This is a genomic window from Rhizobium terrae (assembly GCF_003425685.1).
GTDB lineage: Bacteria > Pseudomonadota > Alphaproteobacteria > Rhizobiales > Rhizobiaceae > Neorhizobium > Neorhizobium terrae.
Genome location: NZ_QJKM01000011.1, coordinates 113,457 through 277,851, shown reverse-complemented (window position 1 = coordinate 277,851; position 164,395 = coordinate 113,457). Strand labels below are relative to the sequence as shown.

Here is a 164,395-nt window from a genome sequence, read left to right as displayed (position 1 = left end):
CAGCCGTCGAAACAGTTTGCCGAGTACGCGTACGGGAAGCAGGAAGGCCGGGCGCGATGATATCCATCGGCTTCCGTCTGGCGTGATGCCGCCGCCCGGAACGATCATGTGCACATGCGGATGGTGCGTCATCGCCGATCCCCAGGTGTGGAGCACGGCGGTGATGCCGATGCGCGCGCCGAGGTGCTTCGGATCGGCCGCGATGGTCAGCATCGCCTCCGACGCCGCCTTGAACAGCAGGTCGTAGACAAGCGCCTTGTTTTGGAACGCTATGTCGGCGACCTCGGCCGGCAGGGTGAACACGACGTGGAAGTAGCCGACTGGAAGCAGATCAGCCTCGCGTTCGGCAAGCCATGTGCGTGCCGCTGCGCCCTGGCACTTTGGGCAATGCCGATTGCGGCAGGAGTTGTAGGCGATCCGCCGCTGGCCGCAGTCCTCGCAGGCCTCGACGTGACCGCCGAGGGCAGCAGTGCGGCAGTTCTCGACCGCCGACATCACCTTCAGTTGCGGCAGGCTCATATGTCCTGCATGCGCGCGCCGGTACGCCGCGCCGGCAGCACGGAAGATGTCGGCGACCTCGATCGAGGCACGCAAGGCTCAACCGTCGGGGAAAGCTTCTTCCGGCTTGAACAGGCCGAGTTTGTCGAGCGGACTCGTAACCCTGCGGACCGTCTTGGTCGCCACCTTGGCGTAGAGGGCGGTGTTGTTGAGTTTTGCGTGCCCGAGCAGGACCTGGATGATCCGAATGTCCGTGCCGTCCTCCAGCAGGTGGGTGGCGAAGCTGTGGCGCAGCGTATGCGGCCCGACCCGCTTGGCGATGTCGGCGGCCTGGGCCGCCTCAACGACGATCCGATAGAGCTGCCGCGTGCTGATCGGCTTCATTGCGTGTTGGCCAGGGAATAACCAGCCGTCGCGATGCATCACACCCTGCTGCCGCCCCACCTTCCACCACTGGCGCAGCAGGGTGAGCAGGTCCTCCGAAAGCATGGCATTGCGATAGCGCCCGCCCTTGCCACGCTCGACGCGCAGCAACATCCGCTCGCTGTCGACGTCGGCAACCTTCAGCATCGAGACCTCCGCGACACGTAGGCCGGCGCCATAGGCGACCGACAATGCCGCTTGATGCTTGAGGCAGGTGGTGGCATTGAGTAACCGGGCAACCTCGTCGCGGCTCAGCACCACAGGCAGGTTACGCGGATACGCCAGCCGGACGAGCCTGCGCGCCAGGTCCGGGCGGTCGAGGGTCTGGGTGAAGAGGAAGCGTAACGCCGACACGATGCTGTTCATCGTCGGAACGGGAACGCCATCGTTCTGCTGCTCGATCTGGAACCGGCGCAGGTCGTCGGCGGTCGCCGTGTCTGGTGACCGCCCGAGGAAGGTCGCCAGGCGTCCGATGTCGCGGAGATAGTTGCGCTGCGTTTCGCGTGAGAAACGTCGCATGTTCATGTCGTCGATCAACCGCTGGCGCAGCGGGCTGACGGGCGTGTCGAGATGGGGGTACTGCATGGTCAGGCTCCTTGTTGAAGAAGCTCGTCATGCTCCGCCCTGGCCGGACGACGTTCAACCCAGGCGCAACCTCCAGCCTGTGCCCTCTATCTCAACCGCAGACGCCCTCCCGCGCAGCGGGTTCGTTCCTCGGCTCCATAGTGGACCTCATCCGTCTCTGCCCATTCCCCGTGCACTCCATTAACCCGCCATGCTCTCCGTGCAACCCTGACCGGCGGTTGCGGCGTTGGTCAAACATCCCGCGAAATCCTATATTGCTGCGGTGCAATATGAGAGAGAAAGAAAACGTCATGTTTGACCAAGTCCGCAAGATCGCCCGTGCCTTCCGTGTCCCGACCGTTCAGGATCGCGAGATCGCCTATCTCAACGAAGCCAGGGATCGGATCGATCTCGAATTCCGCATGCGCCAGATCGACCGCGGGATGTTCCGCAATTCCGGTCTGTAATCTGCGCTATCCTTCGACGCGCGGGACATGAGCCGCGCGTTTGCCGTGGATGGAGGGTTCCAGTCCCTGCGAGGGGAGTATTTGCCGCGGCAAAACCCACGATCGCATCCGTCCGGCCTACTTTCGCCATCATCGTCGGCTTCGGCTATCGCCGCATATTTCGTTGAAGCGTCCCGCGGCCGGCGAAGATCTGCTGAAGATCCCGGCTGCAGAACCAGAATTGCCGAGCCTGATTGCCCATGCCGTTTCGCCGCCGCACGCCGCTTGGATTTCGTGAAAGACTGGTCAGAGCGGTTCTTCCGCCGGGCGGTTTTCGCCGCAGCCTCGGTTACTATCGCCTCAAGGTGATGCGCATCGGTGGTTCGCCGCATGCGGTGGCGGCGGGGCTTGCGGTCGGCGTCGTCAGCGCCTGGACGCCCATTCTCGGCATTCACATCCTCCTCGCCATTCCGGTCGCCTATCTGCTTGGCGGCAGCATGATCGCCGCCGCGCTCGGCACCGCCTTCGCCAACCCGCTTACCCTGCCGATCATCTGGCCGCTGACCTGGGAGATCGGCCAGGCCATTCTCGGACGCGATACGAGCGGCCATTCCCATCTCGATCTGGCGGCGCTGTTTTCCCATCTCGACCTGTCGCAGCTGTGGCGGCCGATCCTGGAGCCGATGCTGATCGGCTCGATCCCGCCGGGCCTTGCCTGCGGCCTCGTCTTTTATGTCGTCACCTATTGCGCTGTGCGCAGTTTCCGCAACCGGCGCCTGGAACGCTTGACGGCACGCGCCGCAGCGCTCAAGTCAGCATAGCAATTCCAGCAAAAGTGGGAACGGTTTTGCGTCCGGAATTGCGCGAAACAAAGTAGAGCAATTCCAGCAAAAGTGGGAACCGGTTTTGCGTCCGGAATTGCGTCGAACAAAGAGATAGGGCATTGGAGGCGCTCCGTTTTCGCCGGAAATGCTCTGGAACCGGCAAGGCGCAGGAAGAAAACCGCATGATCATCGGCATGGGCAGCGACCTCATCGACATCAGACGCGTGGAAAAATCCATCGAACGTTTCGGCGAGCGTTTCACGCATCGCTGTTTTACCGATATCGAGCGGGCAAAATCCGACCGCCGGGAGAACCGCGCCGCCTCCTATGCCAAGCGCTTCGCCGCCAAGGAGGCCTGTTCGAAGGCGCTCGGCACCGGCATTGCCCAGGGCGTGTTCTGGAAGGACATGGGCGTCGTCAATCTGCCCGGCGGACGCCCGACCATGGTTTTGACCGGCGGCGCCGGCGAACGGCTGGCGGAGATGATGCCCGCCGGCCACGAGCCGGTGATCCATATCACCATCACCGACGAATATCCTTACGCACAGGCCTTCGTGGTGATCGAGGCGAGGCCCGCCGCCGGTCGATAGCGGTCTCGTGATCCGAAGAGGTCCCGCCGCCCCTCCGATCAGCCATTGCCGCGGCTTTGCGAAGGGTTTAGAAAGCGGCACTCCGCCGACGAAAGAAAGAATTCAGAACGTGTCCGAAAAAGCCGAGACGAAGTCGCAGAACAGCCTGTGGGAAAACATCAAGGTCATCATCCAGGCATTGCTCTTGGCGATGGTGATCCGCACGGTCCTCTTCCAGCCCTTCACCATCCCGTCCGGCTCAATGATGCCGACCCTGCTGGTCGGGGACTATATCTTCGTCAACAAGTTCGCCTACGGTTATTCGAAATATTCGCTGCCGTTCTCGCCGGATCTCTTCTCCGGCCGCATCTTCGAATTCAGCGAACCGAAGCGCGGCGACGTCATCGTCTTCCGTCTGCCGAGCCACCCGGACATCGATTACATCAAGCGCCTGATCGGCCTTCCCGGCGACAAGGTGCAGGTCACCAACGGCGTGCTCTTCGTCAACGGCAAGCCGGTGCCGAAGCAGGCGGACGGCACCTTCACCTCCGATTACAGCCTCGATCCGGGCACGGACGTGCCGGTTTTCCGTGAAACCTTGGACAATGGCGTGACCTATGACACGCTCGACCATTCGCCGGTTTCGCGCGGCGACAACACCCAGGAATTCGTGGTTCCCGAAGGCCATTACTTCTTCATGGGCGACAACCGCGACAATTCACTCGACAGCCGCTTCGACGTCGGCATGGTTCCGGCCGAAAACCTCGTGGGCCGCGCCAGCATCATCTTCTTCTCGCTCGGCAACGACACGTCCTTCCGCGAGATCTGGAAATGGCCGACCAACATGCGCTGGGATCGGATTTTCAAGGTCGTCGAGTGATGAAAACGAAGACGCTTTCGGCGGAGGAGCGCGGTCAGCTGGAAACGGCGATCGGCCACAGCTTCGCCGACAAGCAGTGGCTTGACCGGGCGCTCACCCATGCGAGCACCGGTTCCGCCAAGAGCGCCAATTACGAGCGGCTGGAGTTCCTGGGCGACCGGGTGCTGGGGCTCTGCGTCGCCGAGCTGCTGTTCAAGATGTTCCGCACGGCGGCGGAAGGCGAGCTTTCCGTCCGCCTCAATCAGCTCGTCAGCGCTGAAAGCTGTGCGCTTGTGGCGGACGAGCTGGAGTTGCACCGCTTCATCCGCACCGGCGCCGACGTGAAGAAGCTGACCGGCAAGCGGATGATGAACGTCCGCGCCGACGTGGTGGAAAGCCTGATCGCCGCGCTCTATCTGGATGGGGGGCTGGAGGCGGCGCGCGCCTTCATCTTGAAGCACTGGGAAAGCCGTGCCGTCCGGGCCGACGGCGCAAGGCGCGACGCCAAGACCGAATTGCAGGAATGGGCGCATGCGAAATTCGGCCTGACACCCGCCTACCGGGTCGACGACCGCTCCGGTCCGGATCATGATCCGCGCTTCACGGTGACGGTCGAGGTGACGGGCGTGGCGCCGGAAACCGGCGTCGACCGCTCGAAGCGCGCCGCCGAACAGGTGGCCGCGACAAGAATGCTCGAACGCGAAGGCGTGTGGCAGAAGCCCGCCGAAGATTGATTGGACGATATGACCGAAAACGAAAACATCGCGGCCGACGAGACTGAAGCCGGCCAGACCCAATCCAGCCCGACCCATTCCGGTTTCGTGGCGCTGATCGGCCCCACCAATGCCGGCAAGTCGACGCTGATGAACCGCCTCGTCGGCGCCAAGGTGTCGATCGTCAGCCACAAGGTGCAGACGACGCGCGCCATCGTGCGCGGCATCGCCATCCACAACAACGCCCAGATCGTCTTCATGGATACGCCCGGCATCTTCAAGCCGCGCCGCCGGCTCGACCGTGCCATGGTGACGTCTGCCTGGGGCGGCGCCAAGGATGCCGACCTGATCATGCTGCTGATCGACAGCGAACGCGGCATTCGCGGCGATGCCGAAGCAATTCTTGAAGGCCTGAAAGAGGTCCACCAGCCGAAGATCCTGGTGCTCAACAAGATCGACCAGGTGAAGCGGGAAGACCTCCTGAAGCTCGCCGCCGCCGCCAATGAATTCGTCGCCTTCGAGCGGACCTTCATGATTTCGGCGACATCGGGTTCGGGTTGCGGGGACCTGATGGATTATCTGGCCGCCATCCTGCCGGAAGGCCCCTGGTATTATCCCGAGGACCAGATTTCCGATCTGCCGATGCGTCAGCTCGCCGCCGAAATCACCCGCGAAAAGCTCTTCCTGCGCCTCCATCAGGAGCTTCCTTACGCTTCGCATGTCGAGACGGAAAAATGGGAGGAGCGCAAAGACGGCTCGGTCCGGATCGAGCAGGTCATCTATGTCGAGCGCGACAGCCAGAAGAAGATCGCCCTCGGCAAGAACGGCGAAGCGATCAAGGCGATCTCCACCGCGTCGCGAAAGGAGCTTTCCGAAATCCTCGAACAGCCGGTCCATCTTTTCCTCTTCGTCAAGGTGCGCGAGAACTGGGGCGACGATCCGGAGCGCTTCCGCGAGATGGGACTGGAATTTCCCAAATCCTGAACTGAATGTTGCCGCGCGCAAAAGCTCTCTCGCCGCTCATGACGGGGAAAGACGCCGACGGGCGGATGATGGCCGGTTGCGGGCCTATTTTTTCTGCCGGTCCATCAGCGCCTTCACCTCCTGGTAGCGTCGGCGGTTTTCCTGCTCCTGTTCGTTCGGCCCGTAGCACGTTTTGGAAATGCAGAAGCGCATGAGGTTGAAGGGCGGCTGCGGTTTGTCGAACTCGCATTCGATCTCGTTGTTGAAATCGGTCGGCTTTGCATCCTCGCGGGTGGAATAGGTCAGCCGTGCGCCGGGTGGATCGAGTTCAGGGAAGGACTGTACGATGCCGGTCTTGATGGCGGGCACCAGCAGGAAATTCTTGGCGACGGCGATGCAGGCCTGTTCGATTTGTGGCGATTGCGCCGCGGCGGGGGAGGACGATAGGCCGGCGGCGGCCAAGGCGGCAAAGGGCGCGACGAACGCGGCGGCAAGGATGACGTGTCTCATGGAATCTCCCCAGGGCTGACAGGGCGTCGAATTTCCGCAGGGAAATTGCGGCGAAGGTCAATTTGTTCCAATCGCCGCGGCAGATACTCGCAATGTGAGGGAAGTTTCGCGGCATCTAAAAAAGATTCAGTCCGAACCGCTTATCGGGTAGAACTGAATCACCCTGAAAGGACGTTGAACCGACACATGCAGTGGCAGGACGAAGCGATCATCATCGGCGTCAAGCGCCACGGCGAGACGAGCGTCATCGCCGAACTGATGACCCGCGAGCGTGGCCGACATCTCGGCCTCGTGCGCTCGGGCCGCTCGCGGGCCATGCAGCCCGTGCTGCAGGCCGGCAATCGGGTTGAGGCCGTCTGGCGCGCCAGGCTTGACGAGCATCTCGGCGAATTCAAGCTGGAGCCGCTGCGGCTGCGGGCAGCCAGGCTGATGGAGACGGCCACCGCCGTCTACGGCGTTCAGGCCATGGGCGCGCTCCTGCGCCTGCTGCCCGAGCGCGATCCGCACCCGCATCTCTTCGAGGCGCTTGATATCATCCTCGAAGCGCTGGACGATCCGGCCGATGCCGGGGAACTGTTCGTGCGTTTCGAGCTCGCGGTTCTGAACGATCTCGGCTTCGGCCTCGATCTTTCCGAATGCGCCGCAACCGGCATCCGCGAAAACCTCGTCTATGTCTCGCCAAAGAGCGGCCGCGCCGTCTCGCGCGATGCCGGTGCGCCCTATGCGGACCGCATGCTGGCTCTGCCGGGTTTCCTCGGCGACGGCGCCGCCGCGCGGGCCGCCGATCGCGACAGCATGGCCGCAGCCTTCCGCTTGACCGCCCATTTCCTGCACCGGCACGTCTACGAGCCGCGGGGGCTTGCGGAAAGTGCGGCCCGCGACGGTTTCGTCCAGGCAGCGCTCAAGGCGCTCGCGCGGAAGCCGGATAGTCAGGACCCCGAACGGCAGGCAGGGTGAAGGAGAGGTTCATGAAGCGGATCGCGACCTGCACCTGTGGCGGCCTGAGGGCGATCTGCCAGGGAGACCCGCTCAAGGTCTCGCTCTGCCATTGCCTTGAATGCCAGAAGCGCACCGGCAGCACCTATGGCATCGCAGCCTTCTACGATCGCGCCCGGGTGCGCATCGAAGGCGCCAGCAAGAGCTGGTCGCGCCAAGCCGACAGCGGTTTTCCAGTCAATCTTCACTTCTGCCCGGATTGCGGATCCACGGTCTTCTGGGAGCCGCTGCGCAAACCGGATGCGATCGCGATCGGCGTCGGGTCATTTGCCGATCCGGGCTTTCCGGCGCCGACGCAGGCTGTATACGACCAGTACCGGCATTTCTGGGTTCGTCCGCTGGAGTGAGGGCTATTCCGCCGGCTGCGCGGCCGGCAGCGGCCGTTCCACGGGCTTTTCCTTGATCGGCCAGTGGACGATCGCCGCGAAGATGCCGAGCGCCACGCCGAACCACCAGACCGGGTCGTAGGAGCCGAAACGGTCGTAGAGATAGCCGCCCATCCAGACCCCGAGGAACGAGCCTACTTGGTGGGAGAGGAAGACGATGCCGCCGAGCAGGCCGAGATGCCGCGTGCCGAACATGATGGCCACGAGGCCGTTTGTCGGCGGCACGGTGGAAAGCCAGAGCAGGCCCATGACGATCGCGAAGACGATCACCGAGAACGGCGTCTGCGGCAGGATCAGGAAGGCCGTCACCGCCACCGAGCGGGCGATGTAGATATAGGCGAGGAAAAAGGGCTTCGAATACCGCTGGCCGATCATGCCGGCGCCGAACGAGCCGATGATGTTGAAGAAGCCGATCAGCGCCATGGCGATCACGGCATAACGCGCGTCGATGCCGATATCGCCGAGATAGGCCGGAAAATGCGCGGTGATGAAGGCCACCTGGAAACCGCAGACGAAGAAGCCGGAGGTGAGCAGCAGGTAGCTCCGGTGGCCGAAAGCCTCGCGCAGGGCCTCGCCGACCGTCTGCTTGACCTCGGACTGCGACTGGCTGCCGGAGCTGGAATTGCCGCGCAGCGGATAGGCGAGCAGCGGCACGGCGAGCATCAGGAAACCCATGATGACGAGGCTGTCCGACCAACCGTAGGTGCTGATCAGCGCCTGGCTGAGCGGCGCGAACAGGAACATGCCGGCCGAGCCCGCCGCCGTGCCGATGCCGAAGGCGACCGAGCGCTGTTCCGGCGTCACGTTGCGGGCGAAGGCGGAGAGGATCGTGCCGAACGAGCCGGCGCCGACCGCAAGGCCGACCATCACGCCCCCCGAGAGATAGAGGACCGGCACCGAATGGGCGCTCGACATCAGGATCAGGCCGCCGGCGTAGAGCAGGCCGGAGAGCGTCAGCACCCGTCCGGTGCCGTATTTGTCGGCCAGCGCGCCGAAGAAGGGCTGGCCGAGCCCCCAGGCGAGGTTCTGGATCGCCATGGCGAGCCCGAAGGTGGAGCGGTCCCAGCCGGTATCGTGCAGCATCGGCAGCTGGAAGAAACCCATGGCCGAGCGCGGCCCGAAGGTCAGCATGGCGATCAGCGCGCCGGCGATGATGATCAGCCAGGGCATGGACGCGCGGGCGGCCGGGGACGCGGACGTGGGCATGGCTTTCTCCTCGAATTCAGGAGGAAATCATACCGCGCAGGGGGCGATTCCTAAAACAACTTTTGCTCACGCAATCCATCACCGCAATTGATGCGGTCATGTCGCGCCGAAATGGGCCGCGAAAGATTCCCTCGACCGGCCAGGGCGGGCATTTCCTATGCGCTCCCTGGCGGGTCGGCCTCGCCCTGGGGCATGCGGCCGAGCTTGGCCTCCCGCCAGATGGTGAATATCCCGGCGCCGATGACGATCGCGCAGCCCGCCACCATGTTGACGGTCATCACCTCGCCGAACAGGAAGACGCCGATCATGCAGACCAGCACCGACTGCACGTAGAATATCGGCTGCACGGCCACCGCGTCGAGCAGATCGTAGGCGCGGATCAGCAGATAGTGGCCGCTCATGCCGGTCATGCAGAGCACCATCATCCAGAACCAGTCGCCGGGCGTGATATGCGACCAGTAGAACGGCCCGACGCAGGTGATCGAGACGGCGCCGGCGACGCCTGTGTAGAAAAAGGCGGTATCGGCCGTATCGGTCCGGCTCGCGAGCCGCGTCAGGACCGAATAGAGCGCGAACATCACGGTGGCGACGATCGGGATGGCGATCCTGGCGTCGAAATTGACCTGCAGTGGATTGACGATCAGCAGGATGCCGATGAAGCCGATGCCGATCGCCGTCCAGCGCCGCCAGCCCACCTTTTCGCCGAGGATAGGCACTGAAAGACAGGCGACCGCCAGCGGCCCGGCGGCAAAGATCGTGTGGGTTGCGGCAAGTCCGACGCGCGAAAAGGAAAAGATCGACACGACGATCTGGGTGGAAAGCAGCACGCCCCGGGCGATCTGCAGCCACAGCCGGTTGGCGTCGGCGGTCTTCCTCAGCCCGGCGGCCGAGCGGCTGGCGAGGAAGATCGCGAAACCTGCAAAGGTCCAGTAGCGGATCATCGTGACGAAGATCGGCGGATAGGCCGTGCCGAGATGCTTGGATATGCCGTCTTGAACCGCAAAGATGCTCACCGCCGTCAGGGCGAAGATGAGGCCGGTGGACCGAGGTGTCATGCGGGCAGTCTCTTTCGGGGCGGGCGGGCTTGGGGTGCCGGAGGACGGACTTGCCGGCAGAAGGGCAGGGCGGCGGATCGCCGATCCGTTTTGGCTGGTAGTCAAGGTAGGGGGCAACCTGCCTTTTGGGAATAGCTGCCATGCGTAGAGCGGAGACGTGGATGGCGCGCTCGGTTGCAAACATGGGGAAACGGGCCGGAAGGACTGCCTCGCATGCCCGACCCTGAAGGGGCTTGCGCGTCCACGGTCAAACATGTGTATTGCCGCCGTCCGGCAGGTTCCCGCATGTCCGCCGGCCCGGCTTTCGGGCGACGGGCGGGAACGGCCCGTCGGGTCCGTTCACGAGGGAGGCAATTCATGTATTACGCCATTCTGGCCTATCACGCGGAAGGCGTGGTTGAATCCTGGAGCGAGGAGGAGGATGCCGCGCTGATGGCCGAACTGCTGGCGGTCAACGACCGCCTCGTCAGGCAGAAGTCGCTTGGCCCCGCCGCTCGCCTCGGGCCGACAAAAAGCGCCGTGACCCTGCGCGGCCCGGGTGCCGGCATCGTCACCGACGGCCCCTTTGCCGAAACCAAGGAACAACTGCTCGGCCTCTACGTGGTGGATTTCCCGACCTTGGACGACGCCGTCGCCGCCGCCCGCGACTTGCGTCGGGTCAACCCGACCGCCGTCTACGAAATCCGCCCGGTCGCCCTCTATCTGCCTGGCGCGCCTCTGGAGACAAACGGAGAGTAGGCGCCCGGCGGATTGGGGGTGTCGTCCAGCCGATGAACTGATTTCAACGGCGGATCGCGGTGATCTCTTGCGGCGGACCGTCAGCGCCTCGCACCGTCCCCCTTTTCCCTCAATAGCCCCGAAACCAGCGTCACGAAGGCATCGACCGCCTTTTTCGAGGCGGCCTGAGGGTCCTCGGCGCTGGCGATCCACAGGGCGGCGCTGAGTGTCGCGCCATTGACGAGGCGGGCGGCCGCCTCCGGATCGACCGGCCGGATCGTGCCCTCGTCGATGAGCGTCTGCAGGCTGGCGGCCATGGTGCGGATGCAGGCGCTCTGGTTCGGCCATTGCGAGGGGTCGCCCAGCACCGCCGGACCGTCGAGCAGCATGATCCTCTGGATTTCCGGCTCGAGTGCCATTTCGATGTAAGCGACGCTTTCGTCGACGAAACCCTGCCAGGCGCTGTCCGACCGGGACGAGATCGTGCAGAGCCGCTCGGATATTTCCGCATCCATCTCGGCGATCACCGCCTGCAGAAGGCCTTTTTTATCGCCAAAATGGTGGTAGAGCGCGCCGCGCGTCAGCCCGGCTTCGGCCGTGAAGTCGTCCATCGAGGCCTCGGCAAACCCCTTGGTCGCGAACGCATGCCGGGCAGCGGCGATCAGCTTGGCCCGGGTTTCGGCGATCATTTCCTTGCGCGGCCTGGGCGACGTCTTGTGTGCCATCTCAGATGTCATGCGGACTCCGGAAAATTTTCGCATACGTTACGTATGCAAGTTGACATACGTGACGTATGTCTCTATCTAATTCTCATACGCAGCGTATGTAAAGCTATTCCCAGGATAATACAAGGAATCCGCCATGCCCAACCCCTATGGTGAAATATTCCGGCAGCCGGGGACGAAAGGTTTTTCCTCCGCAGCCTTCATCGCCCGCCTGCCGCTGCCGATGACGACCATCGGTGCCGTCGCCATGCTGTCCCAGACGCATGGCGAATACTGGATCGCCGGCGCGGTCTCCGCCACGTTCGCGCTCGCCAATGCCTTCATCTCCCCGCAGGTTTCGCGCTGGATCGATGCGAAAGGCCAGTCGGCCGTGCTGGTGCCGACGACCGTCGTCACCTTTCTGGCGCTTGTCGGGCTCGCCGCCGCGGCCTGGCAGCGCTGGCCGAACTGGACGCTCTTCGCCTTCGCGCTCTTTGCCGGCCTGATGCCGAGCATGATGGCCCTGGTGCGTGCCCGCTGGACGGAGATCTACCGCGACCGGCCGGAACTCCATACCGCCTTCGCGTTTGAATCCGTGCTTGACGAAGTGGTCTATATCTTCGGCCCCATCGTCGGCATCGGTCTCAGCGTTTCCCTCTTCCCGGAAGCCGGCGTTCTCGCCTCTGCTGCCTTTCTCGCGATCGGTACGACCCTCTTTGTCGCTCAGAAATCGACCGAACCTAAGGTCGATCCGCAACGCGAAACCGGCAGCGGTTCCGTCATGCGGCTCCTCTCCATGTGGTTCGTGGTGACAGTCTTTGCCGGCATGGGCACGATCTTCGGTACGGCCGAGGTCGCGGTCGTCGCCTTTGCGGAAGCCATGGGCGACAAGGGTGCCGCAAGTTATATCCTCTCCGCCTACGCCGCCGGTTCGTTTATCGTCGGCCTTGTCATCGGCGCCATCAAGTTCAAGACGCCGCTCGCCCGCCGCCTGATCTTCGCGAGCCTGATCGCCGCCGTCACCACGCTTCCCATGCCTTTCGTCGGCAATCTCTGGGCGCTGACGCTGGTGGTCTTCCTGGCCGGTGCGGCGATCTCGCCGACCTTCATCACCGGCATGAGCCTGATCGAGCGCATCGTGCCCTCTTCGCAGCTCACAGAAGGCATCACCTACGCAATGACCGGCGTCGGCATCGGCTTTGCGGTCGGCTCCTCGATCGCCGGCTGGACCATCGATGCCTATGGTGCCTCGAACGGCTTCTGGGTAGCGGTTGCGGGCGGCCTCACGGCACTCGCCACCATGCTCCTCGGTTACGGCCGTCTGAACAATCCCGTGCGGCAGGTGGCCTCGCCATCTGCCGCATTGAACCCGGCAGAATAGGCGGCCGCCTGCACGCGGTGCGCACAATCGCGATACATCCACTGATCAGATCCGGATTGGTCGGTTGGCGCCTGAGCCCGCCCGTGGTAGATTTGCCGCGGGCGGACTTTTGCCGAAGCCGGGAAGCCGAATGGCTCCCATCTGCAGGAGAGTGTCATGCCGACAGCTGCAAGCCCAACCGTTGAAGAAGATGAGATTCGAACGCGCATCGACGGTCTGGCGCGAGCGTTGCGCGCTAAGGACCTTGATGCCTTGATGGCATATTACGCGGCAGACACCGTCGTCTTCGACCTCCGACCGCCAACGCAGGTTCAAAGCGCAGATGTCTATCGAAAGAATTTCGAGGCATGGTTCGCTTCGGTTGAAGGACCGATCGACTACGAAATCCACGACTTGCGGATCGAGGCGAATGGCGACGTCGGATTCTGCCACAGCCTGAGCCACGTCAGGAGCACGAGGACAGGCGGAGACACGGCGGACTACTGGGTGCGCGTGACATCCGGCTTCCTCAAGATCAAAGGCCGGTGGCTGATCGCCCACGAACACATCTCGATGCCGATCGATCTCCAGACCATGCAGGCCCAACCGAACGTTCAATCATAGCCCTGCAACGAGGCTTCCGCCTTCATCTTGCGAAACTGGAATCACAAGGCTTTAATGAAATCGTTGAAACAAGACCATTGAGACGGCGTAGCGCCAATGCCTGACCTCGGTACATTCCTGACCTTCTATGCCGCCGTGCTGGCAATTCAACTCACTCCCGGGCCGGACATGGTGCTCGTGGTCGGGCGCGGCATCGGTCAGGGTCGGAGGATCGCATTTTTAAGCGCCGTCGGCATGACCTTGCTTGCCGGCATTGTGCAATTGCTGATGCTGGCATTCGGCATCGCTTCCCTGCTTGCCGCGTCTCCATTGGCCTTCGAAATCCTCCGCTTTGTCGGCGCAGCCTATCTCATCTGGCTCGGGGTAAAGCTCCTCATGGGCTCGACCAAACGTGGCCCCATGCCCGACCGGCCGGTAGCCGTATCCATGTCGGACGCTGCGGCGCTAAGGGAGGGTGCGATCAACAATCTCACGAACCCGAAGGCGCTCGCTTTTCTTTTTGCCTTCCTGCCGCAATTTGTGGATCCTGCAAACGATTGGCCTGTGACCGTCCAGCTCTTGCTGTTGGGAGCGATCACCAAACTTTCGAATTTTGCTATCCTCAGCACCGTTGCTCTGGGAGCCGGAACATTCGGCGGCTGGCTCGCGCGCCGGCCTGGTCTAATCGTCTGGCAGAATCGTTTTGCAGGCCTGGTGATGATAGGATTAGGCTTGCGCCTTGCAATCTCGGGTGATGCGCGTCCCCGCTGAAGCCCTGACGGCCGTCCTTCGGTATCGGAAACGTCACGTCCGCAAGCGCTCGAAATAGAAGCGTTGCATCTCCGGCACGTACCGGATTTCGACGAAGCCCGCCTTTTCGAGAAGCCGCCGGGAAGCGGCATTTTCAGGCCGCGCGAAGGCTGCGACCTTCGGCAGTTTCAGTACCTCGTCGGCCTCCCGCAGGACGGCTTTGGTCAGTTCGCTGCCGAACCCCATGCCCCAGGCATCGGGATGAAAATAGTAACCGATCTCGACGCCCCAGCCCGGATCGAACGGATCGTCGTAAAGCCCGCCCCAGCCGATGATCCGGCCGGTCTTCTTCATCTCCACCGTCCAGGGCGCGTAACCGTCCTTCCGGCGGCGCCATTCGTGCACTGCCACACGCTGCCGGCATTCCTTCAAGGTGCCGTCCACGTGGGTGAACTGCATGGCCTTGGGATCGCCGAGGAAGGTGAAGAGGGCGGGAACGTCGGCAAGCCGCGGCTGGCGCAGGAGGAGCCTCTCGGTCTCTATCATCGCGCGTCGCTCACGCCCGCCGCTTGATCGCCCATCCCTCGCGCGAGGCGATCACGCTCGCGTCTTCGCCGAGCCTGATCCGTCCGGTGCCGCGCGGCACGGCATTCCAGCCGAAGAGCGGGCCGGGCACACGCCGGTCGGCCGACATGCGGATGCGGCCCATGGCGGCCATCGGGCTCGGCGTCTCGCGCGAGCCTGTCTTCTGGTCCTGCGTGGTCATGATGCAGCGGGCACAGGGTTTGACGAAGTCGAAGCGGATGCCGGAAATCTCGATGCCTTCCCAATTGTCTTCCGCGAAAGGCTCGTCATGGTCGATGACAATATTCGGGCGAAAACGGTCCATGCCGACCGAACCCTCGCCGTGCTTTTCCATGTCGGCATTGAGCGCCGCAAGCGATCCGGTCGTGGTGACGAGGATCTGGTAACCGTCCGCGAACGTCACCGGCGTGTCCGGACCGGCCCACTCGGCGCTCGCCGTGCGCTTGGCGTTGTCGTCGAAGAACACCAGCTGCACCTCGCGGCCGAGCCAGCCGGAAAGCGTCGCATTCGCTTCCTTTTCCGCAACCGCCGCACTGACGATCGATTTCCAGACGACGACGTCGATGCGCCTGTAGGACGGCGGGCGAGGGGTCCGGAATTCGCCCTTGCCGTCCATTGCGAAACGGACCCCGCTCTCGTCGGGATAAACCTGCAGCTGCGCCATCGCCTGCAGGTCCCGCTGGTTGACGAACATGCCGCTCGGATCGGCAAGCATCATGCGGCGGTCGCCGGGAATGCCTTCCGGGGCGATCTCGGCTTCGGTCAGAGCAATGCCGCGGGCGCTTTTCAGGGGGTAGAAATTCAGTTCGTTGACGCGCATCACGGTCTCCTAGATTTCATCGATGAACATGTCGCGGATTTGCTTCAGCCGCTCATGACGCTCTTCCGCGAGCACCCGGCCGGCCGCGGTCTGGAACCCGTCGGCGAGCTTGAACAGCTTGACCTCGAAATGGTCGATCGCAAAACGCCTGTCGTCCAGCGGCCGTTCCCGGGCGAGCGGATCGGCCGGGTCGTAAAGGCCTGAACTCATCCGTCCGGCGATGTAGAAGCAGCGCGCCGCGCCCACCATGCCGATCGCGTCCAGCCGGTCGGCATCCTGGACGATCTTCGCCTCCAGCGTTTCCGGGGGTATGTTGGCGGAGAAGCTGTGGGTGGTGATCGCATGCGCGACCGCCTCGATCTCTGTCCTGCCCCAGCCGAGGTCTGCGAGAATGCCGGATGCCTTTTCCGCCGCCAGCCGCGAGGCCTGCGATCGCAGTGGCGAGTTCTTCTCCACCGACACGCAGTCGTGCAGCAGCACGGCCGCCGCCAGCACTCTGCCGTCGCCACCTTCTTCGCCGTGGATGCGCATGGCGTTCTTGAAGACGCGGGCGATATGGGCGATGTCGTGCGAACCGTCGTCGCTGTCGGTCGCATGGGGGATCAGGGTTTCGGCGATCTCCTCATAGGGGGAAAAGGCGGCTGTTATCGAAGCTGTCACGCGGGCTCTTCCTTGGAATCGGCAGGCATTGGATCAATCTCTTTCTTGACCAGAATGCGCTGGTAGAAAAGCCCGATCCCGATCAGCACCGCGCCGAGCCCGATGAAGGAAAGCGCCCTGAGGATGCCTTCGAGGTTCGACATGTCGATGAGGAAGACCTTTACGACCGCGACCAGCACCAAGCCTGCGGAGGCGAGCCGCAGGCTCTTCGCATCGAATTTCGAGCCGATGATCAAAAGGGCCACGCCGATCAGCAGCCAGACCACCGAATAGGCATAGGTCTCGCCCTGCATGAAACCCTTCCAGTCGGCGATGTTCTCGCCCTGCCAGAAGCGGCGGACGGAAAGCGTCGCCCAGAGGAAACCGAGCACCGCGCCTGCAAGCGCCAGCATGACGACATAGGGCTGCGGCCGGCGCCCGCGCGCATGATAGGCGACGAGCCCGTAGGCGGCCGCCGGCAGCAGGTAGCCGAGCAGCAGCAGGTTGAAGAACGGCCACGGTCCGGTGCCCTCGCCGCTGAAATAGGGGTTGAGCGCGAAGAGATGCAGGGAGAGGACGTTCAGCGTCGCGATCACCCCGGCGATCATCGAGCCCCAGCGGAAGACCGGGCTCGGCGATTTGAGGTCGAGCGTCAACAGCACGCCGGAGAAACCGACGGTGACGAGCGTGTAGATCGACTGTTCGGCGAGGGTGGGCACGTTGGAATCCAGCGTGCCGTGGTTCATCGCGTGGCGCACCAGCACGGCGACCGTCATCAGCACCGAAAGCGAGGCGAGCGCCTGCATGACGTTGCGCACGCGAAAGTCGGAGGAGTTCCTCAGCAGCCAGGCCGTGGCGATCGCCAGCAACGTCGGAATGCCGTAGCCCGGCAGGAGCGCGTTGAACAAGGGCGTCGTGCCGAGGCTGTTCGGGCCGATCAGCGTCGGTTCCCAGGCGATGCGGCCGAAGACGATCAGGGTCGCCGCCGTCATCATCCAGGGCAGCGCCGGCCAGATCCTGGCTCCCATCGCCAGCACGTAGGTAAAGCCGAGCACCGAGACGAGGATCGTCGTGACGATGCCGTTGGTCAGCGTGTGAAGCGCCAGCGTGAAACCTGCAAACGAGCCGGCGACCAGCAGATTGGCCGGCCAGTCGATCTTGCCTTCCGCGGTCTCCTCGCTCTTGCGGAACAGCCATTCGGCGCCGGCTGCAAGCACGAGACCAAGCGCCAGCCCGTAGAGCCCATGCGTCCAGTCGCGGCCGAGATTGCCGAAGTTCAGGAAGCTGATCGTCGCGAGCGTCACCGGCACGGCCGGCATCAGGAATGCCCAGATACGCGAGAATTCCGACTCTTCGTTACGGAAGCGCTTCAGGAAGGCGAAGCCGAGCAAGGCGAAGACAGCGCCGAGCAGCAGATGGACCATGATTTCGTTGCCGAAGCTCAGCGCCGCCGCCGGCTGTCCATCGGCAGGAGCGGGAATCATTTCCGATGGCACATAGTCGAGCCAGGCGAGCGCTGTGATCGTGATGCCGAGCACCGCTCCGGCCCCTGCAAACAGCGCCGGCCAAACCGCATAGGCGCGGCTCGCGCCGAGCGCGCCGAGCGCGGCGATCAGGCATGCGGCGGCAAACAGCGGGATGGCGCCGCCGTCCATATGGCGCACCACCATGGCCATTGCCGAAAAGAGCGTCATGATCGAAACCGAAAGGGTGATCTGCAGCGGCGGCCGGCCGAGCAGCATGGCGACGCCGGGTTTCGATGGGCCGATGATGCCGTAATACCGCCCCGGCCAGAAGAAGCCGGTGCCGGCGATCACGACGATCAGCGCCAGGGCCACGGGCATGGCGTCCAGATCGTCCGCGCCGAACATATAGGCGAGCGCCCAAAGCCCGACGCCGACATTGGCGAGCGTCGGCACCACCGTCCATTGCCGCAGGCGCGAGGCGGCGTTGACCGCAGCCCAGGTGAGCGCCAGGAACAGGAAGAGCGCGTTGGCGTTCGGCTCGCTGGTGGCAACGAGGCCGGGCGTCAGAAGCGAGGCGAGCAGCCCGAGCCCCGCCAGCGCCTGCCCGTGCAGGAGCGACAGCGCGATCGTCGCGAACGAGATGAGGGCCAAGAGGATGAAAGCGGTCGTCGGCCCGATGAAGTCGTAGACCGCATAGGCTGCGAAGGTGGCGCCGAGCAGCGTCACCGCGCCGGCCGCCGTCAGCGCGCCGGGGATCATCGCATTGCTGAACCGTTCGGACATCTGCGGTATCGCGCGACGGCGGATCACTTCGCCGCCCGCCATCAGGATCAGGCCGAAGAGGGAGGCGAGCGTCAGCCGCGCGGCCGGCCCGAGCAGCCCGGCCTCGATCGAATAGCGCACCAGGAAAATGCCGCCGAAGGCGAGCGCCACGCCGCCCACCCAGACGGGCCAGCGCGCGCCGAGATAGCTTTCCAGGTTTTCCCGCTTCTTCTCCTGGGCAGCCAGCTGCGGTCGAAGGGGGGCGGGGGAAGGGCCTGCGGACGGGCCGTGAGCAGGGATCGGGGATGGCCCTCCCGGCTGTTCGGCCCCTGTCTCGGCAGCCATTGCGGCCGGCATCTCTGCCGGCGGCGCCTCGGAAACCGCATCCGGGACGAAACCCTCTTGCAGCACAGCGTCGGCCGCGAGCGCCGATGCGGCGGTCGCAGGCCCATCGGCCGTTGCCGGCATCGTCTGCCGCTTCGGGAGATCCGCCTTGACGGCTTCCAGCTCCTTTTCGAGAGCCGAGACCCGGTTCGATGTCCTGCGGTGCAGGCCGACCATCAATATCACCAGGATGAGGAGCAGGATTTCGATCATCGGCACGCTCACGACAGGACGTTTGTTCCCGTTGTTTATACAATTGCCGGGCGAGGGAAGGGAAGTGCGGCAGCCTTCCTTAAACTCTTAAACTGTCATGAGAAGTCTCGCTCAGCGGGGCCGGCCGAGCCCGATCCTTTCGTCAGCCGCGCCCAGGCACGGCTGAACATGAAGGGCGTGGAAGCGCTGGTCATGCCGCGTTCGTCAAATACGGCGCGCTCGGAGTGTTGTTCGATCTCAGGCTAAATGCCTGAATTCTCGAAACTTGTGCGGATCGGCTGCCAAGTAGAAGCCTGCGTTCCGCGATTCCTGCTGAAAAGCAGGGCAGATGACTGCGCCTTAAATCATCAATAGCATAAATTTTAATCTATACTAAAATATGATGACTTTATGTGCAGTTTCATCTTGCGTCGATGCGCAAGAAACGCTTGGATAACTTCATCCAACAAAAACCTTCAGGGGGACGACCTTTCATGATCTCGCGCAGACTGCTTTCGAAACTTTCGGCCGTCGCGGCGCTGGCGTTTGCCGGAGGCCTTGCCATGCCCACCGCTCCGGCGTTTGCGCAGACGGCAATCAAGTTCACGCTTGACTGGAAGTTCGAAGGTCCGGCGGCCGGCTTCCTGCTTGCCCAGGACAAAGGGTATTTCAAGGCGGAAGGCCTCGACGTGACGATCGATACCGGCAACGGTTCGGTCGAGGCGATCCCGCGCGTGGCGACGGGTGCTTACCAGATGGGCTTCGGCGACATCAACTCGCTGATCAAGTTCCTCGATGAGGATCCGAACCAGAAGATCAGGGCGGCGATGATGATCTACGAGCGCCCGACCTTCGCCGTCGTCGGCCGCAAGTCGCTCGGCATTACCGGCGACCCGAAATCGCTAGAAGGCAAGAAGCTCGGCGCTCCGCCGCCGGATGGCGCGTTCGCCCAGTGGAAGGCCTTCAAGCAGGTCGCCAAGATCGACGATTCGAAGATCACTCTGGAATCGGTCGGCTTCCCGGTCCGCGAACCGATGCTCGCCCAGGGCAAGGTCGATGCGGTCTTCGGTTTCGCCTTCTCGGTCGTCCTCAACCTGAAGGCTCAGGGGATCAAGGACGAGGACATCGCCACCATCCTCATGGCCGAACATGGTCTCAATCTCTATGGCAACGCCGTGCTGGTGAACACCGATTTCGCCGCCAAGAACCCGACCGCCGTCAAGGGCGTCATCAAGGCCCTCGCCAAGGGCTTCGCCGATGCCGTCGCCAAGCCGGAAGAAGGCGTCGCCGCCGTCCTCAAGCGCAACGAGACGCTCAACAAGGATATCGAACTGCAGCGCCTCAACATGGCGAACGCGATGAACATCAAGACCCCCTACGTCGTCGCGAACGGCTTCGGCGGCATCGATCCTGCCCGGCTTTCGGCTTCGATCGACACGCTGAAGGTCTCCATGGGCCTCAAGGGCAATGTGAAGGCCGACCAGGTTTTCGACGCAAGTTTCCTGCCCCCCAAGGAAGAGCGAATGCTTCCTTGACCGCTGATGGAGAACCCGGTGCCGCTGCCGGGTTCTCCAGCTTTCCGGCGGAGCTGTGTGAGATTGCCGCTTGTGCCCTCACCCTTTCCCCGTTCTGACGAGGAGAGGGGACGTGCCTCCCGCGACCTTCGAGATGAAGGAAAGCGGTACGGCATATGTCCTTCTCCCCGTGCGCGGAGAGAGGGTCCGCAGGACGCAACCGGACGACGAGCAGCTTCTTGCCCCGCGAAGAAAGAAGAACGGAATGGCGCATCTGGTTTCCATCGACAACGTCGACATGCGGTATGGCGGCGCGGCTGGCACGCTTGCCGTTTCCGGGCTCTCGATGAAGGTCGGCAAAGGCGAGTTCGCGGCCGTCGTCGGCCCGTCCGGCTGCGGCAAGTCGACCTTGATGAAGCTCGTCACCGGCCTGCATATTCCCCAGAGCGGCGTCGTCATCGTCGCGGGCAGGCAGGTGACTCAGCCGGTCTCGATCGTCGGCATGGCCTTCCAGAACCCGACCATGCTGCCCTGGCGCACCACGCTCGACAACATCCTCCTGCCGCTGGAAATCGTCGAGAAACATCGCCACCGCCTGCGTGCCAACAAAAGGGAATATGTCGAAAAGGCCGAGCACCTGCTCGAAACCGTCGGCCTCAAGGGTTTCGGCTCTAAATTCCCCTGGCAGCTTTCCGGCGGCATGCAGCAGCGCGCCAATCTGTGCCGCGCGCTGATCCACGAACCCGAACTCCTGATGCTCGACGAGCCGTTCGGCGCGCTCGACGCCTTCACCCGCGAGGAACTCTGGTGCGTCATCCGCGACTTGCATGCCGCCCAGGGCGTCACCATCATCCTCGTCACCCACGACCTGCGCGAGGCGACCTTCCTGGCCGACCGCATCTTCGTGATGAGCGCGCGGCCGGGCCGAGTGCTGAAGGAACATGCCGTCCCTTTCGCCCGCCCGCGCGATCTCGACGTCATGTATGAAAAGGGCTTCAACGACATGGTGCACGAACTGCATGGCGAGATCGCCAGCGCGCGGGTGGTCGCATGAGCGCCGTCGGAAACACCGCAGCTCCCGCGGCAGCGCCGAAGCCGCTCGTCGCCCGCATCAACTGGGTCAGGCTTGCGCCTTGGCTCTATACGATCGGCCTCTTCCTCGCCTGGGAACTGCTGGTGATCGTGCTGCAGACCTCGCCCACCGTCCTGCCGGCGCCGAGCCGCGTCTTCCAGGCCGTCGTCCAGTACTGGTCGCCAATCTGGAAAAATTCGCTGCAGACGCTCTACACCACGACCGTCGGTTTTGCGATCGCCGTGGTGGCAGGCCTTGCGATCGGCCTTTTCGTCGGCTGGTCGAAGGCTATCTATGCCGGGCTCTATCCGCTGATGATCGGCTTCAACGCCATCCCCAAGGTGGCGCTCGTGCCGATCCTGGTGATCTGGTTCGGCATCGGCGCTGTGCCGGCGATCCTCACCGCCTTCCTGATCTCCTTCTTCCCGATCGTCGTCAACGTCGCGACCGGCCTTGCGACGATCGAGCCGGAAACCGAGGATGTCCTGCGCGCGCTGGGTGCGAAGAAGCTGGACATCATGCTGAAGGTCGGCATCCCGCGCTCGATGCCCTATTTCTTCGGCTCCCTGAAAGTGGCGATCACGCTCGCCTTTGTCGGCTCCGTCGTGTCGGAAACGGTCGCCTCCAATTACGGCCTCGGCAACATGATGAGTTCGGCCCAGAGCCAGTTCAACGTGCCGCTCGTTTTTGCCGGCCTGCTGATGCTCGCGGTCGAAGGCATCGTCATGTATGCACTGATGGCTTGGATCGAGATGCGCATGACTGGCTGGGCGCACCGCTCCTCCATGTCCCACTGATATGCGGTAGGCGCCTCGCCGGGCTTGCCAGATTGCTTTCCGCTGGTTCATGAGCCGGAAAAGATGTTCATGCGATCCGCAGCATAAGTTGGAAGCTGTTGTTTCACGCGGGAATACGGCCGGTCCGTCCTCGTCGAAAATCTCGAGTAAAAATACGCTTGATATTCTCCGACGATAGAATTGACGGTATTTCGTTAATCCTTTTGCAGCAATTTCGAAGCCGCCACCGACATTCACTCCCATTTGATCCGCTGGAGCTTCCGTGAAACGTCCCTCCGTGAGACTCTCTCTTATCGGGGCCATCGCCGGCCTCTGCGCCGTGAGCGCTGCCCTTTCCTATACCGCCATTACCGAAATGATCGAGATGGATGCCAAGAGCGATGCGATCATCGCCGACTGGCTGCCGAGCATTGCCAAATCCAAGGAAATCGATACCGCGCTTTCGGATCTCAGGCTCGCCTATGTGGAACATATCATTTCCGCCGACAATGCGGCGGCCGTGAAGGCCGAGAACGACATCAAGGCGGAACGAAGCCACATCGAGAAGGCTCTCGACGATTACGCCAGGCTCGTCTCCGCCGATGAGAAGAAGCAGGCCGAAGCCCTGAATGTCGTCCGGGAGAATTACGCGGCGCTCGTCAAGATCGGCGACGAAGTGATCATCCTCTCCCGCAACGGCAGCGAAAAGCAAGCGAAGCTCGCCTTCCACACCCAGATGGCCCCGGTCGCCGACAAGACCACCGCGGCGATCAAGGACATCGTCGCGATCAACGCCGCCGGATCGGAACGGTCGAGCGGCGAGAGCGAAGCGGTGATGCAGTCGGCCCTGACGATCTTCTACACTCTGAGCATCGTCGCGGCGCTGATCAGCATCTTCGCCATCGTGTTCGCGATGCGGGGCATCGCCAATCCGATCCTGCGGATCACCGGCGCCATGCGCCGCCTCGCGGATGGCGATACCGCCTCCGAGATACCCTTTGCCGACCGCACCGACGAGATCGGCACCATGGCGACCGCCGTCGAAGTGTTCCGCCAGGCCGCGATTGCCAACAGGCACCTCGAAGAGGCGGCCGAGGAAGCGCGCCGCCAGACCGAACAGGACCGTGCAGCCGCCCAGCAGCGCGCCGAAGCGGACGCCGCCGAGCGGCTGAGGGTCGCCACGTCCGGACTCGCCGCCGGCCTTCACCGACTTGCCGAAGGCGATCTCGCCTTCCAGCTCGACGAAGCCTTCGCTCCGGATTTCGAGCAGCTTCGTCACGACTTCAACCGCTCGGTTCGCCAGCTCGGGGAGACGCTTGCGACGATCTCCGCAAGCATCGGCAACATGGACAACGGCACGCGGGAGATTTCCGCCGGCGCCGGTGACCTTTCCAAGCGCACCGAGCAGCAGGCCGCCGCGCTGGAGGAGACCGCCGCGGCGCTGGACGAGATCACCGCCAATGTCTCGAACTCCGCCAAGCGCACCGAGGAGGCACGGGCGGTCGCCGCCAAGGCGAACGAGAGCGCCATCGACTCCACCGGCGTCGTCACCCATGCGGAAGAGGCGATGCGCCGCATCGAGGGCTCCTCGCAGCAGATTTCCAACATCATCGGCGTCATCGACGAGATCGCCTTCCAGACCAACCTTCTGGCGCTGAATGCCGGCGTCGAGGCGGCGCGGGCCGGCGAGGCGGGCAAGGGTTTTGCGGTCGTCGCCCAGGAAGTCCGGGAACTCGCCCAGCGTTCCGCGAAGGCCGCCAAGGAGATCAAGGACCTGATCCGCAATTCCGCCGGCGAGGTAGAAAGCGGCGTGGCGCTGGTGCGCGAGACCGGCGTCGCGCTCGGCACGATCCGCGATTTCATCGCCGAGATCAATCAGCACATGGATGCAATCGCCGTCTCCGCCCGCGAGCAGTCGATGGGACTGGCCGAGGTCAATTCCGCCGTCAATTCCATGGACCAGACCACCCAGCAAAACGCCGCCATGGTCGAACAGTCGACCGCGGCCTCCGCAGGCCTGGCGCTCGAGGCGGAGAAGCTGCGCGATCTGGTGGGGAGGTTCCGGCTGGGAGGCGCTTCCGGCCAGGCGAGCGCGCTGCGCCAGGCTGCCTCGGCCATGGCGGCGCCGGCTATGGCTCCCCGTGGCCATGCGGCGTCCCGGCGCGGTCCCGCCGCAGCCGCCCTTGCGGCGAGCGACTGGGAGGAGTTCTGATCCATCCACCGCCGAAGCTTGAAAGCCCTCCGTTTCGATGCGGAGGGCTTTTGTTTTGCACCCTGGCGGGCCATCGCTTCCCGCAGCAGCCCGATCGCTTCCATAATCCCTGACGCCCGGTGAACTGACCTTGAGTCAGCGATGGAGGATGCCGACATTTCCTGCAAATTGCGGCAGAAATAGTTCATATGGACTTTACTTTGAGTCCATATGAACTATGTTGAGGCGGATCGACATGGAGCCCCTCGTGGAAGCTGTCCAGAAGAAACATGATGCCGAAAGGATGGCCGCCGTTGCCCTCAAGGCCTTCGGCAACGTCATGACCGAATGGAACGTGCCCCTGGGTGAGGCGGCCGCCCTGGCGGACATGTCCGAGAGCACCTGGAAGCGGGCCAGGAAGCCGGGTTTCTCGGGCGGGCTGACCAAGGACCAGATGCTGAGGCTCAGCGCGATGATCGGCATCTACAAGGCCCTGAAACTCTATTTCGGCGATCCGATCGCCACGCGCTGGATGACGCTTCCAAACAGCGGCCCGCTCTTCGACGGCAGGCCGCCGATCGATACGCTGATCGAGGAAGGGCTGCCGCAATTCCTGCGGGTCCGCAACTATCTCGATGCGTTGAGGGGCGGCGCGTGATCGTCACCGCGCTCGGCGACCGCGGGCTGGTGCGGCTTATCCCGGCGACCTATCACAAACCGCCCAGCCTGCGCGGCTTGGTAGACAGCGACGACGAACTCGATATTCTTGCCGAAATCGAGGGCCTCACTAGTGCAAGGCTGATCGCCGAACGGGGCCTGAACCTGCATCTCGACCGCCGCGAGCTCGCCTGGAAGCGCCGCAGCCACGACCTTCAGGTCTACGGCAACAGCCATATCAACGCCGCCTTCACCTATACGCGGGCCGGCGGCAATCGCTTCAACGACGAAAGCCGCGGCGCCTGGTATTGCAGCTGGCAGACGATGACCTCGATTGCCGAGGTCGCTTATCACAAGACGCGGGAACTCCGCTTCGTCGGCATTTTCGAGGAGACTGCCCGCTACGTCGAACTCCTGGCGGATTTCATCGGCGAGTTTCCGGACATCACGGACGAGGCGCGCCACCCGGCATTACATCCAGATCCGGCCCTCGGCTATCCGGAAGGGCAGGCGCTGGCCGGCCGGTTGCGGCGGGAAGGGCACGGCGGGCTGATCTATCCTTCGGTGCGCCATGCCGGTGGACGCTGCTTCGTCGCCTTCGAACCGGCGGCGATCCGCAACGTTCGTCCGGGGGCCTCGTGGGAGATCGTCTGGGCCGGGTCCGAGGACTACAGCATCGCCGGCGTCTGACAGGCAGTATCAAGCCAGGGTTATCGAGATTTGCGCACCGGGGCCGGCTTCCTCGTGAAAAGCCGGCCCCGGTGCATCCTTTCCTTCAGGTCCGCGCGGTTGCCGGTTCGTCCGCACCATGAGGAGCCGGAGGTCCGCTCTCACCGGAAACAACGCCGCGGGAATTCACCTGAGGGTCTGGAATTCCTTCCTGCTGGCCGTCGTCGACGGCCCTCTCGGAAGGCCTGTCAAATGCAAGTTTGACGGCCTTCGTCAGATCGCGACTGGCAATCCACCAATCGCTGCTTTTTGTCCAGTAGCGAAGTGTCACATTTGCGCCACTCGGATCGAAGTCCGCCACATAGGTGGCGGCCGGTGGATCCTTCAGCACGCGCTTGTCGCGCGCCGCGATGGCCGAGAGCTTCGCCTGGGTCCGCGCGACGTCGTCGTCCGCGCCGATATGGACGGTGATCTCGTTGCGGCGGGTCTGCCGCCGGCTGTAATTGGTGATCGGCACGTTCCACAATGTCGAGTTCGGCGCCAGCCGATAGACTCCATCGGCCGTCTTCAGTTCGGTCGCAAAGAGCCCGACATCGACCACCGTCCCGCTGACGCTGCCGGTCTCGATCGACTCTCCGACACGGAACGGGCGCAGCACCAAAAGCATGATGCCGGCCGCAATGTTCTGGAGCGTGCCCTGCAGTGCAAGGCCGACCGCGAGGCCGATCGCGCCGAGGGCGGCGAGGACGGAAGCCGTCTGCACGCCGAACTGCCCGAGCACCATCACGACCACGAGAACGAGTATCGCGTAACGGATGACGTTGGAGAAGAATTGCGACAGCGTGGCATCGATGCCGTGGATGCGCGACAGGCCCCGGTGTGCCCAGCGGCTGATGAAGCCGGCCGCCATCCAGCCGATCACCAGCAGCACGATCGCCCCGACGACGGAGAAGGAATATTGCACGGCCAGCGCGCTCAGCTGGGCGAGGGCTGCTCTCGTCGCGACAACGAATTCCGACGCCTGGTCCATGCGGCCGCTTTATCCTTTCCGTCTGCCTGCCTTCGCTGGCTGGGTAATTGGCGCAGCAGACCGTGAGGTCAAGGCAAGGGAGGAGCTTTTTTGAACCAGCCTAAATAGCTAGAAAATTTCAGCTTTTTGGCTTATGGCGAGATGCTTAGCGGGAGGACGAAAGATGCTCTTCCATCGGCTTCGGCGCCGCGGCCGATACCCTTGATCGCCGCCGTAAGCCGGCCGCCGCGGCCAAGCAGCCGGTCGCCGATCTCGATCAGCCGGGTATTCGGCGTCGCATGCGGAGCGACCTGTCTGAGCCGCGCCGCAAGCGCATCGTCGTCCTCTTCCGGGTTGAGGGAGAGTGCCGCGATGACGGCCGCCGCCGGTGAGCGGGACACGCCCATCCAGCAATGGATGACGATCGGCGCCGTCTGGTCCCAGTCGCGGACGAAGGCGATTAAGCTTTCCACATGCGCCTCGTTGGGCGCGATGAGATCCCCTGTGCCGGCAAAGCCGATATCGTTCATGGCAAGTTTCAAATGGCGTTCGGCGGAGATGACGCCCGGCCGGTGAAAGTCCTGCTTTTCGGCGATCAGGCTCACCATCTCGCGGGCGCCGTGCCTGACCGCCGTCTCGGCGATGCTGGCGAGCGGGCAGACGACGATTGCGCTCATGGCGTCTTGTCTCCGGCACCTTCCCCCATCCCGCGGTCGATTTCGATCCGCTGGAAGCGGGCGAGGAAACGCTGCTGCGCCTCGAGCGCCGGCATCGGTTCGATCGGCAGCATGTCGCGGGTGATGCCGCGCGGCTGTCCGAAGAATTTTCGCGCCTCAGTGACGGAAAATCCCGCAAGCTCCGTCGCCTCGAAGAAGGCGGCGATCGTATCGGCTTTCTTGATGAGGGCCTTGAGTTCCCGGCTGGGATGCGGCGGCAGGCCGAAGCGGAGGTTGATTGCCGCCTCCAGGCGCTGTTCGACCGCCTTGTAGCCGCCGCCGACGACCGACTTGAACGGCGAGATCATGTCGCCGATGACATATTCCGGCGCGTCGTGCAGCAGCGTCATCTGCAGCGCATCGGCGTTGCAGCCGGCGTTGCAGCGGCGAAAGATCTCCTCGACGACCAGGCAGTGCTGGGCGACCGAAAATGCATGGTCGCCGCGCGTCTGCCCGTTCCATCGCGCGACGCGGGCAAGCCCGTGGGCGATATCGGAGATTTCGACGTCGAGCGGTGAGGGATCCAGGAGATCGAGCCGTCGTCCCGAAAGCATGCGCTGCCAGGCGCGGGCCGTGGGGGAGGGCTTGGCCGAAATCGCAGGCGGCGTCACTGTTCGGCCTCTTGCGCTTCGGCGGGAAAGGCAAGCCCGGTCCAGGCGGGAAGTGCCACATTGACCGGCCCGCCGCCGGCAAGCAGCGGCACGCCGCGGGCCAGCGCATCGCCGACGCGATCCGTACGGACGATTGCCAGCGCCTTGTTGCCGGACACCGAACCGAGCGTGCCGACCGGCTTGCCGCCGGCGGAGATTTCGGTGCCGGATGCGGGCAGGGCCGCCTCGCTGGAAACCAGCGCCACGCGCCGCCTTGCCGTGCCGCGATGCTGCATGCGGGAGACGACCTCCTGGCCGACATAGCATCCCTTGCGGAACGAAAGCCCGCCCGTCTGGTCGAGCAGAACGTCGTGCGGAAACGCATCCTGCAGCGCATAATCGTGACCCGACATGGAAATGCCGGCCTCTACGCGAAGCGCGTGATAGGCGGCCTCCGCTCCGTCGGCCTCTTTGCCCGGCACCCGGGAAAGCGCGATGCCGGCCTTTCGGAAAGCCGCATCCTTCACCTTGCCCTTGTCCGCCTCCTCGCCCCAGAAGGCCGTGACACCGTGCTCTTCGACCGACGCGATATCGACTGCGGCGCGCAGCTTGTACATGGTCAGCCGTCGGATGAGGCCGTCGCGTTGGGCGGCCTCGGTTTCGATCAGAAAACCGTCGCCGTCGCGCCATATCAGGAAGTCGAAGAGGATCTTGCCCTGCGGCGTCAGAAGCGCGCCGGGCCTTGCCTCGTCGGCGGGCAGGGAATCGATATCCGTGGTGATCAGCCCCTGCAGGAAATCCTCGGCATCCTTGCCGGAAAGGCGGATCAGGCTTCGCGAGGGAAGATGGGCGGCAGGCATGGAATGGAATCCGGTTGGTCAGAGGACGAGAAGTAAGACTTCCAAACCGCTGCGGCAAGATCGCTTCGATGCGCCGGCGGCAGATCGTGGCACCCAGTTCTCGCTTGGCAGGAAGCTCCACAGTCACTGCGGCCGGAAATCAAGGAAAGGACTTCGATCAGTGCGGGACTGAGCGCGTCTCGCGGGAAGACAATCAGGATCTCGACCTGATCGGTCATGGATTTCATCGCCAGGGGGCCGGCTGCGGCACCTTCTCCGGAAATTGCCGGCACCTGGCCTTGCTGCGGTCGTGAAATCCATTCTGCCGCCGAGAGCGGCAGAAGAAGTGCCGCGGCTCAATCGCCGCCGGAGAAGAACTTCCACTTGCCGTCCGGGCCGATGCCGAGGCGGAAGAAATTGTAGTTGCCGTTCTCTTCCATGCCCGCAAGGTCGCCGGCGGTGACGATGCGCAGCAGGTCCACCCGTTCGGGCGGCGTCAGCGACCCCAGCGCCTTGCCGGTGAAATAGGGCCAGACATAGGCCTCATCCGGCGTCCCGACGTCGAAATGTGCGGCACCCGTCGAGAGGATGTCGAGGATGATCGCCAGGATTTCCTGGCCGTTGGCATCGCCCGAGAAGTTTTTGAGCGCTTCGATCGGATCTTCGAACTCGTTGTTCATCACATTGGTTTGCGATGCGCCCGTTCCAAAGAGCGGCCGCAGCCGCTCAATATCGCCGGACGCGGCGGCCTCGACGATCTGCTCGCGCATGTGTTTGATCGGTGCGGGCAGTTTCGACAGGTCGCGGATGATTTCCAGCGGTCCGCCGGCCTCTTTCGACGAAGGATCGGCGGTCGCGCCCGGCGGCGTCGCCTGGGTCTGGCCGGCTCCGGCCGAGGGGCGGTTGATCGCCGGTCCGGGCTGCGGCAGCGTCGTGCCCTCGAAAGCCTCGAGGACAGGCTTTTCAAGAGGTTTGCGCGGCGCGGCCGGCACTTGCGTACCCGGCATCAGCTCGGAAAGGGCAAGTGCGTCGCCGCCGGCCGCCAGAATCGCTGCCGCCACGAAAAGCGCAGCCGCCGAAGGGCGGGTGAGGGTCTTGAACAGGTTTGTTTCCGCTGCGCCGCGCATGGAAACCTCGACTATCTATTGCAGTTTCCGTTCGGGGGAAAATTCGCCGGCCAGCATGCGGGTCTTGAGCGAATCGAGCATGGCTTCGGCACCGGTTTCCCCGTGGATGCGAATGGTTTCCCGCATCGCGAGAACCAGAGCGGCATCGGCGATGATTTCCGGCTCGATGCCGTCGGCGCGACCGTCGGCCCAGGCTTCGCTCTGATATTCCAAGGCAGCCTGCATCTTCTCATGCACAATCATGTCGTCGATGTCGTTGCGGCCTGTCTGCATTCTCTCGTCCTCGGTGCCCGTTTGATTACTAGCCCGTTAAAAACTCTATCAGCCTTTTATCAAAACGACACGGCCTCCTGCGAAAAGAGGTAAATAATCCTCTAATTTCCAAAGCGCCCGGCAATTTCTGTGGCAAGTGTTGCGCCTTCGTTACGGTATCGCTCCTCGGCGGTGCGGGCGGCATCCGTGCAGGATGTATGCACGGCGGCGAAGGAACGATATCCCCGGTTGAAGGCGGCGGTCAGTTTTTCGCGGCGTTTCGGCTCGTTGGCGGTGTCGGCGTCGAGCAGCTGCTGCATCGAGAGGCGCCAATCCGGGGCCGGCGCGCCGCAGAGCCGCCGCAGGTAGCTGATCGAGCCGAGCACTTCCGCAAGCCGGGTGAGCTGCACGTCATAGGGCGCCGGCTTTTCCTCGACAGGGGGAGGCGGGGGCGGTGCGGGCTGCTGCTTCGATGTTTGCGCGGCAAGCGGCGATGCTGACGCCAGGATCAGCAGCGGGAGGCAGGCAAGGCGCGGAAGATGTTTCATGCAAAGGTCCCGACGTGCAAAGCCAGTCTTACCGGGCTTTGATTTCCGCCGCCAGCCTTTCGGCGCATTCGAGCACGCTCGGCGGCACCGCGAGCAAGCGGATCTCCTCGACCGTATACCAGCCGGGATCGGCCGCATCGTCGGCGGCGATCGCCTCCCGGTCGGCATCCGCCTCGACCCGGAAGACGGAGAGGAAGAAATGCCGCCCGCCCGGCCTCTCGCTCTTGAGGTCGTAGGTGGCGAAGAGGACGGGATTGCGCACCTCGATGCCGGTCTCTTCGAAAAACTCCCGCACTGCGGTCTGATCCGGCGTCTCACCCGGTTCCCCGCGCCCGCCCGGGAAGGCAAAGAGATCGGCCGACGGCGGATTGATCCGCCGGATCAGCAAAAACCGCCCGTCCCGTTCGAGAATGGCGGAAGAGGCGGCTTGCGGGGAGGCGGGCATGGAGTCCCTTTTCAGTTCAGTGAGCGGCAGTACTGTGCGGGACGACCGTGAGATCATAACCGATGGCGCGGATGACCCTCAAAATGGTGGCGAATTCCGGGTTTCCGCCCTCGCTGAGCGCTCTGTAAAGATTTTCGCGCGAAAGTCCCGCATCTTTGGCGACTTGGCTCATGCCCCGGGCGCGCGCGACGTCGCCGATGGCGGCGGCGATGTCCGCCGGATTCCCTTCTTCGAACACCGCTTCCAGAAAGAGCGCAATGCGTTCATCGCTATCCAGGTGGTCGATGATATCCCACTTCCTCGTCTCGACTGCCATTTTCAATCCTTCAAGTCCGCTGCCATTGTCCTAGCCGATGCGATATCGTCCGTCTGGCTGGATTTGTCGCCGCCGCACAACAAAATGATCAGCTTCTGCCCGCGGCGGATGAAGTAAATCCTGTAGCCCGGCCCATAATCGATACGCATCTCGCTGATCCCGGAACCGACAGGCTTTACATCGCCCGGGTTTCCGCGCGACAAGCGATAGATGCGGGCATTGATCCGGGCTTTGGCCCTCTCGTCCCGCAGCCTGGAAAACCAAGTCGCATAGATTTCGGTTTCCAGGATTTCGACCATGTGAAATTGTAGCTTATGAGCTACAAGTCTGCAAGCCAAAGCTTCCGATGAAAACCTACGCCCTCTACATCTTCGCAGCCATTGCCGAGATCGCCGGCTGCTTCGCCTTCTGGGCCTGGTTGCGGCTGGACAAGCCCGTTTGGTGGCTGGCGCCGGGCGTGGTGTCGCTGGTTGCTTTTGCCTGGGCGCTGGCGATGGTGCCGAGCGAAGCGGCGGGGCGTACCTATGCGGCTTACGGGGCGATCTATATTCTCGCCTCCATCCTCTGGCTCTGGGCGGTCGAGGCGCGTGTGCCGGACCGGTGGGATATTCTCGGCGTCGCCGTCTGCTTCTTGGGCGGCGCGATTATCCTGTTCGGCCCGCGCAGCGCCTGAGCCTCGCCGCTTGACCCTCCGGCGACCCGATGCCATCTAGTTCCGCATGTGCGGACGTTATGCCCTGACAGCGACTTCCAAGGAAGTTTTCGAGATGCTGAACGCGCTGGGAGAGGACGATTTCCCGGCCCGCTACAACATCGCGCCGACCCAGCCGATCCTCGTCGTGATGTCTTCGGAACGCCGCGAGCCGGGCAGCAACCTGCCGGAGCGGCGGGCCTTCCTGGCGCGCTGGGGCTTTCTGCCGGGCTGGGTCAAGGATCCGAAGGATTTTCCGCTGCTGATCAATGCGCGCGCCGAAACGGCGATCGGCAAGGCATCCTTCAGGGCCGCCATGCGCCATCGCCGGATCCTCATTCCGGCGACCGGGTTCTACGAGTGGCGCCGGCCGCCGAAGGAAAGCGGCGTCAAGCCGCAGGCCTACTGGGTTCGCCCGAAGCGCGGCGGCGTCATCGCCTTTGCCGGGCTGATGGAAACCTGGTCCTCCGCCGACGGGTCCGAAGTCGATACCGCCGCGATCATGACGACTGCGGCCAACGTCACGATCCGCCATATCCACGACCGCATGCCTGTTGTCATCGAGCCGGAAGATTTCGAGCGCTGGCTCGACTGCAAGACGCAGGAGCCGCGCGAGGTGGCGCATCTGATGCGGCCTGTTCAGGAGGATTTTTTCGAGGCGCTGCCGGTCTCCGACCTCGTCAACAAGGTCTCGAACATGGGACCGGAACTGCAGAAGCCCGTCCCGGTCGCGGAGCCGGCTGAGCAACCGCCGAAAAAGCCGAAATCCGATCCCGGCCAAATGTCGCTCTTCTGATCCCGCCGCTTGGGCGCGATCCTTGGCCAGACCCGCGTGCGGCGGGTTTGGACATCGGCGTGGCATGTTCGTTGCCTGGCCGCGCTCGGATTGCTTACGGGCTTTCCGCGGCGGTGAGCGGCCGGGTTCAGCGGGCCGGGGTGAGCTTCGGCTTGCGCTTCAGCATCAGGGCTGCGGCGACAACGGCCTTCAGTCCCAGCGGACGGTAGGGCGTCGTGATTTCCTGCTTGGCGTCGATCTTCTTCTGCGTCTTTTCGCTGCTCATGGCTGTCTCCTCTCGGCACGCGATTCTGTCGTTGCTGTCGCGCTTTCCTCATCAAAGCAGGCGGAATCGTGACCGGCAAGCGAGCTTCGTCGCCTGCCCTTCATGGAACTGTCATCTTGCCGGAAACTGTTGCGCGAAAGTTGCAGCTTACCAAGCAGCAGGCCGCTCAGACGTTCGCGCTCTCATCCTCGATCGTAATCGTGCCGTACCGGCGGTGCCAGGCCCGCGCGCTGAAGGGAAGGATGCAAAGATAGGCGACGACCGTCACCGAGAGCACTTCCCAGGTATAGCTCATCAAAAGCGCTACATAGAGCACGGCGACGAGCAGCACCGGCAGCATCAGGTCGCGGCGGATGCGGCCGGCCTTGCCGGACCAGACCGGCAGGCGCGAGACGAGCAGGTAGCCGATCAGCAGCGTGTAGGCGACGCTGGCGTAGACGAAGACCGGCGAAGGCGCGACGCCGAGGAAGCCGAGATAGACCGGCAGCAGCACCAGCATGGCGCCCATCGGGGCCGGCACGCCAACGAAGAATTCCGATTGCCAGGGCGCCTTCACCTGGCGCTCTGCCATGACGTTGAAGCGGGCGAGGCGAAGGCCTGCGGCGATCGCATAGAGCAGGCAGGCGATCCAGCCCATGGAATGCGCCTGGTCGAGCAGGAAGGCGTAGGAAACCAGCGCCGGCGCCACGCCGAAATTGATGATGTCGGCAAGCGAATCCATCTGCACGCCGAAACTCGACGTCGCCTTGAGGAGACGTGCCACGCGCCCGTCGATCCCGTCCAGGAAGGCCGCGAGCAGGACCATGGCGACGGCCAGCTCGTAGCGCCCCTCGAAGGCGAGCCGGATACCAGTCAGCCCGGCGCAGATGGCGAGAACCGTGATCAGGTTCGGCACCATCAGCCTGAGCGGGATCTCGCGAAAGCGCGGCCCGCGGGCCTCGTCGTTCGACTTTCCGGGCTTGCTGGACGGCGGGGGCGAGGCGGGCGTCTCCATGAGGCTTTCCTCGTCTTCACGTGCGGCGGCTGATGATCGGACCCTTGGAGGAGCCGAACTCCGCCAGCACCGTTTCGCCGCCGATCGCAAGCTGGCCCACCGAAACGCGCGGCTGGCCGCCGGCCGGCACGAAGACGTCGAGGCGCGAGCCGAAACGGATGAGGCCGAAACGCTCGCCGGCATTGATCGGTTCGGTCGGTTTCACCCAGCAGACGATGCGGCGTGCGACGAGGCCGGCGATCTGCACCACGCCCACCTTACCGTGGCGGCTGTCGATCACGAGCCCGTTGCGCTCGTTGTCCTCGGAGGCCTTGTCGAGCTCGGCATTGATGAACTGGCCGGGGCGGTATTCGATGCGGGAAACCTGTCCGCGCACCGGCGAGCGGTTGATGTGGCAGTCGAAGACGTTCATGAACACCGAGATGCGCAGCATCGGCTCGGAGCCGAGCTGCAGCTCGACGGGCGGCACGACCATGGCGACATGGCTGATGCGGCCGTCGGCGGGGCTGAGGATCAGGTCGTCGTCCTGCGGCACGGCGCGCTCCGGATCGCGGAAGAAATAGGCGCACCACAGGGTGAGTACGAGGCCGATCCAGAACAGCGGCTCGGCGATATAACCGAGGACGAGCGAGGCGATGAAGAAGGCGGCGACGAAGACGTAGCCTTCCTTGTGGATCGGCACGAGCGTGTTGCGGATGGTGTCGAAGAGGTTGATCAACGTTTTCTCCCGTGTGTCAGCGCCATCTGACTACAGGGAAACCGCTTTTGCGGCAATGCGGTTCCGCGGGAGCTGTGGAACGGCGGGCCGGAAAAACGCAGCGGTGGCATCGGGAAATACGCCGCAGGCCGCGACTCCTGTTGGCGAACCCGGCCTGCATGATTATTCTGACCTCCGGTTGCATGATGCCGCATGGAGGTCGGGATGGAGAAGGGATGGGTGCTCTTGGCATTGGGGCTGGCTTTGGCTTCTTCGTCTGCCTGCGCGGAAGAGAAGCCCAGATGGCAGCTTTTCGACGAGGGGGAGAACGCCACGATCGTCTTCGGCGTGCCGGAAACCGACTATGCCGAGGTCAACCTGTCCTGCAGGAAGAACATGCCGGATATCGCCTTCGTCTATGTTGCGCTGGACATGCCGAAGGCACCCGAGGGATTGCGCACGAATGTCGTGCTGGTGAACAAGGGCTTCGAATACCGTATCCCCGTCGTCGGATCGCGCAGCATGATGGACGATGCCTTCATCCTTGAAGGCACCTTCAGGATGGAGGCTTCCGTGAAACGCCTGTTCGAGCAGGAGCGGCGCTTCACGGTGAAGCTGAAGGGTGAAAGGGATCGGACCTACTCGTTCGATGGATTTCGCAACGAGATCCGGAAATTCATCGAGACCTGCCGGTAGTCCGGGCAAGAAAGTGCAGCGACATTTCCACCCGCACGAGGGACGGAAAAGCAACTTCCATCCGAGCTTTTAGCGGAACCTTCTTTCGCCGAGCGGCTCTGACCGTGTGAAAGGAGATACCATGATCAGTACCGACACCTGGCTCGCGGGCATTTGCAGCATGATGGTGAACGCCGTGCTCTTCGGCGCCGGCGCCGTCATCGTGCTCTCCGTTCCGGCATTTGCCGAACACGCCAAATATCTCATTCCTGCCGTGATCGTCGCAAGCTTCCTCGCAGCGCCCTTCCTTGCAGGGCCGATCGCCCCGCGCATGCGGCTTCGCAACTGGGGAAGGGAAGCCTGGCGACGGGGCGACCTGATCTCGGGCTGAGCGCGTTTAGCGCCAGCCCAGGCCCGGCGCGACGTGTTTCAGGATGCTTTCCAGCACATGGGCGTTGTAATCGACGCCGAGCTGGTTCGGCACGGTGAGCAGCAGCGTGTCGGCCTCGGCGATCGCCTCGTCGGACTTCAGCTGGTCGATCAGCTTGTCCGGTTCGGCGGCATAGGAGCGGCCGAAGATCGCCCGCGTCTGCGGATCGATATTGCCGATCGAATCCTCGCTTTCGCCGCTGCCGCCGAAATAGGCGCGGTCCATGTCGTTCATCAGCGCAAAGATGCTGCGGCTGACGGAGACGCGCGGCTCGCGCTGGTGGCCGGCTTCCTTCCAGGCCTCGCGATAGATGCGGATCTGCTCCGCCTGCTGGACGTGAAAGGGTTTGCCGCTCTCGTCGGTCTTGAGCGTCGAGCTCTGCAGGTTCATGCCGAGCTTGGCGGCCCATTGTGCCGTGGCATTGGAGCTCGACCCCCACCAGATGCGGTCGCGAAGGCCCTCCGAATGCGGCTCGAGGCGCAGCATGCCGGGCGGGTTCGGAAACATCGGCCGCGGATTGGGCCTGGCGAAACCTTCGCCGCGGATCACGTCGAAGAACACTTCCGCATGACGCCGGCCCATGTCGGCATCCGTTTCGCCTTCCGCCGGCTGGTAGCCGAAATAGCGAAAGCCGTCGATGACCTGCTCGGGCGAACCGCGGCTGATGCCGAGCTGCAGGCGCCCGCCAGAAATGAGATCGGCCGCACCCGCATCCTCCGCCATGTAGAGCGGGTTTTCATAACGCATGTCGATCACGGCGGTGCCGATCTCGATCTTTTTCGTCCGCGCGCCGACGGCGGCGAGAAGCGGGAAGGGCGAGCCGAGCTGCCGGGCGAAATGGTGGACGCGGAAATAGGCGCCGTCGGCCCCGAGTTCCTCGGCGGCGACGGCGAGGTCTATGGACTGCAGGAGCACATCGGATGCCGACCGCGCCTGCGAATGCGGCGAGGGGTTCCAGTGCCCGAAGGAAAGAAAGCCGATTTTTTTCATGGTTTTACCGTCCTGTTTCTATGCGGCTAAACGCGCGTGCCTCGCCCCTCATCCGCCTGCCGGCACCTTCTCCCCGCTCGCGGGGAAAAGGGATATGCCGCGTCCTTGCCGTTTCCCCTCTCCCCGCGTGCGGGGAGAGGATGCGCCGAGCGAAGCGGAGGCGGGGTGAGGGGCTATTTGCGCACCGCAATATCTATTTGCACCCCAAATGGCACGCCGCCCCTCGCATTCCCAGCCGCCACCCGGTGAACACTGCGTCCTCAGCGCGCCGCTTGCGGATCGACCCAGCCCATCCAGGTGGTGAAGGCGAGCAGTGGTGAGCCCCAGAGCGCCAGCACCAGCGCGTAGGCGGCAGCAACCCCCAACATGACCAGCATTCGCGTCTGGCGGTTTCTTCTCATCGTCTGTCCTTCTCTTGATCCTTATTCCGCTGCCGGCTGGCCGCGCAGCACGACGCCGAGGTCGTCGCTCTCGCGCACCTTGCGGAGCTGTTCTTCCGCCTGCACCGCCTCGCGCTGGCGGTTCCACATCGAGGCGTAGAGGCCGTTCTGCTCAAGCAGCGAAGCGTGCGTGCCGCGTTCGGCGATATGGCCGTCGCGCAGCACGATGATCTCGTCGGCATTGATGACGGTCGAGAGCCGGTGGGCGATGACCAGCGTCGTGCGGTTCTTCGAGACTGTGTCGAGCGCCGACTGTATCTCGTGTTCCGTCGTGGTGTCGAGCGCAGACGTCGCCTCGTCGAGGATGAGGATCGGCGGCGCCTTGAGGATGGTGCGGGCGATCGCCACGCGCTGTTTCTCGCCGCCGGAGAGCTTCAGGCCGCGCTCGCCGACCTTCGTGTCGAAGCCTTCCGGCAGCGTGCGGATGAAATGGCCGATCTGCGCCACTTCGGCGGCGGCGAACACTTCCTCGTCCGTCGCGGTGGTCCGGCCGTAGCGGATGTTGTAGGCGACCGTATCGTTGAACAGCACCGTATCCTGCGGCACCATGCCGATGACGGCGCGGAGCGACGTCTGCGTCACGTCGCGCACATCCTGCCCGTCGATGGTGATGGCGCCGCCCTGGATATCGTAGAACCGGTAAAGCAGCCGGGAGATGGTGGATTTCCCGGCGCCGGACGGGCCGACGATCGCCACCGTCTTGCCGGCCGGCACCTCGAAGGAAATGCCTTTCAGGATCGGCCGGGCCGGGTCATAGGAAAAATGCACGTCCCTGAAGGCGATCGAGCCCTGGCCGATCTCAAGCTTTGTGGCATCCGGCCTGTCGACCACTTCCGGCTCCACTTCCAGGAGATCGAACATCTGCTCGATATCGGTCAGCCCCTGGCGGATTTCGCGGTAGACGAAGCCGATGAAATTGAGCGGCACAGACAACTGCATGAGGAGGGCGTTGACGAAGACGAAATCGCCGATCGTCTGTTCGCCGCGCTGCACGGCAAGCGCCGACATCACCATCATCACCGTCGTGCCGAGGCCGAAGATGACGCCCTGGCCGAAGTTCAGCCAGCCGAGCGAGGTCCAGACATCGGTCGCGGCCTTTTCGTAGCGCGCCATGGAGGCGTCGAAGCGCTTTGCCTCCATCTCTTCGTTGCCGAAATATTTGACCGTCTCGAAGTTGAGGAGCGAATCGATCGCCTTGGTGTTGGCGTCCGTGTCGCTGTCGTTCATCGAGCGGCGGATGGAGATGCGCCAGTCGCTCGCCTTGATGGTGAACCAGATATAGAGCCAGACGGTGACCGCGGTGACCGCCACGTACCAGAAGCCGTAGGCCGCCCAGAAGATCACCGCCGTTAGCAGGAATTCGAGCAGCGTCGGCACCGAGTTCAGGATGGTGAAGCGGACGATCGTCTCGATGCCCTTGGTGCCGCGCTCGATGATGCGCGATAGCCCGCCCGTCTTGCGCTCCAGGTGGAAGCGTAGCGAAAGCTGGTGCATGTGCACGAAGGTGCGGTAGGCGAGCTGGCGCACCGCATATTGGCCGACGGAGGCGAAGAGCGCATCACGCAGCTGGTTGAGGCCGAGCTGCAGGAGGCGCGTGAAATTATAGGCGATGACGAGGACGACCGCGCCGAGCAGGAAGGCCGGCAGCAGGCCCTGCATATCCATCTTGCCGTTCAGCGCATCGGTCGCCCATTTGAAGAAATAAGGGACAGCGAGCAGCACGAACTTGGCGAGGAAGAGATAAAAGGTCGCCCACAGCACGCGCGCCTTCAGATCGGCCCTGCCATGCGGCCACATATAGGGCCACAGGTTGACGAGCGTGCCGAGCGGATTGCTGGCATCCGCCGATATGGTCTTCTTGCTTGCTGCCATGAATGTCTCCGCCGGACCCCGCGTAAGGGCGCGTCAAAACGCCACCCCGGCACATAAGGGCCGGGGGCGAATGTTGCAATGACGGTTTGATGAAAGTTCCGTTCCGCAAGCCGCCGTTCAGCGCTGCTGCAATGCGAGCCGCAGCCCCAGCGCGCAATAGATGCCGCCCACGACCTTGCCCTGCCATTTCATGACCGCCGGATGGCGGCGCAGGAACCTGCCGAGCCCGCCGGCGCCCATCGCGAAGACCACCGTGCTGAACAGGCCGAGCACCACGAAGACGAAGCCGAGAATCAGGAGCTGGGGGATCGCCGGACCGTTTTCCGGATGCACGAATTGCGGCAGGAAGGCGAGGAAGAAGAGCGCGGTCTTCGGGTTCAGGACTTCGGTCAGCACCGCCTGCCGGAAGGCATTGGCCGGGCTGACGGAAAGCGCTCCGGCGCCGAGTTCCGGCGCCGTCCTGGTGAGGATGGCGCGGATGCCGAGATAGATCAGATAGGCAGCGCCGATATACTTGATGATGCTGAAGAGCAGCGCGGAGGCCGCGATGACGGCCGAAATGCCGACCGCCGCCATCAGCGTGTGGATGAGATCGCCGACGGCGACGCCGAACCCGGTCGCAAGCCCGGCGCGGGTGCCGGATGTCGTCGCCCGCGCGACGGTCAGCAGCGTCGCAGGGCCTGGAATGAAGACGAAGCCGAGCACGATCGCCACATAGGTCATCAATACGGATGTGTCGATCATGGGCGCCTCCTTGCCTGGAGGCGAGGAGGCCATGCTTTTTCGGCAAAAGCAATATCCCCGCGACGCTTCCTCAGGGACCGGGCCGAAATCCGGAGCGACGAAGCGTGCCGATTCCTCGATCGGCCGCAGAATTCGGTTCCGCTTTCCCGCATCCGGCGGAGAAAGGCCCCGCCGGCCCGTTCAGGGGTCACTTGGTCGAGGCGTTGCCGCTCGAGGCCGTGCCCGAGCCCGCGGTGCCGGTCGGCGTGGTTGTGGCCGGCGGCGTGGTCCAGGAGATGTAATAATAGGCCTCGCCGACCATGCCGAAATAGGAACTCGCGCCGGTTTCCTTCTCGATATAGCTCGAATCGGCGTTGCGGACGAACTTGCCGCTCGTGTCGCGCGTCAAGAGGTCCTTCAGGAAACTGCTCCAGTCGGACTTTTCGACCTCGGTCTTGGCGGCGGAAAGCTGCTTGCTGTCGGTCACGTCCCAGGCCTTCACCTGTTCGCCGGCGACCGCATTGGTCACGGTCAGCGTTCCTGCATCGAGCGCCTTCAGCATCTTGTCGGCCATGGCGGCGGTATCGGGCTTGTCCTTCAGGCCTTCCAGCTTCTCGCGCAGCGCCTTCATGAAGGCCTTGCTGGACATGTCGTCGACCGACCCGTCCTCGTCCTTTACGGTCGGATCGATGCCGTTCTTCGCCTGCTGCAGCGATGCGATCAGCGCCGTCAGCTTGGTATCCTCGTAGTCGTCGTCGCTGTCGTTGCCGGAATAAAGGATATCGGCAAGCGAAGAGCTGGATGAGCCGCCGGAGGCGACGCTGGACGAGCGGGTGTCGGTCGCTTCCTTGAAGGCGCTGAGGGCGGCCTGGCTGGACCACATGCGGATCGTATTGATGCTTGAAACCATCTTTTTTCTCCCAAGGCGTCATCGAGCGGCATGCGGTGGAGCCGGAGATAATGTGAAGCCATGCCGTGACACTGCCGGTTATTTGCCCCGCAGCCTGCGTGAAGCTGACCCGCCGATGGATTTCCCCGAAAGATCCCGCAATTGAGGCTGACATTGCGCCGAAAACGAGCGCCACCCCCAAACCGGCAGCGCGGGGGATGCGGAAACGTCGCTCCGGCCGCCTCGAATGGACCTGGAGCAACTTGCCTGAGTCGCGGATGCGGAGCTGATTCCGGTCCTTTCACATGGGCTCGAATCCGGAGAACATGACGCTTTGATGAAAATTTCGCTCTTCGGGCTGCCGCCATTGCCCGCTGCGGGTCATGCCCTAGGTCATCCGTGGGCGGCCGGAGCGTACGGGTTCTGCCATCCGGGCATCGTCTCCAAGCTGTCGGAGATATCAGTGCGCACCATCAGACATGCAATCCGAATTGCGGCCGTATTGTTGCCGGCTGCGGCCTGCGCAGAAACGGGAAGCGGAGGGGAGGCGATCATTTTCAAGAGCCTGTTGTCGAAGATCGGCGTTTCGCGACCCGTTTCCCGCCAGCCGTCGGAAACGCTCGGAGAACTGCGGGAGGCGGTCATCGCCCGGCTCCGCACGGAAGCGCAGGTGAAAAATATTTCACCTGACCCGGACAACCCGGCGGTCCTGCGGGTCGAGCTTGGCGGCAGCGCAGGGAAAACCATCAATGTTACCGTGGACGTGACCAATGTTCACGGCCGGCTCTACACGCTGCGCAACGATGCCGACCGCCAGGCGGCGATCGAAAATCTCGTCCAGGGCATCGTTGCCGTCGTCCGCAAACCGGAAATCGACTTCAACCGGATATACGCAAACATCCGGTTCCGGGATAAGAATCTCATGCCGTCGGGGCCTTCGTCTCCCGCAGATGCGCTGGTGGAGGAACTCGCCGGCGATATCGCGGTCGTCTACCAGCTTGATACGCCGCACAGCCTGAGCGGCGTCTCGCATGCCGATATCGGCGACAGGTCCCTGGACGAGATCAGGCAGATCGCCCGAAAAAACATTCTTCGGGAAATGTCGAAGCTTAGCGAGGAGCGGGCCAACGAGCATATCCTCACCTATCAGATCAGCGACAATACGGCGCTTTCCCCGGCCATCGTGCTGACCGACGAATTCTGGGCCCGCGTCGATCGGGCATTTCCGGCGGGCGCATTGCTTATTCTGCGCCAGCGGGACGAGGTCGCGGTGATCGACCGCCGGGCGCCGCTCGCACTGCAGCTCGCGCGGCGGCTGATCGACATGGCGAAGCAGCGCGGCATCGATTTCCTGTCCGACCATGTCTTCGAACGCCGCGACGGCCGGCTGGTCGTGGTTGCGGAGTAGCAGGCCCCTGCATCGCCTTGCCGCGTTCGGTATATGGAGAAGAAAAGACGGTCGTAGAGATTTGCCGATCCTCCGGACACGCAGGTTCGGCCGCGCCGGATCGTCACTCCGGCGCGGTTCTGCTTTTGGACAGGCACCGCATTGCGATGCCTCGGGGAAGGGGGCAGGCGGGGTATTTCAGGGTATCGGGTATGTCAGGCTTCCACCTGCCCCGACCGTTTTCGTGGTTTTCACAGGATTTGCGAGCCCTCTTCGGCCACGTCCACGACCATCACCGGAAACCGAGTTTCGAACCCAGAGGAGGAGGCCGGTTCGCGAACCCGGTTTCCCATCCGATGACGGGTGAAATTATCGGATGGCTGTGGGGGGCGGGGACGAAGTGGGGATGAAAATGAAAACTAAGCTATTGAAGAGAAGCGATTATTTTTTCGATACCCTCGGAATCTCCCCCGGTGAAAACGCCCGGCTGCCGGCCGGTCGCTCTCTCGGCCAGCAGGAGGAAACAGGCGGATGCCCCTCGCATTTCATCGACGTCGCAGTTCGTGCCCGCCTGTGAGTTTCCGGATTTCGGGGAAACACGGCCCGCAGCACATTTCCTCGCTTGTGAAAGGGTGCCGGCAGGAGGAAGTCTCTCTGCTTACGACCGGCGGTGCATCATCCGCTGGCGGTGCAGTTCTTCCGAATCGGGCCGGGCTTCGTCCGGTACGCCGAAGATCTGGCCGGGCTGGATGACGTCCGGATTGCGGATCTGGTCTTCGTTGGCGAGGTAGATCGTCGTATAGCGCACGCCCTGGCCATAGACGCGGCGGGAGATCTGCCACAGCGTATCGCCGCGGCGGATGATCACCGAGGCGCGTTCGCTCTGGGTCAGCGGCGCCTGCTGGATGGTCCGCGCACCGCTCGCGTCGGTTGCCGTGGCGACGGCAGCGGCGATCTCGACACCATGCAGCTGCTGGGCGATGACCGGGCCGACGGCTTTGGCGATCATCTCGCCGATCTTCTTCAGCCCGGCGCCGACGGAGGCGACATCCTTGGGCAACGCGTCGAGCGCTGCAAGCGCCGCGGCGGCATCCCGGGCGGTACCCTGGGCGATCGTCCGCACGGAGGCTGCGGCATCGGCCGGCAGGCGATATTCCGCCAGCGACTTCAGGGCGATCGAGGTGGCCGAACGGGCCGCGACCATCTGCTCCATCGAGGGCACGCGGCCGCCGTCATAAAGGCCGCGCAGCAGGTTGAAGGCCCGCACCGCGTCGCTGCGCAGCTTGTCGAAGGCGCCGGCATCGATCCGCGCCAGGACGTCGGCATTCGGCGCCGCGGCGACGGCCGCGACCTGTTCGCCGGCAGGCCGGTTGAAGGGGACCTCGACGCGCACCAGGACCGTGCCACCGGCGCCGAGCGCCTCGACGGCAATCCGGTGGTCGCCGACCGTCAGATCGGTCGTTCCCTCGATTACGAAACTGCCGTCCTGGCCGGCCTGCGCGGTGCCGATCGGCCTGCCGTCGGCCTGGCCGCGCAGCGGCGTGCCGGGTTTGGCCGCGCCGGCGACGAAAATCCTGGCGCCCTCGATTTCGACGGCGGTGACGCGCAATTCAGGCGCCGACACGCCGGCCGCAGCGGGAGCCGCAGCCGCCGGCGCTGAAACCGCGATGTTCGGGGCCGAGGAGACGAGGCCGGAGGAGCCGGATGGAAGTGCCGGCAAGGCGGCCGCCGTGCCCGCCGAAGGCGCGGCCGGAGCCGAGGAGGCCGCCGGAGCCGCCGGTTGAGCCGGCGCGGATGCCATCATCTGCGGTGCCGCAGGAGCCTGCGGTGCAACCGGAGCCTGAACTGTTGCAGCCGGCGTCGGCGGGGCGGCGGGCTTTGCGGCCTCGGCAGCCGGCGTCGCGATCAGCCGGCTCGCCTTGCCGGGCGTGGTGACCATGGCGAGCAGCTTGTCGGCGCTGCCCTTGGCGGGCACGGAAACCGTTGCGGTTTCCTCAGACATCGTCGGTTTGCCATCCTTGCCCGTCGCCTTGAGGATGAGCTGGTGGTCGCCGGGCGGCAGCGGATTGTCGAGAATGGCGGCAAAATCGCCGCTCGGCCCGACATTGACCTTGGCGACGACCGAGGAACCGTCGGTGACTTCCAGCGTGGAATGGGGTTCGGCGCGACCGGCGATGACGGTCGAACCGTCCGGCTCGACGCGCAGCACGTCGAAGGAGGGCGTCTTTGCGGTCTGCTGTGGTGCGGCGGGCATCGGGGCGGGCGGGGCCGGCTGCTGGGTCTGCGGAGCGGCTGCGGTCTGGGAGGCAGCCGGAGCGGCCGGCGTCGCGCCGGGGGCAGCGGGAGCGGCGGCCTGTTCGGCCGGCTTTGCCGGTTCCGGCGCCTTGGCGACGGGCTTCGGTTCGGTCACCGCGTCCTTGACGGCATTGCCGGCCGCATTGATTGCATCGCCGATCGGCTTCGCATCCTGATTAATCCTCGGCAGCACGAAGAAGACCATCAGCAGCGATGCTGTTGCAAGTACGATCAGGGCCAGCCAGCCGGCACGGTTTTTCATCATCAATGCCTCTCCCGACGGCTACAACCGTCGCATATCCGGATTAACCTTTTCCTCCCGCCTTAACAAGCTTTTCACACTATAAACCCTTGCTCTTCCGGGTGTTTCCCGTCAATTTTGAAGGCCGGACGTGCTGCCGCGTCCCATCTGGAATGCCATACGGAGAAAACTCTTGCCGATTCGATCCATCTGCGTCTATTGCGGTTCGCAACCGGGACGTGATCCCGCCTATATCGCTGCCGGCCGCGCGCTCGGAAAATCCATCGCCGCCCACGGGCTTCGGCTGGTCTATGGCGGGGGCACCAAGGGCATCATGGGTGCGGTCGCGGCCGGTGCGCTCGCGAACGGCGGTCAGGTCACCGGCATCATCCCTGAATTTCTCGTCGATATGGAGGCGACGCGTCACTCGCTCGGCCAGCTCGATGAGCTGATTGTGACCGAGGACATGCATCAGCGCAAGCACAAGATGTTCGAGCGTGCTGACGCTTTCGTGACCCTGCCGGGCGGCATCGGCACGCTGGAGGAGATCGTCGAGATCATGACCTGGGCGCAGCTCGGCCGGCATGAAAAGCCGATGGTCTTCGCCAATATCGGCGGTTTCTGGGACCCGATGCTGGATCTCATCACCCATATGCGCGAGCAGGGCTTCATCCATCGCGCCCATCTCGTGCAGCCGATGGTGATCGCCGACGTGGAGGACATCGTGCCGGCGATCCTCGAGCGCGGCGAGGAGTTCCGTCCCTCCGGCGGCGAGGATGCGGTCATCTCCCGCCTCTGATCGAACTCCGTCCGGGGCTTGTGGCGGTTCCGACGGTTTCGCCGCATGTCTGACGGCTTCGCCGCAGGTTAATCGACGATGAAGAGTTTCGCGCCGGCCGCGGTCGAGGAGCGGTGCGGCTCGGCATCGTCGGCCACCTGGTAGCTCATGCCGGGCTTCAACGTGAAGACGCGTCCGTCGGCGAGTTCCGTCCGGAGCTCGCCTTCAAGGCAGAGAAGGATATGGCCCTTGACGCACCAGTGGTCGGCCAGATAGCCCGGCGTATATTCCACCATCCGCACCCGGATGCCGCCGAAATGGCGAGTCTGCCAGGTGGCGAGGCCGGCCTCGCCCTTGTGCTCCGTCTTCGGCACCTCGTTCCAGTCCGTCGTGCCGAAGGGAATGTCTTTCATCTTCATGGGAGTTCTCCGGAAATGCTCTAGCGGCCGCGCAGTCGCATCAGTATCGACGCCGTATAAAGGGCGAGCGCCGTCCAGATGAGCACGAAGGAGCCGAGCTTCACCAGGCTGAGCGGCTCGTGGAAGACAAAGACGGCGATGAGGAAAACGATCGTCGGGGTGATGTATTGCATGATGCCGACGGTCGACAGCCGCAGCAGTTTCGCGCCGGTCGCGAAGATCATCAGCGGAATGGCGGTGACGAGGCCGACGCTGAGGAGCAGCGCCACGTCCGAGGGGCTGCCGTTGAAAAGATGCCCCCGTCCGGAGGCTTCCAGCCAGATCATGTAGGGCAGGCCGATCACGGAAAGCAGCAGGACTTCCAGGAAGAAACCCTGGTTCGGCCCGATCGGCAGCGTTTTGCGGAAGAAGCCGTAGAACCCCCAGCTGAACGCCATGGTGAGCGCCACCCAGGGCAGGTGTCCCATGTCCACCGTCAGGGTGCCGACGCCGATGGCGGCGAGCGCGACCGCGCATATCTGGACAACGGACAGCTTTTCCTTGAGGAAGACGGCGCCGAGCAGCACGCTGAACAGCGGATTGATGAAATAGCCGAGCGCGCCCTCCAGCGCGCGGCCGGCATTGACCGCCCAGAGATAGGTTCCGGTGTTGATGGAGATCAGGATCGCGGTCAGCATCGCCATCGCCAGCGTCCGCGGCGAACGCAGGGCGTCCACCACATCCTTCGTCCGGCGGCGCCAGACCAGCATCGCGCCGGCGACCGGCACGCCCCAGACCACGCGATGGGCGATGAATTCCAGCGGCGGAATATGTGCGAGCGCCTTCATGTAGAGCGGCATGAAGCCCCAGATGACATAGACCAGCAGGACCAGAATGAAGCCTTTGCGGCCGTCATCCCGGATGACGGGGAGGGTTCCTGTCTCGGTTGTCATGGAAAGATCCGGTCGATGATGCAATGCAGCATTAGTAGCGGCCCTCCGGAGGCCTGCCAATCGAATTCCTTTAGGCTTCACCTATTTTGCCGTCCGCCGGCACCGGCATGGCCATCGGGTATTTCCGTCATGCCGTTCTGGTTATAGCCTGCTCTAATGGAAGAGGCCGGACCGAACCAATTCATTTCGGTGAAGCATCCATGACCTGTCGCGATCCCGTCAGGTGGCATATGGATGATGGCCCGCAGGTCAGGATTGGAGGAAGGAATGGCTTTCGAGGACGAGGCGCCGCACCGGCAACTCTATGCGCGGCAGATTTTGGCCAAGGCCGGTGTCGCCCAGGACGACAGGCTGCTGGCCGCTTTCGCGAAAGTTTCGCGGGAAAAATTCATCGGGCCGCCGCCCTGGGTCTATAGCGACTTCCAGGGCTACCGGTCGCTCGCTTCCGAAGATCCGCGCGTGCTTTATCAGGATATCCTCGTCGGGCTCGACACGGCGCGGGGCGTCAACAACGGCATGCCCTCGCTGCATGCCGGTGCCCTGCATGCGCTCGGCGTCAGGGAGGGCGAGACGGTCGCCCATCTCGGCGCCGGCTCGGGATATTATTCGGCGATCCTCGCCGAGCTGGTCGGGCCGTCGGGCAGGGTCGTTGCGGTCGAATATGACCGGGCGCTTGCCGAAAAGGCGCGGGAAAACCTCGCCGGCTACCCGCATGTCGAGGTGGTGCAGGGCGACGCGACCGAATGGCCGCAGGAGGATACCGACGTCATCTACGCCAATTTCGCTCTCGACCATCCGCCGGAAGCCTGGATCGACAACCTGGCCGTCTCCGGCCGGCTGCTGTTTCCGCTCGGCATCCCGGGGATGGAAGGCGGCAGGCGCAGCGGCTTCACCCGCGCCGCCGCTTTCCTGATGATCGACCGGCGGGGCGGAGGACGTTTCGGCGCCCGCTTCCTCCAGCCTGTTTCCTTCGTCTGGGCGGAGGGGCAGGCCCCGACACCGGCCGGGCGGCACGAAGGGCTGACGGAAGCTTTCCGCAGCCGTCAGGGCCACCAGATCCGCAGTTTCCGCTGGCGGGAGCCGCCGGGGGAGGGTGAGTGGTACGGGGAGGAGGAATGGGGGCTGAGTTTTGAGGAAGTGTGAGAGGCCGGTGCCTTTCTTCTCGCGACCGTGCGGCATGGCCGCAAAGCGCCAAAGCTGTCTTGAAGTAATGCAAGCCCGCGATCTTCCCCGGTCTATTAACGCTGGGCCACGAATAAAATACAACGTTAATTTTATATTAATAGTGTCGCAATCATTTAAAATGGCTTTGTCGCAGCTTATTGCCGGCGTGCGAAACAATATGTCTATATAATTTTCGAGGGCGGCGTTCTTCGCCCGTTTCAGGCTATTGAGTAATGGGTTGGCTCGATGATTTCCTTTGTCGTTCGATTGAAGAGGCGCGCTCATTTCACGGTGAAGCGGCGGGCCATCGGAAGACACGAAGACTTCATCGGCACCGGCGCTCGTCGCAGAAAGCAGGCGCGCCAGCGAGTTGGGATTTTGATCGCAGGCTTTTCGCTGGCCTTTTTCCTCGTCGGCGCTCGCCTTGTCCAATATGGGATCGCCGATCCCGTCGTCACCGGCGCGCTCGGCAATCCCAATACGGTCGCTACTCGCCCGGACATCGTCGACCGCAACGGCGCGCTTCTCGCAACTGACGTGAACATGGTATCGCTCTATGCGGACCCGCGGCGTATCGTCGATGCGGACGAGGTCGTGGAGAAGCTCGCGCAGGTCATTCCTAACCTGGATTGGAGCGAAACCCACAAGCGGCTGCGTTCGGGAACTGCTTTCCAGTGGCTCAAGCGGCAGCTGACGCCTCGGCAGCAGGCGGACGTTCTAGCGCTCGGCATCCCCGGCGTCGGCTTCCGGCCGGAGAAGCGGCGTTTTTATCCCGGTGGTGCAACCGCGTCGCATATCGTTGGCCATGTGAACGTCGACAACCAGGGTCTTGCCGGCATGGAACGATACCTGGACCAGCAAGGCTTGTCGGACCTGCGCGCGGCCGGGATGACAAGCGATACGCGTCTGGAGCCCGTCAGGCTTTCGATCGATATTCGTGTCCAGAACATCGTGCGTGAGGTCGTCGCCACGGCGATGACCGCCTACAAGGCCGAGGCTGCAGGTGCGGTCATTCTCGACGTCGACACCGGTGAAGTGCTCGCCATGGCCTCCGTGCCCGATTACGATCCGAACGAACCGTCGCGAACGCTTCCTGACGGAAGCGTGGACAAGGAATACGAGAAGGGCTGGTTCAATCGGGTCAGCAATGCGACCTATGAGATGGGTTCGACGTTCAAGAGCTTCACTTTGGCGATGGGGTTGGACGAAGGCAAGATTACTTTGAACTCTGTCGTCGATGCATCCCGACCGATCCGAATGGGCGGCTTCACGATCAAGGACTTCAAGGGCAAGAACCGGGCGCTGACGATTCCGGAAGTCTTCCAGTATTCCTCGAACATCGGTACTGCTGCGGTTGCCGACATGGTCGGCATCGAGGGGCATCAGCAGTTTCTGACAAAGCTCGGGCTCCTGTCGAAGATGGAAACCGAAATGCCCGGCGTCGCGACCCCGACGCAGCCGCGCGTGTGGAAGAAAATCAACTCCGTTACGATCTCGTTCGGCCATGGCGTGGCGACCACGCCGCTGCAGACGGCGGTTGCCGCCGCTTCGTTGATTAACGGCGGAAGCCTTGTTCGACCAACGTTTCTTCCCCGCAGTCCCGAACAGGCGAAACTGCTGTCGCGTGCCGTCATCAAGGGCAAGACCAGTGCGGACATGCGCTATCTTTACACCTGGAATGGCCTGAAAGGCTCAGGCCGAAGCGCCCAAGTTGAAGGTTTTAACGTGGGCGGCAAAACAGGCACCGCCGACAAGGTAATCAACGGGCGGTACGCGAACGATATCAACTTCAATGCATTCGTCGCAGCATTTCCGATGGACAGGCCGAAATATGTGGTGCTTTCGATGATCGATGCTCCGAAGACAGGTGAACATGGTGGCCGAACAGCGGCATCCACCGCGGCGCCCATGATCAAGTCGATCATCAGCCGCGTTGCGCCTCTTCTGGGCGTGCAGCCTCGTTTTGGCTCCCCGGACGCAAGACACCTTTTGTCAAACTACTGAATTCGCTCGCCCAGTTCCCAAAAGCTCATGATCCGGGCATATTTTACGTGAGGGCTCTGGGGCCGAAGGCAGACCCAAGGTCATGCGATCCTGGCACCCCGCCCTCACTCCGCCGCGATCTTGCCCGCCAGTTCGCGGTTCTTCATCAGCTTGTAGATGACCGAATCCATCAGCGCCTGGAACGAGGCGTCGATGATGTTTTCCGAGACGCCGACCGTCCACCAGCGAACGCCGCTCGAATCGGTCGACTCGATCAGGACGCGGGTGATCGCTTCCGTGCCGCCATTGAGGATACGCACCTTGAAGTCAGCAAGGACCAGATCGTCGATCTCGTGCTGGTACTTGCCGAAATCCTTGCGAAGCGCCAGGTCGAGCGCGTTGACCGGGCCTTCGGCTTCGGCGACCGACATCAGCGTCTGACCGTCGATCGAGATTTTCACGACCGCTTCCGAGACGATCTTGATACGGCCGTGGCTGTCAAAGCGGCGCTCGATCATCACCCGGAAGCCGTCCACCGAGAAGAAGTCCGGGATCGTGCCGAGCGTGCGGCGGGCGAGCAGTTCGAAACTCGCATCGGCGCCCTCATAGGCATAACCGGAGGCCTCGCGTTCCTTGACGATCGAGATCAGCCGGTCGAGCTTCGGATCGTCCTTGGCCACCTCGATGCCGCGGCGCTTCAGCGCATTGATGAAATTCGACTTGCCGCCCTGGTCGGACACCATGACCTTGCGGAAATTGCCGACGCTTTCCGGCGTCACATGCTCGTAGGTGCGCGGGTCTTTGAGGAGGGCGGAGGCATGGATGCCGGCCTTGGTGGCGAAGGCGGATGCGCCGACATAGGGCGCCTGGTGGTTCGGCGAGCGGTTGAGCAGTTCGTCGAAGGCATGGCTGAGGTTGGTCAGCCCAGTCAGCCTCTCGGGATCGATCGCCGTCTCGAAGCGGGAGGAATAGGCTTCCTTGAGGGACAGCGTGCCGATCAGCGTCACGAGGTTGGCATTGCCGCAGCGCTCGCCGATGCCGTTCAGCGTGCCCTGGATCTGCCGGCAGCCGGCTTCGACGGCGGCGAGCGAATTGGCGACCGCCTGGCCGGTATCGTCATGGGCGTGGATGCCGAGCGAGGAGCCCGGGATGCCGGCCGCGATCACGGCGGAAACGATGGCGCGCACCTCGTTCGGCTGGGTTCCGCCATTGGTATCGCAGAGCACGACCCAGCGGGCGCCCGCTTCATAGGCCGTTTTCGCGCAGGAGAGCGCGTATTCGGGATTTGCCTTGTAGCCGTCGAAGAAATGCTCGCAATCGACCATCGCCTCCTTGCCGGCGCCGCGCGCGGCCTCGACGCTGTCGCGGATCGACTCGAGATTTTCCTCGTTCGAACAGCCGAGCGCGACGCGCACGTGATAGTCCCAGCTCTTCGCCACGAAACAGATCGCATCGCTTTTCGCCTGCAACAGCACGGTGAGCCCCGGATCGTTGGATGCGGATATGCCCGCCCGCTTCGTCATGCCGAAGGCGACGAAGGCTGCCTTTTCCGTGCGTTTCTTCGAAAAGAAGGCCGTGTCGGTCGGGTTGGCGCCCGGATATCCGCCTTCGACGTAATCGAAGCCGAACGCGTCCAGGAGGTTGGAGATGGCGATCTTGTCCTCGACGGAAAAATCGACGCCGGGCGTCTGCTGCCCGTCGCGGAGCGTGGTGTCGAAGAGGTAGATGCGTTCGCGTGTCATGTCCAAAATCCCATGGGCGGTCTTGCCCCCTCATCCGCCCTGCCGGGCACCTTCTCCCCGCATGCGGGAAGAAGGAAATATGCCGCTTGCCTTCCCGACCCTCGACGTTGCTCCGGGCACGTTCCTCTCGCCGCAAACGGGGAGAGGGTCAGGGTGAGGGGCAAATGTTCGTTACGTCGTTTTACCCGCAAACCGGTCCGTTGCCCGGATCAGCCGATCGGTAATCCCCGGCTCGGAGACCGCATGGCCGGCGCCTTCGACGATGTGGAAATCCGCGTCCGTCCACACCTTCGACAGCTGCCAGGCATATTTCAGCGGGCAGGGCATGTCGTAGCGGCCGTGCACGATGACACCCGGAATACCCTTGAGCTTCACCGCGTCGCGCAGCAGCTGGCCATCCTCCAGCCATCCGGCATTCATGAAATAGTGGTTCTCGATGCGCGAGAAGGCGAGCGCATAGTGATCCTCGTCGTGGTTGGCGGCAAGCTGCGGGTCGGGCAAGAGCGTGATCGTCGAGCCTTCCCAGACGCTCCAGGCCTTGGCGCAGCGGATCTGCTCCGCCTTGTCGGGGCCGGTGAGGCGGCGGTGATAGGCGGCCATCATCTCGTGACGCTCGTTTTCGGGAATGGGGGCCACGAAGGCTTCCCATTTGTCCGGGAACATTTCCGACACGCCGAACTGGTAGTACCAGTCGAGTTCCGGTCGGGTGACCGTGTAGATGCCGCGCACCAGAAGCTCGGTGACGCGATGCGGGTGGGTCTCCGCATAGGCGAGCGCCAGCGTCGAACCCCACGAGCCGCCGAACACCTGCCACCTGTCGACGCCGGTCATGTCTCGCAGCCGTTCGATATCGGCGACGAGATGCCAGGTCGTGTTGGCCTCCAGGCTCGCATGCGGCGTGGAGCGCCCGCAGCCGCGCTGGTCGAACAGCAGCACGTCGTAGAGATCCGGATCGAAGAGGCGCCGCTGGGTCGGATTGCAGCCGCCGCCGGGGCCACCATGCAGGAAGACGGCGGGCTTGGCGCCCATGGTTCCGACCCGCTCCCAATAGATCACGTGGCCGTCGCCAACGTCGAGATGGCCGCTCTCGTAGGGCTCGATCTCCGGATAAAGCGTGCGAAGCAATTCGGTCATGAAAGGTCCTTCATCGATCGTTCCGGCATGCCGGCATGATGGAAATCCGCTGTCATCGCAGCAGCACGTAAGCCACCACCGAACCGGTGATCACCGTGACGAGCACGCCCTTGGCGATCAGGCCGTAAAGCAGCCACTTCGGCATCTTGAGGTTCGGATCGTCGGCCATCTCACAATCCCTTCGACGGCCAGGCGGCGGTGTCGTGGTCGGGGTGCTGGAAGGAGATGATCTGCTCCTGCTTGACGGCGTCTTCCGCCGAATCCCGGATCGGCTGCTCGAAGATCGTCGTCACCCACGGGATATGGGAGGAATAATTGACCTGGATGCGCGGCGCCAGGTCGTCGCGGTCGTCGAAGGAGCCGATCGAAAGCTCCAGCCCGCCGGGATAGCGGTATGTCAGCGGCGTTCCGCAGTTCTCGCAGAAGCCGCGGTCGATATTGACCGAGGACTGGAAATATTTGGGCGCTCCGCGGGTCCACTCGACGCCGGAGCCGTTCCCCTCGGGCGGCGCGCTGACCAGCGGCCCGAAAAAGCCGCCGAACGCCTTCTGGCACATCCGGCAATGGCAGATCGAGGCGCGGCCTAGCTCGCCGTGGATGCGGAAGCGGACGGCGCCGCACTGGCAGCCGCCTGTTCTGAGCTTTTCGGTCATTTTTCGTTCTCCAGGGGGCCTAGGGGCGGCCATGTTTCGGTATCGTGGTCGGGATGCTGGTAGGAGACGATATCGGCAAGGAACGGCGCCTCGTCGATATCATCCATCGTGTGCCGTCCCGGCAATTCGCCGAGGCGGTCGACAAAGGGCAGCTTGGCCTCGATGCCGAACTGCACGACCGGCGGCAGGGAGGCCGGGTCATCGAAACTGCCGGCGGAGATGGAGATGCCGTCATCGGCCTCATAGGTCATCGGCGTGCCGCAATCGGCGCAGAAGCCGCGCCGGACATGGTTGGACGAATGGAAATATTTGAGGCCGCCGCGCGTCCAGGTGAGCGTCGCCTCGCCGGTGGCGACGAGCGGCGCATAATAGGCGCCGAAAGCCTTCTGACACATGCGGCAATGGCAGATGGAAGAATCGAGAGGTTCTCCCTCCAGCCGGAAGCGGATCGCGCCGCACTGGCAGCCGCCGGTTCTCACGACATCGCTCATCGGATTTCCTCCTGAACTCCGCGGGGTGGCCAGGCCTCGGTATCGTGGTCCGGATGCTGGCGGGTGCTGGCGCGGATAATCTTTTCCTCGTCCGGCGTCATGTCCATTCCGGCCTCGTGGTGCAGGTCGTCGAGCTCCCCGAACCAGGTGAGCTTGTGGGCGAGGTTGGTCTGCATCGCCGGCTTGACGCTCTCCGGCTCGTCGAGCGATCCGAGCGTGATGCTGATATGGCCGGCGCCGCCGTCGTAAAAGAGCGGCGTGCCGCAATTGCTGCAGAAGCCGCGCCTGACGGTTTCGGAAGACCGGAACCAGGCCGGCTCGCCGCGGGTGAAGGCGAAGTTCTCCCGCTTCACGCCGCCCAACGGCATGAAATAGTTGCCGGCCGCCTTCTGGCACATCCGGCAATGGCAGACATGCGGAAATCCCAGCTCCCCCTCCGCCCGGTATCGCACCGCGCCGCACTGGCACCCGCCGGTGTGGATGATGGTCATCTCAGGCCTCTTCCACTGTTTTCAGGAACGATCACCGAGCCCATCGAAGCGCCCTCAGCTCTCTTCCGCCGCGTGGCATACCGCCTCGATATTGTTGCCGTCCGGATCGAAGACGAAGGCGCCGTAATAGTTCGGATGGTAATGCGGGCGAAGGCCGGGCGGGCCGTTGTCGCGGCCGCCGGCGGCGATCGCGGCCTTGTGAAAGGCATCGACTTCGGCACGGGTGTTGGCGGTGAAGGCGATGTGCTGGGAGTGGCCGGCCGCGGGCGCCGCCTCGTGCAGCCAGTAGACCGGGCGCTCCCGGCCATAACCGCCGACCTTGACGCCGTTCGTATATTCCGCCGGCACCATGTAGAGGAGCGAGGCGCCGAGCGGCGCGAAGGCAGCGTCGTAGAATGCCCTGGCGCGGTCGAAATCCGCCACCTTGATGCCCATGTGGTCGATCATGTCTTCCTCCTTCGTCGGTTCGTGAGCCGAAGCTTAGCGCTTCAGCTCCCAGGTCGTCACGCGTTCTCCGGTCGCCGGGTCTTTGCCATCCTTCAGCTGGATGCCTTTTTCTGACAATTCGTTGCGGATGCGGTCGGCCTCGGCGAAGTTCTTCGCTTTCAGCATTTCGAGCCGCATGGCGACCAGCGCATCGATCGCGGAGGCGACGGCTTCGTCCACTTCCGCCTTTTTGGGCAATACGCCGAGCAGGGCCGCGCTTGCTGCGAACTCCGGCAGGCGCGACTTGTCGGCATTGGCTTCCTGCGCCAGCGCATGCAGCGCCTGCACCGCCGCGACCGTGTTGAGGTCGTCGCCAAGGGCCTCCAGCACCGCTTCCGACGGCTCCGCATCACCCGGATCGCCGGCCGGCCATTTGGCGAGGAGACGTTCGGCCTCTTCCAGCCGCTTCACCGAAAAGTCGATCGGCTCGCGATAGTGGGTCATCAGCATGGCAAGCCTGAGCACGTCGCCCGGCCACTTGCGGCCGCCGAAGGTCTCGGTCTCAAGCAGGTCGTGGATGGTGATGAAATTGCCCTCGGATTTCGACATCTTGCGGCCCTCGACCTGCACGAAGCCGTTGTGCATCCAGACGTTCGCCATCACTTGCGTGCCGTGGGCGCAGCGCGACTGGGCGATCTCGTTCTCGTGGTGCGGGAAGATCAGGTCCAGTCCGCCGCCATGGATGTCGAATACCTCGCCGAGATAACGCTGGCTCATCGCCGAGCATTCGATATGCCAGCCCGGCCGGCCGCGGCCCCAGGGGCTTTCCCAGCCGGGCTCGTTGTGGGAGGAAAGCTTCCACAGCACGAAATCGCCCGGGTTCTTCTTGTGCGCATCGACCGCGACGCGGGCGCCGGCCTGCTGCTCGTCGAGCGGCCGCTTGGAAAGCTGGCCGTAATCGAGCATCGACTTCGTATCGAACAGCACTTCGCCGGCCGCCACATAGGCGTGGCCGCGGGCGATCAGCTTTTCGATGATCTCGACCATCTGGGGTATGTTGTCGGTGGCGCGCGGCTCGACATTCGGCTCCAGGCAGCCGAGCGCTGCAACATCCTGATGATACTGCGTCTCGGTCTTTTCGGTCACCGCACGGATCGCCTCGTTGAGCGGCAGGCCCGGATGGTCGCGCAGGGCGCGGGTATTGATCTTGTCGTCGACGTCGGTGATGTTGCGGGCATAGGTGACATGGGCCTCACCATAGACATGCTGCAGCAGCCGGTAGAGCACGTCGAAGACGATCGCCGGGCGCGCATTGCCGATATGGGCATAGTCGTAGACCGTTGGACCGCAGACATACATGCGCACGTTCTTGGGGTCGATCGGCAAAAATGCCGTCTTTTCGCGGGTCAGCGTGTTGTAGAACTTGAGCGAGGCGCCCATCGAAATCTCCCAAAACCTTGCATGGAAAGCGGCCACGAGCAACCAGCCGCCGGACCGGGTCGTTTGTCTTCAAGGCTTTTCAAGAGACGAAAACGGCCGGGCCAGCGCAAACGCTAGCGAATAATGATCCCGCAAATGGAAATCGCCGTTTTCATGGAGGAGGTTATGGCGCGGGCGCGGGATTTGGTCAAGGCCCCGCAGCCAACTCCCGTACCCGCGCCGGATGTGATCAAGCCCGGCTCAGGCCGTCTTGCGGCCGATGCCGTTCCTGAAGACGGTGACGAGGAAGATCAGCATGGAGCCGGCGGTGAGAAGCGAGCCGACTATGGCAAGCCCTTCGCTTCCGCCCGATACGGACATCGCAATGCCCGGCACGAGACAGAGCACGCCGAGCGCCGCAAGAGCGAAATGCACTTTCGCAAGCATCGTCTCGGCGGCGCCGGGCGTGACCGTGTAGTAGAGGCCGAAAAGACCCATGGTCGTCCAGCCGACCAGATTGAGATGCGCGTGTGCTGGCGCCATCGTGTGATCGTGGACGATCCCCATCTGAATGCCCCAGAACATGCCGACGGTGACACAGAGCACCGCCGCGCCGAAGAAGTAGAAAGCAATGTTTCTCATCAGAATTTCCCCCAAGGAATGAAAGCCTGCTTCCCTGTTGCAGGCGGGGCATCATAGGGGAAATCCAAACTCCATACATGGGGTATTCAACGAAGCGGGTGCGCCGGTGGCCGGGATCGATCTCGCCGCTTGCACGTTGACTGGCACCATTCCAAAAAGCGCGGATGCATGCGACATGGTCGGTCAGGACAAACGCCACAACATCTTCGATATCTTTTCGAGCACCGTCGCCTCCTGGTCGGGAAAGCCGGCCACCTTCGTGGCTGCCGTCGTCCTGGTCGCCGTCTGGGGTGTCAGCGGTCCGCTGTTCGGCTTTTCGGAGACCTGGCAACTGGTGATCAATACCGGCACGACGATCATCACCTTTCTGATGGTCTTCGTGCTGCAGAACTCGCAGAACCGGGACAGCGAGGCGGTGCAAGCGAAGCTCGATGAACTGATCCTTTCGAGCCACGCCGCAAACGAATTCATCGGCATCGAGAAGCTGGACGAGGAACAGCTGCGCAGGTTGAGCGAAAGCCTGCAGAGGCATGCCGAAAGGCTGAACCAGAAGGTGGATGACGTCCCTGATTAGGCTGTAATGGAGCCATGAAGCCTCACCCGGCCGCGCTGGCCTTTCGCTCAGGCCGTTCGGCGCTGCAATCGATTCGCCGGATCGATGGCCCGGGCTTCGCCCGAGCGCGCCTCACTCCGGTGCCCGGAAATCCACGAACTTGTTTTCGCGCACCACGAACAGGCGCCCTGTGTCCTGAAGCTCCGGGGAGGCGAGGAAGAGGATTTTTTCGGCCACTTCCGATGGAGGTGGCAGCGTTTCCGGGTCTTCGCCCGGCATTGCCTGGGCGCGCATCGCGGTGCGGGTGGCGCCGGGATTGACGATGTTGACCTTGAGCGGCGTGTGGTCGGTCTCGGCCGCCCAGATGCGGGCCATGTTCTCGACCGCCGCCTTGGAGATCGAATAGGCGCCCCAGAAGGCCGGCGCCTTCGAGGCGACGCCGGACGACAGGATCAGCGCCCGGCCGGCGTCGGATTTGGTCAGCAGCGGTTCGACCGAGCGAATCAGCCGCCACGTGGCGATGACGTTGGTGGTCATCACCTTTTCGAACACCTTCGCCTCGATATGGCCGAGCGGCGAGATGACGCCGAGAATGCCGGCATTCGCCACGAGGATGTCGAGCTTGCCCCAGCGCTCGAAGATCGAGGCGCCGAGCCGGTCGATCGCAACCATGTCGGTGATGTCGAAGGGAACGAGGGTCGCCGTGCCGCCCGCCGCCTTGATCGCGTCGTCGAGCTCTTCGAGACCGCCGACCGTACGGGCGGTGGCGATCACATGCGCGCCGGCCTTGGCGAGTTCGAGCGCCGTGAAATAGCCGATGCCCCGCGACGCGCCGGTCACCAGCGCGATCCTGCCCTTCAGATCGATGTTCATTGCATTTTTCCCATTTCGAACCGCAATATCGGGTAGCCGCAACCAGATCGCGGGCAACCTTCACGCAGGGCGGGGCAGTCACTTTTCCGGCAAGCGGTTATCCCTACCTCCGTCATCCCTGTGCTTGTCACAGGGATCCAGTGCGCGCAAGTCCTTGGGCGCGAAAGAGTCTTTCACGGCGCAGACGCGCCGTGGCTGGATTCCTGTGGCAAGCACAGGAATGACGGAAGACTGAGGGCCGACCCCGAACAGCCACGCTGTTTCATTTCGTCTCACCCGTTGCTGGCGAGCACCGAAACCTTGCGCCCCATCGTCTCGCCGTCCTTGTCGAGCAGGCGGGTGGGGTAGTCGCCGGTGAAATAGTGGTCGGTGAACTGCGGGCGGGCGTCGTTGCGGTCCTCGCCGCCGACGGCGCGGTAAAGGCCGTTGATCGACAGGAATTCCAGCGAGTCCGCGCCGATATATCGGCACATGGCTTCGAGGCTGTCATACTGGTTGGCGAGCAGCTTGTCGCGATCCGGTGTGTCGATGCCGTAGAAATCCGGATAGTAGATCATCGGGCTTGCGACGCGGATATGCACTTCCTTCGCGCCGGCGTCACGGATCATCCGCACGATCTTCAGCGAGGTCGTACCGCGCACGATGGAATCGTCGACCAGGATGACGCGCTTGCCCTCGATCATCGCCCGGTTGGCGGAATGCTTCAGCTTGACGCCGAAGGCGCGGATCTGCTGGGTCGGCTCGATGAAGGTGCGGCCGACATAATGGTTGCGGATGATGCCGTATTCGAACGGAATGCCGCTTTCCTGCGCATAACCCAGCGCTGCCGGCGTGCCGCCATCCGGCACCGGCACGACGACATCGGCATCGACCGGCGATTCCTTGGCGAGATTGATACCCATGTTCTTGCGCGCCACGTAGACGCTGCGGCCGCCGACGACGGAATCGGGCCGGGCGAAATAGACGTATTCGAACAGACACAGTCGCTCCGGCTGGCCGTTGCCGGCTTTCCGTGCATCGATGGAGATCGAGCCGTCCGGCTGGATCTCGCAGATGATGACCTCGCCGTTTTCGACGTCGCGGACGAATTTGGCGCCAATGATGTCGAGCGCGCAGGTTTCCGAGCAGAAGATCGGCTTGCCGTCGAGTTCGCCCATGACCAGCGGCCGGATGCCGGTGGGATCGCGCGCCGCGATCAGCTTGGTGCGGGTTATCGCCAGCATCGAGTACCCGCCTTCCATCTGCCGGATCGCGTCGATGAAGCGGTCGGCGGTGGACGTGTAGCGGGAGCGGGCGATGAGATGGAGAACGACTTCGGTATCCGAGGTGGACTGGCAGATGGCGCCGCCGGCGATGAGCTGGCGGCGATGCGTCAGGCCGTTGGTGAAATTGCCGTTATGGGCGATCGCGATGCCGCCGACTTCCAGTTCGGCAAACAGCGGCTGCACGTTGCGCAGCGCCACTTCGCCGGTGGTGGAATAGCGGTTATGGCCGATGGCGATATTGCCGGGCAGTTTGGCGAGCGTCGCGGGGTCCGTGTAATGGTCGCCGACAAGGCCCATGCGGCGTTCGGAATGAAAGCGCAGCCCGTCGAAGGAGACGATGCCGGCCGCTTCCTGGCCGCGGTGCTGCAGGGCGTGCAGGCCGAGCGCCGTCAAGGTCGCCGCATCGGGATGTCCGAGAATGCCGAAAACGCCGCATTCTTCGCGAAGTGTATCGAAATCCCATTCGTTGACGCTTTTGTGGTCGAACGTCTCGGAAACCGGCTCACTCATCTTGGCCCTTATCCTTCTGGACAACGTGTCCGTTTCGGAAAAATGGAAAGGCCGGCCGGGGATCTTCTCCCCGGAAACCAGCCTGTTTCTCACTTGGATGCGAATGATATCACAAATGGTGACGTTTTGCGCCGCATCAAGCGCAAGATCCTGTCAATTATTTGTCGCAGGCGCGTCGTCGGCAGCCGGCTGATCCTGTGCCGGCGCTCCATCTGCAGGGGCGGCATCGCGGCCGAGGATGCGGGCGCGGATCTGCGGCTCGATATCGTCAGGCAGGATCGCTTCGAGACGGGCGACCAGCGTATCGAGGAAAGGCTTGGATTTTGCCTGCGTCACCCAGGCCGGCTGCGAACGCGCATCGACCAGCCAGTTCCAGAAGGCGACGGCGACGACCAGAAGCAGGATGCCGCGGGCCGCGCCGAAGAGGAAGCCCAGCGTGCGGTCCAGCGCGCCGATGCGGCTGTCGATGATGAAATCGGCAATGCGGGTGGTGATGAACGAAATGACGATCAGCGCCACGATGAAGATCACGCCGGCCGATCCGGCGATCGCAATCCGGTCGTCGGCGGTATAGTTCTTCGCATAGGGCAGGAGCAGCGGATAAAGATAATAGGCGGCGGCGACGGAGCCCACCCAGCTTGCGATCGACAGCACCTCCCGCGAAAAACCGCGAACCATGGCGAGAACGGCGGAAAACAGCGTCACACCGATGACGATACCGTCGAAAATCGTGATGGGCATAAATGAACTACTCCAGACTCGCCGCCCTCAGGGCAGGCATCCCGCTCATGGCAGCCGTCATACATCAGCGGGCCTGTTAACGGAAGATCAATCATCTTCCGCCGTTTGTCCCAGCTTCCTCACAGAACCGGCAATCCGCGACACCAGGTCCGGCAGGTCCTCCACAGCGACCCAGCGTCCGTTCGTGCCCTTCGGCATTTCGGCGGAGCTGGCCGGCAGCATCGCGCCTGCAAAACCGAGCTTTTCGGCCTCCTTGAGGCGCTGGGCGGTCTGTGAAACCGGCCGCACCGCGCCCGAGAGGCTGATTTCGCCGAAATAAACGCAATCGGCGGGCAGGGCAAGGCCGGCAAGCGACGAGACCAGCGCCGAAGCGACCGCGAGGTCTGCCGCCGGTTCGGAGATGCGATAGCCGCCTGCCACGTTCAGATACACGTCGTGCTGGCCGAGTCTGACGCCGCAATGGGCTTCCAGCACCGCAAGGATCATCGACAGCCGCGACGAGTCCCAGCCGACAACCGCGCGGCGCGGCGTGCCGAGCGAGGTCGGCGCGACCAGCGCCTGCACTTCGACCAGCACCGGCCGCGTGCCTTCCATGCCGGCAAAGACGGCGGCGCCCGGCGATTTCGCGTTGCGTTCGCCGAGGAAAAGCTCGGAGGGATTCGAGACCTCGCGAAGCCCCTTGTCCGACATTTCGAAAACCCCGATCTCGTCGGTCGGGCCGAACCGGTTCTTGACGGTGCGCAGGATGCGATAGTGATGGCCGCGGTCGCCCTCGAAATAGAGAACGGCATCGACCATGTGCTCGACGACGCGCGGCCCGGCGATCTGGCCTTCTTTGGTGACGTGGCCGACGAGAACCATGGCGGCACCTGTCTGCTTGGCGAAACGGATCATCGCCTGCACGCCGGTGCGCACCTGGGTGACGGTGCCGGGCGCCGAATCGGCCGTGTCGCTCCACAGCGTCTGGATCGAGTCGATGATGACGAGGTCCGGCCGCTTGCCGTCGGAAATCGTGGCGAGGATGTCTTCGACATTGGTTTCGGCCGCAAGCAGCACGTCCGAATCGGCGGCGCCGAGGCGCTGGGCGCGCAGGCGCACCTGCGCCACCGCCTCTTCGCCCGAGACATAGATGATCCTGTGGCCACGGCGGGAAAGGGCGGCTGCGGCCTGCATCAGGAGCGTCGACTTGCCGATGCCGGGATCGCCGCCAACCAGCACCGCAGAACCGCGCACGAAACCGCCGCCGGTCGCCCGGTCGAGTTCGGAAATGCCGGTGTAAACGCGCGGCGCTTCCTCGGTCTCGCCGGAAAGCGTGGTGAGCGCCACCGCGCGACCCTTTTTCGGCACCTTGCCGGGGCCCGCGCCGATGCCGCCCATCGGGTCTTCCTCGACGATGGTGTTCCACTCGCCGCAGCCATCGCATTTGCCGGCCCAGCGGCTGTGCACCGTGCCGCAGTTCTGGCACACGAATTGGGTCTTTGGTTTTGCCATGGGGGTCAGGTTTCGTCGGTTTTGAAATGGCCGGAGGAGACGTCTTGATGACCATGCAGGACGCGCAGTATGCGCACCGTCTTTTCGGTCGTCCGGAAATAGATGCATCGGTTGCGATAGGGCAGTGCCTTCAGTCCCGGAGAAAGCTCGTTGCGGGGAACACCTGGAAAGCCGCTCAGCGCAATCCATTCAATCTTTCTGGTCAGGTCGCGGATAAAGCGCGATGCGGCGACCGGGTCTTCGGCGGCAATGTAGACAAAGATATCGAGGAGGTCCTGATCTGCGAGCGGGGAATAGGTCAGCTCTTTCGGTTTAATATCCGCATCCCCCGTTCGATGATGGAATCGGCAAGGGCATCGGCCGTTGTGAAAGTGTGATAATCCCCTCGTTCGAACTGAGCGTCCGCCTCAGCGATCATTTCACGCAATAATTCGTTCTCGCTTCCGAGACGGCTCAAGCCTGCCGCAACGACCTCGTCGGCGTCCTTATAAAGGCCAGCCTTCACCTGCTCTTCAATGAAGGCTCGGTCCTTCTCGCTGAGATGGATCTCGGTCATTTCGATCTCCTTTTGTTCTCTTTTAGCACGACATTTTTCTGCTTCCAAGAGGGGGCGTGCCGCCATGTTCACTCGTCCGGATAGATATACCGCCGCTCGTGGCGCAGGCCGAGGCTCGTCAGGAGTTCGTAGCCGATCGTGCCGGCGGCGCGGGCGACATCGTCGAGGGCGATGTTCTCGCCGAAGAGTTCGACATAATCGCCGGTGCGGATCTCCTTTTCGGGAATGTCGGTAACGTCGAAGATCGTCAGGTCCATGGTGATGCGGCCGATCACCGGCACCTTTCTGCCGGCTGCAAAACCGAAGGCGCCGTCCTTCACCGTCTGTCGCAGCGGCACGCCGGAACCGGACAGCGAGCGCAGATAACCGTCCGCGTAGCCGACCGACACGATGGCGAGCCGGCTGTCGCGGGCAAGCTGGTAGGTGCCGCCATAGCTCACCGTCTCGCCCTTCTTCGCATCGCGGATCTGGATGATGCGCGCCTCGGCCTTCGCGACCGGCTTCATCGGGTTCGGCGCGGCGACGACGGCCTCGCCGCCATAAAGCGCGATGCCCGGCCGGGTGAGGTCGAAATGATATTCCGGCCCGAGGAAAATTCCGGCCGACGCGGCAAGGCTTGTTTCGATGCCTTCGAAAGCCTCGGCAATCCGCTGAAATGATTCGCGCTGCTGCCGGTTGAGGGGCGATGAAGGCGTGTCGCCGCTGTGGAGATGCGAGAGGACGAGGACGGGCGAAAAGCTCGCTGGCCGCGATACGTCGTCGGCAAAGGCGATCGCTTCCTCGAGCGGCAGGCCGAGCCGGTTGAAGCCGGTATCCACCTGAAGGGCGCAGGGGTGGTCGCCATGTTCGGCCGTAACCGACATCCAGAAGGCAAGCTGTTCTTCCGAGGCGAGCACCGGAACAAGCCCGTGCTCGTAGAAAAGCCCCTCCTGTCCGGACCAGACGCCGGACAAAACATAGATACGGGCGTCCGGCGCATAGGTGCGCAACGTGACGCCCTCCTGCACGACGGCCACGAAGAAATCCCTGGCGCCCGCCTCGTAGAGCGCCGTGCCGCAGTCTTCCAGTCCGAGGCCGTAGGCATCCGCCTTGACGACCGCGGCCGTACGGGCACTCCCCGAGCGACGCGTCATTTCGCGAAAATTGTCGGCAAGCGCTCCAAGATCGACCGTCAGCCGCACCGGCGCGATATCGAAGTCGTCGGGTAAGAAAAGGTCGCTGTCGAAATCGGTCATCTGGTCTCGTCGGGCACGAAGAATGTTCCGGCGATCCTTAAACGTTTCGAAGGCGGGAAAAAGACCGCCACACGAAAATGTTCCGCGCTGCACAATCTTCTGAGGGTGAATGTTTTCGGAAACCTGTCGCCTTATCGGGATTTTCGCCACGACGTTATGTAGCCTTGGTTCGCAGATAATGTCCGTGTCGCCAACTGCACAAACGAAGCCGAAGCGGCGGAGTTGTCGGAATGATCAAAATTGGCTCGGTCGTGATTCATTGCTACGAATTTGAGCGCATGGTCGTGTTTTGGCAAGAAGCCCTGCATTATGTTCCGCGTGCGCCTGCGAGCGAGGATTGGGTCGTGCTTTGCGATCCTGAGGGTCATGGCCCCAATATTTCCTTTCAGGCCCGCGATCGCAGCGGCTGGCGGAGAAGCTGGCTGCATTTGGACCTTTATACCGAACGTCAGCAGGAGGAGGTTCGTCGTCTGCTGACGATCGGAGCGAAGCAATATCCGTGGCGCTATCCCCAGAACGCCGACTACGTGGTCTTGCAAGACCCGGACGGCAATCTTTTCTGCGTCGTGCAAAAGCCGCAGGTCTGAGGCAATTATCCGGCGCCACGTCCACAGGACCCTTCTCAAATCTGTCACATCGGCTGGCTAAAAGCGCCGGATGGCGCGCGGCCGGTCAGGGGATACGGCTGCTGCGCCTCTTCTTTTTATACGATGTTTTATGGATGGGCCGATGCAGAACAATTCGGCAATTGTGATCGAGGGGGCGGCCGTGGTTTTCGGCGACCGCCTGGCGCACGCTTCCGTGCGACTCGAAGACGGCTGGATCACGGCGATCGACGGTGCGCGGGACGGGGCGGACGTCGTCGACGGCCGCGGCCATATCCTGGCGCCGGCCTTCGTGGATATCCATGGCGACGCCTTCGAGCGGCAGCTCATGCCGCGGCCGGGCACCATGCTGCCGGTCGCCGCAGCCCTGCTCGATACGGACCGCCAGCTTGCGGCGAACGGCATCGCGACGGCCTACCATGCCCTGACGCTGAGCTGGGAGCCGGGCCTCCGATCGGTGGAAAACGGCCGCGCCGTTGTCTCCGCGCTCGACGCGCTCGCCCCGCGGCTGACGGTGGACAATCGCGTGCAATTGCGCTGGGAAACCTTCTGCTTCGAGGCGATCGACCTGATCCGCGAGGCGCTGTCCGGTCCCCGCCTGCCTTCGATCGCGTTCAACGATCACACGTCGATGATCATGCTTGATCCGTCCGTCTCATTGCAGGAGCGGCCGTTCGACCACGATCCGGCCTTTCCGGTGGTCGATCCGGAAACGCCCGAATTTGCCGCAAAGACGGCCGAGCGCGCCAAGCGGGCAAAGATCCCGGTGCCGGACATGGTGTCAATGATCCGCGACATGTGGGGACGCCGGCCGCAGGTGCCGGCGGCGATCGAGGAAGTGGCGGCGCTCGGCCGGGCGGTGGGTGCGCCGATGTTCTCCCATGACGACAGCCAGATCGAAGCCCGCGATTTCTACCGCGCCCGCGGTGCAGGCATCAGCGAATTTCCGATGAACCGGCGAGTGGCGCAGGCCGCCCGCGATGCCGGCGACTTCATCGTCCTCGGTTCGCCGAATGCCGCCCGCGGCGGCAGCCACTTGGCCTCGATCGGTGCAGCCGACATGATCCGCGAAGGCCTCTGCGACATTCTCGCTTCGGACTATTATTACCCGGCCATGCTGCTCGGCCTGGCGCGGCTGAAGGCGGATGGCGTCGGACCGCTCCATGCGCTCTGGCCGCTCGTGTCGGGCAATCCGGCCCGCGCCTGCGGGCTCGACGACCGCGGCGCGATCGAAATCGGGACAAGAGCCGACCTGGTGCTGGTCGAATGGCCGGAAGGTGGCGCGCCTGCCGTGCGCCGCACCTGGGTTGCCGGCCGGGAAGCCTACCGGGCAGTGCCTGCGCGCCGTTGAGAAGGCTTGCGATCCCCGCTAATAGGGAGCGGGGAGCCTGGTCGACGGCTTGACTGAGGCTGAAAGATCAGGCCACGCTACGAAGGTCGAAATCCGCATGGATCACCTCATAGGGCACATGGATACGGTCGTTTTCATTGACCTCGACCAGCCCCCATTCGATCAGTACGGCAGTATCCTCGTGGACCCGTTTCACGTCGCGGGAAAGTGCTGCCGCAAGAGTGCGATAGGTGGAAGGGCCAAGCTTTTGCAAGGTCTCTATCAAGGTCCAGCGTTTAGGTGTGAGCACCGTGAAGAGCTGTTCGGGCGAAGAGAAGCTGAATACATGGTCTTGAGGCTTTCCGGTTTTCCAGGCCGTAACAAATCCTTCTGCTGCTTGCCGTAAGGCCGCATCGTCATTGCGTTGAATTGTGATCGTGGCGGTAGTCATCGTCGGCGCTGCCTCCTCACATTCACGTCTCTCAGAAAATCATCAATGAGTTTCTCGATCGTCGAAAAACCATACGCTTCTTCGTGACCACGGATATGTCTATGATCGCCTTTACCTCTTTCGTTGTCGTAACCAATGACGCGTTGTCCAGGATAGCCGTAGAACAGACTATATTTATAGTTATGCAAGCTGCCTAATAGAGGCTGCAGAATTTTCCAGATAACCATTTCCAGAATGGCTCCATCCGACAGCACGCTTTTAGTTCGATAAAGCAACTGCGCCTTCATGTTGGCGATTATGCCAACATGAAGGCGCCCTGTCAAATCGCTTGGACTTTCAATGTTCTTCGTACTGCGTGAAGCTCGGGTCGGCCAAATCCGCGAAGCGTGTGTATTCGGATTGGAAGGCGAGCTTGACGGTGCCGGTCGGTCCGTGGCGCTGTTTGGCGATGATCACGTCCGCCGTGCCCTTCACCTTGTCCATATGCGCTTCCCATTCCGGGTATTTCGGATCGGAAATGTCGCGGGGCTCCATGTTCTTCACGTAATACTCCTCGCGGAACACGAAGAGCACCACGTCGGCGTCCTGCTCGATCGAGCCCGATTCGCGCAGGTCGGAGAGTTGCGGGCGCTTATCGTCGCGGCTTTCCACTTGGCGGGAAAGCTGGGAGAGCGCGATGATCGGCACGTTCAATTCCTTACCGAGGGCCTTGAGGCCGGTGGTGATCTGGGTGATTTCCTGTACGCGGTTGTCGCCGGATTTGCCCGCCCCCGTCATCAGCTGGATATAGTCGACCACCAGGCAGTCGAGGCCGCGCTGGCGCTTCAGGCGGCGGGCCCGAGCGGAAAGCTGAGCGATCGAGATACCGCCGGTCTGGTCGATGAACAGCGGCACCTTCTGCATCATCTGCGAGCAGGCGACGAGCTTTTCGAAATCCGCCTCGGTGATGTCGCCGCGGCGGATCTTCGACGAGGAGACTTCCGTCTGCTCGGAGATGATGCGGGTGGCGAGCTGTTCGGCAGACATTTCCAATGAATAGAAGCCCACGACGCCGCCGTTCTTCGCCTTGAACGTACCGTCCGGCTGCACTTCCGGCTCGTAGGCGGCGGCGATGTTATAGGCGATGTTGGTGGCGAGCGAAGTCTTGCCCATGCCGGGGCGTCCGGCAAGCACGATCAAGTCGGAGCGCTGCAGGCCGCCCATCTTGGCGTCCAGCGACATGATGCCGGTCGAAATGCCGGAAAGATGTCCGTCGCGCTCAAAGGCGGCGCCCGCCATGTCGATCGCCAGCGCCACGGCGTCATTGAACGACTGGAAGCCGCCGTCGTAGCGACCGGTTTCGGCAAGTTCGAAGAGCCGGCGTTCGGTATCTTCGATCTGCGTCTGCGGCGGCATGTCGAGCGGCGCGTCATAAGCGATGTTGACCATATCCTCGCCGATGGTGATCAGCGCCCGGCGAAGCGCCAGATCGTAGATCGCCCGGCCGTAATCCTCGGCGTTGATGATCGACACGGCTTCGGCGGCGAGACGGGCGAGATACTGCGCCACGGTCATGTCGCCGACCTTCTCCTCCGCGATGAAGGTCTTGACGGTGACCGGATGGGCGGTCTTGCCCATGCGGATGATATCACCGGCGACTTCGAAGATCCTGCGGTGCAGCGGTTCGTAGAGGTGGACGGGCTTCAGGAAATCGGAGACGCGGTAATAGGCATCGTTGTTGACCAGGATGGCGCCGAGCAGGGCCTGTTCGGCCTCGATATTGTTCGGTGCCTCGCGGTAATGCGGCTCGGCCGGCTGGATGTTGGCGAGTTTGCGCACGGCGTCGTTCATGGTCTTCTTATCCGTCCTCTCAGGTCAAGCTTTCGGTTCTAGAGGCTCGCGCGACCTGGCGATACTGCAAAAGCGATTCCCACAGCTATCCACAGAGCCGCCCGTGTGGCTGGAACAAAAAACGCAGTGAAACGCGGAATCCGTTTGACTTCGCCTGGCCGCGAGTCGCCCGGGCCGGCTTCATTCTATACACAAAAACGACAAAAAAGCGCCCGGCCTTGAGGGCCGGGCGCTTCGGGACAACCGGTGAGGCGACGATTATTCGTTGTCGAGGTCGCGGTCGGCTTCCGGATCGAAGAAATCTTCCGGACGGAGCGCATCTTCGTCCACGCCGTAGATGGCGTCGACGGAGGTCAGGCTTTCGCCCTTGGCCTGACGCTCGGCTTCTTCCGGCGAACGGGCGACGTTCAGTTCGATAGAGATCTCGACTTCCGAGTGCAGGTGCAGGACGACCTTGTGCAGGCCGATTTCCTTGATCGGCGTGTTGAGGTCGACCTGGTTGCGGCCGACGTTGAAGCCTTCGGCGGCAAGCGCCTCGACGATATCGCGGGCAGCGACCGAGCCGTAGAGCTGGCCGGTTTCGCCGGCGGCGCGAACCATGATGAAGGACTTGCCGTCGAGAACTTCGGCAACCTTCTGGGCTTCGCCCTTGCGCTCGAGGTTACGGGCTTCGAGCGTGGCGCGCTCGGCTTCGAAACGCTTCTTGTTGGCTTCGTTGGCGCGCAACGCCTTGCCCTGCGGCAGCAGGAAGTTGCGGGCAAAGCCGTCGCGAACCTTCACGGTTTCGCCCATCTGGCCGAGCTTCGGCACACGTTCAAGCAGAATGACTTGCATGGTTAGGTTTCCTTTCGATCAGTCAATTGTTGTTTTCGTTGGGATTGGCATTGGGATTAGCCGGCGTTTTCAGCGGCGTCAGCGCGATTGTCCGCCGCGTGTCGACGAGGCCGAGGATCAGGATGCCGATTGCCGGCAAGGTCAGCATCGACGAGAGATAGCAGAGGATCAGCACCGGAACGCGCCAGTCCTTGCCCTGGCTGCGGAAATGGATGGACGCGAAGCCCGCCATCAGGAAGCCGGCGCCGAACGTGCCGCAAATGGTCGCGCCGATCATCGCCGGAATGCCGCCCACGAACATGAGCAGAATGCCGGCAAGAAAGATGAAGATGGCGTGCCGGTTCATGCGCAACGCGGACGGCATGTCCTCGCGCGGACGCAGAGCCCGGCCGGAGCGGGAGACGATCCTGACCGCGATGTAGAAGGCGGCAAACAGCAGCAGCACCCACATGCCGCCTTGAACCAGTGGAACGGCCAGCAGAAAGAGCTCCTTGATCCTCTCCACGCCGGCCGGGTCTGGAATGGCGGCCGGCTCCTGGGTTCTCATCGACGCCATGATAGCCTCGATCACGCGGTCCATGAGTTCTGGGCCGTAATCGACGGCAACGCCCAACGCGATCATTGCGACGGTCACCAAGGCGCAGAGATGCAGCAGGATGTCCGAGATCGGATACCACGCCATCAGGTTGTCAGGCCCGCCGAGTTCGGAGGCCGGACGGGCGAGATTGGCCAGATGCGAAAGCCAGCCCGCCGGGATGAGAGTGAAGATCGCCGTTGTAAGAGCAAAATAGACCGAATGCATCAGAACGGCGCCCAGGATTGCGGCCGTCACGATCCCGACGATCGCAGCTCGATTTCCCCAGCCCAGGCCGGCGATGAAGATTGGCAGCGAGGAGGCGGCGTAAAGCACGAAAGCGAGAGACGGCTGCGCATTCGCACCCAGCGTCAGCAGGGTGGCGGCAATGCCGGCAAGGATGCCGGTGGGCAGCACGGTCTGAGTTTTCGTCGTCACGGTCTCGCTGTCCTGCTTCATCAAGCAGTTAGGGGATCAGTCCTGAATCCGGGTCTCAGGCACTTCATCCCCAACATGGGGTTTTCAAGGTTCCGATCCGCGCCCATCGCGGAAGGGAGATAGACCCGCCGACTCTTGATCAGCGGGTCCGCGCTTTCAAATTAAGCCAGCACGTAGGGCAGCAGGCCGAGGAAGCGGGCGCGCTTGATCGCCTGGGCGAGTTCGCGCTGCTTCTTCTGGGAGACAGCCGTGATGCGCGACGGAACGATCTTGCCGCGCTCGGAAATGTAGCGCTGCAGGAGGCGTACGTCCTTGTAGTCGATCTTCGGCGCATTGGCGCCCGAGAACGGGCAGGTCTTGCGGCGGCGATGGAACGGGCGGCGTGCCGGAGCGGAGGATACGTCAGCCATGGTGTTTTCTCCTTAGGCTCGATTACGCACGGTCTTCGCGCGGACCACGGTCCGGGCGGGGGGCACGCTGGAATTCGCCGTCGCGGCGCGGCGGACGGTCGCCGAATTCGCGGCGCGGCGGACGGTCGTCGCCATCACGGCGCGGACGGTCGTCGCGGTCGCGCTTCTGCATCATCGCCGACGGACCTTCTTCGTGCTTCTCGACGGCGATCGTCATGTAGCGGAGAACGTCTTCGTTGATGCGCATCTGGCGTTCCATCTCATGCACGGCCGGAGCCGGTGCATCGATGTCCATCAGGGCGTAATGAGCCTTGCGGTTCTTCTTGATGCGGTAGGTGAGGGACTTCAAGCCCCAGTTTTCGATGCGCCCGACCTTGCCGCCGTTAGCTTCGATGACGCCCTTGTACTGTTCGACGAGGGCATCAACCTGCTGAGCGGACATATCTTGCCGGGCAAGGAATACGTGTTCGTAAAGAGCCATGTAAGCTTTGCCTTTTCTTGCGGTTGTCTAACCCGGACCTCGGCGGCTAAGCCTCAACGACTGCTCCTGAACGGGAAAACCCGAGGCAAGAAAAGTGTTGTATCGAGACGGTCGAGAGCGGAGACACGGGAGGCTTGGACCCTTTGGCCCCTGCGGTTTGCTTTCGCGAACCTGCCCTCCGTTCAGCCACCAGCCAGAAGACCGGATGTTTCGAACAGCGCGCCTTATACGGATTTTTGGGGGAAAGGCAAGGGGTGGGTGCGCGAAGCCGACGGATTGTCGATATGTCTGTCCTTGCCGCATGGCTGCGACCAACGACACATTTCTTATGCATGAGACATATATAAGATATGTGCCGGTCTCCGCTTCGTCATCTCACAGCGCCATGGGCCACTGGCGGTGGACGGCGGCGATGTCCTTCATGACGTCCTCGGAAAGCTTGAGTTCTGCCGCGGCCATGCTGTTCTTCAGCTGCTCCATGCTCGTCGCGCCTATTATCGCCGCGGTCATGAAGGGGCGGGAAAGGCAGAAGGCGATCGCCATCCGGGCGGGGTCGAGGCCGTGCCTGGCGGCGACGGCGAGATAGTCCCTGACCGCCGGCTCCTGATACGGGGTCATGCGGCCGCCGAGATCCGTGTTGATCGTCGCACGCGAACCGGCAGGACGGGCGCCGTTCTGGTATTTGCCGGTGAGCAGGCCGGCAGCGAGCGGCGAATAGGCGAGCAGCCCGACATCCTCGTGATGGGCGACTTCGGCGAGATCGAGATCGAATTGCCGATAGAGGAGGTTGTATTCGTTCTGGATCGAGGCGACGCGCGGCAGGCCCTTTTCTTCCGCAAGACGGAGATATTGCATCGTGCCCCATGCGGTTTCGTTCGAAAGCCCGACGGTGCGCAGCTTGCCTTCCCCGACGAGGCCGCCCACGGTGTCGAGAATTTCGAGAATGCCCGCTGCCGCCTTCTCCGTATCCTGCGTCGAAGGATCGTAGGTCCAGGAATTGCGGAAATGATAGTGGCCGCGGTTCGGCCAGTGGATCTGGTAGAGATCCAGATAGTCGGTCTGGAGGCGCTTGAGACTGGCATCGACGGCCAGGCGAATGGTTTCGGCCTCGATGCCGCGTCCTTCGCGGATATGCGGGCGGCCGCCGCCGGCGATCTTGGAGGCGAGGATCAGATCCTTGCGTTTGGCTGGATTCTTGTTGAGCCAGGTGCCGACGATCTCCTCGGTCCGGCCATAGGTGGCGGGACCTGCCGGCGTGGTGGGATAGAGTTCCGCCGTATCGACGAAGTTGATGCCGTTTTCAAAAGCGTGGTCCATCTGCTCGTGAGCCTCCGCTTCCGTGTTCTGCGTACCCCAGGTCATGGTGCCGAGGCAGATTTCCGACACGGAAAAGCCCGTGCGGCCCAAAGTCTTGTATTGCATGTAAATGATCCCGTCCTGAAAAGCCGGCGGGACTTTAAGCCGGATCTGCCGCAGTGCAATAGACAAAAGCCGGCCGTTTCAAAGGCCGTACGACGAGGGCGACCCTTGACTCGGCAAGCTCAAATGTGAATGGAAGGGCAAAACTAAGGGAAGGAACCATCCCCATGGCGACCCCAGCAGCCACGCAATCGAGCATCGCATTCACCTTTCCCGGCCAGGGCAGCCAGGCTGTCGGCATGGGCAGGGATCTCGCCGACGCCTTTCCTGAAGCCCGCGCCGTCTTCGAGGAAGTCGACGAGGCACTCGGCCAGAAGCTTTCCGACATCATGTGGAACGGCCCCGAAGAGACGCTGACGCTGACCGCGAACGCCCAGCCGGCTTTAATGGCAGTGTCGATGGCGGCGATCCGGGTGCTCGAAGCGCGCGGCCTGCAGCTCGCCGACAAGGTTTCCTTCGTCGCCGGCCATTCGCTCGGCGAATATTCGGCGCTCTGCGCCGCCGGCACGTTCTCGCTCGCCGATACGGCGCGGCTGTTGCGCATCCGCGGCGATGCCATGCAGTCGGCGGTTCCGGTCGGGCAGGGGGCGATGGCGGCGATCATCGGCCTTGAACACGGCGACGTCGATGCGGTCTGCGTCGAGGCGCGTGCGGAGGGCGTCTGCCAGATCGCCAACGACAACGGCGGCGGCCAGCTCGTGATTTCCGGCTCCAAGCCGGCGGTCGAGAAAGCGGCGGCACTTGCGACCGAAAAGGGCGCCAAGCGAGCGATCATGCTGCCGGTTTCCGCACCCTTCCACAGCGACCTGATGGCGCCGGCCGCCGACGCCATGCGCCATGCGCTCGACAAGGTGGAAAAGAAGAACCCGGTCGTGCCGGTTGTCGCAAACGTGCGCGCCGTGCCGGTTTTCGATGCGGACGAGATCGCCAAGCTGCTCGTCACCCAGGTGACGGGCCAGGTCCGCTGGCGGGAAACCGTGGAGTGGTTCGGCGCCAACGGCATCGCGACCCTTTACGAGATCGGCTCGGGAAAAGTGCTGACCGGCCTTGCCCGCCGCATCGACAAGAATATGTCCGGCATTGCCGTCAACAGCCCGGCCGATATCGAGACGGCGCTCGCCGCTCTGCTCGGCTGATCGGGAAAAGCGAATAGCGAATAGGGAGTAGCGAATAGAAAGAACCTGCGATGATGCGATAAAAATCTATTCGCTACTTGCTATTCGCTCCATCTGAAAGAGGAAAACGACTATGTTTAATTTGACCGGCCGCAAGGCACTGGTGACGGGCGCAACCGGCGGGCTCGGCGAAGAGATCGCCCGCATGCTGCACAAGCAGGGCGCCATCGTCGGCCTGCACGGCACGCGCGTGGAGAAGCTCGAAGCGCTGGCTGCCGAACTCGGCGACCGCGTCAAGATTTTCCCGGCCAACCTGTCGGACCGCGACGAGGTGAAGGCGCTCGGCGAGAAGGCGGAAGCCGAGTTGGAAGGCGTCGATATCCTCGTCAACAATGCCGGCATCACCAAGGACGGCCTGTTCGTGCGCATGAGCGATGCGGACTGGGACTCGGTCATCGAAGTGAACCTGACGGCGGTTTTCCGCCTGACCCGCGAGCTCACCCATCCGATGATGCGCCGGCGTTACGGCCGCATCATCAACATCACCTCGGTCGTCGGCGTCACCGGCAATCCGGGCCAGGCGAACTATTGCGCTTCGAAGGCCGGCATGATCGGCTTCTCCAAGTCGCTCGCCCAGGAGATCGCCACCCGCAACGTGACGGTCAATTGCGTCGCTCCAGGCTTCATCGAGAGCGCCATGACCGGCAAGCTCAACGACAAGCAGAAGGAAGCGATCCTCGGCGCCATTCCAATGAAGCGGATGGGCGCCGGCGCGGACATCGCCGCAGCCGTGCTCTATCTTGCGTCCAGCGAGGCGGGTTACGTCACCGGCCAGACCATCCACGTCAACGGCGGCATGGCGATGATCTGAGCCGCCGCGGGGGTTATCTCCGTGGTTCTTCAAAACTCCGTTGCAATCGGCTGTTGGCGGCGGTGCGAGGGAACAAATTCTGGCTTTGCTCGACACGGAAACCATGTTAAGCGGGCCATGACTGTGAAATAGTCACCCTGAGATGCAGGCCGTCATATTGCGTGAGCGCGATGGGACCGGAACCTGACAAGGGGAGAACGGGTTTGCCGGCATCGGTGCCGTAGAGGCGGCGGTTGCTGGTTTTAACAGGATGCGGATGCCATTCGGGCATTCGATTAAGACAAAGGTCGAGGAAACCGACATGAGCGATATCGCAGAACGCGTGAAGAAAATTGTTATTGACCATCTCGGCGTCGATGCCGACAAAGTCGTCGAAGGCGCAAGCTTCATCGACGATCTCGGCGCGGACTCGCTCGACACCGTCGAACTGGTCATGGCTTTCGAAGAGGAATTCGGCGTCGAGATCCCGGACGATGCGGCCGATTCCATTCTGACCGTCGGCGATGCGGTGAAGTTCATCGAGAAGGCCCAGGCCTGATCGACCCCAAAATCTGGGAAGCCTTGAAGGCAGATCCCGACAACGGCCCGCTTGTTCGGGCCGTTTCAGCAATAAGAACATGAAAGCTTACAGGGTGGGGCGCTGGCGATGAGACGGGTCGTTATCACCGGTACCGGCATGGTATCTCCTCTCGGATGTGGAACGGAAGTGAGCTGGCAACGGCTGCTCGCCGGCGAAAACGCTGCACGTCTGGTAACCGAATTCGAAGTCGAGGACCTTCCCGCCAAGATCGCCTGCCGCATTCCCGTCGGGGACGGTTCCGATGGCACGTTCAACGTGGACCAGTGGATGGAGCCGAAGGAACAGCGCAAGGTCGATCCCTTCATCATCTACGGCGTGGCCGCCGCCGACATGGCGCTCGACGATGCCGGCTGGCATCCTCAGACCGACGAGGACCAGGTCGCCACCGGCGTGCTGATCGGATCGGGCATCGGCGGCCTCGAAGGCATCGTTGAGGCAGGTTATACGCTGCGCGACAAGGGGCCTCGCCGCATCTCGCCCTTTTTCATTCCCGGCCGGCTGATCAATCTCGTTTCCGGCCAGGTGTCGATCCGCCACAAGCTGCGCGGTCCGAACCATGCCGTCGTCACCGCCTGTTCCACCGGTGCCCATGCGATCGGCGACGCGGCCCGGATGATCGCCTTCGGTGATGCGGACGTCATGGTGGCGGGCGGCGCGGAATCGCCGATCTGCCGCATCTCGCTTGCCGGCTTTGCCGCCTGCAAGGCGCTGTCGACCCAGCACAACGACGATCCGCAGAAAGCCTCGCGCCCCTATGACCGCAACCGCGACGGTTTCGTCATGGGCGAGGGCGCCGGCATCGTGGTTCTGGAAGAGCTGGAACACGCCAAAGCCCGCGGCGCCAAGATCTATGCGGAAGTAGTGGGTTACGGGCTTTCCGGCGACGCCTTCCACATCACCGCTCCCTCGGAGGACGGCGACGGCGCGTTCCGCTGCATGACGGCGGCGCTGAAGCGTGCCGGCCTTGCGGCCTCCGACATCGACTACATCAACGCCCACGGCACCTCGACCATGGCCGACACGATCGAGCTCGGCGCGGTCGAGCGTCTCGTCGGCAATGCCGCCTCGAAGATCTCCATGTCGTCCACCAAGTCGGCGATCGGTCACCTTCTCGGTGCCGCCGGCGCGGTCGAGGCGATCTTCTCGGCGCTTGCCATCCGCGACAACGTCGCGCCGCCGACATTGAACCTCGACAATCCCGATGTCGAGACGGCGATCGACCTCGTGCCGCACAAGGCGCGCAAGCGGGAGATCAACGTGGCGCTTTCCAATTCCTTCGGTTTCGGGGGAACCAACGCCTCGCTCGTCCTGCGCCGCTACGAAGCGTGATCATACCGGCTGGACTCGGCATGACCCGAGTCCGTATCATCTTCCGAACCTGTTTTTTGCCGCATTGCTTGGCCAAACAGCGATCTAAGTCTTGAGTGTCGAAATCCCGGGTGCTTAGGGGGCGCGGTTGAGTGATAGCAGTCATGTGAGCGACCTGCCGCCCGGCAATGGCAGGGGGCCGATCATTCCGAAGTCGCCGAACGAAGCCTTGAAACCCGAACGCGTTCCGGATCCGCCACGGCGCTCGAAGAAGGCGCGCAGCCAGGTTGTCATCTTCCTGAATTTCGTGATGACGATGGTCGTGGCGATCTGCCTCGTTGGAGGGGGCTTGTTCTATTACGCCCTGTCTTCCTACCAGAAGCCGGGTCCGCTGACGGCCAATACCAATTTCGTCGTGCGCGAAGGCGCCGGCCTCGAGGAGATCGCCAACAACCTGCGGCGCAACGAGATCATCGACGCCGATCCGCGCATTTTCCAGTATGTCACCGCCGCCCAGCTCGGTTATTTCGGCGGCGAGCGCGCCAACCGCCGCAGCCTGAAGGCCGGTGAATACGAGATCAAGGCGCATGCCTCGATGCAGGAGATCGCAAGCCTCCTCGAATCGGGAAAGTCGATCCTTCATTCGATATCCATGCCCGAAGGTTTGACGGTCCGGCAGATGATGCTGCGGCTTGCCGAAGACACGGTGCTGGAGGGCGATCTGCCTTCCGAAGTACCGAGGGAAGGCAGCCTGCGCCCGGACACCTACAAGTTTTCGCGCGGCAGCAAGCGGGCGGACATTATCCAGCAGATGCGCGTCGCGCAGCAGAAGCTGGTCGACCAGATCTGGGAGCGCCGCGACCCCGATCTGCCGATCAAGACGAAGGAGGAATTCGTCGTGCTCGCCTCGATCGTCGAGAAGGAGACGGGCAAGGAAGACGAACGCGCCCATGTGGCGTCCGTCTTCATCAACCGGTTGCAGCGGGGCATGCGGCTGCAATCCGACCCGACCATCGTCTACGGCATTTTCGGCGGCGAGGGAAAGCCTTCCGACCGGCCGATCTTCAAATCCGACCTCGCCAAGCCGACGCCCTATAACACCTATCAGATCAAGGGCCTGCCGCCGACGCCGATCTCCAATCCGGGCCGTGCGGCGCTGGAGGCGGTCGCCAATCCCTGGCGCACCAAGGACCTCTATTTCGTGGCCGACGGGACGGGCGGTCACGTCTTCGCCGCGACGCTCGACGAACACAATGCCAATGTGCGCCGCTGGCGCCGGATGGAGTCCGAGCGGGCCGCCAATCCGGAAGTCGTGGACGGCCAGCCGGACGGCGACGAGGCGGAAAAGCCGCCCAAGGGCAATTGACCGCGTCGCCTTCTTCTATCGCCAACATGCCCTGAATACGCTCTGGAGACGCCGATGACCTTGCAGTCCATGACCGGGTTCGCCCGGAGTGAAGGGGTGAGCGGGCGCAACCGTTTTGCCTGGGAACTGCGTTCGGTGAACGGCAAGGGCCTCGACATCCGCCTGCGCCTGCCGCCGGGCTTCGAGCGGCTGGAGCCGGATGTCCGACGTCTGGTCTCGGAAAAATTCTCCCGCGGCAATCTCCAGGCGAGCCTCAGTCTGACCGTCACCGAAACCAGGGTCGAGGCGGTTTTGAACCGTGACGCGCTTGCGGCCGTCATGGCGCTGCGTGCGGAACTCGGCGATCTCGTCGACCCTTCGCCGTTGCGGCTCGATACCCTGATGGGCATCCGCGGGCTCGTCGATATCCGCGAACCGGAAGAGGACGAGGCGACTATTGCGGTCCGTGATGCCGCCATCCTTTCCGGGCTCGAAGAGGCGCTGCGCCATCTCCAGCACATGCGGGAAGGCGAGGGAGCGGCCCTTGCCGACGTGCTGAAGGGCCAGATCGCCCGGATCGCCGAGCTGGCGCTGCTCGTCGAGGCGGACCCGTCCCGCAGCCCGGAGGAGATCGTCCGCCGGCTCTCGGCCCAGATGGCGGCGCTCCTTCAGGACGCACCGGCGCTCGATCGCGACCGGCTGCACGCGGAAGCGGCGCTGCTCGCCACCAAGGCGGACCTGCGCGAGGAGATCGACCGGTTGAAGGCGCATGTGACGGCTGCCGGCGAACTGATCGACAAGGGAGGCCCAGTCGGGCGCCGGCTCGATTTTCTTGCACAGGAATTTAACCGGGAATCGAATACCATCTGTTCCAAATCGAATTCCGCTGCGGTAACGGCAGCCGGTATCGAATTGAAAGTGGTCATCGACCAGTTCCGCGAACAGGTCCAGAATCTGGAGTAGGTTTATGAGCCCGGCACCTTCATCCTCGCCCGCGAACATTGCCCGGCGCGGGCTGATGCTGGTTCTCTCTTCGCCCTCCGGCGCCGGCAAATCGACGATCGCCCGCAACCTCCTGGAGGCCGATCCGAGCCTCGGAATCTCGGTCAGCGTCACGACGCGCCAGCGCCGTCCGAGCGAGATTGCCGGCAAGCATTATCACTTCGTCACCATTGCCCAGTTCGAGCGCATGCGTGTCGCTGACGAGCTTCTGGAATGGGCCGAGGTGCACGGCAATTTCTACGGCACGCCGCGCGAACCGGTGGAGGCTGCCATGGCCGAGGGCCGCGACATGCTGTTCGACATCGACTGGCAGGGCGCTCGCCAGCTGCAGGAAAAGATGAAGGCCGACGTCGTGTCGATCTTCGTCCTGCCGCCGACCATGACCGAGCTGCAATCACGCCTGCACCGGCGTGCGGAGGACTCGGAAGAGGTGATCCGCACCCGGCTCCTGAATTCGCGCGCCGAGATCGAACACTGGCGCGAGTATGACTATGTCATCGTCAACGACGACCTCGACAACGCCTTCCGCTCCGTCGGCCACATCGTCGGCGCCGAACGTATCCGCCGCGACCGCCGCCATGGGCTGTTCGACTTCGTTGAGAGCCTGCTGACGGAAGAGCCGGCGCTTTAGAGTCGAAAACCCGGTGCAGAGGCTCCCAGCATGTCGGCTTCCCGCGTAATTTAGCTGTTGATTGTTGGCATCGGCGGCCTTGTGAGGCGGATACGGGCGGCAAGGACATCCGCTCGTACTCGTCATGGTCTAACATAGACCATCGGTGGGAGACCAACTTCAAACAAGGGAGACTATAACCTGCTGCCGCAATGACCGAAATTTCAACGGGGAGCTTTAAAGGCTATGCACGAATGGAAGCCACGCAGCTCTAAAAGGAAATCTTCAAGCCAAACTTACCCGCAATCGAATTGCCGCCGCCCGATGTCTTCGCCCTGATTTCACCATTTACTGTCAAGCTGTCAGAAACGATGACGTTCATGCCGGCAGACAATACTGTGCTGAAGGTTGGGACGTCATACTCATAATTCTTGCCTCCGGTTTTCGAGTTGTTCTTGTATGCGAAAAGCTGCTGAAATTCGGCGCGCAGATACGGAGTGATGGCAACACTATTTTCCAGCATGTAATTAGCGTATATGCCCGGCTCAAATTTCACGCCGCCGAAAGACAAGGTCGACTTACTGTATTGAACGCCGATATTGTCGGTATAAGCGTCTCCAGTAAGCTTAGCACCCAATATCCCGCCACGAAGGTCAAAGCGTACCTCATCCGTGAGAGCGAAAATATGACCGACGGATGCCGTGAGAGCCATTCCTCGCGTATCGTAGGAACCAGATGAACCAAGCAGACTATTCCTGACGTCGGTTTCTCCCAAGATGCCGATACCTGATACGATGAGGTAATCATTTCCTTTTTTCAGGAGACCGTAAGAACCAAAAAGTGCGCTTTTGTTAAATGCGGATCCGGCGGTCGCATAGCCGAGATACGAACCCAGATCGACGTTACTGGTTGCGTAGCCCCCAAAGACGCCGATGTTCAGGCCGAATTCTTGGTCAAGGCTCAAATACTCCGACATGTTGAAATCGACACTTGCCGCAGCGGAAAACTCCGTACTCGAAAACGACGGTGCAATGTCGGATGTTCCGGTAACCTTGAAGCCGTCATAATGCGTTCTTGCAACCTGCCCTGTCGCGAATAGAAGGAACGGTGATCCAGCTCGCGATCCGGCTCTGGATGAAAGGCCGAGGATACTCGTTGCATTGGTTGCCGTCACATCGTTCAACTGGTTCAGGGATACTGCAAGAGCGGCTGAATTGGATATCGGAATAGGGGCTGCCAACGGTTTGGAGGTGGGCGCAGCACGCAACAGCAGATCACCATCATCCCCGCTAATGATAGTATAGTCGTAGAGGCCTGAAGGCGCACCCATAATGCCTTCGATCGAGAAAGAGGCGGGATCAATTCCAGCGGGGAATTTGATGATCGAGACTTCCATCGCCTCATTCAGAACCGGCGTACCCAGCAAGTTGACGTAGATCCTGTTGGCGTTCGATACAGTCACGCCAAGGCCTGCGGTTGGATCTACGACAAGGCTGTCAACTGAGCCACCGGTCGGATCGTAGTCAATGAGGATATTCGCATTGTTCAAGGTAAGACCGCCGACGGTCAACTGATCATTCGCAACACCATTGATCATATTCAAATTTGAGTTGACCAGCGAAAGCGTACCTAATCCCCCGACGGCCTGAGAGTTTATCGTTTGTTGTCCGCGAACAAACAGAGTCGATCCGTTAAACAGGCTCATGCCGTCGACGCGCTGATCGCTGGTTAAAAGTGTGGTTGAATTTACGAGAGAAAGCGTAAAAAAGCCGTCGAAAGTCTGGCTGAAGCCTGACGCATCCAAGTGAGTGTTCGTGATATTGCCCACGGCATTGACGCCGGAAAATGAGACATGGTCGCCAAATCGGAGGGGATCGGCAAGTCGGCTGTCGTTGATCTCAAGTGTCCCGTTGATGAGACCCGACACATCCCCCTTCAGTGTTCCGCCGAAGAGTTTCACAGTCTTTGCGACGAGGTTTCCGGTGACGGAACCGCCCGATAAGGTAACGGTATCGTTCCCGGTGCCTCCATTGATTTCACCTACGAACGTGCCGCCGGTGGTCAAGAACCTATCGTCTCCCGCTTCACCTAGGACGTCCCCATACATTTGCCCACCCGAAATCGTGAAGGTGTCGTTCCCCTCCCCAAGTCGAAAATCAACCCTGCTGCGCCCAAGGCCGAACGTGTCCCGTTCAGCGCCAACACTACCGGCTGTTATTTCAACGATATCGTCACCCTGAAGAGTTTGGATCGATCCATCGATTGGGACATAAGGCGTAATATAAGGTGGGGGCAGGGTATATATTCCGGAAGAATAGCTGATTTTACCGCCATCGATAAGAATACTGTCGTTACCCTGCTGAGCGTAGCCTGAGAAAAAATATCTGAATATGTTCCGCTGGAGGAATGAATCCTCAGATTCCTGAGATCCTACCTTACACACGATAGTCGAGTTGCCGCCAATACCGTAATCCTCACACGGCCCCGTCGGCGCAGCTGCAGCCGAAAGAGGAATGAAAGCGAACAGCATATAGCCGAGGATGCCCCAAATGCTTTTGTCCAATTTGAGCTTAATTCCAATCGTCATGCCGGCCACCCAACGCACCTCATAACCATCGTGATCTACGGTATACGTAGGCCTTGTGACAAGAGGATTTCCACTTATGATTTCGGTCGGATAGCATGCGGCTTATGGGTTGGAGAATAGGGAGGGGATGCCTTTTTGCTATGTGCGGTTGAATTTTTTCTCTGAAATGTATTGAGCCGATGCTCCGGGCCACGTGAAATTAGGAACTAACGGAGGTTCAGATTGCCAATCCGGATGGGTTGTGCGATTAAGGAGGCCGCGCTTTGAACCGCATCAAGATACACAACTTTTTCGGGCTGAAGTTATTATGGGATACCGCACCGCCGCTCAAAGGCAGTTCGCGAGCCTTACAAATTCTTCCACGGACAGCGTTTCGGCCCGCCTTTGCGGATCAATGTCAGCCTTGTCGAGCAGGGTTTCTCCGCCGAGCGGCCTCAGGCTCTGACGCAGCATTTTTCGGCGCTGGCCGAAGGCGGCGTGGGTAATGCGCTCCAGCTTGTTCACATCGCAAGGAAGGGGTTTTTCGCGCGGCGTCAGATGCACGACCGTCGAGGTGACCTTGGGCGGCGGGGTGAAGGCCTGTGGGGGAACGTCGAAGACCATCCTCGCATCGGTTCTCCAGCCGGCGAGCACGCCGAGGCGGCCGTAATAGTCGTCTTCCTCGTCGGCAACGATCCTGAGGCCCACTTCCTTCTGGAACATCAGCGTCAGGCTTTCCCAGAACGGCGGCCATTTTCCGTCTTCGGGGAGCAGCCAGTTGAGGAGGAGCTGGGTGCCGACATTGTAGGGCAGGTTGGCGATGATCCTGACGGGTCCTTCCGGCGCCAGCGCCGCAAAGTCGACCTTCAGCGCGTCGCCCTCGATGACTTCGAGACGATCGGGATAATGCTCGCCGATTTCCGCCAGCGCGGGAAGGCAGCGGCTGTCGCGTTCGACGGCGATCAGCTTCCTGGCGCCGAGCGACAGGATGGCGCGGGTGAGGCCGCCGGGGCCGGGGCCAACCTCGATGACCGTGACGCCTTCGAGCGGACCAGCGCTGCGGGCGATCTTCTGGGTGAGGTTGAGGTCGAGCAGAAAATTCTGGCCGAGCGCCTTTTTCGCATCGAGTCCGTGACGCTGGATCACGTCACGCAGCGGCGGCAGGCCGTCGAGTGTGGCCATCAGGCGAATGCTTTCGAGGCGAGGTCGCCGGCCAGCCTGACCGCCTCGACGAGACTGGTCTCGCGTGCAATCCCCTGGCCGGCAATGCCGAAGGCGGTGCCGTGATCGGGCGAGGTGCGGATGAAGGGCAGGCCCAGCGTCACGTTGACCGAGGTGTCGAAGCCGAGCGCCTTGACCGGGATCAGCGCCTGGTCGTGATACATGCAGATCGCCACGTCGTAGCGGGCACGCGCCTCGTCATGAAACATCGTGTCGGCCGGCAGCGGACCGAAGACATGGACGCCTTCGGCGCGCAGCTTGAAGACCGCCGGATGGATGATCGTCTGGTCCTCCTTGCCGATCGCGCCATCTTCGCCCGCATGCGGGTTGAGGCCTGCGACCGCAAGGCGGGGCTTTTCGATTCCGAAGCGGGTTTTGAGGTCGTGGTGGACGATACGGCAGGTCTCGGCGATCAGATCCGGCGTGAGGGCTGCCGGGACGTCCTTGATCGGAATGTGGATGGTGACCGGAACGGCCCGAAGTTTCGGGCCCGCCAGCATCATCACCGGGAGGAATTTCCGTCCAGTGGCGCGCTCTGACAGGTCGGCGAGGAACTCCGTATGGCCCGGAAAACCGAAGCCCGCCTGATAGAGGATGGATTTGGCGATCGGATTGGTGACGGCGCCGGCAACCTTGCCCTCGAAGCACAGCGAGACGGCGGTCTCGATCGCCCGGATCGTTCCCTTGGCGGTCGCCACATGCGGCTCGCCGGCTGCGACCTCCGCACCGGCCGGGATCGGCAGGACGGGCAAGGCATCCGCGAAGATGGAGATGGCGCGTTGCGGATCGGCTTCGCGGATCGGTACGTCGATGCCGATCATCGCCGCGCGGGCCGACAGCACGGCCGGATCGCCGAGAAACAGGAAGGGGGGCAGGTCGTGTTTACGGCGTTCCGCCCAGGCGGCAAGCGTGATCTCGGGGCCGATGCCGGCGGGATCGCCCTGGGTCAGAGCGAGAGGACGATCAAGCGGCATGGATGCTCCGAAGATGCTCTATCAACGATATTCGATTACCGCTTTGCCCCGCAGTTCGTCGAGATATTTCTTTTCGTTCGGGTTCTGGCCGCCCTTCTGCTCCTTGCCGAGGTCTTCAGCGCGGAAGACCACTTCGGCGGCGAGGTCGTCCGAAACCTGCCGCTGGTTGCAGATCGCCAGGAACTCGACGCCGCGCTCGGTCACGCGCGTTGCGGTCGTGCCGTTGGCGGGGGTCTTCTCGATCAGCGGCTTCCATTCTGCCGGCATTTCAGGGGCCAGAACGCGGCCGAGGTCACGGACGGAGACGTCGAGGTAACCGGCTGCGAACTGCTTGGACTGTTCGCAGCCCGGGAACTTGCCGCGTGCGGCATTGGCTTCACTCTGCCGCTTGCCGAGGATCGCGTTGCGCTTGGCCGACGGCACGACGAAGATCACCTGCTGCAGGAAATATTCGGTCGTGACCGGCTTTTCCTTGTTCTCCATCATGCGGGTGACGAGTTCCTGATTCGACATGCGGCCGCGGGCGCCACCGTAGCGGGCGTTCACGAGGCGCGGCCAGCTCATCTGCACGGCGATATAGTTCTTGAAGTGCTCGACCCCGACGCCGGCCCGGTCGAGGATCTGGCTCATCTGCTGCGGGTTCATCTTGTTGCCGGCGGCAAAGCGCTCGAAGGCCTTGTCGACGTCATCGGTCGAGACCGACATTTTCAGGCGGGCGACTTCCTGGCGCTTCAGGATTTCCTCCACCATCGCCTCGCGGGCGCTCTTGGTGTCGGCCTTCTGCCGTTGCAGGCGCAGGAAGGCGGCGCGGCGGGCAACATCGGTCGAGGTGATCGCCGTCCTGTTGACGACGGCTGCGATTTCGCTGGCGGCCTGGGCCTCGCGGGCGATCGGCTGGACGAAGACCGAAGCAGCCAATACTGCCGCGGCGAGCGCCAGTTTGCGCGTTGCGGTCATTGCAAACATGGTACCAATTCCTTTCCCGCCCCGGTCGGTTCTCTCCGCCCGTCCGGCCTTACTCATACTATATTTGCGCTCGCTTGCACAATTCTTGCGGCGAAACGATGACGACGATGGCCCCGGCGGACCGGGGCCGAACCCCGGCATCCGCTACTGATACTGGTAATCCTGATCGTAGTCCTTGGTATTGGAGCCGATATTGATATCGCCGAGCGTGCGGAAGCTGAGGCGCGCGCTGACGGTCCAGTCGTTTGCAACCGTGCTCTGCGGCTTGTCGGTATAGGCGAGCGTGAAGATGGTGCACTCGTCCGCATAGCTGATGCCGATGCCGCGGCGGATGACCTGCTTGTCCGCAAGGTCCCAGGTTGCCGTTCCGGCCAGCGCCCAGTTCTCGTTGATGCGGAAGCGCATCGAGTGCTTCAGCACGTCGGTCGCCTCGTCGGAGCCGTATTCTTCCTGCGGATCGACCTGGGTGTAGACGAGCGTGCCGGAGAGGCGCGGCGTCGTGTAGCCGAAGGAAGCGTCGGTGCGCTTCACCGCGAAGGTCTTTTCGTCGAAACGGGTGTTGGCAGCGAGCGTGAAGCCTTGCGGCAGGTCGATGGCTGCCATCGCGACATAGTCCGATCGCCGCGTTTCGAGCCCCGAATCAGCGCCCGCATGCACGAGGTCGTCGGTCGCGAAGGAGTTGCGGCCGGCAATCTGGTAGGACTGACCGATGATGCTCCTGACGCCGATGCCGTTCGCGAACGAACCCGTATAGCGGATGCCGACATTGGCGCGCGTGCCGCCTTCGACGCGGTCGAAGCCGGAGAACTTGTCGCGCTCGAAAAGCGTGGTCGCATCGAAGACGAAGCTCTGGGCATCCTCGTTGGGCAGGCCGCCGGCCATCTGCTCGTCCGGGCGCATGAAGATCTGCGCGATCGGCTCGATGATGTGGCTGCTGTCGCCATAGGTCATGAGGATCGGGTAGCGGGCTTCGAGACCGGCCGTCAGCATGTAGCGGCCGTCGCTGCCTTCCGGCTCCAGGCTGCCGGTATAGAAGGCGGGCGTGTTGGAGCCGGTGTGGCGGATGCCGTCGCCGCGCGCGGCGAGGATCGGCGTCAGGAGCAGGCCGTCGGCGTTGAACGTACGCTTCCATTCCGCCTCGACCGTGAAGCGGCTATAGCTGCCTTCGAGGCCCGGGAAGCGGTTGGTCGTGCCTTCCGTATACCAGTCGTCCTCGCGGCGCGAGAGATTGGTAAGGTTGGCGTTGATCTGAAGTTCGCCGCCGAGGATCGGTTCCGGTGCGTAATAGCTGTAGTCGAGGGACGGATAGACGATCGCCTGCTGCTGTTCGAGCGTATTGCGCACTGCATCGTCCTGCACGTTGAAGTAATAGGCGTGCAGGTCGAAATAGTTCCGTGTCCCGAGACCGGTCAGGTAGACGTCGTTGGTGAACGTGTCGTCGTCGACGTCGGTCAGGTTGTAGGTCCGGGAGAAATTGTTGTCGCTCTGGGCCATGATATCCCAGCCGAAGGTCCAGCGGGGATTGATGTTGAATTCACCCTTGGAAGCGGCCATGAAACGCTGGTCCGCTTCGCGGTCGCTGGTGCCGAGGTCGAAGGATTCCGGGTTGTTCTGCTGGATGCCCGCAAACCGGAACGTATGGTCGCCGTTCTCGAAACGGTTGCGAACCTCACCCTGCAGCAGCAGTCCCTGGTTGGAATAGTAGGTCGGGCTGATCGTCGCGTCCATGCTCGGCGAGAAGACATGGTAATAGGGGACGGTCACGCCGAAGCCGAGATTGTCGCTGGCCGAAAACTGCGGGAAGAGCAGGCCGGACTTGCGTTCGACCGTCTCGTCCGGCACCTCGATCGCGAAAGGCAGGCGCCCGATCGGCAGGCCGAACAGTTCGAACTGGGCATTTTCCAGGCGAATCGTATGGGTCTGACCGTTTCGAACGACACGCTCGGCCTTCACCTGCCAGAGCGGCGCCTTGCCCGGTCTCGTGGCGCAGGGCAGGCAGGCGGTGTAGACGCTGTTGTTCAGCACCATCAGGTCGCCAGTCTGGCGTTCGGCGCTTTCCGCTGCAAGGCGGGTATTGTCGGTCGTCTCGACGCGAAGCGCGTTGATGAAGCCCTGGCCGAAATCGTCGGTGACGTCGAGTTCCTGGGCGTAGACGCGGTTTCCGCCCGGCTCGATCAGTTCGATATTGCCGGTCGCCATGACGCGGCCGGTCTTCTGGTCGTACTGAACGCGCTGAGCCACCATGCGGTAACGGTTGTAGTACAGTTGAACGCCGCCGGTCGCGGTGACCCTCTGGGCGTCCTGATTGTAGACGAGTTCGTTGGCGCGCAGCAGAAGCTTCGCGTCATCCGCCGGAGCGGGCACCAGACTCTGTCCCGGCGTCTGCGCATGCACAGTCGTTGCCGATACGCCGATTACGCATACAGACACACCTGTCAGCAGGGCGGCGGCGAGCCGTCTTATGTTTTTGCGGTCGATTGCCGCCACTAGCCATCCTCCTGATGAAGCAGAATAGTCGCCCCCAACGCCGTCGCGACGATGACTGGTATCCAGACCGCCACGAAGGGAGGAATCGCCCCGCTGCTCCCGAATGCCTTTACAAGCACCGTCACGACATAAAGCACGAAGCCGGAAACTATTCCACCCAGAATCACAGAGCGGGACTGGGCGAACCGGCTGAATTTTAACGAGACTGTTGCAGCAATGAGAGTCATCGCCACAAGCAGGACCGGCAGGGAGAGCAGCGAATGATACTGCGTCTCGAGTGCCTTGGTGGATATTCCGAACGATTTGCCCACCTCGATTTTTCTGGAAAGATCAAAAAACGCAACAGTTTCCGGCTGCGCCACGCTCTCCTGAATATATTCCTGCTTCAAGTTGGTGCGAACCTGTGCTGTTGCACGACGCACCGGAATTTCGCCCGGCCGGTTTTCCAGAACCTCGTTAAGAAGCCAGTAACCATCCTGCAACTTTGCGGTCTTGGCATCCTGTCGCATGATGACGCGACCGTCCTTGTCGAAATGGAACAGGACGACGTCGATCAGGAAGGTTCCGTTGTCCTGATAGCTCTTGGCGCCGATGATCGTATCGTCGTCGCCGCTGATCTGGCGGATCCACGGGACGAATTTGGAGGACCGCGCGCGGTTGCTCGCCTCGCGCCAGCTCGCCTCCATGGAAGCGGATTCGCGCTGGCCCCAGGCGGCCAGCGGGTTGACGACGAGAAGCGTCAGGAGGCCGATCAGGAAGGCGCCGGTCACGAAGGGCGAAACGAACTGCCAGACCGAGATGCCGGCGGCCCGGGTCACCACCAGCTCGTAACGCCGGTTGAGCGCGATCAGCACCGTCATGCCGATGAAGAGGCTGAGCGTCGGGATGGTCTGCTGCAGGATGAGCGGCACGCGCATGGCCGTCATCATCAGGCCAGCCCACACCGTATATCCGACGAAACCCGACATGCGCCGGCTCGTCTCGCTGAAATCGGCGAGGAAGATGATGGCGCTGACGCCGAGCATGAACCACAGGGCGGTGGCGATGTAGCGGCGGAAGAAATATCGTCCGAGCGTCGAAAAGATCATGCCGCACCTCCGCGCGAGGTGGGGCCAGAGGCGGCCCTGCCGTCGAGGCGCCGCTGCAGGCCGGCATTCACCCGGGAGATGCGCCGCGCGATGAAGGCGGGCATGGAGAACTGCCGGTTGGTGGCGAGCATGAAGATGGCAACGAGCGAGCTCAGGACCGGCACCGCATAGGGAAGCGCGACATAAACGGCATGCCGCTCCACAAGGTTGGTGGCCGAAAAACCGAGCCAGCGGATGGCGAAGGCGGCAAACAGCGCGTAGATCATCGGATGCACCCGCGTCTGCCGGTGCGAGCGCGTGTTCCCGGCGATCACCAGCGAGATGAGCGCGAAGGTGATCGGGAAGAGCCAGTCGGAGAGGCGGCGGTGCAGTTCGGCGCGATAGGCGTCCGGCGACTTCTGGTAAAGCGGGTCGTTGGGGTCCGGGTTCAGGAGGAAAGCAAGGCTGCGGTCGGTCGAATATTGCGGCAGGCCGCCTTCGGATTTCGCCATGGCCGAAAGGTCGAAGGCATAGGAGACGAAGCGGATGACCGAGATGCGCCCGTCGGCGGATTTGCGGTGCACCTCGCCGTCGCGCATGGTGAGCGAGGTGCCGCTCTCGTCGATCGATCCTTCGCGGGCGTAATAGATGAGGTCGAAATTCGGGTCGCGGTAGTCGACGACGAAGAGGCCCTTCAGCACGCGTCCGGAATGGCGCTCCGAGATCTGCACATAGAGCCCGTCCTCGATGCTGCGGAACGTTTTTTCCTCGATGACGGAAGAGAGCAGGTCGGCATAGGCGGCCGCGACCATTTGGCGGGCGGCGACGCGCGACGGCGGCTCGACGAAATTGGTGATGATGAACGAGAACAGGCTGAGCGCGATGCCGAGCATCAGCACCGGCTTGTAGATGATGCTGCGCGAGGAGCCGGCCGCGTCGATGACCGGCAGCTCCGAATCGTTGTTCATCGCCGTCAGCGTCTGGGTGATGCCAATGACGAGCGCGAACGGCAGGACGACGGGGATGATGGTGGGCAGGATATAGGTCGCCAAAGTCGCGAACGAGCCCATCGACTGGCCCGTATCCGTGACCAGGTTGATGCGTCCGAGCACCTGGATCGTCCAGATGATGGTGAGCACCGGCAGGAGCGTCACCAGGAACATCTGAAAAATCCGGCGCAGTATGTAGACTTCGAGAAGCTTCATTCCGGCCTAGACGTTTTGCATTCCGTATCCGGGACGACGGCTGTCTCCCAAGACCACGGTGGGGCCTATCTAAGCGATTGGCGAGCCGTTTGCGACAGGGGCTGCGTCACAAATTTGTTGGCTGTTTTCGTTTTCTTCGCCGCTGTGACATTTCGAAACACGCGGCAATCCCCGCATACACCACCAGCGATGACAGCCAGCCGAGCGTCACGTCGGAAAGGTAGTGCCCGCCGAAGGAGGTCCGCAATGCCGGCGAGATCAGCGACACGGCAATCAGCGGCGGGCCGAGCACCGCGCGCAGCGGTTTCGGCAGCATCACGACCAGGCAAGCCATCCAGCCGGCCCCGGCGGCCTCGCCGGAGATGAAGGAACAGTTGCCGGTGCAGGCGCCCTGGAAATCGCCGGCCGGCATAAAGACGTTCCGGCCGCCGAAGAGATCGGTCTGGTAGGGCCGCGGGCGGTCCGAGATTTCCTTGAGGAGCAGATTGACCAGCACGTAGGGGCCGATCAGGAAGGATGTAAGCGCGATCGAATAGTCCCTTGTCTTGCGAGGGCTGTAGGTTGCGCCGTGATGTTGGAGATTGGCGATCAGCCGGTAGAGGATGTAGATCGCGGTGAGCGACGGCAAATAGAAGAGGATCTGCCGAATGACGACGAAGAGGACCTGCGTTCCGTAGGGAAAGCTGCCGCAGACGCGGCCTTCTTCGACCGCCTGGCCGCAGGCCGCTTCTTCGAAGAAGGCGCGCGCCACGGCAAGATCGATCTCGGGGACCAGGTAGAAGACTGCCAGCAGCAGCCACCACAGCAGCATCAGCACGACGAACCACACTGCCGGTCTGGCGAAAAGACGCCTTGTGGCAGCGCGCCATTCAAGGACAATGCGGCTTGGCGAATTCATGCAAATGCGATCCGGTTGTTCGGGCGGCGCGAACCTAGCGCATCGGTCCGAAAAGCGGAATCGATTTTCGGAGAGCAGGAATTCGCCAGTTACAAAGAACGAGAGCGCTCTCTGACGGGCGAAATTTGTCCTTTCGGCGGCGGCAAATGACTTTGAACTTGCCGCCGCGGGAGCGGGCTGTGCTTACGCATGTGCTTTCCGATAGGCTGCGACGACGAGCCAGATGGCCGAAAGCAGAAAATAGAAGGCGCCGAACCCCGCATAGGGGACGATGTCCAAGATCGTCGGCGCAACGGTGCCAAGGGATCGACTGATCATGAAGGCGCCGGCGAGGGCCGACTGCGCACCGCTCAGGATCATCACCCATTGTGCGCCATAGGCACGCCAGCGTCTTACTCCCGTATACAGTTGCAGCAGTCCCGAGAGGATAGCCCAGACCCCGAAAACGGCCAGAACCGCGTATGTGCTGCTGCTGACCGCCGCGATGACGGCGAGCCCCGTTATCGTGCTGACCACGACGTTCAGCGCCTGGGACGGGTTGGTTTTCAGGCCGCCGTTTGCCCGTGCATCAATCAGATTGGCGAGGGCGTCCCACAGGGGATAGATCACCAGCAGAAACGCGGCGGGACCGGGCTGCCCGCCGAGGAGGAGGGCTGCGGCGATCCAGCCGATGGAGAACGAGGCGCGCACGAAATAGTAGGATTGCAGCCAGTTGGACTGGGTGGACGGTTGGCTTTGCATTGAAAGGTTCCTTTTTTTGACTACCTACTAGTAGGAAGGTAATTTTGTCGAGTCAACCTGACGCCCGAACACCTCCTCGTGAGAAGCGGGGAGGTTGCAGCACCTTGACAATTTGCCTACCAAAAGGTAGGCGACGATATGAAATCAATGGCTTCGACTTCGGAAAAAATCCTCGACATCGCGCAGTCTCTCATCGTGACGGGAGGCTACAACGGGTTCAGCTACGCCGACATCTCGGCTGCGATCGGCATCAGGAAGGCGAGCATCCACCATCATTTTCCGACGAAGGCCGATTTGGTCTCGGCGCTGGTGGATCGTTACAGGCGGCAGGCGGAGGCGGGTTTGACGTTCCTGCGCGAGCAGGCCTCGAGCCCAGCCGAACAGCTGCAGTCCTACATGAACTACTGGCAGACATGCATTCGGGACGCCTCGCTGCCCTTCTGCGTCTGCGCGATGCTGGCCAGCGAGATGCAGATGCTGCCGGAAGAGGTCGCATCACGCGTCCGCGCCCATTTCCATGGTCTCGCGGGATGGCTTGCCTCGGTCCTGCAGGCCGGAGTCGAGCAGGGGCTGTTCCGGCTGGACAAACGGCCGGAAGAGGAGGCTCAGGTGCTGATGGCCTCGCTCCATGGGGCAATGCTTTCCGCACGAGCTTTTAGCGATCCCGGATTGTTCGTCGCAATCGTCGCCCCCCAGATCGCCAGGCTGCGGTCGCCGGACTGTTAGGAACCGGCGGCGCTCTTTGCGAGGAATGACTTGCCCGGATGGGATATGCGGGGCTAGCCGAACTCGGCCGCGACAGGTTCAGTCGATTTCCCGGTTTCAGTTCTGGCGTGATGTGCGAAACCTCCGGCGGTGCAGCAGCAAAAGGCCAAAAAACGTGCTGAAGGCGAAGAGCGAGATGACCAGGGCCAGCCAAAGGGCTGCGCGGGGACCGGCGGAGGTCATGATGGCGGTGAATACCGGCGGTGCGGCGGCAAAGGAGAGATTGAGCGGCACCGCGAGCTGCGCCGATGCGCGGGCATAGGCGCCTGCGGGGAAGATCTGCAGCGGCAGCGTAGCGCGGGTGACGGCGGTGATGCCGCTCGCAAGCCCGTAGAGCGTGGCGAAAAGCATGGCGCCGACGAGATTGCTGGTCAGCAGAAGAACGATGAAGCTCAGCGGAAACAGGGCGGAGGCGGCAAGGCCTGTGGCAAAACCCGACAGGCGCCGGCCGCCGAGGAAATCGACCAGCCGTCCTGCCCATTGGGCAAGGCCGATGAAGGCTCCAGCCGTCAGTGCACTGGCGTGATCGAGCCCCGCAGCCTCGAAAAGGATGATGATGGTGAGGGCAAAACCCCAGGTCACGAAACCATTGGCGGCGAAACTCATGGCCAGCAGGATGAAACGTGGCCGGTCGATGGAAGTAGGCTCGGTGGCCGCCTCAGCCGCAGCTTTTTCCCTGGGCTGGCGGGCAAGCGCGGCCCAGTGCAGTGGCATGCAGACAAACAGCATGAGGACGGCATAGGCAAGTGTCGTCGTCCGCCAGCCCCATTGGGCTTGCAGGACCCCTGTCAGCGGCCAGACGATGGTCGATGTCAGCCCGCCGGCCAGGATCAGCACGCCGAGCGCCTGGCGGGCGTTCTCGCCGGCGATCTCGGTCACTGCGATCTGCGCCGGTGTCGTTAACATGCCGGCGCCGGCGAGGCCGAGAATGATCCACGCCAGGAGATAGGATGCCGGACCGTTGGCCACGCCCATGAGCAGCAGGCCGGTTGCACCCAGGAGCGATCCCAGAACCATTATCGGGCGGGCGCCGCGACGCTCGAAGGCGGCGCTCAGCGGCCAGGACGCGATCGCCATGACGACGAGCATCACCGTCGGGCCTGCCATGACCATGGGCAGGGGCATGCGCAGCGCGCCGGCCATGGCGGGTCCCGTGACCGCGGGCAGCCAGAACGTGGCGCCCCAGCCGATGAGCTGGGTCAGCGACAGGGCGGCGACGCCTCGGACCGTAGGGGAGCGGAACGGCATTCGGGCGATCGGCGCGAAAAGCGCAAGCAGGTCGCGGTCTTTACGGGGAAGGGGGCTCATAAGGCCTCGGCCTCTGATTGGTTTCTGGAGGGAGAAATGAGGAAGGAGGGGCACGTCTCTCAGCGTGTGAGGCGTAAATAAATTAATGCAGTATCGACGATTAACCCTGGTATGGCTCGGATGTTGATATAAGAACGGTTCAAGTGGATCATTCATTTTGAGGGCTTCTTGCGTTCGTCTGTGCCCGATTTTCGCGCGACGCTCAAACGAGGAATTTGAAGGGAGGCTGAGGAAAATTTATGCAGGAAAGGCACCGTGTCTCCCTCAACGCCGTCAGGGTGTTTGCGATCGTGGCGCGCACCGGAAGCCTGACGGCCGCCGGCGCCGAACTCGGTGTCACCTCCGGGGCGGTGAGCCACCAACTCAAGAAGCTCGAGGATGAGCTTGGGGTGAGTTTCTTCCGCCGCGGGAACAACACCGTTTCACTCACCGACATGGGGCGGCGGTTCTATGAGGAGGTCGCGCCGGCGATCGGGCTCATCGAGCGTTCCGCCGATGCTCTCTATCGCGACGAAAACGAGATCAGCGTTCACGCCACCACGTCGCTTGCGCTCCGCTGGCTCATCCCGTCACTCGATCGTTTTCGCGTTCTCTGCCCAAAAGTGCGCGTCCGCGTGGAAACCAGTTCTGCGCGAGGTATTCCGGCGATCCCCGATTCCGATGTCGGCATCCGTTATTTCCGGACGGGGGAGGAGGCCGAAGGATGGGAACTCCTCGCGCGCGACCTGCGCCGCCCGGTTGTTTCTCCGGTCCTATTGGCGAGAGGCAACCATGGCCGGGAGATTGCCGTTGCGGATGTGCCGGCCCTTCAATGCTGCGTGGGCAACTGGGACTGGAAGCTCTGGTGCGAGACGTTTGGTATTCCGCCGGCCGATCTTTCCTTTGCCCATGCATTCGATACGGACGACGCGGCTCTTCATGCCTGTGTCGCGGGTCTCGGGATGGTGCTGGCGCCGACGATCCTCACGGCCAGGGAAACGAAGTCCGGCGCGTTGATGATCCTGCCCGGACACCAGCCGTTCGAGACCGGGACCTACCGTTACCGGCGCTGCTCGGAATCGAGGGCAGTCCGGCAATTCTGCGCCTGGATGGATACCGAAATGCGGAACCTCGAATGAAGGACTTCCTTCACGGACCTCAGCCGCTTTGACGTCACCGGTGATTTCCCGAAGCGGCCACGACCGTATCGAGCGGGAACGGCGCTTGTGGCATTATGCAGTTCCGCCCTTGCGCTTGAGCCCGAAACGGCGATGATCGCGACTCCTCTTCGACAGTCCCCTGGAGCCGCAATGTCCGTGAAATTCGATATCTCGTTCGCCAAATCCGCCAAGCTTGAAGGCGGCCTTGCCATCCAGCTCAAGCTTGCGGGCGACGGGCCGGCGGCGGGCGCTGCGGAGGCCGATCCGGCCGGCATCGTGACGCGCGCATCCGAGATTGCGAAATTCTCCGGCAAATCCATGGCCGTGCTCGACATCATCGCGCCGCAGGGCTCTTCCCTCGACCGGCTGGTTGTGCTGGGGCTCGGCAAGGCCGATGCCCTGACGGCCTATGACTGGATCAAGGCCGGCGGCGCTGCGGCAGCTTCCGTCAGGAACATGACGAAGGTTGCGATCTTCATCGATGCCCCGGGGGCGGCCGTCGGCGGCGCGGAAGCAGCCGGCTTCGCGCTCGGCATGCTGCTGAGGGCCTATACGTTCGATGCCTACAAGACGAAGAAGGGGGACGACGAGGACAAGGCGCCGAAGACGGTAAAGGTGACGATCGTCACCGCCGAACACACGGCCGCCAGGAAGGCCTTTGCTGATGCCGAGGCGATTGCCGGGGGCGTGAACCTCGCCCGCGACCTGGTCAACCTGCCGCCGAATGCGCTCGGCCCGGTCGAATTCGCCGACAAGGCCAAAGAGCTTGAGAAACTCGGGGTCGAGGTGGAAATCCTCACCGAGAAGGAAATGAAGAAGCTCGGCATGGGAGCGCTGCTCGGCGTCGCGCAGGGCTCGGTGCGGCCGCCGAGGCTTGCCATCATGCAGTGGAAGGGCGGCAAGGCCAAGGAGGCCCCGCTTGCCTTTGTCGGCAAGGGCGTCGTCTTCGACACCGGCGGCATTTCCATCAAGCCGGGCGCGGGCATGGAGGACATGAAGGGCGACATGGGTGGCGCCGCCGCCGTGACCGGCCTCATCCACACGCTCGCCGCCCGCAAGGCCAAGGTCAATGCCGTGGGCATCATCGGCCTCGTCGAGAACATGCCGGACGGCAATGCGCAGCGTCCGGGCGATATCGTCTCCACCATGTCCGGCCAGACGATCGAGATCATCAATACCGACGCGGAAGGCCGGCTCGTGCTCGCCGATGCGCTTTATTACTGCAACGACCGTTTCAAGCCGCGTTTCATGATCAACCTGGCCACGTTGACCGGCGCGATCATGGTGGCGCTCGGCAACCTGCATGCCGGCCTTTTCTCCAACGACGACGAACTGGCCGGCCAGTTGACCGGAGTGGGCGATGTGACGGGCGAGCGTCTGTGGCGCATGCCGCTCGGCAAGGATTACGACAAGATCATCGATTCGAAATTCGCCGACATGAAGAATACCGGCGGCCGTTACGCGGGTTCGATCACCGCGGCGCAGCTCCTGAAGCGCTTCGTGGGAGACACCCCCTGGGCCCACCTCGATATCGCCGGCACCGCGATGAATTCGCCATCGAACGAGATCAACCAGTCCTGGGGCTCGGGCTACGGCGTGCGCCTGCTGGACGAACTGGTCCGGGCCCATTACGAGGCGGGTTGAGGACCCGATTGTCATTTCTGGCGAAATATTGAGTTCTCAACCGTGATGACCGAAATCCTCTTCTACCATCTGACCGAATCCAAGCTCGAGGAGGCGCTGCCGGCACTCCTCGAAAAAAGCGTCGAGCGTGGCTGGAAGGTGGTTGTGCAGACGAACGAGGATGCGCGGCGGGATTTTCTCGATGCGCATCTATGGACCTTTCGCGAGGACAGTTTTCTGCCGCATGGCACGGATGCCGCGCCGATGGCCGATGCCCAGCCGGTTCTGCTCACCGCCGCCGCGGAAAATCAGAACGGTGCGACCGTCCGTTTCGTCGTCGATGGTGCGGAACCGCCGGCGGCGGCGGACTACGAACGGATCGTCTTCATGTTCGACGGCTACGACACGTCGCAGCTCGAAAATGCCCGCGCCCAATGGAAAAGGCTGAAGGGCGAGGGGCACGCGCTGACCTACTGGCAGCAGTCGGAGGAAGGGCGCTGGGTCAAGAAGGCGTGACATGCCCTCTTTTCCGCGCGCGGTGCGTCGTCCAGCCCTACCTGATCTTCAGTTCAGCCAGGCCATCATCATCGACGAATTGCTGTGGCGCAGTCGCACGACCTTGTAGCCTTCGGCCTTCAGCTGCGTGAGCAGTGCCGGCAGCATGGCCGCGGTGCGGGCATGGATGTCATGCAGCAGGATGATGCCCTTGCCGTGAGCGCGCAGCGAACTCATCGTGCGCGTGGCGACGGCGGCCGGCGAGACGCCGAAATAGTCCTTGGAATCGATCTGGACGTCCAGCACGACCATACCGTTCGAGGCGACCCACTGGCGCAGCTTTCTGGTGTCGGCGAGATAGGGGAAGCGGAAGAAGCCCGCGTCTTCGTGCGTGACGCTGGTGACGGCGTCGCGACCCTTTTCGATCTCGGCGACGGCCGCATCGAAGGAAAGATGCTGCAGATCGGCGTGGCGATAGGTGTGGCTGCCGATCGTGTGGCCGGCGTTCACCACCTTTCGGGCGATGGCCGGATGGGCCTTGGCCATCTGGCCGACCATCAGGAAGGTCGCCTTGACATTGTATTCGTCGAGGATGGAAAGGATCTTCTCCGTCTTGTTCGGCATTGGGCCGTCGTCGAAGGTCAGCACCACTTCCTTGTCGTTGAGCTTCAGGTCGGACAGCGAGCCGACGCTGATGGTGCGACCGGCAAGGCTTCCCGGATTGTTCACGCGGCCCCAGGCAACGGGCGTGAGCGCCACCGGCTCGTCGGCGTTGGCGACCTTTTTCGGCGACGACAGCGCCTTGGCAGGCGCGAATGATGTGGCAAGGGTGCCGCCTTCGGTCTGGCTGCGACCGGCGCAGGAGGAAAGCAGGCACGCGACGGCAGCGGCGACACAGAGGACGCGGACGAACATGGGGCGACTCGGGGCTTAAAAGTGACTAAGGATTTGAGACGCCGCAACTTTCGCCGATTATGGTTAATGGCGGGTTTATGCCGGGAACAATTGGCAGGAGCCGATGATCAGGCGAGGTCGGTGAGGGCGAAATCCTCGCCGACATAGAGCAGGTCGAGGCTGGCAGCCTTGGCGCTGGCATATGAAAAGCAGTCGCCGAAGCCTTTCGGCAAGCGGCGGCTTCTCAGGCTTTTCAGGTGTTTGCGAATTCTCCACCACACGTTCCAACGCCTGCCTTATGGCATCCGTCTTGGTCGGAGCGTTGAGAATTTTCCTCGCCTGTTCGGCGAGCTGGTTGACGCGTTCGTCGCGGACATAAAGGGGCATCCGGGCACCTCGTGAATATACGTCGGAATATAGTATATTCACGAGGCAGACAATTCGGACAAAATGCGCTCAGTCCCGCATGATCGTCTGGCGCAGGAAACTGTAGCCCATGGCGGCGCGGGTGGCCTGTTCGGTGGAATCTCCGGCCCCGCCGTGGCCGCCTGAGCTGTATTCATGGAAGAGCGGCGTGTGGCCGGCTTCGATCAGCCGCTTGGCGAAGCGCCGGGCATGCGAGGGATGCACCCGGTCGTCGTTGGACGAGCTTTCGATATAGGCCGGCGGGTAGGTGACTTCATCGGCCGGCTTGACCCGATGCAGCGGCGAATAACCGAGCATGTAGGCAAGGTCGGCCTCGTCGTCCGGATTGCCGTATTCGTCCATCCACGCCTTGCCGGCCGGAAAGACGTGGAAGCGGGACATGTCGATGACCGGGACGCGGGTCCATACCGCGCCGAAGTCTTCAGGATAACCGGTCAGCATCACGGCCGTCAGCAGGCCGCCATTGCTGCCGCCGGTGCAGGCGATGCGCGACGGTTTCGTATAACCGCGCTTCACGAGATCGCGGGCGACCGCGACGAAATCCTCGAAGGCCTTGTGGCGGCCGTGGCGCTTGGCGACCCTGTGCCAGTCAGGCCCCAGTTCGCCGCCGCCGCGGATATAGGCCTGCACATAGGCGCCGCCCTGTTCCAGCCAGAGGCCGTTGGTGCCGGAATAATGGGGCGCCAGCGGCGAGGCGAAGCCGCCGTAACCATACATCAGGACGGGTAACTCGCCCTTGGTCCAGCTCTTCGGGAAGGCTATGTGATAGGGCACTTTCGTCCCGTCTTCCGACGTCGCTTCCAGAAGCTCCGTCCGCATGCCCTCGGCGTCGAAATAGGTGGGCGAAGTGCCGGTAAGCACGAGCTCCGGCTTGCGTGTATGGTCGGTCAGGTCGAGGCGGTAGGTGCTGTAGGGCAGGAGGAAGCCCTGGCCGATGACGGTCAGCACTTCTTCGCCGAGTGTCAGATCGGCATCGAGCAGCCGGAAATTCACGGTCTGCAGCTCTGATGGCAACAACAGCTCTTCCGGCTCGGCTCCAGCCTTCGTCAGATCGAGCAGATAAAGTTTCGGCACCATCCGGTCGCTGACCATGAACAGCGCCCAGGTTCTCAGCAGGGAAAACTGCGAGATCGACTGCCCGTCCTTCGGCGAATAAAGAACGCGCGCCTCTCCAAGTGCCTCGTCCGTAAACGGCGCGATTGTCTGCAGGATCAGGCTGCCCGTCGGATGGCGCTCGTCGGTCTTGGCGCGCCAGAGAATGTGGCTGTGATTGGTTGAATAATCGATCTGGGTCGGCAGATCGAGGCGGCGGACATCGCCCTTGGCATCGCGTAGATGCACGCTCACCTTGCCGATCTCATGGCCGATGGAAAAGACCTCCACCGGCCGCTCGCCCGGCTTGCCGCCCCAGAAAAGCGGATCGATGGAATAGGCAGAGCCGTAGACATCATCCTTGCCGGCTTCGAAATAGACCGGCGCATCCTGAACCTTCTGCCCGCGCTTCAGCCGGCGGCCGACGCGCGGCCAGCCGGAGCGGGTGGCTGAGTTTTCGTCCACCGAGCCGAAATAGGCAATCTCGTCGCGAGAGAGCCAGCTGGCGTGGGTGCGCGCTGCCGGCGTATCGAAACCACCTTCGACGAAGGTTTTGGTTTCGGTATCGAATTCCACCAGCCGCAGCAGGTCGGAACCGCCATCCGAAAGGATGAGCAGCACCAAAGTCGGCTCGAACGGACAGGTGATCGCCCCGTAGTAGATCCAGCGCTTGTTTTCCTGTTGGCAAAAGGCGTCGAGGTCGAGCACCTTCTCCCAGGCTGCATCCGACAGCGGCTTCTGATCGGCTGGCAACCGGCGCCAGATGCCCAGCGGATTGTCCTTGGTGCGGTGGTAGTCGAACAGCCACTTGCCGCGACGGGAAGGGACGATCAGCCGGTCCTCCCGCTCGATCATCGCCTTGATGATGTCGCGGTCCTTGCCGAATTCCGGTGTCTGCAGTTCCCGGTCGGAAGCCTGGTTCTGCTCGGCGATGAACGCAAGGGTCTTCGGATCGTCGTCCGTTTCGAGGAAAAGGTCCATGGCATCCTCCGTTCAGGGAAGCCAATACCTAGGGAGCGAATCGGCAAGGAGCAACCATGCCGCCGATCATTCCGGATTCGGCACAGGTTCCCGCCGGGCGGATCAGGATGCCATCGCCTCTTCATATTCCGACGAAAGCATCAGCCATTCCTCTTCCGCCGCCGAGAGCTTCGCAGCCGCTTCACCGCGTTCCTTGGCCTTGAGCGCGGCCTTGGCAGGCGCCTTGTCGTAGAGAGCCGGGTCTGCAAGCTCTTTATCAAGAGCCTGAATCTGCTTCTCCAGCTTGGCCGTCAAAGCTTCGATTTCATTGATCTTTTTCTTGAGCGGCGCAAGCGAGGCGCGCTTCTCCGCATTGACCTTCCGCTGTTCGGCCTTCGAAGCGGTGTCGTCGGGGCTCTGAGGTTTCTCATCCTTCTTTCGGCCGGCCGAGACGATGAGGTCGCGATATTCGTCGAGATCGCCTTCGAAGGTTTTCACCGTGCCTTCGTTGACGAGCCAGAGCCGGTCGACGGTCGCCTCGATCAGGTGCCGATCATGGGAAATCAGGATGACGGCGCCGTTGTAGTCGTTCAGCGCCTCGATCAGCGCCCGGCGGCTGTCGATGTCGAGATGGTTGGTCGGCTCATCGAGGATCAGCAGGTTCGGCGCGTGGAAGGCAGCAAGGCCCATCAGCAGGCGCGCCTTTTCGCCGCCGGAAAGATCCTTGGCGGCGGTCGCCATCTTTTCGGTCGCAAGTCCCATCTGCGCCACGCGGGCGCGCACCTGCGCTTCCGGCGCCTGCGGCATCAGCCGGCGCACATGATCGACGGGCGTTTCGTTGGGTATCAGGTCGTCCAGCTGGTGCTGGGCGAAGAACCCGATCTTCAGGCTCGGCGCGAGCTTGATCTCTCCGCTTTCGGCCGAAAGTCGCCCGGAAATGAATTTCGCGAAGGTGGATTTGCCGTTGCCATTCGAGCCGAGCAGCGCGATGCGGTCGTCGTTGTCGATCCGGAGGCTGATGTTCTTCAAGATCGGCTTGCCCGGCGTATATCCGACCGCACCCTTGCTGATCGCGACGATCGGCGAGGCAGGCTGCTTGTCCGGTTCCGGGAAGGTGATCGGCTGGACGTGATCCTCGACGACGGCCGCCACCGTGCCCATGCGCTCCAGCGCCTTGATGCGGCTTTGCGCCTGGCGGGCCTTCGTCGCCTTGGCGCGAAAGCGGTCGATGAAGCTTTGCAGATGCTTGCGCGCGGCATCGTTCTTGGCCTTCGCTTTCATCTGCAATTCGTCGGCTTCGGCCTTTTGCCGCTCGAACTGGTCGTAGCCGCCGCGATAGAAGGTGAGCTTTTGTCTGTCGAGATGCACGATCGAGTTGACCGCGTTGTTCAGCATGTCGCGGTCGTGGCTGATGACGATGACGGTGTGCGGATAACGTCGAACATAGTCCTCCAGCCACATCGTGCCTTCGAGGTCGAGGTAGTTGGTCGGCTCGTCGAGGAGAAGCAGATCCGGTTCGGCGAAGAGCACAGCCGCAAGCGCCACGCGCATGCGCCAGCCGCCGGAAAACGAGGAAGCGGGGCGCTGCTGCGCTTGCGTGTCGAAGCCGAGGCCGGAGAGGATGCTCGCGGCGCGCGCTTCGGCGGAATGGGCGTCGATATCGACGAGCCGCATCTGGATTTCGGCGATGCGGTGCGGATCGGTCGCGGTCTCCGACTCCTTGAGAAGCGCCGTGCGCTCCTTGTCGGCGGCGAGTACGATGGTGATCAGCGACTCCTCGGTGCCAGGCGCTTCCTGCGCCACCTGGCCGATCCGGGCGTTCTTCGGAATGGTCACCGAACCGCTTTCGGCGGCCAGATCGCCGGTGATGATCTTGAAGAGGGTGGATTTGCCGGCGCCGTTGCGGCCCACAAGCCCGGCCTTCGTGCCCGCCGGAAGCGCCACGCTGGCATTGTCGAGGAGGAGGCGGCCGGCGATGCGGGCCGAAAGTTCGGTGATCGTGATCATGGCGGCGGTTTTGGCCGAAACTCATGGCCAAGGCAAGAGACCGCGTCCTCGACGATCGCCCGGCAGCTTACCTCCGCTTGGGCATGTCCGCGTATGTCACGACCGTCAGGCGTGGATTGGCCTTGGCGGCTTCCAGCGCGGACGTTGCTTGCAGGCGCAGTTCCGGCGGCGAGAAGGCATCGGCGGTCAGTGAGGCGCCGATCGAAAGGCGCAGAGCCGGAGCCCCTTCGGAGGCTGCGAAGATCAGGTTGTCGGCGATCGAGGCGGCAAGCCGCTCGGCGATCGGCTGCACGCTGTCGCGGTCGACATCGCGAAACAGGAAGGCGAAATCGCCCTTGCCGATGCGAGCCAGGAAATCGTTTTTCTTGACAGCCTTGCGGAAGATCGTCGCCGCCTTCTTGACCAGCCGATTGGCTGCCGGCTCGCCATAGGTCTGGGCAATATGTGGAAGATCGTTGATCGTCACCAAGAAAAGGGCGGTCTCGCGGCTTTCCCCATTGGCGCCGTAAAGCGTCTCCAGACGTTCGGCGAGCGCGGCATGGTTCGGCAGCGAGGTCAGGCGGTCGCGCAGCGTCACCGAGCGGGCGGTGAGCGCTTCGCGCTCGGCCTTGGCAAGACGGTCCGCACCCGATCTCAGGATGGCTTCGAGCTCGGTTTCGGCGACCACGGCGTCGGAAAGCGAGACGCTCAGATATTCGATCTCGGCGAGGATGTCGGCCGGACCGGCATTGCTGTCCTGCCTCAGGCTGCGTGCGACGGTCTCGAGCACGCGGGTAAAGCCCTGCTTCTGCGCGACGCCGCTCGCCATCTTGTCGCGAAGTTCCATGAGCAGCTTGATTTCCTGTTCACGACCCTTGGGAGGATTGAGCGCGACGAACCCCGGGAGCTGGTGCCTCAGGCCGATCTCGTCGAGCTGGGTCTGCGAAGGATTGGCGGCGAGCGCCAGCACATCGCGGGAAAGCGCTGCGTCCGAGCCGGAGAGCGCCTCGTGAAACAGTTCATAGTTGCGCGGCAGGCCGCCGACCTCCAGCTTCGCCATGTATTGGGTCACCGCATGCAGGTTCCGGTCTCTTGCCGCCTTGCTCACTTCGCCCGCCATGTCTCGTCCTCTCGGATCTATTTGTTCCTTGATGAGGCAAGCCATGCTGGATCGCTTTTAACATCTGCTAAAAATCCCCATTCGGATTGTCGGTAGGGTTAAGCGAAGATGGATGCCCACGTGACCGGTACCGTTTCGGCTGATGCGATCCATGAAATTTGCTGATTGGATTTGAACGCCGGTTTGCCTGCACTATGCTTCACACACAATCGCATCGGGAGCCGCGCCATGACACGTATCCTCTATTCGCTCTGCGGCGCTGACGAAAGCCGCCCGTTCTCGCCGCATTGCTGGAAGGTGGTGCTGGCGCTCGCCCACAAGGGGCTGGACTTCATCGAGCGCCCGACGCCGTTCACGAAGATCCCGGAGCTGGAAGGCGGGTTTTCCAAGACGGTGCCGATCCTGAGGGACGGCAACCAGCTGATCCGCGACAGTTTCGAGATCGCGCTATATCTGGAAGAGGCCTATCCCGACCGGCCGACGCTGTTCGGCGGGGAGGGCGGCAAGGCGCTGTCGCGCTTCGTCGAGCGCTTCTCGCAGAACATCATCCATCCGGCGATCTCCCAGATCGCCGTGCCGGATATTCATGACATGCTGGACGAGACCGACCGGATCTATTTCCGCAAGAGCCGCGAGGCGCTTCTTGGCAGGACGCTGGAAGAGGTGAGGGCGGGGCGCGAGGCGGCCGTTGCCGGTTTTGCCGCCAAACTGGAGCCGGTGCGGCAGACGCTCGGATATCAGTCCTATCTCGGCGGAGACACGCCGCTTTTCGCCGATTACATCCTGTTCGGCGCCCTGCAATGGATGCGAATTACGGCCGGCGCCAAGGTATTTTCCGAAGACGACCCCGTAGGTTCGTGGTTCGATCGCTGCCTCGACCTGCATGAAGGCCTAGGCCGCAGTGTGACGCCTGCGTGAAATTGGGGGAAACCCCCTTGTTTCCAGCGAAAGGGGCGGGTAAAGACCGCCCACTTTCCCCCTTAATCACTGGGCCACAGGAAACGAAGGATAGAACAATGGCGATTGAACGCACGTTTTCGATGATCAAGCCGGATGCCACCAAGCGCAACCTGACGGGCGCCATCACCAAGATGCTGGAAGACGCCGGCCTGCGCGTCATCGCTTCCAAGCGCGTCTGGATGAGCAAGCGCGAAGCGGAAGGCTTCTATGCCGTTCACAAGGAGCGCCCGTTCTTCGGTGAACTCGTCGAAGGCATGACCTCCGGCCCGACCGTGGTGCAGGTTCTCGAAGGCGAAAACGCCATCCTGAAGAACCGCGAAATCATGGGCGCCACCAACCCGGCCAACGCCGCGGAAGGCACCATCCGCAAGACCCACGCTCTCTCCATCGGCGAAAACTCGGTTCACGGCTCGGACGCTCCGGAGACCGCGGTCCAAGAAATCGCCTACTGGTTCTCCGAAACCGAGATCGTCGGCTGATTGCCGAAGGTCTGAGTGGAACGAGAGAAAGCCGGGGTTCGCCTCGGCTTTTTTGTTGGTGAGACCGTGCGGCATGGCGATCTCGCCTTGCGGCGGAGATCGGGCGCTCTAGGCCGGACAGTTTGCCTCCTTGGCGTAGTCCACGCTGCCATCCGCCTTGAAGACTTCCGGGTTCGGCGTGTAGATCGGCCCGACCACGAGTGGCTTGGATGGCATCATTTCCGTTTGCTCCATGTTTGAGGTGACGCTGGTTTCGATCGTCTGCAGCGGTTTTCGGTCGGCGCCGACGAGGCGGATTTTTACCGAATAGGTCTTGTCCTTCTTCACGCATTTCAGGTCCGGGCTTTCCAGCACGATCTTCTCCATGGCCGGGAAAAGCTTCTGACGTGCCGTCAGGGGTGCGCCGCCCTGCGGGTTTTCGAATTCGGCCTCGGCATAGGCGCCTTCCGGGAAGGGCGCCGTCTTCCTGAGCGTGATGACGTAGTTGGCGGCGGCGACGCGGTAGTTGAAGATGAACACCCGGCCGGAAAGCTCGGCGAGCGGTTCATCCGCCTTGCGCTGGCAGGCGGCGAGGGCAAGCGCGGCGAGGCCGCAGATGAGGAGCCGGTGCATCATGACGCGGCCTCCTTCTTGCGATGGTAATGGCGGTTGGCTTTGACCCGGTTGCCGCAGACGGCCATGTCGCACCAGGTGCGGCTGCGGTTCTTGCTGCGGTCGATGAACAGCCAGCCGCAATTGCCGCATATCTTCAGGCGCTTGATTTCCGCCTCCGCGAGCAGCCGGAGCGCGGAATGGGCGGTCGCCGCCTCAAGCGAGTTCTTCTCCGCGCAGCGCAGGACGGCAGCGGCGGCTTCCAGGAAATCGGCAAGCAGCGCCTGCGCCTCGTCGCCTTGGGCGCGCGCCCGGAAAAAACCGTCGATCGCCTCGCGCAACGCCAGGAAAGGCGCGCGGTTCTGCGGCCGGATGGGGAGAAGATCGCCGAACAATGCCCGCTCGGCGCAAAACGTCTCGGCGGCCTTCGGAAAGAGGTCCATCTGTTCCGGCTCCGCAAAGCGGTCGATGCTGCGTGCCGGATCGAAACGCAGGATGACGCTGTTGGCGACATCCAGCGCCAAAGCGCCTCCGGCGAAACGATGTGCGGTCCAGGAAAAGCTCATGGCAATATTATAACTGGCAAAATCCAATTGACCAGTTATATTTGGGTCGCTATCGGAGTGCCCATGGCCTATCTTCTGCAGCAACTGGCGAATGCAGTCCCGCTGGCGGCGCTTTATGCGACGCTCGCCTTCGGCTATTCGCTCGCCTTCGCCGTGACGAAGCGGGCGGACATCACCTATGGGGCGATCTTCGCCTTTTCCGGCCATCTCTACCTGCTTTTTGCCCATATCGGCTGGAACCGGTTCTGGCTGGTCCTCCCGGCGGCGCTTTCTGTCGGCGCGGTCGTGGCGCTCGCGGGCGGCATAGGGGCAGGCGTGACGGTGGGGCAGTTCGTGATGCGGCCGCTTGCAGGTATCTCGCCGAATGCGGTCACCGTCGCCTCGCTCGGCGTGCTGATGGTGCTGATGGAAGGTGCGCGGCTTGCGTCCGATACCCGTGAGCTGTGGTTGCCGCCGTTCCTGAATGACGCTCTCGTCTTCTGGCGGGGCGACGGTTTTCCGGTGACGCTGACGCTGATCCAGCTCGCCAATGCCGCCGTGATGCTGGCGATGATGGCTGCGGGCCATCTGATCCTCACCCGCACCCGCTGGGGCCGCATGTGGCGGGCGGTCGCCGACGACCCCTTCGCCGCCGAGCTCTCTGGCACGAATTCTTCCCGCGTCTTCGTGATGGCCTATGTCTTCGCGGCGCTGTTCGCTTCGGTCTGCGGCGTGCTTGCCACGTCCCACTACGGCACCATGGACTTCGGCGCCGGCCTTCTCTTCGGACTGAAGGTGGTGCTGATCGCCGCCGCAGGCGGCCATTCCAATCCGATCTGCTCCGCAGCCGGCGCTGCCGTTGTCGGTTTTGCCGAAACGCTCTGGAGCGGCTACGGCCCCATTCTCTGGCGCGATCTCGTCGTGGTCGGCGTTCTCGTCCTTGTGTTGGTCATGAGCCGCCGGGAGCGGGTGGTGCCGTAGCGGCTATTTCCACTTGTCGCGTGCGGTATCGTCGGCGTCCTTGGCGGCGATCCAGTCGCCTGCCGTGCCGTCGGCGGCGTGTTCTTTTTTCCAGAAGGGTGCGGACGTCTTCAGGAAATCCATGACGAAATTGGCCCCGTCGAAGGCCGCTTGCCGGTGGGGAGCCGCGGCGATGACCAGCACGATGTTTTCGCCCGGCATGATCCTGCCGTGGCGGTGGATCGCGGTGAGGCCGAGCAGGGAGAAGCGCTTGACGGCGATCCCGCCGATGCGGCGCATCTCCGCTTCCGCCATGCCGGGATAATGTTCGAGTTCGAGGGCCGAGAGGGCACCCTGTTCATCGCGGCAGAGGCCGGAAAAGGTGACGACCGCGCCGATGTCCTTGCGGCGGGCGATGAGGGCGTCGATTTCCGATTGCAGGTCGAAGTCGGCCGATTGGACGCGGATGGTGGGGGTGATGTTCGACATTGACCGTTTCCTTTGCCGCGGGCCGAATTTGCCTTGCCGCTCCCGGCCCATCGCGTCGGCTCGGGTGTTCGACGCTAAAATCGATCCGCTGGATCGGTTTCTCCGGCCTTGGCGGACCGTCTCTCACCCACCTGTCATCGGCGGGAAAATGCCGATTTCCCGCGCTCCCGCGATGAGTTCATCATGCTCCGCATGTTCCTGGTTGATCGCCACGCGGATGACCTCCGGGAACTGCAGCGCGTTCTCGTATTCTTCACCCAGATCCTTGAGATGATTCAGCAAATCGCGAACGGTGATGACGCTTGCCGGCAGATCGATTTCCTCTTCCGGCTTGCCGATTCGTTCCCGTACCCAGGCGAAATAGACGAGTTTGACGCTCATTCTTCGTCCACCAGATGTTTGACCCCGGCGCGGAAATAGTCGTAGCCGGTATAGAAAGTGAGGATCGCTGCGATCCACAGAAGCGCGATGCCCATCTGGGTCGTGTAGGGCACGATCTTGTCGCCGGCAGGGCCGGCGAGCAGGAAGGCGATCGCTACCATCTGGATCGTGGTCTTCCACTTGGCAATCCGCGTCACCGGCACCGAGACTTTCAGCGCGGCCAGATATTCACGCAGGCCCGAGACGAGGATTTCACGGCACAGGATGGTGATCGCCGCCCAAAGCGACCAACCGGCGATCGTCTGATCGGCGGCAAGCAGCAGCAGTACGGCCGCCACCAGCAGCTTGTCGGCGATCGGATCGAGCATGCGGCCGATATTCGACGTCTGGTTCCAGATGCGGGCGAGATAGCCGTCGAGATAATCCGTGATCGACGCGGCGGCGAAGAGAACGAGCGCCGTCCAGCGGGCGACGTCCGAGCTTTCAAGCTGCCCCTCGATGAAGAAACAGCCAACGATGACCGGCACGGCCAGGATGCGCGCATAGGTGAGGAGATTGGGAATATTGTATGCGCGGGAAGCCATGGACAACCTATTGCGATGTTTGCCCCTAGTTGAGGCCTGGAATGGAATGCGTCAACATGCCGTGACGGCTTTTTTGCAGGCGATTGCGTCAGATGGATGAACGCCCGGGGAAACGGTTCTTCACCTGACTGCCGCCGGCCTTTCGCTTTGGCCCAGGGCGTTCGTCATTCGAAACGATTGACGGGATCCTTTCATCGGCTGCGCCGACCGCTCCTCACCCCGCCCGCGTCTCATGAAAGTGATTGTAGATCTGCTTGGCGACGGCCTCGGAAATGCCTTCCACCGCCATGAGATCCGTCAGCCCGGCGCGGGAAACGGCCTTGGCGGTGCCGAAATGCTGCAGAAGCTTGCGCTTGCGGCCGGGTCCGATGCCGGAAATCTCGTCGAGCGGGTTCTTGACCATTTCCTTCTTGCGTCGCGCGCGGTGGGAACCGATCGCAAATCTATGGGCCTCGTCGCGCATGCGCTGAATGAAATAAAGCACCGGATCTCGCGGCGGCAGCGAGAAGTCGGTCTTGCCGTCGGCGAAGAAGCGCTCGCGGCCCGCCTCGCGATCGACGCCCTTGGCGACGCCGATCGCGGTGACGATGTTCCGGATGCCGAGTTCGTCGAGAATGGCGCGCACGGCGGTCATCTGGCCTTGGCCGCCGTCGATCAGGATGACGTCCGGCCAGGCGGGAAAAGCGGCGTCGTTGATATCCTCGCCAGCGGCGGCGATCTCGGTGGGTGTGCCGCGATCGGGAATGCCTTCCTCCTTGATGAGGCGGGAAAAGCGGCGGGTCATCACCTCGCGCATCATGCCGAAGTCGTCGCCGGGGGTGATGTCGGTCGATTTGATATTGAACTTGCGGTACTGGTTCTTCACGAAGCCTTCCGGCCCCGCCACCACCATGCCGCCCACCGCGTTCGTGCCCATGATGTGGGAGTTGTCGTAGATCTCGATGCGGCGCGGCGCCTGGGCAAGGCCGAAGGTTTCGGCAAAGCCCTGCAGCAGGCGGGCTTGCGATGAGGTTTCGGCAAGCTTGCGGCCATGCGCCTCGCGGGCATTCGCCAGCACATGGTCGGTCAGGTCCTTCTTTTCACCGCGCTGGGGCACCGAGATGATGACCTTGTGGCCGGCCTTTTCTCCGAGCGCCTGGGCCAGGAGATCCTGTTCCTCGACCGTCTCGGACAGCAGGATCTGCCGCGGCACCGGCTTGTCGTCGTAGAACTGCGCAAGGAAGGCGTTGAGGATCTCGGCGCCGGACATCTGCGGGTCGGCCTTGGGGAAATAGGCGCGGTTGCCCCAGTTCTGGCCGGTCCGGAAGAAGAAGACCTGGATGCAGGAAAGACCGCCTTCGTGATGGATGGCGAAGACGTCTGCCTCCTCGACGCCGGCCGGATTGATGCCCTGATGGCTCTGGACATGTGAAAGCGCGGCGAGACGGTCGCGATAGATGGCGGCGCGCTCGAAATCGAGATCCTCGGAGGCTTCCGCCATCTGCGCGGCGATCGCCGACTTGACGTTCTGGCTCTTGCCGGAAAGGAAATCCTTCGCCTCCTGGACGAGTCCGGCATAACCCTCGTCGCTGATCTCGTGGGTGCACGGTCCCGAACAGCGCTTGATCTGGAAGAGAAGACAGGGACGGGTGCGAGTCTCGAACACGCTGTCCGTGCAGGTGCGCAGCAGGAAGGCGCGCTGTAGTGAATTGATGGTGCGGCCGACGGCGGCGGCCGACGCGAACGGCCCGAAATAATCGCCCTTGCGGGCGCGGGCGCCGCGATGCTTGAAGATTGCCGGCGCGCGATGATCACCGGTGATCATGATATAGGGGAAAGACTTGTCGTCGCGCAGCAGGACGTTGAAACGTGGCCGGAGGCGCTTGATGAGGTTGGCCTCAAGCAGCAGCGCCTCGGTCTCCGTCCGCGTCGTGACGAATTCCATATGCGTCGTCTCGCGCACCATGCGGGCGAGACGGTTGGAATGGACGCGGCCCTGCGCATAGTTGCCGACGCGTTTCTTGAGGCTGCGCGCCTTGCCGACGTAAAGAACGTCCTGCGCGTCGTTGAACATGCGGTAGACGCCGGGGGCGTTCGGCAGGTGCTTGACGAATTCGGCGATGAGTTCGGCGCCCTTCAGCCCGCTTTCGTTTTTCCAGCCTTCGTTCCAGTCGATCGACGCGGCGGGACCGTCGCTCGGCTCGGCCACCAGAGCATCGTCGTCATCGTCTTCCGTCTCGTCGTAAAGAACGCCGCCGTCGGGCAGCTTGGTACCGTTCATTCCATAGTCTCCGCCAGAGCCCCGCCGATCGTGGCCGGCGGCTGGCCTTATCTGATTCGAAGCATGGGCCCGGCATCGGCTGCTTGTCAAAAGTCTGCGGGTTGGCGGCCTGAGCCGCAAATCATCGGCCGCTGCCGCAGAGATAGTGACTCGGTCCTTGTTTTGGAAGCCGGAGCGCGAGGCCGACCCGCCATGGCCGTCTGGTGCGGAAAGCCGTTTTCCGCCGGTTCATTTGAGGCAAAATTCCGGCAGGGTACTTGGCGAAGTGCCCGGCTTTGCGCCGGTATCGCCTGAAACTATCTATTTTCATCGTTGAAATCTCGTTGTGTGATGCGTGCTGGCGGCGTTCTTCTATGAATAGAAGTGGAAACCCAGAGTCTCCGGCGGGAATGGGGGGTGCCGAAAGTTATATTGACGAGTTTTGACTTGTCGTTTAAGAAGTAGTTTATGAATGTAAAAGTTTTTATTCTTCAGTTAAGGATCAATTAGGGTTAATGATATACATGTTGCGATACAGCAACATCCAATTTCGGCCTTGTGTCTGCCACAATCAATTCACATTTCGGCTCTTTCAAATCCTCAATTCGCATCCACATTCACCTTCAGCGGGCAGGGAACAAATCTGCCGCGAATGATGTTGTCGCGGCGAACTTCCCGGCACAGCAGTAAAAGGAGAAAAATGTATGCGTATTCTCATCGCAACTCTGATGGCCTCGGCAGCCAGCTTCATCGCCATCTCCGCGGCCAATGCCGCTGATGCCGTCGATCAAATTCCGCAGGCTCCGGCAGCAGTCGAAGAGCCGGCACCGGTTGCCACCTGGCAGGGCTTCTACCTCGGTGGTTACGGCCAGTATGACTGGGGCCGCTTCGGCGGCGCAGGCGATCGTGACGGCGCGTTCGGCGGCGGTGCGTTCACCGGCTACAACTGGCAGTCCGGCCAGATCGTCTACGGTGTCGAAGCCGATGTCGGCTACAACGGCACGAAGAACGACACGATCGAAGGTTTCGAAGGCAAGGCCGGCTGGAACGGCTCGGTTCGCGGCCGCGTCGGTTACGACCTCAACCCCTTCATGATCTACGGTACGGCAGGTCTTGCCCTGCAGGACAACGAGCTGAAGGATGCCACCTCGTCCGACAGCAAGACCGGCGTCGGTTACACCGTCGGTGCGGGTGCGGAAGCTTTCATCACCAACAACATCACGGCCCGCGTCGAATACCGTTACACGGACTACGGCACCGATCGTTACAGCCTCGACTCCGGTTCGGTCTCGAAGGGCTTCGACGACCACAGCGTCAAGGTCGGTATCGGCGTCAAGTTCTAAGCCTTTCGAAAGGCTGAGAAAAAAGCCCGGACTTCGGTCCGGGCTTTCTTGTTTTCGGAGGGCCGCTTTCAGGCCGCCGATTTCATCGAGGCATAGTGGGAAAAGCGCTTGGAGAAGGTATCGGGCCAGGAGGCGAGCTCGGGCCGGCCTTCCGCCCACTGGCCGTTGAAGCGCAGGTCGAGGTAACCGATCAGCGCAGCGAGCGCAAAATGCCCGCCGTTCAGCTTCTTGCCGGTTTTCGGCAGGTTGTTTTCCAGATAGTCGAGGCCGCGAACCACCTTCGCCCACTGCTTGTCGATCCACGGCTGGTGAACCTTCTCTTCGTCCCGCGAGCGGCGTTCGTAGACGATCGCCAGAAGGCAATCCATGATGCCGTCGCAGAGCGCTTCCAGCACTTCCGCCTCGGTGCGCTTCTGATCCTTCTTCGGATAAAGCTTTCCGCCAGACTGGCGGTCGAGGAAGTGCATGATCGCCACGCTGTCGTAGACCGGCGGTTCGCCGTCGCGGATCAGCACCGGAATCTTGCCGAGCGGGTTGCTGTTGATGAGCTCCGGCGGATTTGCGTTGGTATCGGTCTTCACCTCCGTGATCTCTATGCCGAGATAACGCGCCGCCATGCGCGCCTTGGCGGAATAGGGCGAGGCCGGAGAATAAAGCAGCTTCATGGTCTTTCCTCTTGATGAAAGGCGTGATGAAAAACGTCAGCGCGCCGCCGGCAAGGTGATCTGGCCGATCTTGCAGCCGTCCCGGTCCACCTCGGCGCAATCGCGGAACTGCAGGTCCTTGGTCAGGCAGATGCGGACTTCTTCGAGCTGCTTGCCTTCACAGCTCGTGGAGATGCCGCGCCGGCTCATGCCCGGATTGGCGATAACGAATTTTTCCTCGATCTGCTCGGCCGAGAGCGTCAGGGCGGTCTCGCCGCGGGAGAGATCGGAAGGGAGGCGGATGCGGCCCCAGGCCTCGCGCAGCTTGCCGAAATAATCGCGCTGGCCAAGGCCGGTGCAGCTTCCATGCTTGCGCCACTGATGGCCGATCAACCCCATGGACGGCATGATGTCGAAGAGCGGCCGGCCGAGCTCGCGGGGAACGCGGTCCGGTTCGCTGGTCTCGCAGAAATCCGGATAGCCTTTTTCGTATTGCGGCCAGAGCCCGTGTACGATGAACCGGAAGTCCTTGCCCGTGCCGCATTGCTGGTCGTTCCTGCTGCCGCCTTGCCCGGCGCAGAATGTCGGCGACCAGGAAAGCGACAGCACGTAGAAATCGAAGATGCCGGCATGGTCCTGGCGGCTTTCGGGGCGACGCTCCTGCGCTGCGGCGGTCGTTGCCAGCACCGTGATCAGCATGGTGGTGAGAAGGTGTTTCATGGCGCGGCGAACCTCCCGGATGCGCCGCACCATGGGCGGGAAGCCGCGGGCAGTCAAGTCTCGTTCACCTCTTCGCCCTGCAGCCAGAAGGCGCGTTGCGAGGCGAAACGGTCCTGCGCCAGAACGGTCTTCAGGACCGGCAGAAGCAGATGCAGTTCGTCCTTCAGCGTGAAGGGCGGGTTGACGATGACGAGGCCCGAACCGGTGAGCCCGGTCGTGTGGCGATCGCTGCGGACGGTGAGTTCGGCGCAGAGCATCTTGGGGATGCGGAGCGCCTGCAACTCGTCGTGAAAGGCCTTGAGCGGGGCGCTCTTCTTGATCGGATACCAGAGGCAGTAGATGCCGCCCGGAAAGCGCCGCCATGCGTTGGCGAGCCCTTTCACCAGGCGCTTGTATTCGCCGTCTTCCTCGAAGGGCGGATCGACCAGGATGATGCCGCGCTTTTCCTTCGGCGGCAGATGCGCGCCGAGCGCCAGCCAGCCGTCGAGTTCGGTCACGCGCACCTGGAAATCGCCTTCGAACAGGTTGTGCAGACGGTTGAAGTCTTCCGGGTGCAGTTCCATCGCCGAGAGTCGGTCCTGTGGGCGAAACAGCATGCGGGCGAGCTTCGGAGATCCGGGATAGAGTCGGACGCCGCCATCCGGGTTTAATTCCCTGACGGCGTTGAGATAGGGCTCCAGGAGTTCGGCGACCTTTGGCGGAAGCTCCGCCCCCATCAGCCGGCCGATCCCTTCCAGCCATTCGCCGGTCTTCTGGGCTTCGTCGGTGGAAAGGTCGTAGAGCCCGATTCCGGCATGGGTATCGAGCACGCGAAATGCCTTGTCCTTGTTCTGCGCGTAACGGACGAGTCGCGCCAGAACCGCATGTTTCAGGACGTCGGCAAAGTTGCCCGCGTGATAGATATGCCGGTAGTTCATGGTCGACCATATTCCAGAATCAATAAATTTGATGCGCCGCAAAAGCTGCTTTTGGCAGCCATCGGCTTGCAATATAGAAAACCCATGAACGTTGCGACCCAAATCACCGCCAAAACCACTCTCGGCCATAATTCCGTCGGCCACACCGTCTGCCCGCACGACTGTCCGTCCGCCTGCGCGCTGGATGTCGACCTGACGGCCGACGGCCGCATCGGCCGGGTGCGCGGCGCGGCCGACAATACCTATACGGCCGGCGTCATCTGCGCCAAGGTGGCGCGCTATTCCGAGCGCATCTATCATCCGGGCCGGCTGATGGTGCCGCAGCGCCGCAAGGGCGCCAAGGGTGCGGGCGACTGGCAGGAGGTTTCCTGGGAAGCGGCGCTCGACGAAATCGCCGAGGCCTTCGTGAAGGCCGAAGCGAAACATGGATCCGAAGCTGTCTGGCCTTATTTCTACGCCGGTACGATGGGCCAGGTGCAGCGCGATTCGATCGAGCGCCTGCGGCATGCCAAGAAATATTCCGGCTTCTTCGGCACGATCTGCACCAATATGGCCTGGACCGGTTACGTCATGGGCACGGGTGCGCTGCGCGGCCCCGATCCACGCGAGATGGCGAAATCCGATTGCGTGGTGATCTGGGGCACCAATGCCGTATCGACCCAGGTCAACGTCATGACCCATGCGGTGAAAGCCCGCAAGGAACGTGGCGCGAAGATCGTCGTCGTCGACATCTACGACAATCCGACCATGAAGCAGGCGGACGTCGCGCTGACCGTCCGCCCCGGCACCGACGCCGCACTTGCCTGCGCCGTCATGCACATCGCCTTCCGCGATGGGCATGCCGACCGCGCCTACATGGGAAAATATGCCGACGACCCTGCCGGTCTCGAAGTGCATCTGAAGACGAAGACGCCGGAATGGGCTTCGGCCATTACCGGCCTTTCGGTCGAGGAGATCGAAAACTTCGCCAGGCTGGTCGGCACGACGAAAAAGACATTCTTCCGGCTGGGATACGGTTTCGCCCGCCAGCGCAACGGCACGGTCGCCATGCATGCGGCGCTGTCGATCGCGACCGTGCTCGGCTCATGGCAATACGAGGGCGGCGGCGCCTTTCACAACAACGGCGAGATTTTCAGGCTCAACAAGTCCGAACTGATGGGCACCGCTTATGCCGACCCGGACATCCGCCAGCTCGACCAGTCGCAGATCGGCCGGGTGCTGACCGGCGATGCCGAAGCGCTGCGCCATGGCGGGCCGGTCACGGCCATGCTGATCCAGAACACCAACCCGATGAACGTCGCCCCGGAACAGCGCCTCGTTCGCCGAGGTTTCCTGCGCGACGATCTGTTCGTGGCGGTCCACGAGCAGTTCATGACGGATACGGCCGCCGTCGCCGATATCGTCCTGCCGGCGACGATGTTCCTGGAGCATGACGACATCTATCGTGCCGGCGGTCAGCAACATATTCTGCTCGGTCCGAAACTCACCGAACCGCCATCGACCGTCCGCACCAATCTCTTCGTCATCGAGGAATTGGCCAAACGCCTCGGCGTCGACCATTTCCCTGGTTTCGGCCTGAACGAGCGCGAGCATATCGACCGGATTCTGAAGGATAGCCATTGGCCGGGTGTCGACGTGCTGGAGCGGGAAAAGTGGATCGACGCGCAGCCGGATTTCGAGACGGCGCATTACATCAAGGGCTTCGGTTATCCGGACGGCAGGTTTCGCTTCCGCCCCGACTGGACGAACGGACCGTGGCCGGACAAGCCGCCGGCAAATGTCGGTCCGATGGGGCCGCTTTCCGAACTGCCGGTCTTCCCGGATCAGGTCGACGTTATCGAAGTGGCGGACGAGGCGCATCCCTTCCGGCTGGCGACCTCTCCGGCAAGAAGCTTCCTCAACTCCTCCTTCTCCGAAACCAGGAGTTCCTACGAGAGGGAAGGGCGGCCGGACGTGATGATCGAGCCGACCGATGCGGAACGTCTCGGCATTGCCGACGGCGATATCGTCCGGCTCGGCAACAGCCGTGGTGAAGTGCGCCTGCATGCCAGGATCGTGCCCGGTGCAAGGCCGGGCGTGCTGATCGCCGAGGGGCTCTGGCCGAACGGCAGACATCTCGACGGCGAGGGCATCAACGTGCTGACCGGCGCCGATGCCGTCGCTCCCTATGGCGGCGCGGCCTTTCACGACAACAAGGTCTGGCTTCGCAGAGAGACCCCCAAGGACGCCGCATGACAATGGATGAACGGGCGAAGATCGTCGGCGATACCACGCTGTCGAATGGCTGGACGCGACTGTCGAGCGTCGAACTCGACTATACGGACCGCAATGGCGCGACGCATCGGCTGAGGCGTGAAATCTTCCATCGGACGCCCGCGGCCTGCATCCTGCTCTATGATCCCGGCCGCGACATCGTCGTGCTGGCCAAGCAGTTCCGCCTGCCGGCTTATCTCACCGGCGATCCCGCATGGATGATCGAAGTGCCGGCCGGGCTTCTCGACGGCGATGAGCCGGAGGAGGCGATCCGCCGCGAGGCGATCGAGGAAACCGGCTACCGGGTTCGCGACGTCCGCTTCCTCTTCAAGGCCCTGACCTCGCCCGGCGCGTTGACGGAGGTCGTGCATTTCTTCTATGCGCCGATCGATCTTTCCGATCGTGTCAGCGATGGCGGCGGCCTGGCGGAGGAGCATGAGGACATCGAAGTCCTGGAACTGCCGCTCGATGAAGCCGTGGCGATGATCGAAAGCGGCGAGATCATCGACGCCAAGACGATCATCATGCTGCAATGGGCGGTGATAAACCGGAATCACCTGTAGACGGACGCGCGCGCGGCATTCCCATCAGTCGGGATATGCCTGCCTTTCCGTAACCCGACGCTCGCGTCTCGATTGTATTTGTAATTTGTTTGTGCACGCAACTTATGCGATAATTCCGCTCGACTTTTTTTAGGGGGCGGAATATGGCAAATTCAAATGACATTCTCTGGTTCAAGACCAGTTTCGCGGCAAATATAACCGCGGCGACGGCCGGCACCGTTTTTGATGTGGACATGCTGACGGCGCTTGCCTGTCAGGAAACCGGTGAGCTCTGGACTGCCATGCGGCGCCAGAACCTCACGCCGGTTCAGATTGCGGCCCTCTGCTGCGGCGACATCATCGACGCGAACGGAGGCCGCAATGCATTTCCCCGGACGAAAGCGGATCTCACAGCCGTTCCCAACGGAACGCAGATGTTCGCGATCGCCCGCACCGCGTTCGTCGATATGGCGGCGCACGTCCCTCAATATCAGCGCTATACCTCAAACCCGAACAAGTTCTGCCACGGCTTCGGTGTCTTCCAGTACGACCTCCAGTTCTTTCTGGAGGACCCGAACTACTTTCTCCTGCAGAAATACCAGAATTTCAGCAGTTCACTCCAGAAGGCCCTCGGCGAGCTGAAGACGGGCTTGCGGAAACGGGGTCTGCAGAACCGGACCTCCATTACCGACATGGAATTTTGCGAAGTCGCGATATGCTACAACACCGGCGGCTTTGATCCGAGCAGGGGTTTGAAGCAGGGCTATAAGGTTGACGGCAAGTATTACGGCGAGTTCATCCGCGACTATCTCGCGATGGCCCGACGTGTCGCGGCTCCGGGTGCCGCTCCGGCAGTGGTGGCGCCGGCGGCGGGCACGGCGTTTGTTTCGGACGGCGGGGCTGTGACGGCAGCGGGAGCATTCTTCGAGGTAACGACATCCGTCTCGACGCTGCGCCTGCGCAGCGAGCCGCGGATCAGCAATCCGGAAGGGGAGAACGTCGTCGCGGAAATGCCGGACGGGCATATCGTCCAGGCTGTCGGCGGCGATGTCAGGAATGGTTTCATCGAGGTTGAGACCATGCTGGGCAACCGCCTTTTCCGCGGCTTTGCGGCGAGCAGGTATCTTCAGGCTATTTCCGCACCGAGCGCTCAGGTCGAGATCAGCAACAGCGCGCCGCCGGCGGCAGTCGGCCAAATCCCACCGGCCAATCTCAAACCTCCTGCCGGGCTGATAACGAAACGCACCGCCATTGCGACGGCTCACTCGCTGAATGAGCCGAACATGCCGCGAAGGACGAGCACCGGCCCCGCGGAACTTCGCGCCGAACTCGGGGCGATCATTGATTATCTTGCGACGGACAATCCGCGCCACAAACGCTACTGGCCGCGCGACGGACTGACATTCTGCAATATCTACGCGCACGACTACTGCACGCTTGCGGGTGTCTATCTGCCGAGAACGTGGTGGAACCAGTCGGCCCTGCTGAAGATCGCCGCGGGACAGCAGCTGCAGGCCAAGCTTGGCAACACGGTGGACGAGGTGCGTGCGAACGATCTCTTCCGCTGGCTCAGGGATTTCGGAACCGCCTTCGGCTGGCGGCGCGCGGCATCTCCGACCGAATTGCAGGATCATGCCAATATGGGTGGTGTCAGTCTTATCGTGGCGCGTCGGAAGCAGGACGGCCGCTCGGGCCATATCGTTGCGGTGGTGCCGGAGACGGCGGACGAGACCGCCAAGCGGGATGCGTCAGGTCAGGTGACCATGCCGCTGCAGAGCCAGGCTGGCGCGGAAAATTTCCGCTATGGCCGGAGTACGCTGAACTGGTGGAAGGATGACCGGTTCGCGGAGAGCGCCTTCTGGATCCACGGATGACCGGCAACTCATCGCATGGTCGCCTTCACGGCGCCGGTGAGATGAGCTTGGCTCCGTCCTTGGCCGCCACGTTCCGAAAGATGGCTTTGCCATCTTCCATCCCAATCTTTCCTTCCGCGAGCAGCTTCAGCGCCAGCGGATAGAGTTGGTGCTCGACGGTGAGGATACGCGCGGCGAGCGCCTCGGCCGTGTCGTCGCTCAGCACCGGCACGGCCGCCTGGGCGACGATCGGGCCTTCGTCCATGCCTTCGGTGACGAAATGCACGGTGCAGCCGGCGATCCTGACGCCCGCATCAAGTGCCCGCTGATGGGTGTGCAGGCCGGGAAAAAGCGGCAGCAGGGCGGGGTGGATGTTGAGGATGCGGCCTTCGTAGCGACTGATGAATTCGCTCGAGAAGAGCCGCATATAGCCGGCGAGGCAGAGGATGTCCGGCTTCACCTCATCGAGGGCGGCGAGGATCGCCGCTTCGTGCTCGGGTTTGCCGGCAAACGCCTTGCGCTCGAGAACGACGGTCCTGATCCCGCGCGCCTCGGCCCTGGCGATGCCGCCGGCGGAAGGCTTGTCGGAAAAGACTGCGACGATCTCGGCCGGAAAATCCGGCGCGGCGCAGGCATCCGCGAGCGAAAGCATGTTGGAACCGCCGCCCGAGATGAAGACGGCGACACGTTTTCTGCGAGGCAGCGAAGGGCTCCCGCTCATAGGTCGAGCGTACCCTTGTAGATCACGCCGGCGCCGCCTTCCGGCCGGTCGACCATGCGGCCGAGCGGCACGACGATCTCGCCCTCGCGGGTCAGGATGTCGGCGACGGCCTGGGCATTTTCTGCGGCGACGACGACGATCATGCCGATGCCGCAGTTGAAGGTGCGCAGCATTTCCTTCGGTTCGACACCGCCCGTCTTTGCCAGCCACGAGAAGACGGGCGGTACCGGGATGCCGTCGAGATCGACTTCGGCCGCAAGGTTCTTCGGCAGGACGCGCGGAATGTTTTCCGGAAAACCGCCGCCGGTGATATGGGCAAGCGCCTTTGGCGCGCCGGTCTCGCGGATCGCCTTGAGAAGCGGTTTCACATAGATGCGGGTGGGAGTGAGAAGCGCCTCACCCAGAGTCATGCCGTCGCGGAAGGGGGCCGGCGCGTCCCAGGCGAGGCCGGAAAGCGAGACTATCTTTCGCACCAGCGAGAAGCCGTTCGAATGGACGCCCGACGAGGTAAGGCCGAGGATGACGTCACCGGAGGCGATATCGCCGACCGGAAGCAGCTGACCGCGTTCGGCAGCGCCCACCGCGAAGCCTGCGAGATCATAGTCGCCATCGGAGTACATGCCGGGCATTTCCGCCGTCTCGCCGCCGATCAGCGCGCAGCCAGCCTCACGGCAGCCGGCGGCGATCCCCTGGACGATCGCCGCGCCCTGATCCGGATCGAGCTTGCCAGTTGCGAAATAATCGAGGAAGAACAGCGGTTCGGCGCCCTGAACCACGAGGTCGTTGACGCACATGGCGACGAGGTCGATACCGACCGTATCGTGGAAATCTGCGTCGATGGCGATCTTGAGCTTGGTGCCGACGCCGTCATTGGCGGCGACCAGGATGGGGTCGGTGAAGCCGGCCGCCTTGAGGTCGAAGAGGCCGCCGAAACCGCCGATCTCGCCATCGGCGCCGGTGCGGCGGGTGGAGCGCACGGCCGGCTTGATCTTCTCGACCATCAGGTTGCCCGCGTCGATATCGACACCGGCATCGCTATAGGTGAGACCGTTCTTGCCCGCCTCGCTCATGACCTATCTCCAATGATTTTCTATGAGCTGCCCGCAATTGCACGACACGGCCGGATATGCAAGCGCTGCGGGCCTGCAGTACCCGGTTTTCCTGGCCTCTGTGGGATCAGACGCAGATGGCCGGTTCCGTGGCGACCATCAGCCCGTCGCCCTCGGCCGCGCCTCGACCCTGTCCAGGCTCCGGACGGAATAGTCACGCGCGAGGCGGCGCGCGCCTATGCGCTTTGCCTTGACCTTTCCTCGATGCTCAGCCATGCCTTGCTGCGGTGCGGTGACCACGAGAGATGCAGCAATGCCCTATCACATCAGCGGCGCGAGCCTGAAACGTTACCTCCTGTTCTGGGTCGGGATGCTGGTCGTCTTCGTCCTCTTCCTGTGGTTCTTCCGCTCGATCCTGCTGCCCTTCGTTGCCGGCATGGCGCTCGCCTATTTCCTCGATCCGGTGGCCGACTGGCTGGAGAGGAGGGGCTTGAGCCGCCTGATGGCGACGGTGGTGATCCTCGTTTGCTTCGTGCTGGTCTTCGCGCTGTCGCTGATGCTGGTGATCCCGATCATCATCAACCAGTTCACCGAATTCGCCGCCGCCCTGCCGGGCTACATCTCGCAGCTCCAGCAGATCATCTCCAGCCCGGAAACCTCGTTCCTGCCCCATTGGGTCAGCAGCCAGATCGAAACGATCAAGCAGAATTTTTCCGAGGTCCTGAGCCAGGGAGCGGGTTTCGTCGGATCGCTGCTGGCGCAGATCTGGAATTCCGGCAAGGCGATCATCGATGTGGTGTCGCTGCTGATCGTGACGCCCGTCGTCGCCTTCTACATCCTGCTCGACTGGGACCGCATGGTCGCCAAGGTGGACGGCTGGGTGCCGCGCGACCAGGTGGAGACGGTGCGCGAGATCGCCCGCGAGATGGATGAATCGGTCGCCGGCTTCATCCGCGGCCAAGGCTCGCTCTGCCTCATCCTCGGCATCTTCTATGCGGTCGGGCTTTCGGTCGTCGGTTTGAATTTCGGGCTGCTGATCGGTTTCGTCGCCGGCATGATCAGCTTCATCCCCTATATCGGCTCGCTGATCGGCCTGGTGCTCTCGGTCGGCGTGGCGCTGGTGCAGTTCTGGCCGGATTATCCCTGGATCCTCGCGGTCGCCGGCGTGTTTTTCGTCGGCCAGTTCATCGAGGGCAATATCCTGCAGCCGAAACTGGTGGGCGAAAGCGTCGGCCTGCATCCGGTCTGGCTGATGTTCGCGCTCTTCGCCTTCGGTGCCATGTTCGGTTTCGTCGGGCTGCTGATCGCCGTGCCGGCCGCTGCCGTGGTCGGCGTGCTTGTCCGCTTCGCCCTGTCGCGGTATCTTGACAGCGACATCTATTTTGGCCGATCCGCCTCCCTTCCCTGGGAGGGAGGCATGCAGGCGGCGGTGCTGGAGCACGATGGAAACGGCGCGGCGCCTGGCGCTGCGAACGACACCCAGACAGGCATTCCGACGAGCATTTCGAAAGATCAATGACCGAAACCAGCGAACGCGAGCGGCGCAGAAGCGAACAGCTGCCGCTCCAATTCACCCATGACGAGGCGAAGGGCCGGGATGACCTTCTGGTATCCGAACGCCTGGCGGCGGCCGTGGCGATCGTCGACGAATGGCCGGCCTGGCCTTCGCCGGTGGTCGTGCTGGCAGGGCCGGTCGGCTCCGGCAAGTCGCATCTCGCGCATATCTGGCGGGAGAAGGCCGGTGCGGCGGATATCCACCCGGTTGCGGGCTCGAATGCCGCCGCGACCGCCGCAGCCGGACCGGTTCTGTTCGAGGATGCGGAGCGGCGCGGCTTCGACGAAACGGAGCTTTTTCATGTCATCAACAGCGTGCGCGAAAACGGCCATACGCTGCTCATGACCTCGCGCCTCTGGCCGGTGTCCTGGGGCGTCACGCTGCCGGACTTGAAGTCGCGCCTGAAGGCCGCCACGGTCGTCGAGATCGGCGAACCGGACGAGGAACTGCTGGCTCAGGTGATCGTCAAGCTGTTCGCCGACCGGCAGCTTTATATCGATGACAAACTGGTCGGTTATATCGTCAACCGTATGGAACGGTCGCTTGGCGCGGCGCAGACGATCGTCGAGCGGCTCGACCGCCTGGCGCTTGCCCGGGGCACCAGGATCACCCGCCCGCTGGCTTCGGAAGTCCTGAACGATTTCGGAAATCCCGGAACCGGCGATTGACTGTGACAGTTGCCTCGTCAAAGTGTACCCGCCTCTAGGAAGTATGGGATGGATGAGATGGATTCGATGACGACCGAGACGCAACAGCCTCTTCCCGAGGCGGCGAACACCGATCTCGACCTGATGAGCAGTCCGGACCGGTTCATCAACCGGGAATTTTCCTGGCTGCAGTTCAACCGGCGCGTCCTCGAAGAAACGCTGAACACCGCCCACCCGCTGCTGGAACGCGTTCGCTTCCTGTCGATCTCGGCCGCCAATCTCGACGAGTTCTTCATGGTGCGCGTCGCCGGTCTCGAAGGCCAGGTGCGGCAGGGCATCGTCATCCGTTCCCCGGACGGCAAGACGCCGGCCGAGCAGCTCGACGCCATCCTGCAGGAAATCGACAACCTGCAGATGGAGCAGCAGGCTTCGCTCGCCGTGCTGCAGCAGTATCTCGCCAAGGAAGACATTCTCATCGTCCGGCCGGCAGCACTTTCGGCGGAAGACCGCGCCTGGCTTGCGACCGATTTCGAGGAGGATCTCTTCCCCGTCCTGACGCCGCTGTCGATCGACCCGGCGCATCCGTTCCCCTTCATCCCCAACCTCGGCTTCTCGATGGGCCTGCAGCTGCACAGCAAGCACGGCAAAGAGCCGATGACGGGTCTCCTTCGCCTGCCCACCACGCTGGACCGCTTCATCCGTCTGCCGGACGAGGGCACGACGATCCGCTATATCACCCTCGAAGACGTGGTCGGCATGTTCACCGACCGGTTGTTCCCGGGCTATGAGGTGAAGGGTGCCGGTACCTTCCGCATCATCCGCGACAGCGATATCGAAGTCGAGGAAGAGGCCGAAGACCTGGTACGCTTTTTCGAGACGGCGCTGAAGCGCCGCCGCCGTGGCAAGGTCATCCGCATCGAGACCGACAGCGAAATGCCCGCGTCGCTGCGCCAGTTCGTGGTGCAGGAACTCGGCGTGCCGGATAACCGCGTCGCCGTTCTGCCGGGCCTGCTTGCGCTCAACACCATGTCGGAAATCGCCAAGGCGCCGCGCGACGACCTGCGCTTCGAAAGCTACAACGCCCGATTTCCCGAACGGGTTCGCGACCATGCTGGCGACTGCCTTGCAGCCATCCGCGAAAAGGACATGGTGGTCCATCACCCGTACGAATCCTTTGACGTGGTTGTGCAATTCCTTATCCAGGCGGCGCGCGACCCGGACGTGCTCGCCATCAAGCAGACGCTCTACCGCACCTCGAACGACAGCCCGATCGTCCGGGCGCTGATCGACGCCGCGGAAGCCGGCAAGTCGGTGACCGCGCTGGTCGAGCTGAAAGCCCGTTTCGACGAAGAGGCGAACATCCGCTGGGCGCGCGACCTCGAACGCGCCGGCGTGCAGGTGGTCTTCGGTTTCATCGAATTGAAGACGCATGCGAAGATGTCCATGGTGGTGCGCCGCGAGGACGGCAAGCTGCGCACCTACTGCCATCTCGGCACCGGCAACTATCACCCCGTTACCGCCAAGATCTACACGGACCTGTCCTTCTTCACCTGCAACCCCAAGATCGCCCATGACATGGCGAACGTCTTCAACTTCATCACCGGTTACGGCGAGCCGGAGGAAAGCATGAAGCTCGCGGTCTCGCCCTATACGCTGCGCTCCCGCATCCTGCGCCATATCGAGGAAGAGATCTGCCATGCGCAGGAAGGCAAGCCGGCGGCGATCTGGATGAAGATGAACTCGCTGGTCGATCCCGACATCATCGACGCGCTTTACCGTGCCAGCCGTGCCGGCGTCGAGGTCGATCTCGTGGTGCGCGGCATCTGCTGCCTGCGCCCGCGGGTGCCGGGCCTTTCCGACAATATCCGCGTCAAGTCGATCGTCGGGCGCTTTCTGGAGCACAGCCGCATCTTCTGTTTCGGCAACGGCCATGGCCTGCCGTCCGACAAGGCGCTCGTCTATATCGGCTCTGCCGACATGATGCCGCGCAACCTTGACCGCCGGGTCGAGACGCTCGTGCCGCTCCTCAACCCGACTGTGCATGAGCAGGTTCTATCACAGATCATGCTGGGCAACCTGATTGACAACCAGCAGAGCTACGAGATATTGGCCGACGGCACGTCGCGGCGCATGGAAGTGCGCAAGGGCGAGGAACCTTTTAACGCGCAGCACTATTTCATGACCAATCCGAGCCTCTCGGGGCGCGGTGAAGCTCTGAAATCGAGTGCTCCGAAACTCATCGCCGGCCTTGTGTCCGGACGCAAGAAGTAGCCAGTCAAGAAATAGGCAATATGGTACGATCAGAAGCCCAGGGGCGCCTTCCGGGGATTGCTCCTGTCTCCGTCATCGATATCGGTTCGAACTCCGTCCGTGTCGTCATCTACGAAGGCCTGTCACGCGCACCGACCATTCTCTTCAACGAGAAGGTGCTGTGCGGCCTGGGCAAGGGCCTCGGTTCGAATGGCCGTATGGATGACGAAGGCGTGGAGCGGGCGCTCGCTTCGCTGAAGCGGTTCAAGGCGCTTTCCACCCAGGCGCGCGCGACGGAAGTCTATGTGCTGGCAACCGCCGCAGCCCGCGAGGCGAGCAATGGTCCCGATTTTATCCGCGCGGCCGAGGAAATCCTCGGGCAGGAGATCCAGCTTCTCTCCGGCGAGGAGGAGGCGCGTTATTCCGCGCTCGGCGTCATCAGCGGCTTCCACGATCCGGACGGCGTCGCAGGCGATCTGGGCGGCGGTTCGCTTGAACTGATCGACATCAAGGGACAGGAGTTCGGGAAGGGCATCACCCTGCCGCTCGGCGGCCTGCGCCTGTCGGAGTCTTCGGGCAATTCGTTCTCCAAGGCGCGCACCTTCGCCCGCAAGCAGGTCAATACGGCCCGTTTCCTGGAACAGGGGGCAGGGCGCACCTTCTATGCGGTGGGCGGCACCTGGCGAAACATCGCCAAGCTGCACATGGAGATGACCAGATACCCGCTGCATATGATGCAGGGATACGAACTGTCGCTCGATGAGATGCTGAAATTCCTCGACGAGGTGATCGCCGCCAAGGATTCGAAGGACCCCGCCTGGCAGGCGGTTTCCAAGAACCGCCGCTCGCTTCTGCCCTTTGGCGCCATCGCCATGCAGGAAGTGCTGAACGCGATGAAACCCGCGAAGGTGAGCTTTTCGGCGCAGGGCGTGCGCGAAGGTTATCTCTATTCGCTGCTGCCGGAGGAGGAGCGCGCCGGCGATCCGCTGTTGGTCGCCGCCGACCAGCTCGCCATCCTGCGCGCCCGTTCGCCCGAACATGCCCGCGAACTTGCCGACTGGACCGGCCGCATGGTCAAGGCTTTCGGCATCGTCGAGACGGAAGAGGAAAGCCGGTACCGCCAGGCAGCCTGCCTGCTTGCCGATATCAGCTGGCGCGCCCATCCGGACTATCGCGGCCTGCAGGCGCTGAACCTGATCGCCCATTCCTCCTTCGTCGGCATTACGCACGCCGGCCGCGCCTATCTTGCGCTCGCCAACTACTACCGTTTCGAAGGCCTGCACGACGACGGCGCCACTGGCCCGCTCGCGACGATCGCGACGCCGCGCCTGCTCGATCTCGCAAAACTGCTGGGCGGCCTCCTGCGCGTCGTCTACCTCTTCTCCGCCTCGATGCCCGGCATCGTCAACAACCTGACCTTCACGCCGTCCCCATCCCCGGACCTCGACCTCGAATTCGTCGTGCCGCCGGCCTATCGCGATTTCGCGGGAGAACGGCTGGATGGGCGGCTGCAGCAGCTGGCGAGGCTGACGGGGAAACGGCTGGCGTTTCGGTTCGAATAGGTCGGGCTGGGAAAGCCTGACCGCCTCGGTGTTTCTGTTGCCCGTGCCGGTCCGTTAGCACCCAGGGGGCGATGCTTGACAGGTGTGAGATAGGTGCGGTGTAGTGAAGGCTATCACCGACTTCGGCGGCAAAAGTTGACTGGATGGTCTTTCGGAGAGCGATATGGCATTTCGCGCAATGATCATCATCTCTACCGCGATCTGCTCGGTTGTCGTCTTGCCACCCAAATTGCACGCTCAGGATGTCCCGGATCCCGGAGGTGCTGTGATGTGCATCTGGACGATCTATTCGACCATGCAATATATTGGCGATACCTGTGCGGAAGTAAAAAAATCGCCGATCAGATCCGCCATCGCCATCAATGTTCGGCGAATGGAGAGTTTCATCGTTCGCAACTCTGACATCGTCCCGTCTGAGCTTGCTGGACATCGCGCCCGCTTTGTCCGCGACGGCGCGCAGCTTTGCAAGCCGGGCGGGGAGGGCATCCGCAGTTTTAGGCAATTGGAGAAAGACGGCGTGGAGCGCATGAATGCAAACATTGACAAACTTCTCGAAATCGATCGGCCGCCGGCGTGGAATCCGTGTCTTTAGCTGGCATATGGCGGGAGTGATCCGAACGAAAAGAGCGCCCGTCTCGCGACCGGGCGCTCTTTTGCTTTACAGCTGGATGCTTACTTTGCGGCCAAAAACTCGCCGACTTCCAGCACGCTGAACTCGTTGTTGTCGGCCTTGTCGATGGCGCGGCCGGCCGAGAAGGGCAGGTTGTTGTCGTTGCCGATGATGATGTGGGTGGCATCGACGACGTCGACGTTCTCGATCGTCACGAAGGGCATGTCGTAGACGCCGGCGACGTTGCCGGCCTTCTTCTTGTTGTCCGGGTCCTGAATGTTCATCAGGTCGATATAGCCGATCTTGCGGACGGCCTTGCCGACATTGGCGTCGGTCATTTCGATCTTGTAGACACGCTTGTGTTTTGCCGGGGCGTTGAAGCAGGTCGGCTCGGGCTTTGCCGGGTCGGCGCAGGCCTTGTCGGCAGTGCCGGCGCCGTTGTCACGCTCGATGACGAGAGCAGTCGTGGCGTCGATCATGTTGAAGTCGCCGATCGCTTCGCCGCCCTTGGAGAGCGGATAGAGCCACGAACGGCCGGTCCATTTCTTGGAAGCGACGTCGAATTCGATGACGCGCAGTGCCGTCAGGCCCTCGGCGTCTTCGACCTTGCCATCTTCCTTGTAGAGCGGGCCTTCGAGCAGGCCGTAAAGCTTCGAGCCATCCTTCGCCATGGCGAGGCCTTCGTAACCGCCGGAGCGCTTCACGTTGAAGACCGGTACTTTGGCGATCGGATTGGCCTGGATCTGCAGGAGCGGGTTGTCCGGAGAGGTGACCGGCTTGCCGTCGGCGAGCGTCGGGATGACGTCGGTCAGGCGGCCCTGCATGTCGACCTTGATGAGGTACGGGCCGAACTCGTCGCCGAGCCAGAAGCCGTCGGCAACCGGCTGGATCGATTCGATGTCGAAGTCGGCGCCGGTGAGGTAACGGGTCTCGGAGCCTTCCATGGCGATCGGGAACGGCGCGATTTTGTTCGGATCGGAGAGGAAGACGTTCTTGACGACTTCCGCCTTGTTGGCGGCCCAGTCGAACTTCATCTGGTGCAGGAAGAGCATGGAGTCGGAGGAGTTGGCCTTGCCGCCGAAACCATTGTCCGACAGCGTCCAGAAGGTGCCGTCAGCCATGGTCTTGATGCCGGAGAAGCCCTGGACCGGCTGGCCGTCGAGCGGCAGCTTGACGTCGGTGACGCGGACGCCGTCCTTGCCCGGCAACGTGCCGAGGGCGTCCGTGCGCTTGCGGTCGGCGGTGGTGAACTTGCCGGAGGTCTTCAGGAAGGCCGGAGCATCGGCCGGAGCCGGGGCCAGCGTGTTGGCCGGCAGGATGGCCTGGCCGGTGAGCTTGGCCGGGAAAGCTTTTTCTTCCGCGGAAGCCTGGCCGTTGATGAGGGCGGCCAGCGCGACGGAGGCGAGCAGGAGTCGTATCATGGATGTCACCTTGGTTGGCGTCGAAGACGACAACCCGATAGGGTTCACAGGTAACGGTTGAGTGATGGCCGCATGACGCTTCGGTGAAGCTTTGATGACCGGATTTTTACAATCTAATGAGCGTCAGCCGGCCCTGCGTAGCGCCACCCAGCGGCCCGGAGTCATGCCGAACGTCTTCTTGAAATGACGGGTGAAATGCGCCTGGTCGGCAAAGCCCGCGTCGGCGGCCGCTTCCGCAAGGCCGGCGCCTTCGGCAAGCGCCGCCTTGGCCCGGTCGAGCCGTCTCATGACGAGATAACGATGCGGGCTGGTGCCGAGAAAACGGCGGAAATGCCGGGCCGTCGTGTAGCGGTCGAAGCCGCTGACGGCCTCCAGTTCCTCCGAGGAAACCTCCCGTCCGAAATTGTCCTGCAGGTAGTCGCGGCAGCGGAGCACGGCATCCCGTGCCAGTGCCCTGTCGGAAGGGGCGCCGCGGCCATCCGCATGCCTCCACAGTCCCTCCGAAAACCGGGCGATCAGGTCGTCCAGAAGGAGGTCCTGCGGTTCGGTCTCCAGGTTCTCCAGTGCGTCGGTGACGGAGAGATGCAGGTCCGCATCGGTGATGATCGGGTCGGGCACGAAAGGCAGGCCGCGCGAACCTCCGGCGGCCTCGATCAGCCGCTCCGGCGGCAGGTAGAGCATGCGATAGACGAGGCCCGCATCGGTGCCGGCCGCGCCGTCATGGACCTCGTCCGGATGGAGGACGATGACATTGCCGGGCAGGCTGACGCGGGCGGCACCGCGATAATGGAAGGTCTGGACGCCGGAAAGCGTCAGGCCGATCGCATAGGTGTCGTGCCGGTGCGGCGAAAACCCGTTGCCGCGAAAACGGGCCTCGATCCGTTCGATACCGTGGGAGGATGGGGCCTCGACGATACCGTCACAGGCCGGTCTCCGCTCTCCCTTCGCATCGCCTCTGTCCGTGCACGAACGTTCAAGACCGGCCGCATTGCGTGCCGCTATCTGCTCGGTTCTTGCATATCCTTCGACGGAGTTCTTCATGTTCGACACCAAGATCGCGATCGTGCTTCGCGATGACCTGGCTCCCTGGCAGGAGCTCAACGTGACCGCCTTCCTGACGAGCGGCATAGTCGCCCAGGTTCCGACGATCATCGGGCAAGCATATCTGGATGCGGCGGGTAATGTCTACAATCCGATGAGCATCCAGCCGGTCGTCGTGCTCTCCGCCGATCAGGAGACGCTCCGGGCGATCCACCGGCGTTCCCTCGAACGGGAGGTGACGACATCCGCCTATATCGAAGAGATGTTTTCGACCGGCCACGATGCCGCCAACCGCGAGGTCTTCGGAAAATTCTCGCCCGAGAATGCCAGGCTGGTCGGCATCGCCCTGCGCGCCGAAAAGAAGATCGTCGACAAGATCACCAAGGGCGCGAAGATGCACGCCTGAGGCCCGCTCGAACCTGAAGGCTTGTCGCTCTCGAACGTATTCGGATGGCGGGTGCGGCTACGGCGTTTTCGCTGTCGAGCCGCGGACGACCAGGCGGGTTTCGATCGTCCTGAGCGCAGGTTTACTGCCGAGGTCGATGCGTTCCAGCGCTGCCTCCACCAACGTCTCGCCGACCACCTCGGGTGGAATGGCAACGGTGGTCAGGTCTGGTTCCATCAACCGCGCAAGGTCGATATCGCCGATGCCGACCAACGATAGATCGTCAGGTATACGAAGTCCAAGCCGCGATGCGGCGCGATAGGCAAGCGGCGCCAGCAGGTCGTCGTCGCAAATAAAGGCGCTTGGCCGGTCCGGTCCGGAAAGCAGGGCGGTGAGCCTGTCCGAAGCGGTGGCGCCGAACGGCTCCTCGAACTCGAAACGCGGGTCGAATCTCAGCGAATGTCCGGACAGAGCCTCGCGGAACGCCTGGGCGCGGGAGCGGAAAGGGATGGCCGTCATGTCGAAACCGATCCGGCCGATCTTCTGATGGCCGAGACCGGCAAGATGTTCGATGGCATGGCGCACGATCACGCCGGCGGGGATGAAAACGGCAGCATCGCCCGGTGACAGGCCGTCGGCGACGACGGTTGCCGGTACGAAACGTTCCGCCGTGGGCGTCCACGGGTTCTCCCAAACGATCAAGCCGTCGAACGTGTGGGCCGCAAGGCTTTCGAGCAGTCGTTCGCCATCCCCGGGATCGTCGCCGACATTGATGAGCACCACGGCATAGCCCTTCGCTCGGGCCGCGGCAGTCGCCGCTTTCAGCACGGCGGCGAAATAAGGGTTGGCGGCATTCGGGACGGCGAGCGCCAGCAGCCGATGCGTGCCGAGCTTGAGCGCGCGCGCCGAAGCGTTCAATCGGTAGCCCAGCGTGGCGGCTGCGGAAAGCACGGCCTCGCGGGTTGCGGGGTTGATGCGGCCAGCATCCTTGCCGGAAAAGATCAGCGACACGGTCGATTGCGAAACGCCCGCCGCCTGGGCGACGTCGCGGCTGGTCGGACCGCGCCGGCGATCCCGCCCGTTGTCCTGCCCGTGATGCTGATTATCCATGCCGTCTCCGGAGAGGTGTATAGTCATACGTATGACACGCAGGTTCTATACGTGTCTCCGCATCCAATTCCAAGGGGTAGACACCATGAAGAGACGTCATTTCCTCGCAGGCGCCGGCCTCGCGCTGGCCGCACCCGCGCTCACCATCCGCAGTGTTTCAGCCCAGGCTGTTGCCGCAGGCGCCGGTTTTCCGTTCTCCGTCGCGAGCGGCGATCCGACCTCCGATGCCGTCGTGCTCTGGACCAGGCTTGCCCGTGCGGTCGATGACCTGACGCCGGTTGCCGCCGGCCCGGTCGAGGTCGAATGGATTGTCGCCAGCGACGAGAAGATGTCGGATGTCGTTCGCCGCGGCATCGGCATCGCCCGGCCGGAATTCGGCCATTCGGTGCACGTGGATGTCGAAGGCCTGCAGCCGGATCGCTCCTACTGGTACGCCTTCAGGCTCGGCGGTGAGATAAGCCCCGTCGGTCGCACCCGCACCCTGCCTTCGGCCTTGGCGCCGCATTCGCGATTCCGCTTCAACGTCGTCTCCTGTCAGCACTGGGAAAACGGCTATTTCGACGCGTATGACGGCATGGCCGACGATGATGCCTCGCTCGTGCTGCACATGGGCGATTATATCTACGAGGTCGGTCGCGGCGGCGTGCGCAGCCATGAGAGCAAGACGGCGCCGGCGACGCTCGCCGACTACCGCCGCCGCCATGCCCTCTACAAGACCGACACGGCCCTGCGGCGGGCGCATGAGCGCATGCCCTTCATGGTGACGCTCGACAACCACGATGCGCTGACCGAAGATACGAGCGATATGGCAAAGCTGAAGCTCAGGGCCGCCGCATACCAGGCCTGGTACGAGTTCCAGCCGGTGCGCCATGCGCCGGCATTGTCGAACCCGGCCATGCAGATCCTGCGCGACCGCGATATCGGCAACCTGCTGCGCCTCAGCATTCCCGATACGCGCCAGTTCAAGGACCGCGAATCCTCCTGTGCGTCAGACTCCGACAAGAATTTCGCCTTCGGCGTTTTCCAGAAAGCCTGCGATGCTGCCTCCGCCGCCGACCGTTCGATGCTGGGGGCTCCGCAGGAGGCCTGGCTCGACGAGCGGCTGAAAACCTCCAAGGCGCGCTGGAATGTCATCGCCTCGACCGTGATGATGACGCCCTTCGACATGGATCACGGCGGCGAACTCTATCGTTATCTGCAGTCCTGGGACGGCTATCCCGCCGAGCGGGCCCGCATCCTCGACCGGATCGAGAAATACAAGGTCGGCAATCCCATCGCGATTGCCGGAGATATTCACTCCAACCTCGTTTCGGACGTGGTCCGGCGGGCGGGGGATGATCCGAAGACGGCGCTGATGAGCGAATTCGTCGGCACCTCGATCAGTTCTCTCTGGCCCGATCAATTGGCAAAACCGATGCAGGCCGCGCTGCCCGCCAATCCGCACATCCGCCATTACGAACATACCAGGCGCGGCTATCTGCGCATGACGGTGACGGAGGATCGCTGGACCACGGATCTCAGGACGATCGAGTTCACCGACAAGCCGGGCGGCAAGGTCTCGACCGAGAAGAGCTTCGTAGTGGAAAACGGTCAGGCGGGCGTCAAGGCGGCCTGACACCGCCACTCGGGGCTGGCGAAGCTTCGGGGCGGCCGCTTAAATCTCGACCGCCTCGACCTTCTTGTTGACGAAGCGCAGCGCCACGCCGCCGTCGATCAACTTCAGCGCGGTATCGCCGAAGAGGTCGCGCCGCCAGCCGGAAAGAGCGGCGACTTCTGCCTTTTCGCCTTCGGACGCAATTTTTTCGAGGTCATCGGTATTGGCGATCACCTTGGCAGCGACGCCTTCGCGGTCGGAGATCAGTTTCAGGAGGACCTTGAGGAGTTCGACGGCGGCGGCGGTGCCTTCCGGGACGTGAACATGCTTCGGTGCATGCGGCATGTCGGCTTTCGGAAGGGCGAGCGCGGCATTGACGGCCTCGATGATCGCCGCGCCGGACGCGGAGCGTTCCCAACCCTTGGGGATGGTGCGCAGCCGCGACATCGCCTCGGCATCCTTCGGCTGCTGCTGGGCGATCTCGTAGATCGCGTCGTCCTTCAGCACGCGCGAACGCGGCACGTTGCGGTTGCGCGCTTCGCGTTCGCGCCAGGCGGCGACAAATTTCAGGACGGCAAGTTCGGTTGGTTTGCGCAGCCGCGATTTCAGCCGCAGCCAGGCGTCGTCCGGATGGAGGTCGTAGGTGGAGGACGATTCGAGGATCGCCATTTCTTCGGTCAGCCACAAGGCGCGGCCTTCGCGCTCCAGCTCGGTCTTGAGGTACAGATAGACGTCGCGAAGATGGGTGACGTCCGCCAGCGCATATTCCAGCTGCTTGTCGGAAAGCGGCCGGCGGCTCCAGTCGGTGAAGCGCGAGGATTTGTCGATGTGGACGTTCTTGATGCGGCTGACGAGCTGATCGTAAGAGACGGAATCGCCGAAACCGCAAACCATCGCGGCGACCTGCGTGTCGAAGATCGGATGCGGCACGAGGTTGCCGAGATGATGGATGATCTCGATGTCCTGGCGGGCGGCATGGAAGACCTTGATCACCGCCGGATTGGCCATCAGCTCGAAGAAGGGCTTGAGGTTCAGCCCTTTTGCCAGCGGATCGACCAGCACGTCGAGATCCGGGCTCGCCATCTGGATGAGGCAGAGTTCCGGCCAGAAGGTCGTCTCCCGCAGGAATTCCGTGTCGATGGTGATGAAGTCTGATTGGGCGAGCTTGGCGCAGGCTTCCTCGAGGGCGGCGGTGGTTTCGATCATCGTTTCAATCATGTGAAGGTGATCAACCTTCCTTTCTCTTCCCGCCGCTTATGTCAATACGGAATGGCATTTAACTTCACTTGCGTTCATCTTTGTCGGACGGGTTGGCGAGCCGGTTGAAATAGGCAGAGGTCCTGAGCAGCGAGCGGAAGCGCCAGGTCCGCTGGGCCGGCGGCACCGGAGGCCGCGCCCGCATGCGCAGGACGGTGAAGATCAGGAAGCCCGCGAAGATGAAGGACGTGTAGGCGAAGAAGGCGCGCGGCCCGAGATACTGCAGCAGCACGGACGCGAGCAGCGGGCCGATGGTGGCGCCGATCGACCAGTAGAAGAGCAGGCCCGCCGAGACGAGCGCATGCTCGCCTTCCTTGGCATAGTCGTTGCCATGGGCGGAACAGAGCGAATAGAGCGGCATGGAAAAGGCGCCGAACAGGAAGACGCTGACGATGTTCGCCGTCTCGTTCGTGCCTGCGCCGAAGGACAGATAGGCGCCGGTAATGATCGAGCCGACGGTCGTCCAGAGGATGACGCGGCGGCGGTCGAGCTTGTCGGAATAGACGCCGAGCGGATATTGCAGCACCACGCCGCCGATGATGCCGGCGCTCATGAAGGTGGCGATGGACGTGATGCTCATGCCGATCTTTTCCGCATAGATCGGGCCGATATTGCGGAAGGCGGCCATGGAGAGGCCGATCGCGATGACGCCGACCACGGCGAGCGGCGAGATGCGCCAGACGGCCCTAAGGTCGAAGGTCATGGTTTCCGGGGGCGCGGGGCTCGATTTGTCGGCGACCGAGATCGGCACCAGCGACAGTGTCAGCGCGATCGCGATGATGTTGAAGATGATCGGCCCTTCGATGCCGACCGTGGGGATGACGTATTGCGCCACCGTCACCGAGCCGAGGTCGACGAAACGGTAGATCGAGAGCGTACGGGCGCGGTTCTCGTTGGTGACCTTGGCGTTGATCCAGCTTTCGACGGTGGCGAACAGGCTGGAGACCGCGATGCCGGTGACGAAGCGCATCGCGAACCAGAAGACCGGGTCGATGATCATCGACATGAAGATCGCCGCGACCGCCGCGACGGAGGCCATGGCGGAGAAGGTGCGGATATGGCCGATGGCGCGCAGCAGCCGCGTCACGTAGATGCAGCCGATCGCAAATCCGATGCTGTAGCCGGCCCCGACCATGCCGACGACCGAGGGCGAGAACCCTTCGGCCGTACCGCGCAGCGCAATATAGGTTCCCTGCAACCCGTTGCCGCCGATCAGGATGCCTGCGGTGACGAGAAGCGGAACGAGCGGACGGATATGCGACATGGGATTTCGAGGTCGGGGATCGGAGGGTCTGGGCGAAGCTGTGGAGCGTGCCCGAAGGGGCGACACGGCAACTCTTAGACGAACTGGACCACGCTTGTCTTGGAAAATCCTTTCCGTCCGCGACTTGGCCGACCGTATGAGAACATTTGCACTGCTCTGGCCTCTCCGCCTCACTTCCGCTAATCGAAGGCCAGCGGAGACCAAAACACCATGAGCCCTATCCTTATTGTGATCTTTCTTGCCGCCGCTGCGGCACGAATCACAAGCGTTGCGGTGTCGAAGCGGCACGAGGCGGCGTTGCGCGCAAATGGCGCCGTCGAACACGGGGCGTTCAATACGAAATTGCTCGCCATCGTCCATGGCCTCTATTACTTCGCGGCTTTCGGCGAAGGTTGGTGGCGGCAGTCGCAGTTCGACACGGTTTCGGCAGGCGGGCTCGTCATCTTTGCCGCAGCCATGCTCATGCTGGTCTGGATCGTCCGGCTGCTCGGCGCCGTCTGGACGGTGAAGATCATGATCGCGAAAGACCATCCCGTCAGCCGGCACTGGCTTTTCCGGACGGTGCGGCATCCCAACTATGTCCTGAACATCCTGCCGGAACTTGTCGGTTACGCCCTGATCTTCCATGCGTGGTGGACACTGGCGATCGGCCTGCCGGTCTATCTCGTCGTGCTGATCATCCGCATCCGGCAGGAGGAGAGGGCGATGCGGGGCATGCTGGCCTAGGTCGCAGGCGGCTGCTTCGGCCTGCGTTCGGCCTCTCCGATTTCGCCGAAAAATCGGTTCCGCCTTGACAAAGCAGGTCCGTCATGCGCTTTTCCCGCCGATTTTCCTTAAAGCCGGCGGGCCGTGCTTCGCACGCCGATTGCCGCAAAACGCACCAGTCCAGGATACTCGAAAATGCACCGTTACCGCAGCCACACCTGTGCCGCCCTTCGGAAGTCCGATGTCGGTTCCACCGTCCGCCTGTCCGGCTGGGTGCATCGCGTGCGAGATCACGGCGGCGTTCTCTTCATCGACCTGCGCGACCACTACGGCATGACCCAGGTCGTCGCCGATCCAGACAGCCCGGCCTTCAAGACCGCCGAAACCGTGCGCGGCGAATGGGTGATCCGCATCGACGGCCGCGTGAAGGCCCGTTCGGAGGACACCGTCAACAAGAGCATGGCGACCGGCGAGATCGAGCTTTACGCCCAGGAGATCGAAGTCCTGGCAGCCGCCAAGGAACTGCCGCTGCCCGTGTTCGGCGAGCCGGACTATCCGGAAGACGTGCGCCTCAAGTACCGCTTCCTCGATCTTCGCCGCGATACGCTCCACAAGAACATCGTCAAGCGCACCCAGATCATCGCCGACATCCGCAACCGCATGGCCTCTGCGGGCTTCGGCGAATACACGACCCCGATCCTGACGGCGTCCTCGCCGGAAGGCGCGCGCGACTTCCTCGTGCCGAGCCGTATTCATCCCGGCACGTTCTTCGCGTTGCCGCAGGCGCCGCAGCAGTACAAGCAGTTGCTGATGGTCGCCGGTTTCGACCGCTATTTCCAGATCGCGCCCTGCTTCCGCGACGAAGACCCGCGTGCCGACCGCCTGCCGGGCGAATTCTACCAGCTCGACCTGGAAATGAGCTTCGTGACCCAGGAAGATGTCTGGAACACGATGGGTCCGATCATGACCTCGGTCTTCGAGCAGTTCGCCGAAGGCAAGCCGGTCACCAAGGAATGGCCGCGCATTCCCTATGACGAGGCGATCCGCAAATACGGTTCCGACAAGCCGGACCTGCGCAACCCGATCGAGATGCAGGCCGTCACCGAACATTTCGCCGGCTCCGGCTTCAAGGTGTTCGCCGGCATGATCGCGTCCAATCCCAAGGTCGAGGTCTGGGCGATCCCGGCCAAGACCGGCGGTTCGCGCGCTTTCTGCGACCGCATGAACGCCTGGGCTCAAGGCCTCGGCCAGCCTGGCCTCGGCTACATCTTCTGGAAGGAAGAGGACGGCAAGATCGGCGGCTCCGGCCCGCTCGCCAAGAACATCGGCGAGGAGCGCACCGAAGCGATCCGCACCCAGCTTGGCCTTGATGCGGGCGACGCCTGCTTCTTCGTCGCCGGCGAGCCGGCCAAGTTCTACAAGTTCGCGGGCGAAGCGCGCACCAAGGCGGGCGAGGACTTGAACCTCGTCGATCGCGACCGGTTTGAACTGTGCTGGATCATCGACTTCCCGTTCTACGAATGGAGCGAAGAAGACAAGAAGATCGATTTCGCCCACAACCCGTTCTCGATGCCGCAGGGCGGCCTCGAGGCGCTGCAGACCAAGGAGCCGCTGTCGCTCAAGGCCTATCAGTACGATGCGGTCTGCAACGGCTTCGAAATCGCCTCGGGTTCGATCCGCAACCAGTCGCCGGAGGCCATGGTCAAGGCGTTCGAGCTGGTGGGCCTGAGCCAGAGGGATGTCGAGGAGCGTTTCGGCGGCATGTATCGCGCCTTCCAGTACGGCGCGCCTCCGCATGGCGGCTGCGCATTCGGCATCGACCGTATCGTCATGCTGCTGCTCGGCGCCAAGAACCTGCGCGAAATCACGCTGTTCCCGATGAACCAGCAGGCCCAGGACCTGCTGATGAACGCACCATCGCCGGCGACACCGAAGCAGCTCATGGAACTGTCGCTGCGCGTCATGCCGCAGCCCAAGAAGGACTGAGCATTTCGCATGTCCAATCAGAAAAGCCAGGCGACGAGCCTGGCTTTTCTGATTCAGTGCGAGCTCCGCGGTTTAAAGTTCCGCAGCGACTGCCTTCTTCAGGTCGAGGGTGAATCGTCCCCACATGCCTTCCAGCGTCGTGTTGGTGAGCCCGACGAGGGTGATCCTGCGGACCGGATCGATGAACCAGTGGTGGCCGTAGACGCCGCCCCACTGCAGCGAGCCGGGCGAAACGGGCAGGCCGGCCTTTGGCGGATCGAGCACGATCGCCCAGCCGAATCCGAAGCCGAATCCCGGTCGCGCCGGTTCGAGAAGGTCGCCGATCTGGTTGGTCGTCATCATCTCGACGGTTTTCCGGGAGAGGAGCGGCGCGCCGCCCTGGCGAATGGTTTCGAGCACCTTGAGCACGTCACCGGCCGTTCCCGCCATGCCGCCGCCGCCCGAATGGAAGGAGGCGGGGTCGAAGATACGATCCGGCGCGAAGGTGACCGAGCCGTTCAGGGCCCGCACCTTTTCCGTCTCGCCCATCCGCTTCGGCTCCGGCGAACCATCGATGTAAGGTGCGGCCAGCCGGCTGCGGTCAGCGACGCTAAAGCCCGTATCGGAAAGGCCGAGCGGCCGCATGACCAGTTCGGCGACCGCCTCGCCGAGCCGCTTTCCCGTCTCCTGTTCGATGACGCCGCCGATGACGTCCATGGAGACGGAGTATAGCCAGCCGGTGCCGGGCGCGAAGGACAACGGCACCGAGGCGATGCGTTTCAGGTTCTCGGTCAATGAGAGCCCGGGTTGATCGACGCCGTCGGAAACATTGGCCCGCGCATAGGGACCGTCTTCCAGCTCGAAACTGTAGCTGAGGCCGGACGTGTGGGTGAGGAGGTGGCGGATGAGGATGACGGGCTCGCTGCCGTCCCCAAGTTTCGGCCGGAAATCCGGCAGCCATTTGGTCACCGGATCGTTAAGGCCGATGCGTCCTTGTTCGACAAGCCGCATGGCGGCGATCGTGACGATCGGCTTCGTCACCGATGCAAGCCGGAAGATCGTATTCTCACGAACCGGCAGGCCGGTTTCCCGATCGGCCAGGCCCGCGGCACGTCGATGGACGATCTCTCCATCGCGAGCCATCAGGACGACGGTACCGACCAGCCGTTTCTCGGCAAGCGCCTCATCGATGACGGCGTCGATTGCGGAAACTGTTCTTTCGAAGGCTTGGCTCATGAGGGAACCCCTTGGTTACGACCGCGGCTGTTCGACCGGCAGGGAATTGTCGAGGAAATACCACTGATCCAGATGTTCGAGGATCACCGGCTCTATGACGGAGTTGAGGAGCAGGATGTCTTCGGCAAGGCGCGCGCCGGGCTTGTCCTCCGGCGGCAACACGACGGCGGGCAGAAAGAAGGCGTCGAAGCGGAACCCTTCGGTGCGGATATTGTACCAAGGGGCGATGCGCGCGCCGGTCATGCGGGCAAGCCTGACGGCGACCGCCAGATTGCCTTCGAGATGCGGCTTGCGGCCGAAAAGGGGACCGCGGATCTTTCCCGAAACGCCTTCGTCGCAGAACATCGAGATGACGCCGCCCTCCTTCAGCACCTTGACGGAGGGGCGAACGCCCTGGGTGCCGGGAGGCAGGAAGTTGAGCCCGCCCTTCTGCCGGACGCGGGCGGAAATCCAGGCCTTGGCGCGCCCCTTCGGCGGTGTGTAGTTGGCGTAGGGCCGGATGCCTTCCGCATGCAGGATCGTCGGACCGATCTCCCAATTGCCGAGATGCATGCCGACGATGATCGTTGGGCCCTGGCGGACACTATCCACCAGCCGTTCGAAATTATGGAGGGTGATGCGGTCGAGATCGCCGAGCAGCCGGTTGACGACGGAAAATTCGGTCATGATCCGTCCCTGCGCTTCCCAGTTCTTCCTCAGGATAGCTTCCCGCTCTTCCTGGCTTTTTTCCGGCACCAGGCGTGCCAGCGTATCGCGCCCGCGCCGCGCCGCAACCCTGTGATAACGGGGAATGGAGAATGTGCCGATCCTGGCGCCGAAATTCGAACAGGCGTCCATGGTGAAGAGCTTGAGGCCGAAATGCACGGCGAGGTCGAGCGCGTTGACCAATGTGCCCGTCACCCAGTAGCGGCGAAACTGCCGCCGCTGGTCGCCGTTGCCGAAGAGATGGGAGAGGGGCGGCGCTTCGGGCGCCATGAATTTCCAAGCCTTGCGCTTTGCGAGTTCCGCACTGTCCGGCAAGCGATCCCGAGCCATGAAAGCCTCAACGCCGGTGCAAGGTGACGGGCAGGCCGCCGCGGGGGCGCAGCGTCAGGCGGCACACGGGCTCGACCTTGTGTTCCTCCGGCACACGAAGCCGGAAGCGCTGGGCGAGCACGGCAAGGCAGAGGATCGCCTCCGTAAGCCCGAACTGCAGGCCGGGGCAGATGCGGGGGCCGCTCGCGAAGGGGATGTAGCTGTAGGGTGTCGGCCGTTTCTCAATGAAGCGTTCCGGCTTGAAGAGATGCGGATCCTCGAACAGCGACGCCGTGCGATGCAGGATCCAGGGAACGATCATGATCAGCGATGCCGGCTTGATGTCGAGCGTTCCGACGCGATCGGCCTCCTTCGCTTGCCGGGCGAGGATCGGTACGGGCGGATAAAGGCGCAAAGTCTCCTCGATCACCGCCGTACACCATTTGAGCTTCGGCACGTCGGCGACGGTCGGCACGCTGCCGCCGCAGACGTCCTCGATCTCTGCATGCACCGCTTCCTCGACCCAGGGCGCCTTGGAAAGCAGGTACCAGGCCCAGGTGAGCGTCGCGGCCGTCGTCTCGTGGCCGGCCATGAAGATGGTCGCCGCCTCGTTGCGCAGCGCCACTACGTCGAGCTTCAGTTCCGGATTGCGCTGCTGCCGGCGGATCAGCAGTTCCACCATCGAATTGTCGTCGCCCTTGCCGGCCAGATGGTCCTCGATGACCCGGTCGATGATCGTATGGATGCGCTTGACCGAACGTTTCAGGGAAGGGGTGCGCAGCTGCGGCAGGCCTTCGTCGAAGCCCAGGAAATAGCCGATATTGATGGAGTCGATCAGCGCCTGATAGCTGGTGAAGCCGTCGGTCACCATGCCGGCGCTTTCCTCGCCGAGATCGTTGCCGAAGACGCTGCGGGAAATGATCTCAGCGGTCAGTCCGGCCATCTCGTAGAGCGCGTTCACCTGCGCGCCTTCGCCGAGCGCGCTCCAGCGCTCGATGAGCTCCAGCGACGTGTTTTTCATGATATCGCCGAAGGCGGGCACGCGGTTTTTGTGGACGATGTCGGAGACCAGCGGCCGGCGGTTCTTCCAGGTCTCGCCATCCGAGATGAACAGGCCGTCGCCCAGGAGATATTCCAGCGAGCGGCGCATCTGCGGCGACTTGCGCTCGAAATTCTCATGCCGCGTCGCCACCACGTATTTGATCGCTTCCGGCGAATTGACCACCACGACCTGGCGGCCGAGAAGCGAGATTTCGGCGATGCGGGCGGAATAATCGTTCTGCCGCCAGATGGCCAGGAAATCGCGGCGCGCGGTCAAAAGCCGCTGCAGCTGGTTTCCAGGCTTGCCGCTGTAATAGGAAGGACGTGCAGGCTCGAAGTACTTTTCGGAACTGTCGAGCGTCTCGATCGTGTGGGTTTCCGCGGCAAGCCACGAGAGCATGAAAACAAAGCCTTTCATCGATCGCGGCGGCCCAATGGCCTCCGATTGGTTCCGAGGGCTCCGCACCCGTGGTTTTCACCTTGCCCGCTTACCGCGTCAAGGTGTGCTGCAGCATTTGGCATGCGCGGCGGAAAGGTTTCGGAACCATCTCCTGCCCCTCGTGTTGTTACGGCAGCAGAAAGCACGAGGAGAAAGAACATGCGCAAGACTCTGCTCGCCGCCTCCGCGGCTCTGATGGCGCTTTCGGGCGCCGCTTATGCCCAGACGGTCATCACCCAGGATCCCGTCGTGACCAATTCCACGGTCGTGCTTCCCGGCGAAGTTCGCACCTATGTGATGGAACAGAGCGTTCCCTCCGTCTCGTATGAAGGGCCGGTCGTGGTCGGCACGACATTGCCTGAAGCGGTGGAAATCCACACCATCCAGGATCAGCCGAGCTACGCTTACACGATCGTCAACGACCAGCGGGTGATCGTCAATCCGCAGACCCGCGCCGTGATCCAGGTTTTGGAATAAGCGGAGGCTCAGGCTGTCCGCAAAAAGAAAACCCGGCGAGCGATCGCCGGGTTTTCCGTATGATGCGAGAGGTAGGCTCTCTCAGTCGTTGGCGGTCACCTTGACGCCGAGCACCTTGGGCAGGGTGTTCGGGGCGCCCATGGCGGCGCCCATGATCATCGGGAAAGGCACGCCCTTGTCGGGCTCGGCGGTGATGGTGAAGTTGCCCGGCTTGTCGAGATAGGCGTTGACTGCGGTCGTCACCATGTTCTGCAGGTCCGGCACGTTGAACTGGGCGAGCATCATCGGCGTCATGCCCTTCAGCATCTGCGTCAGCTGGTCGGCCGTGGTGTTCTGCTTCTTGGCCGCGAAGTCCAGCCCCTTCTTGGTGATGCCGGCATCTTCGAAGCGGATTTCGGCACTGTTGAAGGTAAGGCGCTGCATCAGGCCGAGCATGGCGAGACCAGCGGCCTGTTCGGCTTCCTGGTTGCCGGCATTGGCCGCCATCGTCTTGGTGGTTTCGTTGAGCGACTTGATGAAGTCGAGCGTATAGCCCGTCAGCGAGAAGGCAAGAGAGAGACGGCCGACATTCTTGAAGTCGAACGCATATTCCGTCAGGTCGAGCGTGCCGTCCGAGACCACCCAGCTGCCTTCCATCGTCATGCCGCCGTCGATCGACGTCAGGCCGAGTTGCTGGATGGTGTCCTTGGCTTCCGGATCGTCGACGAGGCTGAGGTCGGCCTTGACGCCGGCAATTTCCATGTCGAAATCAACGGAGGAGTTGTCGTCTGCGACTTCGGTCGTGACCGCCATGCTGTCGATCGAGAACGCCTGCTTGCCGTCTGTGGTACCGGTGACCTTGCCGACATGCGCTTCGTCATAGAGCAGCACCGCGCTCAGATCGTTTCCGGCCGGATTGGCCGGCACGACGAGGCCGCTGATCGAGATGTCGGCCACCGAGAAGCTCATCTTGTCTTCGGTGATGTTGACGTTGTCGAACGACACCTTGTCGACCGTATAGCCGCCACTGTCTTCCTCGACGCCGAGGAATTTGACGCTGCCGATCGGAAAACTCTGCTTGCCGGCGTCCGCGACGAGCTTGGCATTGACGGCGGTGACGTCGGAACCGTTGACGGTGACCGATTCGGCCGTGAAGCCTGAGCCGCCCTGGACGGAAAGCGCGCCGTTGATCTTGGCGACGAGATCCTTGCCGTCCAGCGCGAACGCGGGGGCGGACAGGCACGCAAACGCGGCGCCGGCGAGCAGAAGCCGGGCCTTCATGGAGTATGTCATCGAAATCCTCCTGCGGGCATCAGGTCCGGCCCGCTTCGTCTAGGGTTGGATCGGGGCAGTTATAGGTACGCTTGAAGAAAGGTCCATGACTTTGTTCCACAATCTGTGACCAAATTTGGGTCGATTTGATTGCGGTAAATAAAATGCCAATTTCGACTGGCATAACCGTCATCCACAGCCTGATTTCCGGGCTTTCTTGCCGGGAATCGGGCTTTCAGGTAGTCAAGGCCCATGGGACAAAATCTGATACCACCTTCCGGAGACGGCGGAGACAACATCCTGCCGGTCGATCTGAAAGCGGCGCTCGAAGAGCGTTACCTCGCCTATGCGCTATCGACGATCATGCATCGGGCGCTGCCGGACGTGCGCGACGGCCTGAAGCCGGTTCATCGGCGCATCGTCTATGCGATGAGCGAAATGGGGCTTCGCCCGAACGCCGCCTTCCGCAAATGCGCGAAGATCGTCGGCGAGGTGATGGGTAACTACCACCCGCACGGCGACCAGTCGATCTACGACGCACTGGCGCGCCTGGCGCAGGATTTCTCGCAGCGTTATCCGCTCGTCAACGGCCAAGGCAATTTCGGCAATATCGACGGCGATAGCCCGGCTGCGATGCGTTATACCGAGTCGAAGATGACGGCGGTGTCCGAACTGCTGCTCGAAGGCATCGACCAGGACGCGGTGGATTTCCGCGATACCTACGACGAATCAAATTCCGAGCCGGTCGTATTGCCCGGCGCCTTTCCGAACCTGCTTGCCAACGGCACGTCCGGCATCGCGGTGGGCATGGCGACGTCCATTCCGCCGCATAACGTCCATGAACTCTGCGATGCGGCACTGCGGCTGATCAAGAACCCTTCGGCGACCGTCGAGGATCTGATGGCCGATCCCACCGATCCGGCCAGGGGCGGTATCGAAGGCCCGGACCTGCCGACCGGCGGCATCATCATCGACAGCCGCGAATCGATCGTCGAAGCCTACAAGACCGGCCGCGGCGGTTTTCGCGTCCGCGCTCGCTGGGTGATCGAGGATCTCGGCCGCGGCGGCTACCAGATCGTCGTCACGGAAATCCCCTTCCAGGTGCAGAAGTCGCGGTTGATCGAAAAGATCGCCGAACTGCTGCTCGCCCGCAAGCTGCCGCTGCTCGAAGACGTCCGCGACGAATCGGCCGAAGACGTGCGTGTGGTTCTTGTGCCGAAGAGCCGCACGGTGGACGCCACTCTCCTGATGGAATCGCTGTTCAAGCTTTCCGAGCTGGAAACCCGCCTGCCGCTCAACATGAACGTCCTCTCGATGGGCCGCGTGCCCAAGGTCATGGCGCTCAACGAAGTGCTGGTGGAGTGGCTTGCGCACCGCCGCGAGGTCCTCGTCCGCCGTTCGCGCTTCCGGCTGGCGGCGATCGACCGGCGCCTCGAAATCCTGGGCGGTCTGCTGGTTGCCTACCTCAATATCGACGAGGTGATCCGCATCATCCGTGAGGAGGACGAACCGAAGCCTGTCATGATGGAGCGCTGGTCGCTCACCGACATCCAGGCCGACGCTATCCTCAACATGCGGCTGCGCAATTTGCGCAAGCTGGAAGAGTTCGAGATCCGCACCGAACACGAAAACCTCACCAAGGAAAAGGCGGATATCGAAGCGCTGCTCGCCTCCGAAGACAAGCAGTGGAAGGTGATCGAGCACGAGATCCAGGACGTCCGCAAGAATTTCGCCAAGGCTCGCGGCAAGCCCTATGCACGCCTGACGACCTTCGCCGATGCGCCGGACGCCGATATCGACGCGATCAACCAGGCGATGATCGAGAAGGAACCGATCACCGTCGTCGTATCGCAGAAGGGCTGGATCCGCGCGCTGAAGGGGCATATCGCCGATACCTCGACGCTCACCTTCAAGGAAGGCGACGGGCCGAAGCTCGCTTTCCCGGCGCAGACGACCGACAAGCTGCTGCTCGTCACCACCGGCGGCAAGGCCTATACGCTCGGGGCCGACAAGCTGCCGGGTGGCCGCGGCCATGGCGAGCCGGTGCGCATCATGGTCGACATGGAGAACGATCAGGACATCCTGACGGCCTTCGTGCACGATCCGTCCCGCAAGCTGATCCTTTTATCGACCGCCGGTAACGGTTTCATCGTCGCGGAAAGCGAGATGGTCGCCAATACCCGCAAGGGCAAGCAGATCATGAACGTCGCCATGCCCGACGAGACGAAGTTCGTCGTGCCGGTCTCGGGGGATCATGTCGCCGTCGTTGGCGAAAACCGCAAACTGCTTGTCTTCCCGCTCGCCCAGCTGCCGGAGATGACGCGCGGCAAGGGCGTGCGCCTGCAGCGCTACAAGGACGGCGGCATCTCCGACATCAAGTGCTTCGCGATGGCCGAGGGCCTCTCCTGGGAAGACAGCGCCGGCCGCGCCTTCAACCGCAACAAGGACGAACTCGCCGAATGGCTGGCCGACCGCGCTAGCGCCGGCCGTACGGTTCCGAAAGGTTTTCCGAGAAGCGGGAAGTTTGCGGGGTGATCAGGTGAGAGGAACGGTGTGATCGCGCAGGAAACGCGTAGCACCTTCCTCGTCGATCTCGCCGGCTGCTACGGCGAGAACGAACTCGATGACTTCTGCTTGTGTGGCCTCGATGAGGTAGCCGTTTATGACCAAAAAGGTGAATGCGGCTAGGTAAGCTGTGCGCTTGTTGCCATCCGAAAAAGGATGGTTGCGAGCAAAGCCATAGAGATAAGCGGCAGCAAGGAGGAAGATGTCTTCTTCCCCATAGGCGTTTTTATGAAGAGGGCGGGCAAGCGCGGCCTCCAAGGCATTTTCGTCCTTGAGGCCAGGTAAGCCGCCATGCTCAGCCAATTGCTCTCGATGAATAATTTCGATGGCTTGCCGTGAAAGCCATTTGATGGTCCTCACTTGGCGAGTTCCCGGAGAGCGACACGGTATTTTTCCATGCCAAGCCGCGCTGCTTTAAGTTGCTCGGCGAGGTCAGCTTGTTCCGGGATCAGCGCAATATTACCGTTCTCCTCACGGATTTCGACCGTGTCGCCGGCCTTCAGACCCATGCGGTCCAAGACTTCTTTAGGGATGATAATGCCTTCGGAATTGCCAATCTTTCGGATGGTGGCGTTCATAATTTAATCCTCATGTTGCAACAAGGTTATAACATAAGGGGCGCCCGCGTGCAACGTTAGCCATCCTTCTCGGGATCAAACCGCTCCCAGCCCCGCGGCGTCAGGTGCTCCTGCGGCTGAAAACGGGTCTTGTATCCCATCTTCGACGATCCCTTGACCCAATAGCCGAGATAGACATGCGGCAGGCCGAGCGTCTGGGTGCGATGGATGTGGTCGAGGATCATGTAGGTGCCGAGCGAACGTTTCTCGAGCCCGGAATTGAAGAAGGAATAGACCATCGAAAGTCCGTCGCTCATCATGTCGGTGAGTGCGACGGCGAGCAGTTCACCCTTCGGCTCCGCACTGATGCCCGATCCCGGCACCCGCTCGCGGTATTCGATGATGCGGGTGTTGACATGCGTGTCCTCCACCATGATCGCATAGTCGAGCGCCGACATGTCGGACATGCCGCCCCTTTGGTGGCGGTCGTCGAGATAACGGCGGAAAAGGGAAAATTGCTCGGTGGAGGGCTGGGCCGGATAGATGGTCGAGACGATGTCCCGATTGGCGGCCAGAACCCGTTTCATGGAGCGGGCCGGTTCGAATTCGTTGGCGAGGATACGCACCGAAATGCAGGCTCGGCACGATTCGCAGGCCGGCCGATAGGCGATGTTCTGGGAACGGCGGAAGCCGCCCTGGGTTAGCAGGTCGTTCATCTCGGCGGCGCGCGGACCGACCAGGTGGGTGAAGACTTTGCGCTCCATTTCACCCGGGAGATAGGGACAAACTGCCGGAGCCGTCAGATAAAACTGCGGTGAGGGCGTTGCCTGGGTGTTCATTGCGTCGCGGTGGTCCCGTCTTTGGTGTCGAAATGTCATACCATGGCGCATAAAAGTAAAACGTCAACCATATGCTGCGGTGGGCAGCATGGCTTTGCCGATAAACTTTCCGCCAGTATCGTGCGGCGACGTGATCGTCAGGCCGTGCGGACCACGACTGTGCCGAGAAGCAGGTCGTGGACCAGACGCGAGCGCTCGATGAACAGGCCGGCAAGCAGAATCAGCGGCGTCAGCACCGAGTTGATGATCCAGAAGATCACCGTATGCGCGACGGCGGTGAGGAAATCGATCCGCCGGCCGTCGAGCCGCATCATGGCGATGCCCATGGAGCGCATGCCGAGAGAAGCCTGGGCAGGTCCGCCGAGCGTGAGGCCGAAATAGAGAAGCGCGACCACCACGAACAGGACCGGATAAAGCATGAAGCCGAGGCCAAGCGTGATGATGCCGAGGAAGAAAACCACCACCGCCGCCGGAATGCAGAGCAGGAGCACGATCAGGTAGTCGATGATGAAGGCGAAGACCCGGCGTGAGAGCACGCCGCTATAGGCGCGCCAGTCGTCCGGTGCGGCATAGGTAGGGTTGCGGTCGAGGCTCATCGGTGGGTTCTCCTTGGGTCTCACCAGTAAATGGTGTGGAGATAGCCGGAAATCAAATGGCCCCATCGTCATATTGCAACGTACCGCGCCCCGCCTGCCTCTCGGCGGGCACGCGACCCGCCGCGATTTTGCGGAAAAGGGCAGCCATGCGCTCGGCCATGGCTCTTCCGAGCCTATGCCTTTGCAAGCTTTTTCGCCACCTCGGGCGCGAAATAGGTGAGAATGCCGTCGCAGCCGGCCCGTTTGAAGCAGAGCAGCGTCTCCATCATGATCCGGTCGCCGTCGATCCAGCCGTTCATCGCCGCCGCCTTGATCTGGGTATATTCGCCCGACACCTGGTAGGCGAAGGTCGGCAGGCCGAAGGCTTCCTTGATGCGCCAGCAGATGTCGAGATAGGCGATGCCCGGCTTGACCATCAGCATGTCGGCGCCTTCCTCGACGTCGAGCGCCGCGTCGCGCACTGCCTCGGTGCCGTTGGCCGGCGAGATGTAATAGCTGTTCTTGTCGCCCTTGAGCAGCCCGCTGGTATTGATCGCCTCGCGATACGGCCCGTAGAAGCCGGACGAGAATTTCGTCGCATAGGACATGATGCCGACATCCTGATGGCCGCTGGCGTCGAGCGCCCGGCGGATGGCGCCGATGCGGCCGTCCATCATTTCCGAGGGCGCGATGATGTCGGCGCCGGCGTCGGCCTGCATCACGGCGGCCCTGACGATCTGATCGACCGTCTCGTCGTTGACGATGATGCCGTCGCGCAGGATGCCGTCATGGCCGTGGCTGGTGAAGGGATCGAGCGCCACGTCGGTGATGATGCCGATATTCGGCACGGCCTTCTTGAACGCGGCGGTCGCCTGATTGATCAGGTTGTTGGCGACGAGACTGTTCGAGCCGGTCTCGTCGCGCAGTTCCATCTCGATGTCGGGGAAGGTGGCGATCGCCGGAATGCCGAGGTCGGCGGCTTCTTTCACCGCTTCCACCGCCTTGTCGACGCTCATCCGGCTGACGCCGGGCATGGCGGCGATCGGATCGACGATGCCGGCGCCGGGCACGATGAAGATCGGCCAGATGAGGTCGTCCACCGTCAGCCGGCTCTCCTGGACGAGCCTGCGCGTCCAGTCTGCCTTGCGGTTGCGCCGCATGCGGCGGTGACCGGTGATCTCGTCGACCAGATGCGTCTTGTCCATGGGTCTGGTGCCTCCATTCCTTCGTGATTGCGCGCTCATTAGCATGGCACGCGTTCTTTATGAATGGGAGGGATCGCCGCAGTGGCTCTAGATCCAGACGTCGTTCCGCGCAGTCCGTTCGCCGCCTTCGTGGCCGGTATTCAGGGTGCCGCGCGGTTCGATCAGCATCATCCTCACCTCTCTTTCCGCAAACGGCTTGTGTTCGACGCCCTTGGGTACGACGAACATCTCACCGGGGCCGATTTGCACCGAACCGTCCCGGAAATCGATGCGCAGACAGCCGTCCAGGACGATGAAGGTCTCGTCCGTTTCCGGGTGATCGTGCCAGATGAAATCGCCTTCGATGCGGACAAGCTTGAACTGGTAGTCGTTCATTTCGGCGACGACGCGCGGCTGCCAGAAATCAGGAATGCGATTCAGCTTCTCGGCGAGGTTGATCGGGGCGAGGGTGATCGGAACGTGCGGAACGTCACTGTCGGTCATGCGTGCTCCTATGGTTGGTGGGGAAGCCCTAGCAGGTCGAAGCCGTGGTCTCTTGAACGATCGTGCACTCGCGCACTGGCAAGCGGTGTTGCTCCTCGATATGGTGTTGCCATGGAACCCGATTCACCTGCAGTGCCGAAACGCACGCTGACCGAAATCCTCTACGTGATCTTCCTCCGGATGATCGCGGTCGCCTGTTTCTGGTTCGGCCTGCAATATTGGGCCATGCTGGTCGGTTATTCGCTGAACGGCCAGGCGCGCTTCGACCTTCTGAACCTGCCCTGGAAGGTGGCGGCCTCTTCGCTGGCGGTGCTTTTCCCCGTCGTCTCGCTCGGCCTCTGGCTGACCGTTTCCTGGGGACCCGTGCTGTGGGCGATCGCCGCGATCTCGCAGGTCCTGATGTACATGGTCTGGCCGCAGATATTCGGTTTCAACCGTCTCGTTCCCCTGATGCACGGTCTTGTTGCTGCGCTTTACGTGGTTTTCCGCCTCTCTTTATGGCTCGAAGCGCGCCGGAAAGCGGAGCAGGTAAGGATTGATTTACCCTGAAATTAAAGCTTTCAGGGCTGAGTTCCGTCAAAATTCCACCGATAACCCATTGATTTTAAAGGGGAGGAAGTGCGCGGCTCCATAGCCGGCGACCGGCGGCAGGAGTTCGACGGTATCCGTTAAGCTATTGTTAAGCCTATGTTTTAAGTCGAATTTTATGCGTATTGGATAGTGTCTGTCTCAAGGCGGGAAGAAAACAAACACCGCCAAACAAACAGAGTGAGGCAGTCATGATGAACACGAAACTGAAGCCGCAGGCGGCACCGGCAGTAGCAGATCCGCATGAAGAAACCATTCGCGCTCTTTATCTGGAGTCGCTGCATCTGGTCGAGCGCCTGCATCGCCGTCTTCTCGATGTGATCAAGGATGAGTTCGACCGCCAGGGCCGCGACGACGTCAACGCCGTCCAGGCGCTTCTTCTCTTCAACATCGGCAATTCGGAACTGACGGCCGGCGAACTGCGCTCCCGCGGTTATTACCTCGGCTCCAACGTCTCCTACAACGTCAAGAAGCTGGTCGATCTGGGCTTCATCAACCACCAGCGTTCGCGCATCGACCGTCGCTCGGTCCGCATCAGCCTGACCCCGGATGGTCAGGAGATCGCCGAAACGGTCGCCAAGCTCTACGAGCGCCATATCGGCTCGATCGAAAAGGTCGGCGGAATCGCCGAAAGCGACTTCACGCAGATGAACAAGCTGCTGCAGCGTCTCGACCGCTTCTGGAACGACCAGATCCTGTATCGCCTCTAGAAGCGATTACAGATACTTGGGAAGAAACAAAGCGGCGTGAAAAGGCCGGAAAGAGCCTTGCGGTTGCGCAACGGTGCGGGAAATTCGCCCCGACCGCGCCACCATGCGCCGAAGCGATGAAACCTGATCCACCAGGCTTGCGGACACTGAAGAACCTCCAGTCATCACGTGGTGCGCAAGGGCGTAACGGGGCGTAGAAATACGCGCCGTTACGCTCATTTGTATGTCGGTCAGCTTCACTCGCCGGCCACCCTCGGGCGTGTCAGATCCCCCATGACGTCCTGCCATACGGTTGGGCGCAGCCCTCGAACTTTCTCGGGCCACAAGCACACGCCGTCTTCATCGACATAACCGACCCATTGCGCGCTTTGCATGTGATCGAAGAGCAGGAAGGCGAGCTTACCGGGAGTCAGACTCGATATCGGCCGCCACTGCATGAAGTTCCCCTCGTAAGATTATCGGCAGCGCTTCTAATTTAGGCTTCTTGCTTGAAGCTTGCCTCGCGGTGCGAACGCCACAGGCGCAAAAAAATCACATACCAACACGGCTTTGTGACGCGACGATACCTGACACGAATTGGCCATATTGCTATGGGACCGGCTGGATGAAACGGGCTGGCGGAATCCGCGCTTTTGCGACATTGCGATGACGACGAACCGCCGGCCGCCGCGCGTTGCTTTGACGCGTTTGTTAACCATATCCCTGTAGGCGTCGTTGGTGATGCTCGGGACCAGATGGATATTGTGATGTCGAAGAAGATCGGATCTGACGTTCTTTCCCGCCGCGCGCTTCTCCGCACGGCCGTTTCCGCGGGCGCTGCCGCCTTGGCCGCGCCGGCATTCGCTCAGAACGCCATGGACGATCTGATCAATGCGCCGCGCCGCGGCACCTGGGATGACCAGTTCGACGCCAAGGCCGCCTCGCGAACCGCCGTCAACGTCGTTTCCAACAATCCGGTACTCGGTCCTGCCGGTCCGGCCAATATCCAGCAGGCCATCCTCGACTATCAGCAGATCGTGGCGAACGGCGGCTGGCCGGAGGTCAATCCGGGTCAGCAGCGCCTGCGCCTCGGCGCCGTCGATCCCTCGGTCCAGCAGTTGCGCCAGCGCCTGATGATCGCCGGCGACCTGCCGCGCGAGGCGGGCATGTCTTCCTCGTTCGATAGTTACGTCGATGGCGCGGTAAAGCGCTTCCAGGCCCGGCACGGTCTGCCCGCCGACGGCGTAATGGGCGAATATACCATCAAGGCGATGAACATTTCGGCCGATGTGCGCCTTCGCCAGCTCCAGACCAATCTTGTGCGCCTGCAGTCCATGTCGGGCGATCTCAGCCCGCGCTACGTCATGGTCAACATCCCGGCCGCCTATGTCGAGGCCGTGGAAAACGACCGGGTGGCGCTGCGCACCAACGCCGTCGTCGGCCGCATCGATCGCCCGACGCACGCTATCAACTCGAAGATCTATGAGGTCATCCTCAATCCTTATTGGACGGCGCCGCGCTCGATCGTCGAGAAGGACATCGTTCCGCTGATGCGCAAGGATCCGACCTATCTCACCCGCAACAACATCCGCCTGATCGACGGCAAGGGCAATGAAGTGGCGCCGGAGACGGTCGACTGGTTCGCGCCGAAGGCGCCGAACTTCATGTTCCGGCAGGACCCGGGCAAGATCAACGCCATGGCGTCCACGAAGATCAACTTCCACAATCCGAACAACGAATACATGCACGACACGCCCCAGCAGGGCCTGTTCAACAAGCTGATGCGCTTTGAATCCTCGGGCTGCATGCGCATCCAGAACGTCCGCGACCTCATCACCTGGCTGCTGCGCGACACGCCCGGCTGGTCCCGCCAGGAGATCGAACGCGTCATCGCGAGCCGCCAGAACAACCCGATCAAGCTTGCCCAGGAAGTGCCGGTCTATATCGTCTACATCACGGCATGGTCGGCAAGGGACCGCGTCGTCCAGTTCCGCGACGATATCTACCAGCTTGACGGCAACCAGGAACTGGCGCTCCAGACCACGACCGGCATCGAGAAGCCGGCCGGCGCTGCCGACGACGACCTGCTGCCGCAATAAGCAGCTCCCCGGTTCCGAAAAACCAAGGCCGCGCCTGATACCGGGTGCGGCCTTTTGGTTTTCGGCTCGGGGCGGCGCGTCTTCCGGCTGGCAAATGTCGTTCCCCGTATTGCCCTCGAGTGGCCGGAACGCTAAGACGCCACATCGCATGCCCACCCTTTTTGAGGAGCCTCGCACATGTCGAACACTGATGCCTTCTTCTCCCGTCCGCTGGCCGAATCCGATCCGGAAATCTTTGGCGCGATCGAGAAGGAGCTGGGTCGCCAGCGCCACGAGATCGAGCTGATCGCTTCGGAAAACATCGTTTCGCGCGCCGTACTCGAGGCCCAGGGTTCGATCATGACGAACAAATATGCGGAAGGTTATCCGGGCAAGCGTTATTACGGCGGCTGCCAGTTCGTCGATATCGCAGAAGAGCTCGCCATCGAACGCGCCAAGAAGCTGTTCGGCGTCAACTTCGCCAACGTTCAGCCGAACTCGGGTTCACAGATGAACCAGGCCGTCTTCCTGGCGCTCTTGCAGCCGGGCGATACGTTTATGGGCCTCGACCTGAATTCCGGGGGACACCTGACCCACGGCTCGCCGGTCAACATGTCCGGCAAATGGTTCAACGTCGTATCCTACGGCGTGCGCGAAGGCGATAACCTGCTCGACATGGACGAGGTTGCCCGCAAGGCCGAGGAGCACAGGCCGAAGCTGATCATCGCTGGCGGCACGGCCTATTCCCGCATCTGGGACTGGAAGCGGTTCCGCGAGATCGCCGATTCGGTCGGCGCCTACCTGATGGTCGACATGGCCCATATCGCCGGCCTGGTTGCCGGCGGCCAGCACCCGTCGCCGTTCCCGCACTGCCATGTCGCCACCACCACGACCCACAAGTCGCTGCGTGGTCCGCGCGGCGGCGTCATCCTGACGAATGACGAGGAACTGGCCAAAAAATTCAATTCGGCCGTCTTCCCCGGTCTCCAGGGTGGTCCCCTGATGCATATCATCGCTGCCAAGGCGGTTGCCTTCGGCGAGGCGCTGCAGCCGGAATTCAAGGACTATGCCGCCCAGATCGTCAGGAACGCCAAGGCGCTCTCCGAGACGCTGAAGGCCGGCGGCCTCGACATCGTCTCCGGCGGCACCGACAACCACCTGATGCTGGTCGACCTGCGCAAGAAGAACGCCACCGGCAAGCGCGCCGAGGCGGCACTCGGCCGTGGTTACATTACCACCAACAAGAACGGCATTCCCTTCGATCCGGAAAAGCCGTTCGTGACGTCCGGCATCCGCCTCGGCACCCCGGCCGGCACGACGCGCGGCTTCAAGGAAGCCGAATTCAAGGAAATCGGCAACCTCATCATCGAGGTTCTCGATGGCCTGAAGGTCGCCAATTCCGATGAGGGCAACGCCACGGTGGAAGCGGGCGTGCGCGAAAAAGTCGTCGCGCTGACCGACCGCTTCCCCATGTATCCCTATATGTAAGCGGTAAGAGTAGGCCCCAGAGGTAGCTAAGGAGAGGCGATGCGCTGCCCCTATTGCGGTTCGGAAGATACGCAGGTCAAGGATTCCCGTCCGGCGGAGGATTATACCTCCATCCGCCGGCGGCGCATCTGCCCGGATTGCGGCGGCCGTTTCACCACCTTCGAACGCGTCCAGCTGCGCGAGCTGATGGTGACCAAGAAGACCGGCCGCAAGGTGCCCTTCGACCGCAACAAGCTGGTGCGCTCGTTCCAGATCGCACTGCGCAAGCGGCCGGTGGACAACGACCGCATTGAGCGGGCGGTCTCCGGCATCGTGCGCCGGCTGGAAAGCTCTGGCGAGAACGAAATTTCGTCGGAAGAAATCGGCCTTCAGGTGCTGGAATCGCTGAAGAGCCTCGATGACGTGGCTTTCGTGCGCTACGCATCGGTCTATCGCGATTTTTCTCACGCGGAAGACTTCGAGAAGGTGATCGAGGAAATCAACGCCAAGATCGCCCGCGATCCCGGCATGGAGCCCTGAGGCCGTGGCGAGCGCGGCCGACGACCGGCGGTTCATGGCGCGGGCGCTCGAATTGTCGCGCCGCCACACGGGTCTGACGCTGACCAATCCTTCCGTTGGATGCGTGATCGTCAAGGACGGCGAAGTCGTGGGGGAGGCGGTCACGGCATCCGGCGGGCGGCCGCATGCGGAAACCCAGGCGCTCGATATGGCCGGGGAAAAGGCGAGGGGCGCAACCGTCTACGTCACGCTAGAACCCTGCTCTCATTATGGCCGCACGCCGCCCTGCGCCAATGCGCTGGTCGAGGCGGGTGTCGCCCGCGTCGTCATGTGCCTCACCGATCCCGATCCACGGGTTTCCGGACGCGGCATCGCGATCCTGCGCGATGCTGGCATCGCCGTCGAGACCGGCCTGATGGAGGAGGAAGGCCGGCGGGCGCTCGCCGGCTACCTCACCCGCCAGACGAAGGGCCGCCCGCATGTTACTCTGAAACTTGCGGTTTCCGCCGATAGCATGCTTGGCCGCCGCGGCGAGGAAGTGGCGATCACCGGACCTGAGGTGAAGGCCGAGGTGCATCGGCTGCGGGCGCAGTCGGATGCCATCCTGATCGGCATCGGTACGGCGCTTTCGGACGATCCCGAGCTGACGGTGCGTATTCCGGGGCTGGAGGATCGCTCGCCGCTGCGCATCGTGCTGGATCGGCGGCTGGAGCTGCCGCTGACCTCGAAGCTGGCGCAGACGGCGAAGCAGGTGCCGGTGATCGTGGTGGCGGCGCCGCATTCGACGGGGCAGTTCGAGGGTGCGGCTTCGCCCCCCTCCGTCGACAATGACCCGGCGGCAAAAGCGGCGGCTCTCCGATCCGCCGGTGTCGAGATCATGGATGACACCGAACTCGACATCCTGCTGGCGGTCCTCGCGGTTCGCGGCATGTCGTCATTGCTCGTGGAAGGCGGGGCGACCGTCGCCAAGGCCTTTCTCGATGCCGGACTCGTCGATCGCGTCATCCTGTTCCAGGGCACCGGCATGATCGGCGAGGGCGGGCTTGAATCGCCGCTCCTGCCATCCGATATGCCGGCAGGATTTAAGCGTGTACGCGAAGCCGTCTTCGGCGCCGACCGCATGTTCGAATATGAAAGGTCGTTTTGATGTTCACCGGAATTGTCACCGATGTCGGCACGGTTGCGGCGATGACGCCGATGGACGAGGGCGTCAAGCTCCGGATTGCCACCAACTACGACCCGAAGACTATCGACATGGGGGCCTCGATCGCCCATGGCGGCGTTTGCCTGACGGTCACCAACCTGCCGGCGGACGGCAGCAACGAGCGCTGGTTCGAGGTCGAGGCCTGGGAGGAGGCGCTGAGGCTGACGACGATTTCCAGCTGGAAGGAAGGCACGCGGGTCAACCTCGAACGCGCCCTGAAGATCGGCGACGAACTCGGCGGCCATATCGTGTCCGGCCATGTGGACGACAAGGCGGAAATCCTCTCGATCGAGCCGGAAGGCGAGGCGGTGCGCATCCGCCTGCGGGCGCCGGAGCACCTTGCCCGTTTCGTTGCGCCGAAAGGCTCGATCGCGCTCGACGGCACGTCGCTGACGGTGAATGCCGTCGACGGCACGGATTTCGATGTGCTGCTCATCCGCCATACGCTTGCCGTCACCACCTGGGGCGACCGGAAAGCCGGTGACTTCGTCAATTTCGAAGTCGATACGATGGCGCGTTACGCCGCGAGGCTGGCGGAATTTCCGGCCAGGGCCTGAGTCGGACTGTCAAGCCGCGTCCGCGAAATCGCGATGGATCTCCTCGAACCGGGGCGCGATCTTTGCAAAGACATCTACAAGCCCGGGATCGAAATGCTGGCCGGCTTCCTTGAGGATGATCTCGACCGCCTGCTGGTGGGGCATGGCCGGTTTGTAGATGCGCTCGGAAACCAGCGCATCATAGACGTCGGCGATCGCCATGATCCGCCCGCCGATCGGGATGTCCTCGCCGCTCAGGCCCCGAGGATAACCGGTGCCGTTCCATTTTTCGTGATGAGTATGGGCGATTTCCTTGGCAAGGCTGAGGAAGGGTGTCGTGGATCCCATGTAGCGTTCGGCGGTTGCGATCGCGGCGCGGCCGAGTTCGGCATGGGTCTTCATGACCTCATACTCTTCCGGTTCAAGCTTGCCCGGCTTCAGGAGAATGCAATCGGGAATGCCGACCTTGCCGATATCGTGCAGCGGCGCGGACTTGTAGAGCAGATCGACGATGTCGTCGTTCAACTGACCGGCATAAGGCTCATGCTCCTTCAACGCCTCGGCGAGCGCCCGGACATAATGCTGGGTGCGGCGGATATGGTTGCCGGTCTCGTGGTCGCGGGTTTCTGCAAGCGAAGCCATGGCGAGGATCATCGCATCGCGGGCGCGTGCTGCTTCCTCCTTGGCGGCGGCCAGAGAATCGATCAAGGAGACGTTCGTCATCGCCACGGCTGCGCTATGGGCGATACGCTGCAGCAGACGGACGGCCTCTTCGGAGGGGCGCTCCGCCTCCGCCCAATAGGCGCCGATTGCCCCTATCGGATCCTCTTCGCGCACCGGAACCATGGCGAGGCTCTTCACGAAGGTGGGTCTATAGGCCGCATGCGGAATGCGGTCGTCCTGGTAAATATCCTCGATGATCACCACTTCGGCATGATGCATCGCCCAACCCGAAATGCAGGTTTCGAGCGGGAAGCGCTGGCCTTTCCAGAGCGGCGAGATGGCATCCTCGTCCGCGTAGTGACACTTGTTGCCGTCGCGAAGAACGAATGTAATGCCGTCGGCGCCGATAAGCTTCCGGGCGGATTGGCGAACGGCGGCCATGATTTCGTCGAGCCCGCGCGCCATCGACATCCGCAAGATCAGATCTTCCATACCATCGGTGGTAAGCGATAGCCGGTTCAGCGAAGCATCCATGGGTCCTCGATACGGTCTGCCGCATACATTCTAATTAAGAGATAATGCGGATATCTTGATAACACTGAACCTGCAACGTCCAGAATATTCTTGGCGGAGGCAGGGGAAATCAATTGTCTCCGATAATTTTAGCGCCTTATGCTTGCAGAAAAGTGAAGCACGTATTGTCAGTTTTAGCGTGAGAGCAGGATGATCGGTCCGTGGTAATCGGTGCGTGCGAATTCGTGGAAGCCGAGCTTTTCAGCCACCCGGAGCGAGGCCTGGTTTTCCGGATTGATGATGCAGGTCATCCGGCGGTCGGGGAAATGGGTGACGGCCCAGCCGACAAGCGCGCGCACGGCCTCCGTCGCATATCCACGGCCGTGGGCGGGAGGAATGAGTGCCCAGCCGGCTTCCAGAGTTCCTTCGATCGACGGTTGAAATTCCCGCCGCATATCCTGAAAGCCAGCTTCGCCGATCAGGCAGCCTGTCGCCTTCTCCTCGATCGCCAGGAAGCCGAAGCCCATCAGGTGCCACATCCCCGTGACGCGCAGCATGCGGCCCCAGCTGTTCTCGCGGCTCATCGGTATGCCGGTGATGAAGCGCACGACATCCGGATCGGCCCAGATATCCGCAAAGGTCTCGAAATCAGAAAGCCGGTGCGGGCGAAGGATCAGCCGTTCGGTTTCGATGGTGGGTATGGTCGTCATGGCGGCTCCGATGGTTGGGGCGAACTTGCGTATGGGGTCCGAACTGCAGATATTCCCGATTCGCATCGCTGCGTTCAGCGAAATTCGCTTGCCATTCCCCTCGGAGCGTGTTTTGACCGCGGCCTGCCGGATCCCAGCGGAAAAAAAACCGGCTCCCTATGACAACCGGCTCGATTCGAAGCCCGATTTGAACAAGGTGAAACATGTCACGCGAAGCCGCTCCACACCTCTTGATCGTCGAGGCGCGTTTCTATGACGATATGTCCGATGCCCTGCTCGATGGTGCAACCCATGCGCTGAAGGAAGCCGGCGCGACCTATGACGTCGTCACCGTACCCGGCGCGCTCGAGATCCCGCCGGCGATTGCGATGGCGCTCGATGCGGCGGAAGAGGGCGGCACGGAATATGACGGTTTCGTCGCGCTCGGCATGGTGATCCGCGGCGAGACCTATCATTTCGACATCGTCTCGAACGAGTCCTCCCGCGCGCTGATGGATCTGGCGGTTTCGGAATCGCTGGCGATCGGCAATGGCATCCTGACCTGCGAGAACGACGACCAGGCCTGGGCGCGTGCCCGCCGCTCTGACAAGGACAAGGGCGGTTTTGCCGCACGCGCCGCGCTTTCCATGATCGCGCTGCGCGAAAAACTGAATGGTGGTTGATTTTATGGCGAAGGAAGGCGAACACCCGGTCAAGCCCGTCAACCAGCGGGGCGCCGCGCGCCTTGCGGCGGTACAGGCGCTCTATCAGATGGATATCGGCGGGACCGGCGTGCTGGAAGTGGTTGCGGAATACGAGGCACATCGGCTCGGCCAAGACATTGACGGCGACACCTACCTGAAGGCCGATGCCTCCTGGTTCCGTTCGATCGTCTCGGGCGTGGTGCGCGATCAGGTGAAGATCGACCCGCTGGTCCGCTCCGCGCTTCAGAACGACTGGCCGCTCTCCCGCCTCGATTCGACGCTGCGCGCCATCCTGCGTGCCGGCACGTTCGAAATCCTCGAGCGCAAGGATGTGCCCGTTCCGGTCATCGTCACCGAATATGTCGAGATCGCCCATGCCTTCTTCGAGGAGGATGAGCCGAAGATCGTCAATGCCGTGCTGGACCGCATCGCCAAGCAGGTCCGCGGCGAAACGAAGAAATAAACCGGGGTAATTGATATGGACGCTGGGTTGGACGGTCTTCAAACGCAGATGCGCACCGCCCGGCGCAGTGTCGCGCTTCTGGCCTCGGCCCAGGCGGTCCTGGGCGCAACGCCGCCGATCGTCTTCTCCCTCGGCGGGCTTGCCGGCTACCAGCTCCTCGGCGACGACAAGTCGCTTTCGACAGCGCCGCTCACCGGTTTCAACGTCGGCATGGCGGCCGGCGCCGTGGCTGTGGCGATCGCATCGCGCTTCCTGGGCCGCAGGCATAGCTTCATGCTGGGCTCCGTTCTGGGCGCGCTCGGCGCGGCTCTCGCGGCAATTGCTCTCTACCAGTCGAATTTCTGGTTTTTTGCCTTCGGGCTGCTGCTGATCGGGCTCTGCAACGGCTTCACGCAGAAGATTCGTTTCGCGGCTGCCGATGCATCGCCGTCCGTCTACAAGCCCAAGGCCATTTCCTGGATATTGGCGGCCGGTATCGTCTCCGCCGTGCTCGGTCCGCAGATCGCCATATGGACGAAGGACATTTTGTCGCCGGTTCTGTTTGCCGGCGCCTTCGTGGCGGTCATACCGCTGTTCTTCCTGGCCCTGGCGTTGCTTGCGCCGCTGAAGCTACCCGAGATGAAGGGAGCTGCGACCGCTGCCGTGCCGGCCCGCCCGCTTGCTGAAATCATCGTCACACAGCGGTTCCTGACCGGCATGATCTGCGGCATCGCCACCTATGCGCTGATGACTTTCATGATGACCGGCGCGCCGCTCGCCATGGTCATCGGCTGCGGCTTCCCATCGGAAATGGCGACGCTCGGTATCCAGTGGCACGTGCTCGCCATGTTTGCGCCAAGCTTCTTCACCGGTGCGCTGATTTCGCGCTTCGGCGTTGAGAAGATCGTTGCCGCCGGCCTGCTGATCCTGATGGGCTGCGCGGTCGTTGCGCATATGGGGATCGAGCTTTGGAATTTCTGGGGCGCTCTCATCCTGCTCGGGATCGGCTGGAACTTCGGCTTCATCGGCGCCACGGCGATCGTCGCGTCGAGCTATCGGCCGCACGAGGCCGACAAGGTGCAGGGGTTCCACGATATCATCCTGTTCACGATGGTGGCCCTTTCGTCCTTTTCCTCCGGCAAGGTGTTCACCGCCTACGGTTGGTCGTTCATGAACCTGATCATCTGGCCGGTCACGATCGTATGCCTCGTGCTCGTTGTGGCGCTGATGCTAAAATCCCGTTCTGCGAAATCAGCGTGAACTCTTGCCCCATCGGGGCTTGACGCCAATTCATCTCCACCGCAATCTCCCGTCCGCGCAGGCGACCATGTGAATCCTTGGGAGGGGATCGAGTCGCCTGCCCGGGAATGCGCATCGTGGAGTGTTGCGGCAGCCCTTGCACATCCGGGAGGTGTGTGGTGCCGCGGAGTGCATGCCGGGGAGCATGGGCCTATCCGGCGCTTGAGGGAGAGGAAAAGCGAATGACCGTAATTTTAGGTGTGATCGTGTGCGGCTTGCTATCGATCATCTATGCCGTCTGGGCGACGCGTTCCGTGTTGGCTGCCGACCAGGGCAATGCACGCATGCAGGAGATCGCCGGTTATATCCGCGAAGGCGCCCAGGCCTATCTGACGCGCCAGTATATGAACATTGCCGTTGTCGGCGTCGTCGTCGCCATCCTGGCCTGGGTGCTTCTGTCCGGCACGGCCGCGCTCGGTTTCGTCATCGGTGCCGTCCTCTCGGGCGCCGCCGGCTTTATCGGCATGCATGTTTCGGTCCGCGCCAACGTGCGCACCGCCCAGGCCTCCTCGCAGAGCCTCGCCGCCGGTCTCGACATCGCCTTCAAGTCGGGCGCCATCACCGGCATGCTGGTGGCGGGCCTGGCACTCCTCGGCGTCTCCATCTATTACTGGATACTCACCTCCGTCCTCGGCCATCCGAGCGGCTCGCGTGAGGTGATCGACGCGTTGGTCGCTCTCGGATTCGGTGCGTCGCTGATCTCGATCTTCGCCCGTCTCGGCGGCGGCATCTTCACCAAGGGTGCGGATGTCGGCGGCGACCTGGTCGGCAAGGTCGAAGCCGGCATTCCGGAAGACGATCCGCGCAACCCGGCCACCATCGCCGACAATGTCGGCGACAATGTCGGCGACTGCGCCGGCATGGCCGCCGATCTGTTCGAAACTTATGCGGTTTCGGTGGTCGCCACCATGGTTCTCGCGGCGATCTTCTTCGCCGGCGCGCCGGTCCTTGCGACGGCGATGCTCTATCCGCTGGCGATCTGCGGCGCCTGCATCGTCACCTCGATCATCGGTACTTTCTTCGTGAAGCTCGGCGCCAACGGCTCGATCATGGGTGCCCTCTACAAGGGCCTGATCGTCACGGGGCTGCTGTCGATCCTCGGCCTTGGTGCGGCGACCTCGCTCACCATCGGCTGGGGCACGATCGGCACCGTCGCCGGCAAGCCGATCACCGGCACCAGCCTGTTCGTCTGCGGCCTCCTCGGCCTCGTGGTGACGGCGCTGATCGTGGTGATCACCGAATATTATACCGGCACCAATAAGCGCCCGGTGAATTCGATCGCCCAGGCTTCGGTCACCGGTCATGGTACCAACGTCATCCAGGGCCTTGCGGTCTCGCTGGAATCGACGGCGCTGCCGGCGATTGTCATCGTCGGTGGTATCGTCGCAACCTACCAGTTCGCCGGCCTGTTCGGCACCGGTATCGCCGTCACCAGCATGCTCGGCCTTGCGGGCATGATCGTTGCGCTCGATGCCTTCGGCCCGGTCACCGACAACGCCGGCGGCATTGCCGAAATGTCGCATCTGCCGCCGGAAGTGCGCAAATCGACCGATGCGCTCGACGCCGTCGGCAACACGACCAAGGCCGTCACCAAAGGATATGCGATCGGCTCCGCCGGCCTCGGCGCGCTGGTGCTCTTTGCGGCCTATGCCAACGACCTCAAATATTTCGCCGCCAACAGCGCCCAATATCCCTATTTCAACGGCGTCGGCGAAATCAGTTTCGACCTCTCCAATCCTTACGTCGTCGCCGGTCTGATCTTCGGCGGCCTCATTCCCTACCTGTTCGGCGGCATCGCCATGACCGCCGTCGGCCGTGCTGCCGGTTCGATCGTCGAGGAAGTGCGCAAGCAGTTCCGCGAAAAGCCGGGCATCATGGAAGGCAAGGAAAAGCCCGACTATGGACGCGCGGTCGACATCCTGACCAAGGCGGCCATCCGCGAAATGGTCGTGCCGTCGCTGCTGCCGGTGCTTGCGCCGATCGTCGTCTATTTCGGCGTCCTGCTGATTTCCGGCGGCGACAAGGCGTCTGCTTTTGCGGCGCTCGGCGCATCGCTGCTCGGCGTCATCGTCAACGGTCTCTTCGTGGCGATCTCCATGACCTCCGGCGGCGGCGCCTGGGACAATGCCAAGAAGAGCTTCGAGGACGGTTTCGTCGACAAGGACGGCCAGAAGCACTTCAAGGGTTCCGACGCCCACAAGGCCTCGGTCACCGGCGACACCGTCGGCGATCCCTACAAGGACACGGCAGGCCCCGCCGTCAATCCGGCGATCAAGATCACCAATATCGTCGCGCTGCTGCTCCTGGCGATCCTCGCCGGCTGAAGATCTGGGCCGGAACCAAAAAGAAAGCCCGCGGGGAGCGATCCCCGCGGGCTTTCCGTTGAAATCGGCCGGCTTTAGTTGCCGAAGCCCGACAGGATGCTCCTCGCTGCGGAAGCGCCGCCGCCACCGCCGGAAAGCAGTTGCTGAAGGAAGGTCAGGTCGCGGCCGCCGGTCGGCGTCGTACGCGAGATCGTGTCGAACACCTTGCCGTCCTGCATCGTATAGTTCGCGCGGCGGGCGACGACACCGCCCTTGTCGAAATAGATCGCCAGCACGGTCTGGTCGACGATTCGCGGCTTCATGAAGGCGACGGCACGCTCGCGTTTTTGGGAGATGTAATAAAAGACTTCGCTGTCGAAGGTCGCCGTGGTGGAAGGCGTGCCCATGGTCAGCAGCACCTGCTCGCGGCTCGACCCGACGGGAATGAGGTTCAGCGCCTGCTGATCGACCACATAGCCGTTGTACATCGTGTCGCCCAACTGCATGGACGTGCAGCCCGACATGCCGATCGATGCGATGACCATCGCAATGGCGGTTTTACTCAAGAATGTCATCTCGTATCCGAAAACCCGCTTGTTCAACGGCATCCCCCAAACTCAAACCTGCCTCTGCTGACCCTACCATTGTG

At 62.6% G+C, this 164,395-nt stretch carries 166 protein-coding genes and 1 pseudogene; 69 read left to right on the top strand and 98 right to left on the bottom strand.

The window, feature by feature from the left end; genetic code table 11:
- Both DMO26_RS21825 and DMO26_RS21820 read right to left on the bottom strand, forming a co-directional pair.
- Positions 1 to 594 (bottom strand): IS91 family transposase (locus tag DMO26_RS21825; protein WP_162895013.1); only part of this gene is annotated, 594 nt, incomplete at its 3' end.
- 3 nt (positions 595 to 597) lie between these two features.
- Positions 598 to 1,506, bottom strand: a complete 909-nt coding sequence (locus DMO26_RS21820; protein ID WP_117194251.1) for a tyrosine-type recombinase/integrase — start codon at positions 1,504 to 1,506, stop codon at positions 598 to 600.
- Positions 1,507 to 1,796: 290 nt separating this feature from the next.
- Between DMO26_RS21820 and DMO26_RS21815 the strand changes: the two genes are divergently transcribed.
- From DMO26_RS21815 to era, 6 genes are all read left to right on the top strand, one after another.
- Positions 1,797 to 1,952 (top strand): DUF3563 family protein, encoded by a 156-nt coding sequence (locus DMO26_RS21815; protein WP_117194280.1) that lies wholly within the window; start codon positions 1,797 to 1,799, stop codon positions 1,950 to 1,952.
- A gap of 239 nt (positions 1,953 to 2,191) precedes the next feature.
- Positions 2,192 to 2,752, top strand: coding sequence for a DUF2062 domain-containing protein (locus tag DMO26_RS21810; protein ID WP_117194250.1), 561 nt, complete (start codon positions 2,192 to 2,194; stop codon positions 2,750 to 2,752).
- A 185-nt stretch (positions 2,753 to 2,937) separates the two neighbouring features.
- On the top strand, positions 2,938 to 3,345 hold the full coding sequence (gene acpS / locus DMO26_RS21805) for a holo-ACP synthase (RefSeq protein WP_117194249.1): 408 nt from the start codon (positions 2,938 to 2,940) through the stop codon (positions 3,343 to 3,345).
- Between the two features lie 109 nt (positions 3,346 to 3,454).
- Positions 3,455 to 4,204 (top strand): signal peptidase I, encoded by a 750-nt coding sequence (gene lepB, locus DMO26_RS21800; protein ID WP_117194248.1) that lies wholly within the window; start codon positions 3,455 to 3,457, stop codon positions 4,202 to 4,204.
- Positions 4,201 to 4,917 carry a ribonuclease III gene (gene rnc / locus DMO26_RS21795; RefSeq protein ID WP_117194247.1) on the top strand — a complete coding sequence of 239 codons (717 nt, stop codon included), beginning with the start codon at positions 4,201 to 4,203 and terminating at the stop codon, positions 4,915 to 4,917. Before lepB ends, rnc begins: the two co-directional genes overlap by 4 nt.
- Positions 4,918 to 4,926: 9 nt before the next feature.
- Entirely contained in the window at positions 4,927 to 5,880 is a 954-nt protein-coding gene (gene era / locus DMO26_RS21790) for a GTPase Era (RefSeq protein ID WP_117194279.1), read from the top strand.
- Between the two features lie 84 nt (positions 5,881 to 5,964).
- On the opposite strand, the gene DMO26_RS21785 is transcribed toward era, so the two are convergent.
- Positions 5,965 to 6,369 carry a hypothetical protein gene (locus tag DMO26_RS21785; protein WP_117194246.1) on the bottom strand — a complete coding sequence of 135 codons (405 nt, stop codon included), beginning with the start codon at positions 6,367 to 6,369 and terminating at the stop codon, positions 5,965 to 5,967.
- A 186-nt stretch (positions 6,370 to 6,555) separates the two neighbouring features.
- On the opposite strand from DMO26_RS21785, the gene recO reads away from it, so the two are divergent.
- Both recO and DMO26_RS21775 read left to right on the top strand, forming a co-directional pair.
- Positions 6,556 to 7,326, top strand: coding sequence for a DNA repair protein RecO (gene recO / locus DMO26_RS21780; RefSeq protein WP_117194245.1), 771 nt, complete (start codon positions 6,556 to 6,558; stop codon positions 7,324 to 7,326).
- Between the two features lie 11 nt (positions 7,327 to 7,337).
- On the top strand, positions 7,338 to 7,712 hold the full coding sequence (locus DMO26_RS21775; RefSeq protein ID WP_117194244.1) for a GFA family protein: 375 nt from the start codon (positions 7,338 to 7,340) through the stop codon (positions 7,710 to 7,712).
- Positions 7,713 to 7,715: 3 nt separating this feature from the next.
- On the opposite strand, the gene DMO26_RS21770 is transcribed toward DMO26_RS21775, so the two are convergent.
- The gene (locus DMO26_RS21770) at positions 7,716 to 8,957 is read right to left on the bottom strand and encodes an MFS transporter (RefSeq protein WP_117194243.1); all 1,242 of its coding nucleotides are present in this window, start codon (positions 8,955 to 8,957) and stop codon (positions 7,716 to 7,718) included.
- 155 nt (positions 8,958 to 9,112) lie between these two features.
- On the bottom strand, positions 9,113 to 10,012 hold the full coding sequence (locus DMO26_RS21765) for a DMT family transporter (protein ID WP_117194242.1): 900 nt from the start codon (positions 10,010 to 10,012) through the stop codon (positions 9,113 to 9,115).
- A 357-nt stretch (positions 10,013 to 10,369) separates the two neighbouring features.
- On the opposite strand from DMO26_RS21765, the gene DMO26_RS21760 reads away from it, so the two are divergent.
- Positions 10,370 to 10,750, top strand: coding sequence for a YciI family protein (locus DMO26_RS21760; protein WP_117194241.1), 381 nt, complete (start codon positions 10,370 to 10,372; stop codon positions 10,748 to 10,750).
- An 80-nt stretch (positions 10,751 to 10,830) separates the two neighbouring features.
- On the opposite strand, the gene DMO26_RS21755 is transcribed toward DMO26_RS21760, so the two are convergent.
- On the bottom strand, positions 10,831 to 11,466 hold the full coding sequence (locus DMO26_RS21755) for a TetR/AcrR family transcriptional regulator (RefSeq protein WP_226951378.1): 636 nt from the start codon (positions 11,464 to 11,466) through the stop codon (positions 10,831 to 10,833).
- 124 nt (positions 11,467 to 11,590) lie between these two features.
- Here DMO26_RS21755 and DMO26_RS21750 point away from each other — a divergent pair, with 124 nt between their 5' ends.
- From DMO26_RS21750 to DMO26_RS21740, 3 genes are all read left to right on the top strand, one after another.
- Positions 11,591 to 12,814, top strand: coding sequence for an MFS transporter (locus DMO26_RS21750; protein ID WP_117194239.1), 1,224 nt, complete (start codon positions 11,591 to 11,593; stop codon positions 12,812 to 12,814).
- Between the two features lie 156 nt (positions 12,815 to 12,970).
- On the top strand, positions 12,971 to 13,417 hold the full coding sequence (locus DMO26_RS21745) for a YybH family protein (RefSeq protein ID WP_117194238.1): 447 nt from the start codon (positions 12,971 to 12,973) through the stop codon (positions 13,415 to 13,417).
- 96 nt (positions 13,418 to 13,513) lie between these two features.
- On the top strand, positions 13,514 to 14,167 hold the full coding sequence (locus tag DMO26_RS21740; protein ID WP_117194237.1) for a LysE family translocator: 654 nt from the start codon (positions 13,514 to 13,516) through the stop codon (positions 14,165 to 14,167).
- A 33-nt stretch (positions 14,168 to 14,200) separates the two neighbouring features.
- Here DMO26_RS21740 and DMO26_RS21735 read toward each other — a convergent pair whose 3' ends face one another.
- The 4 genes from DMO26_RS21735 to DMO26_RS21720 are packed head-to-tail and all read right to left on the bottom strand — an operon-like array spanning position 14,201 to position 19,015.
- Positions 14,201 to 14,692 carry a GNAT family N-acetyltransferase gene (locus DMO26_RS21735; RefSeq protein WP_117194236.1) on the bottom strand — a complete coding sequence of 164 codons (492 nt, stop codon included), beginning with the start codon at positions 14,690 to 14,692 and terminating at the stop codon, positions 14,201 to 14,203.
- A 10-nt stretch (positions 14,693 to 14,702) separates the two neighbouring features.
- On the bottom strand, positions 14,703 to 15,551 hold the full coding sequence (locus tag DMO26_RS21730; protein WP_117194235.1) for an MOSC domain-containing protein: 849 nt from the start codon (positions 15,549 to 15,551) through the stop codon (positions 14,703 to 14,705).
- 9 nt (positions 15,552 to 15,560) lie between these two features.
- On the bottom strand, positions 15,561 to 16,211 hold the full coding sequence (locus DMO26_RS21725; protein ID WP_205421250.1) for an HD domain-containing protein: 651 nt from the start codon (positions 16,209 to 16,211) through the stop codon (positions 15,561 to 15,563).
- Positions 16,208 to 19,015: a DUF2339 domain-containing protein gene (locus DMO26_RS21720; RefSeq protein ID WP_117194234.1), complete on the bottom strand. Its 2,808-nt coding sequence runs from the start codon at positions 19,013 to 19,015 to the stop codon at positions 16,208 to 16,210. Before DMO26_RS21720 ends, DMO26_RS21725 begins: the two co-directional genes overlap by 4 nt.
- A gap of 473 nt (positions 19,016 to 19,488) precedes the next feature.
- Here DMO26_RS21720 and DMO26_RS21715 point away from each other — a divergent pair, with 473 nt between their 5' ends.
- The 6 genes from DMO26_RS21715 to DMO26_RS21690 all read left to right on the top strand — a co-directional run bounded on the left by DMO26_RS21715 (position 19,489) and on the right by DMO26_RS21690 (position 25,894).
- Positions 19,489 to 20,529: an ABC transporter substrate-binding protein gene (locus DMO26_RS21715; RefSeq protein ID WP_117194233.1), complete on the top strand. Its 1,041-nt coding sequence runs from the start codon at positions 19,489 to 19,491 to the stop codon at positions 20,527 to 20,529.
- 244 nt (positions 20,530 to 20,773) lie between these two features.
- Entirely contained in the window at positions 20,774 to 21,562 is a 789-nt protein-coding gene (locus DMO26_RS21710; protein ID WP_162895018.1) for an ABC transporter ATP-binding protein, read from the top strand.
- Positions 21,559 to 22,377, top strand: coding sequence for an ABC transporter permease (locus DMO26_RS21705; protein WP_117194232.1), 819 nt, complete (start codon positions 21,559 to 21,561; stop codon positions 22,375 to 22,377). The genes DMO26_RS21710 and DMO26_RS21705 overlap by 4 nt, the downstream gene beginning before the upstream one ends.
- 262 nt (positions 22,378 to 22,639) lie before the next feature.
- Positions 22,640 to 24,568, top strand: coding sequence for a HAMP domain-containing methyl-accepting chemotaxis protein (locus DMO26_RS21700; RefSeq protein ID WP_117194231.1), 1,929 nt, complete (start codon positions 22,640 to 22,642; stop codon positions 24,566 to 24,568).
- A 235-nt stretch (positions 24,569 to 24,803) separates the two neighbouring features.
- Positions 24,804 to 25,205 carry an MbcA/ParS/Xre antitoxin family protein gene (locus DMO26_RS21695; RefSeq protein WP_117194230.1) on the top strand — a complete coding sequence of 134 codons (402 nt, stop codon included), beginning with the start codon at positions 24,804 to 24,806 and terminating at the stop codon, positions 25,203 to 25,205.
- On the top strand, positions 25,202 to 25,894 hold the full coding sequence (locus DMO26_RS21690; RefSeq protein WP_117194229.1) for an RES family NAD+ phosphorylase: 693 nt from the start codon (positions 25,202 to 25,204) through the stop codon (positions 25,892 to 25,894). Before DMO26_RS21695 ends, DMO26_RS21690 begins: the two co-directional genes overlap by 4 nt.
- 85 nt (positions 25,895 to 25,979) lie before the next feature.
- Here DMO26_RS21690 and DMO26_RS21685 read toward each other — a convergent pair whose 3' ends face one another.
- From DMO26_RS21685 to DMO26_RS21640, 10 genes are all read right to left on the bottom strand, one after another.
- Complete coding sequence (locus tag DMO26_RS21685) at positions 25,980 to 26,903, bottom strand: mechanosensitive ion channel family protein (RefSeq protein WP_117194228.1); 924 nt, start codon at positions 26,901 to 26,903, stop codon at positions 25,980 to 25,982.
- A 131-nt stretch (positions 26,904 to 27,034) separates the two neighbouring features.
- The gene (locus DMO26_RS21680) at positions 27,035 to 27,559 is read right to left on the bottom strand and encodes a tyrosine phosphatase family protein (protein WP_117194227.1); all 525 of its coding nucleotides are present in this window, start codon (positions 27,557 to 27,559) and stop codon (positions 27,035 to 27,037) included.
- Entirely contained in the window at positions 27,556 to 28,152 is a 597-nt protein-coding gene (locus DMO26_RS21675) for a YfbR-like 5'-deoxynucleotidase (RefSeq protein WP_117194276.1), read from the bottom strand. Before DMO26_RS21675 ends, DMO26_RS21680 begins: the two co-directional genes overlap by 4 nt.
- Before the next feature lie 53 nt (positions 28,153 to 28,205).
- A complete protein-coding gene (gene ygfZ / locus DMO26_RS21670; RefSeq protein ID WP_117194226.1) occupies positions 28,206 to 29,048 on the bottom strand; it encodes a CAF17-like 4Fe-4S cluster assembly/insertion protein YgfZ in 843 nt (280 codons plus the stop codon).
- Positions 29,049 to 29,383: 335 nt separating this feature from the next.
- Positions 29,384 to 30,154 (bottom strand): hypothetical protein, encoded by a 771-nt coding sequence (locus tag DMO26_RS21665; RefSeq protein WP_117194225.1) that lies wholly within the window; start codon positions 30,152 to 30,154, stop codon positions 29,384 to 29,386.
- A gap of 15 nt (positions 30,155 to 30,169) precedes the next feature.
- Positions 30,170 to 30,427, bottom strand: coding sequence for a hypothetical protein (locus tag DMO26_RS21660; RefSeq protein WP_117194224.1), 258 nt, complete (start codon positions 30,425 to 30,427; stop codon positions 30,170 to 30,172).
- Positions 30,428 to 30,528: 101 nt separating this feature from the next.
- A complete protein-coding gene (locus tag DMO26_RS21655) occupies positions 30,529 to 30,954 on the bottom strand; it encodes a TIGR02301 family protein (RefSeq protein WP_117194223.1) in 426 nt (141 codons plus the stop codon).
- 28 nt (positions 30,955 to 30,982) lie between these two features.
- Positions 30,983 to 31,399 (bottom strand): NUDIX hydrolase, encoded by a 417-nt coding sequence (locus DMO26_RS21650; RefSeq protein WP_117194222.1) that lies wholly within the window; start codon positions 31,397 to 31,399, stop codon positions 30,983 to 30,985.
- A 16-nt stretch (positions 31,400 to 31,415) separates the two neighbouring features.
- Positions 31,416 to 31,715, bottom strand: coding sequence for an addiction module antidote protein (locus DMO26_RS21645; protein ID WP_117194221.1), 300 nt, complete (start codon positions 31,713 to 31,715; stop codon positions 31,416 to 31,418).
- 2 nt (positions 31,716 to 31,717) lie between these two features.
- The gene (locus DMO26_RS21640; protein WP_117194220.1) at positions 31,718 to 32,014 is read right to left on the bottom strand and encodes a type II toxin-antitoxin system RelE/ParE family toxin; all 297 of its coding nucleotides are present in this window, start codon (positions 32,012 to 32,014) and stop codon (positions 31,718 to 31,720) included.
- Between the two features lie 47 nt (positions 32,015 to 32,061).
- On the opposite strand from DMO26_RS21640, the gene DMO26_RS21635 reads away from it, so the two are divergent.
- The gene (locus DMO26_RS21635; protein WP_117194219.1) at positions 32,062 to 32,388 is read left to right on the top strand and encodes a YnfA family protein; all 327 of its coding nucleotides are present in this window, start codon (positions 32,062 to 32,064) and stop codon (positions 32,386 to 32,388) included.
- Between the two features lie 46 nt (positions 32,389 to 32,434).
- On the top strand, positions 32,435 to 33,202 hold the full coding sequence (locus DMO26_RS21630) for an SOS response-associated peptidase (protein WP_117194218.1): 768 nt from the start codon (positions 32,435 to 32,437) through the stop codon (positions 33,200 to 33,202).
- A 127-nt stretch (positions 33,203 to 33,329) separates the two neighbouring features.
- Here the strand turns inward: DMO26_RS21630 and DMO26_RS33805 are convergent, their stop codons facing one another.
- The 3 genes from DMO26_RS33805 to DMO26_RS21620 all read right to left on the bottom strand — a co-directional run bounded on the left by DMO26_RS33805 (position 33,330) and on the right by DMO26_RS21620 (position 35,176).
- On the bottom strand, positions 33,330 to 33,467 hold the full coding sequence (locus DMO26_RS33805) for a hypothetical protein (protein WP_162895012.1): 138 nt from the start codon (positions 33,465 to 33,467) through the stop codon (positions 33,330 to 33,332).
- 166 nt (positions 33,468 to 33,633) lie between these two features.
- On the bottom strand, positions 33,634 to 34,461 hold the full coding sequence (locus DMO26_RS21625; protein WP_117194217.1) for a CDP-alcohol phosphatidyltransferase family protein: 828 nt from the start codon (positions 34,459 to 34,461) through the stop codon (positions 33,634 to 33,636).
- Between the two features lie 16 nt (positions 34,462 to 34,477).
- Positions 34,478 to 35,176: a phosphatidylserine decarboxylase gene (locus tag DMO26_RS21620; RefSeq protein ID WP_117194275.1), complete on the bottom strand. Its 699-nt coding sequence runs from the start codon at positions 35,174 to 35,176 to the stop codon at positions 34,478 to 34,480.
- A 207-nt stretch (positions 35,177 to 35,383) separates the two neighbouring features.
- Between DMO26_RS21620 and DMO26_RS21615 the strand changes: the two genes are divergently transcribed.
- Together DMO26_RS21615 and DMO26_RS21610 are read left to right on the top strand one after the other, a co-directional pair.
- Positions 35,384 to 35,854 (top strand): hypothetical protein, encoded by a 471-nt coding sequence (locus DMO26_RS21615; protein ID WP_117194216.1) that lies wholly within the window; start codon positions 35,384 to 35,386, stop codon positions 35,852 to 35,854.
- Positions 35,855 to 35,975: 121 nt separating this feature from the next.
- Positions 35,976 to 36,224, top strand: a complete 249-nt coding sequence (locus tag DMO26_RS21610; RefSeq protein WP_117194215.1) for a hypothetical protein — start codon at positions 35,976 to 35,978, stop codon at positions 36,222 to 36,224.
- 6 nt (positions 36,225 to 36,230) lie between these two features.
- On the opposite strand, the gene DMO26_RS21605 is transcribed toward DMO26_RS21610, so the two are convergent.
- The 5 genes from DMO26_RS21605 to DMO26_RS21590 all read right to left on the bottom strand — a co-directional run bounded on the left by DMO26_RS21605 (position 36,231) and on the right by DMO26_RS21590 (position 41,198).
- The gene (locus DMO26_RS21605; RefSeq protein ID WP_117194214.1) at positions 36,231 to 37,253 is read right to left on the bottom strand and encodes an LLM class flavin-dependent oxidoreductase; all 1,023 of its coding nucleotides are present in this window, start codon (positions 37,251 to 37,253) and stop codon (positions 36,231 to 36,233) included.
- Positions 37,254 to 37,513: 260 nt separating this feature from the next.
- On the bottom strand, positions 37,514 to 37,654 hold the full coding sequence (locus DMO26_RS33800) for a hypothetical protein (protein ID WP_162895011.1): 141 nt from the start codon (positions 37,652 to 37,654) through the stop codon (positions 37,514 to 37,516).
- Positions 37,655 to 37,675: 21 nt separating this feature from the next.
- Positions 37,676 to 39,565 carry an ABCB family ABC transporter ATP-binding protein/permease gene (locus tag DMO26_RS21600; RefSeq protein WP_117194213.1) on the bottom strand — a complete coding sequence of 630 codons (1,890 nt, stop codon included), beginning with the start codon at positions 39,563 to 39,565 and terminating at the stop codon, positions 37,676 to 37,678.
- 117 nt (positions 39,566 to 39,682) lie between these two features.
- Positions 39,683 to 40,309 carry a LysE family translocator gene (locus DMO26_RS21595; RefSeq protein ID WP_117194274.1) on the bottom strand — a complete coding sequence of 209 codons (627 nt, stop codon included), beginning with the start codon at positions 40,307 to 40,309 and terminating at the stop codon, positions 39,683 to 39,685.
- A gap of 187 nt (positions 40,310 to 40,496) precedes the next feature.
- Positions 40,497 to 41,198, bottom strand: a complete 702-nt coding sequence (locus tag DMO26_RS21590) for a hypothetical protein (RefSeq protein ID WP_117194212.1) — start codon at positions 41,196 to 41,198, stop codon at positions 40,497 to 40,499.
- Positions 41,199 to 41,640: 442 nt separating this feature from the next.
- Here DMO26_RS21590 and DMO26_RS21585 point away from each other — a divergent pair, with 442 nt between their 5' ends.
- Complete coding sequence (locus tag DMO26_RS21585; protein ID WP_226951377.1) at positions 41,641 to 42,585, top strand: hypothetical protein; 945 nt, start codon at positions 41,641 to 41,643, stop codon at positions 42,583 to 42,585.
- Positions 42,586 to 43,222: 637 nt separating this feature from the next.
- On the opposite strand, the gene DMO26_RS21575 is transcribed toward DMO26_RS21585, so the two are convergent.
- Positions 43,223 to 45,124: a LysM peptidoglycan-binding domain-containing protein gene (locus DMO26_RS21575; RefSeq protein ID WP_117194210.1), complete on the bottom strand. Its 1,902-nt coding sequence runs from the start codon at positions 45,122 to 45,124 to the stop codon at positions 43,223 to 43,225.
- A gap of 169 nt (positions 45,125 to 45,293) precedes the next feature.
- On the opposite strand from DMO26_RS21575, the gene DMO26_RS21570 reads away from it, so the two are divergent.
- Positions 45,294 to 45,899: an LOG family protein gene (locus DMO26_RS21570; RefSeq protein WP_404947072.1), complete on the top strand. Its 606-nt coding sequence runs from the start codon at positions 45,294 to 45,296 to the stop codon at positions 45,897 to 45,899.
- 68 nt (positions 45,900 to 45,967) lie between these two features.
- Here DMO26_RS21570 and DMO26_RS21565 read toward each other — a convergent pair whose 3' ends face one another.
- Both DMO26_RS21565 and rarD read right to left on the bottom strand, forming a co-directional pair.
- The gene (locus tag DMO26_RS21565; RefSeq protein WP_117194209.1) at positions 45,968 to 46,297 is read right to left on the bottom strand and encodes a DHCW motif cupin fold protein; all 330 of its coding nucleotides are present in this window, start codon (positions 46,295 to 46,297) and stop codon (positions 45,968 to 45,970) included.
- A 20-nt stretch (positions 46,298 to 46,317) separates the two neighbouring features.
- Entirely contained in the window at positions 46,318 to 47,229 is a 912-nt protein-coding gene (rarD, locus tag DMO26_RS21560; RefSeq protein WP_117194271.1) for an EamA family transporter RarD, read from the bottom strand.
- Positions 47,230 to 47,496: 267 nt separating this feature from the next.
- Here rarD and DMO26_RS21555 point away from each other — a divergent pair, with 267 nt between their 5' ends.
- Together DMO26_RS21555 and DMO26_RS21550 are read left to right on the top strand one after the other, a co-directional pair.
- Positions 47,497 to 48,372: a protein-L-isoaspartate O-methyltransferase family protein gene (locus DMO26_RS21555; RefSeq protein ID WP_117194208.1), complete on the top strand. Its 876-nt coding sequence runs from the start codon at positions 47,497 to 47,499 to the stop codon at positions 48,370 to 48,372.
- Positions 48,373 to 48,639: 267 nt separating this feature from the next.
- Positions 48,640 to 50,397, top strand: a complete 1,758-nt coding sequence (locus DMO26_RS21550) for a peptidoglycan D,D-transpeptidase FtsI family protein (protein ID WP_117194207.1) — start codon at positions 48,640 to 48,642, stop codon at positions 50,395 to 50,397.
- Between the two features lie 104 nt (positions 50,398 to 50,501).
- Here DMO26_RS21550 and cimA read toward each other — a convergent pair whose 3' ends face one another.
- The 8 genes from cimA to DMO26_RS21510 all read right to left on the bottom strand — a co-directional run bounded on the left by cimA (position 50,502) and on the right by DMO26_RS21510 (position 57,374).
- Positions 50,502 to 52,118 (bottom strand): citramalate synthase, encoded by a 1,617-nt coding sequence (gene cimA, locus DMO26_RS21545; protein ID WP_117194206.1) that lies wholly within the window; start codon positions 52,116 to 52,118, stop codon positions 50,502 to 50,504.
- Between the two features lie 171 nt (positions 52,119 to 52,289).
- Positions 52,290 to 53,252, bottom strand: a complete 963-nt coding sequence (gene pip / locus DMO26_RS21540; protein ID WP_117194205.1) for a prolyl aminopeptidase — start codon at positions 53,250 to 53,252, stop codon at positions 52,290 to 52,292.
- Positions 53,253 to 53,422: 170 nt separating this feature from the next.
- Positions 53,423 to 53,905, bottom strand: coding sequence for a GFA family protein (locus DMO26_RS21535; protein WP_117194204.1), 483 nt, complete (start codon positions 53,903 to 53,905; stop codon positions 53,423 to 53,425).
- A complete protein-coding gene (locus DMO26_RS21530) occupies positions 53,902 to 54,396 on the bottom strand; it encodes a GFA family protein (protein ID WP_117194203.1) in 495 nt (164 codons plus the stop codon). The genes DMO26_RS21535 and DMO26_RS21530 overlap by 4 nt, the downstream gene beginning before the upstream one ends.
- Positions 54,393 to 54,887 (bottom strand): GFA family protein, encoded by a 495-nt coding sequence (locus tag DMO26_RS21525; protein ID WP_117194202.1) that lies wholly within the window; start codon positions 54,885 to 54,887, stop codon positions 54,393 to 54,395. The genes DMO26_RS21530 and DMO26_RS21525 overlap by 4 nt, the downstream gene beginning before the upstream one ends.
- Before the next feature lie 54 nt (positions 54,888 to 54,941).
- On the bottom strand, positions 54,942 to 55,334 hold the full coding sequence (locus DMO26_RS21520) for a VOC family protein (protein WP_117194201.1): 393 nt from the start codon (positions 55,332 to 55,334) through the stop codon (positions 54,942 to 54,944).
- 33 nt (positions 55,335 to 55,367) lie between these two features.
- Positions 55,368 to 56,753, bottom strand: coding sequence for a cysteine--tRNA ligase (cysS, locus tag DMO26_RS21515; protein WP_117194200.1), 1,386 nt, complete (start codon positions 56,751 to 56,753; stop codon positions 55,368 to 55,370).
- A 240-nt stretch (positions 56,754 to 56,993) separates the two neighbouring features.
- The gene (locus DMO26_RS21510; RefSeq protein ID WP_117194199.1) at positions 56,994 to 57,374 is read right to left on the bottom strand and encodes a hypothetical protein; all 381 of its coding nucleotides are present in this window, start codon (positions 57,372 to 57,374) and stop codon (positions 56,994 to 56,996) included.
- Positions 57,375 to 57,549: 175 nt separating this feature from the next.
- Here DMO26_RS21510 and DMO26_RS21505 point away from each other — a divergent pair, with 175 nt between their 5' ends.
- Complete coding sequence (locus DMO26_RS21505) at positions 57,550 to 57,948, top strand: low affinity iron permease family protein (protein WP_117194198.1); 399 nt, start codon at positions 57,550 to 57,552, stop codon at positions 57,946 to 57,948.
- Positions 57,949 to 58,059: 111 nt separating this feature from the next.
- On the opposite strand, the gene DMO26_RS21500 is transcribed toward DMO26_RS21505, so the two are convergent.
- From DMO26_RS21500 to alr, 7 genes are all read right to left on the bottom strand, one after another.
- The gene (locus tag DMO26_RS21500) at positions 58,060 to 58,800 is read right to left on the bottom strand and encodes an SDR family NAD(P)-dependent oxidoreductase (RefSeq protein WP_117194197.1); all 741 of its coding nucleotides are present in this window, start codon (positions 58,798 to 58,800) and stop codon (positions 58,060 to 58,062) included.
- A gap of 272 nt (positions 58,801 to 59,072) precedes the next feature.
- On the bottom strand, positions 59,073 to 60,575 hold the full coding sequence (gene purF, locus DMO26_RS21495; protein WP_117194196.1) for an amidophosphoribosyltransferase: 1,503 nt from the start codon (positions 60,573 to 60,575) through the stop codon (positions 59,073 to 59,075).
- Between the two features lie 153 nt (positions 60,576 to 60,728).
- Entirely contained in the window at positions 60,729 to 61,316 is a 588-nt protein-coding gene (locus DMO26_RS21490; protein WP_117194195.1) for a CvpA family protein, read from the bottom strand.
- Positions 61,317 to 61,403: 87 nt separating this feature from the next.
- Complete coding sequence (gene radA / locus DMO26_RS21485; protein WP_117194194.1) at positions 61,404 to 62,807, bottom strand: DNA repair protein RadA; 1,404 nt, start codon at positions 62,805 to 62,807, stop codon at positions 61,404 to 61,406.
- Positions 62,808 to 62,812: 5 nt separating this feature from the next.
- Positions 62,813 to 63,109: a type II toxin-antitoxin system RelE/ParE family toxin gene (locus tag DMO26_RS21480; RefSeq protein ID WP_117194270.1), complete on the bottom strand. Its 297-nt coding sequence runs from the start codon at positions 63,107 to 63,109 to the stop codon at positions 62,813 to 62,815.
- Positions 63,106 to 63,363: a type II toxin-antitoxin system ParD family antitoxin gene (locus DMO26_RS21475; protein WP_117194193.1), complete on the bottom strand. Its 258-nt coding sequence runs from the start codon at positions 63,361 to 63,363 to the stop codon at positions 63,106 to 63,108. Before DMO26_RS21475 ends, DMO26_RS21480 begins: the two co-directional genes overlap by 4 nt.
- Positions 63,364 to 63,431: 68 nt before the next feature.
- Positions 63,432 to 64,598 carry an alanine racemase gene (alr, locus tag DMO26_RS21470; protein ID WP_117194192.1) on the bottom strand — a complete coding sequence of 389 codons (1,167 nt, stop codon included), beginning with the start codon at positions 64,596 to 64,598 and terminating at the stop codon, positions 63,432 to 63,434.
- 230 nt (positions 64,599 to 64,828) lie between these two features.
- Here alr and DMO26_RS21465 point away from each other — a divergent pair, with 230 nt between their 5' ends.
- A complete protein-coding gene (locus DMO26_RS21465) occupies positions 64,829 to 65,185 on the top strand; it encodes a VOC family protein (RefSeq protein WP_117194191.1) in 357 nt (118 codons plus the stop codon).
- Between the two features lie 142 nt (positions 65,186 to 65,327).
- A complete protein-coding gene (locus DMO26_RS21460; protein WP_117194190.1) occupies positions 65,328 to 66,554 on the top strand; it encodes an alpha-D-ribose 1-methylphosphonate 5-triphosphate diphosphatase in 1,227 nt (408 codons plus the stop codon).
- Between the two features lie 67 nt (positions 66,555 to 66,621).
- Here DMO26_RS21460 and DMO26_RS21455 read toward each other — a convergent pair whose 3' ends face one another.
- The 8 genes from DMO26_RS21455 to DMO26_RS21420 all read right to left on the bottom strand — a co-directional run bounded on the left by DMO26_RS21455 (position 66,622) and on the right by DMO26_RS21420 (position 72,973).
- Complete coding sequence (locus tag DMO26_RS21455; RefSeq protein ID WP_117194189.1) at positions 66,622 to 66,984, bottom strand: HVO_A0114 family putative DNA-binding protein; 363 nt, start codon at positions 66,982 to 66,984, stop codon at positions 66,622 to 66,624.
- The gene (locus DMO26_RS21450; RefSeq protein WP_205421249.1) at positions 66,981 to 67,271 is read right to left on the bottom strand and encodes a toxin-antitoxin system TumE family protein; all 291 of its coding nucleotides are present in this window, start codon (positions 67,269 to 67,271) and stop codon (positions 66,981 to 66,983) included. Before DMO26_RS21450 ends, DMO26_RS21455 begins: the two co-directional genes overlap by 4 nt.
- Positions 67,272 to 67,320: 49 nt before the next feature.
- Positions 67,321 to 68,814: a replicative DNA helicase gene (locus tag DMO26_RS21445; RefSeq protein WP_117194188.1), complete on the bottom strand. Its 1,494-nt coding sequence runs from the start codon at positions 68,812 to 68,814 to the stop codon at positions 67,321 to 67,323.
- A gap of 258 nt (positions 68,815 to 69,072) precedes the next feature.
- Positions 69,073 to 69,648, bottom strand: a complete 576-nt coding sequence (gene rplI, locus DMO26_RS21440) for a 50S ribosomal protein L9 (RefSeq protein WP_117194187.1) — start codon at positions 69,646 to 69,648, stop codon at positions 69,073 to 69,075.
- A gap of 22 nt (positions 69,649 to 69,670) precedes the next feature.
- Positions 69,671 to 70,681 (bottom strand): DUF2232 domain-containing protein, encoded by a 1,011-nt coding sequence (locus tag DMO26_RS21435; RefSeq protein WP_117194186.1) that lies wholly within the window; start codon positions 70,679 to 70,681, stop codon positions 69,671 to 69,673.
- A 140-nt stretch (positions 70,682 to 70,821) separates the two neighbouring features.
- A complete protein-coding gene (gene rpsR, locus DMO26_RS21430; protein WP_117194185.1) occupies positions 70,822 to 71,070 on the bottom strand; it encodes a 30S ribosomal protein S18 in 249 nt (82 codons plus the stop codon).
- A gap of 22 nt (positions 71,071 to 71,092) precedes the next feature.
- Positions 71,093 to 71,551: a 30S ribosomal protein S6 gene (gene rpsF, locus DMO26_RS21425; RefSeq protein ID WP_117194184.1), complete on the bottom strand. Its 459-nt coding sequence runs from the start codon at positions 71,549 to 71,551 to the stop codon at positions 71,093 to 71,095.
- A gap of 375 nt (positions 71,552 to 71,926) precedes the next feature.
- A complete protein-coding gene (locus DMO26_RS21420; protein ID WP_117194183.1) occupies positions 71,927 to 72,973 on the bottom strand; it encodes an aldo/keto reductase in 1,047 nt (348 codons plus the stop codon).
- Positions 72,974 to 73,137: 164 nt separating this feature from the next.
- On the opposite strand from DMO26_RS21420, the gene fabD reads away from it, so the two are divergent.
- The 7 genes from fabD to gmk all read left to right on the top strand — a co-directional run bounded on the left by fabD (position 73,138) and on the right by gmk (position 79,822).
- Positions 73,138 to 74,106: an ACP S-malonyltransferase gene (gene fabD / locus DMO26_RS21415; RefSeq protein WP_117194182.1), complete on the top strand. Its 969-nt coding sequence runs from the start codon at positions 73,138 to 73,140 to the stop codon at positions 74,104 to 74,106.
- Positions 74,107 to 74,218: 112 nt separating this feature from the next.
- On the top strand, positions 74,219 to 74,956 hold the full coding sequence (gene fabG / locus DMO26_RS21410; protein ID WP_117194181.1) for a 3-oxoacyl-[acyl-carrier-protein] reductase: 738 nt from the start codon (positions 74,219 to 74,221) through the stop codon (positions 74,954 to 74,956).
- A 301-nt stretch (positions 74,957 to 75,257) separates the two neighbouring features.
- Complete coding sequence (locus DMO26_RS21405; protein WP_003502080.1) at positions 75,258 to 75,494, top strand: acyl carrier protein; 237 nt, start codon at positions 75,258 to 75,260, stop codon at positions 75,492 to 75,494.
- A 108-nt stretch (positions 75,495 to 75,602) separates the two neighbouring features.
- Positions 75,603 to 76,865 (top strand): beta-ketoacyl-ACP synthase II, encoded by a 1,263-nt coding sequence (gene fabF / locus DMO26_RS21400; protein ID WP_117194180.1) that lies wholly within the window; start codon positions 75,603 to 75,605, stop codon positions 76,863 to 76,865.
- A gap of 127 nt (positions 76,866 to 76,992) precedes the next feature.
- Complete coding sequence (mltG, locus tag DMO26_RS21395; RefSeq protein ID WP_117194179.1) at positions 76,993 to 78,210, top strand: endolytic transglycosylase MltG; 1,218 nt, start codon at positions 76,993 to 76,995, stop codon at positions 78,208 to 78,210.
- Between the two features lie 54 nt (positions 78,211 to 78,264).
- On the top strand, positions 78,265 to 79,152 hold the full coding sequence (locus DMO26_RS21390; RefSeq protein WP_117194178.1) for a YicC/YloC family endoribonuclease: 888 nt from the start codon (positions 78,265 to 78,267) through the stop codon (positions 79,150 to 79,152).
- A gap of 4 nt (positions 79,153 to 79,156) precedes the next feature.
- A complete protein-coding gene (gene gmk, locus DMO26_RS21385) occupies positions 79,157 to 79,822 on the top strand; it encodes a guanylate kinase (protein ID WP_117194177.1) in 666 nt (221 codons plus the stop codon).
- Between the two features lie 250 nt (positions 79,823 to 80,072).
- Here the strand turns inward: gmk and DMO26_RS21380 are convergent, their stop codons facing one another.
- The 9 genes from DMO26_RS21380 to DMO26_RS21340 all read right to left on the bottom strand — a co-directional run bounded on the left by DMO26_RS21380 (position 80,073) and on the right by DMO26_RS21340 (position 91,926).
- A complete protein-coding gene (locus tag DMO26_RS21380; RefSeq protein WP_162895010.1) occupies positions 80,073 to 82,397 on the bottom strand; it encodes a hypothetical protein in 2,325 nt (774 codons plus the stop codon).
- Between the two features lie 318 nt (positions 82,398 to 82,715).
- Entirely contained in the window at positions 82,716 to 83,549 is an 834-nt protein-coding gene (gene rsmA / locus DMO26_RS21375) for a 16S rRNA (adenine(1518)-N(6)/adenine(1519)-N(6))-dimethyltransferase RsmA (protein ID WP_117194175.1), read from the bottom strand.
- The gene (pdxA, locus tag DMO26_RS21370) at positions 83,549 to 84,562 is read right to left on the bottom strand and encodes a 4-hydroxythreonine-4-phosphate dehydrogenase PdxA (protein ID WP_117194174.1); all 1,014 of its coding nucleotides are present in this window, start codon (positions 84,560 to 84,562) and stop codon (positions 83,549 to 83,551) included. The genes rsmA and pdxA overlap by 1 nt, the downstream gene beginning before the upstream one ends.
- A 21-nt stretch (positions 84,563 to 84,583) precedes the next feature.
- On the bottom strand, positions 84,584 to 85,528 hold the full coding sequence (locus tag DMO26_RS21365; protein ID WP_117194173.1) for a SurA N-terminal domain-containing protein: 945 nt from the start codon (positions 85,526 to 85,528) through the stop codon (positions 84,584 to 84,586).
- 144 nt (positions 85,529 to 85,672) lie between these two features.
- The gene (locus tag DMO26_RS21360; protein ID WP_117194172.1) at positions 85,673 to 88,015 is read right to left on the bottom strand and encodes an LPS-assembly protein LptD; all 2,343 of its coding nucleotides are present in this window, start codon (positions 88,013 to 88,015) and stop codon (positions 85,673 to 85,675) included.
- Positions 88,015 to 89,103, bottom strand: a complete 1,089-nt coding sequence (gene lptG, locus DMO26_RS21355; protein WP_117194171.1) for an LPS export ABC transporter permease LptG — start codon at positions 89,101 to 89,103, stop codon at positions 88,015 to 88,017. Before lptG ends, DMO26_RS21360 begins: the two co-directional genes overlap by 1 nt.
- Positions 89,100 to 90,287 (bottom strand): LPS export ABC transporter permease LptF, encoded by a 1,188-nt coding sequence (gene lptF, locus DMO26_RS21350; protein WP_117194170.1) that lies wholly within the window; start codon positions 90,285 to 90,287, stop codon positions 89,100 to 89,102. Before lptF ends, lptG begins: the two co-directional genes overlap by 4 nt.
- 106 nt (positions 90,288 to 90,393) lie before the next feature.
- The gene (locus DMO26_RS21345; RefSeq protein WP_117194169.1) at positions 90,394 to 91,185 is read right to left on the bottom strand and encodes a phosphatase PAP2 family protein; all 792 of its coding nucleotides are present in this window, start codon (positions 91,183 to 91,185) and stop codon (positions 90,394 to 90,396) included.
- A gap of 183 nt (positions 91,186 to 91,368) precedes the next feature.
- On the bottom strand, positions 91,369 to 91,926 hold the full coding sequence (locus tag DMO26_RS21340; protein ID WP_117194168.1) for a DUF308 domain-containing protein: 558 nt from the start codon (positions 91,924 to 91,926) through the stop codon (positions 91,369 to 91,371).
- Between the two features lie 138 nt (positions 91,927 to 92,064).
- On the opposite strand from DMO26_RS21340, the gene DMO26_RS21335 reads away from it, so the two are divergent.
- The gene (locus tag DMO26_RS21335; RefSeq protein WP_117194167.1) at positions 92,065 to 92,652 is read left to right on the top strand and encodes a TetR/AcrR family transcriptional regulator; all 588 of its coding nucleotides are present in this window, start codon (positions 92,065 to 92,067) and stop codon (positions 92,650 to 92,652) included.
- Between the two features lie 96 nt (positions 92,653 to 92,748).
- Here DMO26_RS21335 and DMO26_RS21330 read toward each other — a convergent pair whose 3' ends face one another.
- Positions 92,749 to 93,999 carry an MFS transporter gene (locus DMO26_RS21330; RefSeq protein WP_205421248.1) on the bottom strand — a complete coding sequence of 417 codons (1,251 nt, stop codon included), beginning with the start codon at positions 93,997 to 93,999 and terminating at the stop codon, positions 92,749 to 92,751.
- Between the two features lie 239 nt (positions 94,000 to 94,238).
- On the opposite strand from DMO26_RS21330, the gene DMO26_RS21325 reads away from it, so the two are divergent.
- The 3 genes from DMO26_RS21325 (at position 94,239) to DMO26_RS21315 (ending at position 97,277) form a co-directional block, all read left to right on the top strand.
- Positions 94,239 to 95,117, top strand: coding sequence for a LysR substrate-binding domain-containing protein (locus tag DMO26_RS21325; RefSeq protein ID WP_117194166.1), 879 nt, complete (start codon positions 94,239 to 94,241; stop codon positions 95,115 to 95,117).
- A 171-nt stretch (positions 95,118 to 95,288) separates the two neighbouring features.
- Complete coding sequence (locus DMO26_RS21320) at positions 95,289 to 96,782, top strand: leucyl aminopeptidase (protein ID WP_117194165.1); 1,494 nt, start codon at positions 95,289 to 95,291, stop codon at positions 96,780 to 96,782.
- Positions 96,783 to 96,827: 45 nt separating this feature from the next.
- Positions 96,828 to 97,277: a DNA polymerase III subunit chi gene (locus DMO26_RS21315; protein WP_117194164.1), complete on the top strand. Its 450-nt coding sequence runs from the start codon at positions 96,828 to 96,830 to the stop codon at positions 97,275 to 97,277.
- 48 nt (positions 97,278 to 97,325) lie between these two features.
- Here the strand turns inward: DMO26_RS21315 and DMO26_RS21310 are convergent, their stop codons facing one another.
- The 5 genes and pseudogenes from DMO26_RS21310 to DMO26_RS21290 all read right to left on the bottom strand — a co-directional run bounded on the left by DMO26_RS21310 (position 97,326) and on the right by DMO26_RS21290 (position 103,734).
- Complete coding sequence (locus tag DMO26_RS21310) at positions 97,326 to 98,171, bottom strand: polysaccharide deacetylase family protein (RefSeq protein ID WP_117194163.1); 846 nt, start codon at positions 98,169 to 98,171, stop codon at positions 97,326 to 97,328.
- Between the two features lie 237 nt (positions 98,172 to 98,408).
- Positions 98,409 to 98,537 (bottom strand): annotated as a pseudogene (locus tag DMO26_RS34470) (type II toxin-antitoxin system VapB family antitoxin); the annotation flags it as partial.
- Positions 98,538 to 98,606: 69 nt separating this feature from the next.
- A complete protein-coding gene (locus tag DMO26_RS21300; RefSeq protein WP_117194161.1) occupies positions 98,607 to 100,649 on the bottom strand; it encodes a prolyl oligopeptidase family serine peptidase in 2,043 nt (680 codons plus the stop codon).
- 102 nt (positions 100,650 to 100,751) lie between these two features.
- Entirely contained in the window at positions 100,752 to 102,635 is a 1,884-nt protein-coding gene (locus tag DMO26_RS21295) for an ABC-F family ATP-binding cassette domain-containing protein (protein WP_117194160.1), read from the bottom strand.
- A gap of 67 nt (positions 102,636 to 102,702) precedes the next feature.
- A complete protein-coding gene (locus DMO26_RS21290; RefSeq protein WP_162895009.1) occupies positions 102,703 to 103,734 on the bottom strand; it encodes a GGDEF domain-containing protein in 1,032 nt (343 codons plus the stop codon).
- Positions 103,735 to 103,962: 228 nt separating this feature from the next.
- On the opposite strand from DMO26_RS21290, the gene DMO26_RS21285 reads away from it, so the two are divergent.
- A complete protein-coding gene (locus tag DMO26_RS21285) occupies positions 103,963 to 104,652 on the top strand; it encodes a glutathione S-transferase family protein (protein WP_117194158.1) in 690 nt (229 codons plus the stop codon).
- 98 nt (positions 104,653 to 104,750) lie between these two features.
- A complete protein-coding gene (gene ndk, locus DMO26_RS21280; protein ID WP_117194157.1) occupies positions 104,751 to 105,173 on the top strand; it encodes a nucleoside-diphosphate kinase in 423 nt (140 codons plus the stop codon).
- Between the two features lie 108 nt (positions 105,174 to 105,281).
- On the opposite strand, the gene DMO26_RS21275 is transcribed toward ndk, so the two are convergent.
- Together DMO26_RS21275 and DMO26_RS21270 are read right to left on the bottom strand one after the other, a co-directional pair.
- Positions 105,282 to 105,788: a hypothetical protein gene (locus DMO26_RS21275; RefSeq protein ID WP_117194156.1), complete on the bottom strand. Its 507-nt coding sequence runs from the start codon at positions 105,786 to 105,788 to the stop codon at positions 105,282 to 105,284.
- Positions 105,785 to 106,330, bottom strand: a complete 546-nt coding sequence (locus DMO26_RS21270; protein WP_117194267.1) for a CGNR zinc finger domain-containing protein — start codon at positions 106,328 to 106,330, stop codon at positions 105,785 to 105,787. Before DMO26_RS21270 ends, DMO26_RS21275 begins: the two co-directional genes overlap by 4 nt.
- Positions 106,331 to 106,393: 63 nt before the next feature.
- On the opposite strand from DMO26_RS21270, the gene DMO26_RS21265 reads away from it, so the two are divergent.
- Positions 106,394 to 107,290 carry a branched-chain amino acid ABC transporter permease gene (locus tag DMO26_RS21265; RefSeq protein WP_117194266.1) on the top strand — a complete coding sequence of 299 codons (897 nt, stop codon included), beginning with the start codon at positions 106,394 to 106,396 and terminating at the stop codon, positions 107,288 to 107,290.
- Positions 107,291 to 107,293: 3 nt separating this feature from the next.
- Here DMO26_RS21265 and DMO26_RS21260 read toward each other — a convergent pair whose 3' ends face one another.
- From DMO26_RS21260 to uvrC, 4 genes are all read right to left on the bottom strand, one after another.
- Positions 107,294 to 107,758 (bottom strand): molybdenum cofactor biosynthesis protein MoaE, encoded by a 465-nt coding sequence (locus tag DMO26_RS21260; RefSeq protein WP_117194155.1) that lies wholly within the window; start codon positions 107,756 to 107,758, stop codon positions 107,294 to 107,296.
- A gap of 123 nt (positions 107,759 to 107,881) precedes the next feature.
- Positions 107,882 to 108,139 (bottom strand): molybdopterin converting factor subunit 1, encoded by a 258-nt coding sequence (moaD, locus tag DMO26_RS21255; RefSeq protein WP_117194154.1) that lies wholly within the window; start codon positions 108,137 to 108,139, stop codon positions 107,882 to 107,884.
- Positions 108,136 to 108,723, bottom strand: a complete 588-nt coding sequence (gene pgsA / locus DMO26_RS21250; protein ID WP_117194153.1) for a CDP-diacylglycerol--glycerol-3-phosphate 3-phosphatidyltransferase — start codon at positions 108,721 to 108,723, stop codon at positions 108,136 to 108,138. The genes moaD and pgsA overlap by 4 nt, the downstream gene beginning before the upstream one ends.
- A 214-nt stretch (positions 108,724 to 108,937) precedes the next feature.
- Entirely contained in the window at positions 108,938 to 110,983 is a 2,046-nt protein-coding gene (gene uvrC, locus DMO26_RS21245) for an excinuclease ABC subunit UvrC (RefSeq protein WP_162895008.1), read from the bottom strand.
- 683 nt (positions 110,984 to 111,666) lie between these two features.
- Here uvrC and DMO26_RS21240 point away from each other — a divergent pair.
- Positions 111,667 to 112,305, top strand: coding sequence for an outer membrane protein (locus DMO26_RS21240; RefSeq protein ID WP_117194152.1), 639 nt, complete (start codon positions 111,667 to 111,669; stop codon positions 112,303 to 112,305).
- Positions 112,306 to 112,373: 68 nt separating this feature from the next.
- On the opposite strand, the gene DMO26_RS21235 is transcribed toward DMO26_RS21240, so the two are convergent.
- From DMO26_RS21235 to DMO26_RS21225, 3 genes are read right to left on the bottom strand one after another with little or no spacing between them, the layout of a single operon-like run.
- Entirely contained in the window at positions 112,374 to 112,970 is a 597-nt protein-coding gene (locus DMO26_RS21235) for a glutathione S-transferase (RefSeq protein WP_117194151.1), read from the bottom strand.
- Positions 112,971 to 113,006: 36 nt separating this feature from the next.
- Positions 113,007 to 113,726, bottom strand: coding sequence for a ribonuclease T2 family protein (locus DMO26_RS21230; RefSeq protein WP_226951376.1), 720 nt, complete (start codon positions 113,724 to 113,726; stop codon positions 113,007 to 113,009).
- Positions 113,723 to 114,586, bottom strand: coding sequence for a 23S rRNA (adenine(2030)-N(6))-methyltransferase RlmJ (locus tag DMO26_RS21225; RefSeq protein WP_117194150.1), 864 nt, complete (start codon positions 114,584 to 114,586; stop codon positions 113,723 to 113,725). The genes DMO26_RS21230 and DMO26_RS21225 overlap by 4 nt, the downstream gene beginning before the upstream one ends.
- An 84-nt stretch (positions 114,587 to 114,670) precedes the next feature.
- On the opposite strand from DMO26_RS21225, the gene DMO26_RS21220 reads away from it, so the two are divergent.
- The 3 genes from DMO26_RS21220 (at position 114,671) to DMO26_RS21210 (ending at position 119,255) form a co-directional block, all read left to right on the top strand.
- On the top strand, positions 114,671 to 116,821 hold the full coding sequence (locus DMO26_RS21220) for a molybdopterin-containing oxidoreductase family protein (RefSeq protein WP_117194149.1): 2,151 nt from the start codon (positions 114,671 to 114,673) through the stop codon (positions 116,819 to 116,821).
- The gene (locus DMO26_RS21215; RefSeq protein ID WP_117194148.1) at positions 116,818 to 117,402 is read left to right on the top strand and encodes an NUDIX domain-containing protein; all 585 of its coding nucleotides are present in this window, start codon (positions 116,818 to 116,820) and stop codon (positions 117,400 to 117,402) included. Before DMO26_RS21220 ends, DMO26_RS21215 begins: the two co-directional genes overlap by 4 nt.
- 143 nt (positions 117,403 to 117,545) lie before the next feature.
- Entirely contained in the window at positions 117,546 to 119,255 is a 1,710-nt protein-coding gene (locus DMO26_RS21210) for an SH3 domain-containing protein (protein ID WP_117194147.1), read from the top strand.
- 25 nt (positions 119,256 to 119,280) lie between these two features.
- Here the strand turns inward: DMO26_RS21210 and purN are convergent, their stop codons facing one another.
- On the bottom strand, positions 119,281 to 119,955 hold the full coding sequence (gene purN, locus DMO26_RS21205) for a phosphoribosylglycinamide formyltransferase (RefSeq protein WP_117194146.1): 675 nt from the start codon (positions 119,953 to 119,955) through the stop codon (positions 119,281 to 119,283).
- Complete coding sequence (purM, locus tag DMO26_RS21200; protein WP_117194145.1) at positions 119,952 to 121,025, bottom strand: phosphoribosylformylglycinamidine cyclo-ligase; 1,074 nt, start codon at positions 121,023 to 121,025, stop codon at positions 119,952 to 119,954. Before purM ends, purN begins: the two co-directional genes overlap by 4 nt.
- A 292-nt stretch (positions 121,026 to 121,317) precedes the next feature.
- Here purM and DMO26_RS21195 point away from each other — a divergent pair, with 292 nt between their 5' ends.
- From DMO26_RS21195 to DMO26_RS21175, 5 genes are all read left to right on the top strand, one after another.
- Positions 121,318 to 122,523, top strand: coding sequence for an AI-2E family transporter (locus DMO26_RS21195; protein ID WP_226951375.1), 1,206 nt, complete (start codon positions 121,318 to 121,320; stop codon positions 122,521 to 122,523).
- Positions 122,520 to 123,227 (top strand): DnaA regulatory inactivator HdaA, encoded by a 708-nt coding sequence (hdaA, locus tag DMO26_RS21190; RefSeq protein WP_117194144.1) that lies wholly within the window; start codon positions 122,520 to 122,522, stop codon positions 123,225 to 123,227. The genes DMO26_RS21195 and hdaA overlap by 4 nt, the downstream gene beginning before the upstream one ends.
- A 57-nt stretch (positions 123,228 to 123,284) precedes the next feature.
- Entirely contained in the window at positions 123,285 to 125,477 is a 2,193-nt protein-coding gene (locus DMO26_RS21185; protein ID WP_117194263.1) for an RNA degradosome polyphosphate kinase, read from the top strand.
- 20 nt (positions 125,478 to 125,497) lie between these two features.
- Positions 125,498 to 127,018, top strand: coding sequence for an exopolyphosphatase (ppx, locus tag DMO26_RS21180; RefSeq protein ID WP_117194143.1), 1,521 nt, complete (start codon positions 125,498 to 125,500; stop codon positions 127,016 to 127,018).
- A 163-nt stretch (positions 127,019 to 127,181) separates the two neighbouring features.
- Positions 127,182 to 127,610, top strand: coding sequence for a hypothetical protein (locus DMO26_RS21175; RefSeq protein ID WP_117194142.1), 429 nt, complete (start codon positions 127,182 to 127,184; stop codon positions 127,608 to 127,610).
- Positions 127,611 to 127,690: 80 nt separating this feature from the next.
- Here DMO26_RS21175 and DMO26_RS21170 read toward each other — a convergent pair whose 3' ends face one another.
- Both DMO26_RS21170 and DMO26_RS21165 read right to left on the bottom strand, forming a co-directional pair.
- Positions 127,691 to 129,049 carry an esterase-like activity of phytase family protein gene (locus DMO26_RS21170; RefSeq protein ID WP_117194141.1) on the bottom strand — a complete coding sequence of 453 codons (1,359 nt, stop codon included), beginning with the start codon at positions 129,047 to 129,049 and terminating at the stop codon, positions 127,691 to 127,693.
- 123 nt (positions 129,050 to 129,172) lie between these two features.
- A complete protein-coding gene (locus DMO26_RS21165) occupies positions 129,173 to 130,090 on the bottom strand; it encodes an AraC family transcriptional regulator (RefSeq protein WP_117194140.1) in 918 nt (305 codons plus the stop codon).
- Between DMO26_RS21165 and DMO26_RS21160 the strand changes: the two genes are divergently transcribed.
- Entirely contained in the window at positions 130,089 to 130,496 is a 408-nt protein-coding gene (locus tag DMO26_RS21160) for a DUF2000 family protein (RefSeq protein ID WP_117194139.1), read from the top strand. The genes DMO26_RS21165 and DMO26_RS21160 overlap by 2 nt on opposite strands.
- Before the next feature lie 57 nt (positions 130,497 to 130,553).
- Here the strand turns inward: DMO26_RS21160 and DMO26_RS21155 are convergent, their stop codons facing one another.
- Complete coding sequence (locus DMO26_RS21155) at positions 130,554 to 131,585, bottom strand: LacI family DNA-binding transcriptional regulator (protein ID WP_162895007.1); 1,032 nt, start codon at positions 131,583 to 131,585, stop codon at positions 130,554 to 130,556.
- An 85-nt stretch (positions 131,586 to 131,670) separates the two neighbouring features.
- Between DMO26_RS21155 and DMO26_RS21150 the strand changes: the two genes are divergently transcribed.
- A complete protein-coding gene (locus tag DMO26_RS21150) occupies positions 131,671 to 133,200 on the top strand; it encodes an alkaline phosphatase D family protein (protein WP_162895006.1) in 1,530 nt (509 codons plus the stop codon).
- A gap of 39 nt (positions 133,201 to 133,239) precedes the next feature.
- Here DMO26_RS21150 and rnd read toward each other — a convergent pair whose 3' ends face one another.
- Positions 133,240 to 134,385 carry a ribonuclease D gene (rnd, locus tag DMO26_RS21145; RefSeq protein ID WP_117194261.1) on the bottom strand — a complete coding sequence of 382 codons (1,146 nt, stop codon included), beginning with the start codon at positions 134,383 to 134,385 and terminating at the stop codon, positions 133,240 to 133,242.
- Positions 134,386 to 134,461: 76 nt separating this feature from the next.
- Positions 134,462 to 135,700 (bottom strand): MFS transporter, encoded by a 1,239-nt coding sequence (locus tag DMO26_RS21140; RefSeq protein WP_117194137.1) that lies wholly within the window; start codon positions 135,698 to 135,700, stop codon positions 134,462 to 134,464.
- A gap of 210 nt (positions 135,701 to 135,910) precedes the next feature.
- Here DMO26_RS21140 and DMO26_RS21135 point away from each other — a divergent pair, with 210 nt between their 5' ends.
- Both DMO26_RS21135 and aspS read left to right on the top strand, forming a co-directional pair.
- Positions 135,911 to 136,426 carry an isoprenylcysteine carboxyl methyltransferase family protein gene (locus DMO26_RS21135; protein ID WP_117194136.1) on the top strand — a complete coding sequence of 172 codons (516 nt, stop codon included), beginning with the start codon at positions 135,911 to 135,913 and terminating at the stop codon, positions 136,424 to 136,426.
- Positions 136,427 to 136,600: 174 nt separating this feature from the next.
- Positions 136,601 to 138,391 carry an aspartate--tRNA ligase gene (gene aspS / locus DMO26_RS21130; protein WP_117194135.1) on the top strand — a complete coding sequence of 597 codons (1,791 nt, stop codon included), beginning with the start codon at positions 136,601 to 136,603 and terminating at the stop codon, positions 138,389 to 138,391.
- 72 nt (positions 138,392 to 138,463) lie between these two features.
- Here the strand turns inward: aspS and DMO26_RS21125 are convergent, their stop codons facing one another.
- From DMO26_RS21125 to DMO26_RS21115, 3 genes are read right to left on the bottom strand one after another with little or no spacing between them, the layout of a single operon-like run.
- On the bottom strand, positions 138,464 to 139,606 hold the full coding sequence (locus tag DMO26_RS21125) for a serine hydrolase domain-containing protein (RefSeq protein ID WP_117194134.1): 1,143 nt from the start codon (positions 139,604 to 139,606) through the stop codon (positions 138,464 to 138,466).
- Positions 139,607 to 139,621: 15 nt separating this feature from the next.
- Entirely contained in the window at positions 139,622 to 140,641 is a 1,020-nt protein-coding gene (locus DMO26_RS21120; protein ID WP_117194133.1) for a lysophospholipid acyltransferase family protein, read from the bottom strand.
- A gap of 7 nt (positions 140,642 to 140,648) precedes the next feature.
- Positions 140,649 to 142,061: a cytochrome P450 gene (locus DMO26_RS21115; RefSeq protein WP_117194260.1), complete on the bottom strand. Its 1,413-nt coding sequence runs from the start codon at positions 142,059 to 142,061 to the stop codon at positions 140,649 to 140,651.
- Between the two features lie 198 nt (positions 142,062 to 142,259).
- Here DMO26_RS21115 and DMO26_RS21110 point away from each other — a divergent pair, with 198 nt between their 5' ends.
- A complete protein-coding gene (locus tag DMO26_RS21110) occupies positions 142,260 to 142,577 on the top strand; it encodes a DUF1236 domain-containing protein (protein ID WP_117194132.1) in 318 nt (105 codons plus the stop codon).
- 81 nt (positions 142,578 to 142,658) lie between these two features.
- On the opposite strand, the gene DMO26_RS21105 is transcribed toward DMO26_RS21110, so the two are convergent.
- Positions 142,659 to 143,849 carry a hypothetical protein gene (locus tag DMO26_RS21105; RefSeq protein WP_117194131.1) on the bottom strand — a complete coding sequence of 397 codons (1,191 nt, stop codon included), beginning with the start codon at positions 143,847 to 143,849 and terminating at the stop codon, positions 142,659 to 142,661.
- A gap of 231 nt (positions 143,850 to 144,080) precedes the next feature.
- Between DMO26_RS21105 and parC the strand changes: the two genes are divergently transcribed.
- Positions 144,081 to 146,363, top strand: coding sequence for a DNA topoisomerase IV subunit A (gene parC / locus DMO26_RS21100; protein ID WP_117194130.1), 2,283 nt, complete (start codon positions 144,081 to 144,083; stop codon positions 146,361 to 146,363).
- Here parC and DMO26_RS21095 read toward each other — a convergent pair whose 3' ends face one another.
- The 6 genes from DMO26_RS21095 to DMO26_RS21070 form a co-directional block, all read right to left on the bottom strand.
- Positions 146,364 to 146,753: a type II toxin-antitoxin system death-on-curing family toxin gene (locus tag DMO26_RS21095; RefSeq protein ID WP_117194129.1), complete on the bottom strand. Its 390-nt coding sequence runs from the start codon at positions 146,751 to 146,753 to the stop codon at positions 146,364 to 146,366.
- Positions 146,750 to 146,971, bottom strand: coding sequence for an AbrB/MazE/SpoVT family DNA-binding domain-containing protein (locus tag DMO26_RS21090; protein ID WP_117194128.1), 222 nt, complete (start codon positions 146,969 to 146,971; stop codon positions 146,750 to 146,752). Before DMO26_RS21090 ends, DMO26_RS21095 begins: the two co-directional genes overlap by 4 nt.
- Positions 146,972 to 147,027: 56 nt before the next feature.
- Positions 147,028 to 147,789 (bottom strand): arginyltransferase, encoded by a 762-nt coding sequence (locus tag DMO26_RS21085; protein ID WP_117194127.1) that lies wholly within the window; start codon positions 147,787 to 147,789, stop codon positions 147,028 to 147,030.
- Positions 147,790 to 147,926: 137 nt separating this feature from the next.
- Positions 147,927 to 148,385: an RDD family protein gene (locus DMO26_RS21080; protein ID WP_117194126.1), complete on the bottom strand. Its 459-nt coding sequence runs from the start codon at positions 148,383 to 148,385 to the stop codon at positions 147,927 to 147,929.
- 173 nt (positions 148,386 to 148,558) lie between these two features.
- Positions 148,559 to 149,569 carry a porphobilinogen synthase gene (gene hemB / locus DMO26_RS21075; RefSeq protein ID WP_117194125.1) on the bottom strand — a complete coding sequence of 337 codons (1,011 nt, stop codon included), beginning with the start codon at positions 149,567 to 149,569 and terminating at the stop codon, positions 148,559 to 148,561.
- 87 nt (positions 149,570 to 149,656) lie between these two features.
- On the bottom strand, positions 149,657 to 150,052 hold the full coding sequence (locus tag DMO26_RS21070; protein ID WP_117194124.1) for a cupin domain-containing protein: 396 nt from the start codon (positions 150,050 to 150,052) through the stop codon (positions 149,657 to 149,659).
- Between the two features lie 111 nt (positions 150,053 to 150,163).
- Between DMO26_RS21070 and DMO26_RS21065 the strand changes: the two genes are divergently transcribed.
- From DMO26_RS21065 to DMO26_RS21030, 7 genes are all read left to right on the top strand, one after another.
- A complete protein-coding gene (locus tag DMO26_RS21065; RefSeq protein WP_117194123.1) occupies positions 150,164 to 150,601 on the top strand; it encodes a DUF6163 family protein in 438 nt (145 codons plus the stop codon).
- Positions 150,602 to 150,834: 233 nt separating this feature from the next.
- A complete protein-coding gene (gene ldtR, locus DMO26_RS21060) occupies positions 150,835 to 151,350 on the top strand; it encodes a transcriptional regulator LdtR (protein ID WP_117194259.1) in 516 nt (171 codons plus the stop codon).
- 746 nt (positions 151,351 to 152,096) lie between these two features.
- Positions 152,097 to 153,428, top strand: coding sequence for a L,D-transpeptidase family protein (locus DMO26_RS21050; protein WP_117194121.1), 1,332 nt, complete (start codon positions 152,097 to 152,099; stop codon positions 153,426 to 153,428).
- A 177-nt stretch (positions 153,429 to 153,605) separates the two neighbouring features.
- On the top strand, positions 153,606 to 154,895 hold the full coding sequence (gene glyA, locus DMO26_RS21045) for a serine hydroxymethyltransferase (RefSeq protein ID WP_117194120.1): 1,290 nt from the start codon (positions 153,606 to 153,608) through the stop codon (positions 154,893 to 154,895).
- Between the two features lie 39 nt (positions 154,896 to 154,934).
- Positions 154,935 to 155,414, top strand: coding sequence for a transcriptional regulator NrdR (gene nrdR / locus DMO26_RS21040; RefSeq protein ID WP_117194119.1), 480 nt, complete (start codon positions 154,935 to 154,937; stop codon positions 155,412 to 155,414).
- 4 nt (positions 155,415 to 155,418) lie between these two features.
- Positions 155,419 to 156,540, top strand: a complete 1,122-nt coding sequence (gene ribD / locus DMO26_RS21035; RefSeq protein WP_117194118.1) for a bifunctional diaminohydroxyphosphoribosylaminopyrimidine deaminase/5-amino-6-(5-phosphoribosylamino)uracil reductase RibD — start codon at positions 155,419 to 155,421, stop codon at positions 156,538 to 156,540.
- Positions 156,540 to 157,154, top strand: a complete 615-nt coding sequence (locus DMO26_RS21030; RefSeq protein ID WP_117194117.1) for a riboflavin synthase — start codon at positions 156,540 to 156,542, stop codon at positions 157,152 to 157,154. Before ribD ends, DMO26_RS21030 begins: the two co-directional genes overlap by 1 nt.
- 9 nt (positions 157,155 to 157,163) lie before the next feature.
- Here the strand turns inward: DMO26_RS21030 and DMO26_RS21025 are convergent, their stop codons facing one another.
- Together DMO26_RS21025 and DMO26_RS21020 are read right to left on the bottom strand one after the other, a co-directional pair.
- A complete protein-coding gene (locus DMO26_RS21025) occupies positions 157,164 to 158,330 on the bottom strand; it encodes an HD-GYP domain-containing protein (RefSeq protein ID WP_117194116.1) in 1,167 nt (388 codons plus the stop codon).
- Between the two features lie 173 nt (positions 158,331 to 158,503).
- The gene (locus DMO26_RS21020) at positions 158,504 to 159,019 is read right to left on the bottom strand and encodes a GNAT family N-acetyltransferase (RefSeq protein WP_117194115.1); all 516 of its coding nucleotides are present in this window, start codon (positions 159,017 to 159,019) and stop codon (positions 158,504 to 158,506) included.
- 203 nt (positions 159,020 to 159,222) lie between these two features.
- On the opposite strand from DMO26_RS21020, the gene ribH reads away from it, so the two are divergent.
- The 4 genes from ribH (at position 159,223) to DMO26_RS21000 (ending at position 163,767) form a co-directional block, all read left to right on the top strand.
- Positions 159,223 to 159,681: a 6,7-dimethyl-8-ribityllumazine synthase gene (gene ribH, locus DMO26_RS21015; protein ID WP_117194114.1), complete on the top strand. Its 459-nt coding sequence runs from the start codon at positions 159,223 to 159,225 to the stop codon at positions 159,679 to 159,681.
- A 4-nt stretch (positions 159,682 to 159,685) separates the two neighbouring features.
- On the top strand, positions 159,686 to 160,165 hold the full coding sequence (nusB, locus tag DMO26_RS21010; RefSeq protein WP_117194258.1) for a transcription antitermination factor NusB: 480 nt from the start codon (positions 159,686 to 159,688) through the stop codon (positions 160,163 to 160,165).
- 15 nt (positions 160,166 to 160,180) lie between these two features.
- Complete coding sequence (locus tag DMO26_RS21005) at positions 160,181 to 161,404, top strand: MFS transporter (protein ID WP_117194113.1); 1,224 nt, start codon at positions 160,181 to 160,183, stop codon at positions 161,402 to 161,404.
- 221 nt (positions 161,405 to 161,625) lie between these two features.
- Positions 161,626 to 163,767: a sodium-translocating pyrophosphatase gene (locus DMO26_RS21000; protein ID WP_117194112.1), complete on the top strand. Its 2,142-nt coding sequence runs from the start codon at positions 161,626 to 161,628 to the stop codon at positions 163,765 to 163,767.
- A gap of 74 nt (positions 163,768 to 163,841) precedes the next feature.
- On the opposite strand, the gene DMO26_RS20995 is transcribed toward DMO26_RS21000, so the two are convergent.
- Positions 163,842 to 164,354: an outer membrane protein assembly factor BamE gene (locus DMO26_RS20995; protein ID WP_117194111.1), complete on the bottom strand. Its 513-nt coding sequence runs from the start codon at positions 164,352 to 164,354 to the stop codon at positions 163,842 to 163,844.
- Positions 164,355 to 164,395 lie beyond the last annotated feature (41 nt).

Bases quoted from the DNA above. Each gene is read 5' to 3' on its own strand.
- DMO26_RS21605 (WP_117194214.1), bottom strand. From the start codon at position 37,253: ATGAAAAAAATCGGCTTTCTTTCCTTCGGGCACTGGAACCCCTCGCCG.
- DMO26_RS21140 (WP_117194137.1), bottom strand. From the start codon at position 135,700: ATGTCGCATATCCGTCCGCTCGTTCCGCTTCTCGTCACCGCAGGCATC.
- DMO26_RS21730 (WP_117194235.1), bottom strand. From the start codon at position 15,551: ATGCGCGTCAACGAACTGAATTTCTACCCCCTGAAAAGCGCCCGCGGC.
- DMO26_RS21475 (WP_117194193.1), bottom strand. From the start codon at position 63,363: ATGACCGAGATCCATCTCAGCGAGAAGGACCGAGCCTTCATTGAAGAG.
- DMO26_RS21640 (WP_117194220.1), bottom strand. From the start codon at position 32,014: ATGGTCGAAATCCTGGAAACCGAAATCTATGCGACTTGGTTTTCCAGG.
- rplI (WP_117194187.1), bottom strand. From the start codon at position 69,648: ATGCAAGTCATTCTGCTTGAACGTGTGCCGAAGCTCGGCCAGATGGGC.
- DMO26_RS21490 (WP_117194195.1), bottom strand. From the start codon at position 61,316: ATGCCCATCACGATTTTCGACGGTATCGTCATCGGTGTGACGCTGTTT.
- DMO26_RS21275 (WP_117194156.1), bottom strand. From the start codon at position 105,788: ATGATGCACCGGCTCCTCATCTGCGGCCTCGCCGCGCTTGCCCTCGCC.
- DMO26_RS21710 (WP_162895018.1), top strand. From the start codon at position 20,774: ATGGCGCATCTGGTTTCCATCGACAACGTCGACATGCGGTATGGCGGC.
- DMO26_RS21285 (WP_117194158.1), top strand. From the start codon at position 103,963: ATGACACGTATCCTCTATTCGCTCTGCGGCGCTGACGAAAGCCGCCCG.
- cysS (WP_117194200.1), bottom strand. From the start codon at position 56,753: ATGGGCGCCTCGCTCAAGTTCTACAACACGCTGACCCGCGAAAAGACG.
- DMO26_RS21365 (WP_117194173.1), bottom strand. From the start codon at position 85,528: ATGTTTGCAATGACCGCAACGCGCAAACTGGCGCTCGCCGCGGCAGTA.
- DMO26_RS21455 (WP_117194189.1), bottom strand. From the start codon at position 66,984: ATGACTACCGCCACGATCACAATTCAACGCAATGACGATGCGGCCTTA.
- nusB (WP_117194258.1), top strand. From the start codon at position 159,686: ATGGCGAAGGAAGGCGAACACCCGGTCAAGCCCGTCAACCAGCGGGGC.
- DMO26_RS21695 (WP_117194230.1), top strand. From the start codon at position 24,804: ATGGAGCCCCTCGTGGAAGCTGTCCAGAAGAAACATGATGCCGAAAGG.
- glyA (WP_117194120.1), top strand. From the start codon at position 153,606: ATGTCGAACACTGATGCCTTCTTCTCCCGTCCGCTGGCCGAATCCGAT.
- DMO26_RS21660 (WP_117194224.1), bottom strand. From the start codon at position 30,427: ATGCAGACAGGCCGCAACGACATCGACGACATGATTGTGCATGAGAAG.
- DMO26_RS21160 (WP_117194139.1), top strand. From the start codon at position 130,089: ATGTTCGACACCAAGATCGCGATCGTGCTTCGCGATGACCTGGCTCCC.
- DMO26_RS21290 (WP_162895009.1), bottom strand. From the start codon at position 103,734: ATGGCGGGCGAAGTGAGCAAGGCGGCAAGAGACCGGAACCTGCATGCG.
- acpS (WP_117194249.1), top strand. From the start codon at position 2,938: ATGATCATCGGCATGGGCAGCGACCTCATCGACATCAGACGCGTGGAA.
- rsmA (WP_117194175.1), bottom strand. From the start codon at position 83,549: ATGGCCACACTCGACGGCCTGCCGCCGCTGCGTGACGTGATCCAGCGT.
- DMO26_RS21810 (WP_117194250.1), top strand. From the start codon at position 2,192: ATGCCGTTTCGCCGCCGCACGCCGCTTGGATTTCGTGAAAGACTGGTC.
- DMO26_RS21770 (WP_117194243.1), bottom strand. From the start codon at position 8,957: ATGCCCACGTCCGCGTCCCCGGCCGCCCGCGCGTCCATGCCCTGGCTG.
- DMO26_RS21460 (WP_117194190.1), top strand. From the start codon at position 65,328: ATGCAGAACAATTCGGCAATTGTGATCGAGGGGGCGGCCGTGGTTTTC.
- DMO26_RS21510 (WP_117194199.1), bottom strand. From the start codon at position 57,374: ATGAGAAACATTGCTTTCTACTTCTTCGGCGCGGCGGTGCTCTGTGTC.
- DMO26_RS21170 (WP_117194141.1), bottom strand. From the start codon at position 129,049: ATGATACGACTCCTGCTCGCCTCCGTCGCGCTGGCCGCCCTCATCAAC.
- DMO26_RS21555 (WP_117194208.1), top strand. From the start codon at position 47,497: ATGGCTTTCGAGGACGAGGCGCCGCACCGGCAACTCTATGCGCGGCAG.
- pgsA (WP_117194153.1), bottom strand. From the start codon at position 108,723: ATGGCTTCCCGCGCATACAATATTCCCAATCTCCTCACCTATGCGCGC.
- DMO26_RS21720 (WP_117194234.1), bottom strand. From the start codon at position 19,015: ATGATCGAAATCCTGCTCCTCATCCTGGTGATATTGATGGTCGGCCTG.
- DMO26_RS21525 (WP_117194202.1), bottom strand. From the start codon at position 54,887: ATGACCATCATCCACACCGGCGGGTGCCAGTGCGGCGCGGTGCGATAC.
- pip (WP_117194205.1), bottom strand. From the start codon at position 53,252: ATGACCGAATTGCTTCGCACGCTTTATCCGGAGATCGAGCCCTACGAG.
- DMO26_RS21750 (WP_117194239.1), top strand. From the start codon at position 11,591: ATGCCCAACCCCTATGGTGAAATATTCCGGCAGCCGGGGACGAAAGGT.
- parC (WP_117194130.1), top strand. From the start codon at position 144,081: ATGGGACAAAATCTGATACCACCTTCCGGAGACGGCGGAGACAACATC.
- recO (WP_117194245.1), top strand. From the start codon at position 6,556: ATGCAGTGGCAGGACGAAGCGATCATCATCGGCGTCAAGCGCCACGGC.
- DMO26_RS21650 (WP_117194222.1), bottom strand. From the start codon at position 31,399: ATGCCCGCCTCCCCGCAAGCCGCCTCTTCCGCCATTCTCGAACGGGAC.
- uvrC (WP_162895008.1), bottom strand. From the start codon at position 110,983: ATGAACGGTACCAAGCTGCCCGACGGCGGCGTTCTTTACGACGAGACG.
- ppx (WP_117194143.1), top strand. From the start codon at position 125,498: ATGGTACGATCAGAAGCCCAGGGGCGCCTTCCGGGGATTGCTCCTGTC.
- DMO26_RS21595 (WP_117194274.1), bottom strand. From the start codon at position 40,309: ATGATCGACACATCCGTATTGATGACCTATGTGGCGATCGTGCTCGGC.
- DMO26_RS33805 (WP_162895012.1), bottom strand. From the start codon at position 33,467: ATGAGCAGCGAAAAGACGCAGAAGAAGATCGACGCCAAGCAGGAAATC.
- rpsF (WP_117194184.1), bottom strand. From the start codon at position 71,551: ATGGCTCTTTACGAACACGTATTCCTTGCCCGGCAAGATATGTCCGCT.
- DMO26_RS21465 (WP_117194191.1), top strand. From the start codon at position 64,829: ATGATCAAAATTGGCTCGGTCGTGATTCATTGCTACGAATTTGAGCGC.
- DMO26_RS21320 (WP_117194165.1), top strand. From the start codon at position 95,289: ATGTCCGTGAAATTCGATATCTCGTTCGCCAAATCCGCCAAGCTTGAA.
- DMO26_RS21655 (WP_117194223.1), bottom strand. From the start codon at position 30,954: ATGAAACATCTTCCGCGCCTTGCCTGCCTCCCGCTGCTGATCCTGGCG.
- DMO26_RS21760 (WP_117194241.1), top strand. From the start codon at position 10,370: ATGTATTACGCCATTCTGGCCTATCACGCGGAAGGCGTGGTTGAATCC.
- DMO26_RS21445 (WP_117194188.1), bottom strand. From the start codon at position 68,814: ATGAACGACGCCGTGCGCAAACTCGCCAACATCCAGCCGGCCGAGCCG.
- DMO26_RS21505 (WP_117194198.1), top strand. From the start codon at position 57,550: ATGGTCGGTCAGGACAAACGCCACAACATCTTCGATATCTTTTCGAGC.
- DMO26_RS21520 (WP_117194201.1), bottom strand. From the start codon at position 55,334: ATGATCGACCACATGGGCATCAAGGTGGCGGATTTCGACCGCGCCAGG.
- DMO26_RS21150 (WP_162895006.1), top strand. From the start codon at position 131,671: ATGAAGAGACGTCATTTCCTCGCAGGCGCCGGCCTCGCGCTGGCCGCA.
- DMO26_RS21680 (WP_117194227.1), bottom strand. From the start codon at position 27,559: ATGAGCGCAATCGTCGTCTGCCCGCTCGCCAGCATCGCCGAGACGGCG.
- DMO26_RS21535 (WP_117194204.1), bottom strand. From the start codon at position 53,905: ATGACCGAAAAGCTCAGAACAGGCGGCTGCCAGTGCGGCGCCGTCCGC.
- cimA (WP_117194206.1), bottom strand. From the start codon at position 52,118: ATGACACGCGAACGCATCTACCTCTTCGACACCACGCTCCGCGACGGG.
- hdaA (WP_117194144.1), top strand. From the start codon at position 122,520: ATGACCGAAACCAGCGAACGCGAGCGGCGCAGAAGCGAACAGCTGCCG.
- nrdR (WP_117194119.1), top strand. From the start codon at position 154,935: ATGCGCTGCCCCTATTGCGGTTCGGAAGATACGCAGGTCAAGGATTCC.
- rnd (WP_117194261.1), bottom strand. From the start codon at position 134,385: ATGATCGAAACCACCGCCGCCCTCGAGGAAGCCTGCGCCAAGCTCGCC.
- DMO26_RS21295 (WP_117194160.1), bottom strand. From the start codon at position 102,635: ATGATCACGATCACCGAACTTTCGGCCCGCATCGCCGGCCGCCTCCTC.
- DMO26_RS21090 (WP_117194128.1), bottom strand. From the start codon at position 146,971: ATGAACGCCACCATCCGAAAGATTGGCAATTCCGAAGGCATTATCATC.
- DMO26_RS21000 (WP_117194112.1), top strand. From the start codon at position 161,626: ATGACCGTAATTTTAGGTGTGATCGTGTGCGGCTTGCTATCGATCATC.
- DMO26_RS21785 (WP_117194246.1), bottom strand. From the start codon at position 6,369: ATGAGACACGTCATCCTTGCCGCCGCGTTCGTCGCGCCCTTTGCCGCC.
- DMO26_RS21815 (WP_117194280.1), top strand. From the start codon at position 1,797: ATGTTTGACCAAGTCCGCAAGATCGCCCGTGCCTTCCGTGTCCCGACC.
- DMO26_RS21500 (WP_117194197.1), bottom strand. From the start codon at position 58,800: ATGAACATCGATCTGAAGGGCAGGATCGCGCTGGTGACCGGCGCGTCG.
- DMO26_RS21665 (WP_117194225.1), bottom strand. From the start codon at position 30,154: ATGCGCGGCGCAGCGGAAACAAACCTGTTCAAGACCCTCACCCGCCCT.
- DMO26_RS21600 (WP_117194213.1), bottom strand. From the start codon at position 39,565: ATGGCAGCAAGCAAGAAGACCATATCGGCGGATGCCAGCAATCCGCTC.
- DMO26_RS21635 (WP_117194219.1), top strand. From the start codon at position 32,062: ATGAAAACCTACGCCCTCTACATCTTCGCAGCCATTGCCGAGATCGCC.
- DMO26_RS21300 (WP_117194161.1), bottom strand. From the start codon at position 100,649: ATGGACCTTTTCCTCGAAACGGACGACGATCCGAAGACCCTTGCGTTC.
- DMO26_RS21745 (WP_117194238.1), top strand. From the start codon at position 12,971: ATGCCGACAGCTGCAAGCCCAACCGTTGAAGAAGATGAGATTCGAACG.
- DMO26_RS21550 (WP_117194207.1), top strand. From the start codon at position 48,640: ATGATTTCCTTTGTCGTTCGATTGAAGAGGCGCGCTCATTTCACGGTG.
- DMO26_RS21450 (WP_205421249.1), bottom strand. From the start codon at position 67,271: ATGAAGGCGCAGTTGCTTTATCGAACTAAAAGCGTGCTGTCGGATGGA.
- DMO26_RS21175 (WP_117194142.1), top strand. From the start codon at position 127,182: ATGGCATTTCGCGCAATGATCATCATCTCTACCGCGATCTGCTCGGTT.
- DMO26_RS21590 (WP_117194212.1), bottom strand. From the start codon at position 41,198: ATGGTTTCAAGCATCAATACGATCCGCATGTGGTCCAGCCAGGCCGCC.
- DMO26_RS21070 (WP_117194124.1), bottom strand. From the start codon at position 150,052: ATGACCGACAGTGACGTTCCGCACGTTCCGATCACCCTCGCCCCGATC.
- DMO26_RS21030 (WP_117194117.1), top strand. From the start codon at position 156,540: ATGTTCACCGGAATTGTCACCGATGTCGGCACGGTTGCGGCGATGACG.
- DMO26_RS21685 (WP_117194228.1), bottom strand. From the start codon at position 26,903: ATGGACCAGGCGTCGGAATTCGTTGTCGCGACGAGAGCAGCCCTCGCC.
- DMO26_RS21260 (WP_117194155.1), bottom strand. From the start codon at position 107,758: ATGTCGAACATCACCCCCACCATCCGCGTCCAATCGGCCGACTTCGAC.
- DMO26_RS21765 (WP_117194242.1), bottom strand. From the start codon at position 10,012: ATGACACCTCGGTCCACCGGCCTCATCTTCGCCCTGACGGCGGTGAGC.
- ndk (WP_117194157.1), top strand. From the start codon at position 104,751: ATGGCGATTGAACGCACGTTTTCGATGATCAAGCCGGATGCCACCAAG.
- DMO26_RS21080 (WP_117194126.1), bottom strand. From the start codon at position 148,385: ATGAGCCTCGACCGCAACCCTACCTATGCCGCACCGGACGACTGGCGC.
- DMO26_RS21270 (WP_117194267.1), bottom strand. From the start codon at position 106,330: ATGAGCTTTTCCTGGACCGCACATCGTTTCGCCGGAGGCGCTTTGGCG.
- DMO26_RS21775 (WP_117194244.1), top strand. From the start codon at position 7,338: ATGAAGCGGATCGCGACCTGCACCTGTGGCGGCCTGAGGGCGATCTGC.
- DMO26_RS21740 (WP_117194237.1), top strand. From the start codon at position 13,514: ATGCCTGACCTCGGTACATTCCTGACCTTCTATGCCGCCGTGCTGGCA.
- DMO26_RS21135 (WP_117194136.1), top strand. From the start codon at position 135,911: ATGAGCCCTATCCTTATTGTGATCTTTCTTGCCGCCGCTGCGGCACGA.
- DMO26_RS21115 (WP_117194260.1), bottom strand. From the start codon at position 142,061: ATGCTCTCGTGGCTTGCCGCGGAAACCCACACGATCGAGACGCTCGAC.
- DMO26_RS21405 (WP_003502080.1), top strand. From the start codon at position 75,258: ATGAGCGATATCGCAGAACGCGTGAAGAAAATTGTTATTGACCATCTC.
- DMO26_RS21565 (WP_117194209.1), bottom strand. From the start codon at position 46,297: ATGAAGATGAAAGACATTCCCTTCGGCACGACGGACTGGAACGAGGTG.
- DMO26_RS21185 (WP_117194263.1), top strand. From the start codon at position 123,285: ATGGATTCGATGACGACCGAGACGCAACAGCCTCTTCCCGAGGCGGCG.
- era (WP_117194279.1), top strand. From the start codon at position 4,927: ATGACCGAAAACGAAAACATCGCGGCCGACGAGACTGAAGCCGGCCAG.
- DMO26_RS21125 (WP_117194134.1), bottom strand. From the start codon at position 139,606: ATGAGCCAAGCCTTCGAAAGAACAGTTTCCGCAATCGACGCCGTCATC.
- radA (WP_117194194.1), bottom strand. From the start codon at position 62,807: ATGGCAAAACCAAAGACCCAATTCGTGTGCCAGAACTGCGGCACGGTG.
- DMO26_RS21325 (WP_117194166.1), top strand. From the start codon at position 94,239: ATGCAGGAAAGGCACCGTGTCTCCCTCAACGCCGTCAGGGTGTTTGCG.
- DMO26_RS21085 (WP_117194127.1), bottom strand. From the start codon at position 147,789: ATGAACACCCAGGCAACGCCCTCACCGCAGTTTTATCTGACGGCTCCG.
- fabD (WP_117194182.1), top strand. From the start codon at position 73,138: ATGGCGACCCCAGCAGCCACGCAATCGAGCATCGCATTCACCTTTCCC.
- DMO26_RS21575 (WP_117194210.1), bottom strand. From the start codon at position 45,124: ATGATGAAAAACCGTGCCGGCTGGCTGGCCCTGATCGTACTTGCAACA.
- fabG (WP_117194181.1), top strand. From the start codon at position 74,219: ATGTTTAATTTGACCGGCCGCAAGGCACTGGTGACGGGCGCAACCGGC.
- DMO26_RS21335 (WP_117194167.1), top strand. From the start codon at position 92,065: ATGAAATCAATGGCTTCGACTTCGGAAAAAATCCTCGACATCGCGCAG.
- ribH (WP_117194114.1), top strand. From the start codon at position 159,223: ATGTCACGCGAAGCCGCTCCACACCTCTTGATCGTCGAGGCGCGTTTC.
- DMO26_RS21235 (WP_117194151.1), bottom strand. From the start codon at position 112,970: ATGAAGCTGCTTTATTCTCCGGCCTCGCCCTATTCCGCCAAGGCGCGC.
- aspS (WP_117194135.1), top strand. From the start codon at position 136,601: ATGCACCGTTACCGCAGCCACACCTGTGCCGCCCTTCGGAAGTCCGAT.
- DMO26_RS21345 (WP_117194169.1), bottom strand. From the start codon at position 91,185: ATGAATTCGCCAAGCCGCATTGTCCTTGAATGGCGCGCTGCCACAAGG.
- purN (WP_117194146.1), bottom strand. From the start codon at position 119,955: ATGAGCGGGAGCCCTTCGCTGCCTCGCAGAAAACGTGTCGCCGTCTTC.
- DMO26_RS21155 (WP_162895007.1), bottom strand. From the start codon at position 131,585: ATGGATAATCAGCATCACGGGCAGGACAACGGGCGGGATCGCCGGCGC.
- DMO26_RS21705 (WP_117194232.1), top strand. From the start codon at position 21,559: ATGAGCGCCGTCGGAAACACCGCAGCTCCCGCGGCAGCGCCGAAGCCG.
- DMO26_RS21240 (WP_117194152.1), top strand. From the start codon at position 111,667: ATGCGTATTCTCATCGCAACTCTGATGGCCTCGGCAGCCAGCTTCATC.
- DMO26_RS21165 (WP_117194140.1), bottom strand. From the start codon at position 130,090: ATGAAGAACTCCGTCGAAGGATATGCAAGAACCGAGCAGATAGCGGCA.
- DMO26_RS21050 (WP_117194121.1), top strand. From the start codon at position 152,097: ATGTCGAAGAAGATCGGATCTGACGTTCTTTCCCGCCGCGCGCTTCTC.
- DMO26_RS21105 (WP_117194131.1), bottom strand. From the start codon at position 143,849: ATGACATACTCCATGAAGGCCCGGCTTCTGCTCGCCGGCGCCGCGTTT.
- DMO26_RS21310 (WP_117194163.1), bottom strand. From the start codon at position 98,171: ATGTTCGTCCGCGTCCTCTGTGTCGCCGCTGCCGTCGCGTGCCTGCTT.
- DMO26_RS21735 (WP_117194236.1), bottom strand. From the start codon at position 14,692: ATGATAGAGACCGAGAGGCTCCTCCTGCGCCAGCCGCGGCTTGCCGAC.
- DMO26_RS21420 (WP_117194183.1), bottom strand. From the start codon at position 72,973: ATGCAATACAAGACTTTGGGCCGCACGGGCTTTTCCGTGTCGGAAATC.
- DMO26_RS20995 (WP_117194111.1), bottom strand. From the start codon at position 164,354: ATGCCGTTGAACAAGCGGGTTTTCGGATACGAGATGACATTCTTGAGT.
- DMO26_RS21645 (WP_117194221.1), bottom strand. From the start codon at position 31,715: ATGGCAGTCGAGACGAGGAAGTGGGATATCATCGACCACCTGGATAGC.
- DMO26_RS21110 (WP_117194132.1), top strand. From the start codon at position 142,260: ATGCGCAAGACTCTGCTCGCCGCCTCCGCGGCTCTGATGGCGCTTTCG.
- DMO26_RS21625 (WP_117194217.1), bottom strand. From the start codon at position 34,461: ATGGAGACGCCCGCCTCGCCCCCGCCGTCCAGCAAGCCCGGAAAGTCG.
- DMO26_RS21265 (WP_117194266.1), top strand. From the start codon at position 106,394: ATGGCCTATCTTCTGCAGCAACTGGCGAATGCAGTCCCGCTGGCGGCG.
- lptF (WP_117194170.1), bottom strand. From the start codon at position 90,287: ATGAAGCTTCTCGAAGTCTACATACTGCGCCGGATTTTTCAGATGTTC.
- ldtR (WP_117194259.1), top strand. From the start codon at position 150,835: ATGAACACGAAACTGAAGCCGCAGGCGGCACCGGCAGTAGCAGATCCG.
- moaD (WP_117194154.1), bottom strand. From the start codon at position 108,139: ATGAGCGTCAAACTCGTCTATTTCGCCTGGGTACGGGAACGAATCGGC.
- DMO26_RS21025 (WP_117194116.1), bottom strand. From the start codon at position 158,330: ATGGATGCTTCGCTGAACCGGCTATCGCTTACCACCGATGGTATGGAA.
- lptG (WP_117194171.1), bottom strand. From the start codon at position 89,103: ATGATCTTTTCGACGCTCGGACGATATTTCTTCCGCCGCTACATCGCC.
- purM (WP_117194145.1), bottom strand. From the start codon at position 121,025: ATGAGCGAGGCGGGCAAGAACGGTCTCACCTATAGCGATGCCGGTGTC.
- alr (WP_117194192.1), bottom strand. From the start codon at position 64,598: ATGACCGATTTCGACAGCGACCTTTTCTTACCCGACGACTTCGATATC.
- DMO26_RS21340 (WP_117194168.1), bottom strand. From the start codon at position 91,926: ATGCAAAGCCAACCGTCCACCCAGTCCAACTGGCTGCAATCCTACTAT.
- rpsR (WP_117194185.1), bottom strand. From the start codon at position 71,070: ATGGCTGACGTATCCTCCGCTCCGGCACGCCGCCCGTTCCATCGCCGC.
- DMO26_RS21215 (WP_117194148.1), top strand. From the start codon at position 116,818: ATGACAATGGATGAACGGGCGAAGATCGTCGGCGATACCACGCTGTCG.
- purF (WP_117194196.1), bottom strand. From the start codon at position 60,575: ATGAGTGAGCCGGTTTCCGAGACGTTCGACCACAAAAGCGTCAACGAA.
- DMO26_RS21820 (WP_117194251.1), bottom strand. From the start codon at position 1,506: ATGCAGTACCCCCATCTCGACACGCCCGTCAGCCCGCTGCGCCAGCGG.
- DMO26_RS21435 (WP_117194186.1), bottom strand. From the start codon at position 70,681: ATGAAGCAGGACAGCGAGACCGTGACGACGAAAACTCAGACCGTGCTG.
- pdxA (WP_117194174.1), bottom strand. From the start codon at position 84,562: ATGCCGCTTGATCGTCCTCTCGCTCTGACCCAGGGCGATCCCGCCGGC.
- gmk (WP_117194177.1), top strand. From the start codon at position 79,157: ATGAGCCCGGCACCTTCATCCTCGCCCGCGAACATTGCCCGGCGCGGG.
- DMO26_RS21120 (WP_117194133.1), bottom strand. From the start codon at position 140,641: ATGGCTCGGGATCGCTTGCCGGACAGTGCGGAACTCGCAAAGCGCAAG.
- DMO26_RS21755 (WP_226951378.1), bottom strand. From the start codon at position 11,466: ATGACATCTGAGATGGCACACAAGACGTCGCCCAGGCCGCGCAAGGAA.
- DMO26_RS21530 (WP_117194203.1), bottom strand. From the start codon at position 54,396: ATGAGCGATGTCGTGAGAACCGGCGGCTGCCAGTGCGGCGCGATCCGC.
- ygfZ (WP_117194226.1), bottom strand. From the start codon at position 29,048: ATGCCTGCCGCCCATCTTCCCTCGCGAAGCCTGATCCGCCTTTCCGGC.
- DMO26_RS21675 (WP_117194276.1), bottom strand. From the start codon at position 28,152: ATGCTTTCGGGACGACGGCTCGATCTCCTGGATCCCTCACCGCTCGAC.
- DMO26_RS21615 (WP_117194216.1), top strand. From the start codon at position 35,384: ATGGAGAAGGGATGGGTGCTCTTGGCATTGGGGCTGGCTTTGGCTTCT.
- DMO26_RS21390 (WP_117194178.1), top strand. From the start codon at position 78,265: ATGACCTTGCAGTCCATGACCGGGTTCGCCCGGAGTGAAGGGGTGAGC.
- DMO26_RS21220 (WP_117194149.1), top strand. From the start codon at position 114,671: ATGAACGTTGCGACCCAAATCACCGCCAAAACCACTCTCGGCCATAAT.
- DMO26_RS21195 (WP_226951375.1), top strand. From the start codon at position 121,318: ATGCCCTATCACATCAGCGGCGCGAGCCTGAAACGTTACCTCCTGTTC.
- DMO26_RS33800 (WP_162895011.1), bottom strand. From the start codon at position 37,654: ATGAGAAGAAACCGCCAGACGCGAATGCTGGTCATGTTGGGGGTTGCT.
- DMO26_RS21020 (WP_117194115.1), bottom strand. From the start codon at position 159,019: ATGACGACCATACCCACCATCGAAACCGAACGGCTGATCCTTCGCCCG.
- DMO26_RS21005 (WP_117194113.1), top strand. From the start codon at position 160,181: ATGGACGCTGGGTTGGACGGTCTTCAAACGCAGATGCGCACCGCCCGG.
- DMO26_RS21315 (WP_117194164.1), top strand. From the start codon at position 96,828: ATGACCGAAATCCTCTTCTACCATCTGACCGAATCCAAGCTCGAGGAG.
- DMO26_RS21715 (WP_117194233.1), top strand. From the start codon at position 19,489: ATGATCTCGCGCAGACTGCTTTCGAAACTTTCGGCCGTCGCGGCGCTG.
- DMO26_RS21630 (WP_117194218.1), top strand. From the start codon at position 32,435: ATGTGCGGACGTTATGCCCTGACAGCGACTTCCAAGGAAGTTTTCGAG.
- fabF (WP_117194180.1), top strand. From the start codon at position 75,603: ATGAGACGGGTCGTTATCACCGGTACCGGCATGGTATCTCCTCTCGGA.
- DMO26_RS21065 (WP_117194123.1), top strand. From the start codon at position 150,164: ATGGAACCCGATTCACCTGCAGTGCCGAAACGCACGCTGACCGAAATC.
- DMO26_RS21330 (WP_205421248.1), bottom strand. From the start codon at position 93,999: ATGAGCCCCCTTCCCCGTAAAGACCGCGACCTGCTTGCGCTTTTCGCG.
- DMO26_RS21210 (WP_117194147.1), top strand. From the start codon at position 117,546: ATGGCAAATTCAAATGACATTCTCTGGTTCAAGACCAGTTTCGCGGCA.
- DMO26_RS21225 (WP_117194150.1), bottom strand. From the start codon at position 114,586: ATGAACTACCGGCATATCTATCACGCGGGCAACTTTGCCGACGTCCTG.
- DMO26_RS21610 (WP_117194215.1), top strand. From the start codon at position 35,976: ATGATCAGTACCGACACCTGGCTCGCGGGCATTTGCAGCATGATGGTG.
- hemB (WP_117194125.1), bottom strand. From the start codon at position 149,569: ATGGACAAGACGCATCTGGTCGACGAGATCACCGGTCACCGCCGCATG.
- rarD (WP_117194271.1), bottom strand. From the start codon at position 47,229: ATGACAACCGAGACAGGAACCCTCCCCGTCATCCGGGATGACGGCCGC.